This is a genomic window from Methylomonas sp. AM2-LC (genome assembly GCF_039904985.1).
In the GTDB taxonomy this organism is placed as follows: Bacteria; Pseudomonadota; Gammaproteobacteria; order Methylococcales; family Methylomonadaceae; genus Methylomonas.
Genome location: NZ_CP157005.1, coordinates 3749555 through 3980240, shown reverse-complemented (window position 1 = coordinate 3980240; position 230686 = coordinate 3749555). Strand labels below are relative to the sequence as shown.

The following is a 230686-nucleotide window of genomic DNA, read 5'->3' as shown; positions in this document are numbered from 1 at the left end:
GTTTGGCGACTAGGACGTTGCTGGAAAATAGCTTCTTCCAGTACATCAAAACGTTGTTGTAAACCTTCTACAACTGGCATGTAGCTATCGACAATAAAATCCATGATGGAATAAAGTACAAAGCTGGAGCCTTTTTGCATTTGTGCGGGTTTGGCTTCGCAACGTTTGCGTACTTTGTTTAAGCTTATGGAGGAACCATGGCGCACCGTGACAACAAAGCGGTTGCCGACAAAAATATGCGTTTCTCCAAAATTGACGCACTCTTCATCGAGTATGACAGTGTGCAGAACTAAAAACAGCGAATCACCGTATTGTTCGATTTTGGGGCGCTGATGAGCGGTGAGAGCATCTTCAACTGCCAGTTCGTGCAAACCAAATTCTTCCTGGATGTTACGCAACAACTCGCTGTCCGCCTCACGCAAACCCAACCACACAAAAGTTTCTTTATCTTTCAGCGCTTCGCTGATGTCTGCAATGGTCAGGTCTCCCAACGCCTGCCCATTTTTATAGGCCACGCATTTCATGATCATCGTGTTATCGATTGAGGGGGTATACAAATACAGTCTCCTGTTGGGTAGGTTGGTGTTAGCTGGCTGTTTCCAATGGCTGTTTGGGGATAATTAATACTTTGTCAATGCGAATACCGTCGATATCCACCACTTCAAAATACCAGTCGGTGTAGACAAAATGGTCTGCAACGCGCGGAATTTTTTCCAGTTGAAAAAGGATAAATCCGCCTACAGTGTTATAGGCATTGGTGACTTCTCCTGGGAAATAGGCATTCATGCCGATGACAGTTTTGAGACGTTTGATGGATAATCCGCCATCGACCAGCCAGGAACCATCTTCGCGCCTTACTACATCTGGGTCAAGTTCCGATTCAATACTAGGCAGATCGCCGACAATGGCAGATAGTACATCACCTAGTGTTACCAAGCCTTCTGTTTCGCCGTATTCATTGACGATCAGGGCAAAATCAGCATGGTTTTTGCGGAAAAACTCTAGAAGATAAACCAGTGTCATCGATTCCGGTACATACAATGCCGGGCGCAGATGCTCAATAATATCCAAAGCGGCACCGTTCATCACGGTTTTTAATAAATCGCTACGATCCAAAATGCCCAGTACGTTTTCCAGGCCGTTTTTGCAGATGACTGTTCTGGAATAGCTGCTTTCGGCGATTTTATGCCGCACATCTTCTGCTGTTTCAGCTAAGTCAATGCAGAAAATGTCTTTGCGCGGGGTCATAATGGCGCCTACCCGTTGTTCATCCAAGCGTAGAATATTGGCAACCAGAGTGCCTTCGCTGGCATGAAATACGCCTGTTTCGGAACCAATTTCCATCAATATTTTAATTTCTTCATTACTGACGGTGGTTTCGGGGGGGCGATTGGCGCGCATCAGTCGTAGCAGTAGATTGCTGGAACTGGATAGCCACCAGACTAATGGACTGGCAATAATGGCCAATAGATTCATGGGGCGGGCAACGATAACGGCTATGCCTTCTGGTCGCAATAATGCCAAACGTTTGGGTACCAGTTCGCCGATAACCACAGTTAAATAGGTAATCAAAATAACGGTTAATACCCTGGATAGCACATCGGCATGCGGTGCGATGATAGGTATTTTATGCAGTTGTTGATAAATTGGCCCGGTGAAAGCCTCATCACCCAATACACCATTAACAATAGCTACCAGAGTAATACCTACCTGGATTGTCGATAAAAACCGATTGGGTTCCTGATGCAGTTTAAGTGCGGATTTAGCTCCTGCCCGCCGTTCATCCACCAGCTTTTGCAAGCGAGCTTTTCCAGATGAAACTAATGCCATTTCTGACATGGCGAACAGACCGTTTATAAATATCAAAATGACAATAAGACCAATGTCCATTGCTAGTAGCCGCCTCTTACCGTTACCGGCGCGGCTTTGGTGTGGTAAAGCAATATAGTACCATTGTGTAGGGGTATTCGTTAAGCCGTCGCTATGATTTACCGCGCTTTACCCGTTAGCATCGGTTTCTGTTTGCCGGATTTGGGTTTATTTGTGGTGTATTTGGTTTTAAATGCCTGAGTTTTTAACAGCGGTTTTTGTCCTGTCGATGGGTTGTCTTTGGGTTGAAAGCTGGGTACCAAATGTTGTTTACCATTACCAATTAAATCAACTCTGCCCATTTCTTTAAGTGCCTCGCGCAACAATGGCCAGTTTTTGGGGTCGTGATAGCGTAAAAACGCTTTATGTAAACGTCTTTGTTTAATGCTTTTGGGTATGGAAATATTAGCACTTTGTCGACTCACTTTTTGCAGGGTGTCTTTGCCCGAATGATACATGGCTGTGGCTATGGACATGGGTGAGGGCAGAAACGCCTGTACCTGATCTGCCCGAAAGCCGTTACGTTTTAACCATAGTGCCAGATTAAGCATATCGGTATCTTCCGTACCCGGATGTGCGGCGATAAAATACGGTATTAGATATTGTTCCTTGCCTGCTTCTTTGGAATATTTATCAAACATTTGTTTGAATCGGTCGTAACTACCCATGCCAGGCTTCATCATTTTAGACAATGGGCCTTGTTCGGTATGTTCTGGGGCAATTTTTAAATAACCGCCAACATGGTGGGTGACCAGTTCTTTGACATATTCTGGATTTTCCACGGCAATGTCATAGCGTAAACCGGAAGCAATAAAAATTTTCTTAATGCCTGGAATGGCACGAGCACGTCGATACAGTTTAATGAGTGGCGTTTGATCGGTATTGAGATTGTGACAAATACCCGGAAACACACAGGAGGGTTTGCGGCATGATGCTTCAATCTCTGCATCTTTGCAGGCCAGACGCCACATATTGGCAGTCGGCCCACCCAAATCGGAAATATGACCAGTGAAGTTGGGCGAAGTATCTCTAATTGCTTCGATTTCGCGAATAATAGAATCTTCAGAACGGTTTTGAATAATGCGGCCTTCATGCTCGGTTATTGAGCAAAAACTACAACCACCAAAGCAGCCGCGCATAATCAACACCGAATGCTGGATCATCTCAAAGGCGGGTATATTGGCTTTGCCGTATTCGGTATGCGGCAGGCGTGAATAAGGCAGATCAAAAACGCCATCCATCTCTTCGGTAGTTAACGGGTAGGGCGGCGGATTAATCCAAACCTCGCGGTTGGCGTGGCGCTGGATTAAGGCACGGGCATTGCCAGGGTTGGTTTCGCCGTGCATTACTCTTGAGGCATGCGCATATTGTATAGGATCATCTTTTACCACTTCATAAGCAGGTAAACGAATCACGGTTTTGTTGCGTTGAGAATTGGCAATCGGCTTAAATTGCAGCACTTGTTCGTTGCTGTCGCTGGCGGGTTTTTTATCACACTCCGGCATTTCCTGATATGGATTGTGATGCGTGATGATCGCGCCGGGTTTATCAATATCCGATGAGTCTTTCTCTATCCAGCCCTGCGGTATTTGTTTTACAAAATGTACTGTGCCCCGAATACCTTTTAGATCGGCAACCGTTTCCCCTTTTGCCAGACGCTGAGCGATTTCTACAATTTGCCGTTCGGCATTGCCATACACCAATAAATCCGCTTTAGAATCCAGTAAAATAGATTTACGTACAGTGTCAGACCAGTAATCGTAATGCGCCATGCGGCGTAAACTGGCTTCTATGCCGCCAATAATGATGGGTACCTGTTTATAGGCTTCGCGGCAGCGATGCGCGTAGACGTTTACTGCTCGATCCGGGCGTTTGCCCGCTGCGCCCTGTGCCGTATATGCATCATTGGAGCGGATTTTTTTATCAGAGGTATAGCGATTTACCATGGAATCCATGTTGCCGCCGGTTACACCAAAAAACAGTTTTGGTTGCCCCAGTTTTTTAAAATCCTCGGCACTGTGCCAATCTGGTTGGGAAATAATTCCCACCCTAAAGCCTTGTGCTTCTAATACTCGGCCTATTACCGCCATGCCAAAGCTGGGGTGATCGACATAAGCATCGCCGGTGACCAGTATAATGTCACAGGCATCCCAACCTAGCTGGTGCATTTCTGTCAGGCTCATGGGAAGTTCAGAAGCGGGGCCGAAGCGATGCGCCCAGTATTTTTTGTAGCCAAAAATATTGGCTGCGTTGAAGTTCACGATTTTAGTACTCGGGTAAGGGCGTTAGGGTTGTGGCGTTTAAAGTCCTGCAAGAATAGTAAATATTCCAATTGGTAACGTTGTTCTAGCAGTTTGGCTTTTTGAATCAAGTCTTTAAAGGTGGGTTTGTGCATGTTTTCACCAAAGGCGAAGCCTATCACATTACCACGGCTGCGTACGGGTAAAAATAACATACGTTGCTGAAAAACAAGTCCCATATTCCAGCTCACTTGCTGAAACATATCTTTATCGGTGCCCCATAAATTGATGATTAGCAGACCGTCTTTTGCTAGCAAAGTTCGACAGTTATCAAAAAACACTTGACTGCTCACTTCTGGAGCCATGCCGGCGTGATCATAGGCATCTATCATGATTACATCATGCAGTTCGCTATTTTCACGGCTCGCTTGATAGACGTGCTGGGCTCCACAGCCAATTTTGATTTTTAGGCGTGGATCAAGTGGCAAGCCAAAATGGCTGCGGGCCACTTTTAAAACACTACTACGAAATTCCACTGCTTTAACGCGACATTTGCTGAATTGATGCAGTAAAAATTTAGCGATGGTGCCGCCACCTAAGCCTATCATCAATACATCTTTGGGTTGGTCGTTAAATAGCAAGCCTGCCATCATAGCCCGTGCATACAAGGAATGTAGGCGATTGGGATCGGTTAGCAGCATGCTGCTCTGGCGGGCGTGCGAGCCAAAATGCAAGGCGCGCACGCCTGCCTGATCAACAATTTCGATAACACCCTGCTCATCATGGCTTTGATGAATCAGCAGGCCTTCATATTTATACATAGTTGGGGAGCAAGTTTTTAACAGTCAATACGCCTATTTTCGCGCAAATGAAGCTAAAAGTCTTGTTAAACAATGGATTATTGTGAGTAAGGTTGTTTTTTAGGTTGAATTGACAGCGTAATTTGCAGGTTAACGCTATCCCAACTCTGCCAATAATTGCTCAATCATGCTGGTTGCTTGCCGTAAATAGCCCGAGCCAAATAAATGCAAATGGTTAAGGATGTGATAAAGGTTATAGAGGGTTTTTCGGGTTTTGTAACCAGCATCCAGAGGCAGGGTAGCATGATAAGCAGCATAAAATTCGGCACCAAAACCGCCAAACAGTTCTGTCATGGCAATATCTGTTTCGCGATCACCAAAATAACAGGCCGGATCAAATATCACCGGATTTCCGTTTGCATCTACTGCTGCATTACCACCCCATAAATCACCATGTAACAAAGAGGGATAAGGTTGGTAATCGGTAAAAAAGCTGGCTAGTTTGACCAGTAGTTTTTCACCTTGTGTTTGTAAGCTGCCGTGGTAGCCATCGGCGGCAGCAAGCTGTAATTGTTTCGCTAAGCGTTCCTGTTGCCAAAAGCTTATCCAATCAGCGTGTTGACGATTGGATTGCGGGGTAGAGCCTATGGTGTTGTCGTGTGTCCAGCCAAAATAAGCTTGGGTAGATTTGTGCAGATGTGCCAGTTGTTCGCCAAATCGGCTAAGGCTAGCGCCACGTAATGGGCTTAATTCTATATACTCTAAAACCAGATAAGCATGATTTTGTAAGCTGCCGTGAGTGATAGTTTTGGGGATGCGTAAGGTATGGCTGTCTGCTAAAGCCTGCAAGCCGCAGGCTTCAGCAACAAACATATCCAGTAAATGCGCACTATTGACTTTAATAAACCAATTATGTCCTGATGCCTGAAGTTGGTAGGCACTGTTAATATCCCCACCGCCAATACTGCTTAAACGCGCCTGTTGCAAAGTCTGTCCGGTCTCTTGTTCCAGATGCTTGAGCAGCTTTTGCAAATCCAGCATGGCGCTTTACCTTATTTAACCCAGCTATCGCGTAATGTGACGGTACGATTAAATACCGGTTTCTCAGGCGTACTATCTTCAGAATCTACACAAAAATAGCCAGTACGTTCGAATTGATAACGAGTATCAGGTGTAGCTGTGGCTAAAGAAGCTTCCAGGCGGCAATCAGACAGTATTTCCAGAGAGTTGGGATTCAATCCGTCCAGAAAGTTATCCAGTGTATCTGGATTAGGATGGCTGAATAAACGATCATATAAGCGTAATTCAGCCGTAAACGAATGCGCAGCCGATACCCAGTGAATAACACCTTTTACCTTGCGTCCTTCTGGATTTTTGCCCAGTGTAGCCGGATCGTAACTACAGTGCAGGGCAATGACATTGCCTTCTGCATCTTTAATCACTTCGTCACACTTGATCACGTAAGAGCCGCGTAAACGCACTTCGCTACCCGTGGTTAAGCGTTTAAAATCTTTGGGTGGGTTTTCCGCAAAATCATCCTGTTCTATAAAAATAGTGTTGGAGAATGTTACTTCACGGCTGCCCAGTTCCGGTTTTTGTGGGTGGTTGGCAATTTGGTAGGTTTCAGTTTTATCGGTCTCCCAATTGCTGATAACTACACGCAATGGTTTTAAAACTGCCATTGCTCTGGGGGCGTGTTCGTTAAGATTTTCGCGGATACAGTTTTCCAGTACCCCCATTTCAATCCATGAGTCTTTTTTGGTGACGCCGATGCGTTCGCAGAAATTACGAATCGCCTCTGGAGTAAAACCAGCCCGACGCAAACCTGAGATAGTTGGCATGCGGGGATCGCTCCAACCGTTGACGTGTTTTTCTGTTACCAATTGTAGTAATTTGCGTTTGCTGACTATGGTGTATTCCAGTTGCAGTCGTGCAAATTCAATTTGTTGTGGATGACAGGGGGTTTGCAATTTATCCAGTACCCAATCGTATAAAGGTCTGTGATCTTCAAATTCCAGCGTACAAATGGAATGGGTTATGCCTTCCAAGGCATCGGAAATACAATGCGTGTAATCGTACATCGGATACAGACACCAATCATTACCGGTACGTTGGTGATGAACTCGGCGGATACGATAGATAGTAGGGTCGCGCATATTGACATTGGGAGAAGTCATGTCGATTTTGGCGCGTAATACGTAAGCGCCATCCGCAAACTCACCTGCGCGCATGCGGGTAAATAAATCCAGATTTTCGGCAATTGAACGTTGCCTGTCAGGGCTTTCTTTGCCTGGTTCGGTTAAGGTGCCGCGATCTGCACGGATTTGTTCCGGGCTAGAGCTATCTACATAGGCATCGCCTTGTTTAATCAGCTGGATGGCATAATCATATAATTGTTCGAAATAATCAGAGGCATGATATTTAGCCGCCCAAGTAAAACCCAGCCATAGCACATCGCGTTCTATGGATTCCATATACTCGATGCTTTCCTTTTCTGGGTTGGTATCGTCAAAACGTAAATTACAGGTACCCTGATTTTCAATGGCTAGTGTAAAGTTAAGGCAAATTGATTTTGCGTGTCCAATATGCAGATAACCATTGGGTTCTGGCGGAAAGCGGGTGGCCACTTTGCCCTGATTTTTGTGGTTTGCCAGATCAGTAGCAATAATATGGCGAATAAAATTCGATGGTGCTGAGCTATCGGTTGCTGACATGATGATGTGAGTCGCTTTGAGTTTAGGAGATTCTATTTATTATAGAGGTCATTTTAACGACTTTAAGCCTTTTTCGTAAAGGTAGTCATCGTAGTGTCGTGTAATTCCTACTAAAAATTAATCGTCGTTAAAGTGATTACAGACTGTTAATGATAGGTTGATGATGAAAAAGGTTGTTCTTCCTAAGCTTGTTGCGGATAGACAGTCTTTTTCGCGCAAGAAATTAAGAAACGATTAATAATTTGATGTAGCACACAGTTTGCAAAAAATGAACTTTTAAAATTATTAGCACTCTTGTCAGGTGAGTGCTAAAATTCTAACAACTTAAAAATTCTTTGCTTATACGGGGTGTTTATGAATAACAATTTGGCTTTACCGATCAATTTATCGGTCGGGACTTTTGATGCTTATTTAAACCTCATTGCTCAAATACCGCAATTAACGGTAGAAAAAGAGCAAGAGCTGGCTATCCGTTATCGTGACGAAGGCGATATCAATGCCGCTCGCGAACTGGTGATGTCCAATTTGCGTTTTGTTGCACATGTTGCCAGAGGCTATGCCGGATACGGTTTACCTTTGGCTGACATTGTTCAAGAGGGCAATATTGGTTTGATGAAAGCCGTAAAACGTTTCGACCCAGATTTAGGTATTCGCTTGGTGTCTTTTGCTGTGCATTGGATTAAAGCTGAAATACACGAGTTTGTGATTAAAAACTGGCGTATTGTTAAAGTGGCTACCACTAAGGCACAACGCAAGCTGTTTTTTAATCTGCGTAAAATGAAAAAAGACTTAACTCATTTGTCTCAAGATGATGCGGAAGCCATTGCTGAAAACCTGAACGTCGATATTAAAACCGTTTACGAAATGGAAATGCGTTTGGATGGTCAAGATGTTGGCTTAGAGCCAGCTCATGATGACAATGGCGATGAGCATAGTATTGCCCCCATTGCCTATCTGGAACAGCACGGTGCCGATCCTGCTGTTTTGTTGGAAAAATCTGATTGGGAAGAGAGTAAGGAAGAAAAATTAATGCTGGCTATGGCTAATCTGGACGACAGAAGTCGCGATATTTTGGCTAGCCGCTGGTTAAATGAAGAAAAAGCCACCTTGCACGATCTGGCCGAGCGCTATAAGGTATCCGCAGAGCGTATCAGACAGCTTGAACAGAATGCCATGAAAAAACTGAAAAACGCAGTAGTGCTGGAAGCTTAAAAAAACATTTTGCATAGTTAAAAAAAAGAGTATAATGCCGTTTTTCTTTGCCGGGGTGGTGAAACTGGTAGACGCGCCGGATTCAAAATCCGGTTCCGAAAGGAGTGTCGGTTCGATTCCGACCCTCGGTACCAAAGAAAAGCTTTAAGAAGTCCAAGAACATATTAAAACCCGCAAGTCATTAGGCTTAGCGGGTTTTTTATTGCCTTTTTTCGTCCAATGATGTGTGCCAAGGTGCGTTGACATCCGCAAAAACTGGGGGTATAAAACGGGGTATATTTAAAAAACACCCCCAAAAACACCAAATATACCCCCAGGAGATACCCCCAATGGCGCTATCTGATACCACCATCAAAGCATCTAAGCCCAATCCTAATAAGGCTTTAAAGTTAGCCGATGATAAACGTTAACGATCAGGCAGTAAGTAAGGAAAATGGCGCAATGTCCTATAGAGTTGGAACCTATTCCAAAAGGTGAAAATCATGCTGAATTAGTCAAGCAATATGCAGACTTGTTTATTAGCATATTCTAATTGATAGAATTTCACTTATGAATCCGAAAAAAACACCGGCATGCGCGTCTTATTGACCATTTGAGATTGCCTGTTTGATTATTGGGGCGACTGAACCAGGGGTAATACCTCGATCTTTGCAGTATTTTGATTGCAACCATACAGAGAGCTGCTTTTGTCCCTTGCTGGCATTGCACCCGCAACAACAAAGAACAATATTTTCTCTAGTGATAATTTTTGCATCGTTAATGATGTGCTCCCAGCTAGCTGCTGACCTCCTGGATACTTTGGCAGGCGTAAAATCAAGCCCACAATAAACACAAACCTTGTCTCTTTTCCTAACTTCCGTCTCTAGCCAAACTGGAATGTTCCAAATATTCGCCATTTTCGATACTACCCATTTGCGTATAATGTTCAAATAACCGATTGACAAAGGTTGCATAGCGGACCAACAGACCTTTATGCATTTAATTTTACATATCAAACTGCAAGAACGGAAAATTAATGGAATTACCGAAGTTTAATGAAACCTTTCTACCAATTTTGGAAGTGCTTAAAGATGGTGAAATCATAAAGGGTCGTGATTTGGTTCGGCTTGTAGTGGATCGTTTTTATTCTAACTTACCACAGGAACTGCTGGAGGTGATTACCAAAAGTGGGGATCGTTTAATCGAAAATCGAATTAATTGGGGAAAGTCCTATCTGAAGAAAGGCGGGTTAGTTCACTATCCACAACGAGGCTACGTTCAGATTACCGAGAAGGGGAAATCTACCAAGTCAGAAAATGTATCTATCAATGACATTCAATCGAATGTCATTACTTTTTATGAACCAGAAAGTAAGTCTGCATCAGATCAAACAATCGTAGTAAACGCAAGTCCACAGGATTTAATTGATTCTGGGTTTGAGAAGATCGAGCGAGAAGTAAAAGATGAGCTACTTTCAAAGCTTAAAGAGGTTGATCCGTATGCGTTTGAAAAGATAATTTTGATTTTGCTTAAAAAAATGGGGTATGGCGACTTTATAGAAACAGCCAAGTCCGGTGATGGCGGGATTGATGGCATTATTAACGAAGATCAGCTTGGGCTTGACAAAATATATATTCAAGCCAAGCGGTATAGCGAAAATAAAGTCCGTGAAACTGATATACGCAATTTTATCGGAGCTATGAGTGGCGATACCCGGAAAGGTATCTTTGTGACTACTTCAACTTTTGATGAAAAGGCAAAAGCAAAAGCCAGAGATGCACATCACAAAATAATCTTAGTGGATGGTTCTAAGCTTGTTGATCTGATGCATAAGTACAATGTTGGTGTGCAGACTAAAAGCTATTACGAAGTAAAAATTATCGATAATGATTTTTTTGACCCGGAGGAAATTTAGCCTAACACTGTTCTAGACGACCTGCGCGAAAAGCGGTGCAACGTAAGCATTTACAATGCACTAAGATAGCGTTAGAGATGGCTATTAAACGAATTGGTATTGATTTAGGCTACGATTTTCAGAACAGCAGTATCACAATGCATTACTTGGGAAATAAATTGGATAACTCAAATTGTATTTTATTTGGATTTTAAACTACGTGTAGTTATGTAAGTGTGATAGCGTACAGATCTTAAGTAATAAGTCTGGTATTTTAAATACAGTTTAGTGAAAATCACTTTACTACCAAGAATGGAAATGAACGGGTAGTTTGTTAGTGTTAAATCTGTTTTTGTTTAATGATGACGATTTAATAGCGAACTAGGTAAATGTCACTTGGTTACTCCCGTGATACTTGAAAAACGTCGAACTTTAATAGGATGTTATCCATGCTTAATAATGAATAACTAATGTAAAGAAATACAGTTAACGTTTTTCAAGTAACATAGTAGTCGCTTTTAGAAGCCCTCATCATTTGCATTCCCCCTTTATCTTATCAACAATTATCTGGGGATAATTTATGAAACCAAAATATTATTTAGTGGCGTTGCTTTTATCTATTTTATCAATGGGTGCTTTTGCCGCGGGTAGCCCTTTGAACGAAAATTTTACTAATTTGATTGCGTTGTCAAATAACGCAGTTGAGGCAGGTAAGCAAGGTGATACCCAAGCATTCATCGAAAAAGCCAATTCAACTCTTGTGGCATTAAAAGTTCAAGACGAGAAAGGAAGCTCAATCCGTCTACAACGAGCTAGCAACAAAATTAAAGTGGCTTTAAAGGCAGCTAAAGCAGGTGATCTGCAAGAAGGAATAGACGAAATGCAACAAGGAATAGTGATAATGGAAATAGCAAAATAATCTTGATGTTTATCAGTAGTAGGTTATTGATACAGAAAGAATATAAGCCTATTTTTAACGTTTTTTACTTGACGCATATGGTTGCAAATATATAAATGATTGAGCAATAAGTGATAGCTGAGATATAGGCTCAACCAATTGACACAGCTGATGCTGTTGGAATCGATTACTTAGCGACTCCAGTTGAAACATTGAAAATGGCGCTTATCGAGCAATTCAAGCCCGAAGTTATGGAGGATTGTTCAAAATAGTGTTTATTCGTGGTATTAACTATGCACTTTTCCAACAGCAGCTCCATATTCATTAACTGCCAGAAGAAAATTTCTTTGGTCCTGATTAGCTCATCAAAAGGGTTTTGATTGGGATGAAATCATGCGGGATTGGTGATCGTTATAAGACGCGGTTATCTCCGCATCTGCAATAACCAACAGACTTGTTGTGTGATCAATGAGTTCTCTCTGTTCGGGCAGCGCCCGCAGATTAATAGCAGTATCCTGCATATACTATAGATATTCAAATAGAGAGCTGTCGCCAAGACAGAATGTTTTTTCAGCGAATACCTCAGCAAGATTGGGCGGCATTCCCATATAATGACCTAAAAAAGACAATAAGCTCTAAATATCACATATAGTCAGTTATAAAAATAATGCTACTCAATTTTTCTTTTAACGAAACCCTAATCGTTGCCTTAATATTTGTTTGGGCTGGCTTTGTGCGAACTGGTCTTGGCTTTGGTGGTGCAGCATTAGGTTTGCCATTGATGCTATTTATCCATAATGACCCGCGGTTATGGTTGCCTATCATCAGCACCCATTTATTGTTTTTTTCTGGTTTAACCTTGCTAACCCGTTTGAATAACGTTGATTGGCACTATTTGCGAAAATCGTCAATTTTCATATTTCCACCCGCTATTATTGGGGTGTTTGGTTTGGTTAATTTGCCTATATTTTGGTTAAATGTGTTTATCTATGCAGTTACTTTGTTTTATGGATTGGTTTGGTTGTTCAATAAAGCAATAGAAAGTCGTCAGAATTGGGTTGATAAATTGCTATTGGTTTTAGGCGGTTATGTGGCCGGAACATCGTTGACGGGGGCTCCATTGATGGTAGCCGTGTATATGCGCCATGTTAGTAAGGAGAAATTGCGCGATACATTGTTTGTCTTATGGTTTGTACTGGTCAGTATCAAAATGACAACGTTCATTGTCTTATCGGTTGATTTGCATTTTTTAGAAGCATTGATGCTGATACCGATTGCCGCTATTGGACATGTGCTGGGGTTAAAAGCACATAATAAGATTACCCAAAATGAATTGTTATTTAAACGCTGGGTGGGTGGCGGTTTGGTAATCGTTTCTAGTTTTGGCTTATGGGGAGTACTGACTTAGCATAACTCGGTACTACCAGCATAACGGTTTTTTAATGTGCTTCTCATTGTATCCAGAGGAGCAAGAATTTTTAACTTAGTTAACAAACAACGCCAATGTCTAGAAAAATTAGCGTTGTTTGCTGAGTTATGTTGATTTTTAGTGATGCAAATAGTCCGATTATTGTTTATCGACCGTAAATTTTATCAAATACACCATCATCACTGAAATGTTTGGTTTGCACCTCAGTCCAGCCGCCTAATTGGGCAATGGTGGTCAATTCTATGGCTGGAAACTGTTTAGTATATTTAGCCGCTATTTCTTTATCAATAGGACGATAAAAGTTTTTAGCAATAATTTCCTGACCTTCTTTGCTATATAAATACTTTAAATATTCGGTAGCAACTTCAGTGGTTCCATGCTTACGAGCTACATCTTCTACCACTGCTACCGGTGGCTCGGCTAGGATGCTGAAACTGGGAGTAATGACTTCATATTTGTCGGCACCAAAATCTTTAAGCACTAAATAGGCATCGTTTTCCCATGTGATTAACACATCGCCGATACCGCGTTCAGCAAATGTGGTCGTTGAGCCACGAGCCCCCGTATCCAGCACCGAAGTATTTTTAAACAGTTTGGTCAAAAATGCTTTAGCAGCATCTTCACTATTGTTGTTATTCTTCAGAGCGTAAGCCCAGGCAGCTAAATAGTTCCAACGCGCACCGCCTGATGTTTTTGGGTTAGGAGTTACTACGCCCACATCTGCCTTGATCAAGTCGCTCCAATCTTTAATGTTTTTCGGGTTGCCTTTGCGTACCAGAAACACAATGGTAGAAGTGTAAGGCGTACTGTTATTCGGTAATTGGCTTTGCCAGTTTTCTGGAATTAATTTTGCTCTACTGTAAAGCTGATCGATATCATACGCTAGAGCCAGTGTCACTACATCGGCTTCCAAACCATCTATTACCGCCCTTGCTTGCTTGCCACTGCCGCCATGGGATTGGTTGAAAGTAACAGTATCTCCTGTTTTAGTTTTCCAGTATTTGGCAAATACTTCATTATATTCTTTATATAACTCGCGGGTTGGATCGTAAGATACGTTAAGCAAATTAATATCTGCTGCTAAAGTTTGCGTCATTGCCGAAAATCCTAGCAAGGTTGCAACCAAAAGTGTGAGTATGTTTTTTTTCATGAAAATCTCTTAAGTTAAAAAAATGTTTATATTTGTTTAGTTGTGTAATTCGCGTTTCTATGGAATCTATTGTTTAACTGACAACTAAAAAGAGCGTAATCAAAAATAGATTGCATGCTTAAAATGACAATTGGAATCGAGTAGCAAATACGCGTTCTGTGGGACGATTTGCAATAGCGTATTTAGTGTTAACACCAGTGCCGCTGAGAATCGAACCAGCACCACCTAAATAATTGGTTTCTTCGTAATCAGCCCGAATTAAAGCATTTCGATTCAGGAACCAGTTAAAGCCTATTGTCCAGGATGCTGCATCTCTGGCACCTCTAGTTGGATCAATAAATTTAAAAGTGGTGGTATCCACATTCAACTCACTATAGCGTCCGGCAATTTGTAACGCACCCCAATTTCCAGCTAACGGATCGAATGGCTTAAATGGCTTAACGCTTTGAAAAGTATTGTCTTCACCTGTTAACACATAAGATGCTTGCACTTGCCAAGCCGAGTTACTTTGCGATATTTGGGTTAATTTACTGTTGTAATTACCCGTTAATTGCTGATTGGAAACAACATACTCACCTTGCAAGCCAAACGGTCCGTTATACCAATAAGCCTGAGGATAAATACGCGTGTGTATACCTTCAGCAATAGGTGCAGTTGCTCCCGCTCTATTTTGTGAATAATCAAGAAAGGTTGACTGTCCCAAAGCACTCACCAACTTATTCAGAGCCAGCTGATTAGGATGCGACCAGCTGCCTGCTACCCCTAACCCCAAACCTTCCAACCAAGCTATCCCAGCATGTTGAAACGGATGTGCCCAAATGCGGCCATCAAACTCTTTATCATCAAAGGTAGCCGGAGCATTGTAGTTTGAGCTCCCGTTATCGCCAGAACCATTGAAAACGCCTAATTGATAGCTAATAAAGTTTTTAAAGTCAACAGGGCCACCATATTCGGTTTTATAACCGGGTTTTGCAAACTCCCCATGCAGCATAATGCCAACATCACGGTTATTGGCTAAATAAGTTGGATAAGCGCGTTCTAAAAACATGGTTTCTGAGTCGCCTTGCAAACGTTCTAAACTCAGCGGGGTTTTCTGCTTACCAGCGGTAAAACTGGCAAAAGGTACGTAGGCGTAATCTAGGTAGGCATCTGGTAGTATATTGGAACTACTTGCAAAATCCGGCATGATTTTAAAATACAGGCTATTCCAAAGCTTACCCTCTAGCCAAATTCTGGCCTGTCTTAGTTGGAACGAATCGGGTATGCCGCTACCAGTTGTATAATTTACGGGTCCATTAGCGCCACCATGATCGTTTATCCAAAATCGGCCATCGGTTTGCACGGCTCCACGTATCCTGAGTTGGTGCTTACCATCCTGTGACGAAATTCTAAACCCTTCTGGACCCGCCTCAACTTTAGGTGAGTTGCTGGCGTTAGCCGTTGCTACCTCTTTTTCAACTTCTAATTTACGTTCCAGGGTGTTGACTTTAGTGTTGAGTTTTTCAACTTCAGGGTTGGGCTGGGTGGTGACCGCTTCCTTGCTGGTAGCTTTTTCGAACTTCTCCAGTCGGCTTTCAAGTTCGCGTATACGTTGCTCTAAAGCTTCATTATTGGCCGCAAAAGTTGTCGGAATGTCTATCAGAGCCAAGGCAATTGCACTAACCAAAACATGGCGTCGGAAATGTATCATTGTAATTCCTGTTAGCAAAACCTCCGGCGATCCGGTCAGCCTGTTTCAAAATTTGAGTGTTTACTCTCCGGTTGTCCGGTAGATAAATAATTAGCTTTAAGTTGTCGCTTTTTATGTGTTGGCGTTCAATGCAACTTAACGAACGGCTATATTCCTTAATTGCATAAAGAGTTTTCAGTTTAATGAACTCATGCTTGTCAATTAAGGTCGATATCAGGTTGTTTAGTAGTATAAAGAAGACAAAATTCGATTAAAAGTGATAAAAATAGAAATAAAAATCTATTTTATAGATATACTATCTGGAGGGAAGCTTGTGTAAGCTGTTGAATATTAATAAATATAATTAAGGGTGTCAGATATGAAGAAAGGTTTTTTTTGAGCCAAGCTTATAATTTGATTTTTAATCTAAAAATCAGATATAAATAAGGGGGCAGCAAAGTTGGAGCATGATAGAAGTAGGCTAAAGGTAATGCAACTTGTCTAAATTAATTTAATTTAATGCAGTCACTGTAGGTCAGTTGCGTAATACCAATTGGGCGCTTAATAAAATAAAACATTAATCCCGACTGAGACTAATACTACGACTATCATTATCAGATATTCGTGTGTTTTGAAGGGAATGTTTGCTAGTAGGCGTTGTGAGTTATTTTTATGCAGCTGATAAAGCTCTTTAAAATCTTTTAGTTGATAAAGTTCGTATTTTTCACCACGTTGAGTAACCACCATCCATTTTTCAGTTATGCCCGTAGTCGTGCTGATAGGCGAGACTCTAAACCCCATTTTTTTAAGTTCCAAAATATAAAACTCTTCCATCTCTTCTTGTTTCTTTTTGGATTTTTGAAGCTTTATTTGTTCTTCTTTTAACGATTCAACCCGCATTTTAATATAGCGAGCAGTTGATCTTTGCATATCCCCTTCAGATTCTACAAAAGCTCTGGCCATTACTCCTTTTTTGGTTTTGCCCGCGTCCAGTTCCTCCGCAACCATTTCGTAGAGTTCGGTTTCAGTCAAAATTTTTTGCTTCCTTAGATCATTTTCACGGCTATTAAAGTGAAAGTGGCTACTATCGGAATATGTTGTTTTTTGCTCGTTCTTTTTTTGGGATTGTGCTTCTATCCATTGATTATGTTGTTCACGTTTAACAGGATCTATCAAAATTTCATACGAATTTTTGATAATTTTTACGATGCGTAAAGCCTCATTAGTATGGCCATCATATTTGTCGGGGTGGTATTGTTGCATCAGGGTTTTATAAGCAGCACGGATGACTGCATCGGGTGCATTCCTGGCAACTTTCAGATTATCGTAGTGAGTACGGAACTTAACCATAAAGAAGACATTTACAACCAAAGAAATAACATGTAGGTTCAGCTTAACATTTGGTGAGTAAAATCACAAATTTTTATTGATGTTCATCACATATTTTATAATTCTTTTTTGGAACAATAAAGTTCCAATTTCTGTCATGGCTTAACTCTTTTAATGGTTTTTTCTGATTTTGTGTGGCTAGCAAGTCAGACTGGTTATTATCGTTGTTCGTCTGAAAGATAATTGATCTATACCGCATTAGCCATTTGTAGGGCTGTGATAAATACAGATGAATGGGGAGTTTTTGTTTTGATCTATGCGTACTCCCCATGCAGCTGTTAATTTTTATTGCCTATAAACACCATCGTAATCTTTACTGACCACGCCTAGTGGTCGGTTAAAGGTAAAATTGACGGGTGGCATAACCAGCGTATTGGCCACTTTATCGAATGCATCATGAGGTGGCGAGATAGCGGCGACGGCTGTCAGTGGCATCATACCGACAAACAAGGCCGAACCGGCAATGGTTGCCACAAAACCAGCAGGTCTATAGAACACAATGTCGAAGAAGTAAATGCCTGGCACTTGACTTTCCGCGCTGTGTGCAGAGGGGGTGCATGCCAGAAGCATGGCTAATATTATGATCTTTTTCAAAACACATACTCCATAAAATTCGGTGTCTTAGGGTAACGTAAAAAAACGTGTTGTCAAAATGTCAGTCTACCTACACAAACATGCTAATGGTAATTTTGCCTCGCTGTCGCCATCTTACAAATCGGCCAATATGCCTAGCGCTTCTTGAATATTGCTGACTGGGTAGATTTGCAAATTTTTTATGCTTTCCTTAGGTTTGTTACTTTTTGGGATGACTGCGCGTTTAAAACCGTGTTTGGCTGCTTCATTTAAACGTGCATGACCATTAGCAACTGGGCGGATTTCACCATTTAGTCCTAATTCGCCAAAAAATACCGTGTCGTAAGGGATAATGCGATCCCGCAAACTGGATACCACGCCAATCACAATGGCTAGATCGCTACTGGTTTCGGTAACCTTAATGCCACCCACCACATTCGTATAAATTTCGTCGGTGCCGGTAAATACACCGCCATGTCTAGATAATACTGCTAACAGCATTGCTAAACGATTTTGATCTAAACCAACGGCCAGACGACGGGGATTACCGTATTGGCTTTCGGTAACCAGGGCCTGAATTTCCACTAATAATGGCCGGGTGCCTTCCCACAGTACGGTGACCACACTGCCGGGCGAGGGTTTCTCTGCACGCGATAAAAACATGGCTGACGGGTTTTTAACTTCTTTAAGGCCACCGCTTTCCATGGCAAAAAAACCCAGTTCTCCTACACTACCAAAACGGTTTTTATCTGCACGTAGTACCCGAAATCGCGAGTCATCTGTGGCAGACAGTACAACTTGCGCATCGACAATATGGCTCAGCGTCATAGGCCCTGCCAGAGACTGGTCTTTAGTGACATGCCCCACCAGAAAAAATGATACGCCACTGCGTTTTGCAAATTGAGTTAAATAACTGGCAGTTTCTCTCACTTGCGATACCGAACCCGGTGCAGAATCGCTATCGGCCGTATACATGACCTGTATGGAGTCAATAATCACTACTTGTGGTTGCTCAGTTTCCAGAACTTGACAAATGCGCTGCACAGACGTTTCGGCCAGCATTTTAATTGCTGCTGTGTTTAATCCCAGACGATGGGCTCGTTCAGCAATTTGTTGTAAAGATTCTTCGCCAGACACATATAGTACAGCCTGCTGTATGGCCATATGCGCTATGGCCTGCAGTAAAATGGTGCTTTTACCTGCGCCGGGAGCGCCACCGATTAATACTACACTGCCTTTGGTCATGCCTCCCCCCAGTACCCGATCAAACTCGGCTAAACCTGTGGATATGCGCTCTGTTTTAGTCAGATTAACGTCAGATAATAAGTGAACTTCGCTATGCGAACCGGCATAACCACTGTTATCTCGACTATGTTTGGAAGGGTTCAGGTGGATTTCTTTAATGGTATTCCAGGCACCGCATTGATTACATTGTCCAGACCAACCTGGATAGTCTGCGCCACAATCGGTACACACAAATGCTAATTTTGATTTTTTTGCCATAGTTATACCGTAAGGCTGGGGCGTTCCAATATTTCTACGCGTTGGGTGATGCCGCATAGCAGGGTATAAGGAATGGTGTCGGCATGTCGGGCAATCTCTTCAACAGGCAGGTTTTCGCCCCATAAGGTTACCGGGTCGCCTGGCAGGGCATGTGGCTGGCTGTTTAAGTCAACGGTAATCATGTCCATGGACACTCTGCCAATTAAGGGTACGCGTTGTTGATTTACCAAAACAGGAGCGCCACTTAGGGTATGGCGATGATAGCCATCGCCATACCCTATGGAAATCACTCCTAGTCTGGTAGGTGTCTGACATTGCCAGACACCGCTATAACCAACGGTTTCACCTGCGGCAACATGTTTAACGGCGATGAGTCTCGAATGTAAGCTCATCACCGGTTTTAAACCAAAATCATGGCCGGATTTGCCCGCAAAGGGTGAACAGCCGTACAGCATCAAGCCAGGACGTACCCAATTGCTGACCATATTTGGCCAACCGATAATGCCTGCCGAATTAGCCAGACTACTTTCGCCTGGATACGCTTTGATTGCTTGTTGAAACACTTCTATTTGTTGCAGAGTTTTGTTATCTAACAAATCATCGGCATTGGCAAAGTGTGTGATTAAGTTGATCGGTTGTTTTATTTGCGTGCAGCGTAATAATTGTTGGTAGGCAGCCTGAAAATCGGAACCTTTAAAACCCAGTCGATTCATGCCCGTATCCATCTTTAACCATACGGTCATTTGTCCAGTAACGCTGGGATTGTCCAGTAAAATGCTGATTTGTTGCGGTGAATGGATAATGGTATCTAACTGATGTTGTAATAGTAGTTGTAATTCTTCCTGACAGACAAAGCCTTGTAATACAGTGATCGGTTGCAACAAACCTGCCGCTCTAAGTTTGATACCTTCATCTATGCGCGCTACGGCAAAACCATCACTGGCTGCCAGTGCTTTGGCTATGCGAATAATGCCATGCCCGTAAGCATTGGCTTTAATGACCGCCATGATTTTATGTTCAGGCGCATAGCGTTTCACTTGAGCCAAATTATGTCGGGCGGCGGCTAAATCCAGATGCACATAAGCGGCAGGGGTCATTCGTAATCCTCTGTGCTATAGGTGCCGGCAAAGTTTTCAAAACGCGTGTATTGACCCAAAAATGTCAGGCGTACTGTACCCAAAGGGCCGTTACGTTGTTTGCCGATAATGATTTCGGCAATACCTTTATCTGGGCTGTCTTCGTTATATACTTCGTCCCGATACACAAAAATGATTAAATCCGCATCCTGCTCAATGGCTCCCGATTCACGCAAATCTGACATCACCGGGCGTTTGTTAGGTCGTTGTTCCAGGTTACGGTTGAGCTGCGATAAAGCCATGACCGGTACGTTTAGCTCTTTGGCTAGAGCTTTAAGACCGCGCGAAATGTCTGATATTTGTTGTACTCGATTATCACCGCTGGAAGGCGATTGCATTAACTGTAAATAATCCAACACAATTAAACCTAATTGTCCGTGTTCGCGGGTTAAGCGGCGGGCACGTGAACGTACTTCGGTCGGTGTTAAGGCTGGAGTATCATCAATAAAAAGTTTAGTTTCAGCCAGTAAGTTAATGGCTGATGTTAGGCGCGGCCAGTCGTCGTCGTCTAATTTGCCGGTACGTACTTTGTGCTGATCAATCCGGCCTAATGAAGACATCATCCGCATAGCTAACGCTTCGCCCGGCATCTCCATACTAAATACAGCAACCGGGTTGCCGGTTTTGACGGCGACATTTTCGGCCATATTCATAGCGATAGTGGTTTTACCCATTGACGGACGACCTGCAACAATAATTAAATCGGCGGGCTGTAATCCTGAGGTTTTTTCGTCCAAATCGGTAAATCCGGTACTGGCACCCGTGATATTGCCATCCAGTTCGTATAGGGTTTCAATTTTATCCACGGCTTTTGCAAGCAGGGATTTAATCGGGATAAATCCACCTTGTCCACGCTGCCGCTGCTCAGCAATCTCGAATACGCGGCGTTCTGCGTTTTCCAGTAAGTCAGCTGTTTCTCGGCCTTCGGTATTGAATGCTGAATCGGAAATGTCGGTGCCGACATGAATCAGTTGGCGTAATACCGAGCGGTCACGCACAATATTCGCATAAGCAACAATATTGGCTGCGCTGGGTGTATCTTTAACCAGTGTGCCTAAATAGGCTAATCCACCCGCGTTTTGTAGCTCACCGACGGCTTCCAGTTTCTCTGATAAAGTAATAACATCAAAAGGTTCTTGTTTCTCAGCTAGTTGGCTAATGGTGCGAAAAATCAGTTTATGATCACGTCTGTAAAAGTCTTCTTCCACCACCTTATCGGCTACAGAGTCCCAGGTTTGGTTGTCCAGCATTAGGCCACCAAGCACAGACTGTTCAGCTTGGATGGAATTAGGGGGTACTTTTAGTGATTCAACAGCGCGGTCGGGACTAAAATAGAAATCTTCAGACATCAGATGATTTGGAACGAATAGGGTATTAAAACAAACATTATATTGATTTTTGCATAGTTATACTTCTCAATACATGCCTAATTTACGCTTTTGCAATTCAATAAACTGCATATATAGTTGAATGTTGGATTCGAAAGACGGTGATACATCTGTAAATAGACAGCCTATGCGCTGTTCTTGGGTGTTGTTATTCAATTTAATCTCAGTTATTTCTTTCACTACAAAACTAACTTTGTCTTGTTTGCCGTCGTTCAGATGTAATTGACAACCGATAAATTCTTTATCTTCCACAAATAGATTATTTAAATCGTAGGTGGCATTAATGCTGGCAAAGCCATTAATGCTGAGATCAGTCAGGCGCAAAATGATAGTGTCATCCAACGGATTTGCCAGTTGTGCGATGCTTTTACCACTACTCATTTCGCAAAAGCTTTGAGTATGGGAAAGTGGGATTTTTACCCGGTAATACTGGCGGCGTTGTAACCAAAAAACCGAATTGGGTAGCTCCATGGCAAAACTGATTCTATCGCCATGACTTATTTTTTTGATGCGCTTGCCAACAAACGAGGCTTTAACGCCATTTAATTGCGTGCGAAATATCACGTTGGCTGAATTCAACAGCTGTATATTCAAATCATCTGTGGGAGCGCCATCAATGATTAAACTGTTTTTCTTAGGTTGGTAGTCGGTAATCAAGGTAAGAAAAGAGCTATTCTCTTCGCCAAAATGCGCAGAAATAATGCATCGGTTTTTGTAAATATCTGTCAGGTGATTTACGATGACTTTTGGGTTTTTGACGAGATAATCGTTGTCCGTTTCCATACCGATGCTTAAATTTTACTAATTAAACAGGTAGCTATTGTAAAATATATGATTTTACTGTGCATAAGTATGGATATTCCCATGGGTTGGCTAATATTGTTTGCTGCAGGCTGTGCCGAAATTGTTTTCGCCGTCAGTCTTAAGTATAACGAAGGATTTACAAAATTGTGGCCTAGTGTGATAACGGGCATTACTGGGATAGCCAGTTTTTATCTGTTGATGGTGGCCATTAAAACTCTGCCATTGGGAACTGCTTATGCTGTTTGGACAGGTATAGGCGCTGTGGGCGCTGCAGTTTTGGGTATTATTCTGTTCAAAGAATCTGCTGATTGGATAAGATTAACCTCCATTTTATTTATCATTATTGGTATTGTGGGTCTGAAAATGACTCATATTGAGTAATGTTACACTTGCTTTCTTTGCCTGTAATACCACCGGAAATATTGGAACGTATCGCTCCGGGCGATGATGTGCTTTTGCAGCAGGGTTTGGTCTGGTGCGCTAGGCTGGGTCATCATGACAATAGTTGGCTTTTACAATTGTTGGATAGAAATAGCCAAGTGTATGTGTTGCGCGAAATGTTAAGCGTACAAGGTATCTGTACTAGTAATATTTTGGCTGGTGTTCAAATTATTGATTATGCAGGCTTTGTGGATTTAGCTGTTAAAAATCCGGTGATACATACATGGTGCTGACTGTTGCAGGCCTCACGCTAGAAACTACCAACGATGGGTTTTTGCGCGATGCCAGTTTATGGAATCGGCACATAGCTTTACATTTGGCTGCAATGGAAGACATCGAACTCAGTGATGCGCATTGGGAAATTCTGCTCTTTATTCGTGATTACTATCAAAAATTTAAACATTTGCCCAATGCGCGTATGTTTGTAACCGCCATACGTAAACAATTGGGCGAAGAAAAAGGTAACAGTCGTTATCTGCAAAAACTATTTCCACCAGGTCCGTTAAAATACGCCTGTAAAATTGCTGGCTTACCTAAGCCGCCCACCTGTTTGTGATTTTGTCGAGAGATATTAATGAGTAACCCCCGTGTAGGTTTTATAAGTCTAGGTTGTCCTAAAGCCCTAGTCGATAGTGAACAGATTCTGACGCGTTTACGCTCAGAAGGTTATCATATCGCCCCAAATTATCAGGATTCTGATCTGGTCATTGTAAATACCTGTGGTTTTATTGATTCCGCTGTTGAAGAATCTTTGGATAGTATTGGTGAGGCGTTGGCGGAAAATGGTCGCGTTATCGTTACTGGTTGTCTGGGGGCTCGGCAAGACGAAATTCTGGCTCGCCATCCACAAGTATTAAAGATTACTGGCGCACATGCTACTGATGAAGTACTGGCCGCTGTTCACGAACATCTGCCACCTGCGCATAATCCGTTTCTGGATATACTACCGCCACAAGGCATTAAACTGACGCCAGATCATTATGCTTATTTAAAAATCTCCGAAGGCTGTAATCATCGCTGTACGTTCTGCATTATTCCGTCCATGCGAGGGGATTTAGTTAGCCGACCAGTGGATGAGGTTTTGCTGGAAGCGGAGCGGTTAGCTGCTGCAGGTGTAAAAGAATTGCTGGTAGTCTCACAAGATACCAGTGCCTATGGGGTGGATTTGCATTATCAAACTCGGCCTTGGCAAGATCGGCATATTAAAACCCGTTTTTATGATTTAGCCGAGGCTTTGGGTGATTTGGGTATCTGGGTGCGTATGCATTATGTCTATCCCTATCCGCATGTGGATGAAGTTCTGCCTTTAATGGCTGCAGGAAAAATTCTGCCTTATCTGGATATACCTTTTCAACATGCTAGTAGTCGTATTTTAAAGCTGATGAAACGCCCTGCAGCGAGTGAGAATAACTTGGAACGTATTCGTGCTTGGCGAAGTATTTGTCCAGATCTAACTATCCGCAGTACCTTTATTGTTGGTTTTCCTGGCGAAACTGAGCAAGAATTCAACGAATTACTGGATTTTCTGAGTGAAGCGCAGATGGATAGGGTGGGGTGCTTTGCCTATTCCCCTGTTAAAGGTGCCGCTGCAAATGCTTTGGCTGATCCAGTGCCAGAAGCAGTTAAACAGGAACGTCTGGCGCGGTTTATGGAGCATCAGGCTGCTATTAGTGCGGATCGCTTACAGCGTCGGGTAGGGCGTATCGAAACTGTGTTAATTGATGAAGTAGTGGAAGAAGGCGCAGTTGCACGCAGTAAAAGCGACGCGCCAGAAATTGACGGTCAGGTATTTATTGATGGGGCCACCCATTTACAAGTGGGTCAATTTGTTGAAGTGGAAATTGAAGAAGCCGATGAATATGACTTGTGGGCGCATCTAGTGTAAATTCGTCTACGTTGCTGAATATACGTGGTTTCAAATTTAAGCAGAGGAGACTAGACTGATGAGTGATTGTTTATTTTGTAAAATGGTGTCTGGTGATATTAAAGCCGATGTAGTTTATCAGGACGATAAAGTGTTGGCTTTTCGCGATATACATCCGCAAGCACCGTGGCATGTGTTGCTTATTCCCAAGCAACACATCGCGAATCTGAACGAGCTACACAATCTTGAATTGGGTGGTTATCTATTAAGGACTGCGGCACAACTTGCTACAGAGCATGGCTTTGCTGAAAGTGGCTACCGTACCGTATTTAACTGTAATGGCGATGGTGGACAAACTGTGTTTCATTTACATATGCATCTGCTGGCAGGCAGACAAATGACTTGGCCGCCAGGCTAGGTATTTGAGTTCGCTTAATGTAACTCGCGTAGCTTGTGTTTGCTCGACAGAGCGTAACTCAATAATCGAAGCGTCATCTATTACAAAGTTGATCTGTTGGGTTATACCTAGTACTCAATGCAGGGTGCTGAATGTTTTCGCTACTCACCCAGTTTTTGCTACCCGGTGATTGATGCCGGGATTGCTGATAGAGGACGCCGTGAATATATCCATGCTGGCAATACCTCTGCCAATAATCCCGGTTCCAAAGTCCAAGATTATCAGCAGTTTAGCGGTTTTTAAAAGTTGTGTGAGTAGTTACTAGCTACTTTTTTTTAAAACGACAACCAACTGTTAAAGTACAGTGTGTTGTTATCGCTGGCATTACGACCTGAGCCATCGTAGTTTTTAACCGCGCCATCAAACAGAGTGTAAGCAATATATTGAGCTGCAAACTTAAGATTCATATACGAACTCAGTCCTGATCCTGCCGTTTTTCCGAACGGAATATAATCAACTTCGAAAGTAAAATATTCACTGTTTGGTTTCAGGGTAGGCGAAGTCGAGTAGATAACACTATCTTGATTGCCATAGATATGATTAAAACCTAACGCAGCGCTATAAGTTTGATCATAGGTATACATACCATTCAGACCTAGAAAGCCAAGTTGCTGATTAGGTTGTGCGGCACCGCCAGTAGCATTGGTGGTAACCAATTGTTGATGTTCGCGTATGTAAGAGGCTTTTACTTCATATATATGTTTTGGATTGGCCAGATATTGATAATTAAAATCTGTACCCAGATCGGTATATTTATCATAACCGGCAGCGCTAACATTGGGTTGTATGCTGGCATTAAAGCCAAAATGTCCAATACTAAAATAATGTCCCGCCCATTCTTTTTGTAACGCTATACGCCAATACGGTGCGCCACCATTTAATTTAACGGCTCCGCTATTGTTTGTTGTTGATGTGTTATCCCATTGTCCCATGCCTTTTTGTGCATACTTGGCAAAACTGGTGTACGCACCGGCTTCCAGATACAGAATATTCGCAAACATATTATATAGAGTGGCACCGCCGACCTGTCCGCCCAAACTGGCCAGTATGGGTTTGGCACCTGGATTATTGGTCACTGGCGAACTAGCATAAGGAAAACCCCAACCAGGTGTGGTGTTCCATAAGTCTTGACTGGTAGGGTTGTTATTGAATGAGATGCCATATTCAAATTCCTGTCCAAAAAACTCGTTTTCATCGGCTAGACGAATATCGGTATTATCAATATAAAATCGATTCGCAACGCCGTTATAAGAAGTTTGTACAAAAGCCCCAATTTGTCGATGATACGACCACCAAAAAATACAGAAGCCTGATCCAGTACCAAATTGTTGTTTCCTAGGCCTGGAGGTGATGGGTTGTCATCACGTTTTAGGTTGCTTATTGAGCCTTCTGCCATGCCACTGAAGCGACTTAACAAAGATTCGCCAGAGCCAGCAGTATAGCCGTGCAGTTTAAATTCACGTCCATATGGGTTAAGGTTGGGGCCAAACGCCTGTGTATGGCAGGCAGTGCAGGCTTCGCCAGTTTGTCTGGTAAAACTGGGCAATGCCTTAACGGTTTGGGATAAAGTTAACAGCATAATGATAATTATATATTTTTTCATGATTGCACTTTTTAGCATTTCCCAAGGATAAAAATGCTTAGTTGGAGGGATTTAAGAGTCAGTCTGTTGATGATTTAGATTGGGTTAGTGGACTATTTTCTTTAGACATTGAAGAAAGTAGCGTTAGCGGAAAAAACCTTTCAAACTATAGCATAATTAACCGAGCTATCCCAATCAGTGTAAATTCAGATTAGATTTTATAATTCACACTGAATCCATTGCGCTTTAATCTATACGTTGACGATTTAACCAAAAACGTCGCAGTAGTGTATAAAACAAAATTAAAGACAATGCGCTATAGGTGGTCAAATCGTCGTGGTTTATTGTGGATAAGTTTGGTATCCCATTCGCATCGCTAATAGACTTAACGAAAAATAGGCCGATGGTTGTTAAGATCAGTCCAACAATATCAACTGGAAATGTTGTTAAAGATTTTTGTCCCAAACTTTTAAATAGGTGGGTTTCCACTTCAAAAACAGGGGTGGTGTTCATTACAGATTGTTTAATAATGAAATTAGTGACGATGGCAAACAGCAAATAGATGGTTGTTGTGCCAATCAAAACAAATATTTCGGTCTCAGTTGTGGCATTATTTGCTACATTGGTCATTGAGCTTGCTAGTAAGGGTTGCATTAATTTATTTAATACATTGATTAGTTGAAGTTTTGTCGGCTCTGGAAGCATTTCAAATGCAGTCTTAAAAATACCGAACATCCCTGCGCTGCTAACCACAGAACTTAATAGCGCATAACCAAGTTTTTGAGCGGCACTTTCCTGGTAATCTTTTAATAACGAAATTCGTTCGTCAAACCATTTTGGATCGAATAATGTGTTTTCACATTGCAGAAAATGTTGAACTTTTAATTCCTGTAAGTTTAAAATCAACAAGCTAAGGTTGGCGCGAATATGATGATATATAAAAAGTCTGACTAAACTGCGCATGGTTAAAATTTTGCAGATGTTTACATTGCCGTGGTGAACAGCTATAAACGGTGCGGCCACCTTAAGACATATCCTCCAGCCCCAACGCTGCTTTAAATGCAATCCAAATAAACGGGCTGTAATGGTGCGTATCAAGTGCACTATCAATACAAAGGGAGAAAAACAAAGGCAAAGCTCCCAAAGCAGGATTTGCCAGTAAAGCGTAATTAATGGGCGTAAAGAAAAAAAGGCAATCTTTACTGTGCTATCTGCTAACTGTTGATAAGCATTAAGCAGTGCTTTTAGAGTATGGTCAAAATCCGAAAGATTATCTAAAGTGTCGGCCAAAATTGGTTTTACATTCGCAGAAGAATCCACTTTTGCACCCTCGGGGAAAATTAGGTTAAAGTTGAAAAAACTATTCGTTTTTGAGCCAATCGGACGCTTATGTTTATAATTTCTCTTCTATCATGAACTAATTAGCATCGATATTAATCGAAAGCTGAAGTAAATAGAAACTGGTTTGTTCGGGTCAGATGCAGAACATTGCGTTACTTTAAATTAGTGAAGCAACCAAATCGCAAGTCATAATAGCGACAACTTCCATTTGCCACTATTTTTGTCATAAAATAGGGTTAGAACAATTCTTGACTAAATTACTAGGTTTAGTCATAATTAATTAACGATTTATTGCAATTTAAGAGTCCTATATGTCAGAACCTATTGTATTTACTGATAATGCCGCGCAAAAAGTGTCCAGTTTAATTCAGGAAGAGGGTAACGATAACCTAAAACTACGCGTCTATATTAGCGGTGGTGGTTGCTCAGGGTTTCAATACGGGTTTACCTTTGATGAAGAAATAAACGACGACGACACGCAGATTGAAAACGGCGGGGTCACGGTATTGATTGACTCTATGAGTATTCAATATCTTAATGGCGCACAGATAGATTATAAAGAAGATGTCACCGGGGCACAGTTTGTTATTCGTAATCCCAATGCCACAACAACTTGCGGTTGCGGTTCATCCTTTTCAGCTTAATAGCACTGTTGGGTTTAGATAAGTATCTCGTTCATACCTATCTAAACTGACTTTTTAAGCTTGCGTGCTCCCAAAATAAACACCACCCATTACTACGGGTTTGTTTGCACCTGTAACAGAAGTGATATTGCCTGGCAAATGTAGCAGCGTTTGTTTGGCCAGCCAAGCAAAAGCAATGGCTTCGACATGATCTGGATCGATACCAAACTGTGCAGTTGAATAGACTGGACAAGTTAGGTTATCCGATAAATTTTGCATCAGTAATTTATTGTGTACGCCGCCGCCACAAACGAGAGTCATTGTTGTTTGTGGTGCATATTGCTTGATGGCTGTGCTGATGCTGTCAGCGCTCAGTTTGACTAGCGTAGCTTGAATATCCACTGGCTTAATGGTTGCGAAGTAACCGAGTTTTTCTTGCAACCACTCAATAGAAAAGTATTCTTTGCCGGTGCTTTTTGGGGGAGGGAGGTGAAAAAAACTGTCGTCTAATAAAACTTTTAACAAGTCAGGATGTACTTCACCCTGCTTTGCCCAGTCACCATTGTAGTCAATAGGTTGCTGGCAATGTTGTTGACACCATAAATCTAACAGTGTGTTACCGGGTCCTGTATCAAAGCCCAAGATTTGTTTATTATCCAGTACGGTGATATTGGCAATGCCGCCAATATTTACTACGGTGCGGGCATGCTGTACGTCGGCAAATACCTTTTCATGGAAAGCCGGTACCAAAGGAGCACCTTGTCCACCCGCAGCAATATCACGACGGCGAAAATCACTGACAGTTGTGATACCGGTAATTTCAGCAATGCGGTTTGGGTCGCCGATCTGTAGAGAAAAGCCAAATTTACCCTCGGGGGCGTGATAGACGGTTTGTCCATGGCTGCCGATGGCTAAGATGTTATCGGTTGGTGTGGCTGCTTTTGCAAGTAAGGCTTGTGCTGCCTCTGCGAACAGGCAGCCAAGTTGGCTATCCAAACAGCCGTAATTCTTGAGTAAAACGGCTTGATCAGCATGGCTGATGGCCATAATATTTTGGCGGATTTCAGTGGGGAAAGCCTGATAGTGAAAATCTAGCAGGCGTACTTGGCTATTACTAAGGTCAACTAGGGCTGCATCTATACCATCCAGACTGGTACCCGACATTAAGCCTATATAAAGTTCAGCCACTGGTTTAGTTTTTGGCGACTTGTGACTCGTCCTTGGCTTGTTTGAGTAGTGCGACAAGCGGTTGGGTTTGTGCTTTAAATTTAGCCAACAAGCCATTGTCCATGGGCATGGATCGCGGAAACTTGGCGGTAACAGGGTTAACGTGTTCCCCTGCTATACGGAATTCATAATGCAAGTGGGGGCCGGTTGCCAAGCCTGTTCTACCCACATAACCAATCACATCACCCTGTTTAATAGTGCTGCCTAATTTTTGACCGGATTTAAAGCCGGATAGGTGTGCGTAAAGGGTTGAATAATTTTGACCATGATTGATTTCCACTACATTACCATAGCCATTTTTTTCGCCACGAAACACTATTTTGCCATCACCAGTGGTTTTAACGGGTGTGCCAACTGGTGCTGAATAATCAACGCCCTTGTGAGCGCGGATAGTATTTAGAATCGGGTGCATGCGATGTAAGTCAAAGTTGGAGCTGATAACGGCAAAATCCATGGGTGTTTGCAGAAAAGCTTTGCGTAGCCCATTGCCATCAGGTGTGTAGTAGCTGCTTTTTCCTTGGTTGTCCTCAAAGCGAACAGCGGTATATGCTTTGCCTTGATTAACAAATTCGACCGACAGAATGTCACCGGTATCAAATTCTTTACCTTCGACCAGTAGTTTTTCATACACCACGGTAAATTGATCGCCATCTTTCAGATTTAAAGCAAAATCAATGTCCCAGGCAAAAATATCAGCCATTTTCATAATTAGTTTAACCGGGAGTCCGGCTTGTTTAGCATCTTCAAATAAAGAGGATGTTATGGTGCCTTTTGCAACTGCAGTTTGAGCCTCGACTTTCTTGCTGAGTAGTTTTACGTCAAAATCATTATCATGCCGGGTGGCAATTAAAGTTTCAAACGGGTTCTTTGTGTAGGTTAATTCCTCTAGTTCACCAGAAGCATTTACTGTGGCGACAACATCGCGACCGGGTTCCACGTCCGCAAACATTTTACCGGTGGCATTTGCATGGGTAATTTTGTGCAAGTCTTCTCTGCTTAAATCAAGTTGCGAGAAAATGCTGGATAAATTTTCGCCGGATTTAACAGTGTGTTCCAGTTCTTCGGAAATATTTTCGGTCTCTACCTTAGGTGCCGGTTCAATATAATTAGTATATTGATTAATTTTGGCTGAGATTAAGCGGTCTTGCTCAAGTCTTTTGGAGTCTTCAAAGGATTTATGTGGGATAAGGCCGTAACTTGCGCTTGCTGCGGCAACGGTGCATGCGCCAAAAAGCGCAGTTTTAAGTAGTCTGTTCTTCACAGTAATCACACTTCATCGTTTTTCGAACTGTGATTGTAGGCAATTTTTATCAATAAGGCGAATAAAATGACGTTTTTTATCCTAAATCAAGTTGGTCTTTCACTTATAATGTGACATAACCCAAAGTTTTATGGAGGCTAAATTGATAGAACAAACCTTGGCTCAATTGCGTTACGGTGCAGATGAGTTACTGCTTGAAGCGGAATTAATCAAAAAACTGGCAGAAAATCGGCCTTTAATCGTTAAAGCGGGTTTCGATCCCACTGCACCCGATTTGCACTTGGGTCACACTGTGCTTATTAATAAACTTAAGCAGTTTCAGGATGCAGGGCATCAGGTGCAGTTTTTAATTGGCGATTTTACCGCCATGATCGGAGATCCAACCGGTAAAAATGTTACGCGCAAACCCTTAAGCCGCGAAGCTGTGTTGGAAAATGCGAAGACATATCAAGCGCAGGTATTCAAGATTCTGGATCCAGAAAAAACCCTGGTTAAGTTTAACTCCACCTGGATGGGGGCGATGAGTAGTGCTGAGCTAATTCAATTGGCAGCCAAACATACCGTGGCTAGGATGTTGGAAAGAGATGATTTCCATAAGCGTTATAAAGGCGGGCAGCCTATTGCTATACATGAGTTTCTCTATCCATTAATACAGGGCTATGATTCAGTTGTCATGCAAGCGGATGTGGAATTAGGCGGAACTGATCAAAAATTTAATTTGCTGATGGGGCGTCATTTGCAGGAGATTTATGGACAAAAACCACAAGTGGTTTTAACTATGCCTATTCTGGAAGGTTTGGATGGTGTTCAGAAAATGTCCAAATCACTTAACAATTACATTGGGATTGCTGATGAGCCGGATGATATGTTTGGCAAAATAATGTCAATTTCCGATGAATTAATGTGGCGATATTATCAGTTACTGAGTTTTAAACCGCGACACGAAATCGAGGCTTGGCAGCAAGCTTGTCAAGAAGGTGCAAACCCACGCAACTATAAAGTGGCGTTGGGTCAAGAGATTGTGGCCAGATTTCATGGTGAGCAGGCTGGAAAAAAAGTATTGGAAAATTTTGAAGCACGTTTTCAGCGTGGTGCGATACCTGATGATATACAGGAGCTAGAAATAAAAGTAAGTGCTGAGGGTTTGCCGATTGCTAATATTTTAAAAGAAGCGGGGTTAGTTGCTTCAACATCCGAGGCTATGCGTCTTATTAAGCAGGGGGCAGTTAAAATATCGGGCGAAAAATTGGATGATCCAAAATTAGTTATAGCTTTGAATAATCACAGTGTTTATCAAGTAGGCAAACTTAAATTCGCTCGAATTAAATTAATTCTTGACGAATAATCCTGGGGCTGTATAATGGTCGGCTCTTCAGGGGTGATTGCAAAGCGGTAACTTCTGAAAGGTTGGTAGGTTGTAAAGTGTTTTAAGCGCTTGATTATGTTTTGTAAGTTTGTGATCGTGTTGAGTTTGGATGCGGCGCTACTGAGAAAAAATAAGTTTGACAAGAATTTAAAATGCTGTAGAATGTATCGGCTCAACAGTGACGAAAGTGACTGGCTCTTTAACAGTTTGAATCGAAATAATTTGTGTGGGTATGCGTGGCGGCAATGCTCTTGTTTAAGAGATAGTCGACACATAAACCACGTCAATTTGTAATAAAAAAGACGCTTATGTTGTCGAGCCAAGATTGGTTACTGATCTATCAGTGACAAAATGATATTAAACTGAAGAGTTTGATCATGGCTCAGATTGAACGCTGGCGGTATGCTTAACACATGCAAGTCGAACGGTAGCAGGCCTTCGGGCGCTGACGAGTGGCGGACGGGTGAGTAATGCATAGGAATCTGCCTTATAGTGGGGGATAACGTGGGGAAACTCACGCTAATACCGCATACGACCTACGGGTGAAAGGGGGGGCTCTTCGGACCTCTCGCTATAAGATGAGCCTATGTTGGATTAGCTAGTTGGTAGGGTAAAGGCCTACCAAGGCGACGATCCATAGCTGGTCTGAGAGGATGATCAGCCACACTGGGACTGAGACACGGCCCAGACTCCTACGGGAGGCAGCAGTGGGGAATATTGGACAATGGGCGAAAGCCTGATCCAGCAATACCGCGTGTGTGAAGAAGGCCTGAGGGTTGTAAAGCACTTTCAATGGGAAGGAATACCTATCGGCGAATACCCGGTAGACTGACATTACCCATACAAGAAGCACCGGCTAACTCCGTGCCAGCAGCCGCGGTAATACGGAGGGTGCAAGCGTTAATCGGAATTACTGGGCGTAAAGCGTGCGTAGGCGGTTCGTTAAGTCAGATGTGAAAGCCCTGGGCTCAACCTGGGAACTGCATTTGATACTGGCGAACTAGAGTTGAGTAGAGGAGAGTGGAATTTCAGGTGTAGCGGTGAAATGCGTAGAGATCTGAAGGAACACCAGTGGCGAAGGCGGCTCTCTGGACTCAAACTGACGCTGAGGTACGAAAGCGTGGGTAGCAAACAGGATTAGATACCCTGGTAGTCCACGCCGTAAACGATGTCAACTAACCGTTGGGTTCTTAAAGAACTTAGTGGTGGAGCTAACGTATTAAGTTGACCGCCTGGGGAGTACGGCCGCAAGGCTAAAACTCAAATGAATTGACGGGGGCCCGCACAAGCGGTGGAGCATGTGGTTTAATTCGATGCAACGCGAAGAACCTTACCTACCCTTGACATCCAGAGAATCTGTTAGAGATAGTAGAGTGCCTTCGGGAGCTCTGAGACAGGTGCTGCATGGCTGTCGTCAGCTCGTGTCGTGAGATGTTGGGTTAAGTCCCGTAACGAGCGCAACCCTTATCCTTAGTTGCCAACAGTTCGGCTGGGAACTCTAGGGAGACTGCCGGTGATAAACCGGAGGAAGGTGGGGACGACGTCAAGTCATCATGGCCCTTATGGGTAGGGCTACACACGTGCTACAATGGCCGGTACAGAGGGTTGCCAACTCGCGAGAGTGAGCTAATCCCAAAAAGCCGGTCTTAGTCCGGATTGCAGTCTGCAACTCGACTGCATGAAGTCGGAATCGCTAGTAATCGCGGATCAGAATGCCGCGGTGAATACGTTCCCGGGCCTTGTACACACCGCCCGTCACACCATGGGAGTGGGTTGCAAAAGAAGTAGGTAGTTTAACCTTCGGGAGGGCGCTTACCACTTTGTGATTCATGACTGGGGTGAAGTCGTAACAAGGTAGCCCTAGGGGAACCTGGGGCTGGATCACCTCCTTACAAAGACAGAGTAACTGTCATGCGTACTCACAACAAATTATTTCGATTGAAAGACACACCTGGGTCTGTAGCTCAGTTGGTTAGAGCGCACCCCTGATAAGGGTGAGGTCGGAGGTTCAAATCCTCCCAGACCCACCAACTAAAGACGACGACGATGAGAGGTTATGGTAGGCTGAAGGTCTAACAGAATCTAAATTGTTTAAGTCTTCAGTTAACGCTTATGCTGACATGGGGCCATAGCTCAGCTGGGAGAGCGCCTGCCTTGCACGCAGGAGGTCAGGAGTTCGATCCTCCTTGGCTCCACCATTGTCTTTCGCAAACTGAGTAGTAAAAACAAAGCAATGTAACAAATAAAGAAAGAATAAAAGCAGTAAAGGCAGTACCAAAGAAGTAAAACAAACAGTCAACAACAACTCTATACGGTTTTAACGATACCGCCGCAAGGCAGGGTATTGATAAAGACTTTATAGAATTGGTGTTAAACCAATAGCTCTTTAACAATGTGGAAATCTGTAACAACTATAGTAGTGATCAGCAATGATCAAAACTGATGTGAAGAACTGAATCGAAAGAAACGGAACAACACATCACTCTAGCAAAAATCAGCGAAAATGTCAGCTGAACAGATAACCAAAATAGATCAGGCAACGAAGAAAGCAAACGTTGGCTAAAGATGACTGAAAAGGCGTACTCAGTAACGACTGAGAAATCCAATTCACTCTTCATTAACCGCGAGTGTTTTTAAGTACGCCGTCCGCGAGGACAGATGTATTGGGGTTATATGGTCAAGTGAATAAGCGCATACGGTGGATGCCTAGGCAGTAAGAGGCGATGAAGGACGTTGTAGCATGCGAAAAGCTTTGGGGAGTTTGCAAACAAACTGTGATCCAGAGATGTCCGAATGGGGAAACCCGGCGAGGAAAACCTCGTCATCCTGCAGTGAATACATAGCTGCTGGAAGCGAACCCGGAGAACTGAAACATCTAAGTACCCGGAGGAAAAGAAATCAACCGAGATTCCCTAAGTAGTGGCGAGCGAACGGGGACTAGCCCTTAAGCTAGAATAAAGTTAGTGGAACGGTCTGGAAAGTCCGGCGATACAGGGTGATAGCCCCGTACACGAAAACTTCATTTTAGTGAAAACGAGTAGGTCGGCGCACGTGAAACGCTGATTGAACATGGGGGGACCATCCTCCAAGGCTAAATACTCCTTACTGACCGATAGTGAACTAGTACCGTGAGGGAAAGGCGAAAAGAACCCCGGAGAGGGGAGTGAAATAGAACCTGAAACCGTATGCGTACAAGCAGTGGGAGCCCCTTCGTGGGGTGACTGCGTACCTTTTGTATAATGGGTCAGCGACTTACATTTTGTGGCAAGCTTAACTGAATAAGGGAGGCGTAGCGAAAGCGAGTCTTAATAGGGCGTTCAGTCGCAAGGTGTAGACCCGAAACCGGGCGATCTATCCATGGCCAGGCTGAAGGTCAGGTAATACTGACTGGAGGGCCGAACCCACGTCTGTTGAAAAAGACGGGGATGAGCTGTGGATCGGAGTGAAAGGCTAATCAAGCTCGGAGATAGCTGGTTCTCCTCGAAAGCTATTTAGGTAGCGCCTCGTGTATCACTCTTGGGGGTAGAGCACTGTTTCGGCTAGGGGGTCATCCCGACTTACCAACCCGATGCAAACTCCGAATACCAAGAAGTGCAAGCACGGGAGACACACGGCGGGTGATAAGGTCCGTCGTGAAAAGGGAAACAGCCCAGACCGTCAGCTAAGGTCCCCAAATCTATGCTCAGTGGGAAACGATGTGGAAAGGCACAGACAGCCAGGAGGTTGGCTTAGAAGCAGCCATCCTTTAAAGAAAGCGTAATAGCTCACTGGTCGAGTCGGTCTGCGCGGAAGATTTACCGGGGCTAAGCATAGTACCGAAGCTACGGATTTACGCGTTAAGCGTGAGTGGTAGAGGAGCGTTCCGTACGCCTGCGAAGGTCAATTGAGAAGTTGGCTGGAGGTATCGGAAGTGCGAATGCTGACATAAGTAACGATAAAGAGGGTGAAAAACCCTCTCGCCGAAAACCCAAGGTTTCCTGCGCAACGTTAATCGACGCAGGGTTAGTCGGCACCTAAGGTGAGGCCGAAAGGCGTAATCGATGGAAAACAGGTTAATATTCCTGTACCAGTGGTAACTGCGATGGGGTGACGGAGAAGGCTATATCAGCTGTCGGTTGGAAGTGGCAGTTTAAGCGTGTAGGGAGTAGTCTTAGGCAAATCCGGGACTGCAATTCTGAGACGTGATGACGAGTGTTTAGCGATAAACGCGAAGTGATAAATGCCCTGCTTCCAAGAAAAACCTCTAAGCTTCAGGTTATCAGTGGCCGTACCCTAAACCGACACAGGTGGGTGGGATGAAAATTCTAAGGCGCTTGAGAGAACCCGGGTGAAGGAACTAGGCAAAATGATACCGTAACTTCGGGAGAAGGTATGCCGTTGATAAGTGAAATCCCTCGCGGATGTAGCGTAAGGCGGTTGCAAAAAATCGGTGGCTGCGACTGTTTAGCAAAAACATAGCACTCTGCAAACACGAAAGTGGACGTATAGGGTGTGACGCCTGCCCGGTGCTGGAAGGTTAATTGATGGGGTTATCTTCGGAGAAGCTCTTGATCGAAGCCCCAGTAAACGGCGGCCGTAACTATAACGGTCCTAAGGTAGCGAAATTCCTTGTCGGGTAAGTTCCGACCTGCACGAATGGCGTAACGATGGCCACACTGTCTCCACCCGGGACTCAGTGAAATTGAAATCGCTGTGAAGATGCAGTGTACCCGCGGCTAGACGGAAAGACCCCGTGCACCTTTACTATAGCTTGACACTGGACTTTGAACCTACTTGTGTAGGATAGGTGGGAGGCATTGAAGCGAGGACGCCAGTTCTCGTGGAGCCAACCTTGAAATACCACCCTGGTATGTTTGGAGTTCTAACCTAGGTCCATTATCTGGATTGGGGACAGTGTCTGGTGGGTAGTTTGACTGGGGCGGTCTCCTCCTAAAGAGTAACGGAGGAGCACGAAGGTACCCTCAGCCTGGTCGGAAATCAGGCAATGAGTGCAAAGGCATAAGGGTGCTTGACTGCGAGACGGACAAGTCGAGCAGGTACGAAAGTAGGTCTTAGTGATCCGGTGGTTCTGTATGGAAGGGCCATCGCTCAACGGATAAAAGGTACGCCGGGGATAACAGGCTGATACCGCCCAAGAGTTCATATCGACGGCGGTGTTTGGCACCTCGATGTCGGCTCATCACATCCTGGGGCTGAAGCAGGTCCCAAGGGTATGGCTGTTCGCCATTTAAAGTGGTACGCGAGCTGGGTTCAGAACGTCGTGAGACAGTTCGGTCCCTATCTGCCGTGGGCGTTTGAGATTTGAGGGAAGCTGCTCCTAGTACGAGAGGACCGGAGTGGACGAACCTCTGGTGTTCCGGTTGTCATGCCAATGGCATTGCCGGGTAGCCACGTTCGGACAGGATAACCGCTGAAAGCATCTAAGCGGGAAGCCCCTCCCAAGATGAGATCTCACTGGGACTATAAGTCCCCTAAAGGGCCGTTGAAGACTACGACGTTGATAGGTACGGTGTGGAAGCGCAGTAATGTGTGAAGCTAACGTATACTAATTGCCCGTGAGGCTTGACCATATAACACCCAATGCATTTGGGTGAGGTTGATGGGTGTTGAAAGACACCGAAGACGCTGAGACAGAGACTGACGTATTGAGAATAATATGACAGTATTGAAAAATGCGAAGAGTTTAGAGTACAGATTTCCATGCAGGTAGTGTAAAGCTACTGAATGACGACCGTAAGGTCAAACCAGTTTGCTTGGTGAACATAGCAAGCGTGAACCACCCGATCCCATCCCGAACTCGGAAGTGAAACCGCTTAGCGCCGATGATAGTGTGGCAGTTTGCCATGTGAAAGTAGGTCATCGCCAAGCTCTTAAATTAAGAGCCCTGATACCCATAAGTATCAGGGCTTTTTTTATGCCTGTCGATGGAACCTGGATGAAATGCAATGTAATCCGGGAGGTGAAGCCGAAAGGCTTTAGCCCAATCGATGATGGCTATAAGAGCGATGGGGTGAGTGTTCAATTAACAATCACCGTACAACCGCTTGCCGTTCCAAGCAGATGTAATCAATATCGCAGCCGTTACCCCCACAATACATTGCATTTCATACGGGCTACCAGATGTCATTAATATGACTATATTCAGCCACCTCCCTGATTCCTTAGCATTTTTAACGGATATCGATCGTAAGCTGTATAATCAATTTTTTCATGTTTGCATTAACTCCTTCTAACTGAAAATTACGCATATGACTCTGTTAACTTCCTTAAGCGTTCAGATAGAAGCCGCTATTCAACTGACTGAAAAGTTGATTTTAGTTTTCAAACACGAAGCTAAATTATGGTGTATACCTGAATTGAATCAGATTACCCAGTTAGAATTAGATAAAACCCAATTGATAGCAGAGCGTGATCAACTACTCAAGGTATTGAACAATTTATCTGTGAGTAGACAACCAGATGAAGCAGAGTTGCACTATTTGCATATATTGCAAAAACTGGATACCGAATTAATTTTGGCTAAATTGGAATGCTTAATAGCTAAAGACCCACAGGAAACCCAACACCGTTACCATCGTGCAGTGGTTTTGACTAACCTTGGCCGTAATGCTGAAGCTCAGGCTGAATTTATGTCGGTACTGAGTCAAGACCCCACACATTACGGTACATTGATCGATTTTGGAAATTTACTACTCAGTAATAGTTATAGAACTGCAGCTCGTTCTCTTTATCAGCAAGCAGTAAGCTTGCATAACCAGGAAACCATGGGCCATGTTAATTTAGCCAATCTACTGTTATCTGAAGCAGAGTATGAAACGGCTAAATTACATTACGAGTATGCCTTACGTATTGCTCCTCAACTTGCAGAAGCGCATCAGGGCTTATCTTATGCACTTCAGGCGCTTGGTGACAATACTCTGGCAGCTAAGCATAGAGAGCAAGGATTTCATGGGCATTCGATACAGATCTATCCTTATCGCGGTGTACAGACAGCCATACCCATTTTGATTTTCTGTTCTGCCATGGGGGGTAATATTGCATTTAAACATTTGCTGGATGAACAGCTTTTTGCAATAACTCTATTGTTTACCGAATATTTTGATACAAACATTAGCTTGCCACCTCATCGCTTGATTATAAATGCAATTGGCGATGCTGATTTGTGTCACTCAGGCCTTGATGCAGCCGAGACACTATTGCTTGACTGCCATAGTCCAATTATAAACGCGCCTGCTTGGGTTAAAAAAAGTGGTCGTTTGCAAAATGTAGTTCGTTTCTCGTCATTGCCGGATGTAGTTACCCCAAAGATGGTGCAGCTTAGCAAAGTCGAATTGCTCAGTTCTGCTATTGCAGAATTAATAGCTAATTATGGCATTACTTTTCCGTTGTTACTACGTAGTCCTGGATTCCATACTGGTCAATATTTTTTGAGTGTGGAGTGTTTCGATGTTTTTTATGCTGCAGTCAAGGCATTACCTGGTGAAGATTTATTAGTGATACAAATGCTAAACGCCAGTAACGAGCAGGGTGAATACCATAAATATCGGGTTATGATTATAGACGGGGTGTTGTATCCGCTTCATTTAGCGATATCTAGGCATTGGAAAGTGCATTACTTTAGTGCAAATATGCATGATCAATCTGTTTCCAGGCAAAAGGAAAAGAATTTTTTAGAAGATATGACATCTGTTTTGGGTGATAAGGCTATCAATGCGCTAACGTGTATAGGGCAGATGTTGGGTCTTGACTATGCCGGTATTGATTTTGCGTTAACTGCGAGTGGTGAGGTGTTATTGTTTGAAGCGAATGCGACTATGGTTGTTCCCATGCCAGAAGCGGATGATAAGTGGCAATATCGCCGCGACGCAGTCAGAAAAATTCAGAAAGCAGTTAAACAAATGTTGATCAATCGTTGTCAATGCTAAGTCTATTTAAAAGTATAAATACGTGTGGATATTTACATCATGAATGAATAGTCTATTGGTCATTAGTGCAATAGCGTATTGTATGGCAATCATATTATGCTGTTAAATATGGTTTGGGTTACTGCAGTAATATTGAAATTTGTTAATTGAATGTATAACTAAAAAGTATGTAATGTATTTTCTTATTTTTATTATGTTATTTGTTGTGTATCAAATAGTTAAATATAACTTGACATCTTTTGTACTTTTTATACTATAAGAGTTATATTGGAAATATTAACCTAAAACTTGCATATTTAAGCTGGATTTAACTGAAATACTTTGTATTAATTATGGCAAAAACTGCGTCAAATGGTCGGCACCCTAATGATCGTCGTACACAGGAGCGACGAGAGAATCCTTATGCCTTCAATTCGCCAGAATGGATAGCCGTAATGAGTGAGAATTTTATGTTATGGCCTAAACAAGATAGGCGAAAAGCAGATAAAGCTGAGCTTGATAGACGCAGATTGGATAGGCGTAAAAGATTATCAAATGCAAGAATGGCTAACTTAAAAGCCAGAGTGGATAACCCTTCCATATCAAGTGAGTTAACCGATGATGAGTTACAATATATTCTAAATATATATCAGGACAACTGAGTTTGTGATTTAAAGTTAACTGCAAAGCTATTATTTAATGGCTTTGCAGTTAACAGAATTAAAAAACACCCTGTAAGTTCGCAGGATGTTTATTGTTTTAAAGTTTTGTAACCTTCTTCACTTTCACGCATAATTTTTTGGCCTTCGTCTATCAATAACTGGCCTTCATCAATTTGTGCCTGACCTTGACGTTGTAAAGTCTGACCTTTATCCACCTTTTGTTTTCCTTCTTGCCAACGACTGCCGAGTTGGGCAATGCCTTGGCTGTCACGTAACATTTGGTCGCCGGAAAACACTTTAGGTGCTACAGGCGCTGGCGCTGGCGGTGGTTGCACTGGCTGAGAACTGCAAGCAGTGATTAGCAGGGCTGAACAAAAAGTGGGTATGCTATAAGTGAAACGGCTGGATTTCCGCATCGTTGTTATCCTCGGTTAAGGGCTCATTAAAAGGGAATATATTGCAGAATATACTGTGTCTTGCAATGATTATTAGAAAAAATCAAGCGTCACAAACTATTTTTAAAGGATAAAGTTACAATCCTACCAACAAAAAAGAGCTAGCTGTCAGTCGGTCAGAATCCACCCTTTCAATTCAGTTTGTGTTGCTGTATTTAATAATAATAGCATAACATAAACAAGCAGATTATACGTGTATGTGCCAATAATTCTAACTTGAGTGTAAGCATGCTGTACATCTATTTTACGGTAATCTACAAGGCGTTACGCTGATTTTAAGTGGCCAGTGCAGATAAAGATTGGGATATTGGTTGTTGGGATGGGTAAAAATATGTATCTACCTGTCTGACGTGTAGAATGTAACTATACATTATACAGATATTATGTTGTTTCTGTCGTTAGGGGTGTACAGATCAACATGAAATACTCGTTACCCTATCTGATATGTGACCAATTAGCGGTGATATTTCTGGTAGTCAAAGTAATAGAAATCAGCTTGGTACGGATTTTAAGCCATTACCTGTGCAACCTCAGCAATCCATAATAAAGACATCATAAAAAATTGATTAGGATAAATCATGATTATTCAATATTTTCGTTCAATAGTTGCAGTCAGTAGTCTCGTGTTTATCAGTGGCTGTGTGGGTTATGTTCCCCAGCAGGGTTACTCTCGATACTCAAATCAGCCTTATTCTCCTATTATTCCTTATGGTGGATATAGTGGATATAATAATGGTTTCAATATAAGTGGCCCGGCTCCCGCACCCAGAGTTTATGGTGGATATCGTTCAAATGAAAGAGAGTTTGGCGGTGGTGGTTTTAGGCGCGGCGAAAATGAGTGGCGCGGCCATATGCGTGGTGAACGTGGTGAACATGAGCATCAAGAACACGAAAGATAATCCGTTTCGACATAGACTTTAGCGTTTTATCTACGAATAACTCGCATAATACTTTATATGAATTTAGGCGAATTGCTGTATTGAACAATTTGTCAGTAGTTTGTCAAACAAAACGATTTTTCCATTTTTGGAGTTTAAGTAGATGCAAATCAAATGGATAAAAGTAGCATTGGTGTTTTTTTTAAGCTATTCACCTACGTTATGGGCAGAAACACTTGATGAGTTAATCCATCAAGCTGAAAAGGGTGTTTCCGCTGCTCAAACTGAGTTGGGGACCCGTTATGCAGAAGGTAATGGGGTGCCTAGAGATTTTCATATGGCTGAAAAATGGTTCAAGGCTGCGGCAGATCAAGGCAATGCTTTGGCTGAATATAATATTGGCTTAATGTATGCACACGGTGAAGGTGTGCCTATTAATTTAAAAGAAGCTGCCAAGTGGTTTTTAAAAGCAGCAGAACGTGGAGATGTACCTGCACAATTTACGTTGGGTCTAATGTATGCTGATGGTGATGGTTTACCCAGACACTATGATCAAGCTGCTAAGTGGTTTCAGTTGGCAGCCGATAAAGGCCATCCAACAGCCCAGTTAAATTTGGGCTTAATGTATATGCGAGGGGAAGGCCAGGTTGTCAATGAAGAGCAAGCTGTGCACTGGTTTACCCTTGCCGCTGAACAAGGTGATGCATTGGCGCAATATCATCTGGGCTTATGCTACTCCGAAGGCACCGGGGTTAGCAAAGATCTTCAGGAGGCTTATGTTTGGCTATCTTTAGCGGCCGCTCAACGCGTACCGAATGCACACGATTTACTGGATACCCTCGAAACTGAATTATCGGCAAAACAGATTGCCGATGCACAAAGTCGGGCGCAAGCCTGGCAACCTGTTTTACATTAACGATTTAGGAACTAGAAGAAATGCGTCAACTAATTGCAACAACCTTAAGCGTCATGGTGCTGGCTACACTTTCTGCAACCTTACATGCTGAAACACTTGGACAAATCAATATTCCAGATAAAGTAAAGGCAGATATTCTTAAAAGACATCCCAAAGCTATCGAATTACAAGCAAGTCATGAAATTCATTTCCAAAAAAAATTATTGGAAGTCAGTTTTAAGGAAGAAGGTAGTAATGATCTTATTTTAGAATTGTTCAGAGAAGACAGTCATTTGTTTGCCAATGAATTATTACTGGATGATTTAAGCGAAGCACCATCTGAAGTTAAAACGACTTTGGAAAAAGAATTTCCAGGTTATAAAGTAATAAAATCAGAAATGATTGCTAACCCTAATGGGGTGGGTGAAGAATACGAAGTGTATATACAGGTTGGTGCGGTTAATTGGAAAGTTTCGTTAACCGAAAAAGGCGTTGTGCAAGGCAAAGATCAATATTAAGCACTGCGATTCTTACTTAGTCAGTTGAAATTTTTGAGCCAGAAGGTTTAGTCTGGCTCAACGTCTGTAGTAGGTAGGGTTGAATGATAATGAAATCAAACATTAAAGCGGATAAGCTTTAAAGCACAAAGGATAGTTTGAATGTAAAGAAACTCGGTTATTTAAATGCATTTTCTGAGTTTCAGGTTGTTCAATCCAGCCTAAGGGCAAGTTATCTGGCACAATGAAACTCGCTGATTGCTTAGACTCTCGCGGCTTCGTCGAACGCTTCTGATGTCTTGAATACGGTGATTAACATAAAGAGGACATAGAATGTATTATTCCAATATGTACGAGTACGGCGTACACAACACTACGGTCGGCGTTACCGGATTTGTCACATGTATCGGTGTCGTGTTCGTAACGAACCAGCAGTTATACGCCATACACATTCCCCAAACACCCGCACGGTATGCCGATGCACAAAGGGCTTTTGGGATGTTCATTGCGCAAACTGAATCTCCAACTGTGCGGGGCGATATCCTTGTGTTCTGTAACAGTCCGCAAAGATCAGACGTTGTTAATGAGTTGCGGCCACTAATAGGTGCCCTCAATGTAAATACGAGTACACTTTACCGGCTGACTGGAGCCGGGCTGAATAACGCGGCTAACGCTGCGGCGGTACAGGTAAGTCGTCTGGTTGCGGGTGTGGGGGGCTTTGGAGTGAGTGTGAAGTACGAAGTGAATAACAACATCGCCTGGGTTGCTGGCGGTACTGGGCCGAGTGGCAGATATGCTCCTGGGATGATAGGTGGGGGTGTCGTTCCAAATGCGCCAGTTAATTGGATGAATATTACTGCGCTCAATAGCCAGATAAGCTATCCGTGGTAATTTTGCCCCCGTGTCAAATCGCATAGACAGGTGTCGACTTAACAAGACAAGCAAGCTAAGTTTCTAGTTTTTTAAAGTTTCGTGGCGGCGTTGCCGTCACTTAGTTACCCACTTACCGTTGGTTTCAAAAGTGTGACAATCAACTTTTGGCCGAAATTCGCCAGTTATCATCGGTGCTGTGCATCAAAACTATTTTTGCTCATCATTCCAACGTTTAACCCGGTTTTCCTTACGTTGTTTGTTAATGCTTTCCCACTTTGCAAATTGGTCAGCACTTAATACTTCCATAATTTCTTTATGAGACTCTTCATGGACAGCCCGAATTTCTTCGGATTGCTCATTTAAAATGCTTTCCAGTTTATATTTTTGCTCCGGTGTTAATGATAATTCGATGCTTAATCGATTTAAGCGTTGTCCTTGCCAGCCACTATAAACATTATCGCTATTATCTGCTAATACTGTAGGTAATCCCATTAATAGGCTGACGAGAAGTATATACTTGTTATGCATAGAGTTTTCTCCCAATACAGGTTAAGAGGCTTTTCAGAAATTTGTATTCATACAAATTAACTGCAAGTGGCTTAACGACTTTTACCTAACATCTATTTATATTGTGCCATTGGTTGTAGACATACCCCTTTACCCTTCGGACACATTGGGTAGTAAGCTTTAAAAAATACACATCGCATCGCCATAGCTAAAAAACCGATACTCGTTTTTGATGGCATGCTGATAGGCTTGCATAATTACCTCATAACCCGCAAATGCCGAGATCAGCATCAGTAGAGTCGATTCGGGCAAATGAAAATTCGTCAACATGGCATCAACTACTTTAAATTGATAGCCAGGAGTGATAAATAAATTAGTGTCACCGTATCCAGCCTGTAACTTGCCACTAGCTGCAGCCGATTCCAATGCACGTACCGCAGTTGTTCCAATAGCCACTACCCGACCTCCTTGTGCTTTGGTGTGAAGAATATCTGCAATAGTTTTCTCTGTAACATTGAAATATTCTTTATGCATGACATGTTGAGCTAAATCCTCCACCCGCACAGGCTGAAATGTACCGCTGCCAACGTGCAGAGTGACATAGGCTTTGGCGATGCCTCTTTTGTCCAGATACTCAAGTGCAGCTTGATCAAAATGTAATCCGGCCGTGGGAGCGGCAACCGCGCCGGCATGTTTGGCAAATAGGGTTTGATACCTATCCAGATCATCAACATCGTCAGCTCTATTGATATAAGGTGGTAAGGGTATATGACCAATGTCTGTTAATAGTTCTAGCAAGTTGCAGTCGGTACCGAAGTTTAATCGAAATAAATCCTGTTCACGCTCAATGACGCGACAAACTTTGCCATTATCCAAAATCAATTCGCCATTCGCTTTGGGGGCCTTGCTAGCTTTAATATGTGCCAACGCCTGATAAGCATTTTCTATGCGCTCAATCAATATTTCTACCTTACCACCGCTGCTTTTGTGGGCATATAAACGAGCAGGAATGACCTTGGTATCATTAAACACTACTAAATCTCGTTCCTCTAGCATATCCAGAAAGTCTGTAAAACGACTATCTGTTACGGCTCCAGAGTGTTTATCCAGTTTCAGTAAGCGACTTGCGTTGCGTTGCGGCAAGGGTTTTTGTGCTATTAAAGCATCTGGCAGGTGATAAAAAAAATCGCTTTTTTTCATAGGATGAAATGGTGGAAAGTCGGTTGGATTTACTCGCGCTAAACATAGGCAGAAATTTGTCTATGTTTGGCGCTCTGTAATAGGGACGTTGCTAGCCATTAGCTCTGCAGCCTGCAAAAATTCACTATAAAGTGATACAGCAAGATGTGGATAACTTTGTGGGTATCTTGCATAAATATCTGTTTGACGTGGTTAATTAATACACTTTTTGGGCGAAATTAATAAGCAGGTACTATATTTTTGATTTCTATATCAGTTATATAGATTATGCCTATTGATGTTTCCAGGTTACGAAAAACCTGGAAAATTATAAATTATCCCTTTTGTGCATAACTACCAGACAGTTTTTGCATGCTGGCTTAACTTAGATAATTAACGCGTTGCGCATCGGCTGCTTTTACGCCAATTTCACCTAAAGAAAAGGCCGTTTCACCCTGTTCAGCCAAAATTTGCAAGGTGGCTGCTTCATCTTCATGGTCCACACAAACTATCATGCCAATCCCACAGTTAAAAGTAACCAGCATATCCGCTAAACTGACGTTGCCCTGTTGTTGCAGCCAAGTAAAAATTGCCGGAAACTCCCAGGCTGATAGTGAGATGTTTGCACACAAACTGTCAGGTAAAACTCTGGGTAGATTTTCTGTAATGCCGCCGCCAGTGATATGAGCCATAGCGTGTACCGGTATGGTTTTTAATAAAGTCAGCAGGGTTTTGACATAAATACGCGTGGGTTCCAATAAAGTCGTGCCTAAAGGTTTGCCATGCACGGTGTCATGGAGAGACATACCACTGTGTTCAATAATTTTGCGTATCAGTGAGTAACCGTTGGAATGAGGACCAGAAGAGGCGATACCAATTAATTTGTCGCCCGCTTTAACTTTACTGCCATCAATAATCTGTTGTTTTTCAACAATACCTACGCAAAAGCCTGCCAAGTCATAATCACCATCAGCGTACATGCCCGGCATTTCTGCGGTTTCACCACCTACTAACGCAGCTCCAGCCAGTTCGCATCCAGCCCCTATGCCTTCAATTACGGCTGCTGCAGTGTCAACATCCAGCTTGCCGGTGGCAAAATAGTCCAAAAAGAATAATGGCTCTGCGCCTTGTACTATAATATCGTTTACACACATGGCAACCAAGTCGATACCGACCGTGTTATGCTGGTTAAGATCTAAAGCCAGTTTCAATTTAGTACCCACGCCGTCAGTACCCGAAACTAGTACTGGATTCTGATACCGATCTAACGGCAGTTCAAAGAGGGAGCCAAAACCACCCAATCCTGCCATTACGCCTGCATTACGGGTTTTTGCTGCAATCGGTTTGATACGCTCTACTAAAGCATTACCTGCTTCAATATCGACACCGGCGCTCTTATAATTTAGGCGATCTTGCTGTTGTTCACTCAAAGGAGGGCCTCTTGTTAAAGTTTAAAATAAAATTACCGATATTGTACTATAACTCTATAATTAAATTGGTAGGTAGGCTGTGTATAAAGGATTTTATGAATAAGAGATTTTGGCGACATACATTATTGGTTGGGATTTTATTATTTTGCAATCCACTGGCAGCACTGGAAGTTAAAGGCTTATTCGAGGTTGAGCTGGTTGCACGTAGCGAATCGACAGAAGATCGGGATCAGGCCATAAAGCAGGCTTTATATGCAGTTTTAGACCGTATTTTAATTTCTGAGGATATTTCCAAAATTCCGGTGGTTCAGGAAATGCTGCTAGCTGCCCAGCATTATGTCAAGCAATCACAATATTCTTTATTACCTGCCGATGAGTATGCGGATACCGGGGCGCGTCTATACCGGGTTCAATTTGATGAAGATCAGGTATTACAAATGTTAAGTAAAACCCAGGTAGGTATTTGGAGTGAAATAAGGCCAGAAACCTTGTTATGGCTAGTGGTTGATGCCGATGGCTCCCGGCAGTTTTATAATGCGGATGCCATGCCGGATATTGAAAGTGCTTTGACCTTTTCGGCTAAAATCAAAGGTGTGCCCATCATTTACCCGCTGTTGGATATTGAAGAACAACAGAAAATTTCTGTAAATGATGTGCTAGGTACCGATTCCAGAAATTTGTTATCTGCTTCTAGTCGTTACGAGGCACCGGCAGTAATGGCTGGCAGATTGTTAAAAAAAGCCGATTGCTGGCAGAGCGAATGGGCATTTTATTTTGACGGTAAAATCAAGCAGTGGAGTAGCAGTTGTCAAGGGCTTAAACCAACCATAGCAGCGGGTATAAAAGGGGCTTACACTGTGTTGTCTAATTACTATGGCCTAAAGCCGCAAACGCCAATTGTACCGGCAATTAAGTAGCGGATAGATTGCGTGGGGACCCCACTATAAGCTAATGCTTTGAAAACCAGATATCCCCATAATAGGCGGTTACCTGACTATGGCTGTCGTCACTGTCTGACATTACCGCAACCGCATCAATGTAGCGTATATCTTCCCCGTAAAGCTTTTTCAGATCGGCACGTACATTGCGTTTTTCGTTAAGCCAAATATTCGGTTCGGCTTCTGGGCCGCGCAAAGCCAGCATCATTAACTGTTTGCCAGAATAAGCATTTGGCCAAACTGTTTCTTTGTTCGCTGAACTCGACCAAACATAATTGATCGCTTTGGATTCCCAGAATGCCACACCACCATTGACGATAACGTACAATCTGGCAGCATAATCATCACCTTCTTTGGTTTGTTCTATCAGCCCGTTTAGACGATTAGTAATGCGCCACGACCAGTTTAGAATGGGGGTTTCATCAAGATCAACGCGTTGTTCTTTAAATAATCCCGATGCAGAGTTTTTACTATTCGCTTTAAGGACGGTGACATCACCCAGTGTATCCAATTGGTATTGCGTTTCACCCAAGGCAATTTTTCGATCCCAACCTTCCATTTGTTTGTTGCTAAATTCCCCAATGACCAGTTTAGTTTCAGTATGGGTGTCTGCCATACAAAATGGAGAGGCTAAAACGGTAAATAATAAAATACAGAGTTTTTTCATCAAGCTGTCCAACAGTGTTTGGCGTGACTCATCCTCATTGAGAGTACGAGATTAGCTGCATAGTATAACGCTGCAGCTTGGCTTGAAATATGACAGTTAATTGACAGCACGGGGTCGTTGTCATTGTCCTTAGATTGTTAAGTTGTTTGGTCTTAATTGTGTGTTTCTGTATATCTAAAGTTAGTCGCGATAGCTAGCCAATTGCGCTAGTATTTATCTGTCTCATCTTTAATGACCGTATATTCAGCTTCAAGACTATCCGCAACCTTTGTCTGCTGTGCATTTTTGAAAAGTCGCCAAGCTTTGTAACTCAAAATGCCAGCTGGAATTAACAATAAGACAAAAAAGGCTGAAAAAAATATGATGGAAACTAAACCGCCAATGATCATCGCTGGAATGGTCAGTAAATTGGAAAGACTAAAAGTACCTGTTTCTGGCGTTATGCCATGTGCATTTGCTTCCAAGCGTTTATTAGGGTCGGAGGCGTTAACAACCACTACTTTTTTATAAATTTTAAACATATTATCCTGCTAGAAATTTGGAGTCTGATGAATTTTCTACTTACTTTGATGCTGCAATCTGGTATCTTTATAAGAGGGTAAAGCCACTGTATTAGTTCATCTACGCATTTAGAGTTTTGCTTAAAACCAAGCGTTAGAGATAGACGTTATTATCCTTATTCATCAGTAAAGCTTAGCTTACTGATGTGTTGAAGCTAAGAAAATTAATAAGATTATGAGTAACAATATCCGCATTCAACGCCTGAGTGGCGAAGCGCTACGCCATTATATTCCTGAATTGGCACGGTTGCGTATCGAAGTATTTCGCGATTTTCCCTATTTATATGACGGGGATTATGAATATGAAAAAAATTATCTACAGACTTATATCAATTGTCCTGAAAGTGTCATTGTACTCGCGTTTGATGCGGATGCCATTATTGGTGCATCGACTGCGATACCGTTGAAATATGAAACAGAGGAAGTGCAAAAACCTTTTATCGATCTAGGCTATCAGCCTGAGGATATTTTTTACTGCGGAGAGTCTGTATTGAATAAAGCCTATAGGGGTTTGGGAATAGGTGTACGCTTTTTCGAACAGCGCGAAGCGCATGCTGCCGATTTGGGTGGCTTTAAACACATTACTTTCTGTTGTGTTGAACGCCCTGTCGATCATCCCCGTCGCCCAACTGACTATGTACCCTTGGATGCATTCTGGAACAAGCGTGGCTATGTAAAACATCCAGAACTGCAAACCACCTACACCTGGAAAGATTTGGATGAAACTAATGCCAGTGCAAAACCCATGACTTTTTGGTTGCGAGAAGAACATGCCTAAAATTGCCACTGCTCAATATGACATCAGTTTTTTGGAAACTTGGCCGAATTACGAAGCAAAAATTCGGCGTTGGGTGTCAGAAGCTGCTAATCAGAAAGCGGATATCCTGCTGTTTCCAGAATATGCCTGCATGGAACTGGCTTCATTGTTTCCACAAGCCGTCTATGCGTCATTAGCTGGACAGCTAACTGCTTTGCAAACCTTGTTACCGGATTATCTACACTTATTTAAAACACTGGCTACTGAATATGGTGTCTATATTCAGGCGGGTACCTTTCCGGTACAGCATGAGAATGGCGAGTTTCGTAATCATGCCTATTTTTTTACGCCCCAAGGAGAGGTAGACTTTCAGGAAAAATTAACCATGACACGTTTTGAAAACGAACAATGGCATATTTCCAGAGGTTTTGAGATTAAAGTGTTCGATACGCAATTTGGCAAAATAGCTATTAACATTTGCTACGATAGTGAGTTCCCACACTATGCCCGCCGACAGGCAGAGCACGGGGCTGTACTGATTTTAGTACCCAGTTGTACCGATGCACTAGCTGGTTATTACCGAGTGCGTATTGGTTGCCAGGCTCGAGCGCTAGAAAACCAGTGCTATGTGGTGCAGGCTTCGCTGGTCGGAAATGCCGACTGGTCAGAGGCTGTGGATGTCAATTGTGGGGCCGCTGCCATCTATACGCCAGTCGACAGAGGCTTTCCTGATACTGGCATACAGGCAATTGGAGAATTAAATCAGGTGCAATGGGTATATGCTGATCTGGATTTTGCGGCTATCACTCAGGTTAGAGACATTGGGCAGGTGTTTAATTATCAGGATTGGCCTAAGCAGTTTGATTGTCGATGATAGAGTCTGTTATTTAAAAATCGCTTTAAATCCAACAATGCCGTAAAACTCATTTCCGGAATTATGCTCAGGTACACCCACCCCTACATAGTACTGTTTCCAAAATACGTTGATATTGGCACCGGAAATATTATTATGGCCAGAAAAATAATCGGCTTGTAGTTGCCATGATTCAAGGTATTTAATTAATAATCCACCCGTATAGCCAACCGTATTGGTGGTTGTGGCTAAATCCTTATCCACAAAATAAGGCCCAGCATGCAGATTAAGTGTATCATCTGGCTGGTACACAGCCAGGGCATAATCAGCGTTGTGCCACTTCATGGGGCCACTAAATACGGTACCGTTTTGGCTACCAATAAGCGCCTGCCAGTCATCCGTAATATCAAGAGTTTGTGATAAATTGATGTAGCTATCGCACTGATAATTTTGTGCGCCACCACCCGCCACTGGACAGTTATAAGTGGCAATTTGTATATCGCTGCCATTTTCAAAGGAATAATCCAAGCTAGCATTGATGTAGTAGGTGTCCACTGGCAAGGCATTCCCTGCCGGTGATGTTTGATTGGGATTATGGTAATAGTTTTGTTCTACCTGGAATGTCCACTCCCCCTCGCCAGCGTTGGGTGTGGTATCAATTTTACGCTGACCTTTTGCATAGGCCAATACGGGTAACAGCACAAATAATAGCAGTATTATTTTCATTTATAATAAGCGGAGTGACAGCGCTGGTATTAAAGCATAGCTAAACAACTCTGCAAAATTGCCATAGTTTGCGTTGTCATGTTATCCAGTCTTTACGTCTTAAATTAGCTTGTCTATACCGCTATGCCTGCTGACATTGGTAGGCAGGTTTAGTTAAAAAAGCGTATTATTTAAGGTAGAGACTGGATATGACTCAGCTAGTCTTATCTATGCCCAGCTTCATATGCCGCCAATGATATAGCTCGAATAGCTGTTGGTTTTTTGAAATTGCATGACAGGTATTTTATCCTGCTGTTCGCTTAATACCTTGGCAGGAATCAAGCATTCACAATGTATACAGATATAATTGCCTGTTGCTGCACCATAGGCAAATTCCTGAATAAGTGATTCGTGATTACACGTTTTGTTTCTTACTAATCTATTCGTCATTTCAAATGTTTGCGTTGTCATAATATTCCCTTAAAACTGTTTTGCAGTCTGCAAACTTCCCTTAAAGCGGGTGATCGTTGCCATTACTGCGCCGATATAACCTAAAGACTCTACCTGAGGTCCTGTAGAGACGATATTACCAGTAAAAATTTCCTCTGCTGAGGAGAAAACCTAATAATACAGGTGGCATAATCACCTGCATTACAACTTAAACCATATAAAGTTTACGCAATTGATACGTCTAAAACTGAGACATAGCTTAAAAAATAAGTAATTACTGGATTTTTTATTCAATTATGTGTCAGGTTCTTTTGCGCTTAAATAAAGACTTTATACGTATTTAATTTAAAGCCAGTATCGTGCCATTAAGTATAAATTATTTTAATTCAATAGCTTGAGTATTTTTTGTGTAAGTAGTTAAATTAAATGACTCATGAGTGGTTGAAATAAACCGGCTGCGGTGTGCATTTCAACAAGTGTAGTGTGAAAATGTAAGTTGCATACTAGTGACTCTAAATCTATCCAAGTTTGAGTTTGACATCGCTGTATAGTCAGGTTTTTATATTCAGCAAAATTAACTTAGCATTTTTAAGAAAGTGGATCGTTTTTATTTGCAGGATTTTCTAGTTTTTAAAACTGCATGGATAGTATTTTACTAATACACGAAGTCAACCATAAAGAAGTGTTAATTTATGATATAGCTGGGCATACAAAGGTTGATAGCTACGCAGATAAGTCGAAAAAACTTAGGGTGCCTAGTACGATACGATCAGTATGAAGAAGTAAAATTTTTTATAAATCCACCCATCATACTGCCCGTATGAAAATCTGGAACACCCCTTAACATCAGGTATGCGGAATATATTCTCTTGCGTCGAGACCTATAATTTAAGCTTAACAAACACAAATTCGGGAATATGTTTAATGATCAGCATAATCCACAGCCAAAACCAGGGGGTATAAAAGATACCGTTTTTACCGTTGGCTGCATTGACAATATCTTTTGCCACTTTTTCCGCTGAAGCCCATAGTGGACCCTTTTTAAAATCTGCAGTCATGGGGGTATCTACAAAACCAGGCTTAATGGTCAGTACAGTGATTCCTGATTTTTGTAAACGCTGCCGTAAACCCGAGGTAAAGGCAGTCACTAAGGCCTTTGCGCTGCCATACACATAATTACTTTGCCGACCTCTATCGCCTGCTACCGAGGAGATAACAATAATGGTGCCGGATTTACGCGCTTCAAAGCGGTTGGCAATTTGTGTTAATAAAGCAACGACCGACAAAGCGTTAGTTTGTATTTCTTGTAAGGTAAGATCAACAGATTGCTGGCAGGCGGCTTGATCAGAGAGGGTGCCGTGAGCAATAAGGACTGTATCCAAGCCTTGCAGGGTTTCTTCTGCGGTATCCAACATGGCCGTGTGTGCGGCGAAGTCATTGACATCCAGACTCAATAGTCCCACTTTAGTGCTGCCTCGAACTTCCAAGTCGGCGGCGAGATTGACCAGTTTGCTGGTGCTACGTGCCACCAGAAATAATTGATCGCCGGTTTGTGCCCAGTTTCGGGCTGCGGCTTCTGCGATGGCTGACGTTGCGCCGATAATTAATATTTTTTTCATTTATCCTCCATCACCCGCCGCCAGAACGACGAGGAAAATTGTGGGTCTATATAAGTACTAAATGCTTGCCAGTTTTGATAACCGCTCCGAAACAGACTGCCGGGCATGCGCCCGTCTTTAGCCGGATACAATCGACCACCTGCTTGACTGACAATAGTGTCCAAACGCTCGAAAAGTTGATGCAGTTTTGCGCCTCGGTTTGGGAAATCCAGGGCCAGGCTGACACCGGGTAGCGGAAAAGACAACATACCGGGCGATTTGACATCACCACACAGTTTAAGCACAGCTAGAAAAGACCCCATGCCGCTGTTAGCAATAGCTGTTAATAAGTCGGTAATGGCAGCTTTGCCGGTAGCCGTAGGTATTACGCACTGGTATTGGTAAAATCCGCGAGGACCATACATGCGATTCCATTCCAGTAAGCCGTCCAGCGGATAGAAAAAGGGTTCGTAATGTTGAATCTGTCGAGATTGGCGGGGAATTTGTTTGTAGTAATAAGCCGTATTAAACGCTTTTAGTGTCAAGGCGTTAATCATGGAAATAGGCGGGACCAATGGAAAAGTTCGCGTTTTAGACTGATAATTTTTCAATTCACCCGCTGGCGCGTGGTTGCCACGCATAAATAAACCGCGTCCTAAACGTTTGCCTGTGCCAGCACAATCCACCCAGGATACAGTATATTCATAATCTTGATCAGAGGCATCACATAGTTCAAAAAAGTCATCGAGATTATCGTAGCGTATAGTTTCGGTGCTTACCCAGGGGCTACGAATGCGTTGCAGTTGTAATTGGGCATAGCTAATCACGCCCGTTAAGCCTAATCCGCCAATAGTGGCAGCAAAGTAGGCTTGATTCTGGTCTGGCGCGCAAAATAAGCGCTGGCCATCCGAACGTAATAATTCCAGTCCCAGTATATGACGGCCAAAAGTGCCGGTACGGTGATGATTTTTGCCGTGTACATCATTGGCAATGGCTCCACCCACAGTCACAAAGCGTGTACCCGGTGTGACGGGTAAAAACCAGCCTTGTGGCACTACTAAGGTTAAAATTTCGGCTAGTAATACACCTGCTTCGCAGCTTAATACACCGTTAACTGTATCGAAATTAATGAAACGGTTCAGGCTGCGGCAAAGTAAAGCCGCTCCACCGGAGTTTAGACAGCTGTCACCATAACTGCGCCCGTTGCCGTAAGGTAAAAAGTTTTCAGCCATTTCAGGCAAATTCGGCAGATTGTTAGAACGGTCAGTCAGGCTGATAAGGGACTGTTCACTTGTTAGTACACGTCCCCAGGAACTAAGCGCTTGCTGAGTCATGTTTTTATACCGCCAATGTGACCGCAATCGCTGCCAGAGCGCCCACAGCCAGACTGATGCGGTCTTTCATGGCAAACACTACAGGATCGTCATGCATTTTGCCGCGGTGGGCTTTCAGCCAGACGCGACTTATCCAGTACAACAGTAATACGCATAACATCCAGATGGCCTGGGGGTGATGATAGAGAGATTGTACTTCTGGAGAGTTAATATACAGTGCCAATACCAGTACACATAAATTACCGGACGCTGTCCCCAAACTATGTAGAATAGGTAAGTCCTCAATATGATAACCGCGTCCTGCCGCTTTTAGTTTACCTTGGCGTTGCATGGCATCCAGTTCGGCATAACGTTTAACTAATGCCAGGCTAAAGAATAAAAATACCGAAAACAGTAATAGCCAAAACGATAGAGGAACTGCAATAGCCGTAGCACCAGCGATGATGCGGGCGGTATATAAGCCAGCCAGCGTGATAGTGTCGATCAGTACAATACGTTTCAAGCCGAAAGAGTAAGCCAGTGTCAGTGTGTAATAAGCTCCCAGTACTTCGCAAAAGCGCACAGGTAATTGGCTGGCGATCAACAAAGCTGCAATCAATAGCAGGGGTACCAGAAAAAATCCAGCTATCAACGATAAATTACCCGAGGCGAATGGACGTTTACATTTTCTGGGGTGTTGACGGTCAACTTCCAGATCAAGCATGTCATTTAGCAGGTAGACGGAAGATGCACATAGCCCAAAAGCTAAAAATGCCAGTAAAGCTTGTTCAATAGCGCCATTATTGGTTAATTTATGTGCGGCAGCCAGTGGGATAAAAATTAGCACATTTTTTGCCCACTGATGAGGGCGTAAAGCTTTGATTGCAGGTTTAAAGAAACCGTTTGTTTTCGGAAAAACTGCTCGGAGTTCGGTAAGTTTGCCCGCTTCTTGACTGAGGGATTCTTTACAATTAACGGCGATTGCCGCTTGGCTGTGTTGCCAAACTTTCAAGTCGATATGCGCATTGCCACAGTAATCAAAACCTTTTTCACCAAACTTTTCCACCAGTTGAGCTGCTTTACGTTGTCCTGACAGGTTTAATTCATCACTGCTGGCCAACACCCCGGTAAAAATTGGAATATGGGTGGCGACTAAATCGGCTAGCCGATGGTTTGATGCTGTACATAACCATAATTCTCGACCTGATTGATGTTCAGTTTCTAACCAAGCCAAAAAAGCTTGGTTGTAAGGTAGAGCGGCAGCATTCAAGACAACGCGCTGAGCTATTTGCGCTTTTAATGCGGCTTTACCTTTACTAAGCCACAATGGCAGCAAAAAAACATAGAGTGGATTGCGTTTAAGTAATAGCAATAAACTTTCCAGTAATAAATCACTATGTATAAGTGTGCCATCCAGATCGACACATAGGGGTGTTTGCGCGGTTGTCTGAGTCATTGAAAAATAAATCTCACGGTTAGGTTTGGGACGTAGAGCAAAAACAGCCAGCCAGCCAATTGCAACGGCTAGCCATAAGGTTAACAAGCGACAAATCAGTGTCAATAATAACGCATCGGGTAGTGGATAGCCGTGGGCAGTGAGCAGAGCAATCATTACCGCTTCTGTCCCGCCTAAGCCGCCCGGTAAAAAAGACAATGCTCCAACAATCACCGCGATGGAATAGATACCAATGGCGGTGGGCATATCCATACTCACCGCTGGTGTAATATGACCAATGACCATTAGCCCTAAACCTTCACAACCCCAAGCGAGTAAACCAATAGCAAAACCAAAACTCAATATGCCTGGTTGCAGCAGTTGTTTGGCTGATAATAGAGTGCGTACCACCGTTTGCAAAACTTTTTGTATAGGTGCGGGAATTCGGTGCAGGGTATTGGTGTACAGGGCAATGCGTTGCCACGGAGCTAGCGTCAACATCAGCATGATGACAACGATAACAGTCACGGCACCCCAAATTAAACCTTGATAAGTTGATGAGGCGGCTGCAAGCGAGGCCAATGCAATCATGGCCAGTAAATCCATTAAACGCTCAACAAAAAATGCCGCTGCCGTGTTGGACATGGAAACACCGGAATTTTGCAGATACCGACCTCGGACCATTTCACCGACTTTACCGGGCGATAAGGTAAAAGCAAAACCGGCAATGTAAGTTAAGGCTGAGTAGTTGAATTTAAGTGTATGTCCCAAGCGAGATAAATACACCGTCCAGCGTATGATACGCAACAAGTAATTTAATAACGACAGTACTGCAGCTAGCAGGACTGCATCCCAGGCAGCATAAATCGGTGCAATTTTGATTTGTGCTATATCATTCCTAAAAACTACCACACACCAAGCGAAAAAGCCAAAAGCGACGGTAAAATACAACACTTCTTTCAGTTTCATGAAGAAGTGAACTCCCTTTAATGTTATAAAAGTTTATTGTCGCATGACATGGCGAGTGAGCCAAATATTACAGTTTTATTTAAGGTTTTTGATTGTTAAACATTTATTAATGATTGTTAAATTGACATAGATAAGAAAAATGACACATATTTGTTACAATAATTAAGTAAAATGGCCTGATAAAATACGCGTAATGTTTAGTTTAAAGATAGACGACTAGTAATCTTATAACTTTAAAATCGATCTGCTTTTTTATGTCAATCAGCCCAAAATGACAAAGTGTCATGGATTATTTTTAGAGAAAAGACAATTTTATGCAAAAAACTGATGATATACCTATGTGGGTGTTTCTAGCCCTTTCCAGTATAGAAACACGTAAAGGGGCAATGCTATTAATTTTTAGTAATGTGTTGTTTAGTGCTTATTGTGTACCTTGGGTGGCTTTATATCCGAGTGTTGAATGGGTGACTCAGCTATTTTTGATCGAAGATTGGGAATGGTTTTTGATGTCAGCACCGATGAATATTTGGTATTGGTTTAGCGTCAAATGGGTAGATAAAAACCGAGGGTGGCAAACTAAAGCGGTCAAAGCAACATAAGCAAAAAATTATGGGCTTTATGCACAAACACTGCCAAAACTAGAAATACGGCGTGTCGGTAAGTTCGATAGATACCCAAGGCTTAAACAATCACACATCGCTGTATGTATAAGCCGTAGACTTGGGTTTATCTTGTCACAATAAGGGTTTATTGTGAGTGATTAAAGTCGTTTAAAGCGATTAGCTCTCGATCCAAAATCTCACTATTACCTAAATTCAGTTCCACTAGTCTTCGTAAATTGGTAATGCTGTCAATATCAATATGTTGGCAAATAAAACCTATATGATTACCCGTTTCATGTACAGCACTGATATCCATAATAATACTTTCATCATCGCTTAGGGTGATGTTTAAGGTATTAAGCATACCCTTTTGTATATTCAAAGGTTCAGCAAACGCCAACAAACAACCTTTTAGGGAAATGTCAATTATTTTGCAGGGTATGGAAATATTGGTACTGATTAGAACGGCTTCTGCGTTATACAAGGCGCGATGAAAACGGCGTTTTTCTTCGGTTTTTTCAATAGTCATAACTAATCCAGAAAGAATTGCAGGGGGGTATTATCAACCAAAAGCACATCATTATTATGCAGTTTTATAATTCTGTCGCCTAAGGGATGGTCGTTTACAGCAATATCGGGGTGTTCTTCCAGTGCGGAAATATAATAACCTAATTTTCGGCGGGCAATAATCACCACACCTTCATCTTGATGCCCTAAACTGGTTAAAGCATTTTTTAGGGGCAAAATTCGACCAATGTATTCGCCGTCTAAATATTGCAGATGAGCGTCCGGCAAGCGGTCGCTGTCTATCATTTCCTCTGCAAAGCCTTGAAAACTTCGGTTTTTGGAAACATTGTTAGCTGTGGTCAGGAAATAGGGTTTGGTGTAGACGATATTATGTTTGCCAATATTGATAACATCTTCATTATCCAGGCAACATTCTTTCATGGGCATGTGATTAATCAACAGAGGATATTTTTCATTCATCTGTTTTAAAATGCATATACCGTCTTTAATAACGGCAACAGCATGGGCTGGAGCCACTGCTAAACTGTCGATCACTAAATCATTACTCTCATCTCGACCAATATGAATAATACCTGATGAGAAAACACTGGCTTGTATAAGTTTGTCTTTGTAATAAACGCTAAATTTTGCCATCTTTAATTTATAATTAGCCCTAACGTTGTTGATATCGTTCAGATGCTGAGGTTACTTTCCAGTCTACCCAGATTTAAATTTTTTGCATTAATACTATAGCAAATACCAGCCAGAAAGTGCAGTTTGTGAGGTGGCAAAAAAAACCTCCCTTGACACGCCGTTTCTAAAGTAGAATCTTGTTTTTTGCGTCTGCAACTATGATAAACAAACACTCGGGTTTGATAAGCTGTATTTCTCAAAACATCTATATTAGTGGTGCAGATGAGTGTAGTGGTAGTACTGCAATTATACTTGCTATGATGGAAATGTTGTCAGGTTATGCTGGCAATACTTGCATATTTAGGCCCATCATACACAGCAGTGCTGAACAAGATCAATTAATTCAGTTAATTCGTGATCGTTATTCATTAACACAGCCTTATACAGCTCTTTACGGTTGCAGTAGCGAACAAGCCAGTAAATTGTTGGCAGATGAACAATACGATGAATTATTAAAAATAATTTTGGCGAAATACATGGCGCTTAAAGTTCAATGTGAGCAGGTGCTGTGTGTGGGGGCAGAGTATAGCCACGGCGATTTTGTTTCCGAATTCGACTTTAACGCTGACGTAGCCAATAATTTGGGTTGCGTTTTAATGCCATTGTTACAAGCAGCCGAAAAAAGTAACGAAGAAATTTTAGATCAATTAGCCAGCTTAAAACATGCGTTGCACGAACATAGTAGCGGTTTTCTTGCTGCAGTGGTTAATAGTGTTGCCATAGAGCAGGTTGAAAGCTTGCGTAAAAGTATTAGTGCTATCCCAGATTTTCTAAGTTATGTGATTCCTTGCGAACCGTCTTTAGAAAAGCCAACGGTTGGTAACATAGCGGATGCGTTAGGGGCAAAGGTGTTTTCTGGAAATAGTGATGCCCTGAGTCGTGAAGTTCAGCACTACAAAGTCGCGGCTATGCTGGTGCCAGATTTTTTGGAGTATGTGGAAGATGGCGATTTAATTATTACACCCGGTGATCGGTCAGACATTATTCTCGCCAGTCTTCTGACTTACTACTCAAAAAACTATCCGCAAATTGCGGGCATATTGCTTACCGGGCATCAGGAACCGCCTCGCCAAGTTAAAGACTTGTTGGCTAATAGTCAGGGCGATATTCCGTTTGCCATGCTCAGTGTCGAATATGATACGTTTAATGCGGCTATAAAAGTCAGTCAAGTACGTGAGCGGTTAAACTCGAAAAATCAACGTAAAATTGCTAAAGCCTTGGGGTTTGTAGAGAGCAATATCAATATGATAGAGCTCACAAAGTGCTTATGCGCGCAAACTACTACAAAAATGACACCGCTAATGTTCGAGTACAATCTAGTGCAACGAGCTAAGGCCAAGAAGCAACATATCGTTTTGCCCGAAGGTACAGAAGAGCGTATTTTAAGAGCGGCGGAAATATTGTTGTTACGTGATGTAGTTAAAATTACCCTGTTGGGTGACAAGGACACTATCCACAAAAAAATTCAGGCGTTGGCATTAAAATTATCAGATGTTGAAATCATAGATCCACTGGACTCACCCTTGCGCGCATTATTTGCTGAAACATATTATCAAGCCCGCAAGCATAAAAATGTCGTTTATGATACAGCGTATGACTTGATGGCGGATGTGAGTTATTTCGGCACATTAATGATACATCTTGGCTATGCCGACGGTATGGTTTCAGGCGCTGTTCACTCCACTCAGCATACGATACGTCCAGCCTTTGAGATTATTAAAACCAAACCAGGGGCGACTATTGTTTCTAGCGTATTTTTCATGTGCCTGGAAGATAGAGTATTAGTTTACGGCGACTGTGCAATCAATCCAAATCCAAACGCACATGAATTAGCGGATATTGCTGTGAGTGCTGCCGATACTGCACTCAATTTCAATATTATTCCCAAAGTGGCCATGCTCTCTTATTCAACTGGTGATTCGGGTAAAGGCGAAGCTGTTGATAAAGTGCGTGAGGCGGTTAAAATTGCTAAACAGCTCCGTCCGGATTTAAAGCTGGAAGGGCCAATGCAGTATGATGCGGCTGTTGATGCAGAAGTGGCTAAAACAAAATTGCCGGGTAGTGAAGTTGCTGGTCAGGCTAATGTATTTATTTTTCCCGATCTGAATACGGGAAATAACACCTACAAAGCGGTGCAGCGCTCTTCCGGTGCCATTGCCATTGGTCCTATTTTGCAGGGATTGAACAAGCCAGTAAACGATTTAAGTCGCGGTTGCACAATTACCGATATTGTTAATACTGTCATCATTACCGCTATTCAGGCACAGGAATGTAAATAATATGCGCCTCTTGGTTTTTTTATTGTTTAGTTTGCACAGTTTAAATGTGTCTGCAATGCCCCGTATCGCTATTCTGGATTTTGAATTAAAAGATATGACCTTAGCCCCCGGAATTTCCGCAGAAAGAGAACGTACGGCCAGCGTAAAGCCTTTGTTGGAGAACGCGTTAAAGTCAGCGGGTTACCAGCTGATTAGCATCCCCCTTGCTGCACAACAAGCCGCTAATAGTGGTGTTGGTTATCTGTTTGATCATGCGGATAGTGCGGCAAAATTAGGTAAAGAGTATGGCGCTGATTATTTATTGGTAGGTCGTTTGCATAAGCCCAGTTTTTTATTCGTGTATTTAATGGGAAACTTGGTGAATACCCATACAGGTGTTTGGTTGGGTAATTTCATTACTGAATCCAAAGGGGGTGACATTAAGTTAACCCAAAAAGCCGTAGAAAGTTTGGCTGTTAAAATGGATAAAGTACTTGAGCAGCGTTATACGCCGCCCGCACCTAATCGCTTAACTTCCATGCAGGCGGTAACTATAAAATGAAAATTTTGGTGTTAAATGCGGGAAGTTCCTCGGTAAAATACAGTTTATTTGCCATGCACAATCACAGTGTTTTGGTCGCTGGTCTCATTGAGCGTATAGGTGAAAAACAAGCCGTGCATCGGTTTAACGCCGCCGGGGCAGCTCAACAAATGCTGGAAATGGAAATTGCCAATCATCAGGCGGCGTTGCAAGAGCTGTTCAGAATCCTTTCTGCATCTGGGTTATTGGCTGATAGTCGTGATTTGGCTTGTATTGGTCATCGGGTGGTGCATGGTGGCGAACACTTTTGGCAACCCGCCTTAATTACCCCGCAAGTGTTGGCACAAATTACGGCCACTATTCCCTTGGCACCCTTGCATAATCCTGCCAATTTACTCGGTATTCAAGAAGCAATTAAGCAAATGCCAATAGTGCCGCAAGTGGCAGTATTTGATACGGCTTTTCATCATACGATGCCTGATTACGCTTATCGCTATGCGTTGCCTGCCGAGTTTTATCGCGAACAGCGTGTACGCCGTTACGGATTTCATGGTACTTCGCATGGTTATGTCGCCAAGCTGGCTGCCCAGTTTTTGGGCAAACCACTGGCGGAAACCAATTTGATTACACTACATTTGGGGAATGGCGCCAGTGTAACTGCTATTGAGAACGGTAAAAGTGTGGATACCTCCATGGGTTTGACCCCTCTGGAAGGTGTCATGATGGGTACTCGTTGTGGTGACATCGATCCGGCTATTATTTTTTATTTGGGTCGCACCTTGAATATTTCCAACGATGCTATTGAAACGCTGCTGAATAAAAACAGTGGCTGTAAAGGCGTGTGCGGCGAGAACGATATGCGTAGCATACACAAATTGGCGGAGTCGGATAATCTGGAGGCAAAACTGGCATTAGCTATGTATGCCTATCGCTTAAAAAAATATATCGGCGCTTATTTCGCCGTGCTTAACCGGGTGGATGCGCTGGTTTTTACGGGCGGTATAGGCGAAAACGATGCCTGGCTGCGGGAAACGTGCTGCGCGAATCTCTCTGCGCTGGGTATTGATATTGACCACGAAAAGAACCAAACGCCGTTACGGCCTTGTGCCGATATTAGTGCTAGTCGGGTGGCTGTGCTGGTAATAAAAACGGATGAAGAATTGGAAATTGCTATACAGGCTAAGCAGTGTTTGGAAGCCGTGGTGTAAGTTTTCTTGATTACCTATAAGCTCTAGATCGTTAAAACCTATGAGTGGTCAACCATTCAGATTTTGCTGCGTGGCTTTCCAGCAAAGGACGCCGTGAATACATCCGTGTAGGCTCTGGCATGGCGTCCATGCCATGCAAGCCTTTGCCGGAAAGCCACGCAGCAAAATCCAGGTTGGTCATCACTTCAAGTTGATTAGCTAATTCTTTAATTACATGAGAACAGGTAATTTAGAGTTGTGTGGCTAATCTTTTATGTAAACAGGTAAGTTTCTAATGTTCAATTCGCATATTTTCGGCTTTATTGCTTTATTCGGAGGTCTTTATATTATTCCGGTCACCTTATCTATTTGTGGAGCAATGTTTATCTTACGAAATTCTGCTGCGAAAATAAAAGGCTTTGAATGGAATGTCCTGTATGCACCTTTGCTAATTTGGTTTCTGCTTACAATGTTTGCACCGCACTGGAGTGGAAAGTCCTTATCTAATTTCATTGAGATGTTGTATATAGGTTTGCTGGTTACAGCTATTACCGTAGTTCGAAGTATATTTGGGTTTTGGTATCCAGAAAAATATCATGTAAAGTGGTATTTGAGGGCTGTTTTTCTTACCCCGTTTTTTGTTTGGTTTGCTGTTCCTGGTCTTGCTGAATGAATACTAAACTCAGTCACCAATATTTATATATTCGCTTTAGACTCAATAATCCCACCACCCAAACACACTTCTCCTGTGTAAAATACCACCGATTGCCCCGGTGTAATGGCGCGTTGTGGTTCGGCAAAGCGTACTTTAATTCGACCCTCTGGTAAAGGTTCAACCCGGCAGGTTTGATCCGGCTGTCGATAGCGGGTTTTGGCGGCGCAATCTATAGCGTCAGTTAACGGCTCACCGCTACACCAGTCCAGTTGACCAGCTTCCAGGCTATTATGTAACAGTAGTGGATGTTCATGGCCTTGTCCGACTAATAAAATATTATTGTCCAAGTCCTTATCCAATACAAACCAGGGCTCATCTGGTGCGTTTTTAACACCGCCGATGCCTAGTCCCTGGCGTTGTCCCAAGGTGTAATACATTAAACCGTGGTGTTTGCCAATGTACTGGCCTTCAGGGGTGCGGATCTCACCCGGTTGACTGGGCAGATAGCGTTGTAAAAATTCCTTGAATTTGCGCTCACCTATAAAACAGATACCTGTACTATCTTTTTTGCGGCTATTAGCAAAGCCAGCTTTATCAGCCATGGCCCGGATTTGTGGTTTATGTAAATGACCGATGGGAAACAAGGTTTGCGACAGGGCTTCCTGTCCCATGGCATACAGAAAATAGCTTTGCTCTTTATTCGGGTCTAAACCTTTTAATAGCTGCGCTTTGCCAGTGTTTTCCACGCGGGCGTAATGGCCAGTGGCGATGTATTCAGCGCCCAAATCTTCTATGGCATAATGCAAAAAAGCTTTAAATTTAACATGCTTATTGCAAAGTATGTCAGGGTTTGGGGTGCGTCCAGCTTTAAATTCGGCTAAAAACACCTCAAACACTTCATCCCAATATTCGGCAGCAAAATTTACGGTTTTTAATTCAATGCCCAGTGTATCGCAAACCTGTTGAGCGTCGGCCAGATCCTGCATGGCAGTACAATACTCTGTGCCATCGTCTTCTTCCCAGTTTTTCATAAACAGACCGGTTACCTTATGGCCTTCCTGCAGCAGGCTTAAAGCCGTTACAGAAGAATCTACGCCGCCGGACATACCAACAATAATGTGTTTACTCATACACAATCCAGAAAAGAATGTAATATAGACAAAGGATAACGCTGACCTTGTAAAAATTGGTCTATACTTTCAAGAACCAATGGGCTTCTTAATTGTCTACTACGTGCGATAATATCAGCGTGGCTTAGCCAGTGGGTTTGTATAATGCCGTCGTCCAGTTTTTGTTGTGGATGGTGGGAATGTACTTCTCCACAGAAACAAAAGCGCAGAAAGCTGGGGAAGTCGGGGGTTTTTCGCCATAATTGTATGGCGACGAGTGCCTGTGGTTCAAATAGCCAGGCAGTTTCCTCAAAGACTTCTCGTTTTACAGCGTCGAGCAGATTTTCACCCGCTTCCAAATGGCCAGCGGGTTGATTGAAAGCCAGACCCTGTGATGTGGTTTCTTCAACCAATAAAAAACGTTTATTTTTTTCGATGACAGCGGCGACAGTAACGTGAGGTTTCCAGGTCATGACTTTTAGGGCGTAATGAAAAGGTGCGCATTTTACTTGAAATGATTATTATCTGTGTAAAGATTGAAATTTACTGATTTAATCACTATGTTAATTACCTGATAAACTCAAAAACATGAAATATGCCTGATTTCGATCCTTTTAAAGACTCTGATGGTAATACTGCGGTTCAGGAAGCCAAACCGCAGTTAAAAAAACCACCTTTGTATAAAGTTATTCTTTTGAATGACGACTTTACACCTATGGATTTTGTTGTAGAAGTGCTTACGGATTTTTTTAACATGAGTCAGGAGCGTGCAACGCAAGTGATGTTACAGGTACATACACAAGGTGTGGGGGTTTGCGGAACATACTCAAAAGATGTCGCAGAAACCAAAGTACATATCGTCAATAATTATTCCCGTGAGCACCATCATCCTTTGATGTGTGCCATGGAAGAGGCGTAAGAGGTAAACTATGCTAAGTAAAGAACTTGAAGTGACACTGAATGCTGCATTTACTGTAGCTCATGCTAAACGCCATGAGTTTATAACCGTGGAGCATTTGTTACTGGCTTTATTGGAAAACATTACCACCATACCCATATTAATTGCGTGTGGCTGTAATGTCAGTTCCCTGCGAGCAGAGTTAACGCATTTTATTGATGACACTATTTCGTTGATTCCGGAAGGAACACATCGAGAAACACAGCCTACGCTGGGTTTTCAACGCGTGTTGCAACGGGCGGTGTTTCATGCCCAGGCCTCCGATAAAAAAGAAGTAACGGGTGCCAATCTGTTTGTTGCTTTATTTAGTGAGCAGGAGTCTCATGCTGTCTATTTACTGAATAAACAAGATATTAGTCGTTTAGATGTGGTGAATTATCTGGCGCATGGTGTCTCAAAAATTGAAAAACAAGAGCGTAAGGAATCCGTCGATGAGGTGGATACTGATCGTGCTGGCAATGATGCCTTGTCGAGCCCGCTGGAAAAATTTGCCACCAATCTTAACGAAGAAGCGCTTAAAGGTAATATCGATCCGTTAATTGGTCGGGAAATGGAAGTTGAGCGGACTATCCAGATTTTATGTAGACGTCGAAAAAACAATCCATTATTGGTTGGCGAAGCCGGCGTTGGCAAAACCGCCATTGTTGAAGGTTTGGCCAAACGTATTGTTGAAGAACAGGTACCCGATGTTTTGTTGAATAATGTTATTTATTCGCTGGATATGGGGGCTTTGGTGGCTGGTACTAAGTATCGGGGTGATTTTGAAAAACGCTTGAAAGCCTTAATCAGTCAATTAAAACGCCAGCCCAATAGTATTTTATTTATTGATGAAATCCATACCATTATTGGTGCGGGTTCTGCGTCCGGCGGTGTGATGGATGCTTCCAATCTAATCAAGCCGGTACTGGCTTCTGGAGAATTGCGCTGTATAGGTTCCACTACCTATCAGGAATTTCGCGGCATTTTCGAAAAAGATCATGCATTAGCGCGGCGCTTCCAGAAAATTGATGTTGTAGAACCCACTATCGAAGATACGGTAAAAATTCTTAAAGGGCTTAAAACCCGATTTGAAGAGCATCACGGTCTTAAATATACGCACGAAGCCTTGCAGCTGGCGGTTGAATTATCGGTACGCTATATTACTGATCGTCATTTGCCTGATAAAGCGATAGATGTGATTGATGAAGCGGGTGCTAGGCAGCGCTTGTTTACGGATCCAGATCGCAAATACACTATTGATACTGCCGAAATAGAAGAAATTGTCTCCAAAATTGCCAGAGTACCTGCGCAATCAGTGTCTGCTAACGATAAAGACAAACTGTCAAATCTGGAGAAAAACCTGAAAATGCTGGTGTTTGGGCAGGATGAGGCCATTGGTGAATTGGCTTCGGCGATTAAATTAACTCGAGCGGGTTTACGTGATACCACCAAAACCATTGGTTCGTTTTTATTTTCCGGACCAACCGGGGTAGGTAAAACCGAGGTATCTCGTCAATTAGCAAAAGTATTGGGTATAGAATTAATACGCTTTGACATGTCAGAATATATGGAGCGTCACACGGTTTCGCGTTTGATTGGCGCACCCCCTGGTTACGTCGGTTACGATAAGGGCGGTTTGTTGACTGAGGCGGTTACCAAGCATCCGCATGCAGTATTATTATTGGATGAATTAGAAAAAGCGCATCCAGATGTATTTAATCTGTTATTGCAGGTAATGGATCACGGTACACTGACAGATAATAATGGTCGACAAGCTGATTTTCATAATATTATTCTAATTATGACAACCAATGCAGGGGCAGAAGAGGGTAGTAGAGCCTCAATAGGTTTTACTCATCAAGATCACGCTTCGGATAGTATGAAAGCGGTGGAGCGTGCATTATCGCCCGAATTTAGAAATCGTTTGGATGCCATAGTACAGTTTAAACCACTGGATATGAGTGTGGTTACCAGTGTGGTCGATAAGTTTATCTTTGAACTGGAAGCTATTCTTGTAGATAAAAATGTTACCTTGACTCTGGAAGTGACTGCACGTAATTGGCTGGCGGAGCATGGCTACGATGTAAAAATGGGGGCCAGACCAATGGCGCGCCTGATACAGGAAAAAATTAAAAAGCCCTTGGCAGAAGATTTGCTTTTTGGCCGTTTAGCCAATGGTGGTCATGTGCGCATTTATGTCGAGAATGGTGAGCTGGCTTTCGGTATTGAAAGTAATCAGTTTGCCGATTCGGAATTAAATCAATTGGTCTAGAGGAGCAGTTATCTAATCCCGTGTAATAACGGGATTAGCGATTGCGGAAAGTGATGCGGCCTTTGGTTAGATCGTAAGGCGTCATTTCAACTCTGACTTTGTCGCCAGTGAGGATGCGGATGTAATGCTTACGCATTTTTCCGGAGATATGTGCTGTGACAACGTGCCCATTTTCCAGTTCGACTCGAAACATGGTGTTAGGCAGGGTGTCGATTACCTTACCATCCATTTCAATCTGATCTTCTTTTGCCATAATTTAAGTCCTATATTTAAAACGTACTATTCTACCATGAATATAGCGGATATTTATAACATTCTCGGCAATCACTAAGCATATTGATTGCAATTACTGATGACAAAGTGCATTGCATAAGTGTAACGAGTTTCGCCAAGGGGTTTTTAAGTAATCAATGTCAGCTAAAATCTACAGAGGTTACGATGAATGAGAATAATTTTTCTTAGTTGGGTTTACCCCAACCTGAGGGTTTCAATAAATTAACTGTATATGTCTAGAGAGTAAGTATATGATGCCAATTTTTGATACTCTGCAACCTTTATTCGAAGTATGAATTCTAAACAAGCAAATACTGAAGTCTTGTCACCAAAAACCAAGCTTACTTTCCGATTAATGCATCACGGTGAAATTGCCATGGGGCCGGGTAAAGCTGAGTTATTATTGGCAATTTTGCAGACAGGCTCTATTTCCGCTGCTGGAAAATCCATGCAAATGAGTTATCGACGCGCCTGGATGCTGGTGGATGTGATGAACCGTTGTTTTAAAGAGCCCTTGGTACTGACTGCGAAGGGTGGAAAAGATGGTGGTGGAGCCACGCTTACTCCGCTGGGTTTGCAAGTGCTAGAGAGTTACCAAGCGGTAGTTCAGGCGATTAACCATACTGTACAAGCCTACACACCCCTTTTTTCAGGATTAATGGCAGATCTTCCTCCTGAAGAAAATCATTACCAGGACTCGCTAGACCCTATTGCTACCAATGCAGTGCTATGTCGTGATGAAAAAGAACAGCAGCAGTCGTTGAATCAAGAGTAACGGGTTAATTCAGTTTCGTCGGCGTGCTTAGATTTTTGGAATTAATCGGTTAAACCTTCTAAGTTAGAGTTGATGGCAAGAATTTCATTAATATTGGCTTCAATCACATCAGCACCCAAGCCAATTTTCTCAGTCACTGCGAAGGGGAAATCACTCAGAATATTTGCGGCGGACTGATCGCTTGCCAGAGATTGGGAAATATAATTGCCTAAAAAGACAGCACAAGCTAATTGATTCGGTGTCGCTACAGATAAAGGCTCTGCTGATTGTTCAATGGCCGTAATTAATTCATCACCCAGTTTCCAGCGACGTAATAATTCGGCACAAACAGCTTGATTAGTAAAACCTAGCCGTTTTTTTTCAACGTCAGGACGAAAACTGCCCGCTTTGGCACGCTGATCAATTTCGTTAGCTTCTTTAGAGGCGCCTAAATGTAGAAGAATGTTACCTAATCCGCTAAGCAGGCCAGCTGTATAAGCCACTTCTGCCTGTAGTTGCGCTTTATCTGCAAACCATTTTGCATATGAGGCACTTAAAAATGTAGTGTTCCAGAATTGCTTAACATCGAAATTAGGGATACTTGGAACGCTGTGCACTAGGCTGGAAGCAATCACCAGTGTTTTCAACTGCGATATACCAATTATTAATGTCGCTTCTTCTATTGAATTCACTTTTCGAGTCAATCCAAAATGCGCAGAATTTACCAAGCGCAGTACTTTTAAAGCAATCATTTGTTCTTTTTCGACATTCTTGGCAATATCAAGAATGTCCGAATTAGGATTGCCAAGTTGATTGATAATACTATTAACTATTTCTGGAATTTGCGGAAGGTTATGAATTTGGTTTAACAATTGGTTGATATCGGTACTCATCGTCCTATCCCTATGTCGTTATGTCGTTTGTAACCGAGCCGGAAGCCTTTAGGCTTCCGGTTATTAGTGTTATACCTTTGCTAGTCGGCCAGCAGAGGTTTATATTTTAAAACTGCCTATAGTGGCACGCAATTGATTTGCCAGCTCCAAAAGTTCTTTACAGGCTTCCGCTGTTTTTTTAGCGCCAGTAGAGGTCTCCTCCGAAACGTGGCTAATATTGCTGATATTTCGATTGATTTCTTCAGCTACAGCGGTTTGTTCTTCAGCAGCACTCGCGATCTGATTATTCATGTCATTGATCATATCTATTCTTTGGCTGATAGAGGTAATAGATCCACCTGCTGATGCAGCTTGATCAACACTGGATGATGCACGTTTTCGACCATTTTCCATCACGGAAACAGCTTGTTTGGCGCGTCCCTGCAAACGTTCGATGGTTTGTTGAATTTCCAGTGTTGAATTTTGCGTGCGGCTGGCCAGGGTTCTCACTTCATCGGCAACCACCGCAAAGCCTCGACCTTGCTCTCCAGCTCTGGCGGCTTCGATAGCAGCATTTAATGCCAATAAATTAGTTTGTTCTGCAATACCTTGAATAACCCCTAATACTTCGCCAATACTATTGCTATCGTTTTCAAGTTCATGAATAACGTTTGCAGCATTTTCTACTTCCGTGGCCAAACTGTTGATACCTTTTACCGCTTCATTAACAATATTTTTACCGGCAGTGGCTTCTCTGTCAGCTGTTTCAGCCGCTTCAGATGCTTTAACCGCATTACGCGCCACTTCCTGTACAGTGCTTGTCATTTGTTTCATGGCATTGGCAACCATGGTGGTTTCTTGCAATTGACGATCCACGCCAGATTGAGTGGATTGGGTAATCGTAGCTAATTTATTGGAAGCCGTGGCCAGTTGTTCACTGGTATGGTTGATAGACTCAATGGTTCGACTGATTTTTTTCACAAAAGAATTAAAGCTTGAGGCTACCCAGGCAAGCTCAGATTTTCCAGATGCATCCAGGCGTGCACGTAAATCGCCATCACCACTGCCGATGGCTTGTAAGTTAAGAGCCAGTTTGGTTAAGGGGCTAATGATGATGCTGTTCATCACAAAATAGCCAGTGATACCAACAATGAGTAAGCCCAGCAATAAAGCGATGATTGCATACACTATAGTGAGTTTATATTGGCTGTAATCTGAACTATAGGGTGAAATGATTTCAAAAGCGCCATGTAAGTCACCGGCGTGGTGATTTTCCATGGGGTATCCCAGTAAATCCTGACCCTTATCATTTCCCCATAAAGCCAGAGAAGTGCTTGGATCACCATGGCAGTTTTCGCAGGATTTAACCAGTTTTACAGGTCTAAAATAGCGAATTTCCAGTTTTTCTTCGTCAATATAACTATATTCTTTCAGGGTGTTATCTGCTTTAAACTTATCAAGTACCTGACGCTCTAAGTCGTCGGGTTGATTTCTGGATACATCGCGAGGATTTAATGCGGGTGCCTTAAAGCGAAATCCACCCTCTTTAGCTTTAGATTCAATTACATTCCAGGCATTTGCAGTCGGAACCGTTGCCATTATTAGTTCGCGTTTATTGGGTTTTTCCGCAACAAATTGTATTAACTGTTCTGGAGAAAATAAACCATTTTCCCATTTTGCCACGGTTTGATCACGGATAGATTCGGAAATGAGTAGTAATTGCCGTGAGCTTTCTATTTTTCGATCAATAAGTTTATTTTTTTCTACAACTGAGAATAAGATTAGTAAACCAATCCCCAAAATACATAACGCTACCATGGTAATAGCGACAACTTTTACACCCACTGAATGTAAATTCATCAGTCTCATACAAATCTCCTGAGTTTTTTTATAAATTTAAGTACTCTTTGCGAGCTTTGCCCTTTTACGTTCAGGTTTTAGTAATCTAGGATTTATTTTAGATAACGATGTTAAAGAGGTGCTGCATTTGCATTAAGATCCCCCCTTGCCAGGCCCGTATCTAATCCCGATTTAAAGCACTTAAAGACAGTGTCCAAAGTATAGCTTACAATTCTTGGACTTCTATTAAAAAAACTCTAAGTTATGCACAAAATAAAGATATTATTTGTTTGTATGGGCAATATTTGTCGTTCCCCAACGGCAGAAGGTGTTTTTGCCGATTTGGTAGTAAAAAATAATCTAACTGAGCGCTTTCACATTGATTCGGCAGGTACCCATGCTTATCATGTTGGAGATGCTCCCGATTTGCGCGCACAAAAAGCAGCGCGTGATCGTGGAATTGAGTTGCAAACCATTCGAGCCAGAAAAATTAATCATAATGATTTTGTGCTGTTCGATCATATTCTGGTGATGGATGACGAAAACTTTGCCAGTGTCGAACAAAGTTGTCCAGTAGAGTACAAGCATAAAGTTGCATATTTTTTGGATTTTGCTCCTGAATTAAAGGTGCGCGAAGTACCTGATCCATACTATGGAGGAGCGTATGGGTTTGAAAGAGTGCTGGATATGGCTGAAGCGGCATCGGCAGGTATTTTAGTGGCTTTAAAAGAATCCGGAGCATTAACATGACTATTATCAGTAATTCAGTTGCCTATTTGCATGATGAAGTAGTGTTGGAAGGTTTTTTTGCATACGACGATAGTTTTTCCGGACAGCGTCCAGTCGTGCTGATTCATCATGCTTGGTGTGGGCGTGACGAGTTTGTTGCAGACAAGGCAAAAAAACTGGCCGAATTGGGCTATTTGGCATTTGCAACCGATATGTATGGGAAAGGTATTTTAGGCTCTACGCCAGAGGAATGTACCAGGCTGATGCAGCCTTTTATGCAAAATCGCACATTATTACAAAAACGTCTGCTCGCCAGCTTGGCAGCTGTTAAATTATTGCCATGGGCGGATAATCGGCGCATTGCAGCCATCGGTTTTTGTTTTGGTGGTTTGTGTGCGTTGGATTTAGCGCGTACTGGAGTTGAGTTAAGTGGAGTGGTATCGTTTCATGGTTTATTGTCACCACCTGAAAACATTCCTAATCCCATTATCAAGGCCAAAGTGCTGGTGTTACATGGTTATGATGATCCCATGGCGCCACCCGCTCAAGTGTCTGACTTACAGAGAGAACTGAGTGACGCAAATGCCGATTGGCAAGTGCATAGTTATGGTCAAACCCTGCATGCCTTTACTAATCCAGTAGCCAATAACCCTGATTTTGGCACGGTCTATAATATCAAAGCGGATCAGCGCTCCTGGCTAGCGATGCAGAATTTCTTGCACGAAATTTTCGCTTAATAGTAAGGTTTGGAAATAATAGTCGGTTTCAAAGGCTGTTGATGAGGGCGGCTTTAACTTTAGCTTTGGCCAATTTTCAGCTAGAGAGTGCGTCATTCTGGTTTTTTGCAGAACTTTCCCTCTAAAGATATCGTCAATGTGATTTTGTGGATTTTTTTTGGTATTCTTTGTTAATGGATTTTTTGGAATAAAAATATTAAGTTTTTGAAAAATATTGTTTTTATTTTATAGTCTTTTGTTTTTTAGGTATTTTTCCAGGTTTTTATTTAGCTAAATGAAGGTGCTATTCAAAAATTATTGACAATTTTTGTTAAATAGATAACATGACCAAGCGCACAGTTTTTTTTGTTTAATCATGATAAGGATAAGTTTCTGTTTTGAAAGTTGTGTCTATCGGCATCAAAGCATAATATTTACTTTATCTGTTACACCGATGTGAAATTCTAATAGAGATTACAGTTTTTTCAAGTGAGTAACGGTGGTTATAAAACCATCATCAAATTTTTTAAAATACCGGTATATCCGCTGCAAGGTAAATTATGTTAATACGTCGCTTTTATTTATTGAGTTTATTTTTGGGGTTGGTTAACACGGCCAATGCGACTACCGATACGTTTAGTGGTTATCTAAATGATGCAGGTAATTCGGCATTAGTTGCCAGTGATCTCACTACAGCATTATTTGACACGCCTGCTGACATGGTCAACAACGTAGCTATATACGATTTTACAGTGTTGACTGCTGGAACAGTGACTTTTGAAAGTCAAGGCTTTGCGTTGGGTGGTATCGATCCTTATTTCACCTTGTTTGAAGGTACTGGCAACTCTGCTGTGTTCAATAATCAATCCAACTATACTCAGGCTTTTAGTACCGGAGGTGATTTTTCACTGTCTTATTCATTGGCAGCAGGGCATTATGAGCTTGCTTTAAGTTCTTTTGCCAATATGTCGTTTGCAGAAAATAATCCTACTACGGGTACGCTGCAAGATGGATTTACCGGTCTTGGTAGCGATTCAGGAACGACTAATCCTTATTATTATCAACTGGCTGTCACTGGCGATGTTTTTACCGTGCCAGAACCAAGCAGTCTGCTGCTATTTGGCTTCGGTTTGTTGGGTATAGCAACTAGAAAACTTCGTAGTTAATTGTCCACATAAATAAAAAAATGGCTTTTCGTTGGCCACTATAAATCTTAATAAAAATAAACAGGAGCGTTAAATGTTAAAAATGTCAGCCAAACAATTAAAAACCACTGTCTTATTTACAGTAATGGCTATAGGTTTAGGTTTCAATGTAAGTAATGCTTTAGCAGCGAGCGGCGTTAAAGCGGCTTATGTAGAAACGGTATCGCCTTCAAAACCATTCTCGGGTACAGTACAGGTTTTGAATTCAGCAGCTGCAGTGGGTCCTGGAACGGGGATACTGGGTGTAACCAGTATTACTCTGACTAATTTCGATTCATCTGCGCAGCAAGTATTTGTTTTTGCACCTGTTTTTTCTAATAGTACAACGTGTTCTGGATCCATTATTGGTGGTGGTACTCCGCAAATGACTGTGTATGTGCAACCCTTTTCCACTTTGCATTTAACTTATCCTAGCCCACTGGTTTTCAGCTCAGCAACGGGTACAGCCTGTGTGGCTGTTGAAGTAACAACCACTCTGCATGGCGGTGGGGTTGAAATGATTGTGAATGGTTTTATTAATTGAGTTAATGCCATTTGGTTTGGTAAAACGCTAGCCTAATGATCAGTGTTGCGCTACCTTAATGTAGCGTAACACTGTAAGGATCATTCTAATTGACTTAATTCCAAACGACGTAATTTCGGTGCCAGTTTTGCCGTTGCACCCACCACCAACAAAGTCATAACCCCGCCAAACAGGACTGAAGGTACCAAGCCTAACAGGCTTGCCGCCAGTCCCGACTCAAAAGCGCCCAATTCATTAGATGAACCTATAAAAATACCATTAATAGCGGCCACTCGACCGCGCAGATTATCTGGGGTTATTAATTGCATGATGGTGGTACGCATCACCACCGAGACGCCATCACAGCTGCCCGAGATCATTAAAAATAAGGCGGCAAGCCAAAAATTGCTGGACAAGGCAAAGCCGATAATACACAAACCGAAGCCTGCGACTGCAGCTAGCAACCAACGCCCCGCATGTAAATTAAGCGGATGGCGCGCCAGCATAAGGCCGGTCAGCACCGCTCCCACCGCCGGTGCTGCGCGAAGTATACCCAGACCCTCAGGCCCATAATGAAAAATATCATGTATGAAAGCCGGCAGCATGGCAACGGCACCACCAAATAACACAGCAAACATATCCAGACACTGAGCCCCCAAAATGATTTGCTGACTAAATACAAAACGCAAACCTTCACCAATGCTGGTAAACAAGGAGCTTCGTTCTGCAGAGGGTGGTTGTGGGATGCGTAATGCTAACAAGGCAACGGTAGCCGCTAAACACAACACGGCAGCAATGCTATAGGCACCGGATTTTCCACACCAGGCCACCAGAAACCCACCTAAGGCTGGGCCAGTGACCAGTCCGAGTTGAAAAACCGAACTGCCCATGCCCGCGGCTTTGCTGTATAAATCTCGTGGTAATACCAGCGCAAACAGGGCGCTGTATGACGGACCGAAAAAAGCTCTTGCCATTCCGGTAAAGGCAATGAGTGTATAAATCCAGACGCTGGGATCGCCACTAATAGTATTATTGGCAATCGATTGTAAACACAAGGCAATAATGCTCATTAATAAACAAGCAAAAATACCAAACCAACGCCGTGAATAATGATCAACTAAATAGCCCGCAAATAAGGCACAGCTAAAGTAAGGAATTACTTCCGCCAGTCCAATTAAGCCCAATGCCAGTGGGTCGTGAGTCAGTTCATAGATGTGCCAACCGACTACGATAGCAATAATCTGATACGCAAGCACAATTAAAACTCTAAAACATAACAATTTTATAAAAGCCGAGTTCAATATGCTAGATGGTTGCATGGTGACCTAAGGGTAAAAAAGAAAAGCTAGGGTAGGGGTATTAAAACTGTACGGCGAAGAAATCAATGATCGCTATAGATGGTTTTACAGGTTTTAAATTCATCACAACTGACTGTTTTCTTCATAGTATGATTTTTTTTAAGCTGCTTTTCAGATAGCAAGTTGTCAATGGTGGTGTTATTAGTATCAAGGATCGATATTTGAGTAGAATTAATATTGGTCTGCGTGTTGGCTGACAATGTTAAGGTATCGCCAGTTTGCGTTAGGTTAAATAATTTAAGCGTATTCATGCCGATTAAAACTTCATTTAAATGTTGATTAATAATGGCATCCAGATTTTTAATTTCAGCATTACCCATTTTTAAGCTTTTTATTTTTGTCAGATGATCGGTCACTCTTCCGCCCGCAGTAATCGTGTCAATAGCTTGTCCCAAAGTTAAACCTGCAGAAACTGCCAAATCATAAGGTATAGATGTTTTGGTCGCACCTGTGTCGATAAGATATGGCATGGGTATATTGTTAATTAATGCTCTGCCACGAAAGTGACCTTGTTTATCTGCTTTTAAAACAAGTAATCCTGCATTTAATAATGGCAGTTCTTTTACACTGGTTTCAGGTTGGTTTGCCGAGAGTTCAGGTAAAGCAGCAAAAGCAAATTCGCCAGCCAATGGTTTGTGGGAAAATAAATTGGGCCCCCACCACAATAACATAAAGCCAATGAGTGGATAACAAACAGAGAATGTGCGCAGCAAAATCCGCATGGATACCCTGCATAAATAGGGTTGCAACAGAGAAGTAAAACCGGAGGCACAACGGCCTACGCTACACTTAGAGCAGGTTGCTTTAACGCGTTGCCAATAATAATTACGGTTTTGCAATCCGCTCATGGTTGTTGAGTAGTGATGATATTTTTTAGCATTATAACAACGACTCTTATCGTCTAACAATGAAGATAGTCGCTAATTCATTACACAGCTTGTCATCTGTCAATGCTGGGTTTCGGCTATTGGCTTTACCCAGCACGCTACTCTATTCAAATGGATTAAAGAATTGCTTTTCTGGCGTATGTGGTTGTCATAATAGTATCCAAGAGTACCCGTTAAGCGGGTTTATTTTTGTTTCGAAACCATAAAAAACCAACAGTAACAAAGCTAACTACAGCCAGTAGCCCCATCATGAAGCGCGGTTCTAATAAATGTATGGCCCCATTGTTATCCAGGTATTTAAATTTACTGATGACCCCGAGTTCTGGATCAGTCACATCAATACTAATAGATTTGCCTTCCAAGTTTAAAAATTGTACTTCGCTGTCATCAAAAGGTTTGATATTGCGAGTGTCCGAGCTGGGTAATACTGGAAATAGTGGTGTTTTGCTTAAATGAGCAGAACCAAGGTGTTCAGCAATTTCTGCTTCCAGTGCCGCAGTCGTTTTGCCGTCAGTTTTGATATGAATAGGATTTTCATTCTCAATTTTGATAATGATTTCACCGGTTGAAGCCGTTTGAGCGGTTCGGGTTGAAAAGTCGTCTATGTATTCTACGTTAGCGGTGTAAACCAGATCAAAAGCCACTTGTACTCCGGCTTCTGTAAATGACTTATCTACCAAATCAAAACTCAGAGCCTGGTCGCTGTAATCGCGGATAGTAATATTGGTTAAAGAGTAACCCGCTTTGTTGACAATAGTAAATGCCGGTCTGTCAGGTGTTTGTTCCACTGTAATACCGCGCCAGTTTGGGTCAAGCTGGATCAAACCATCTTTCATCGCGGTTACCAATTTTTTGGCAACCATTACGCCAGAGCCATCTCCTTCCTGTTTTTTGCCATTCAGAAAGCTCAGCGCGTAAGAGCGAAATAATTCGGCGTTATCAATTCGCCATTCGACAGTATAAGAAAATAAAGAATCCTTGTTTCTTTTCGGTGTGCTGGTATGAATGCGCAATTTATCCTGACCCATAGGCGTGGTAGACGCGCTAACGGGTTGGAATAAACCTGTCGAAAAACAGGCAATAGTTAGGGCAAGACAGAAGGGACTAAATGGCTTCATAGCAATTCCTAGCGAAAAAAACGCCCACGTTAGCACAATGCTGGCCCAGAAGGAAGTTAGCAAATGGGACGAAAAGCTCTCCCTCTATGCTACGGACAATAATCATTTACTATGCTAAAAGTACATAAAATTTGCTAAAAAGTATGAAATTTGCGGAAATAAGCGGTTTTTATACGTGTATACATCAAAAACCCTGATTTTTGCCGATTAGAATTGCATGTTTTTCGACAGGATTTGGGTGAACGGGTACACTATTTTTACAGACACCATTGCAATACTGCACTCACGTACGTGTAGTTTTTTGCATTCCACTATCGCTTACACAGATTGACCATGAATAATTCAAATTTACAACAGTTGCCGCGCCAAACTATGCCGCGTTTCCCCGGTTGGTTGGCGGCACTTGGCCCCGGCGTTGTCTGGATGGCTCTTGCTCAGGGAAGTGGCGAATTAATCTGGTGGCCCTATATGGTCGCTAAATATGGTTTAACTTTTTTGTGGTTGTTAATCCCTGCCTGTTTATTACAATATCCACTGAATTTGGAAATAGGACGCTACACACTGCTAACAGGGGAAAGTATTTTTCATGGCTTTATCCGTCTGCATCGCGGTTTCGGTATTTTTCTGTGGTTGTTAATGACGGTGTCTTTTTTATGGTTTGGTGCTTTTGCTTCTGCTGGCGGCACCGCATTGGCTGAGCTGACACATTGGCCGCAAGGCTGGAGCCAACGCGGGCAAAGTCTGTTTTGGGGTTATGCCTCAATAGCCGTATTTATTAGCGCTATTTTAGCCAGTGGTGTGGTATATACCTTAATTGAACGCTTTATGAAACTGGTTGCCGTTGTCACTGTCGTTGGCTTGCTGTGTGCCTGTCTGCAAACTGAAGTCCAGGCTGCTATTCCCAGTTTTATGCAAGGCTTATTAGGTCCAGTAGGACCTATGCCACAACCCTGGGATAGTCAAGATGCCAGTAAGTTACTCACAGCCATTACTTTTGCTGGTTTAGGTGGCTTCTGGATTTTATTTTATTCCTACTGGTTGCGCGACAAAGGTGCAGGGATGGCTGGTCTAGTGGGGCGCATAACGGGACTAGGCGGTGCTGAAGAAGCCGTGCTTTGTGAGGGGTTTTTACCGACAGATGAAAGTAAGAGCGCTGTTCGCTGGCAAATTTGGCGACGTTTTTTAAAGGTGGATATTCTGGTTGGTATTTTGGGAAACCTGTTTACCACCTTAATGACCTGTCTGTTAGCCTATGCATTGTTATTACCCAAAGGGCTATTGCCACAAGAATACGAACTGGCGGTGGTACAGAGCCAGTTTTTTGCGGTAACCTGGGGCGAAATAGGTCGGCTATTATTTTTAGTCGTTGCCGCGGCGTTTTTAACCGATACCTGGTTGGCTACGGCTGATGCCGTTAGCCGTATCCAGGCAGATATTGTGTTAACTCTGTTTCCTAAATCCCGGCAGTGGTCTGCGCGGCGCTGGTATTATATTTTTCTGGCACTATTGACGGTTATTACGTCATTCACCATGCAATTAGATGCGCCTGGTCCTTTGATATTGATCAGTGCTTTAATCGGTTTTATTGGTACCATCCTGTTTCCCGTAGCCCTTTATCTGATGAATTATCATATGTTACCCCCTCACTTGCCAGCTTGGGCCAGGCCGAAAGGGCAACCCTGGTTGTTGGGGCTGAGTTTTATTGCCTATCTGATTTTGGCGGCTTTGTATTTAAAAGCCCGTTTTATGCTTTGATTGTTTAAAGATTACCATGCTATTACAAAACGAATTCGTTAATTGGTTCCGGGCGTCATCGCCCTATATACATGCGCATCGCAACAGTACTTTTGTCATTTTTTTTAGTGGGCAGGCTGTCACCGAAGCAAATTTTGATAATCTAATCCACGATTTTGCCCTGTTAAAAAGTCTGGGGGTGCGATTGGTACTGGTGCATGGTATTCGTCAGCAAATTGATGCGCAATTACCACTGGGCGATACTGCACAATTTCATCACCACTTGCGCATTACTAATGCTAGTACACTGCAGTATGTAAAACAGGCGACAGGTTTAGTCAGGGTAGAAATCGAAGCACTATTATCCATGGGGATTTCTGGCTCACCCATGGCGGGTGCCAAAATTAGGGTGGCTTCAGGTAATTATGTCACCGCCAGGCCATTGGGTGTCCTGGATGGCATAGATTATGGATATACGGGTACAGTAAGGCGTATAGATAGCCAAGCTATTCATCAGCAATTGGACAATCAAAATGTGGTGCTCATTTCGCCAATAGGCTATTCCCCCAGTGGCGAAGTGTTTAATCTGTCAGCGGAAGAAGTGGCCACCGAAGTGGCTATTGCCTTGCAAGCAGATAAGCTGATACTACTGACCGAGCAAAACTGTGTAGTACCCGAGGATGAAACCCCCATTCAGCAACTGACTATCCATCAGGCTGAAGTGTTACTGCAACAAAAACCTGGTTTGCCAGCCGAACTGGCGCGATCATTACAAGCTGCTATGCAAAGTTGTTTACAGGGTGTACAGCGTGCACATTTAATCAATCGTCAGCTTGATGGTAGTCTGTTGCTGGAATTGTTTACACGTGACGGCATTGGTACTCTGGTGAGTGCCAATGCCTTTGAATCAATCCGTCAAGCTGGATTAGAAGACATTGGCGGTATCATGGATTTGATCAAGCCATTAGAACAACAAGGTATTTTGGTTAAACGTTCACGCGAAAAATTGGAAATGGAAATTAGTGATTACGTTGTCATTGAGCGCGATGGGCTGATACTGGGTTGTACCGCTTTTCATGTTATTAATGGCGATAATAGTGCCGAAATAGCCTGTCTAGCGGTGCATCCAGACTATCAAAAAGGTGAGCGTGGCAATACCTTGCTGGATTATTTAACCGAAAAAGCGGCCAGACAAGGCATTAGTCGCTTGTATGTGCGTACCACACAAACCATACACTGGTTTATTGAACGTGGTTTTATACCGTGTAGTATTGCCGATTTACCAGAAATACTGCAAAGTAACTACAACTATCAACGCAATGCTAAATTATTGTACAAAATCGTAAAGCACTAAGCACTACTTACCCTTTCAAACTAAGCTCAAATTGTATTTTGTGAGTCTTCTTGCACTTGGTCAAAAAAAGAGTGCAGAAGCCACGATGCGCTAGCAATTCTCAACCTTCTTTGTTGACTGCAATCGTGATTCTTGCCATTTTAGCTACTTTGCTTGTCTACTCACTTCAGTATTGATAATTATTGTTATTCATATTTACAAACTCTGCATTGATATATTTGTAAGATCAACTAAGGTTATCATGATAGGTCTAACTTATCCTTTTTACATAAAGGAACGGTAACCATTAAACGTTGCAGGCAAGATCAGTCTTTTGCGTTCACTTGCTAGGGTCAGTTTAATTGCAATACGGTTTAAACATGATAGGCAATATATTCAGTAATAAGTACTATTGCGCTTGGTCAAATAAATGCTAAACAGCAGAATAACAATTTACAGAGAATTAACCATTACTACCATTTTTAAAAATTGCATAGGTATAACAAAAATCAGTTTTTTTAGGCACAACAGCTGTTTATTAGCAGTGATGCTGTTAAGTTTTAAGCTAAATGCTTTTGCTGATGAACGCGCACCCCAGAAAGAAGAGTTTCCAATTGATGATGTACCCGGTTTTTCCTTTATGCGTACACTCGCCGAAAATGGCTTGCACGATTTACAAAACGAACGCTGGAATTTATACGGGCAGGGGACTTTTATATCGCAATGGCACCCGGCATTTCCAGCCGCCTATACCAATGTTAATGGTTCACGCAATTCTTTGTTGCCGCAAGCACAAAATGCTTTTACCGGTACTGTCACCTTATACGGTGGCTTAAAACTTTGGGAAGGCACCGAGCTGTATGGCGCTCCAGAAATGATCTCTGAAGATCCTTTTTCTAATTTAAAAGGCTTGGGTGGCTCCATACAGGATTTTGAATTCCAAAAATCGGGAACGGTACAACCTACTTGGTATCGCTCACGTGCTTATGTAAAACAAACTTTTAATTTGGGTGGGCAAAGCACTCATCTTGATTCAGGGCCACTACAATTGGCACAAGATGTTGATAATCATCGCGTGGTGGTCTCGTTTGGTGATATGAGTGTACTGGATATATTTGATAAAAACACCTTTTCTGGTGATTTACGCCAGCAATTCTTCAACATGTCCTTTATGACCTATGGTGCTTACGACTTTGCCGCAGACTCGCGCGGATATACTGTTGGATTGGCTGCCGAACTGTACTACGATAACTGGACCTACCGTATTGGTCGCTTTCTGCCTCCTAAAAACCCGAATGACCTGTCCATCGATTTTAGAGCCTTTAAATATTATGGCGACCAAATTGAAGTGGAACATAAACACACTGTTTTTGGTCAAGAGGGGGCTGTCAGAATTCTGGGGTTTCATAATCATGAAGATACGGGTAGCTTTGCCGGCGCTATTTCCGCTTATCAAGCTGATTCGGGCAAAAATGCGGCTAACTGCCTTGGTTGGAATTATGGCTCAAATAACACTAGTGCACCGGATGTCTGCTGGGCGCGTCGTACCGATGACAAATACGGTATCGGTATCAATCTGGAACAACATATTAGCGAAGACATTGGCTTTTTCTTTCGCGGCATGTACAACGATGGCAGAACCGAAGTTTACAACTACACCTCTACTGATCGCTCTATCTCTCTAGGTACGGTGTTTCATGGCAAATTATGGGGCAGGCACAAAGATGCGCTTGGTGTAGGGCTTGCACAAAACATGTTATCTGCGGTGCATGTAAAATATTTGCAAATGGGCGGTATTGATCAATTCATTGGTGATGGTTATCTTACTTACCGTCCCGAGCAAGTTCTGGATGTGTATTATAAATATAATTTAATCAGTTCCGCCTTCGCTACCGCCGATTATCAGTTTATCAATCATCCCGGTTATAACGCCGACCGTGGTCCTATGAGTGTGCTGGGTTTACGTTTTCACGTGGATTTTTAGAGTATTATTCCAATAAACTGGTTGTAGCTTACAGAGCTTCTAATTCACTTATTTTCAGTAGAGGGAACTTCGAAAAATCATCCTTCGACAAGGCTTTCCTGAGCATAGTCGAAGGGCTCAGGGCAAGCGGTTGTTTTATATATCAATGGCTTATTGTTTGTGCTTAGCCTGTCGAAGCACAAAAGCCAGGTTTTTCGAAATTCCCTAGAGTGTCAACGATAACGATTTGCTACTCACTGTGGCAATATTTCCCATTTATAAACAATTAATATCATGGTATTGATAGGGCTTGTCGAGCACCTCTTTTACTTGTTCAAAGCGAATATATTCTTCATCACTATTAAGGATATGTTTGGCTAATGCGGAAATAGTCTGCCAATTTTCAAAGTGATCAACAAAAGTGAATGCTTCAACAAATAACGCGTTAAGTGTTGTTATACGCTTCTCTGGAAAGGGTATAAAAAACTCCAAATAAAATTTAACTTCTTGTAAGTCTGCCCTGCCACCGTAGTTAATTAGAGCATCAGGTTTAAGTAAATTAATGTTGAAGATTTCGTTATCGCGTAGGGCAACATATTTTGCTTCTGCAAGCGATCCTGCAAGGAAATTGACTATATCGGCCTCGTAGGCCGTTTGATAGGTATATTCCTCTTTTTGCTCTGCGTCATAATGTAATAAAAATAAATCATCTATCTGTCTTCCACCGCATATTTGCGTAGAGAAAGTCGAAGATAATCGGGTTTGCTTTTGAATATGTATCTGAAAATAAAGTGAGGGCAAATTTTTGCGATTGTTTTCCAGATAAATGGCCGCAGCATGTCCTGCTTCATGAAAAGCAGCGCGTTGTGCTATTTCTGTTTCAATGGAGGTATGTAAGGTATTAGGCTGACTAGATCGTTTCATAATTATCCTGCCCTTTAAAGCGTTCTGAAACTATTGCTTTCTCACCATCATATTATTGTTATAACAGTAATAATAGATGAAAAGATAACTAATGATGAAACCCGCACAGCCCTTTAACAGTTAAGTCCATATATTCCCATTTATTCAGATTATTTTTTAAGTAATAGGGACGTAGACTTATATTTATAAATGATTATCTGTTCAAAAGCTGCTTATGAATTTAGAGGTGTTAAAAGTATCAATAAGATAAATCGAAAAGCATAATGCTTGCAGATAGTTGAGTGATAATCAAAAAACTAGCCGTTTGCATTGTGCTTTTCGATAGATGATTTTCAAAGTTCCCTTTAGCTCAATTGCCGCCTTTAAACATAATTTGCAACGCATGAAGTGAGTTTTCGCAATTAGGTGTCGATTGTAAGCTGGGATTATCGTGACATTGTTGATTTTGCATTTTCGCTGCTTTGACGTTGGCAACATACCAAGCAACTGATTTAGTATCATCATTCGATTCGCCAGCGATAGTCGCATTAAAAGCAGTCAGTGCTAAAACTAAAGTAACTGAGATGGCGATAGTAGCATATTTATTCATAAGTAATTCCTTACGTCCGTTTACAAGATTAAATGTTATATCTTATATCTCATGTCTAATAAGGATGAGATGGAGCATAATCTAACAAAATAATCGAATAATGAAAATGTGGTTAATTGTCGCGCGACAAATTGTCACAAAGAAAATTAATGAGGTAAGTAACTAATCAGCTTGAGTTTTAATGACGATGATTAAAGTAAGTTAATCACCTAGGTAAAATTGCGGCATATGACCTATAAATTATAAAAAAATAGGTTAAATAACATAGTTTAATTAATAAATGAAGAATGCTGATGTTTCTTTCAACTTAATATTATTAAATATAAGCAGTAAACTAATAATAACTAAGTGAGATTACTTGGTGTATGCAAATCCTAAGTGGGAGAATTTAGTCTGTACATGGTTCTACTGATTCAACGGCGCTGAGCATAATGACTGCTTACTTATTCTTCCAATTTTATGGGATTACCAAACCAGGGTGCGATGGATTCCAGATCAAGATCGGCAAAAGAACCTGCGTTGAGACGCAAGCGGATCAAATTGCGGATAAACTCATAGCGTGCTTTAAAATAATCGGTTCTGGCTTTCAATAAACGCTTTTGTGCATCCAGCACATCAATAATGGTGCTTACACCCAGCTGATAACTGCGTTCTTTGCCGATTTTGGCCTGTTCTCGAAAAACCGCTTCTTTTTTACTGGAGGCAATGCGGGTATGTCCGGAAACCACGTTTAGCCACGCTGTTCTAGTGTCTTCCTCTATACTGCGACGAGTTTCTTCAATCTTTTCTCGCGACATCTGGAATTTGCTGGCCGCTTCACGTTCACCGGCTTCAATGCCGCCGCCCGCATAAATAGGGATATTTAAATTCAGGTACAAAGAGCCTACATTGTAAGTGGAAGAACTTTGTAAATTGTTATAGCTGGTATTGGCATAAATTTCATTGGCACTAATTGAAGCCGTAGGCAAATGCCCGGCAAGAGCACTGCCTCGCATTGATTGCGCAGATTCAGTGGCATATTGCAGCGCTAATAATTGCGGATTGGCGCTTAACGCTTCCTGAACCCATTCATCTACACTGCGTTTAACTTCTGGAAACTCGTTTTGCGTCAGCGGGTCGGCTGTTTGCATTACCGTGCCGGTTAATTTGCGGATTTTTTCGGTTGCTATGGCTTTTTGATGCTGAGCTTCCAACTGGGTACTATTTAAGGATTCGGCATAGGCTTCGATTTCGTACAAATCAGTACTACTTGCCAGTTCATGTTCGCGCATCATGCGCATACTTTTTAGCTGTGCCTGGGTAGCGGCTAGTTCTGCCTCTAATTGTAAGAGCGAGTCGTTCGCTTCCAAAACAGTTAAATATTGATCAACTAAATTGTAAGCTAGCTGCATACGTTGAGCGAGTGCCTGTTGTTCGCTTTGTTTGGACTGGCTTTTGGCGCTTTCCAAGCGTAGATAAGATGGCAAATCAAAGATGGGCTGGCTAATCTGTAATATGCCTCGATAACCCGTATAATCGACCGTTTTACCTCCACCAAACGGTTGAAAACCTGTTGCCATAGCATTTGGATTGTAATTATTGAAAGAATAATAACTATTGATACTAACGTTGGGCAGCAATTTGGCTAAGGCCTGATCCTGTTGGGCGCGTGCCTCTTCAACCGCATATTCTGAGCCTTTTAGGGTTGGATTATTTTCGACCACTTGTGCCCATAACTGTAACAGGCTTTCTGCATTAGCTGATGTCAATGTTAGCAGGAAGAGTACAAAACATATGAGTAATTGGTAGGGGCTCATTACTACTCTTCTATCATGGCGCGAGAAAACGAATCGCTCAAAGGATCTGACAAATATTGTAAAAGTGAACGGGTGCCAGTGTGGATTAATACTTCGGTCGGCATGCCCGGTACTAACTCCAGATTTAACTTATGGAAAATGGCTAAACCTTCGGGATTAAGCTCAACACGAGTTAGATAGTAGGGCATATGTTGGGCATCATCTGTGGTCAGGCTATCGGCAGATAGAGCAATGACCTTACCTTCAATTCGAGGCAGTTCTTTGCTTTTAAAGGCGCTGAAGCGAATTTCGGCACTCTGACCAATTTTGACATTATCAATATCCAACGGTGACACTTTGGCTTCTATTAGCAATTTCTCGTTTTGCGGTACGATTTCCAAAATAGGCGAACCCGGAGCAATAACACCACCTTGAGTATGCACGGCTAAACCCAGCACTTTGCCTGCATTAGGGGCTTTGATTATGCCTCTTTCTACGGTTTGTTCCAGCGCGTGAATTTTCTGGCGCAGATCAAACAGGGTGGATTGCACGTCGGCCAATTCTTTTATTACTTCGCTCTGTAACTCTTTTTCTAGCTGTAAGACCTTAAGTTCCGTTTCGCTGATTTGTAAACCAGCAGATGCTATATTTGATTGCAGTTCAGCACTTTGTGCCTGGCTATCAGTTAATTTGCGATCCAATTCGTTAACAATTTTGTTGTCGCTATAACCTTCTTTTAATAACAGCTGGTACACTTTCAATTCACTGGCATAGGAGCGCGTGGATTTGTCTTTGCTGCTCAACTGTGCTGTTAGTCCTTGTTCTTTGGCATGCAATTGTGCAATTTGCTTTTGATATAAATGTTTTTCATTTTCCTGCGAAAGTCTCCGCGCCCGAAAGGTTTGGCTTTGCACCTGCATGGCCTCATCAGCGCGTGCATCGCCTTTGGCTGCTAATAATTCCTGAGGATAAACGATTTGTGGTTTATTGTCACGTAAAGCACTCAACCGAGCTTCACGGGCTAATGCGATGAAATATTGACCACGAAAAACCTCCAGTTGCGAACGGGATTGAGTATCATCCAAACTAACCAATATTTGGCCTTTTTCGACCCAATCACCATCGTGCACGCGAATAGACTCTATAATGCCTCCCTCCAGATGTTGTATGGTTTTTCGATAGTTTTCCACAGTAATTTGACCTGGAGCATGGGCGGCACTGCTCAGTGGTGCCAATGCAGCCCAAACGCCAAAGCCGCCAAATAAAAAGATAACCAGAAATAGACCAAGAAGGCGTGTGGAGCTATCGTCAGTGGGTGGAATTTCCTCATCGGTATTATCGTTTATAAAGGCCTTACTCATTTACCCACCGGAACAGTTGTTGCGTTATTGACAGAGCCAGTTGCAGCACTGGCGCGCTGTAAAGCAATTAGAACTTCATCGCGGGGGCCATAAGCCGCCACTTGCCCTTCACGCATAATAATAATACTATCCACTTGCCCAAGTATATTGGGTCGATGAGTGACTACCACCACCGTGCAACTCTGCTCACGTAACTTGTTAAGAGCTGTCGCCAACGCAGTTTCGCCATCCAGATCCAGATTAGAGTTAGGTTCATCCAGAATTATCAGCCGCGGAGAAGCGTATAAGGCTCGTGCTAAACCAATCCGTTGCCGTTGTCCTGCAGATAAAACGTTGCTTTGTCCCTGAATTATCGTATCGTAACCTTCTGGTAAGCTTAATATCATGTCGTGTATACCCGCCATTCGTGCAGCTTCAATCACCTGTTCCGCATCAATTACACCAAAGCGTGCAATATTCTCACTAATACTGCCATCCAATAACTCCACATCCTGCGGCAGATAACCAATAAAGTTTCCCAATATTTCGCGATTCCATTGCTTAATGTCGGCACCATCCAATCGTACTTGACCTGTAGCGGGTTTGTACAATCCCAGCATGGCTCTAACCAAAGTCGATTTACCTGCAGCGCTGGCACCAATGATAGCGACTTGTTGTCCCGCCTCAATGATTAAATTAATGCCGACAAGCACCGGTTTCTGACAGCCGGGTGGTTGGATGGCAACGTTTTCCATGCGAATTTGACCTAACGGGGTAGGCAAAGGCATGGGGGTTTCCCGCAACGGCACACTGTTTAGCAGTTTGTCCAGGCGAGCATACGCATCACGCGTACCGATAAAACCTTTCCAGCTGCCAATTAATATATCCAATGGAGCTAGCGCACGCCCCAATAGCATAGAACCTGCGATCATTGCCCCTGGTGAGATCTGTTTTTCTATGGCCAGATAAGCGCCCAACGCCAGAATCAAGGATTGAATCATAGTGCGGAAAAGCTTGGAAATAGCTGCTATTAGGCCCGCCTTTCCACTCGCCTTACTTTGTTTAACCAACATGGTATTTTGTTTACGTAACCAGCGCATACGCAAACGCGGTAACATGCCCATGGCGTCAATGACTTCAATATTTCGCAGGTTGCGTTGCGTATATTGGGTTGCTTCCAATGCTTCGTCGTTAGCCTTTTTAAGTAAATCACGCGTGGCAAATTCATTCCAGACATTAAGACTCATCAATATCAATGCCGAGCATAGGGCAACCACACCATAGCTCCAATGAAACCACCACATCACCAAAATGTTAACCGGAAGCCAAGGTGCATCAAAAAAAGCAAATAAGCCCGAGCCAGTTAGAAACTGGCGGATTTGTAATAAGTCGTTTAAGGGTTGGACTGTGGCATTGCGCCCTGCATTGTTGGAGGCATGGATAAATAACGCATCAAAAACCCGGATATTCAGTAATTGATCGAGACGGTTACTAGTTAATACCAAAATCCGGCTGCGCACCCATTCCAGTCCGCCCATTAAGGCTAATAAAAACATTAACAGGATAGTCAGCATACCCAAAGTGGAAATACTACTACTCACCATGACGCGATCATAGATTTGCATCATGTAAATCATAGGGGCTAATATCAGAATGTTAATAAAAAAACTGAGAACGCCAGCAACCATAAATGATTGTTTAGATTGTTGCAAAGCGTCCCGTAGATTAGCGACTTGTGCAGTTTGTTTCATACCATTGTTGATTTGATAAGTGGTTCCAGCATATTAATCACTTGTTGAGTAGTGATCAAACGTGTACGTTCAAATTGGAGTAGGGTATCTTTATGATCGAAGCGACTCCATCCATTGTTCCAGTAACTATTGCAGGTATGATAATCAATAACTCGCTAAAGGGTATCGAATTCAGTGTTGAGATGGCTAAAAAAATCAATTAACGTCGAGGATGCACGTATATCTCATGCCAGCCAGGATAAGTTGGTTCTGAAGTGGATAAACATATCGGCCCGTTTCAAGCAACGAGTCGATCTGTTCAAAGGTATTGTTTATAGTGGGGGCATAAGTTAATTCTATGCTTAGCTAGTATGACGGAATGGTAGTTGAATAATGTTGTTTTTTTTTAATGTTGCTGAAAAGTTTTTACCTGCGCACCCAATTTACGACTCGGTTTAAAACGCAACACATTTCGATCTGGAACTCGGATTTTTTCCCCGGTTTTAGGGTTGCGCTTATCTTGAGCGGATCGGATTTTTATGGAAAAACTGCCAAAGTTTCTAATTTCTATGCGTTTACCGCTGCATACCGTTTTATATAGAAGCGTAATAATATTTTTGACAGCCAAGTTCACGTCACGTTTTGATAATTCCGGTTTTTGGGCAGCTAAAGCGGTAATCAATTCATTTTTCGTCATTTGTTATAGAAATCCCGTTACGATTTAATGGGCTGCACAAAATGTGATTAACTCTGTGGTTTAGATACATGAATCAATAAATCCGATAATTGTTTTTGCAGGTTTTCCATTATGCGTTTATTCTCATTTAGCTCTTCATGTAAAATGTCAAAATAAAGCTGAAAATATCGTGCTGACGGATAGCTAGCAACATTAGCTGACCTATCAAATTTTTTTTTATTATCTTTATTTTCCATGATTTTCCCTTAATAGCATGCTTAATTGAGTAGATATAGGGGTTAATTAATCGGTTCGGCCAGTAATTGCTCAACTTTACTTCTAAATTCGTTTGCCTCGCCCGGTCTAAAGCCGTAATGGATTTCTCTAATCATACCTTTACGGTCTACCAAAAAAGTAGAGGGCATAGCCTTAACGCCAAACTCTTTTGCACAGGTACCGTTAGTATCGGTGGCAACTAAAAATTGCGGTGGAGTATGGCTAACAAAATTTTTGGCATCTTCAGCGTTTTCATCTAGATTAACGCCTAACACCTGTAAACCCTGTTCTTTTAAGTCGCGATTCAGAGTGTTCATGTACGGAAAAGACTGTACACAGGGTCCGCACCATGAAGCCCAAAAATCTACATACACCACCTGGCCTTTAAAACGTTGTAGATCATATTTATCGCTAACTTCCAGATTGCTTAAGGTGCAATTCGGAGCTGGTCGATTAACATTTTCAGTGGCAACTGCTTCAAGACTAACCAGTGTTATTAGGAATAAACTAAATAAATTTAAGAATTTATGTGACATAGTGGTTATAGGTAAAGATAAAAATCCCGGTATGAGTATTCATACCGGGAGGTAATATTTACTAGAAAGGTAGGGGGGAATAACAACCCAGTAAATACAGCCAAACTTTAAAAAGCATTATTTGTGCCATTAATTTTAGGTGTTAGGTTCTAATCAATAAAATTAACAGGTACTTAAAGCTAAAAAGCGTGGTGTGTATGGCGTGAGCTTAAAAATGATAAAGAAAAAACACATGATGATTTATAGCAAAAATGCTTTATTATTCTCGTTATGCCTAGTTGATGCTTAATTAAACTATGTTATTTAACGTAAAATGGAAATAAATTATAAGTGATATCACACACTTTATATTAGTAATTAATGTAAGAGTAATGAAAGTTGCGCAGTATGCGCAGCAGATAGTCACTGTATGGTATTGTCACAAATCCCCTCCTTGTCTGCCATTAACATCCATCCATAAATGCGGTAATCCCAGCTCAACCAGCCAGGAGGGGCCTTGTTCCTCCTTCAGCATGGCAATGGCGCTGCCGCTGCCGCCTATTACGCAGAACTCACTCATTACACTAACTGAAGCCAGATGGCGTACTGGCCAGCCTGTTTTTGGATTTAAAATATGAGCATAGCGGACACCGTCTATCACGATACAGCGTTCATAGTCACCGCTGGAAGCCAAGGTGCCTTTAGTTACTGATAAATTTAACAATAGTGTAACCGGCTTATGTGGATGGCTAATACCGACAATCCAGGGATCACCATTGCCGCGCGGCCCCACCAAGCGTATGTCGCACCCAAATTGATCAATGCATGGGTGATTTCTGCTTCGCGGCACAGGGTTGCTGCCCGGTCAACCGCATATTCTTTAACTATACCGCCAAAATCCAGTTCCATGCCGGGTTGAGTGTACTCTAAAGACGGTTTATGCCAGTTTAATTTGTGCCAGCCTACTTTTTCCAGTAAAGGATCAATTTCGTCCTGACTTGGCAGCGTGTTCGTATGGAAGCGCCATGTGTAACGTAAAACGCCAGAGGTAATATGAAATAAACCATCGCTTTGCTGATAGCAGGTGTCTGCATAATTCAGCAGATAACCCGTTTCATCATCCACGCTAATACTACCCCCTTGCTTGGCAACCCAATTAATTTGCTGAGTAGGCTATCTTCGCGATATCGGGAATATTTGGCTTCTAGTCTTAGTACATCAGCTATTATGCGTTTACCTAGTCGATTAGCTCTACCAGGGTGTTCACTAAACAGTTGCAATTCACACAGTGTGCCCATCGCCTTAAAGCTAAAATTAAAAAGTTTAAGTTTTTTTCTTTTGTGACGGTTATCAGATTAGCAAATTCTTTAGGCAAAATTAGCGTTTGGTGTGGGTAAAGCGCTAAGCAATAAATGTTGATTACACGAATGCTGACAGCTGTCTGCAAAGTTTATACTTTGAATCGAGTCATACCAAGTTGTTATAGGTGTAATCTTCAAAATTGAGTTGAAGCAATAGGAAAACAACCTTTGTAATGCAATTTTGACTGTATAGAGTAATAAAATTGAACAGGATTATAGTAAAAGAAATGGCGGGTAGCTATGCGACAATTGGTCACATTTAAAGCCTCAGCAAATCTTGATACTCTAACCCTCGACACTTGTATGCATAGTGCCGATGTTAACCTGGAATCCGGCCAATCTCCCCCGTTTGCGCCGGATTTTTTTTTAAAGTCTATGTCAAAAAAGCGGAGAGTTTTTTGTTGTTAGTCAGAGTAATAAATAAAACACTGTACGTATATGCAGTGCGTATTATTATTTTTTAGTATTTAACCCCTTCGGGTAGATCTCTAATCCCCACTGATCCTAAATGCTCTCATTCAACATTAAACATCTATAAGGCTTTAATTGTTGCAAGTTGAATTAAGCTAGAGCGACTAATCTCTTTATAATGAATTTTGACCGAGCAAGATATTGATAGGTAAGCCCTGCAACTGGTCAATTAGCCTAAAAGATTCGGGCATAAAAAAACCGCTATGGTAAGCGGTTGTTTTTAACGTGCTTTAAATGGAGGCTGCGATCGGAATCGAACCGATGTATACGGCTTTGCAGGCCGCTGCATAACCATTTTGCTACGCAGCCAACAGGCTTAAATAAAAAAGCCGCGAATTTGCGCGGCTTTTTTAAATTTTGGAGCGGGAAACGAGGCTCGAACTCGCGACCCCAACCTTGGCAAGGTTGTGCTCTACCACTGAGCTATTCCCGCGTTGCAATTTATTCTGACTATTATACAGTCAGAATTTAAACTGTCAACATTTTTATTGCAAGTTAACTGCCAGCGCCCAGCCTTTTTTACCTTCGCATTCGCCGTTTAACATTTCAACTTCAACAAATACATCTTTTTTACCATACGCATCTTGAGATTGCGTTACTTTAACGGGTGTACCTTCTTTAATATGTTTACAGCCACCATCGCGGTCGGCTTCTTCGGTATCATCATAAGCAGCCATAGAGCCAGGAACAGCAACCAAACGAATAGTTGCTTGTGGATCATAAGCATTGGCACCTTTAAGTACATAGCTTTGCCCAATAACCACAGGTTTGCTTTGGTGAACTGGTAGTTTTGGCTCAGAGCCACCACTGACCACTAACAATATCACTAGGGCTAAGGCACCGCCAATAGCACCAAAAAATACTTTTGGATTCGATTCTTTAAGAGCCAGAAAATTTCCTAGCAAATTACCAGCGGCTTCTTTAGCAGCATCAGCATTGATATTGCTGGTTGATTGCTTGGGTGCTGCGGCTGGCTCAACGTTTTCATCGATGTTTGTATCGTTGTCATTAGAGTTTTCAATACTCATTTGATGTTTCCTCTTAAAAATTAATTATTATTATGTATAAAGATAAAGGGTAAAGTTACCATGCTGTACAAACATTTCAAGCTTTCATTTAAAATTTTTACCCCCGACCAGCAAAATTGTCCTACAGTATAGAAATTTCAGCAAAAATACTTTAGTGTGGTAAAGCATAACCTAGAATATTAGACCAGCCTACATTACTTTTTGGCAAGAATCCTTTTTACAGAATCAGGCGCAAATGATTGAACAAACAAACTTTTTAAATCGTCTTAAATGGATAGTGTCGGCACTGGCTATTGGTGGCTTGTTGGTGTTGGTTTTATGGGTTACAGGGGCTTTTAAAGCCCATAATGCTGAATCAGAGAACGAAGAGAGTAGTGGGCAAGCAATACCCGAAAATGCCCACACGCTTAAAGTCAGTACCCAGGCAATTAGTAATACTCTTAAATGGGAAGGGGAAGTGCGTTCCAAATTAGCGGTAGATATTAATCCTAAAATTAATGCACGTATCGTTGAAATTAGGGTACAGCCTGGCGATAAACTAAAAAAAGGTGCGATTATTGCCCGCTTGGATGACAGAGAGTTGCAAGCTAGCCTAAACGCAGCACTGACAGCGCAAAATATTGCTCAGGCGGAAGCTGCCAAAGCTAGGGCCGACGAAGAGCGCGTCATTGATGCTTACCACAAGCAAACAGCAAGCAAGGAAAGTTATGATGCCGCACTGGCTCAGGCGCAAACTGCACAGGCTTTGGTGCAAAAGGCTGCTAGTGATGCTCTGCAAGCCAGATCAATTCAGGGTGAAAATGTTTTGTATGCACCTTTTGACGGTGTTGTCAGTCAACGATTGCAAAATGTGGGTGATTTAGCCTCCCCAACGCAAGCCATTGTTACGTTTCATAATCCTGAACAATTACGCTTGGAAGTTGCAATCGCCGATCATTGTGTGGCATTGGTTAGTAAAGGTATGCAAGTGCCTGTCAGGATAGAATCAATATTGCAAACCCTCACGGGAACGGTAGACGAGATCTCTACAGAAGTTAATCCGGAAACACATACCCAGCCCATTAAAATCAGTTTACCTATAACCTCTGGATTGCAACAAGGGCAAATAGGTTCTTTAGAATTGAGTTGTCAGGCCACTCAGCAAGCTTTATTGATCCCTATTTCTGCGTTGCTGGAATTTGGTCAATTGCAAGCGGTCAAAATAGTCGATGGCGATCAAACGCATATTCATCATATTCGCATCGGTAAACGTTACGGCGATCAATTGGAAGTGCTATCCGGTTTGCATGAGGGTGATGAAATTATGGTGGATGTTGTTCCTTGAGAGCTTTTTTGCGTAACTTTTATCCAAAAAAGGATGAATGTTTCATTTTGAATTTTGTAATCAGGAACTAATCAAAAATGTTTTCAGCAATATTCGAAAATGCTGTCATGTAGTGAGTTTGTGGAATCATACTAACTCTAACGTATTTTCTGGATACTGAAAGTTACTAGGTTTAAGCACTATCCAAGCTTGTTGCCGTAATAGGCCGGTTTTTTAGCTAGGTGAATGTTAAAAAAACTTTGATTGGACCATTATAGTGGTGTAACTTTAACTGCTTGTAGACCTCTAGTGCCACTAGTCACTTCCATAGTTACACGTTGGCCATCTTTTAAAGATTTACGACCATCACTAATTATGGAGCTAAAATGTACAAATACATCTGTTCCACCCTCTTGTTGAATGAAACCGAAGCCTTTGTCATTGTTGAACCATTTAACTTTGCCTTCTACTAACATAATTTTTCTCTTTCGTTAAAGCCATAACGGCGGGATTGTCATAGAAATAACTTATTTTTTCGGAAAACCAAAAGGATCTCGAAAAGTCATTCTCCGCAACACAGCACTGTCCGTTCAAACTGAGATTGAAGTAATCATGAATGGACTGAGCGATTAAACATCTGATTTATCTACTGACCTATTGCTAAGTACTAAACACTAATTTAATAAGCCGTAGCTACATATTTTAAGAACTGAATCTTTGTATAATAATTCCTGATTATCCTTAAGCCCCAGCACCAGTAAACATAGGGGTGGTCAGCCAAGTTTGACATCACTTAAAGTTTATCAGCTACTTCTATCTGATGACCGGGGGGCGGTGTTGCCGAAGCTTGTAGGTAATCAGGTAATACTTTGTTACAAATCAAGTCGAGTTAATGCGAGCATTAATACTAAATGCCCGTTTTTTGTTTATCAGATTAATTGAAAGACGACAGAAACAACCCTGTAATACAGAGGATTACTTACCCGCGGCATGTTCTTCGTGTGTTTTAGCTGTGGCAGTATGTTCTTTAGCCAGTGCGGTATGGTATTTAGCCAGTTTTGCATGATGCTTGCTTAATTTATGATGACCTTGTTTTTTATGTTCGCTTGCCATTGAATGGTGATGCTCAGCCATACCTTTATGATATTCAGCCGTTTTTTTATGATGTTCTGCTGCTGCGGCATGATCTTCAGGCGTGTTTGCAACGATAGTATGTTGAGCAGGTTGTTCGGGTGCAGGTACTACATTCGCCAAAACTATTTGAGAACTTAGTCCTAAGATTAGAACCAAAGGCAGCAAAAGGGCAATACGGTTTAGTGCGTGGTTATTCATAATGAAATACTCCTAAATGTTAAATTAAATTTTTACTTTAATACCTAGAGTTATGAGAGAACTATTGATAATTAAAACCAGAGTTTCATTAGAAATGATCAGTTTTATTTATGTATTAAATGTTAGCTGATATTATTCTTTGCTATGACTTTCATGCCAATTCGTAAAAACACCTATACACTACATAAGTATTCGTTATGCCCATAGGTTTTGATCGAAAATTCTAAATTGGGTATTCTTAAGCATTTTGTAGGATAAGAAATTTTTCTATTTATCAAACTAAACTAAACCACCTTAAATTGCACAATTAACTCACGTAAATTGCCACTGATACCTGCTAAGCCAGAAGCATTTATTTTATTGTTTTGCGCTTCTCTGCTGGTTTCTCTGGCCAAATCTGCGTTTTGATTAAAATTTGCTGTTATCAATTCGGTACTCTCTGCTTGTTGAACGGCGGCGCTGGCTATCAGTATGGTTTTGTCGTTGATATTGCTAATGGCGTTTTGAATGCTGCTAAAAGCTTGATTCACCTGTTGCATGGCGATTTTGGTTTGCTTTATTGCTGTCTGCTGGTTATTCATTAGGCTAACTGTGGTTTGGGTTGCTTGATTAAGCCTTTCTATCATGCTATGGATTTGCCGAGCGGAAGTTGCTGTATTGGTAGCTAGTTTGCGCACTTCATCCGCAACTACTGCAAATCCACGTCCATGCTCACCTGCTCGGGCAGCTTCAATCGCCGCATTCAAAGCCAGTAAATTGGTTTGCTCGGTAAACCCTTGAATAACACCAAGTACTCCTTCAATTGCTTTTGCGTCATTTTGCAGGGATTGTAAGGCGCTTGCGCTATGGTCAATAATTTGTTCTAAACTCTCAAATCTCTGCGAGGTTTGATCAATTTCGTGCATACCCTCCTTGACAATGTGTTGCGCTGAGGAAGTTACTGTTTGCGATTCGGCGGCGTTGCTTGCTACTGCTTTAAATGACGAACTTAGTTGGCGCATTTGATGCGCAGCCAGTTCCGTGGCTTGTTGTTGGTCTGCGATAATAATTTCCAGATTTTGGGCTACATGCAGAATGTTGTCACCATAACTACTGAGGGTGTTAGACTCCTGATTGATGCGACTAATCAACGTATTAAAATAGTTTTGTAAGGTATCTAATGACACTTTTAAATGCTTGATTTCGGTAACGGTACTGTGGGTTAAAAAGGATAGACGTAAATCGCCTTTTGCCAGAGAATCAATATAGGTACTGATTTGGCTGATTATGGTGGACAAATGCCGTTGCAGAAAGATCATTAAAATACTGACAATCAGCATTAATAAGGTAAACAGCGTAATAATCAAATAACATAGCCGCTCAAAATATTGATACTCCTGAGTAGTTTCTGTTTGCAAATCTAGTAACTGTTGTTCAAGATTCATGATTTGCTGATTTATTTTCTGTTTGCTATCGATTTTATTTTTAGTCAGCTGTAGTGCGTTATCAAGCTCTTTCCCATAACGCTGCAATAAAGACGTTAGTTCATGTCGTGGTGTTTCAGCCATATCCTCGGTTACTTCGACTTTAGGGCTATCACCCAGGCTAAACTCATTGTCATTACGGGTGGTTGCTTTCATCACACCGAGTAAGGGTAAGTCTTGCAAAGCTGATATAGTCGCGTTTATTTCTTGTAAATAGCGATTTATTTGTTCTAGCGATTGGGCGTTGCTAGAACTAAAAAAACTTTTCCGGCTTTTTGCCAAGTTGTTAAGCGCAAATTGGGTTTTAGTAATGAGTTGCAAAAAATGTAGTCTTTCAGTTTGAGAGGCAGCTTGCGCCTTGTCCACATACTCAGCTAAGGTTTGCAAATGTCTTAATTGCTGTTGTTCACTAGCATACAACAGCGTTTGAGGGTCAGGCAGTTTACCCACAGAGATAAGCTCTTGCGCGGTAGACTGTTCGAATTCGGTGAGAAGAGCAATAAATTTAGGTTGTAAATTTAATGAAATACCTGAATGATCACTCACCTCAGTTTTAATTTCTTTGAGATTTTTTTGAATGTCTGCAACGATAGTTAGATCGCCACTGGCTAAATAATTAAAAATGGGTTGACTGATATGAGTAAAAATCCGGTCTTTTTGTTGTCCGTAAAATTCAACTGAGGCAAAGGCTCGATTCAAATGTTGTAATGCCCATATGACAGTTGATCCAAAACTCATAATCGTAATCACCAGAATTATGCTGGCCAGCTTCGTTATATTTTTGATTTTCATGCGCTAATTAAAGTTGAGTGGCGATGGATAAAACAACTTGATTGGAAGTTGTTAACGGCTGGAAATGCAGAAATATACTGTTACTTGCTTAGCAGCCCAGATTAGTAGCCAAATATCTATTCTCTTCAGTATGTATTCTCTAAATGGGATGATTATCACTGTAAATCTAGAATGTGACAGTTAGATGACGGTAGGTGTGATGCAGTGCAAAGAATTGGAAATAGTTTGCCGAAACTAGGCTTAATTGTGAGTTTTTAAACATAATAGTTATAAAACTTAGATTGTGTCGTTGTGCTAATCTTCAATAAGCATCTGCATTGCCAGCAATTCATGCCACAAACCTTGCTAAATGTTTTATCATTGCTATAGATACGCTAGCAATAAATATAATAATGAATAGTCAGCCGCAAACCTCTCAGTCTCCAGCCTTTTCTCCGGTATTATTGTTTGCCGGAACTTTATTTATCAGCGCGACTTTAATGTTTGTGTTGCAGCCCATGTTTGGCAAAATTCTGTTGCCGCTATTGGGGGGAACTCCCGCTGTATGGAACACATGTATGGTGTTTTATCAGACCTTGTTGTTTTTGGGGTATCTGTATGCGCACTGGCTGACTGGTAAACATACCAGTCAGCGCCAAATCCAGATACATACAGCAGTGTTGATTATCAGCATGATTGCTTTGCCCGTAGCCCTGCCTGCAGAGGTTACTCCGCCAACGGATAGTAATCCTACGTTTTGGTTGATCTGGACCCTGTTATTGGCAATTGGTTTGCCGTTTTTTGTGGTGTCAACCACCGCGCCGCTGCTGCAAAAATGGTTTTCGCAATGCGGACATCGTAATAGTCATGATCCCTATTTTTTGTATGCAGCCAGTAATGCCGGTAGTTTGCTGGCTTTGCTCAGTTATCCGTTTTTCATCGAACCGCATATTGGTCTGGCTCAGCAACGCGTGATATGGAGTGTGGGCTTTGGTTTATTAGAGGTATTGATTATTTTATGTGCGCTGAGGTTGTGGCGCACCGTGGGTCAAATTGAAGAATCAGCCATCGATGTATCCGAAGCAGCCACAGATGTTCAACTACCCGTTCAGCGGCAATTACACTGGCTGGTTTTAGCTTTTGTTCCCTCCAGTTTGTTGCTGGGTTTTACCCAATTCATCAGTACCGATATTGCATCAGTGCCTTTATTGTGGATAGTGCCGCTCACGTTATATTTACTCAGTTTTATATTGGTGTTTTGCAAATGGGCAAAAATTATCCATAACTTGATGTTAATTGCGCAGCCAGCAGTGCTGGTGGTATTCATTACCTATTCGTTCATCGATCCAGCCTTGTTACCCTATTGGTTGGATTTAATCCTACATGCGCTGGCGTTTTTTCTGGCAGTGATGGTCTGTCATGGTGAGTTGGCAAAACATCGTCCAAATACTCGGTATTTAACCCGTTTTTATTTAGTGATGTCGTTCGGCGGTATGCTGGGTGGCCTATTCAATACCTTTGTAGCGCCGTTTATTTTCAATGCAGTGTATGAATACCCGCTGATGATTGTCAGTGCACTGTTTTTACGGCCTGGTTTTTTTACTGGAAAATGGTATTTCAAAAGTATTTTTCCATTACTGGTTTTTGGGCTTGGATTGATCATTTATTACAGTGTTGATCAATTATTCGATTATCTGGATGTGATAGGTGGAGTTTTAATTTTACTGGCAGGCTTGAGTTATTCATTGCGACAATCACCGTTGGCTTTGGGTTTATTGACCGCTGTAATTCTTATATTTGCAATGGGCTTGCATGGTCTGGCATCGAATACCCTGTTTCAACAACGCAGTTTTTTCGGGGTACTATCAGTGCGGGAAACGGTCATAGCCGATGAAAATCAGCATCCTGAAAAAGTGCGTGAACTCTATCATGGTACCACTAAACATGGAGCAGAGCGTCTAACTGCTGCCAATATTACCACGCCATTAACCTACTATAGTCGACCGGGTCCCATTGGCCAGTTATTCAATGAATACAGTGGCGAGAATGAAAATTGGACTATTGGTGCGGTCGGTTTGGGAGCTGGGGCGCTGGCTTGTTATAGCAAAGAGCATCAGCACTGGCGGTTTTATGAAATTGATCCGATGGTGGTGGAAGTTGCCAAAAATCCAAAATGGTTTAACTATCTGAATCGTTGTAATAATCAGGCAGACATGATTGTAGGTGATGCCAGACTGTCCTTACAAAAGGAACCAGATCATAGTTTTGATTTACTGATTATGGATGCATTCAGTTCTGATGCAGTACCCATGCATTTATTGACGCGCGAAGCCTTTCAACTATATTTTAGCAAGCTAAAAGACGATGGTTTGTTAGCATTTCACATTACCAATCGGCATTTAGCCTTAAAAAAAGTACTGGCAGATCATGTTGAACAATTACATTTAGCAGCATTATTACAGGAATTTAAACCGGAGGTTGATGTCCCATTGGTGGTCGCTACCGATTGGGTGGTGATCAGTAAACATCAGGAACGTTTGCAGCTCTTGCAGCAAAGCCGATTAGGACATTGGCAAAAACTGCCACTGTCGTTTGGTCTGGAACCTTGGACAGACGACTTTACTCACATTATTGGTATTTGGAAATAGGAAAAAGTATGCTCATTACGGAACTTGCTCAACACTGTAATGCTATCCCTAAAGGCGGGGATGCTACACAGGCTATCAATGCCGCGGCAGATATTATGTCCGCCCAAGCTCTGCAAGTGACAGTGTTAAGCGATAGTAAATACAAAAAATATTTAAAAGACTCTAAGGCGACTGCCTGTTTTATCCATGAGTCACAGGCAGATGACGAAATTCCTGAGGGTTTGGTGCTCTTAGTTTGTAGTGATCCAGAAATTAGCTTTTTAAATGCGGTTAAATTATTACATCCAGAGCCTGCTTTTAAGCGTAGTGTTTCGGAACATGCAGTATTGGCAGATACTACAACCTTGGCCTACGATGTGCATGTTGGTCCTTTTGTGAGTATTGGTCAATATAGTAGCGTAGGCGATAGCTCTACCATAGAAGCCGGTGTGCGGATTGGTAATCATGTGACCATTGGTAAAAACTGCCGAATTCACCCCAATGTAGTCATTTATGATCATTCCGTCATTGGTAATAACGTCATTATTCACGCTGGTGCAATTATTGGTGCAGATGGTTTTGGCTACAAGTTTCGTGATAATCAGCATATTAAGGTCCCGCATGTGGGTCATGTTGAAATTGCCGATCATGTGGAAATTGGTGCAAATACCTGTATTGATCGCGGGGCGCTAGGGGCTACGCGTATTGGTATGGGCAGCAAAATTGATAACTTGGTACAGCTTGGACATAACAATGTGGTGGGGCGTAACGTTATTATTTGCGGTCAATCGGGTATTTCCGGTTCCTGTACTATCGGTGATGGCGCAATATTAGCGGGTAGTGCCGGTGTGGCAGATCATGTCAATATTGGCTCAAGAGCAGTCGTTATGGCACGTAGCGGCATCTCTGCGGACGTAGAGCCGGGCGCTCAGGTGTTTGGTAGTCCAGCTAAGGATCGCAAGGTGGCTTGGCGGGAGTTGGCCGCGCTTAGTAAGTTACCGGAACTGTTGCAAAAATTTAAAAGCCTGGAAAGCAGGGTTAAGCATTTGGAAGAATAAAGCTTAACTTCAATAACATTATTGGAATCTCCATAAAAACTGAGTATTATAGTCAGGTATTTTCAGTGCAAATGTGTCGTTATTGATTTATACAGTCCACCATTAGCACTGAGCAGATGTAATTCCGGTTTTTATAGGTTGTTTTATATCCTATGTATATGGGGGTTCTAATATGAATGATAAGCAATTAGTAGCCGAGTATGCTGCTGGGCAGATACAAGATGGTATGGTGGTGGGTCTGGGAACTGGATCGACTGCCAACTTCTTTATAGCAGCACTCGCGCAGCGACAAGTCAGCGAAGGCTTGCAGGTGCAAGTGGTTGCCAGTTCGGTCGTCAGTGCTATTAAAGCTCAAAGTTTGGGTTTGTCCCTGCTTGCATTGGAAAATATCAATCAATTAGACGTATATGTCGATGGTGCCGACGAAGTTAGTCCGGACTTATCTTTGTTAAAAGGGCGTGGTGCTGATCTGGTCAGAGAAAAGTTGCTGGCTAAGGCTAGTCTGGCCTTTTGGGTATTAATCGATCCCAGCAAGCGCGTAACCCGTATTGGACAAAATTACCCTATTCCGCTGGAAGTGATGCCTTTTGCCTGGCAACTGGTACAGAAAAACATCACAAAACTGGGTGGCACTGCACAACTTAGAGCCACAGCCAGTGGTGACGGTTTGGCGGTTACTTCTTATGGCAGTCTGGTTCTGGACGCAACATTTCCTGCTGATGTAGACACTCAAAAACTTAATACACAGTTAAATGCCATACCCGGTATTGCTGAGCACGGCATCTTTACTGGTTTAACAAGCGCTGTCTTTTGCGCTGTAAATGGACTGGTGCAAGAGCAATGGGCCGAAAATAGTCAAAATCTATAATTTTTCACAGGAGAGTAACATGTCTACGCTTTTAGAAAACAACCAACCCGCACCTAGTTTCAGTACCCTGAATGAGAACGATCAATTGATATCACTTGCCGATTACCATGGCAAAAACTATGTTGTACTTTATTTTTATCCTAAGGATGACACCCCAGGCTGCACTATAGAGGCTAACGATTTTACCGCCTTGGCAGCCGATTTTTCTGCCTTACAAACTGTCATTATCGGTGTCAGTAAAGACGATTGTGCCAGTCACCGTGCTTTTATCGAAAAATATGGTTTAACCGTGCAACTACTTGCCGATACCAGTGGTGAACTCTGCGACAGTTATGGTGTGTGGCAGGAAGTTGAAAAAGACGGCGTTAAAAAATGGAAAATTGTACGCTCAACTTTTATTATCAATCCACAAGGTCAGTTGGTAGATGTTGAATATGGTGTAAATCATGCGGGTCATGCTCAGGCCGTATTGGAAAAAATTAAAGCATTAAGCTAAGTTTCTGGTTGGTAAATGCAATATATGGGGTTAGTGTGCAAGGTTCTTCATGCTTTAGGTTGAATTTCCGCTTACCCCATAAATGCATCCCAAATTCGCTCGACTTCTAGGCGTAGATCCGCAAAAGTATCCATTTCTGCAGTTGCATCTTCGCCTTTTAGAACCTGATGATGACCATATCCCCGGAAACAACAATAGGCCTGTTTAAGTAGATCTCCATCTTCATGAGTAATAAAACCATACTTTTCAAGCAGGCCAAGTGAACGTATAGAGCCAGTAAAAGTGGTGAGTGCCGGGTAGCTAGCTGCTTCAGCTAAAATCCCAAATTGCACCAGAAATTCAATATCGGCTATACCTCCTTTGCTTTGTTTTAAGTCAAAAAGACGGGTGCCTTTTTTCATAAATTGTAAACGCATTTTTTCGCGCATTTCCCGAACTTCAGATTTTAACTGACTATAATCTCTGGGTAGAGATAAGATTCGGTGGCGAATATCTTGGTAGCGGCTTTGTATGTCTGCATCGCCCGTGATAAAGCGTGCGCGTACTAATGCCTGATGTTCCCATGTCCAGGCCTGGTTTTTAAGGTAATCCTCAAAACGATCAATATAGCTGAATACCAATCCAGAATCGCCATTAGGCCGCAGGCGTAAATCTACTTCATACACTATGCCGGACAGCATTTTAGTATTCAGAATCTGACAGATAGTACGAGCCAAACGCAAATAAAATAGATCGCAGCTAATCGGCTTGCTACCCGTGGTGTTTGCAGTTGCGTCAGGATAACTGCATAAGAACACCAGATCCAGATCGGAGGCGTAACCCATTTCTACTCCGCCCAATTTGCCGTAGCCGATGATGGCGAAATACTGTGGTGTTTCCTGGCAATTAGGTGGATAACCATGTTTATTTCCTAGTATTTGCCAGGCCTTGATTAATGTTTGCTCCAGAATTATCTCTGCTATCCATGTTAGATAATCGCTCACTGTCATTAATGGAATGTTTCCTGCAATATCGGCTGCCGCCACTCGTAGTACGTTTAAATTTTTAAATTGACGTAAGGCGATCATTAGTTGTTCTGTATCAATTAAATCGCGTTTATTGAGTTCGTACTGTAATTCTTTACGCAAGGCTGATTGTTGTAAGGGTTCGTATAATGAGCGCACATACATTAACTCATCAAACAAAATGGGATATTGGGCCAAATGTTCACAAATCCATAAACTGGCTGAACTCAGCGTTATTAGTTGTGTGAGTGATTGCGGGTTTTCAGCTAATAGTGATAGATAGACATTGCGACCCGCTACTTCTGCAAATAAGTCCAGAATACGCTTTAAGGTGACAGTTTGATTATCTGTGATTTTTACCAGCTCAGAAAGTAAAGTTGGCAGTAAGCGTTGGATAACCAGCAAGCCTTTGGTGGATAATCGTTTTAAGGCATAAGAATCTTTAAACTCAATGATAATGTTCAATATTTTATCAGGCTCAGTGCAACCCATCTCAGCCAGTGCTTCTAATGCTTGCTCGTCTTCTGTGTTGCTGGCCCAAATCAGTTGCGAGTTTTGACGTGGGTTATCCTGTTCGTTTAAGGAGAACACCTCTTCGAACAGGGTATGAACCTGGGCTCTGATTAGATCGAGTTCCTGTTTAAAGCTTGCCCAATTCATAAAATCCATAGAATAAGCCAGAATGTCTTGCACTGTGGTATCAATAGGTAGATCGTGAGTTTGTTTATCCTGATATTGTTGAATATGATTTTCGACTCTGCGTAAAAATCGATAAGCAAATTTTAGTGAAGCAGAGTCTTCTAGTGTCATTAATTCCAGCTCAACCAATACATCCAACACCACTTGAATTTCACGCTGTTGTAATGCTGCATCTTTACCGCCGCGAATTAATTGAAACGCCTGACCAATAAATTCGATTTCACGAATGCCGCCCGGACCCAATTTGATGTTATCAAGGCGGTCTTTACGCTTTAACTCTTGTGTAATTTGCGCTTTAACATCCCGCAGCGCATCAAACGCGCCGTAATCCAAATAGTGGCGATATACAAACGGTTTAATCATCGTAGCCAGCTGTTTGCCGGTAGCAAAATCACCCGCCACCTGACGGGCCTTAATCATGGCATAGCGTTCCCATTCACGAGCTTGGGTCAGATAATAGTTTTCCATGCCGTCAAAAGTCATCAGCAATGGGCCGCTGTCGCCAAAAGGGCGGAGACGAATATCGGTTCGGAACACAAAGCCATCAGCCGTGATTACGTCCAATGCTTTAACCAGTGCTTGACAAATACGGGTAAAGAATTCACCGTAACTGATTTCTTTTTTTTCGTTAAGGATACCTTCTTCTGCAAAGGCGAATATCAAATCAATATCTGATGAAAAATTCAACTCCCAAGCACCCAGCTTGCCCATACCTAACACTACCAGATTAAAGGGAGTGCCGTCTGCCAGACGTGGTGTTCCCCAACGTTGGCAAGCTTGCAGATAAAGAAAGTTCAGAGCTGTTTCAATACAGGTTTCTGCCAGCCGGGTTAAATCGCCGAGAGTTTCATCCAGATTCGACCAGCCAGCCAGATCACGCCAGGCAATACGCAGCATTTCACGGCGCCGAAATTGGCGTAGATGACTGGACAGACTGGCCTCAGAGTCGATCATAAAGTTTTGCAAAGTGGTGGCATAATGATCTCGCCGCGTGTTAGAAAACAGATCTCCAGAATTGATAAGATCGGTTAATAACTCTGGTTTACGCAACCAGTTTTCACGAATAAAATTACTGCAAACACATGCTTTTATTATCGAGTTAACGAAAGCAGTATTTTCAAAACTGGGCAACTGATCCGGGCGTGTGTTGTCAGTTAATTGAGTGCAGAAATTGATAGCAATTACTTGCAAGTTTTTCGGTAGTTGCTGTATTTGATCAGACAGTAAAGGCAGTAGCGGCATGAGCAATTTCCGGTATTTGCAGGTAAACTAGCATAATACCTAAAATACAGATATTGTTCGAACCTTCTGTTGTTTATGCCAAAATCCTTAGCAGGAGTGAGTTGTAAATTTAAAATCCCACGCAAATTTTGACGATGTTGGCAGCAATGTGTATATTCACAGCGTAAGTTAGCCAAGCGGCTTTTATGGCTGAATAATTAAAATAATTATAATTAACTAGGATTCTTAGTATGCAAGCGCAAGACACACTTTCTTTTTTAAAAGACCTGTTTTTTACTTATTACCAGTTTACGCTTGATAACCCGGTATATGCTATTTGTCTGGCGTTAGTAGTCTGGCTATTCACCTGCATACTATACAGCTTAAGTATTTATGCGCTGAACAGAAAAATTCGAATTCATCTCAAAACCATCGAAGAGACGCAAAACAGTCTGAATGCTGCTCAAGAGCAAATTAAATTGTTGCAGCAAGATGTCATTGACATTGAAATGCAGGTTGAACATGAAAAGCAACAGGCTGAAGCTTTACGCAGCCAACTGCATGAACTTGGTTCGCAGATTACAGAAAATATTGTGGCTTTAGCTGCCGATTCCAGTTTGGGTCAGCAAGGCTTGACTGTCAGAGAGGGGCTGTCACCAGAACAATTATGGCAACGCTATAACGGCGCTGTAAATCAAATCTGTGAACGTCTGCAAACGCAAGTTGACACAATTAGTCACTTAGAACAGGATAATCAGGTCGGTACTGAAAAAATTGCCGAAATGGAGCAACAACTACAATCTGCGCTACTGAGTTCTGACAGTTTAAAACAGCAGGTAGTGAAACTGGAACTGGCTTTGCAGGAACAAACGCGTTTAGTTGAAGAGCAGCAGCAAAGTGCTGAACAACGCATATTGGAATCAGAAGCTAAATATCAGGCGGATATTAACAGACTGACTAACGTTGAAAAGCAATTTGCAGATTTGCAGATAAAATTTCAGAATCAAGCCGTCAAGGCGCAACCTGTAGAGTCGATTAAACCGATTGAAATTAAAGCGGCGCTAGAAACTACCTCCATTCCTTCAAACGTTAAGGTAGAGCCTCGTCAGACCGTTCAGCAAAAAGAACCGCAAATTGCCTTGGAAAGCCAGCCTATCTTAGAACTTAAAGGTACAGAAAACGTTGCTGAACATACAGAAAATCAAGGTTTTGGCAGCCGATTTAAATCTTTGTTAGGCAATGCCAAACATAAAATTGATAAACTCGATGAAAAACTTGGACAACGTACGCCGTTACCGCAAGATATAGATGACGCTGAATTAGGGCTAGATAAGCCAGAGGAAACACTAACGGAACAACCCGAAACTGTTTCTTTGGTAGACCCCCTGGTGGTTGTAGAAAAAAATACCAGCGGTGGCCTAGGCGGTAAATTCAAAAACATGTTTGGTTCTTCTAAATCTAAAAATGTGCAGCTTGAGTCTTCTGTTGAAGAGCAAGCTACAGAGTTGCCAGTTGATCAAGCTGTTACCTCGGCTAAACCAGAATCATCTGGATTGGGTGGAAAATTTAAAGGCTTATTGGGTGGAGGAAAATCTAAAACTATTCCTGAAACGATAAGTGTCGAGGCCTCTCAACCCGAACCAGAACCAGTGGTTGCAGAAGTTGCCGCGCCAGCAGAAAACGCCGGGCAAATTAAAAGCCTGTTCGGACGTTTTAAGCGTAAATGATGATTAGCCAGAATAAACCAAGTAAGTGCTTATCTGGTATTTGCTCAGTTAGAGGCCTAAGAATGAAAAGAGATAAGCACTTATTGATGGCATTTATTATTTCGATAACTAGCAGCGGCTGTTCCACAGCTAGTTTTCAGCAATTAGGTTATTTTGCTGTGCAGAATTTTGGTGCCTATCAATGTCAAAAAAACATGGTCTCCGAGTGCAATGCCAGACCAAATTATGATGAGTATCAACGTCAGCGTGGAGAAATACAAAAGCAATAGGGGTTATCGTAAACGCCATTGTAAAGAAGCTCTTACGCAACGTAATACTTCGTAACTGTATTCGCCCGCAAAGTGTTCGTAAACAGGTTTAAGCGCATTTTTCTGTTGATCAGGCAGATGCAGGAATTGATCTTCAATAGCGGTAATGTCAGCATTGGAAAGATTGACAACTTCATGTAGATCTATCAGTCCGGTTTCCAGGTTTTTTGAAAGGTGATTGTAAACTGTGTCGGTTTTTAGATTGCGTTTAGCTGCAATTTGTTCGACGTTTAATCCCAGTCTGAATAGGTCCAAAGTCTCGTTAGCAGTGTCACTACTGATGGCTTTGATTTCAAGCGAGCTAAACTGGGCTAATACTGCTAGAAATTCATCGCCATATAAAGCCAATTTACGCTCCCCCACGCCACTAATTAAAGCCATTTGCTGTTTGTTGCTTGGTCGATTTTCCAGCATGGCCATTAGTGTGGCATCGTGAAAAATCACATAAGGGGGGACATCTTGCAAATCAGCCAGTTCGCGGCGTTTGGCACGTAAAGCATTCCACAAAGCGCTATCGGGCTGTGGTTTGTCGGATTTATCCCTTCTCAGTTTTTCAATGGCTACATCCTGTCGTAACATCAATGTCTGCTCGCCACGCAAGATTGGGCGACAGGCATCGGTCAGTTTCAGGCTGCCATGACCTTCAAGGTCAACTTCCACCAGCGCTCTGGCTACCAGTTGCCGAAACACTGAGCGCCATTGGTTTTCATCGAGTGCTTTACCAATGCCGAAGGTGGACTGATGAGCGTGTCCAAATTGCTGGATGCGGGCGTCTTCTTTGCCGCGTAGTACATCGATCAGATAGGTGACTCCAAAACGTTGTCCGGTACGGTAAATAGCAGATAAAGCCTGTTGAGCGGGTAGGGTACCATCCCAGGTCTTTACTGGTTCCAGGCAGGTATCGCAATTGCCACAGTTGTGATCCAGAATATCACCAAAATAAGAAAGTAAAATCTGACGACGACAGCTAACAGATTCGCACAACGCTAGCATGGCATCCAGTTTATGGTATTCGATACGTTTATGCGTTTCATCTGCGGTAGACGAGGCTAGCATTTGTCTCAAGGTAATTACATCCTGTAAACCATAGGCCATCCAGGCATTTGCAGCATTACCATCACGACCAGCACGCCCGGTTTCCTGGTAATAGGCTTCAATACTTTTGGGTAAATCCAAGTGTGCCACAAAGCGCACATTAGGCTTGTCTATACCCATGCCAAAAGCGATAGTGGCAACGATAATCAAGCCATCCTCCATCAAAAACTGATGTTGGTTTTTTTGTCGAATATCGGCTGGCATACCCGCATGATAGGGGAGGGCTCGTAAGCCTTTTTGATTGAGCCATTCCGCAGTATCTTCAACTTTTTTTCGGGATAGGCAATAGACAATGCCAGTGTCACCATTATGTTCAGCGTTAATGAAGTTAAGCAATTGCTGACGCGCATTTTGTTTCTGGATAATACGGTAACGAATATTAGGACGGTCAAAACCGCTAATGAATACCTCAGATTGTTCCAATGCCAGACGCTGGATAATTTCTTCGCGGGTACGTTCGTCTGCAGTAGCCGTGAGAGCTATGCGTGGGACGCTTGGGAATAGTTGGTGTAAAACCGAGAGCTGTAAATAATCAGAGCGAAAGTCATGCCCCCATTGTGAGACGCAATGCGCTTCATCAATGGCAAACAAAGCGATTTTGCAGCGTTTTAGTAAGGATTGTGTGCGGGTATTACTAAGCCGTTCCGGAGCTATATAAAGCAAATCCAACTGATTGCTGATGAGTTGCTGTTCAATATGACGGACTTCATCTAATGACAAGGTTGAATTAAGAAACGCAGCTTTAACTCCTAATAAATGTAAGGCGGTCACTTGGTCCTGCATTAACGCAATTAGCGGTGATATGACAATACCAACGCCATCCATAATAATGGACGGAATTTGATAACACAGAGATTTGCCGCCACCTGTAGGCATCAATACCAGTACATCACGTCCACTGCACAATTGACCAATAATGTCTTGTTGTTGCCCACGAAAGCTGTTGTAGCCAAATACTGAGCGTAGGGTTTGCAATGCGGGGTTAGTGGTCATGAGCATGGAGTGTTATACACGTTTCAGAGATATCTGATCTGAATTTGCTAAAGCTGAAAGAATCTACTATTGTAAATCTATCCATTTGTATGTTGTTTTTTAGCGGATGTGCTTGATAGCTAAGCATTATGCCATAAAACAAATATCCATTTAGCGATTGCAGTAATCACATAAAACCTGAAATTAGGCTTAGCGGGATATAGCTAATTATTACCATAATTTTTGGGGATTAAAATAGTGTTTTGTGGAGCCTTACTGTTATCAGTATGTGGATAATCCTGGGTAAAATGTAAGCCTCGACTTTCTTTACGCATTTGAGCGCAGCGGATGATTAATTCTGCAACAATCACCAGATTGCGTAATTCTAACAAATCACTGCTGATGCGAAATTGACCATAGTATTCCGAAATTTCCTCTTGCAGTAAAATGACGCGATTCATAGCACGTTCCAAACGTTTATTGGTCCGAACAATTCCAACATAATCCCACATAGAGCGGCGCAGTTCATCCCAATTATGACTAATCAAGACTTCTTCATCTGAGTCAGATACTTTTGATTCGTCCCAATTTGGCAAAATCCCCGGTTTAGGAATATTAACTATATGATGACGAATATCGAGATTGGCTTGTTCGGCAAATACCAGACATTCCAGTAATGAATTGCTGGCCATGCGATTTGCACCGTGTAAACCAGTACAAGCGACCTCGCCAATAGCATATAAACCTGGTATATCGGTTCTGGCATGACTGTCGGTTAATATGCCCCCACAGGTGTAATGTGCAGCAGGCACCACTGGAATGGGTTGTTGACAGATATCAATATCCAGTTCCAGACATTGCATATAAATGGTCGGGAAATGCTTTTGAATAAAATCGCGTGATTGATGGCTGATATCCAGATAAACGCAGTCTATGCCATGTTTTTTTATTTCGCTGTCTATAGCGCGCGCCACAATGTCGCGTGGAGCCAGTTCCATTCGGCTGTCATACTGTTGCATAAAGCGTTTGCCGTTGGGTAGCAGTAAATGCCCGCCTTCACCACGCACTGCTTCGCTAATCAAAAACGAATGTGCGCTGGGATGATATAGACAGGTAGGATGAAATTGCATAAATTCCATATTGCTAATACGGCAACCTGCTCGCCATGCCAATGCAATTCCATCCCCGGAAGAGGTGTGCGGATTAGTCGAATATAAATAAACTTTATTGGCACCACCAGTAGCTAATACCAAAATTTTGCAAGCAATACTGGTAATTTTGCCCGTTAAGCTATTTAGAACATATGCACCACGAATACCCTGCGTTTTTTCACCCAGATTTTTGGCGGTGATTAGTTCCACTACATTGTGATATTCCAGCAGGGTAATATTGGCGTGTGCACGCGCTCTTTCAATCAAAGACAAAGACACCGCTTTGCCGGTTGCATCGTCAGTATGCACAATACGACGGTGGGAATGTCCGCCCTCGCGGTTAAGATGTAAGCGTAATTTGCCGCTGGAACTATGTTCTTGAGTAAAATTTACCCCTTGTTCGCGTAACCATTCAATGCTTTTACGACCCTGGCCGACAGTTAGGCGCACAATTTCTGGATCACATAAACCAGAGCCAGCAATTAAGGTATCTTCAATATGTGATTCGATAGAATCATGTTTTTCGTCGTAAACCGCAGAAATTCCGCCTTGAGCATAATAAGTACTGCATTCTGTCAGGGCAAATTTGGCTAGTACGGCTATTTTGAAAGAGTCAGCCAGATGCAGAGCCAAACTAAGCCCTGCGCCACCACTACCGGCAATAACTATGTCATAGTAATCTTGTGTTGATGAGGAGTAACTGTTATTCAAAGTTGAGTATTAATTCAAAAAAGATAAAAAAAATTTTAAAGATGATAACGTATTTGTAACAATTTTATAGTGTATTCTTTATGTATAGCGTGTTCAGTATGATTAAACTGTGACTCCTTGGAAAATTCAATAGAGCAGATTTGCAATTTAGTTTTTTGCTCAGGTAGGATAGGCATTTTACGACCCATCATACAAGGCAAGCATTGGGTGTTTTTTCTTGTAGAATGGCTAAGCAACTTTATTTAAATCGCCTAGAAAAGGTTTAGTGAAATAACAGTTTTGCTCCCTAAACACAATTTTTTTTGTATTAGCAGAACTAATGCGGTTTAATTCTGTCTTGTTAATTATAGATAAACGATGAAGTGAACGAACAGACTAACCATAGTGAAGATTTAGATCAGGATTTGGTGCGCCGTGTACAACAGGGTGATAAATCTGCTTTTGATCTTTTGGTGATTAAATATCAGCATAGAATTGTGCATCTGGTAAATCGGTATGTGAAAGATCCGCATGAGGCTCAGGATGTTGCACAGGATACGTTTATTAAAGCTTATCGTGCATTAGCCGACTTCAGAGGCGAAAGTGCTTTCTATACCTGGTTATATCGTATTGCCATTAATACGGCAAAAAATTATTTATTGTCGCGTACCCGCCGCCATTCTGAATTTGAATTGGAAATGCAGGATGCTGAACAAGTAGAGAATGCACTTCAGTTAAAAGATATGCACACACCTGAAGATCAGTTGATGAATGAACAAATCGTTGAAGTGATCAAATTGGCGATAGAAAACCTACCTGAGGAAATGCGTATAGCCATTACATTAAGAGAATTTGAAGGCATGAGTTATGAGGAAATTGCCGAGGCTATGGATTGCCCCATTGGCACAGTGCGATCTAGAATTTTTCGCGCTCGAGAAGCTATTGATGAAAAATTGCAGCCATTGCTGAATTAACAGAACATAAGGTGTTTTGATGCAAGAACAAGTAAACGAAAAAATTTCATTACTCATCGATGATGAGCTACAGAGTGATAAGGCTTTATCGCTATTGCGAACTTTGGGGCAGGATGATGCTTTAAAGCAGCGATTGCAACGCTATCAGTTGATTAGTCAAGTTTTAAAAAACGACAGCTGTTATGTGCTTGATAAGCATTTTGCAGACAAAATTCATCAACAGATCAGTTACGAGCCCACTTTTATGCTGCCACGCAAAAAATCGAGCCTTATCAGCTTCAATTGGCAGAAAGCTGGATTAGCACTGGCCGCTTCCATTACTTTGGCTGTGGTGTGGGTGGCGTATAAAGTCGATACTCAAAAAAATCCTTATACTTTACAGCCTGCAATGGCCATCAATATGCAGCAGCCCAATACACTGGTGCCACTTAATCCGCATTTTAACGATTATCTGCAAGCTCATGACAATGCCGTATACAGTAGCGATGTTTACCGCACCCAACCTTATGCCCGAGTGGTGGGTTATCAAGAGCAATGAGTGAGTTAATCTGCAGTTCAACTGGTTTACAAGTAATCATGTGCGCACAGACTTCCTATCCTTTTGGAACAAGTTTGCAACGCAGACTAAATTATCAAGTATCTGATTTGGCATCCAAAATGTACAAAGTTTCTCAGGCTATCAGATATGTTTTTGTATTTTTGATCACTGCAATTTTGTTTGTTTCAGTTGCTCATGCCGAGGATAAATTGCTAAGTGCTCCTCAGTTATTTGAGAATATGAAACATGCGCTTAAATCATTAAATTATCAGGGTACTGTGGTACTGATGAAAAATGGACAACTCGATACCATGCGATATAAACACAGTGTGGTGGAAGGTGTTGAGCAGGAACGCTTATCTTCATTGAATTCACCGTTGCGGGAAGTTACACGTAAAGCCAGCGAAGTCAGTTGTCTTTTTAAGGAAACCAGTCAAAAAGTCATCAATCATCATCCAGTAGATAGCTCTTTCATTATCAATTTGCCAGAAGACAGTAGCCAAATTGATGCACTTTACAGTTTGGCAAAACAAGGAAAGGAATCAATTGCCATGCTACCTGCCGAAATTATTACCATTCAACCCAAAGACCAATTGCGTTATAGCCGCAAAGTTTGGATAGAAAGCCAGTATTTTTTGCCCTTGAAAGTCGAAGTTTACGATCTTAACGGTATGATACTTGAGCAGCTAGTGTTTACCGATCTAAAAGTGGAAGGTATTAATGACCCCAATCCTGTTGTTGAAACTAACGAAACGACACTACAGGTTAAGCATTTACATGCCAGTCAGGCAGAGCCTTATGAAAATGCGCCGTTTGTATTAAAAAATTGGCCTGCGGGTTTTAAAACCTTATTTTTCATTCGTAATTCAATGCAGCAAGCTCAAAAAGCGGTTGAACATTTACTCATTAGCGATGGCTTTTCTTCGGTATCTATCTATATGGAGCCTAAAGAAGCGCAGGGTGTAGAGGGACTACACAGTTTGGGTTCCGTCAATTCCTATAGCAAAGTATTAGATACCTACCAAATCACCGTTTTAGGTGAAGTACCTGCCCAGACGGTTGAATTTATCGCAACTGGCATTACATTACGTTAATAGATAGTCAATTTTAAATATTATCAAATTTTGAGAGAGGATTTCATGCTTAAAAAGCTGTTTTACGGAGCTTGCGTATATTTGTTGTTAAGCAACCTGAGTTATGCGCAATTGCCGGACTTTACCGAAATGGTAAAAAATAATGGTAATGCAGTGGTTAATATTAGCACTATACAAAAAAATACTGAGACTCAAGCTGCCGATTCTGGCGATCAGCAGCAGTTACCTCAAGATATTCCACCAGAAATGGAAGAGTTTTTCCGGCATTATTTTCAAGGTCCGGGTCGGGGTATGGCTCCTAAAGAAACTAATTCTTTGGGCTCTGGTTTCATTATTTCCAAAGACGGTTATGTGTTGACCAATAATCATGTGGTGAATAATGCCAGTGAAATTGTTGTTAAGCTCAAAGACAGACGTGAGCTAATAGCAAAATTGATTGGTTCTGACGAGAGTTCTGATGTTGCCCTACTAAAAGTGGAAGCTAAAGATTTACCCGTAGTGGAAATAGGTTCTCCAGACCAGTTGCAAGTGGGCGAATGGGTATTGGCAATTGGTACACCTTTTGGCTTCGATCAGTCAGTTACGGCGGGTATAGTCAGCGCCAAAGGTCGTAGTTTACCCGATGGTAATTACGTTCCTTTTATTCAAACTGATGTAGCGATAAATCCTGGAAATTCCGGGGGGCCTTTATTCAATATGCAAGGTAAAGTTGTTGGTATAAACTCGCAAATTTATAGCCGTTCTGGAGGCTATATGGGCTTATCCTTTGCTATACCCATTGATTTAGCAATGAATGTGGTAGATCAGCTTAAAAGCAAAGGCAAAGTTTCACGCGGTTGGTTAGGTGTGCAGATTCAGGATGTTACCCGTCAATTAGCAGAATCGTTTGGCATGGATCGTCCGCATGGTGCGTTGGTGGCCAAAATTGTTCCAGGTGGACCAGCTGAAAAAGCGGGTTTGCAAATTGGCGATATTATTGTCGAATTTAATGGTCAAATCGTAGAAACATCAGGTGAACTGCCGCCACGTGTAGGGGTAACACCGATTGATGAGCCTGCCAAGTTGAAAATTATTCGCCAAGGTGAAAAACAGGAACTTTCAGTCAAAATAGGTTTGTTGCCTTCTCAGCAAGTTGCACAAAAAAGTGATCCAAACGCAGAAGAAATTCATGCAAATCGTCTGGGTCTAGTGGTTACCGATTTAAATGCTGAGCAACGTCAAGAGCTACAAATTGAAAAAAATGGCGTATTTGTGCAAAGAGTCGGAAAAGGTATTGCTCAGGATATTGGTATACAACCTGGCGATATTATTTTAAGAATTCAAAATAATGTGATTCGTGATAGTAACGAATTCAATAAAATTCTTACTAAGCTGCCTACTGGTAAATCCATAGCAGTATTGGTGCAACGTAACGGTAATCCTATATTTTTGGCATTTAAGTTAGATAAATAAACTGGGAGTAGTGATGGCTAGTGCAAGTTTCATTACACAATTAATTGGAAATACACCATTAGTTAAACTCCAGCGTATTTTGCCCGAAAACGCCGCTACGGTTCTGGTAAAACTCGAATCCAGAAATCCGGGCGGCTCTGGCAAGGATCGAATTGCCTTAGCCATGATCCAGTCAGCAGAGAAAGCCGGTTTATTAAAAGCGGGGGGTACTATTGTCGAACCTACTGCCGGAAATGCCGGTGTTGCTTTGGCAATGGTCGCTTCTGCTCGAGGTTATCAATGTATTTTGACCATGCCAGAAAACACCACAGTCTATTGGCAGCAATTACTGAAACGCTATGGTGCAGAAGTAGTGCTGACACCCGAAATTGATGGACAGCAAGGCGCAATAGACAAAGCCAGAGCTATTGTCTGTGAAATTTCCGGTGCCTTGATGCTGCAACAATTTGAAAATCCGGCTAATCCTGAAATCCATCGGCAAACTACTGCACAGGAAATATGGTCGGCAACCAATGGTAATGTAGATGCTTTTGTCTGCGGTGTGGCTACCGGGGGTACTCTGACGGGTGTTGCAGATGTTATGAAAAATCGTAACCCGAACTTTAAAGTATTCGCAGTTGAACCTGTTGAATCTCCTGTGCTTTCGGGTGGATCACATACCCCGCACAGTATTTATGGTATAGGCTTGGGATTTATTCCCAAAAATCTGGATATTGATTTACTAGACGGCGTAGAGCAGGTCAGTAGTGAGGAAGCTGCTGGTATGCGTGAACGTCTGATTCGTGAGGAAGGTATCATTGCTGGTATGTCATCTGCTGCAAATGTGTGTGCAGCACTTCAGGTTGCCAGTCAGCTGGGTAAAGGAAAAACTTTGGTTACCCTAATAGACGATAACGGTGAAAGAGATAGGTAAGCAGGGTTAGTTTGCTTCCATTTTAAAAGTTTCTACCCTATTTCTGCCATTTTGTTTGGCAAGATACAAACATTGATCTGCTTGTTGTAACAAGTCTTCGTAAGACATCTTTTCGTTAGGTATGACCGTGGCAGTGCCAAGACTAATGGATACGAATGCGGACACCTTAGAGCCTGGATGCGGTAGTTGCAAACTTTCTACAGCAATGCGTAGCGTTTCTGCTAATAGTTTGGCCTGATCGGCATCACAAGCTGCTACCACACAAAATTCTTCTCCACCATAACGAGCAATCAAATCCCCAGCACGTCTAAAATAGTGGCGCAATGTTTTAGCAACCTCTTGTAAACAATGATCGCCTTGAATATGACCAAAGTGGTCATTGTAATTCTTAAAATAATCAATATCGACCATGATCAAGGACAACGGATAACTTTGGCGCACGGCACGCTTCCATTCGCGCTTAACAAAATAATCATAATAACGGCGATTAGGAAGTTGGGTTAAGACATCCATATACGCTAACTTTAAATGTTGTTTGGCTTTAACCAGACGACGATTTAATTTTTGATGGTTTAGCAAAGATATTAATATAACCACTAAACCAAAAACAGTAATGATAAAGTAGAACAATTGCTGTTTTTTTAAGTGTGTGGCAATAGATGCGTCTAAATCGGAACTAGGCATGGACATGCTGAGCGCAATTATAGGCGTTTTATCGTTTAGGTTTTGTTGGGTGTGGCATTTTATGCAACTGACATCGACGGGTAAAGCCAACATGTAGCGGAAATAAGAGGTACCTTCTTTGTTTGAAATAGTTTTTTTATTGGTTTCGCCCTTTTCAAAATCAAGCAGAGTGGCGGATTCCCAGTCATCGGGCTTTTGGTTACTATCTAATGGGTTAAGGCTAACCAAATGATATTGTATGTGAGAGGTTTCTGCGTTAACACTGCTAAGTTTATGGCTGAGACAAACGGGTACTACCCTAGTTAGAATCTGTCCGTTGGTGGTTTGCAAATCACTTTCAGGAATTGGCATTAAGGCATTAGGTTGTCCCTGTTCATTAACCAGCGCGTACAGCATCCCATACTGGTCAACCTCTTGCTGAAGTTTGATAAGATGATTGACCAGCATATCGGTTTGTTTGGCTATTAAATCTTGCGACGAACTTTTTATTTCCAGTGTTTGTTGGTAATAAATCGTCGAGATTATTGCTAACCAAAACACAGCATATATCAGAAATGTATGCCTATTCATTAGTCCCACCCATAAAATTTGCAGCACTTACGGCTTTTGCTACATTACAACCTTAAACCCATATCGGCAGTTGATCACTTCGTCAGCGAACTAAAGCCTTTTGAATCAATTAACTAACGGGCTAACACTTGTCACCTACAGGTTTAGGCGCCTACATACTTGAGGGTATGGATAGCAGCCAATTCTAGGTTAAAGCATTGCATACATGATTCAATAGTTGGAGGCACTAAATTTAAACTACAATGTATCATTTTTTGTGATCAGATGAGTGGAAAATGCTGTAAGGTTTGTAAAAATAATGCACGCTGGTTACTTTTTCTTTTTAACAAAGAGTTAACTTGGATGCGAAAAAAGTGAAATTAACTTTATAAATGTTGATATGTATCAATATTAAATTGCTGGAGCATTCTAGAATAAACACCATGTCATTGCATTCCTACCATTGACATAATCCTCTTGAAAGATATTTGCTTGGCGGGACAGTTGTACTCTCCCGCCTTTTTTTTGATTTTGGCTGGCGTGCCATTATAATCAACTGTTATCAGCAAATTGTCTAATCATGCTTACAGCCAGTCAGCACCAACTCATTCAGCAAGCGAATCTAACTTTTGATCAGCTTAGTACTGAGCGTTTTTATTCACTTATCGATAGTCAACAGCTGTTGAGTGCTTATTCCGATGCAGAATTAGTGAAGTTTTTACAGATAGTCAATGCCTTGTATCGGGGTGGTGAGCCTATTATTAGCGATGCTGATTATGATGGCGTGTATTTGGCAGAATTAAAACGACGTAATCCCGAACATGAATATTTATTTTCTGTGGAGCCTGAGCCACTGATTGCCGGAAAAACGGTTGATTTGCCGCAAAGGATGTTATCCACAGAAAAAGCGTATAGTCGTGATGAGGTAGAACGCTGGATAGAGCGTATTGAAAAAGCAGCAATTGAGCTAAATAAATCAGCAGATGAGATAAGGTATAGGATTACGCCTAAGCTTGATGGCTTTGCTGCCTATGATGATACGCAGAGATTCTATACTCGGGGTGATGGTCGTAAGGGTACTGATATCAGTAGAGTCTTTGCGCGTGGATTGCAGTTGGCTAATCAACAGCAACGTATTGCAGGCCCAGGTGAAATTGTAGTCAAACGCAGCTATTTCAATCAACATTTGGCAGACAGTTTTGATAATCCGCGTAATTTTGTAGCCAGTGTTATCAAGGAAAAAGATCTGGATACACATGCACAATTAGCGATTACAGAACAGGCCGCCATTTTTTATCCTTTTGCCTCCTTACCCAGCTGGGAGGGCGATAAACAGACATTGTTGCAGGTGTATGAAAGTATAGATATTAACGATTGGGCGGATTTTGATTACGATATTGATGGCGTGGTGCTGGAAATTGTCGATGCAGAAATTAAAGCCTATATGGGCGCTACCCGTCATCATCATCGCTGGCAATTGGCGTACAAGAAAAATCTGGATACCGCTGAAGTAGTCGTCTTTGCTATTACCCCGCAAACTTCACGCTCGGGCCGTATTACGCCAGTTGCAGAGCTTGAACCTGTCAGACTAAGCGGTGCATTGTTATCCAGAGCTACGGCTCATCATTACCGAATGGTATTGGATAAGGGGATAGGACCTGGCGCACTTATTCGTTTAGCCCGTTCCGGCGAAGTGATTCCAAAAATTGAAGCAGTACTTCGTCCGGCAGAACCGCAAATACCCAATCATTGCCCAAGTTGTGCGCACGAATTAGTCTGGGATAGTGATTATCTGTTATGTCCTAATACCCTGAGTTGTCCGGCACAAATCAGCAATACTATGGAACACTTTTTTCGAATTTTGAAAAACAACGATGGTTTTGGTGCAGCAACCATAAAAAAGCTTTACGAATACGGTATTCGTCGTGTTGATGAGATTTATCAACTTACCGCCGAACAGTTTGAAAGCATGGGTTTTGGGCCCAAGCAATCGTCCAATCTTGTCGAGCAATTAGTGCGTAGTCGTAGTGAGTCCGTTGAAGACTGGCGCTTTCTGGCTGCATTTGGCGTGTTCCGTATGGGGCTGGGGAATTGTGAAAAACTGCTGAGTCATTATGCTTTAACTGATATTTTTAGTCTGAACGAAGCGGATATTATTCGTCTGGAAGGCTTTGCGGAAAAAACGGCCGCTGTCATAACTGAAGGTTTTGCCGCTATTAAACCGTTATTTGATAGCTTAATGGCTTTAGGTTTTACTCTGCAAAGTACGCAAAACCTGCGCATAGAAAACGCGCATGTATTAGCGGGTAAAACTCTGGTGTTTACCGGTACCCTGCAATCGGGTACACGCGATGAGTTGACCAAGCAGGCTAAAGCATGTGGTGCCAAAGTGGGGAGCTCGGTGTCAGCCAAAACAGATTATCTGGTAATCGGGGAAAATGTCGGTGCAAACAAATTGCAAGCGGCTACTGAAAAAGGCGTACAGATAATTTCTGAACAAGATTTTTTGCAACTTCTGTCAAGTGAGATTAGCCATTGAACAAACAACAGCGTGCCAATGTATTGTGTTTTTCCGGACACGACCCCAGTGGGGGGGCCGGTATACAAGCTGACATTGAGACCATTATTAGTTTGCAAGGACATTGCTGTAGCGTGATTACAGCCTTAACCGAACAAGATAGTCGTAATGTTAAACGCATCATCCCTCAACGGCCGGATGATATTCGTCAGCAGGTACAGACCCTGTTAGCCGATTTACCTATTGCAGCTATTAAAATTGGTTTAATCGGACATGTTGAAACTGCTTATGTGATTCACGAAGTATTACAGGCCTATCCACAGATACCTGTCATTCTTGATCCTATATTGGCAGCCGGGGGCGGGACTCCATTGGCAAGCCAAGACTTGCAAACAGCAATGATCGATTTATTATTGCCTTATACACAGGTGCTAACGCCTAATAGCCTGGAAGCCAGACAACTGGCTCAACTGGATGAGCTGGCTGCGTGTGGGCTTAGATTACAAGAGCTGGGCGCTACATATGTGTTAATTACCGGTACGCACGAAACTTCTGACATTGTACATAACCAGTTGACTATGCCTGAGGGTCTGTCACAGATTTTTAACTGGGAACGCTTACCCCACAGTTATCACGGTTCAGGTTGTACGCTGGCTAGTGCCATTGCCGCCATAATGGCACAAGGTTTGGATGCCTTTACCGCCATTCATGAAGCTCAGGATTACACTTGGCAATCTTTGCAAAATGCCTATCGACCCGGTCAGGGGCAATATAATCCACAACGCTTGTTTTGGGTGGATGCATGAAGTTTCCACAACAAGGTTTATATGCCATTACCCAAACCGCCGATAAATCTATTCAGCAGATTTTGTTAGAAGTAGAAGCGGTTTTAAAGGGTGGGGCAGTGGTTTTACAATACAGGGATAAAGAGTCAACGAATAAAAATACACTAGCCAGTTTATTGCTCAAGCTTTGTCATGCCTATCAAGTGCCTTTGTTAATTAACGACGATATCGAGCTGGCGCTGCAGGTGGGTGCAGATGGCGTGCATCTGGGTAGAGACGATGGCGACATAGCCATTGCCCGCACCAAGCTGGGACCCAATGCCATTATTGGTATTTCTTGTTATAACGATGTCGAGCGCGCCTTGTCTATGCAAGCCCTGGGTGCTGATTACGTGGCCTTTGGTCGCTTTTTCCCTTCCAATTCCAAACCTTTGGCAGCTCCGGCGCAAATTGAAACACTGCAAAAGGCAAAACAAACCCTATACATTCCCATTGTCGCCATTGGCGGTATCCTGCCAGAAAATGCAGGGGGTTTGCTGGCAGCAGGTGCCGATTTACTGGCGGTGATTGGTGGTGTGTTTGATAAGCAAGATCCGGAAATCGCAGCGAAAGAGTTTCAACAGATGTTTGCAACATAATTGGCATGATGAGTGATCATTAATGCTTTTTGATGTGATATAACGTCAAGCCAATATTCACCTGTCTGGCAAAATGTTTAGCTGTCGTAAAATCGCTTTGGGTGAGAGGAGCTTTGTTAATGGAACGATCACAGTAAATTAGCCCAATTGCTTTGTGATCGATATGAACCGGAAATATAAAGCTATCGTTTTTACCAAAAATATTGATAATTTGCTTGGTATACAAATGCTGGTAATGGTTGTGTTCAATCCACAGCCCCTCTTGCTGGTGAAGTGCGTAGAAAAACAAATTGCCTTCAGTTTCCTGATTCTGAATCAGAATTTTTTCTGACCTATTTTGTTTTATCCAACCCAGAGCCAATTTTTCATTCAGTGTTTGTTTGTCTGGGCTAAGTAAGACAAACAAGGTTCTGTCCATTTCTATGCCACGGTGTATGCCTTCTAAAACCATTTCGAACAGCTGGTTAAGATTGATTTGTCCACTGATATGGTTACTAATATCCTGTAATACTTGAAACTGAATTTGTTTTTTATCAAATTCATGCGTATCTATTTCATCTTCTGCTAGCTCTAAAACTTCGCTGGAGATAAATTTTGAAGCATCCTCTGCACCAAATTGCTTCGCAACTTTTATGGCCGACTGCGTATTGTTTTTGATTTTAACAATAATAGCCTCTGGTGTGTCGCCGGTTAATTTTTCAAGTTTGTGCAGGCAATTTTGCATTGCGGTGGATTCCCAGCCTAATTTAAGGGCAGCGCTAATCTCGCTACCCATCAGTACCAGTTTAATACGAGGATGTGTTGATTCAGGTCTACAGATGCTTTCTTCAATCAAACCGCCTAGATGCCAGGATTTACAAAGTTTTTTGCTCAACTCACGCAGGCTAAAACCCAGTATTTGTTTTTCAGCATCCTGTACTGAAATTTTTCGGGTTTCTAGCAGATAATTAATTTGCTCGGTTTGTGGGTGGTTAGAGCACCAGAAAGCAATGTGCGCAATATTATGCAGTAGGGCGGCAACAAAAACTTCTTCGGGTAGTTCGTCATGCATGGCTATAGCAAATTCTCTGGCTTGTACAGCTGCATGTATAGCTTGGGCAATTTCTTGATTCGCGCGTAACTTATTGCTTGAATTAAGTATCGACTCAATAAACGAACAGGCGATAGTTAATTCGCGTATACACTCGGCTCCCAACAGTATGATGGCGCGAGTGACTGTGCTCATTTTCTGCCTGGACGGGTTGTAGTAGCTACTATTGCCAATTTTTAGCAATTTAGCTGTCAAATTAGGGTCTTGCATGATGATGGCAGCAAGGTCTAACGCGCCTTTTTTAGTATCGTTAAGCGATCTATAAATCTTTTGTGCGGTGTTAGAGAAAATGGGTAACTCCTGGGCGAGAAGTGTTTCCGTCCATTCTTCAATAGATTTTGGCTGTTTAGTTAAATCAGTAGAAATCATTGTTTGGAAATTGGGTTACCAGCATTTAAACTTGTATTGTAGTAGTAAATTAGAAATTGCTTGGTTTAATAGTGAGTTTTTTTTCAGGGGTTTTAAAGTTTTTTGCATAAGCTGATTAAAAAAAAGTCATTATGTGCCGCCTCGCTTAATCCGTTCGGGGAGAACGGATCGATCTGACTATTGGGCTGCACTGGCTTAGTGCTAAAAGCTATGCACAGAAATGTATTGCAGAATGACTCATAGGTGTAAACATTTAGCAAAGCATTTGAACTTGATCAGCCAATGGCACACAGGGTTAGATGTCCGTTTTTTTAATCGCAGCTTCCCCTATTTCAAATCCATTGGTATTGGAAAATACTGATATAACATGGAGAAAATTTTTGAAACAATCTTTTTATGACTTAAATTATTCTGATTTAGAAGCGGTTTTAAATCAGAATAATTTAAACCATTCAGCTGCGGCAATTCTATTTAATTGGCATTATAAGAAAAAAGAAATTGCTCAATGTGTTGAAAATATTGCTAAATGTGCGTTGGCCTTTTTTCAAAATAATTTCGACTTTTCTCTGCCCGAAATCGATACAGTTTATGAGTCAAAAAAAGATCGAACAGTTAAGTTTCTTTTTAAACTTAATGACAGTCATAAAGTAGAAACCGTTCTTATTCCGTTTAATAATAAATATTCAATTTGCCTTTCATCGCAGGTTGGCTGTGCCATGAATTGCTCTTTTTGTTTTACCGGAAAACAAGGGCTTAAAAGAAATTTGACCACAAGTGAAATAGTGGGCCAATTTCTACAAGCGTGGCGTTGGTTGGCAACCAATAGGCCGGGGGAAGAGAGGATTTTAAATATTGTTTTTATGGGACAAGGCGAACCTTTACATAATTTTGATGCCGTTAAAAAAGCATGCGAAATATTTTTATCAAAACACGGTACTTCTATTGGTGTTCAAAAAATAACTATTTCTACGGCTGGGTATATTCCAGGACTGAAAAGATGGAGCTTGGAAACGCCTAGCGTAAACCTTGCGTTATCTCTTCATTCTCCTTTTGAAGAGAAGAGAAATGAACTTATTCCCATTAATAAAAAATACCCGCTAGATGAAGTGTTGGCATATATTGACAAGATACCTTTAAATAAAAAACAATTTATTACGTATGAATATATTCTGATAAAAGATTTTAATGATACAGCAGAAGATGCTGAAAAATTGGGCACGATATTGGCTGGTAAAAGTGCTTATATCAACTTAATACCTTTTAACGCATTCCCAGGATCACATTACAACAGTCCAGATTGGGATAAAATTGAAAAGTTTAAAGAAATTTTAGATACTTTTAAAATCCCGACTTTAATAAGAGGTACTAAAGGCGATGATGTATTGGCTGCATGCGGACAACTCAATTCAAAAAATTAAATAGCAAGTCATCTGTTTGTTTTCTGCGCAAAATATAATGCACTAATCCCTACGCTGCGATGAAAAAATTGTTGTTTTCAATCGGCTAGGGGAGGTTTCCGTCAATTTGCGCCGATTGCTTTCAGATCGTCGCTTTACTATTTTGGGCGGATGGTCCCGAGCTGGAACTGCAAATTTTGTAAGAACCAAATTGACTGTTAAAGTGATACATAAGGGTGTTTTTTTAGTTTTGAGCGGATTGTTTTTACACCTTTAACTATTTGGCATTACTTTCCTTAGCGTCAGTAATTTTTTTTGCATTCATAAGAGTTAAGGCATGGATATTAGCTTACAGCTAAATCTTAACCAGTTGTCTACCGGCTTGACTGCGGCCAGCAATTCCCTTGGATTGCAAGTTAATCAAGTCTTTAATGCGCAAGTGGTGGAAACTCAGCTAGCACTGAATAGTTTTAGTTTAAGTGTTGCAGGTAATACTTTGCAAGTGCAGTCGCAACAAGCCGTTAACCTGCAAGTCGGTCAGTCGTTACAATTACAAGTGGTCAAATTGTCACCTCTTCCAGAATTTACTATTTTGGCTAGTGGCTCTGGCTCCGCTTCTCAACTATCGCTCTCTCAAACAGATGCAGTTACGTTAACCCTTACCAATGTGATTCCGCCGTCAGTACAAAGTCTGTCTGAAAGTTTGCTTACCACTAGTCAAGGTACACAAGCTCTTAATCAATCGGGATTGCAGCTTAATCAGATCATAGATGCCACCGTCCTCAATACTTCGGGGTCAGGTACTATGGCAACCTTGAACTTGAATGGCGGAAAAGGCATACAGGTGCAACTTCCGCCTAATTTAACGATGCAACCTGGGCAAACTTTACAGTTGCAGGTGGTTAAATTGCAGCCGCAGCCAGAGTTTAATTTGCTTACTCCGGTGGGTAATACTTCTACAGCACAACAATCTAATACCCAGCCCGTTAAATTATTAGAAGTTCCTGTTAGTCTTCAGGGCATGAATGGCTTGGTTGCTGATCAAAAATTATCTGCCATGGTCGTGACTCGGGCGGGTAACCAGATTACCTTGCAAATTAATGGACAACAGACGGTGGACGGATTGGCTAAACCCACAGATCTACGCGTAACGCTTGATAGTCGGCAATTGAAATTAATCGGGGATGGTGTTACTCATGCAAATAATACCTTAGCTAATCTGCTCAAACCCGGAACTCAAATTGATTTGCAACTGTTATCAGCCGGAAAATTGCCGGTATTTGCCATTTCTTTGCCAGAAAACCAGGAAGGACTTAGCCCAGAAAAAGTTAACACACTCTTAAAAAATTTATTGCCTATCCAAAATTCTCCAACAGAATTGTTAACTTTTTTAGGACAAACACTCGCTATCCTAAAACTTAACCCCAGTGTTGCGGAAGCTTTAACACAATTGGCTGAGCAAATATTGGCACATATTCCTGAGCAATCTCAACTGCAACAGCCCGAAAAACTGCATGACAGTATCAGGCAGTCTGGGTTGTTTCTGGAAAGTAAACTCGCGAATTTATTGGCTTCTAGTAATAATAGCAACTTAACGGCGGATCTTAAGGCTAATCTGCTTAAATTTTCACAAGCACTCAACCTTCAGCTTTCGGTTGATACTCTCACGCTGGATACGCATAATTTACTCAACGAGTTATTACAAAAAACCAATGCCGGTCTGGCAAAAATTACTCTGGATCAGTTTAATGCTATAAACGTTGTCGAGGATAGTCCCAAACAAGCTTGGTCACTGGAATTGCCTTATTTTTATCAACATACAGCTCATAGTTTACACATCGAAATCCAACAGGATAAACAGCGGAGTAATAACGGTGATGAGCCAGCTAAACAAAAAAATTGGGCAGTCAGCATTACCATAACTCCGCCTGAACTTGGTACAATATATTGCAACATTTCCTGTTACGATGGCGTCATCAATACCCGTTTTTGGAGTCATGCTCCAGAGATTGTGGAAAAGATCAATTCCCACCTCAACTATTTGCAACAACAATTAGAGCAGAAAGGATTAAAAACCGGTTTTATGGAAGCACATCAAGGAAAACCTGCTAAACAAGATGTATCAATTAAATCACTCGCTAATCTGTTAAACGAAAAAGTCTGAATGCATTATCAAAAGCTATTCTCACGGAGAAATATCGCATGTCTGAGCAAGTAACCCTTACCCAGTTTATTATTGAACAACAACGTGGTCTGCCAGATGCTTCAGGTACTTTTACCCTGTTGCTCAATAATCTGGTTACCGCTTGTAAACAAATATCGCATCGGGTAAACCGTGGTGCATTAATCGGTGTATTAGGTAGTGCTGAAACTGAAAATGTTCAGGGCGAAGTGCAAAAAAAACTGGACATTATTACCCACGAAATTATGGTTAAAGCCCTGGATTGGAGTGGGCATGTCGGTGGCATGGCATCTGAAGAAATTGATGACCCTATTCAAATTCCGAAACAATACCCAAAAGGCAAATATCTGGTTTTGTTTGATCCGTTGGATGGCTCTTCAAATATTGATATTAATCTGACTGTTGGAACCATCTTTTCCATTTTGCGTGGCAGGGAAGGGGTTGCTCCAGAAACAGAGGATTTTTTACGTAAAGGTAACGAGCAGGTTTGCGCGGGCTTTGTTCTGTATGGCCCATCTACCATGCTGGTGTTAACCACGGGTAATGGAGTCAACGGTTTTACTTTGGATCAGGATATAGGTGAGTTTATCCTGACGCATTGCAATATGAAAATTCCTGAAGACAATACTGAATTTGCTATCAATATGTCCAATCAACGTTTTTGGGAAGCACCTGTAAAACAATATATTGATGAATGTGTGGCCGGTGAGGATGGGCCACGCGGTAAAAATTTCAATATGCGTTGGGTTGCCTCATTAGTTGCTGATGTTTATCGTATTCTAAATCGGGGTGGTGTTTTTCTTTATCCTTACGATTTACGCGATCCTTCCAGGCCAGGCAAATTAAGGCTAATGTATGAAGCAAATCCAATGGCTTTTATTATAGAGCAGGCGGGAGGTGTCTGTACCACCGGCCGCGAATCGATACTGGATATTAAACCTAAAAATATTCATCAACGAGTGCCTTTTATCTTTGGATCTAAAAATGAAGTGGAACGCGTAATTAGTTATCATCGTCAGCACGATTCAGCTGGAAATTGATATGTTGCGCAACCCTGCTTCCGTTTATCTTATAAAACAGCCAGTAAAAAATAATCAGGTAAATTGTAATAATTGTAGTTTGGATAATATTTGTTTGCCTAGGGGATTGTCTCAGACTGAAATCAATGATATCAGTGAAGTGATCAAGGCTCGGAAAGTATTACAACGAGGTGAGTTTATCTATCACGAAGGGGATAATTTCAAAGGTTTGCTGGCTATTAAATCCGGTAGTGCCAAATTAGTTGCCAACGATCAGCATGGTAATGAACATATCCTGAATATTTTATTACCTGGTGAACTATTAGGTTTTGATGGTTTGGCCGAGGAAAAGCACTCCTGTGCCGCTATAGCACTGGAAACCACCAGTTTTTGTGTATTACCGGCTGAAAGTATGAATGAACTATTTCAGAATGTACCCAGTCTAACTCGTGAAATTTTTCGACATACTGGCGAAAAAATGACCGAAGATAAAAATCAGTTGATACTGAGCAAAAGACCCGCTGAAGAACGTCTGGCCTACTTTTTAATTAGTTTGTCAGAGCGTTTGAAACGACGTGGTTTTTCTGCTTCTGAGTTCAAGTTATCCTTAACCCGGCAGGAAATTGGTAATCATTTGGGGTTGGCTTTGGAAACGGTAAGCCGCTTGCTGAAAAAATTTCAGGATGAGCAATTAATTTTGGTACAAAACCGCTTTATTACCATTACTGATCAATCTGCGTTGAAGAAACTGTTACAGGTAGAGGAATAGTATTCGAATAAAGTTTTAATAAAAAGGCTAATACACATTAAAGACAGCACCGCTTAAGATTAAGCGGTGCTTGGTGAATCAGGAATAAACCGTTCGTGGTGTGTGCCTTTAGTGCCATGCGCAGTTTAGATGTTTCCCAACAAAGTTTTTCTGAGTTTGATTGAATGGCTCAGAATCAATGGTTGAGCTTCTGTCTTAAGTGGTAGCCATAAAAAAGGAAGGTTTGCGATGTCTATCTTCGGCTTTTTACGTTTACGTGTTTATTTAATCGGTATGCTTGGCTTTTTTAGCCATTGCTATGCCGCAACGATTCCTAATGCGAGTCTTCCCGAAAGTCAAATGCAAGTGGCGCAAATTTTGGTGCCTGAGGCGGTTTATGCCGTCCAACTTCTTGATGCTTTGCACCTAGGCACTACACAGGACGATGTTCAGGCTGAAGCAACTCTTAGTCAATTGGGCATTCAACCTAAAAGCGGCTGGATTTCTGAATACCCGGTTACACCCATGGTGTTGGGTGAGTTGGATAGTGATATTGAGCTGGCAATTCAGCAAGGGAAAATAGCTCTTAGTAAAGAACAAGCAGTCAAACAGGTTAATGAGCTGAAAGCTACATTGGGCCTTAATATTAAAGAAAGTACAAAGCCTGTTCCTACCGTTAATCAGAATTCAGAACCGATTACACATAGCATTTATGCCTATACTGATAGTAACGGCAGTAAATTTTATACTGATGATTTTAATACCATTCCTTCACAGTATCAGAGTCAAGCGACGATAGTCAGTCAGTACACCGCTAACCCTAATTCTGTACCTGTTAATGCACCTCAATCACCGTATAGTCAACCCGCTATCGATCCAAATGTTTTAAATAACTATTATCAGGATCAGGGGCCACCTATATTGACCTATTATGCGCCGCCAGCAGAATATTATTATCTTTATTCCTGGGTAGCTTATCCATTTTGGATTGGGGGAAGTTATTTTTCTGGGTATTTCATGCTAAATAATTTTTATCAGCAAGTGAATTATGGCCGACACTCTTATGTCGTTAGTCGCCATGCCGGGCCTGCTCATCATTTCTCTAGTCTACAGGGAGCTAATGGCAATTGGTATCCTGCGGGTAATGCTGTGTTGGGGGCAAGAGCCATCATGTCTAATCAGCTAGGCCGGCCTATGGCGCCGCCTGTATTCCAAGGTCATAGGCCATTTCAGCCATCGGTTAATGCGAATATTTTTACAAATAACCGTGCGGTACGAAATACTCTAGAGAACGCTCCGTATAATCAGCCGGGTTATGTCGCACAGGTGCCTGTGCATCAGGGACATTTCGTACAACAAGTGCCGCATTACGAAATGCCTGCCCCAGTTTTTCAACAACATGAATTTATTAACCATCAGGATTTCGGTGGGGGATTTCATCACGGCTTTAATGGCGGTGGCGGATTTGCTGGTGGTGGAGGTTTCGCCGCTGGTGCTGGGCATATGGGGGGCGGTAGAGGTGGTCATCACTAGATCGGTATACTTACAAAAGCAAATGTTCATGGCATCTAGCGTTGAACATACGCTTTAAGTAGGCTGAGAAACGACCATATGCGTGGGTATTTTTAATTTAGTCTAAAACGATTTACTGTATTCTAGTAGCAAAGTCAGAATTTCTGACCGCCCTTATTTTTTTATGGGTAATCAGGTAGCAGTATAGAGTTTTAAAGTTTTTTAATGCTGTTATTCTTAGGAAAACTGAGTAATGCCTATTTCTTATCTTAGCTATTTTTCACGTGTTATTGCTGTTGGGTGCTGTTTTACAGGCAATGTGATGGCACAAACTTCGGTAAATGCACCCCAAAATTTACCGGCACCAGCACTAAAATCGGCACCCGTTGCCCAAGCTTTGGTACCTGAGGGGGTGTACGCTATACAATTACTGCCGGTTTTACAGCAAAATGCCACCACTAATGATGCACAGGCTGAAGCGATTTTGATTAAACTCGGCATTGCACCCAAAAACGGCTGGATTTCAGATTATCCGATTACCCCTGCGGTTTTGGGTGAGTTGGACACGACTATTGGCATAGCGGCTGAGCAAGGCAAAATTCCCTTAGCTAAGAGTCAGGCGCTAAAACAGGTGGGTGAGCTTAAAGTAAAGTTAGGCTTAGATATTGGTATCAGCCCCAGCCCGCAAACTGTTACAGCGTCTCCACAAATCCATACCATCTATACCTACATTGATAGTAAGGGCAGTAAAATGTTTACGGATGACTATAACTCTATTCCGCCGACTTTAAGAGCGCAAGCTAAAATTATAAGTCAGTCTTCTGTGACGCCCAGCATAGCTCCAGTTATACCGACCAGTACTCCCGTATTGCCACCGCCAACAACATCTCTGCCCCAGGCAAAACCTACAGTAGATCCTGAGACTTTGGCAGGGTACTATCAAAATCAAGGGCCACCAGTAATTACCTATTATCAGCCACCTGATCAATATAATAACTATTATTCTTGGGTTCCCTATCCATTTTGGTCGGGTGGTTATTCTTATCCAGGATTTTATGTATTAAACAATTTTCAGCAACAAGTATATTACAATCAAAAACAATATATTGTTGCGGGTCATAGAGGGGGAGCTATTAGAAATAATGCTGATCCTGATAGGGATGAAAGAAACGAAAGAATGCCACCCGCTGGTTATTTACCTAATGCAGAGCAATCTGAACATAATGAAAGACAGGAACGCTGGTATAGACAGGAACAAGAACATGAACATTCTTTAGAGGCTAAGCAATTTCCAGCTAATCAACACCCAGTTGAATCGCATGATCAGCAATTACAATCGCCAGCTAGTTCGGAGGTGTTTCGACGTATTCAGGAGCAGGAAAAATTGCAAATGCAGGCCACTCAACACCATGAGCATTCTATACAGCCTCAACAACATGCGTTTCCGCAAGCGAATGTAGAACAGCAGGAGTCGCGTGTTCCATCCACTGTTAGTCCTGAAGTTTTAAATCATCATCAGCATGAATCGATGCAAATGCAGGGTAACCAAAGCTCGGAACCAGTCATTCAGCCACAACCTTTTCCGCATAATTCGCGTAATTTTGAACATCAGGAGCAACACATGCAATTACCGGTTAATCCTGGTAAATAAGACTGTAGCTTAGTTGAATCGGTGACCGAAATAAATTGTGCTGATAACGCTAATACCAAAAATCAATTGAGTAGAGGTACAACGGGAAACTAAATTCGGTGGACGCATTAGGTTACCATCTAATGCGTCACAAACGCTTGCTAAAGCTTATTGAACCAAACTCCATTGACCGGTTTGTGGATTTTGGCAGGCCAAACGGCTTTCGGTGAGTGATTGACCATTAGGCATAGTTACTACTTCTTGCAAATTTTGGCACACTTGCCGAGTTTGTGGGTTCATCGAAGTTTGGCCGACAGGGTTAATTGCCATAGCACTGCCCGTTTGTGGGTTAACCCATTGTTGCGACTGGGAAATATTGCCAGATTGAATCAGGCTACCCAATTGCTGAACGCGAAAGTTTTGATCAGCTGATGTCACTTGCGAGCCAATTTGACCATTAAGAACGCTACTCGCCAGATTTTGTGTCAATGAATTGGCCAGATTGTTTTCCATCGCGGTAAGAGGGTTGCCGCCTAGAACGCTTTGCGCGGCGACTCCTGCCATATTATTATTCGCATAACCGCCGCCGGCTGCGCAACCAGTCAGTATAGAAACTGTAGCTACACAAGTTAACGTTATGATTTTATTTATTTTAATTTTCATAAGACAAGTTTATTTTATTGATTAGAACAAATTGTGTGGTTTTCGATACTAAGGTGCATAGGATCAAAAATAACGTCACCTAAATTGACGCAGCGATCGAATGGTTATTATAAGATAAATAGTCAATAAATACTTGGAGTGATTTCTGTTGTATTAATTTATCGCTAATTAGCAGCAAGCAAGTATGGCTGATAAGTTTTCCAGATAATTTTAAAAGTCAGTGTTAATGTCGTATCATCGGCCATTACCCGGTTATTTATTTCTGTTAATGGCAACCAAGTTCCTTCATCAATTTCATCGGCCGCCAGATTAAACGGGCCATTATGTTGGCACTGATATACCTGAATAAACTCCATACCTAGATCAACACTAGCTTCAAGCTTAAATAATGGTTTAAGAGCTGCTTTAATGCCTAATTCTTCGTATAATTCACGCTGGGCACTAGCATCGTAGCTTTCGTTATTATCAACATGGCCTGCGGCAGAGCTATCCCATAATCCTTTATTTAAGTCCTTTAGCATGGAACGCTTTTGTAAAAACAAATGTCCTTGCTGATTAAAGACTAAAATATGCACAGCTCTGTGTAATAGACCTAAGGTATGTATTTCGTGGCGTGGGCGCAGCCCTATAACCTGATCATTTAGGTCAACAACAACGAGATATTCATTATGCATACTATTTACGTTCCACTTGAAAAAAACAGGTATGGTAGCTTTTTTACAACGCTAAGAGGGAAATATGGCCAGAAGAGGTGATCATAGTTTAGAGCAGATTCAGGAAATGATACTCGATACTGCTAGGAACATTGTTAATGAGCAGGGCATTCATGCCTTAACTGTACGAAAAATTGCCCTGGATGTGGGTTATACAGTGGGAAGTGTTTATATGGTTTTTGCGAATATGCAAGAGTTAGTCATGCATATCAAAGCTAGTACCTTAGAAGAAATAACTGCTCAATTACACAATGTCTCTGCTGAATTGAGCATGGAACAGAAAATTTTAGTGATGGCCGAAAATTACCATCAATTTGCTACCGAAAACTTTAATCGTTGGAGCATCATTTTTAATACCGATTCACCTGTTAAGGACGAAATCCCAAGCTGGTATCGAGAAAAAGTTGAGTCTCTGTTTGTACCTGTAGAAGCGGTATTTAAGCAATTAAACCCGAATAGCAGTTTTGAGCAGCAAGCTCAGGCGGCTAGAACTCTGTTGTGTGGTGTGCATGGGGTTTGCTTATTGGCGTTAAATGGCAATTTAGGTCAGGCAGGTATTGCAAGTAGCGCCATAGCTGTTCGTCTGTTAGTTGAATCTTTTGTGCAGGGTTGGAAACAGCAGTTGGCTAAACTACCAAACACTTGAACGTTGAGTTTGTTAGGTAATAAGTCAACGTCTACTGTGGAATCAATAATCGATTGCAATCAATTCTATTTTTGTTGAATGACCGGTGTTAGGTTTTTCCGAGATGCTCTAAGAATTGGGTTTACTAGCATTAGACTTGCCCGATTGAGTTTGGCTATAATGCAAGTAAGGTCAACTCATTGCAGTGGTTAACAAAAGAAAATCATGAATAAACTTTACCTCTTTGTCATCGTTATCGTGCTAGGTAGTTACATTTATCTTGATCTGACTCAACAGATTAAACCCATAGTCTACGGCGAATCACGTTTTACTTTTCAAGTTCCTGGACGCGAAATTCAGCTAGTGACTATTGGGCAACGCATTGGGATGGAAGACTGTCTGGAAATGCGTGATTTAGTATACAGACAGATTGATGCAGTGTGTAGTAATGAGAAAATCTGTTATGAAAATAATAAGTATGAATGCAAAACAAATGTCGATGATAAGTATCAAGACATGTTGGATCAACAACCATCGCGTACCCATTACCTACATATTAAGCAGCCTGGCGAAAATTTAAACGGCATTATATTGTATTGGGGGATGACCGAAAACGAGTCGTGGGTGGTATGTAATATGATGATAGAAAAAATGAATAAATACAAAAACGTAGAGTCAAATTCCCAATGCATCTAAACAGTGATGTGCGTGCAGAGCTTACAGTTACTGCATCGTTACTTGTTGCTTAGATCAGAGTCTGTTAGAGTCTAAAGATACAAATTCCTATGCAAAGAGGTCAGCATGTCAGGCAGAATCGATTTTTCAATGGATTTCAATTCCCAGCGTACCGGTAAAAAATCCGTTAGTACAAATGGCTATAGCATTTACCTGTTGGGAAATTTTTCTGGTAATACAGATACTGCTTGGCAGCAACGGCAGATTACTCGTATCAATGTTGATAACTTTGAGCAAATACTGGCTAAAATCAAACCCAGTGTGCAAATCAAAAACGGCGTAAGCTTATTTTTCGAATCGTTGGACGATTTTCATCCTGATCACTGGTTGACAAAACTGCCGGTATTGGCCGACCTACAAAGCTTAAAGAAACAATTGCTTAATCCCAATACAGTTGCTGAAGCTGCGGCAAAAATTCAAGCCCTCAGTCTGGGCGAATTAAATCCCCAGCCTATTACAACTCCAATACAACAGGAAACCGAAAGTCAGGACGACATGTTAGAGCGTCTATTAGGAAAAGCCCCCGAAAAAACGGTTACACCTACCAGTACAGTTGATCAGTTACTCAAACAGATAGTTGCTCCGCATGTGCAACCACTGGCAAATCCAAATCAGGCGGTTTTGGTGGCTGGTGTAGACGGGTTATGCAGCGAATTTATACGCAGCATTTTGCATGACAGTAACTTCCAGAAGCTGGAAGCACTCTGGCTGGCCAGTTGTGCGCTGATCAATGAAGAAAACAGTGATGAGCAAAATTTCTTCCTGGTCGATATTAGTCAGGCTGAATTAAGTGAAGAACTTGCTCAGGGAGGACATGCATTTACGCAAAAATTGTTTGAGCATATGCAATCGGGTGATACAGAACAAGATGTTTTATTGATCAGCGATTATTATTTTTCGGTACAAACTGAAGATCTGGGCTTATTAAAGTTTTTAAGTGGTCTTGCAGCCAGTTGTCAGGCTACTTTTATTGCCGCAGCTGCAAGTGCCTTATTTACCTCCGAAAGTCAGCAAGTCTGGCCTAAATTGCTACAAGAAATAGACGCAGAACAGGTGGTATTAGCTTATCCACGCTATTTAATTCGTATGCCCTATGGCGCAAAGCGTGAGCCTGTTGAATCTTTTGTACTGGAGGAAGCCGGAGTGGTTCCAAATACTCAAGAGCTACTCTGGGCAAATCCGGCTTTTTTATGCGCGCGTCTGCTGGTTCGAACCAGTGGTGGTCAGGCAAATAATGATGCGGCATATTTTCAGGATATCCCTGCTTTTAGCTATCCACAAGATGGCGAACAGCGCTTGCAAGCCGGAACAGAAACAGTGTTAACCGAAATGCAGGCAAATGCATTGCTGGCAAATGGCTTTACTCCGGTAATTGGTTTTACGCAGCGCAAAGGCGTGCGTTTAATGCCGGTTACGTATTTAGTTTAGTAGTGTCTTAGAGTATCAATAAAGAGTGTACTTGATCATTTCATAATTTTTAGGATTAACTAGAAGATGTGTCGCATATTCAATCTACAAATTGCTTACAATATAGGCGTTTTTCGATGTTCGTTATCGGCCAGATTATAGAAGACCCACAAGATATTCGATAAACTTTCCACCAGAATTACGCCAAATCTGCTCTGAATTCATTTTTTTGCTATTGACTAATAATCAGATTTCGTACCATGCAGTGAACGCCATCCCTTACTTTATTCGTAGGTATTTGGGAGGGCGAAGCAACACAGCGATCCACTCAAGGTATTGTTAGCAACTTCTCAGAATTTAAAGGGAGTTTAAAAGAGTATTGACAACCCTGTAGCTGAATTAAACTCCCTAGCCAGCCCTAACTCTTTGCACCCTCAGTAGCGTAGTAAACAGCAATAATCCCAATAGTATTTCCTGCCAAACAGCCAATGCAGGTACGCTTTGCGCTTTAGCCGCCAATACAGTTTCACTAACAGCAATCGATGTATTGCCGGTATTTAAGCTATCACCGGAATAGGTGGCGGTAATATTATCCAATCCAGTTGTGGTGAGTGCATTTGTGGTGAGTACCGCAACGCCATTGACTAAGCTAACTGGCGACCCCAGTTTTACAGCATTGCTATAAAACTGTACAGTACCTGTGGGCGTATCTCCAGTCACTGTTGCTGTTAGCGTGATATTTTGCCCTGCTGTTATGGTAGGAGCGGAAACCGTCACAGTGATGGTGGCAATTGCCATGACCGTTTCGTTTAGTGCTGCTGAAGAGCTGGATAAGTTATTTCCATCCCCAGAATAGACTGCCGTAATCGGGGTAAGTCCCGGTGTGGTTAAGGCGCTGGTAGTTAGGCTGGCTACATTGTTATTTATAGTGATAGGGGTGCCCAGTGCCACACCGTTATTCTTAAATTGTACGCTACCTGTTGGGTAAGCACCGCTAACTGTTGCGGTGACTGTGATCGGATTACCGCTGACAAAATTAGACGCAGAACTAGTCAAAGCAACACTGGAACTGACAGGATTGACATTGTGCCATTGTTTAACCAGCACATTAGCATCAACCGAGCCTAAGCCGGTTGCCAAATTATAACCCGCTCCCGTTGCGGAAAAGCCAGCTTGACCTGGCACAGAGTTGTTACCTGATAGGGTTGGGTGGAAATATTTATTTCCACTCTTGGCCTGTAGTTGGTAAAGTCCATACAGGTTTGCATTGATATTACCTTGCCGTCCGCCATTATATTGTTCCAATAAAGCGAGTATGCCTGCAAATGAAGGCGTAGCCGCTGAGGTGCCACCGACAGACCACTGATTGCCATTCAAGTTAATGATATAACCGTCATGCTTGGCAGCCGCCAGGGAAATATCAGGTACATCACGCTGGCCATCTGCGGGAACGCCCGGTGACACTTGCCAGGCGGGTTTTGAGAAGTAGATACTTTTACCACCACCGGAAGCATATAAGCCACTACCACCTGATACCGAAGCACTTTCATTCCACACCGATTCAGGAATATAACTTAAGGCATTTGCGGTGCTACCACTACGGTTACTTGTCAGCCAATAGCTGGAGGGGTTACTGGTATCTTTAAATTCTGTACCGCCCACGCAGGTGCTGAATTGCGAACTGCACAGCCCGTTAACGCCTGTGCTACTGACAGCAGTGCTGCTATTGGATGCATCGCAACCTGCAGCGCCACTGTCTCCAGAAGACACCAGCACTGTTTGTCCCTGACTTTGTGCCTGTTGCCATAGATTACTCCAAGCATTGGTTTCGGCTTGCGCCATGTATTGTTCGCAAGCACCGTAGCTTAAGCTGATAATATCTCCCACGTTAGAATTAACCGCATAACTGGCAGAGTAGGCAATACCGTCACCTATTACGGTAGAGGACGAGGTGATGAATATCACCGTAGCGCCTGGTGCAATACCTCCCGCCCATTCTACATCCAGAGTGGATTCGGTTTGGTCGCCACTGACTATACCTGGATCGGTATTAGTGATGATGGTTTGTGGCGGATTGGCCGTTAAGCCGCTAAAGCTTTGAAAACTGGTAATATCACTGTTTAAAATATTGCTGCGGCCCAAAACCGCAATTTTAACGCCGCTGCCATTTATCGCCGAGGTATATAGTGGGTTAACATCATAAATCACGCCATAATCTGCCGGAGTCAGGTAATTAGTGGTGCCAATTACTATTTCTGAAACGGGTAAAATTTCAGATTGCTGGGTTTGGTTTGCTGATATTGGTTTAGCCAGAGGTGTTGCTGCATTAGTTTGAGCCTGTTGCTTGCGTGCATGGCTACGGAAATCGTGCAGATTAACCAAGCCGTCAACCACATTCGCCAAGGCAGCAGGGATTTGTGGGTTACTCGCGTTGGCAATATGTTGTTCTCCTTGCCAAATATATTGATGCATTTCGGTGTGGAAAGCATTTCGGACTTGCGCACTGGTCCCGCTGAACTGGATGCTACGCCCACCGGCGGCCACTTCGTCTATTTGGAAACCCCTGCTGGTCAGGAAATTTTTAATAGCGCTGATATCTTGCTCTGCAACACCAAAATGGCTGGCAAATTCTGCTGGCGTTAGCCAATGATGGTAGTCAGGTGAGCCGGGGGTTTGCTGGGCCTGGGTAAATGCATCCAATGCTGCCTGTTGTGCTGGAGAGGATTTTAAATTAAGTATCATCCGGTTCAGACGCAGATTATCGTCTATCCGCCCGGTATCAACACTATTGTCCAGTTGCGAAACACGGTTTCCCTTTAGTGTGATACGGTCCGTTTCATCAATGTGTTTAACTATGCGCGTATGCGGTTGTATTTTGTCAAGAGCGTCGCTGTCTTGCGCGAAAATAGAGCCAGTCTGCAAGGTCAGCACGACTAATACGACGTAACGGAGTAATGCGGTATTGTTGCTTAAATATTTAATTGAGTTCATCGTGTTCTCATAAATAAACTATGGAAAGTCCGTTCAATACATATAGGTGGAATTACATTGATAATTTTTTCTGTTCTGTATGTAGATAATATACACTAATTATTTCCGTTAGATGAAAGCGGAGAATAACCCTACAAATTCTAACTATCTACTTGAGTAAGCTGGGCTGTAGGAAGGGCTAAACGAAGTGAAGTGCATTTGTCGAGATTGGTGCACCTTTTTATGTAGGCTCATACGATTAACACTTGGCTTTACGTTGAGTGGACTGATAATCAACCTCAATCAGAATCGCGCCAAACAAAAAAGTTTCTTGGAAGCTTACTTTATAACAGTTCTTCGGCTAAACGTATGATTTCAGTTTCAGCAATTTCAGCTATCGAAAAATCGTTTTTATCCAGTTTATAGGGATTAACTACCGAGGGTGATTTCAATACTTTATTAATGTCTGTCTGATAAACCCGGCTAATAGGTGTGGGGCCAAACAGGGTGATGGATGGGCGATTAAGACCCCAAGCCATATGTGTTGGGCCGGTATCATTGCCAATAATCAGATCAGCGCTGGCAATCTGTGCTTTTAGATCATTAAGAGTCATACGTGGCAGCACTTTTGCGTTACTGCGCTCTGCAATCCATTTTGCGGACTCATGCTCCTGGCTATTTCCCCAAAGTAATAGACAGTTAGCATTTAAGCCTTGCACCACTTTAAGATAATTTTCTTTGGGGTAGTTGCGACTTGGCCAAGTAGAGCCCGTTACCAGTAAGACGCTAGGTAAGCCGGTTTGTCCATAACCTGGCAAATTCAGTTGCGATGGCTGAAAATACAAAAATGTTCGTTTTTCTAAAATTTGAGCGCTACTGATGTTCAGACCCAACGGACGGGTTAGCACGGCCACATTGCGGTCTATGGTATTGGCATCATAGGCACAGGCTACTGTGTCTTTGTAAAATCTGGCAGCCAGACTTTCACGGATAGAGTGTTTATCAAAGCCTACGCATTGTTTAGATAATAAACGTGCCACCAGCGCCGATTTAATTAAACCTTGTGCATCAATTACCCAATCATAATGCTGTGCGGAATACGCTTGAATGTTGGCTATCTCAGATAAAAGTCTGCGTTTATTTGTTTTAACGGCTTTTAAATTGACTGTCAAAATTTGGTTAATGTCAGGATTATCAGCCAATACCCCGGCAAACCCCTGTTCAACTACCCAGTCAATTTGTGCGTCAGGGTAAGCCGCTTTAATAAATTGTAAAGCGACCATGGCATGTACAATATCGCCCAAAGCCGAGAGTTTGACGATGGCAATTTTCATGGGTTTTGTTTAGGCTTCGATTGCCGCGAGTACAGTTGCGGGGCTCAGTTCTGTTAAACAATGCGTATGCTGCAAAGGACACACACGTTTAAAACAGGGCGAGCAGGGCAAATGCAGTTGCAAAATAGTGGCTTTGCTATGTAGCGGTGGTGTAAAGCCAGGGTCGGAAGAGCCATAAATGGCAATTAGTTTTGTGTCCACAGCTGCTGCAATATGCATTAAACCGGAATCATTACTCACCACTACCGTAGCTATTGACAATAAATCCAAGGCTTCATGCAACTGGGTTTTACCCGCAAAATTGTGACAACTATCGCCACTCAAAGAGTTAATTTCTGTGCAAACAGCACGATCTTTTTCGGAGCCAAATAAACCTATTTGCCAACCTTCACTTTGTTTTTGCCGAGCCACTTCCGCGAAGTGTGCCACCGGCCAGCGTTTGGCAGGGCCGTATTCTGCACCGGGGCAGAGTGCGAGTAATGGTTTGTCAGCTAAACCAAACTTAGCAGAGACTAAAGTTTGTAATTCCAGACTTGTAGTTAGTTGCGGATAAGGGTAGGTGGGTGCCGATAGTGCAGATTTTGCAAAAGCCAAGGCTACAAAGCGCTGTACCGTCATAGTTAGACGTGTTTTCTCCAAACTATGCAAATCATTTAACAGACCCCTGCGCAATTCTCCCAGATAACCCGTGCGGCGTGGAATTCCAGCAAAAAAGGGAATCAGGGCCGATTTCCATGAATTGGGTAATACAATGGCCTGATCATAACCGTGGTGTTTTAATTTTCGACCGATTTTAAAGCGCGTCAATAAACCAAATTGACCATGACCCAGCGGCAAACCTAAGGCTTGATGTACTTCTGGCATGCGTTGCAATAGCGGCAATGACCAGGGCGGAGCTAATACGTCGATCTGGCTATGTGGGTGTTGCTGCTTCAGTACGATAAACAGGCTTTGCGCCATCACCATATCACCGACCCATGATGGGCCGATGATCAGGATTTTTAACGGTTCATCTTTCACTTTAACGAACGAGACTTAACCATTCCCGATGATCGTCACGACGTCCGTTTACATAGTCAAAGTATAAGGCTTGTAGTTTTTCGGTAATAGGGCCACGGCTGCCGCTACCAATTGCACGACCATCGTATTCACGGATAGGTGTGACCTCAGCGGCTGAACCCGTAAAGAAGGCTTCATCAGCAATATAAACTTCGTCGCGGGTAATGCGTTTTTCAATCACTTCATAGCCTTGTTCACGAGCAATGGTGATCAAGGTTTCACGCGTAATACCTTCCAACGCAGAAGTAGTTTCTGGGGTGTAAAGTTTGCCATTCCGCACAATAAACAGATTTTCACCACTGCCTTCTGCGGCATATCCCTCGTGATCCAACAATAAGGCTTCATCGTAACCCGTTGCCAGTGCTTCTTGTAAAGCCAGAATAGAGTTGATGTAGTTACCATTGGCTTTGGCTTTGCACATGGTACTGTTAACATGGTTACGCGTATAAGACGAGGTGCGGATACGAATACCTTTTTCCATATTCTCTGCACCCAGATAGGCACCCCAAGTCCAGGCGGCTATCATGATATGCACTTTTAGATTATCGGCACGCAAACCCATACCTTCAGAGCCGAAGAAGCACATGCTGCGAATATAGGCACTATCCAGATTGTTTTTAGCCACCGCGTCACGGTGAGCCTGATTAATTTCTGCTTTGCTATAAGGCATTTTCATATTCATGATATGCGCAGAACGGAACAAGCGATCAGTATGCTCCTGCAATTTAAAAATGGCGGTACCTTGTGTACCTTGATAGGCGCGTAATCCTTCAAATACACCTGCGCCGTAATGTAAAGTATGTGTTAAAACATGGACTTTTGCTTCTCGCCATTCAACCCATTTTCCATCCAGCCATATCCAACCATCTCTGTCATCCATTGTTTTCATCATATGAACCTGTCTGTTTATCTTTGATATTTGTCGTTGGGCTAGTGGTTTCCAGCCGCCATGCTTAAAATTGTACTATAAACCAGCGCTTGCATTAAACGCAGTGTTGAATAAATGTTGTAAATACTTAGAGAATGTTAAGTTTGAACTGTGTTTTGCAGTATTGGATAGTGTTTTCAATGATTTTTCGTCATGTCATTGCTGCCGTTGGCTGGTTTAGATTTTCTAGTCAGCCAACGGGTCAAGCTTATTCAATGTCAGCAATGAGGCGCAAAAAACACGACAAATGCGCCTCACTTTGTTCAGCACATCCGACAGCCCATTGGTATAAACTAAAAAAGTGATGCTGAATTGCAGTTATCGTTTTTTTGTCAATACAGAAAATTCTGCCAAAATTTTAAGCGGTAACGTGTTTTTTCAATTCTTTAGGGATAGAAAACACCACTTTTTCTTCAATACCGGTGTTTTCGGTAATGGTGGTGTTAGAGCCGCCCCATTCTTTCAGTTGGTTGATGACTTCCTGAACCAGAATTTCCGGTGCAGAAGCCCCAGCACTGACTCCCACCACGCCAACACCTTCTATCCATTGTCTATCCAGATCTTTAAAGGTATCAATCAAATAAGCAGGTTTACCCAATTGTTCGGCAATTTCGCGTAAACGATTTGAATTTGAGCTATTGGGTGAGCCAACCACCAGAATGAGATCGGCAATGCCTGCCAAATCGTGTACCGCATCCTGACGGTTTTGCGTGGCGTAGCAAATGTCGTCTTTCTTTTGTTCTTTGATGGATGGAAACTGGGCGCGCAAGGCATCTACCATGATTTTGGTATCAGTCATAGATAAGGTGGTTTGCGTAACATAGGCCAGATTGTCGGGGTTATTGACTATCAGGTTTTTAACATCTTCCGGGGTTTCAACCAGATAAATGTTGCCATTTTGCGTGCATTTATCATACTGCCCCATGGTGCCTTCAACTTCTGGGTGACCGGCGTGACCGATTAGTATGACTTCTCTATCCTGTTTGGCATGTTTGGCAACCTGCATGTGTACTTTAGTTACCAAAGGGCAGGTGGCATCGAAAACCGTCAGTTTACGTTGTTCGGCTTCTTTTTGTACCTGTTTAGAGACGCCGTGCGCACTAAAAATCAGATAAGAACCAATGGGTACATCGGTTAGGTCTTCAATAAAAATAGCACCTTTATCTTTTAAGCCATCGACCACTGTGCGATTGTGTACAACTTCATGTCGTACATAAATCGGTGCGCCGAAAGTATCCAGTGCTTGATCAACAATTTCAATGGCCCGGTCTACACCGGCACAGAATCCACGGGGGTTGGCGAGTACTATATGCATAATCTTGACTGTTTTACTTGGTTATGATGTGAGCATTTTAATCTAATTTTGCTTCGGCGACGATAATTCCGTCACTATCAGCGTATAAATAATGATCTTTTTTAAAATTAACCCCGGCAAAGGTTACCACAACGTCCGTATTTCCTTGCCCATGTTTGCGGCTGGGCATGGGGTGAGTGTTTAAAGCCATAATGCCGATAGGTAGTTCTGCAAGCAGCTCGGCGTCACGAATACACCCGTAAATGACTATGCCCTCCCAGGCATTTGCCAGTGCCAAACTGGCAAGTTTTTCGCCAAGTAAGGCGCAACGCCGCGAACCCCCACCATCAATAACCAGTACTCGGTCTTTGCCATCTTGTGACAGCGTGGTTTTTACCAAGCTATTATCTTCAAACACTTTTAGTGTTGAAATTTTGCCACAAAAACGCCGATTTTTGCCAAATAAAGTGAATATTGATTCGGCAATTTGGAAATTGGCCTGCGTAGCAAACTGATTACACAGATTGGCGGTGGTAAATGACATGCCTGTCTCCTGATAAGTTTTGAAACCTCAAAAAATCGTGTTTTGTCCTGCTTACAACGGCAGTGGCTTCTATGGCTCTGTAGTTTAACTGTTCATGGTTGGCTTGTCGAAAATAGCATCATCTGATAATTGACAGCTTCGCCAATATTTTCTGTCATTATTCTTGGCTTTAATATTATGGGGCTTCCTGTCGTAAGCCCCTTTTGCGTACTGTTTTAAGTGACTAAGATTTAAAAGTATCGCGCTAATAAACCGTATTTACAGTCAGTGGTAGGCAATGGCACGCGTACTTCATAGCCGCCCCCTGGCGCTTCCTGCATGGCATTGCCCCATTTATCCTGCATTTGTTCTACCACAATGTCCTGATTGCCGCTGGGTAAAATTAATTCCAGTTTATCACCCACTGCAAATTTGTTTTTAACGCTAATTTCAGCCAATCCAGTGTCAGTATCTATGTGAGTAATTTCACCACAAAATTGTTGTTGGTGGCTTTTAGAGTAACCGGTAAGATAATTTTGATGTTCCTGGGTGTGATGGCGCTGATAAAAACCATCGGTATAACCGCGATTTGCCAGATTATCTAAAATGCCCAGTAGCTCTGGTTGAAAAGGCCGACCTGCTAAAGCATCATCAATGGCCTGTCGATAAGATTGCGCAGTGCGTGCCACATAAAAATGGGATTTGGTACGACCTTCTATTTTTAAACTGTCCACACCAATTTCCACCAGGCGCTGGATATGCTCAATAGCGCGCAAATCCTTGGAGTTCATAATATAGGTGCCGTTTTCGTCTTCCATAATGGGCAACAATTCGCCTTTCCGGCCTTCTTCTTCCAAAAAGTAAATGTTATCCGCTAAGGGGTGACGTTCAGCGCCACCGCAACTGGCGGTGTTAGCCACTTCATTAATGTCGTTCATGGATAGCACCGACTGCTGAGCCGGTACATAATCACCCTCTGCATTGACCTCAGCAGGAACGGTATCGTATTTCCAACGACAGGAATTGGTACAGGTTCCCTGATTAGGATCGCGATGATTAAAATATCCCGACAACAGGCAGCGCCCTGAATAAGCAATACATAAAGCGCCATGCACAAAAACTTCCAGCTCCATGTCTGGACATTGCTGACGAATTTCCGCTATTTCATCCAGAGATAATTCTCGGGATAAAATAATGCGTTCTACCCCCATTTTTTGCCAGAATTTAACGCTGGCATAATTGACGGTATTTGCTTGCACAGACAAATGAATGGGCATGTCAGGCCACTGCTCACGAGTAAGCATAATCAGGCCAGGATCAGCCATAATCAGTGCATCCGGCCCCATGGCGATAATAGGGGTTAAATCCTTGATAAAAGTTTTGATTTTGGCATTGTGGGGTATAACGTTGGCAGCCAGAAAAAACTTTTTACCCAGTTGGTGGGCTTCGGCAATGCCTTTCGCCAAATTATCGGCTAAAAAATCATTGTTACGCACACGTAAACTGTAACGTGGCTGTCCTGCGTACACCGCATCCGCACCAAAAGCAAACGCATAACGCATATTACGTAGGGTACCAGCAGGCGAAAGAAGTTCGACTTTTTTCATGTCAATTTAGTAAGTATCTGCAATAAGCGATATTTTAACACTAAAGATATATAGCCATTTTGTTGATTAAATCAAAGTTTTTTATATTGATAAGTATTATTGTATTCACTTATTCAATTTATCTAGTCAATTAGATTAGAGTTTATCCGTTGCTGGTTAATTTACACCAATCACAGGCAACGAGTGATCAAGCCAAGCAAGATTGGCAGAATACCAACAACATAACAGTCTTTTGTATTAGAGCTAAGCTTGAAAGCAATCTTGTTACTGAAAAGATCAACTGAGAGTAACCAATATGACAGAAATATTGCGCATCCAAGAAATTTATCAAAGTGTTGAAATCCCAGTTTCTGGTATATCAGAACTGAGCAATGCTCTTAGTGCTTGGTATGCTGCTTATCCCAAACAAAATTACCTGCATCCTTGTGTAATTGAAGGTCGGGCTGCACTGGTTTGTCAACAAAATTTAAGTGTCATTGCGCCGCACGCCTATGCAGAGCTACATGCAATTGCTGCACAATATCAGATATATCTCAAGGAAAGTCGACGTAGTCAACAGATAGATCATGGTGGCTATGACAGACGGAACAAAAAGCTCATCGTACTGACTTTTTGCATGAATCTGTTGGCGACTTCCAGACTGGTGACTGCTGATGAATTGGTTACGCACACCATGGTTGCTGCTTATTCAAGTAGTACTAATTCATCCATGCAATTAGTTAATGCGATAGGTAGTGATGGTAAAGCCGTAATTAGTTTACGGCATGCTGCATTACCCACCGCACAACAGGTGCTGGAAGTTTATGAAAAAGACAAAATGACCATGCAATCTGATCCACAGGCCGAGCGCGTAATCAAAAACTTTCTCATAGGCAGTTATCAAGCAGAAGCCAATGATCCCACCTATATTGACCAAGATTTAACAGAAATTGCTCATTACTATGCTGAATACCCGGCAGTGATTCAATTGCTGGAGCAGTTTCAAGAAAAAAAAGTAATACTTAAATTCAAGGCGAACAACTGGCAGACGCAAGCCTGGGGTACAGAAAATCAGGTAAACAGCGTTACTGTGTATTTCGATACCCGTATAGGTGCAGAAAGGCTGCTAAATGATGCTAACTGCAATGCTAACCCGGCTTGCTCCATTGCGCCTGCCGATGCCTTGTTACACGAGTTATTGCATGCCAAATTAATGCTGTTGGAAAGTCAGCACTTTATCGAGGGTGGTGGGATGTTGCAAACCTTATATCCTTTTGAGCATGAACGGGAAGTGATTGATCGGGAAAACCAGCTTTATACAGAGATGAATCATGAAGACGGTATGTACCGTCCCATCCGCCATCAGCATATTGGTGATCTGGTACATGTAGGCTGTGCAGTGTGTTTACCGACTGAACTAGTTGCAAAAAGTGAATGAGCCAAGTACAGAACTCAATTGAGTTGTTTGCCAATCGGGTAAATAAAGTTACTTAAATTTTGTAATTAAATTACCGTCAATGCAGGTGGTGATGTCAAATTTGGAGAAAGTAATGAGATTGGATGATTTCAAAGTAGGTGTAAGGCTGGGTGGGGGATTTGGTATTTCGGTGCTGTTTCTGATTTTTGTCAGTTTTATGGGTTATTACGGCCTAACCACTATTTCTAAAGCAGCTGAGTCTATTATTTTAGAAGATGAAGGCATTATGGAGCTAGCTTATCAAGCCGAAATCAACTTTTTACAATTACGCCGCTTCGAAAAAGATATGTTTATCAATATTGATGATTCTGCGGAACAAACAAGCTACCTTACAAAATGGCGTAACGCTCAACAACAAGCCAAGTCAAGACTCGAAGAGTTGAGTAAACGGGTTAAAACGCCTGAACAAGAATACTTGACCAATGAAATTAGCCAGAATCTACAAAATTATTTTATTGGTGTTGAATCTGTTGTGAGTGAGATACAGTCTGGAACTTTAACGACCACTCAACAAGCAAACAAGGCATTAATACCCTTTAAAAAAGCCATACATACTGCGGATGAATCGACTAATAAACTGGTGGAAAATGTTAAAGAGTTGATGATAGACAATAAAAGCCACATTCAATCGGTTCGTAAGCAAACTCAATCGCTTATCGTATGGTTTTCAGTAATTGTCATTGGGTTAATCTCATTGATGACAATTTGGTTTACACATAGCATAACTGCTCCAGTTGGCAAAATTATTGATGCTATTAAAATCATAGCGAACGGCGATTTGACGCATCGTATTCAGCATGCCAGCCAGGATGAATTAGGAGAAATCTGCCTACACTTTAATGATTTTACTCAAAAATTTCATGATATTATTATTGTGACGGTAAGAAATGCGCAAAGAGTTGCTGTCTCAGCGGAGGAAATGTTGCAAACGTCATTACAGTTAGCGGAAGGAGCAAAGGCAGTAGCAGATCAAACGAATGCCGTTGCCAGTGCAGACGAAGAAATGGCTGCCACCTCTAACGAAATTGCCAAAAACTGTGCTTATGCTGCAATCAGTGCTCAAAAAGCCAGTCAGTCTGTCGATGAGGGTTCTACTGTGGTGCAGGATGCAATAGCATCTATGCAGTCGATTGCAACGCATGTGACTACAGCTGCAAATACCGTGCGTGAACTGGGTGTGCGTTCCAATCAAATAGGTCAAATAGTGGGGACGATAGAAAATATTGCCAGTCAAACCAACTTATTGGCACTTAATGCAGCTATTGAAGCAGCCCGTGCCGGAGAGCAAGGTAGAGGTTTTGCTGTGGTAGCTGATGAGGTGCGAGCTTTGGCTGGGCGCACGAGTATAGCTACACAGGAAATTAGTCATATGATCACCGCGATTCAAGCTGAAACAAATATGGCTGTCAAAGTGATGGAGGAGGGCAGTCGTGAGGTTGAGCGAAGTTCAAATGAGGCGGCGAGGTCTGATCAAGCTCTTAAAGCCATCGTAGAACAAATTGATATATTGAACTCTCAAACTCACCAGATTGCCACAGCTGCAGAACAACAAACCGCAACCACTCAAGAAATCAGTAACAGCATGAGTAAAATATCCTCTGTGGTACATTCTGATTCCATTAATGCTCACAATACCAGTTTGGCGGCAAAAGTATTAGTTGAGCTGGCGAGTGACCTGAAACAAGTAGTGAGTAAATTTAAAGTAGCATTATAGTTTTATCGTTGTTTTTTCACTAGATTTGTTAAATAAGGCATAAATGATCGGGCGCAAGACGATAACGTATGCACCCGATGAAGATAAACTGCTAAGTTAGAACAGTTAATGCGCTCAAATCTATCAACAGTGAAACTCGATAGTTTATGCGCGTGATTGCAAAACCGCCACAGCCGGTAATTCTTTTCCTTCAAGAAACTCAAGAAATGCACCGCCACCCGTAGAGGTGTAAGATACTTTATCGGAAATATTATATTTATCGATAGCAGCTAGTGTGTCGCCACCGCCAGCAATTGAAAATGCTGGACTGTTGGCAATTGCCAGAGAGATTGCTTTAGTACCTTCACCAAACTGGTCGATTTCAAACACGCCAACTGGGCCATTCCAGACAATAGTACCGGCTGTTGCCAGAATGTCGGCGTAGATTTTAGAGGTTTGTGGACCAATATCCAGTATCAAATCATCGTCAGACACATCGGCAACATTTTTGATGGTTGCTACAGCGGATTCTGAAAATTCTTTTGCACAGACCACATCCACTGGAATGGGAATGTCGGCACCACGTTGTTTGGCGGCTGCAATCAGACGCTTGGCTTCAGGCAATAAATCAGCTTCATACAGCGATTTACCCACCGGATAACCCGCAGCAGCAATAAAGGTATTGGCAATGCCGCCACCGACTATCAATTGATCAACTTTGCTGGACAATGACTCTAATACAGTCAGTTTGGTAGACACTTTAGAACCACCCACCACTGCAACCAGTGGGTGTTGTGGATGTTCCAACGCTTTGCCTAACGCATCCAGTTCAGCAGCAAGTAATGGGCCGGCACAGGCAATAGCAGCATGCTCAGCAACGCTGTGCGTAGATGCTTCAGCCCGGTGTGCAGTACCAAAGGCATCCATGACGAAAATATCACATAAAGCAGCCATTTTTTTGCCTAATTCGGGGCTGTTTTTCTTCTCACCTTTATTGAATCGCACGTTTTCGCATAATACGACTTCGCCGCGTTTTACATCAACGCCATCCAGCCAGTCTTTTACCAAGCGCACAGGTTGACCCAGTAATTGGGTATACCGTTCAGCAACGGGTTGCAAACTGGAATCGGCATCGTACTCACCTTCGGTAGGGCGACCTAAATGTGACATTAAAATCACAGCAGCGCCACCGGCTAAAGCCGCTTCTACAGTGGGTACACTGGCCTGAATGCGTAAATCGCTGGTCACTTTGCCATCTTTAACCGGAACGTTTAAATCTTGACGAATTAATACGCGTTTGCCCGCTAAATCCAGATCGACCATTCTTTTAATAGACATAAATTCTCCTGTGATTGAAAAGTGCGCTCATTATAAGGGGTATTTTCCTTGCTGAGTTGATTAGTATGCTTTGAAAATTAGTCAGCAATCTCTCTGTATTTTAAAGGCGCTAAATTGCTGGCAATTTTGACTTTTAAAGCTGAGTAGCTTACCCATAGGATGAGTCATTATCAAATTGTTCTTGCATTTATTAAACTGCGTGGTACAGTAATTTAAATATTGAACCAGACGGTATAGTATATGAGTGTAAAAGACCTTGTTCCCGAAAAAGCCCGTTCTAGATCCGGTCGGCCTAAAAGTAATGAAAAACGAGAGCAGATATTAGTGGCGGCGGCAATACATTTTGTAGAAAAAGGTTATGAGCTAACCAGTATGGCCGCGGTTGCAAAATCGGCAGATGTCTCGAAATTGACCATCTATAGTCACTTTGCCAATAAAGCTGATTTATTTAAAGAAAGTATTCAGCAACGTTGTGATCGTCAATTGGCACCCGCAACTTTTAATCAATACGCGAAACTGCCAGTTGCAGAGGGCTTGTTACAGTTAGGGAATATGTTGGTCACTTTGGTGTTCGATTCTGACTCTATTCGTTTGCTACGTATTTTGCATGCTGAAGCCACGCATCATCCCGACATAGTTAAAATATTTTATGAAGCAGCCCCTCAGCGCGTTAAAGCCGCGTTTGGTGAGCTATTAAAGGATTGGGCGCATCAGGGCCAGCTGCAAGTGGCAGATATTCCATTGGCGACTGAGCAATTTTTTAGCCTGCTGAAGGGTGAGCTACATGTTAAAACCATGTTGTCCCTGACAGAAAAACTGACTACTCAAGAACTGGATACGCATGTACAGGCCTGTGTAAGGCTGTTTTTGGCGGGTTATCAAACAAAGAATGTAGCAGGTTTAGTATGAAAACAAATGCGTCTAAACTGGTATTGATCAGTGTACTGATTATTTTAGGAATAGCGGGTGGGGTTTATGAATACTTGCATCGCGCAGAACAATCTACCGATGATGCTACTATTGGCGGACGTACCGTCACACTGAGTCCTAAAGTTTCCGGTTATGTTAAAGCCTTGTATGTTAATGATAACCAGTTAGTCAAAGCGGGTGATGTGTTGCTGGAAATAGACGACACTGATTATATTATCCGCCGAGATAAGGCCAGAGCGACTTTTGAAGCTGCGCGGGCAGCCGCATTGGCTTCACAAAATAATATGGAATCCACTAATATTTCCGCGCCTTCCAATCGTGATGCTGCACAAGCACAAGTTGATTCTACTAAAGCGTTATGGGACAAAGCTGTAAAAGATCTTAACCGTATGCAGCAATTAAGTAACGAAGCACGAAGCCAAGGGCAGCTGGATCAGGCTATTGCCGCCGAGACTTCTGCAAAATCAGCCTATTATGAGGCGCAGGCTAAACTGCGTAGCGCAGATATTGCACCAAAAACCATGGCTGCAGCCAAAGCCACAAGTAATCAATTAAATGCACAATATAAACAAGCACAAGCCGATTTAGCCCAGGCCGAAAACGATTTAAGCAATACCCGGCTCACTGCACCTATGGATGGCCGAATCACCAATCGTGGCGTAGAACGCGGAAATTACGTACAGCCTGGCCAGCAGTTAAGCAACTTGGTTAGCACAGAACTTTGGGTTATTGCCAACTTCAAAGAAACACAGTTAGAGCATATGCATGCGGGGCAATCTGTGGAAATTAAGGTGGACGCCTATCCAAATAATCATTTTCAGGGCAGGGTTGATAGCATTCAGGCCGGTAGCGGAGCCTTTTTTTCGGCTTTTCCACCACAGAATGCAACGGGCAATTTTGTGAAAATAGTTCAGCGTGTGCCCGTAAAAATTGTGTTTGATGACTTGCCTGATGCTGAGTTGGCCTTGGGGCCAGGCATGTCAGTTGAACCTACAGTCGATACCAGCACTCACTAGAATTTATGACACTGCCTACTAATAAGCCTGTTCCCAATCCTTACCTGATTGCCGTGGTGGTGAGTCTTGCCGCTTTTATGGAAGTACTCGATACTACTATCGTCAATGTGGCTTTATCACATATAGGTGGTTCGTTCGCAGCCAGTCAGGATGAAAGTACTTGGGTATTGACCTCTTATCTGGTCGCAAATGGCATAGTACTACCTTTGTCAGGCTGGCTGGCGGGTGTTTTAGGCCGTAAGAATTATTTTATGCTGAGCATTGTTGGTTTTACCCTCACCTCTTTTGCATGCGGTGTATCCACTTCGATGGGTATGATCATCGTGTTTCGATTATTACAAGGTCTGGCGGGTGGTGGCTTGCAACCGATACAAATGTCCATTGTTATGGATGCGTTTCCGCCCGAAAAACGCGGTACAGCGTTTGGTATTACGGGTTTAACCATGATCGTTGCGCCGATATTGGGGCCCACCTTAGGTGGGTTTATTACGGATAGTTTTAATTGGCGCTGGATTTTTTTTATGAATGTTCCGGTCGGTATTCTGGCTTTTATACTAGTTAAACGTTTGGTGCAAGACCCACCACATGCCAAAGCCACTGGACTTATTTCAATTGATTACATTGGGCTTAGTCTGGTGGTACTTGGCTTGGGTGCCTTACAGATAGTTATGGATAAAGGTCAGGAAGAAGATTGGTTCGACAGTCATTTTATCCAGGCCTTTACCGCAATCAGCATTATTTCGCTGTCTGCTGCAGTTGCCTGGTTGTTACGGCAAAAGGATCCGATAATTGATATTCGATTGCTGGCCAATCGCAGTTTCGGTATGGCTAGTTTAATGGTGTTTTTTATCGGCTTTACTCTGTATGGCTCAAGTGCTTTATTACCACTCATGGTGCAATCCCAATATGGTTACGATGCAACACTGGCCGGGCTGGTTTTGTCACCGGGTGGTTTGGTATTGGTGTTTTTGATGCCGTTAGTGGGTAAATTGGTGAATAAGTTTCAGGCCCGCTATTTGATTGCTTTTGGTATGCTGGCGGTGAGCATAGGCATGTGGTTAACCAGTTTTGTTACCCCACAGAGCGATTATAACCACTTTGTGCTGATGCGCGTTGTGCAAGTGATTGGCTTGCCATTTTTGTTCATTCCCAGTAGCACCATGGCATTTTCTGATATTTCCCCCGAAAAAGGCAATAAAGCCTCGGCTCTGTATGCTTTACTGCGTAATTTGGGTGGCAGTGTGGGTATCTCAATTTTGTCCAGTTATGTGTCCAGACATGAACAAATTCATCAAAATATCCTGACTGAACATTTCATACCTACGCAACCCGCCTATCAAACTCTGCTGGCACACTACACGGCGAATATTATGGCTATGGGTAGTAGTCGCTTACAGGCCGGTTTATCAGCTATGAACAAATTATATCAAGAGTTATTAAGCCAATCAGCCATACTGGCGTATAGCGATGCTTTCCGTTTGCTGTCTACAATTACACTGATTTTGGCCTTACTGGCCTTTCTAATGCCCAGGCAACGTTCTGGCAAGCCCTTATCTCAAGACAGTACACCTGCACATTAGGAGAGAGTGATGACTAACAATGCTAATAACTTGTCTGGAGTTCGACTCCCGTTACTAATTCTACTGGTGCTAATGCTGGATGGATGTATGGTTGGGCCAGATTATCAACCGCCCAAAGCCAATGTACCTGAACAATGGCTATCAGCAGACAACCCACAAGCGACAAAGGCCAATTTAGAAGTAAACTGGTGGCACAGTTTTAATGATGCCCTGTTGGACCAGCTAATAGAAAAAGCCCTGCACAGTAATCCAGATCTTAAAATAGCCGAAACACGCATTAGCGAAGAGCGTGCCGCCCGTGCTTCTGCTTTTGCTGCGCTACTACCCACGGGTGACTTAATGGGCAGCGCTAATCGTCAGGCAAATCAATTGGGTTTCCCCAGTGGTGGTGGCGGACCTACGGCTATATCTACACTGGTAAAACAGCCGTTCAATATTTTTAAAACCGGTTTTGATGCCAGTTGGGAGCTGGATTTATTTGGTGGGCATCGTCGCCAGTTAGAGTCTGCGCAAGCAGAGTTGGAAGCCTCTGCCATTTCGCATGAAGATATTTTAATTAGCACACTGGCTGAGGTGGCGCGTAACTATATTGATATCCGTCTATATCAAGCACAATTAGACATTGCCCAATCTACTTACGCGGCCGATCAGAAAACTACTGCGCTGATGCAAGAACGTGTAAAAATAGGGGAGGCACCAGGCATTGACACCACACGCGCAGAAAGTCAGCAGGAACATGATCGCGCACAAATTGCTTATTTCAGTAATTTGCTGGCGCAAACAAATTATGGCATGGATGTGTTGTTGGGAGAAAAACCAGGGGCGACCCAAGCCTTGCTGAATAGTACGGCTACACCAATAGCGGTGCCGATGAGCGATAAGCAGCTAATACTGGAGGCACCCGCAAAAGTTATCGCCAAGCGTCCGGATATACGCATTGCCGAACGCAAGCTGGCATCTGCCACTGCGCAACAAGGTGTTGCGGTAGCCAAATTTTTCCCCGATGTGTCTCTATCCGGTTTTATTGGCTTATTTAATACCAATGCCGGTAATTTACTGAATGTTAGTAGCAAGTCGTGGGGAATGGGGGCGAGTGTGTTATGGCCTATTTTAAGTTATGGCGTTTTGGCAGCCAATCTGGATGCCGCAGACGCCAAACAACAAGAAGTGTTGGCAAACTATCAGAAAAGTATACTCAGTGCGCTTGCCGATGTAGAGCGCAGTTACACAGCCTATACTGAACAGGAGAAATATTTTCAGGCTCAGGACAAAGCCGTTGCGGCAGACCAGCATGTCTTTACTATTGCCGATGAACGTTACCAACAAGGACTAACCTCCTATCTGGATGTGCTGGATGCAGAGCGAACCTACAACGCTAGTCGCAATCAGCTAATGGTTGCCAAAGCACAAACTGCTTTAAATTTGATAGCGGTATATAAAAGTTTGGGGGGGAGTTGGCAGTTGCCGACAGTAGCGGTAGGGGATGCGGGGCGGTTGCGTTAAATTAACGTAATAGTTAGCTACCGGGCTTTTCTTGCAGGGGTTGTGGCTGAAGACTCCGAGAATACGTTCGTGAAGATTTGATGTCGGCAATACTTGCGCCTATTATTTGCCGTAATGGCGGCAATAAAATCTTTACGTACTTGCGAAGCTTAGCTTTTCAGGTTGGCTTTGTTCATAGAGGGTAATCCTTTAGGTGTAAAATCCGGCCCTGTGCTACTGGGTAAATATTGTTGACAATGCTGTGAAGGGAATGCAATTGGCAATGTAGCTCAAAAAAAGCCGCTCTGGCTAGAAATTGCGAAGAAAATCGCAAGGACCAACGCACAAATCGCCTAGTTTTTGCATGGCATCTTTTACCACAGCTCCGGAAAGCGTATCCAGATTACAATATTTGTCCCAACTGGATGCAACGAAAGCGCCCGAATCTAGATCTTTGCCTTCGACTTTGAGCTGAAGATAGTCGATATGGGCGGTATGATTATTCTCCACTGGTAAACACATTGGTAACTGTTTGGCAACCACAGCTCTGAATGCTTCAGTTGGAGATAAAGCGTTAGTATAGACGCTTGCAATATTTTGAATACGAGAAGCGAGAATCGCATGCTCATCTTTGACGATAGTTATATTATTATCATTATCGATATAATATAACGTTCCCAGTCCCAAGGAATCATAAGCATCATCCTTAACGCCAGAAAAGACGTTGGCTAAAATGGGTGGGATTTTATTTTCTTTGCTTTTCAACCAAGCTCCGGGTGGCACCAAGGGAACAATATCGTTTTTGTACTCTATACGATATAACTTTGAAAGTTTCCCTACATAAGGTTTTGCGCCTTTTGCCGTAAGAGGTCGTGCGCCCTCGAAGGAATAAACTCCATCAGGTTCCCGCATGGTCCATCCTTGACTTTTGGACATCTTAATCGCTGCAATGATTGCCAAAGCTCCAGCCTTACTATGTCCGGTCACCATGAATTTTTTATTGGTGTTTTCCTTAAAAGCATTCTCCAAAAACGATTTGGCCTTTTCTTGTTCTAAATTCGTCTTGATGTGATTCCAAGACTGGATGAATCCGCGATGGAAACCATCATTATCCGGCAAGGCAGAAAAGTCGTTTAGCCAATCCTTGATGGTTATGAAATCCGCTCCATCATGGGGTATCGGCGGTAAGGTGCCGCGCATGGCAAGTATGACTTCGTTTTGAGTGCTGACAAGGATGTAACCGTCCTTATCCTCAGTCCAGCTATAAATATCCTTGTCGGTTACTCTTGAAAGTTCTTGCGAATTTGTAGCATTTTGAAGACACTTGATGACACTCATCTCTGTTTTCAAAAATCCTTCAGTGTAATAACTACACTTCGCAGCTTCGGCCATCCGGTAAGCTGTTGATACTTCTAATTTGTCATCCGCGTTCGCAACAGATGCAAATAAACCTAACAACAGTGTAATGAGTAAAGGTAAAAATCGATATTTCATTTCGGTTCCTCGTTATGATCAAGTAATACCGGACACTTTCATAAGCAACGTATCGTAGCAGCCAGCAATTTGATATAAGATTGCCTTGAAATAGCCGTAGATGGCGAACAGAAAATATGTAGTCCATCAATGATACATAGCCGGCAACAAACCCGTTTTGAGATACACAACTATTTTGATTGGGATAATTAACCCAGTTATCAGGAGCCCAGATATTTTTCTTTCGGTCTCTAACGACACTGATAAGCTTTTTTTCTGTTTCACCTGATTCTATCATCAAAAATGTTTCATTTGAATCCGTAAATAGAATTAATGTTGTGCATTAGGCATTCCTTTGGCTCTATACCGGTATTAATTCAACACGACTCTTTTTTCTATTGAACGATAAAAACCAATGCTCATTAATCTCTACGCGCATTTAATGCGCCCTAAGCCCTCTGTAACTCTCTCAAAAACAAGTGATTAATAACACAGTTTGATCGTTGGATAGTTAACGGTATTCGATTTGTTATTAATTTATATTAATTATGCGTTAAAAATTAACAGACCTTATAACTTTTTCAAGGCTGTTCCATTTTTTTCGCCACGCTTTATCAATCAGTATGGAAGTGATTGTTACGTCTCTCAATTAAATATGTCGAAGAATATTTAATAGCTACGTAACTATCAAACCACCTATAAACAATAATGACAAATTTGTTCACTTTTTGGAGATATATAATGAACTTAAATAATCAAATTAAAAAAGGCTTTCTGACTATGGCAGTTTTGGTTCCGCTGTTATGGAGTATGGAGTCCATGGCGGGTTCAACTACTCTAGTACTCAAAAGAAATACGCTACAAAATGTGAATGATGCGGCTGGCTTATGGCAATATGATGCTGGACAAGTATTTCAAGGTACAACGCAAGTTGGTTATTATCAAGCCACTAATAGAGTAACTACTAAAGGTGGCGCGGTGCTTAACGCGGCTGCCGAAACCATTACTGTGTTTTTGGATGATGCTCAACTGAAAGGCTCGGCACCAAGAAATATTACCCTGGAAGGCGCGCATGATTATTCCAGTGGTAATTTTCAAGGTAGCGTTTCTGCGGCATCCAGCCAATACAGCTGGATAAAAGGTGCAAATGCAAGCGGTAATTATGTGAGTACTGGCATTTTAGACCTGACCATAAACTGGTTAGAATCCGATACGCTGACATTGCCATAAACCTTAGTCATTTAGCAAGTATCGACCTGCTATTGTATTGAGCATCCGATACGGCGTTCTCAATAGCAGGGTGTTCAGTGATGCACTAAATTATTGCAAACGCTAGGGGTAATGATTGCAGTAAATTTTTAGTAATCTCTTCCAGCATAATACAGACTCATCAGACATAGCGTTTTTTCAGAAATACTTAACAGCAATTTAGCCAAAATTCGATTTATTTCATTGGTGTATAATAGGATTTGAACATTCGGTTTGATTGCATAATCAAACGCTTTCGATCACATTCTATATAAGGTTAATCTATGATTATTAAGCCAAAAGTTCGCGGCTTTATTTGCACAAATGCCCATCCTGTTGGTTGCAAAGCCAATGTAAACGAGCAAATCGCTTATATTAAAGCAACGTTAAAACAGGAAGAAGCTGCCAATAATACTCTGCCTAAAAACGTATTGGTAATAGGTTGTTCCACAGGATACGGCTTGGCATCCAGAATAAGCGCGGCATTTGGCTATGGTTCCAAAACCTTGGGTGTTTGCTTTGAACAGCCACCTTCAGAAAAAACCGCCTCAGCTGGTTATTACAATACCGTTGCTTTTCATGAAGCAGCTGCGCAAGCAGAATTATATGCACATACCCTGAATGGTGATGCATTTTCCACTGACATAAAAAATCAGGTGATTGAAAAAATTAAAGCTGATCTGGGTAAAATCGATTTGATAGTCTACAGTTTGGCTTCGCCTCGCCGTACCGATCCTATGACGGGTAAAGTCTATTCTTCGGTGCTTAAACCCATTGGTGAGGCATATACCTCAAAAAATCTAAATACCGATAAACTGAAGTTGAATGAAATTACCTTATTGCCTGCCACTGAGGAAGAAATTGCCGATACAGTCAAGGTTATGGGGGGTGAAGACTGGGAGTTGTGGATAGACGCTTTAAAAGCCTCCGATGTATTAGCTGACGGTGTAAAAACAGTCGCCTATACCTATTTAGGCGACAAATTAACCTGGCCTATCTATGGTCAGGCAACTATTGGTAAAGCCAAAGAAGATTTGGATCGCGCGGCCAGAGTTATTGCCAGCAAATTACAAAATTTAAAAGGTCAAGCCAATGTTGCTGTATTAAAAGCCTTGGTGACACAGGCCAGTTCAGCCATTCCTTTAATGCCCTTATATCTGTCAATTCTGATTAAAATCATGAAAGAAGATGGCACAAATGAGCATTGCATTGAGCAGATTCAACGTCTGTATAGCGAGTGCTTGTATAGCAATACGCCGCGGATTGACAGTGCCAATCGTTATCGGGTTGATGAAAAAGAACTCGACACTAAAGTTCAGGCACGCGTAGAAGCTATTTGGACGCAGGTAACCGAAGAAACGCTGTTAGAGTTAACGGATTTCAATGCCTACAACGCTGATTTCTTAAAATTATTTGGCTTTGGTGTCGAAGGTATTGATTATGATGAAGATATCAGTCCCAGTGTAACAATATCATTCTAAAACTTAATTTACACCCTGCCAACTCACTTGAGTTGGCAGGGTGTGTAGTGCGGGTATTTTAACTACTCAGTTTAACTCTTAGCTTTTATGGGGTGTGCCATTGTCGTGAGTTCTCTCAATCGCGATACTTCTTTGGCATATCCTAAATAATACCCTTCTTGTTAGCACTGTGTGTGCTGTTCGGCTACAGCTAATTTTTTTCCTGAGGGCCGTCCATTACGGTAACCGCTTTGTAACCTTTAAGCCGTATATGTTATCTATTTATCAGATATAAAATTCTAAACATATCGTTTTATTTATTGCTTTAATGACATTAATATGACATCCAACAACCAACCCCCCGGTTGTTAGTTGGTGAATTTTGGAAATTGCTAAAGCTCCTCCTTGCTGACATGGACGTATTTGTGGCGGGATCAATCCCGCCCTTTTTTTAATTCACTGCTTTAAAGTTTTTGTTTCGATCAGCAGTCACTGAGGTCGAAATTTATCTTACACGGAAAAGTCTTATGCCTTTGCAACAATTAGTCGAATATTTTAATGACCGTCTTGAGCAGGAACATCATGCCCAGTTTCGCCCTTTTATTCTGGAGAATAATAGTGTTTATGGTTTGTTTGGTCCGGTAAAAATTGGAAGTGTGCTTTCGCCAATACGAAAAACCTTAAGTACCTCACATATTATCGGACATGCTGCGCAGTTGTCGGTATCGGCCAATCAAATACCTTGCGGTCAATATGCCCTGCAGGAAGAGTTATCAGTTATTGTGCCAGATCAAATCAGTCATACCGAATCTATTGTGAATTTTGATCGTTTATCTCGTGCTGTACATATGCTTAACTATTTACCACAATCCCATTTAGATGAAATGTTAGTGTTGGATGTTGATCCCCGGCATATCTTGGGTGTAAAGGAAGATCATGGTGCTTACTTTGAGGAGGTGATCATAAAATGTGGTTTGCAAACCGAGAATGTGGCTATCGCGCTGACAGTCAATAATGCCTATGCCAGAGTTTACCAAACGCTATTGAAAGGTTTAAGTAATTACCAGCGACGTGGTTACCGTTTGATGTTGAAATTTGACTATCAAGGCTTAGAAAAATCATCAATGGAACTCATTTATAGAGCTGCGCCAGACTTTGTAGGATTATCGGCGCAAAATCTGGATCGAATTCGCGATAGCCATTTACTGGAAAAGTTACAACAACTCAGTACTTTGGTAGATTCCATCACGGCACAAAGTATTTTGTTCAATGTCGAAGATAAAAAGACGGCAGGTTTGGGCAGAATAGCCAATTTTGCGCTGGTACAGGGTGCTTATTTTGAACAAACATTGCCGCCTAACTCTAAACCGTCTGTGGACTCCGGCTATGAAGCAGTTAGGACAGTGGCTTAGAATAGCCTATTTGTCTGTAAAGACATTTAGTGGGTAGATAAACCGTGCTTTTGAATACGGTAGAGCAGGGCGTCTCTGGATATGCCCAGCAAACGTGCAGATTTGCTTCGGTTACCTTGTGTTCTGGCTAAGGCTTGATAGATTAAATCAGCTTCCAGATTATCCAGTTGTACACCATCCTTGGGTAGAACAATGGAATTATCTGTTGTTGGTGTTTCAATATTCCTTACAAATTCTCGCGGCAGGTTTTCGGGTTCTATGATTTTTCCAGCCAATAAAATGCTTAAGCGTTCGCAAAGATTACGTAATTCCCGAATGTTTCCAGGCCAGCTATAATCGCGTAAAACTTTAATGGATTGCCGACTAAAAACGCAACTAGGCAGTTGATGGGTATCTGCGTAATTTTTAAAGAAATGTTTGCATAAGGCTTCAATATCTTCGCTACGTTGTTCCAATGAAGGTAATTCCAGAGGAATCACGTTTAATCGAAAATATAAGTCCTGTCGAAAATTACCATTCAGAATTTCTATGCTTAAATCGGCGTTGGTTGCTGCGATGATACGCACATCAACATGTTCTGGTTTTGTTTCACCAACAGCCAGACACTCACCAGATTCCATAAAACGTAATAACTTGCCTTGTACTGCTAAGGGTAAAGAGTTTATTTCATCCAGAAACAGGGTGCCACCATTTGCAGATTGGAATAATCCTTCTTTATTACTTACGGCTCCAGTAAAAGCACCTTTACGGTGACCAAATAATTCAGATTCAACCAAACCTTCGGGTAACGCCGCACAGTTTAGGGTAATGAAAGGTTTATTCGCTCTAGGGCTTGATTTCTGAATGGCAGTAGCCAGCACTTCTTTTCCGGTACCGGTTTCTCCACGGATTAAAATTGTCACATCGGTTGCCGCAACCATACGCGCACTACGTATTAATGATTCCAAAGCTGGCGATTGACCGATGATTAAATCGAAATAATCCATTAATAGGCCTCGTATAGGTCTTGAGAAAAACAAATATGGATTGAGTAGCTATTTTTCAACCCGGTAACGCGCTGCACAATAGTTACTACTTATAAGCTTTATGGTCAAATAACTATTGATGAGCAATCAAAAAATCGAGCGCATTCTAAACGATCTGACCTAAAATTAGCTACTAAGTTACTATCAGGTATAGCAGAGCTTATATTATAGCTATTCTTGTTAAGACACGTGAAATATTTTGTATAGACTTATGCTGAGTATTGTTTCGCCAACAAGAGCGCCTAGTTGTTCAATAACATCATTTTAGCGTAGGTGTTTGCAGGTATTTTCCTTAAACACACGTGTCATTATTTAGCTTCGATTTTAGCAGTGCTGAGCAATAAAAATCCTTAAGGCTGCTGGAGGGGGCGTAAGATTGTATTAAAATGTCAATTGCACTAGAATGGGGTGATTGTTTAAAGGCTAGAAGTTAAAAAAGTTTATGCAGCGCAAGTTCAACTGTTCTGTTTTTTACGCGATTCCGGCCTTGATTTTTTAAATTATTTGGGTATATAACGTTATGAATTCTTCAGTATCAGCTCTGCCTGATTTGGATTGGAGCCAAGTCAGAGAAACAATAAAGTTGCTGGCTGTGTCTGTTGTTCAGATGGAAAACACTATGAAGTTGAGCGATGAGTCTGTCAATGTTTTAACAGATTCCTTTGCCTGCATGGTAGCAGACATGAATGCCATTCATAAAATTCTGTTAGAAGATGCTCCGTCAGAAGTGCGAAGTAGCGCTTTGGCTTATTGTGAATCCACACAACAAAAAATCAATTCATCTCTAGTGGCTTTTCAGTTCTATGATCGCTTACAGCAATGTCTCAGTCATGTGTCTACAGGTTTACAAGGTTTATCGGGTATCATAGATAACCCTCAACGTCTCTACAATCCGCAAGAATGGCATAATTTTCAAACAGAAATTCGTAGCCATTACACAATGGAATCAGAAAAAATAATGTTTGATGCCATTTTACAGGGTAAAAGCATGCAAGAAGCATTGGCTTTGGCTGAAGCCGAGACCAAAGCTGTTGTCGAAAAAAATGATGATATTGAATTTTTTTAGAGTGTTGTAAATGAATGTTAAAACCATAATGGCTTTTTTGGCTGTGTCCTTAATGGTTGGTTGTACCACCTATCCCGATGGGGTAGTACCGCCGACAGCCAAGCCTCAGCCGCAAATAAAAAAGAAATCTCCGGCGCAACAACCTTTGCAACCACAGGTTAAAAAAATTCCTCAGGGGCCGCAAACTTTCCCTATAGATAATGGATTAGGTAATTTTAAAGTAGAGCCAACTGCACCCGCGATACGTGCAGAGCCTTTGCTAAACGCGCCTGTTGATGTTCCCGTACCCACAGTTCCACAGGTGCCTGCTGTACCCTCAATACCTCAGATTGTTCCTCCAGTTCAACCGTCTGGAAGCAGTGCTCCAGAATTAGTGGTACCACCCGTTATTAATCCGCAATTAAACGCTTTACCCAATTTGGTAACGCCACCCACATCTTCTCCCACGCCCGTTGTTTTGGAAGATGCCAGTATGCCTGCAGGCAGCTCTCCAGCTATTGTGGCATTGGTAACCGATGCAGATCGAATTCGAAATTCGGGTGATCTTGATGGTGCGGTAGTCGGAATGGAGCGGGCATTACGCATAGATCCACGTAACCCGACACTGACTTATAAACTAGCGCAACTCAGGCTTAAGCAATCGAAACCTCAACTTGCCGAAGAGTTAGCGGGTAAAGCAGCTTTGCTGTCGGGTAGCAATCTTGATCTCAAACGAAAAAGTTGGTTATTAATTGCCGATGCACGTCAAAGGCAACATCATTATGAAGCAGCCAAAGAAGCATTAGCCAAAGCAGAAAGCTTTTTTGGACACTGATGCTTTTAGGTTTTTTTCTGTTTATCTGTAAGCAATGCAGTGAGTAATTTAGCTGAGTTTTTTGGCTGCGATGGCTCTCTAGCCGAAATTGTAAATGGCTATATCCCTCGTGCCGCTCAAATTGAAATGGCAGAAAAAATTGCTTTTGCTATTGATAGTCAACAAAATCTAATCGCAGAAGCGGGTACAGGTACGGGTAAAACTTTTGCCTATCTTGTTCCAGCTATTTTGTCGCGTAAAAAAGTTATTGTCTCAACCGGCACTAAAAATTTGCAGGATCAATTATTCAACAAAGATCTGCCGTTAATTCGTAAAGCCTTGAGTAAAACACCTTTTAAAGCCAGTTTATTAAAAGGTCGGGCAAATTATCTTTGTACTTACCGTTTAGACCAAGCCATGCATGCTGCATTTGGTTACAGTCAGGCTGATGCTGCTGCACTTGCGCAAATCAAAACTTGGTCACAACGCACTAAAGCCGGTGATGTTTCTGAGGTTGCGGATGTGAACGATGGTGATCCCATCTGGTTTCATGCAACGTCTACTGCCGATAACTGTCTGGGGCAAAATTGTCCAGATTATGCCGACTGTTTTTTAACTAAAGCGCGCAAACAGGCTCAAGAAGCCGACATTGTGGTGGTTAATCATCACTTACTCTGCGCAGACTGGTCGATTCGTGAAACTGGCTTTGGTGAGTTATTGCCGGATGCTGAGGTGGTAATCATTGATGAAGCGCATCAGTTGGCAGATATTGCCTCTAATTTTTTAGGTGTAACGCTGAGTGGTAAACAATTGGTTGAGTTAGCTGATGACTCTTTGGCTGAATATTTTACCGATGCCAAAGATATGCCAGACTTGCGTTCTGCTTGCGAAGACTTGCAGCTGGAAGTAAAAGATTTACGTCTGGCGTTTGGTTTGGAGTTAAGGCGCGGCGAATGGCAAGACATCGAAACCAATCCCAAGATTTCTGGTGCGTTGGAGTCTCTGCAAAAACAATTGGCGCGTCTTAACGAGCAACTGGAGCGAGCTTCCATTCGCAGTAAAGGCTTGGAATCCTGTTTTAATCGTTGCGAAGCGTTGGATGCGCAGTTGGAAACTCTAATCAAAGATCAGGATGGACAATGGATTAAATGGTACGAAACCTATAGTAAGTCTTTTACCTTAAGTCGTACACCATTAGATATTGCCAAAGAGTTTCGTGGCTTTATGCAGCGCCACAAAGCTACCTGGATTTTTACCTCTGCGACCCTCAGTGTGGCAAATAGTTTTAGCCATTTTTCCAAAAATTTGGGTTTAAGTGGCGCACTCAGTCAAAGCTGGGATAGTCCTTTTAATTATCAACAGCAGTCGTTGTTTTATCACCCCAAAGGTTTGCCTCAACCCAGCGATCCAGAGTTTACCGATAAAATAATGGATTTTGTCATACCGGTACTAGAAGCCAGCCAGGGTCGTGCGTTTTTTCTGTTTACTAGTCACAAAGCCTTACAACGTGCTGCACAATTACTGGAAGGTAAGATCAAATATCCGTTGCTGGTACAGGGTACTCGTTCCAAGGGCGTATTACTGGAACAATTTAAGGAACTAGGACATGCCGTACTGCTAGCGACTGCCAGTTTTTGGGAGGGAGTGGATGTTAGGGGTGATACCTTGTCTTGTGTGATTATTGATAAATTACCGTTCGCTTCTCCAGGCGATCCGGTATTGAAAGCACGCTTAAGTGCCATGGAAAAACAAGGTCGCAACCCTTTTTTCGAGCATCAACTACCCACCGCTATTATTATGTTAAGGCAGGGGGTCGGTAGATTAATTCGCGATGTCAATGATAGAGGAGTTTTGATGGTGTGTGATCCGCGCTTGCTAAAACGTACCTATGGACAGCTGTTTTTGGATAGTGTACCGGCCATGCAACGCAGTCGCTTAATAGAAGACGTACAGCAGTTTTTTACCGAAGAGGAAGGTACTTGAAAATTCTAGCCTTGGAAACCTCCACTGATGCTTGTTCAGCAGCTTTATTTATCGATGGCGACATACAAGAAAAATTTGCGCTTACCCCCAAAGCACATACACGCCTGATATTACCTATGGTTGACGAATTGCTGGCGGATGCGCAATTAAAGCCTCAGCAATTACAGGCTATTGCCTTGAGTCGTGGCCCTGGCTCATTTACTGGTGTACGCATAGCAACGGGTGTGGCACAGGGTATCGCCTTGGGTGCCGATTTGCCTATAGTACCTGTTTCCACTCTGGCGGCAATTGCACAATATTTCTTTAATCAACAACCTAAAATCGAATTGGCTTTTACAGCCATGGATGCACGGATGGGCGAAATTTTTTGGGGTGTTTTTCAAAGAAATGCACTGGGTTTAGCCGAGTTAACTGGTGAAGAAGCGGTCACTCTGGCTACAGATATTATTTTTCCAGATCGTTCTGGTTTTGGCGTCGGGTCGGGTTGGGGTGTCTATGCGGATATACTGCAACAAAATATTGGCGAGCGCTTGTTAGGTATCGATGCACTAGTCCATCCACATGCTGCTGCAGTAGCGCAATTGGGCGCCTATGGCTTTGCTAATGGCCAGGCTGTCGATGTAGAACAGGCATTGCCGGTTTATTTACGCGATAAGGTGGCTAAAACCCAAGCTGAAAGGTCGGCTATTTAAACTGTATAGTTGTGCAATACCTTGCTGATCGCTTATTTTGAGCTTCTACGATAAGGAAATAATAGCCATGATATTGACTGATAACGATTTGGAGGCCATTTGGCTGACTATCCAGTTGGCAAGTTTAGTTACGCTGATTTTGCTTGTTATTGGCACACCTATCGCTTGGTGGTTATCCCGTACCCAAACAGGATGGAAAGGTCCGATTGGCGCATTGGTATCTTTACCGTTAGTGTTGCCTCCTTCCGTATTGGGTTTTTATCTGTTGTTGGCAATGGGTCCCAATGGCCCTATTGGGTATCTCACCAAAACTTTTGGAATGACTATGTTACCTTTCAGTTTTGGCGGGTTGGTTATTGCATCAGTGGTTTATTCTTTGCCGTTCATGGTGCAACCTTTGCAGAATGCCTTCGAGTCTATTGGTAACAGGCCTTTAGAAGTTGCCGCCACATTACGCGCTTCACCACTAGATGCCTTTTTTAGCGTTGTAGTACCCTTAACGCTACCGGGTTTCTTTACTGCAGGTGTGTTAACTTTTGCTCACACCGTTGGCGAATTCGGTGTGGTGCTGATGTTGGGGGGTAATATTCCAGGGGTTACTCGTGTTGCATCCATACAAATCTATAATCATGTTGAGGCTTTGGAATATACGCAAGCACACCAATTGTCTGCCGTGTTGTTAATTTTTTCTTTCCTGATGTTATGGGTACTTCAGATATGGCGCTCGAAGCAGAAAGTGGACTAAACAGTCATGATATCAAAGCCCGCTTTCAACTAAATTGGACTGGCTTCAATCTAGATATTGATATTTCAATTCCCGGTCATGGCATCACTGCCTTGTTTGGTAGTTCCGGTTCAGGAAAAACCAGCTTGCTACGTTGTATTGCTGGGTTGGAACAGGCTACGCAAGGTTTTTTGTCGATCAATGGGGAAGTTTGGCAGGATGAGGATATTTGGATACCGACCCATAAACGTCAGTTGGGCTATGTCTTTCAAGAAGCCAGTCTGTTTCAGCACCTGACCGTACTGGGAAACTTGCGCTATGGCATAAAACGCATTACTGGGCAGCATCAGGTCGGATTGGAGCAAGCTGTCGAGCTGTTGGGTATTGGTCATTTGCTGGATCGTAAGCCGGATCGGCTTTCCGGCGGTGAGCGGCAACGCGTGGGAATTGCACGTGCATTGGCTGTCAATCCACGTATTTTATTGATGGATGAACCTTTGGCGTCTTTGGATATTAAGCGAAAGCAGGAAGTTTTGCCTTATCTGGAGCAATTACATAATGAACTGCATATTCCTATATTGTATGTTAGTCATTCGCCGGATGAAGTGGCTCGTCTAGCGGATCATCTGCTGGTTCTGGAGGCGGGTAGAATATTAGCAAGCGGTCCTTTGCTGGAAACATTGGCGCGGCTGGATTTACCCTTGCGTTTGGGTGAAGATGTTGGGGCTATTCTGGCGGCTCGAATTGCCATGATCGACACACAATGGTGTTTGGCTAAAATTGATTTTCCCGGTGGCAGTTTATGGATAAGAGATCATGGACTAGCCATCGGCAGCAAAGTTCGAGTGCGAGTGTTGGCAAGAGATGTTAGCTTGGCGCAAGAGCATCCTGGACCAAGCAGTATTCAGAATATTTTGCGAGGACGCATAGAATCCATGGCAAATGATGAACATCCTGGTTTGGCATTGCTGCGTATTCAGATAGGTGATAGCATTTTGATCTCCCGACTAACTAAGCGTGCCGCAGCTGATTTACAGGTTGTTGTTGGGAAAGAGTTTTGGGTGCAGGTGAAATCGGTTGCGCTCATAGAGTAAGGTATTTATATTCAAATCATTGCTTTCTTTTGCCAGATGACTCGGTATCAAATGCTCAACTGTCAGCTATTTAGCATTTTTTAAAATTGAGTGGAATCTGTTAAAAATTTCTCCTGAAAAACGCTGTGTAATGAAATCTTCATATAATGTGATTATAATCACAACCAAGATACGCAATGTTTGATGCGCGTCATAAACAGAAAAATACATTCTGGTTGCCAATTGTGCGTTGACTTTTATAGTCGATATGTTTTAATAATCATAACGAATTAATGTATGGCAGGGTAAAGATTGTTGCTCAGGTAATTTAATAACCTAAATGTAACAGTATCTAAACATGCAATGATGTTGATAACTATATAAAAATAAGGGGGGGTAAGTGAGAAAAAATACATATTTTTACAAAGACTTAAAGTTTTTATTATTGTTCTCCTCTCTTTTTTTTCTAATACCAGGTTATGCGGACATCCGTCATGTCATAAACTTGGGCTTGTCTGTAGATCAGTCCACACGGCAACAGGGTAGTTATTATTTCGAAACATCTGTGGGTTTGGTTAATGTAAAGTCTGTAGAAAGCGGTGCTGAACTATTGTTTAGTTCTTATACAATAAATAATCAGAATACAAATTTTTCTGCCAAACCTTGTGTAGCCGATGCACTCAACGTATCTAATGTTGCCTGTGAAGATTTTATCTATTCGGTCAATGCGCAATCATTTAGCCAGATTGCTGCAAATAACACTACAAGTGCTTCTGCTTTAGACATTACACCTGTGCCTTTGCCTTCACCGATATTTCTATTCAGTGCTGCATTAACGGGTATGTTACTGATTGCTCGTTTGACACAAAGATCAATTTGGATACAACCTGGTTCATCTACCAATGTTCTGGGTATAAAGTTTTCTAATCTGAATTATGATCAAGCACTTAATCTATTTCAGCAGTGGATTATTTCAAAAGTTTCACATCAGGTTTGTTTTGCTAATGTGCATACGGTGGTCAGCACTCTGGAAGATAAAGAATTACTGAATATTAACCATAAATCTTTCAATGCTATGGATGGTTTACCGTTAGTTTGGTACGCCAAACTAGTACAGGGTGATTCTACTGCAAGCCGTTTGTGTGGGCCGGATTTGATGTTGAAATGTCTGGACGAAGGACGCAACAAAAATTGGACACATTTTTTTCTGGGTGGTACTGGGCCTATATTGAACGATTTAGTGGACGCAATGCAACAACGTTATCCGGGTGTTGCAATAGTAGGTTGGCATTCGCCGCCGTTCAGAGCCTTAACCGAAGAAGAAGATCAACAACTAGTTGATATAATCAATGCCGCTAATCCCGATTTTTTATGGGTTGGGTTAGGTGCGCCAAAACAAGAAAAATGGATAGCGACCCATTTGCATCGTATAAATGTACCTGTGCAACTGGGTGTTGGAGCCGCATTTAACTTTCATTCTGGACACCTTAAACGTGCTCCACGCTGGATGCAGAGTTATGGTCTTGAATGGGCTTACCGCTTGATGAACGAAACCCGTTTAGTTAGGCGATATTTAGCAACAAATCCTGTTTTCTTATTGCTGTTTTTAAGAGATTTGCTTTTAATTAGATTTTTTAGACTCAAAACTTGTTAAAAATGCTTTTGGGTATAAATCTTAAGTTTTTCACAGTCAAACAACTTTTATTCAGTGTTGCCTAGAGCCTGATAAATACACTCTCTCAAGTTGCGAGGCTATTGATTACTATCCATGCATACCGTTTAGCGACCATCATCTTTAACTGCAAGTATTACATCACAACTTTTAAATAAAGCGCGAATTGATATGCCGGGTTTAAGCTTCAAGTTTTCCACGCTATCTGCCGTTACTATGGTACGCAGGGTATCGCCGCCAATCACACGCAATACTACTTCATAAGCTCCTGCCAGTAGTTTCAGGCCAACTATAGAACTATGCAGAGAATTACGTGTTGAAAACTGACTCGTGTCAAACGCATTTGCGATATCAATATCTTCGTTGCCAATCAATAGTAAAACTGTTTTGCCAATACTTAAGTTTAAGGGTTCAAATTCGTCCAAGCTCAAAGAAGCAACAACTCGTTCGCCCCCGTATAATTGCACAATAATGTCCGTATCTTCTAGGTTAGGTTGTAAGTGAATCACTTTAGCAAATAGTTTATTATAACTTCTGGTGTTGATGTTCAACGGTTCTAACAGAGATTGTGCAAAAGCATCACCATTTAAACATTGATTAACTCGTTGTAAATATAAGCTATGTTGTTCTTCCAGTCGGCTAAACAAGGCTAACAGCGCCTTTCCAGAACTGGTTAGGCAAGCGCCGCCACCGTTTTTTCCACCTTTAGAACAATTAATCAGCTGTTGTGACGAAAAAGTATTGGCTTTTTCGACCAATAGCCAAGCACATCTATAGCTAAGTTCTATCTGTTTTGCTGCTTGACTAATTGAGCCACTGTGATTGATTGCTCTGAGTAGTGAAATCATTCGATGGTCGAAAGTCTCAGCTAAGGTAATTTCGGCCTTTATCCAGTCTGGATTTTTATAGACATTTACTTTATTTAACATGTCGTTAGTTTAAAAGCTTTTGTAAGCTCAAAAAATCTCCCCTCTATGTGCCTCTATTAAAATAGCTCAAGTTTATTGCGTAGTATTCTATTGTATATATCGAAGTTTGCGTTATAATAACAAAAAATTAAACAGCATAAAAAATGTTTTGGAATCGGTTTGGCGAATCCATGCGACCCAACACATTTTTGACTTGATGTCACCGTAACTCGCTGTTAGGTGTAACTTTCTGTGATCTAGGTGTTGGGGGTAAAATGTTGTTGGAAATGAATGTCAAACTACGTCGCGGACATTTTGATTTGACTACGCAAATTTCACTAAACGATACCAGTGTTGGTTTATACGGAAAATCGGGAGCAGGTAAAAGTACCATTCTAAATTTAATTGCAGGGACGATACAGCCACAGAGTGGTCATATCATTTTGGATGGTAAAATTTTATTCGATAGTGGTAAAGGCATTGTTATGCCGCGTGAGCAAAGGCCAATTGGAGCAGTTTTGCAAATCGACTCTGCTTATTTAGCTGAAACCGTTCGTGAGAATCTCAGTTATGTTTACAAGCGCACATTTAAGCAACGCCGATTGTTTAAATTAGACTATTTGATTGGATTGTTGGAATTGGGTTCGATTCTGGATTACACCATCAATATGCTGTCAGCTGGCGAACGTCAGCGCGTCGCACTGGCCAGATCGCTACTTAAATCACCAAAATTGTTGTTGTTAGACGATACTTTTGCTGCAATTGGAAATGGCTATCGTGCACAATTACTGCCGATACTGAAACGCTTACAGGAAGAATTTGGTTTGCCTGTGTTATATGCCAGTCAGTCACTCAGTGAGATTCTGGAGTTAACTGATCGGTTAATTGTGTTGGAGCAAGGGCAAATACTACAAACAGGTAGCCTAAGGGATGTTGCCAAACAACCCGGTATTTTGCGCTATCTTGGTATTCGCCAGATTGATAATATCTTAACAGTCACAATACGTCAGCATTCTCAATCAGCTGGATACAGCATTGCCGATAGTTTTGGCTTGCCATTAACGATGCCTTTACGTCCACATCTGGCTATTGGTAGTCAAACCCAAGTCTCAATCCGTGCTAACGACATTGCATTATCACGCAGTTATATCAATGGTATTTCCATACAAAACCAGGTAAAGGGCCGTATTTGCACTCTCATTCCCTGTGGTGAAAGTATAATCGCACAAATTGATTGCGGTGGTACATTGTTGGCTGAAATTACACCGGGTGCCTGTCAAGAAATGGCTCTACTAGAGGGTGATGATATCTATTGCCTGATAAAAACACATGCCATAGTTTATATCAATGAGCTTGATGCTTTGCCATTTCAAAGAGTAGTCAATCATGGCGACGGTTACTATTATTTGGGAAATAACGATACAATTGCGGAAAGACTGATGGTTAATTGATAACCCTATCCGCCTAAAACATCGCATATCTAATTTTGCCAAGGTTGTGTTCTGAGATGGCTATTCGTGCTGGTCTATAGTCAATACTGGCGACTCTTCTGTCCAAACGCTCCACTGCCTGGTTTTCAAACTGTATGTACATTCGTCAAATACATTATCTATTGGCACTGGCAAAAACTGAACATTTCGGTCGAGCAGCTGAAATAAGTCATGTTTCTCAACCCGCACTATCAACAGCTATTCAACATTTTGAAGAAGAGCTGGGCATAACTCTTATTAAACGAGGGCAACGCTTTCAGGGCTTTACCGAAGAAGGTGAGAGGGTTTTACAATGGGCACGTATTTTGGCGCAAAACTGGGAAGGGATGCGCCAGGCCGCAGTGCAATATAGTCAGCAACTGACGGGTGTGTTACGTATAGGGGCCATACCCACCACTCTGCCTGTGACTCCACTATTAACGGCACCCTGTCAGACGCAATATCCAGGTATAGCCATCAAATTGGTTTCCCTATCTGCCGAAGAAATAATGCGTCAGCTTGATAGTTTTGAGTTGGATTTGGGCTTAACTTATCTGGATGATCCCAGGTTAAAAGGTTTCAATGTTTTACCCTTATACCGGGAGCGATACGTGCTTCTGGCCAGTAATCCAGCTCTGAAAGTGGTTAAAAATCATTTAAGCTGGGGCGATGTTGCCGACTTTCCTTTGTGTTTGTTGACCCAAAATATGCAAAACCGTCGGCTGATTGACGCCGCATTTCGCGAGGCTAACGCTACGCCTAAAGTTATGCTGGAGACAGACTCATTGTTTGCTTTATACGCCCATGTGCGTAGTGCTGGGCTCTACAGTGTGGTACCACATAGTATGCTGTGTCAGTTTGGGTTAAATCAAGAAGTAACTGTTCTACCCTTAATACCTGAGTTATCAAGAGAAGTAGGTTTGATTGTACGTCGTCAGGATTTGCTGTCACCGATACAGGATGCCGCTTGGAATATTGCGCAAAATCTGGATTTACAACATAGATTTGATTCATTAATAACTGGGAGTTATTAAGCTATATTTAGAAACGATTAGACGCAAATAAGCTTTAAAGCAACAATGCTATTACCCGGCCGGGAGCAATCAGACATGGTGTATTTGAGACTGTGTCCAGTTATCCAATCAACAACGAGGTAAAAGTAAAATGGCTAAAATTGTTTGTGTACTTTATGACGATCCTATTGATGGCTATCCAACGTCTTATGCACGTGATGATCTACCGCAACCTGCATGCTATCCTGACGGTCAAACATTGCCTACTCCGAAAGCAATCGATTTTAAACCGGGTGCATTGCTGGGTAGTGTTTCGGGCGAACTAGGTTTGCGTAAATATCTGGAGGCAAACGGTCATGAACTGGTTGTGACTTCCAGTAAAGACGGTGATGATAGCGTTCTGGACCGTGAACTGCATGATGCTGAAATCGTCATTTCGCAGCCATTTTGGCCCGCTTACATGACGGCCGAACGTATTGCTAAAGCCAAAAATCTGAAAATGATTGTTACTGCAGGGATTGGTTCCGACCATACCGATTTACAGGCTGCCATTGATCGTGGTATTACTGTTGCAGAAGTGACCTACTGCAACAGTAATAGCGTTGCCGAACATGTGGTTATGATGACTTTGGCTTTGGTACGCAATTACATCCCCTCTTACAACTGGGTGATCAAAGGTGGCTGGAATATTGCCGATTGCGTGGCCAGGTCATACGATCTGGAGGCGATGAATGTGGGGACTGTAGCTGCCGGTCGTATTGGCTTGCGAGTACTGCGCCTGCTTAAACCGTTTGATGTGAAATTACACTATTTGGATCGCCATCGTTTGCCAGAAGCTGTAGAACAAGAACTAAATCTTACCTATCACTCCAGTCTGGAAAGTTTAACTAAAGTGTGTGATGTGGTGACCTTGAACTGTCCATTGCATCCAGAAACTGAGCACATGATTAACGAACAATCGTTGCAGAACTTCAAACGTGGTGCCTATCTGATTAATACTGCGCGTGGCAAACTGTGTGACCGCGATGCGATTGTTAATGCTTTGGAAAGTGGGCAATTGGCAGGTTATGCCGGTGATGTGTGGTTCCCGCAACCTGCACCCAATGACCATCCTTGGCGTACTATGCCAAATCATGGTATGACACCGCATATTTCCGGTACCAGTTTGTCCGCGCAAACACGTTATGCAGCAGGTACTCGCGAAATTCTGGAATGCTATTTTGAAGGACGTCCTATTCGTGATGAATACCTGGTTGTGCAAGGTGGCCAGTTAGCAGGTGTGGGTGCACATTCCTATAGCAAAGGCAACGCAACTGGCGGCTCTGAAGAAGCGGCCAAATTTAAAAAAGATTGATAGCAGGCGTTTGATAAATTGGGTTGCCAGTGTTAACACCGGTATCCTTTGAATGGACTTGGATGGAAGGACAGTATTTATGACGCTTAGAAATAAAACCAAAAATAGCGTAACAGCCCAACCACCAAGACCTTCAATTACCAAAATTATCAGCGTTTGGTTAGCTTCGTGTTTAGCAATAAGTGCAATTGCCATATTAAGTGAAATTTCGGGCCACCCCTGGATATTAGGCTCTTTTGGTGCATCTTGCGTATTATTATTTGGTTTTCCAGAGGCCGCCTTTTCTCAACCCCGCAACTTATTTGTTGGACACTTATTGTGTTCTACCATAGGTTTACTGTTTCTTAACTTTGTTGGTCCTCATTGGTGGTGCATGGCGCTTGCTGTGAGTACGGCTTTGGTTATGATGCTGATCACTCGAAGCGTTCATCCACCAGCAGGTTCAAATGCGGTGATTATTTTTTTAACACATCCAGACTGGCAATTTATAGTGTTTCCAACCTTCGCTGGAGCTATTGTTTTATGGTTTTTGGGGTATTTATATCAAAAAATAATGGTTAAAATTCAGTAAACTCATGCGTGTTCACGTTCTTCAACCTGTTCATTTCGAGGTTTTAGGTAGTATTGAAAGCATGAGTTTTAGTAGTTTAGTTGTCAAATATCGACTATCGATATTTTCCTGTCCTATATCAGTGTACAATGCGCACTATTTAAGCAGTACTTTTCACGATGGCCGTTTTTTCAGAAATTCATCCTAAAAATCCACAGCCGCGCTTAATCCAGCAAGCGGTGGATATTATTCGGCGTGGTGGTGTCATTGCCTATCCTACAGATGCTTCCTATGCTTTGGGCGCACAAGTGGGTGATAAACAGGCCATGGACATTATTCGGCGTATCCGTCGTCTGGAAGACGATCATAATTTTACCCTGTTGTGTACCGATTTATCTCAGGTTTCGACGTTTACCAAAATGGGTAATGATGCCCATCGACTGATTAAAAAATTGACTCCAGGGCCCTTTACTTTTTTATTGGATGCCACCCGAGAAGTGCCTCGGCGTTTGCAGCATCCGAAAAAGAAAACCATCGGGGTACGCATACCGGATCACCGCATTGCACAAGCATTGGTGGAAGAATTAGGCGAACCCATGCTGAGTTCCACTCTAATTTTACCCGGCGAAGAAGAAGCAATGATGGATCCTTATGACATCCGCGAAAAACTGGAACACGAGCTGGATTTAATAATCGATGGTGGTATTGTCGAATACCAACCCACTACTGTTATTGCGTGTACCAATAATATTTTTGAAATTGTCAGACAAGGCATCGGTATTGCACCGATGTTGGAGTAAGCGGATGGAAGATTTATCGTTGGTGCAGCGTATTGTGGTCTGGTTGTTGCCAGTGGTGTTTGCGATTACAGTTCATGAAGTGGCTCACGGTTGGGTTGCCAAACAATTTGGCGATAAAACCGCTTTTTTACAAGGTCGCTTAACACTGAATCCGTTCAAACATGTCGATATATTTGGTACCATCATACTACCTGGTTTAATGCTCATAACTTTTACGGGTTTCATATTCGGTTGGGCAAAACCCGTGCCGGTTGATGCGCGTAACTTTAAAGATCCTCGCAAAGCTATGATGGTGGTGGCACTGGCGGGACCTCTATCCAATCTGCTAATGGCGGTATTTTGGGCTTTGTTGGCCAGAATAGGAATGATGTATCATGAATACGAATTTGTTTCCATGCCGTTAATCTATATGGGCTCGGCGGGTATCCACATTAATTTAATTTTGGCGCTGCTGAATTTATTGCCCATACCACCGCTTGATGGTAGTCGAATCTTATCGGGTTTATTACCTCATTATTGGGCTTGGCAATTCAATCGGCTGGAAAAGTATGGTTTTATAATTTTACTGGTATTGTTGGCTACCAATGTCTTGAATAGCATTTTGGCCTATCCGTTGTTTAATTTGTCGCAACTGTTTTTTAGTTTAGCTGGAATGTAATTTGTCTGCTGAGAGCGTTGATGAACCCGTCGTATCGTTGGCACGCGTATTAGGTCAACCTTACCCAACCTTGCCTGATGACTTATACATTCCACCCGATGCACTGGAAGTTTTTCTGGATGCGTTTGAAGGACCGCTGGATTTATTATTATATTTGATTCGTAAGCAGAATCTGGATATTCTGAATATCCCTATTGCACAAATTACTCACCAGTACTTGGGATATATAGAAATAATGGGGCAGTTGCGTCTGGAACTGGCTGCCGAATATCTGGTGATGGCAGCCTTGCTGGCGGAGATAAAATCCCGTATGTTATTACCCAGGCCACCGGAGAGCGAAGAAGAAGAGGACGATCCCAGAGCGTTTTTAATTCGTAAACTGCAAGAATATGAAGCGATTAAGAAAGTCGCTGAAGAATTGGATTTATTACCCCGAAACGAACGCGACACCTTTGAGGTCTCAGTAGATGTGTCTAGCGTAACAGGCAAGCCTGTCTTAGCTGATGTGCATCTAAAGGAAATTTTGCTGGCGTTTCAGGATGTACTAAAACGTGTCGAGCAACTTAGCCACCATCAAATAACTAAAGAACCCTTATCAGTCCGTGAACGAATGGCAACCATTTTGGAAAAACTTAACAGGTCAGATTACCTCTCTTTCGCAGCGCTATTTACCGGAAGCGAAGGAAAAAACGGCGTGGTTGTCGCGTTTCTTGCCATCCTTGAGCTCAGCAAAGAAGGAATTATCGACATCTTCCAGTCCGCACCCTACGCAGAAATCAGCGTTAGAACCCGTAGCGCCAACTGAAAGCAGTGTTGCAAATAGAGATTTACAAACGGCGCTAAGCGATGAAATTGTTGATGCTAAACCAGCAAAGTCAAAACCCAGACGTAGTAAGCCAAAACCGGTGGCTCCACTACTTAAACCACGCCGACCCGCTATTAAATTGCCGGCAGTTCTACGTGTGGCGCAAGCTTGGCAACCTATTACGCTGCATAGTCAGGTACAGCACAGTCGTATTGGCAGCCGTAAAGTGGTGGTGTTACCCGCGCAATTGCGTCAGGCGCGTTACTGGAACCCGTACTGGTCAGTGGATAGTCCTCAATTGCCTGTATACAAACGTCATGCAATGGCAAAATTGCCGGGCGGTTTGCGTGGCAAAACGCACTGGCAGCCGCAGCTCAGAATTCACATTTCACAAATCGGTGAATTATCCCTACAAAAGGCTGGAGGAGGCGTGAATACTAAGCGCATCGTAGAAGCTATTTTGTTTGCGGCTAATCGCCCTATGACAGTCAAACAGATTCAGCAAGTGTTTCCAGAACTTGAACAGCCGCCTATGCAGGAAATTCAAGAAGCACTGGTATCGATTAGTGAAGATTACCTCCCTCGACCAATTGGCTTAAAGCAACTGGCCAGCGGTTATCGTTTTCAGGTAAAAGAAGGCTTGGCACATTGGGTAAGCCGAATTTTTGAAGAAAAACCTGCGCGTTATTCGCGGGCGGCACTGGAAACTTTAGCCATTATCGCTTATCGTCAACCCGTAACACGCGGTGAAATTGAAGAAATTCGAGGGGTCAGTGTCAGTTCCGGTATTATTCAAAGCTTACTGGAACGGGAATGGATACGGGTGATTGCTCATAAAGAAGTGCCCGGACGTCCCGCTTTATTTGGCACCACCAAACAATTTTTAGATTACTTTAATTTAAGCTCAGTCACCGAATTGCCAACTATGGAAGAACTGGTTACTATCGATTTTAACTTGGCACCCACACAGCAACTACAGCAGGACAACAGTGAAAGACCGCAAAATGACGCCTCCGCAGAGCAAGAATTCTAAGACGCAGGACGCCAAGCCCGGCAAGTTTAGCCCTAAGCAAAGAGGCTCATCTGCCGGGTCTGGCTCCGAGAATGCTAAGCCAGCGGCTAGAGCTAGGCCGGCGGCTAGGTACAAGTCAGCCACGAGTTATACCGCCACGGGTACGAGTGGCGATGGCGAACGCATACAAAAGCTGTTGGCTAGAGCTGGATTAGGCTCACGACGTGAAATTGAACGTTGGATTACAGAGGGACGCTTAACAGTTAATGGTCAAGCCATCACCTTGGGTTACCATTTAAAACCGGGGGATCATTTACTCATCAATGGCCGCGTGGTGAAATGGGATAAATATGCGGAACAACCTACCCGAGTATTGGTTTACCATAAGCCCGTCGGCGAAGTAGTTACCCGTCGGGACCCTGAAGGTCGTCCGGTAATCTTTACCCAATTACCGCGTATTCCGGTAGGACGCTGGATAGCGGTGGGTAGGCTGGACATCAATACCTCTGGACTCATACTAGTTACCAATAATGGTGAACTGGCCAATCGTTTAATGCATCCATCGCGAGAGGTAGAGCGTGAATACGCAGTGCGTATTTTAGGCGATGTGGATGAGTCCATACTGCAGCGCTTACGCACTGGCGTAGAGCTGGAAGATGGCCCAGCACACTTTGACGAACTACGTTTTTACGCAGGTGAGGGCGCTAACAAATGGTTTTACGTAACTGTAAAACAAGGGCGTAATCGTTTGGTCAGACGTTTGTGGGAATCGCAAGGGGTAAAGGTCAGCCGTTTGATGCGGGTAAGATACGGTGAGGTGGTATTGCCAGAACGCGTCCGCGCCCATTCTTTCTACGAACTGGATGCTAAAGAGCTGCAGGACTTGATGGCGTATGTGGATTTATAGGCTGCAGCTAAGCCTAATAATTTTTTGGCCTATTTTCTTCAGTATACTTGAACGCTTTAGTCCAAATAGCGGGTTGCTATGGTTTTACTTACAACAACTTTATTACTAGCCACTTGGTTCTTGCTTAAATGAACCATTTTTCCAGCCTGATAGTGAGGTTGGCTTTTTAGTAAAACCCTTGGGGCGAGTTACCACAACAGTTTTCTATCTCTTGATACTGTTTTGGGCAAGGGAGCTAAGAATGGCAAGGGGACGCAAATAATTTCACTTAAGTTATTGCATCTGGTCAGCTATTCAGTTTTTAGTGCTGGAGTTCCTTGCAGAAGACGCCGTAAATACATCCATGTAGCTTTAGCCCGGCATCCATGCCGAGCAAACGTTGTAAGTTAGCTAAAAATGTATCCCAGTAATTTTGCTAAACAAACCCGGCGCTCTAGCTTTAGCAACATCATCGGGTAGATTCTCAAATACGGCAACTGAATGGCTGTCTACCTGATAAAACGGTTTGCTTAACGGTTTTTGATCATCCGGCGGTACTATATCGCGGGGTGATTTTAATGAGGTATCCACCGCTAGACACCAAGTTTTTCCAGGTATACTGGGTAACTGCATAGGAAACTTTAGGTCTGACATATTCATAATGACATGTAAGTCCGGCTCATCATCCCTTATTGCGCCTAAGGTAAACGCTAAAGTGCGTGTTTCCGGGTCATGCCATTGCGGCTGTTGGTCAACCGTTAAACCGTGCCAGACAATATCCGGTATTTCCCGGCCAGCGATAGGTTTTCCTGTTAGAAAATTGCGGCGCATTAACGAGGCGTGGCGTTTACGTAGCTGTATCATTTGTTGCAAAAAACGTATGGTGTCGGCATTTTCTTCTGCTTGTTCCCAATTTAACCAGCTTAATTCATTATCCTGACAATAGCAGTTGTTGTTACCTTGTTGACTATGTAGAAATTCATTACCGGCAAGCAACATAGGTACGCCGTGACTGAGCAGTAAAATAGCATGGGCATTTTTAATCTGTTTACGTCGTAAGGACAGCAGGCTGGGATCGCTAGTTGGACCTTCAACACCGAAGTTATAACTTAAACTGTTATTGCAACCATCCTGGTTATTTTCGCCATTGGCAGTATTATGTTTATGATTGTAACTAAACAGATCATAAAGCGTAAATCCATCATGACAGGTGATAAAATTAATACCACTGATAGGCAAACGATTTTGATATTGATAAAGATCACTACTGCCGCAGATGCGTGTGGCAACGGCGTTTATAATACCTTTATCGCCACGCAAAAAACGGCGGATAGTATCGCGATACATACCATTCCATTCTCCCCAGCGATAACCGGGAAAATTGCCCACCTGATACAGTCCAGATGCATCCCAAGCCTCTGCAATCAGTTTAGTACGGGCCAGTTGTTCCGATAATTCAATACCCCATACCAAGGGTGGGTCAGTTAACACACTGCCATCTTCGCCGCGAGCCAATGCACTGGCCAGATCAAAGCGAAATCCATCCACATGCATCTCTCTAACCCAATATTCCAGACAGCTGATGATGAAGTTGGTGACTAACGGATGGTTAGCATTGACGGTATTACCACAACCTGTGTAATCCAAGAACATGCGCTTGTCATGTTTATCGGTAATGTAAAAACTGTTGCCAGTGATTCCTTTAAAATTGATAACTGGCCCATCAATACCGGCTTCAGAGGTATGATTAAACACCACATCCATGATGATACCGATACCTGCTTTATGCAAGGCTTTCACTAGGTCTCTAAATTCATTGATATGCGTTCCCTGTTCCGGGGTGACGCAATAACCGGGGTGCGGACTGAAAAAACTGTGTGTGCTATAGCCCCAGTAGTTTTTTAAACCCAGATCCGCCGAGTGTGGCGGAATATCCTGCTCGTCAAACGCCATAACGGGTAGTAATTCCACATGGCTAATACCCAGTTTTTGCAGGTAGGGGATTTTTTCTATTAATCCCACAAAAGTACCTGGATGTTTTACTTTAGATGAAGGATGGCGGGTAAAGCCACCCACATGCAATTCATAAATGATGGATTTTTCACTGCGGATTGCTAGCGGCGTGTCACCTTCCCAATCATATCGGTCATCAACCACCACTGCCCGCATGGCGTGCTGGCTATTATCACCCGGTACGCAGGCGGCAGCTCGTTTCCATAACTTGTCGCTAACGGCTCGCGCCCACGGGTCGAGCAATAATTTTTCGCGGTCAAAGCGTAAACCAGATTCACGCGTATGGGAAGGACCATCAATGCGCCATGCATACCAAGTTCCGGCGGGTAATTCCTGCACAAACACATGCCATGAAAAAAACGTATGATTGCGTTCTTTTTCCAGAGGGATAACCTGAAAAGGTTCCAGGCACTCTGAGGTTAAAAACAGCAATAATTCCACCTCAGTGGCATGGCGACTGGAAATGGAAAAATTAACCCCAGTTTCAACCGCTTTGGCACCATGCGGATAGGGACTTCCAGATCTTAAATTATATTTTTTGGGCATGATAAGAGTAAGAAGTAGCAATTTTATAGAGTAATTCTACTGCAAAGCGGGGAAAATAAGCATGTAACTTGCACAAATAATCGACAAAGGTTAGAGTCCTATTAAAATCTGCCTGATTTGGTGGAAATAATGCCTGCAACACAGTGCAGGAATTGTGACAACCCAGAGACACTACGTTATCCCTGATAATGGTATTTTTACAGACACCACATCCTCAACGAATAAAACTGTCTGAGCAGGAAATGCAGGACATTAGCGAAGCTATTAGTCGAGAGTTTTCTCCTTATATTAGTAGCCGCAACGCTTATAAAATACCATCGGCCGCTTTTTCCGTGCAAGAACTATTAGCCATTAGTCAGGAAATCAGTAAAGAATATGCACCGCGTGCGCTGCCACAGCCTGCCAGCTTGGTATTATTGCCTGTTGATCCGCAACGCTTACATGTGTATTGGCGCTTTGGACGCAATCAGGTATTGCCGAATATTAAATCAGAACCTCCAGCACCGTTAACTTTACGGATTTTTAAGCAGAATGATGTTGAACCATCCTCCACCCAGAATAGCCAAACGGGTTGTGAGCGCCCTGAAAGTTTTGATGTATTGCTAGACGCTGGCAAAACCCATCAGGAAATCAGATTGCCTGCTTCTTTGTCTTTTCCTGCACGTTTAAATGCAGAATTAGGTAAAAGTGATGCTGAACAAGCGTTTACAGTGCTGTTAAAATCCAATATTACCGAAGTACCCAAAAATCAGCCAGATACTGCTAATTATGTGCTGCCAGCGGCTATCGCTCAGTTTATAATACCTAGTATGCTGACTTCATCCGCTACCAGCAAAATTGGCACTACTCAAGAATCTACACAACCTAGATGAACAAAGGTTACCTTAGCATCGTTTTACATGCGCATTTGCCCTATGTACATCACCCCGAATACGAACACTTTTTTGAAGAAAACTGGCTATTCGAGGCGATGACAGACTGCTATTTGCCATTAGCAGCCCTGTTTGATCGCTTGCAGCTTGATGCTGTTGACTATAGGATAACCTTATCATTGTCACCCACCTTGTTAACCATGTGGCGTGATCCGCTGTTGCAGACTCGTTATTTAAGACATTTGCAAATGCAGTTGGAACTAGCAGAGCAGGAAGTGGCCAGAACTTTACTTCAGCCCGACTTTCATGCCTTGGCACTGATGTATCAGCAATTGTTTCGTACTACACTGAATAATTTTCGAGATCATTATCAGTGCGACATTCTGGCAGCCTTCATCAAGCATCAGCAAAGCGGTAAACTAGAGTTAATTACCACGGCTGCCACGCATGGTTTTTTGCCACTGCTTAATATCAGCGAAAGCGCTGTGCGCAGGCAAATTAAAATCGGTATAGATACCTTTAAAGCCTTTACCGGCATTCAACCACGTGGTTTTTGGTTACCAGAATGCGCTTATTATCCCGGTGTGGAAAAACATTTACAGGCAGAAGGTATCGAATATTTTTATGTTGATACTCATGGCATTTTGGATGCAAAAACCACAGACCAACCCCCTGGCGTATACGCACCGCTAATTTGTGAAAATGGTGTGGCTGCATTTGGCCGCGATCCCGCATCATCGCGACAAGTTTGGAGTGCGGAGCAAGGTTATCCTGGCGATGCAGATTATCGCGAATATTATCGCGATATTGGCTTCGATCTTGATCTGGATTATCTAGCACCGTATCTACAGGATGAAGATACGCGCGTTAATACCGGTATCAAATATTATCGTGTGACGGGTAGCGATTTAGCCAAGCAAACCTACAATCCGCAGCAGGCACGCTACAAAGCGCAGCAACATGCAGTCGATTTTGTCAGGCAGCGACAGGCACAGATAGACATACTCAGTCAGGAACTGGCGACTACTCCGATTATCGTAGCACCCTATGACGCAGAATTATTTGGACATTGGTGGTTTGAAGGTCCGCTCTGGCTAGAAGCCGTATTACGCTTGCTGAATGACAGCAGTGAGGGATTAAAGACCCGTACCTGTAGTGATTATCTGGATTTGCACTTAGGTGCTCAATCCGGAACACCCGCAGCCTCAAGCTGGGGGGAGAACGGTTATTCTTCGTACTGGTTAAACGAAAGCAACGATTGGATATATCCGCTGATCCATAAAGCCAACGATGAACTGGAAAAACTCTTGGCAGATTTGCAGGGCAGGGTAGTTAATGCTTTGCAACAAAGAGCAATCAATCAGGCCTTGCGTTCTTTATTGCTGGCACAAGCGTCTGATTGGCCATTTATTCTTAAATCAGGTACCACGGTAGACTATGCTAAAAAACGCATAACCGATCATTTGGCCCGGTTTAATTACCTGCATGATGCTATTCGCAAAAATCGGATCAACGAGCGTTATTTAAGTGCATTAGAAGTCATGGACGATATTTTTCCAGATCTGGATTTCAAAACATAAAATCAACCTATGCATTTCGGTTGCTGGGTATGCGCGGATTAAACCTTTTTCAAACTCTGCGCGCATTCGCCATGCAACGGGCAAAATCTGCTATGCTTAAATTCGTTAACTAAAAGTTAATGGAGAACATCGAAAGCCTGACTTTGGCACATTGCTAAGTTCAGTAACCCTGTATAAATAATTACTCTGAGTGAGTCTAAGTGCGGCGCAGTCGTTTTTATTGGCTATATGTCCAGCTCTGCTAGTGTTTTTTCCTTGGTCACAGCCTATCTCTATAAGCACTGCTAAAATGCGAATTATTTTATTTTTAAGCCTACTATTTTTTAAATTGGGTTCGGTACAGGCGCAAAATTCACCGCATTTACGTTTTGGTGTTTTGTCTTTCCGACCACTGGACATCACGCGAAGCGAATGGCAGCCGCTTACGCAGTTACTGGAAACAGCTTTACAAGGACAGCAAATTGACTTGTTGCCCATGCATCTGGATGAACTGGAAGCGGCGGTCAAAATGGATACACTGGATTTTATGTTGATAAATCCTGAATGTTTTGTGCTATACAGAAATAACGAGGGTGCTTCGGCAATTGCTACGTTAATTCCATTCTATGCTGGGCGTCCTGCCGCCGAATATGCGGGTGTTGTTTTTACCCGTGCGGATCGAAGTGATATCGATACTATTTATGATATAACAGGAAAAACTGTTGCAGCCGTAGGGGAGAAGTCTCTGGGCGGGTTTATGATGCAACGATGGGAGTTTGCAAAGGTTGGATTACAAAACATCCATTATCAATACACCGGTATGCCTCAGGATAGGGTGGTAGAGCAAGTACTTGCCGGTCAGGCCGATGTGGGTTTAGTACGCTCAGGTATATTGGAAACTTTGAAGTCCGAAGGACACTTATCATTAAACGCTCTCAAAATTATTAATCAACATCCAGCTGATAATTTAACTTTTTTACATTCCACAGAACACTATCCCGAATGGCCATTTGTTATCAGTCACCATGTTTCTGCGGAAACGGCCCGGAAAGTGGCTATTGCATTATTATCTATTAAGCATACCGATCCGGCAGCCATGGCTGCAAAAATTGCTGGATTCAAAACGCCTTCAGATTACACGCCCGTCGAAACATTGATGTTGCGCTTAAAGTATCATTCCAGCGAACTTAAACAGTTTGAACTGTCTGATGTATTAGCGCGTTATAGAGTTCCTTTAGTCATTAGCTTTATTGCCGTATTTACCCTGTTTGCGTTGGGTGGATCGTTACTGAGAGCCAACCGGCGCTTACGTGATTCTTCTGCGAATAATTACCGCTTACTCGAAAATCTAAATGCCAGCAAAAAAGTCTATCAGGGATTGTTTGAACATATGAGTAGCGGCGTTGCCGTTTTAGAAGCGATTGAAAAAGGAAAAGATTTTATTGTTCGGGATTTTAATCGGGCTGCAGAACTACTGGAGAACGTTGGCCGCGAAAAAGTATTGGGTAGACGCTTGAGCATTGTTTTTCCAACCGCTAAAACCTATGGGTTATTTGACATCATCAAACGTGTCTGGTTAACGGGTGATTCTGAAAATGCGGTTATCTGCTATACATCGGAACAGGAAGTGTGGCGAAGTAATTATGTTTATCGTCTGTTAACCGGCGAACTGGTGGTGATTTATGATGATATTAGCCAATTCAAACGAACTGAAAGTGCCTTGATAGATTCACATGACAATTTACAGCGTTTACTGGATTCCATGGCTGAGGGTGCTTATGGTATTGATACTGAAGGTAAATGTACTTTTGTTAATAAATCGGCGCTCAGGTTGTTAGGGTATAGCAAAGCAGAAGAATTATTGGGTAAAAATATTGAACAACTTTTTCATCACCTCTCTACCGATAGTCAGCAGCAACCGGGCGCTGAAAGCAAATTAAGGCAAGCTTGGTTAAATAATCAATATATCAATATGTCGGATGAAGTGGTTTTACGAAAGGATGGGAGTCTATTACCAGTCGAATACTGGTCTTACCCTATTGAAAAAGCGGGTCGGGTCATTGGTGCTATTGCTACCTTTATTGATATTACTGATCGCAAACTGGCGGAAGAAAAAATTCTTAATCTGGCCTATTATGATCCGCTGACCAAACTGCCGAATAGGCGCATGTTGTTGGAACGTTTTCAAACTGCCTTGTCAGTCTCAGAGCGGAGCAGACAATATGGAGCGGTATTGTTCCTGGATATGGATAAATTCAAGCTGCTCAATGATACCCATGGACATAATTACGGCGATTTAATGCTGATTGAAGTGGCGCAACGCATTAAATATTGTGTCAGAGAGGTAGATACCGTTGCCAGAATTGGTGGTGATGAATTTGTAGTGTTGTTAGAAAATATGGGCGAAACTGTAGAGGAGGCATCGCCTAAAGCTTCTTTGATTGCCGAGAAAATTCGTACGGCACTGCTAACACCCTACACACTTAACAATCATGTGCATCATAGCTCTCCCAGTATTGGTGTGTGCTTTTACTTTGGTAACAGTATTGCCGTTGACGAATTAATCAAATTTGCTGATATTGCCATGTATCAGGCCAAAAATTCTGGACGTAATACAGTTCGCTTTTATGATCCTGATTTGCAATTGGCAGTAGAGGCAAGAGCTCGATTGGAATCAGGATTAAGACAAGCCTTACATAACGATGAATTACAATTGCATTATCAAATTCAGTTTGATGGTCAGCAATTACCCATTGGGGCTGAGGCCTTATTGCGTTGGATACATCCGTTACGTGGTGTTGTTTCGCCAGCCGAATTTATTCCAATTGCTGAAGAAAGCATGCTGATAATCGATATTGGTAACTGGGTTTTACACAATGCCTGTTTGCAATTAGCGAATTGGACCAAACATCCACAGTATTGTCATCTTACCTTAGCGATTAACGTCAGCGCCCATCAATTTCGTATGCCAGAATTTGTGGAGTTGGTTGAGGCAGCCATGCATCAGTATGAAATTGATCCTGCTCTGTTGAAATTGGAGCTGACGGAAAGCGTTATATTAAATGATATTGCCGATGTGGTGGCAAAAATGAACGCTCTGAAAGCGCTAGGAGTCAGTCTTTCTCTGGATGATTTTGGTACAGGGTACTCTTCCTTATCCTATTTGAAACAACTTCCTATTGATCAGATTAAAATTGATCAAAGTTTTGTGCGCGATATCGCTACAGATGCTAATGATGCCATTATGGTAAAAGCCATTATTGATATGGCCAAAAATTTTAATTTGAATGTCATTGCAGAAGGTGTGGAAACAGAAACCCAACTTGAATTTTTAATACAAAATGGTTGCATGGCCTATCAGGGGTATCTGTTTGCCAAACCCATGCCAATACATCTGATGGAAAGCCACCTGCAAACTTTTGTAAATCAAAGGTCTAAACCTGCGCATTTAATGACAAATGCAAAATAGGTAAATAAATACTGTCTAAGCAATGTTATCCGTAGTTTTTCAGTGATATAAAAAACTTTGCTACTGATACATTTTCAACATAGGTTGAAATTGCTCTATGGATACCGGAGTAACCGAGCTGACTTTAAAAAGCTCTAACATTTGCTTACCACGCGCAGTCACTTGATCTTCAATAATAGCTTGCGAAAATTGTGTGCGAATTTCAGGGGGTGTGATTGCAAACACCACTAGCACCGCAGGAATAAACATAGGGCCAGAGCTATGTATAATTTTTAAATCTTGCACAATGGCTGGATTCATCGCCGAATTTAGATTATAAATATGTTTGGCAACCAAACAGGCATCAGTGCTGCCAAAAAACACATCCAGTATCGACTGCGATGGCGTTGGGCTTTTATGTAGGGTTTTCAGAAATTGTTTGACATTTTTACCACTGGTCTGCTTGATAATATATTTTAAATATTCATCGTAAAGAATGTGGTCAGTGGATAAAGCTAAGCGTTTTAGGTTTAAATCGTTTAATGAATCAATGTCACTGGATTTTTTGACCAGTATTACGTACTCCTCATATAACTCATCAGTGCGTTTAATCGCATACGTGTCTGTTGCCAGATAGGGTTTGAGTTTTTTGTAATGATTAAGATAATCACCCACATTTAATAACGCAAAATTAATTTCATTACGCTCAATACTGCTTATAAAATCATCAAAAGAGTTGATGCCTTCTATGCGTGTTTCTTTATGCGTATGGCGGCTAAGTTCTTCGCCTAGGATTTGTAAGCCTACTAATTTATTTGAGGCATTTAATTCTGATAAACCAGACTTTAAATAAAAGAAATTTAATTTTTCTTCGGCTTGCAGATGGCTAGAGGCGAATAATAGCCCAAGAAAAATTGGCCAGAATTTAAAATATGGTTTCATACGGAAAATTATACAGGATTGCTCATTTGAGCCGCTATTTCCGTATTTTGTGGTAAATTGATAGTAAAACAAGCGCCAGTATCTGTATTTTTACAGCTTAGTTTTCCATGCATATTTGTCTCAATAATGATTTTCGACATATAAAGACCAATACCCGTGCCCTTGCCCTCTGCTTTAGTAGTAAAGTACGGATCATAGATATGATCGGAGATACTGGCATCTACACCGCCACCGTTATCGACGACATCAATCAATATACTTTGGTTGACAATAGAAACGCTAACAAGAATTTTAGGTTTTTTGATATTGCGCTCCACTAATACGTCTTTGGCATTATTGATCAAATTTAGCAGAACTTGCGACAATTCACTTTTATAACCCACTGTTTTAAGATTAGAATCACAATCTATAACCAGATTAATGTTGTTATGTTTTAAGCTGGCATCTAGCAAGTCTACAACAGTTTGCAGGCTTTCCAATAGATTAAACTGCTCAGCTATTTTATTGGGTTTGAAAAAATTACGAAAATCATCAATGGTTGCAGACATATTGTTAATCAGTCGATCCGACTTTTCCAGACTGCGATCCATAAAATCATTGTCCAGCTTGTCCTGCTTATACATATAGTGAATATTTTGCAATACCAGCCCCAGTGCATTCAAAGGTTGTCGCCATTGATGAGCAATAGCGCCTATCATTTCCCCCATGGCAGCCAGACGCGATTGATGAATCAATAATTGCTCTTGTTGGCGACGCACAATCACTTCATTTTTTACACGTTGATCGAGGCTTTGATTAAGTTCGTCCAGTGCCTTGGTCCGTTCGGCAACATCGTCTTCCAGTTGTTGGTTATAGTTCTGTAATTGTTGTTTCGATTCTTGTAGAGCCACCACCATGGCATTAAAACTTTCAGATAGCTGACCAATTTCATCGTTACGCGAAATATGCGCTTGTACCTGTAAATTGCCTTCCGCCACTTTTAAAGCCAAGGCACTGATGGCTGATATCGGTTGCGTGATCCAACGGGCAAAAATAAAACCAGCGCTTAAAATAACCAGCAAGGAAATAGCGGAAATAATACCCACCTGACTGTACATTTCTGCCGTATTGCGCCGGTAATCTTCGGTAGAGAAACCCACATGCAGCCAGCCCCATTGTATATTTGAAAACAATATTGGATAAACAAAGTGGTAAATTTCGTTATTTTGATCATCCATCAATAGATTAAAGCTTTCCCGATCACCCACAAAATGGCTAAATTGCTCAGGCAGTTTTTCAAGAAGTTGCCAGCCTTGTTGATTGATATCTATGATATGACCGCGTTTCTGTTGCACTAAAACATAGCGAATACCTGGATTATTACGAATCACCTCTACATTGTGTTCCACAATAAAGCTCATATCTTCTGATAGCATGGCATCGGCACTGGTTTGAATGATAGAACGAGAAACCGTCACGGCCTGGGTGTACATGATTTTTTGTAAGGCCTGCTTTTGTAAAGGCATAATCATCCAGGTTAGCCACAGGGTGTTTAAAGCCAATAAACTGCCAAAAATAACAAAAACGCGGAGTAGAATTTTGTTTTTTACAATCAATTTTGGACGATGATTGCTCATATTTTCCTTAAAATTCGACTCGATATCGCATGTTTTCAGAAATGTACCTTGTACAATAAACCTGATTGAATATCGAAATAAGGCTATAAAAAAGGCATGAATTCATATGCAGAGTGTTTATTTGTGTTTACCCTTACTTGATGTGTATTTTAAATATTCATCGTAAAGTGTTTTAAAAGGGGCTAATTCTTCAATACGAGCCACTCGTAATGCATCAGTCTTATACATTATCAACAGTTGCTGCAGTCTTGGGTCTTCCTGGAAATGATCAAAATTCTGTTGTAAAAAGGTAGTGAGGGTTAAGGTATTGTCTAGCATAAAATCCCGATGAAAAAAACCATAGGATTTGGTTTTGAATGGATAGCTAAGTAGAATTTTAGTTCGGGATTTGATTTGTGGATTTAACTCTACCATCACATCATAAGTGGTTGAGTAGACTAAAGCGGCCTCGGCTTTATCAAAAAACAAATCCAGTATCATTTGCGAGTTTTTTTTATGGAATATAATGCTACTAAAAAACTGGGTATAGCTTTGATTAAATTGTTTACGCGTTTGTGTATCAATAAAAATGTCACTTAATTCGTCATCTCTTTCTATTAACAGACGTTTGCCGCGTAAACTTTCCAGATTGGTAATGTCTGGATGGTTTTTTACCAGTAGAACCAGAGAATTCTCATGTTCGTTAGTATGGATAACGCCAGCAAAACCATCCGATAGGTCCTTCATATTGAAGTGCTTGATAATGGTCATGGGCGGAGCGCTAATCATATCTAATTGCTTGTTGTTAAAGCTACGTACCATTTCGTTAATGTCGACAAAAAATTCGGTATGGTTGGAGTCTACCGACCAATCTTTACTCAGTATTTGTAACCAGTAATCCATAGCTGCGCGGATATCAGAAACATTCACTTCATCATTCAGTCCGGGCAGATAAACCCCCAAGATTAATCTGTGTAAATGTGGTGGCTGTTCATCATTATCAGCAGCAATACACGGAGAAAGCCAAAGTATAGCCAATAGTATTATTGCTTTCATGCTGACATTTTCATAGGTTTTACCCTGTTTTCATTGGCTGAGTGACTTTAAATGTATGGCTTGGTTTAACTTGAGTGGGTGGCGTTAACGGAAAAAGGTATCAATAGGCAGTTTGTTATCGTTTATTTTTTGCTTACCTATAAGCTTTAGCAAATTTAATGGTTAGGGATCTTCGAAAAACCTGGCGTTTGTGCTTCGATACAACTCAGGAGAGCCTTGTCGAAGGGTAGTTTTTCGAGGTTCCGCTATAAATTAAGCTGAAAAGAGCTGATTATTTCAGCTCCGGAATGTTGCTACCTACCAGATATTCCAGCCCAGAAATAGCCAAATTCAGTTCATAGCGCGAACGATACACTGCACTTTGTGCAAAAGTTTCTACAATTTGCGATTCAATCACATCTTTGGTTTCTACCAGTTCTTCCTGATAAGCATGGGTATTCAGTATCCGATTCTCGGTTGCAAAGCCAGTGGCTTCTTCATTGGATTTAATTTGCTGATCGGCGCTGTTTAAGCGTAAAAATTGTTGTTTAATCTGTAATGCCATGCCTTGATCCAGCAAAATTTGCTGATTAAGCAGCTGTTTTTTCATGGCATTGGCATACGACACTTTGTTAGTGGTTTCAAAGCCGTCAAACAAATTCCATTGTAAGCCAATGCCCACTGTCCAGCCATCCCGATTATTGGCATTGGTTAAACCGGATTGATAACTATTTTGTACCGTGTAGGCAGAGCCTTGAAAACCAATGGCCGGGTAGTATCCGCTATACGCTTCTGTAATTTTACTTTCCGAGGCTTCGATAGCGAATTTCAATTGTTGCAGATCAGGATTGAATTGCTGGGCAGTCTCTACCAGTCGAGCAAGTTCGGTTGGCAGATAATGCGCTTGATTTTCAGGGTTAATGCTCAAGCTATTATCCCAATTTAATCCCATGGCGTTAGACAATGCCTGTAAAGCCAAATCTCTGGCATATTGAGCTTCCAGTAAAATTGAGCGCGTTAAAGAAGTGGTTACTTTGGTGCGTAAATAATCGGTTTTTTTTACTTTCATGGAACCGGATTTAAACAAACGCTCGGTTAATTCCTCCAGTAGCTTAAAGCGTTCCAGTGTGTCATTCGCCAGTTGTTCCATTTGCTGGGCAAACACCACGCCATAATAATATTTTTTTACATCCCTAATCACTTCCAGTTCTGTTTTGCGGCGGTTTTCCTGTGCCACACTTTTGCCTTTTTCTGCCTGGTTTTTTAAGGCGGTAATTTTGCCGCCCGTAAAAATAGGGTAGGTGAGGTTGACCGAGCTCATTAACAAATCGCGATCAAATAATTTCACGTTCATATTAATTGGAATGGGTTGAGCAAGGGCTTTGCCCAATGCAATGCCGGTTTGGCCTAGTTGAGATAATTGTGCATTTAGGGCATTAGAAGTGGGTAATTGAGTAGTACCCTGCATGGTAAAATTAACGTCATGATTAAGATGTTGCGCTTGCGAGTTAGCCGTAACATGCGGCCAATAGGCCGACATGGCTTGCTGATACTGAGCTTCTGCCATTTCCACCATGGCATCAGAAACAGCCAATGAGGCATGATTTTTGAGTGCCAACTCGATACAGGCAGCCAGATTTAAATTGTGCAAGGGTGCCAAACCCTCCGCAGCTAAAGCGGGGAATGTCAGTAAAGCAGAGAATAATAGGCTATAAAACCGAACTGACAACATTAAATTATCTCGTAGCAGCGGGGCGTTTTCGTCATGTAGTAAGCCTGTGTGTATTTTTAAAGGAATTATAGACATCAGTCCTATCAAACATCATGGCAATAAACTCTGAGTCACTGATGTCTGTGTCAGTTGTATTAATAGCAATCATGGTCAGGTCAACCACATAAAAGTCACCACATTGATGCCTTTTTTTTACTAAACCTTCCCATTTACCTTGTGTAGTAATCAGGTTAAATAGAGTCTCAGGCTGAATCTCAGTATTCAGTATTTCAGTGTCAAGTAAAAACTCTTGTCCCAAAAGTTCCTGTTCAGCATAACCTGATAGCTGACAAAATTTGTTATTAACATAGTCGATTAATCCATTACTTGAAATTTTAGCCACGATAGCTTTTTCATCAATAAGGCGTTTATAGTGTTCCAACAGTTTATGCTGGCGATCAAATTCCGATTTTAAGGATAGTTGATTAACAATTTTTACAAGTTTATCCAGTAAATGCGCAACGCTTATGGGCTTGGTAATATAATCTTGCAGACCAATTTGCAACGCACGAAATAAGTATTCGGTATCGTTGTAGGCGCTTAAAATCACAATTGCCTGATCAGGATTGATGGCTTTAATATCTGCTGCCATAGACAGCCCATTCATGACCGGCATTTGAATATCCGTAATCACGATGTCCGGTTTGTACTGTTTGTAAAGTGCTAACCCTTCTTTGCCATTACTGGCAACATAAAGATTTTGAATTTTCGTGCGCAGCATCATTTCCAATTCTTCGCGCGTTTCAATATCGTCTTCAACATATAAGACCCGATATTTGTGTAAGCAGTCTAAATTAACCATCTTATGCTAGGTATTTTGAATAAATTTGTTAAGACATGAAGTTTAGCTGGTTTATGAAGCTAATGTATTTGATTGTTAATAAATGTATCTAAGTCAGGATACAACGCCGTGGTGGCCTTGTATAGATTGATAGGCGTATTTAAGGTAATTTGTGACCCAGTTCAATACATTTGATATCAAATTCTAACTTAACCGCTTAAGGTTTAGAATTGTACTTTGGTCGGATTTATTAAACTGTCGGATACTGTCACAATAAAATTAAAGTTGATTAAAAGTTGGATGCATTGAGAGTCTAAGTGGGTAACGACAAATCGATTGTCAATTTCTTCACTAAAGTAACCTAGAACATTGCTGATAGCTTAATAATCACTCATAAAAATCTGGGGATTTGGGATCATATGCGGTTTTATCTATTAAGTTCTGCACACATTAAAAATTTTTATTGAATGATGCTGCATATTTATCTCTATTTACTTATCTTAATTTGCCTTAGTTGGGTTAACTTGGCCTTTGCCACGGAAACCCCTTCAGGCGATAGTGTCGATATCCAGCTGCGCTGGCATCACCAGTTTCAGTTTGCGGGTTATTATGCTGCTCTGGAGAAAGGTTTCTATCAGGACGAAGGCTTTACGGTTAATCTGCATGCCGGAGATCCAGAGCATCAACCTGTAACCGAAGTATTATCCGGACACGCTCTCTACGCAGAAGGCAATAGTGAAGTACTTTATCAGCGCTTATTGGGTAAACCTTTAGTGGCACTGGCTGTTATTTTTCAGCATTCGCCTTCAATTTTGTTAGTACGTAAGGAATCCGGTATTACCGGTGCAGATGGCTTGCGCAATAAAAAAATCATGTTGATGAATGTCACGGAAGATGCTGATTTTCTGACCGTTTTTTTACGTGAAGGTATACCTCTTAATCAACTGAATATTGTTCCCAGTAGTTATAATATTAATGATTTAATCACCGGTAAGGTTGATGCATTTAACTCCTATATCACCAATGAGCCTTATCTGCTGAAGCAACAAAATATTGCTTATAATATTATCGATCCAAGTCAGTACGGTGTTGATTTTTATAGTGATATTCTGTTTACAACGGAAAAAGAGTTACATGACCACCCGCAACGGGTTGCAGCCATTAAACGAGCCACTTTAAAAGGTTGGCGATATGCGATGGATCATCCGCAAGAAATCATCGAACTGCTGAAAAGTAAATACGCTGTATCGAAAAGCATTGAGCATCTTAACTATGAAGCAACGACCATGCGTGCGCTTATTTATCCGGATTTAATTGAAATTGGGCATATGAATACAGATCGTTGGCAGCGCATGGCTGACACTTTTGTACGTGCTGGTTTGGTCAGTAATACCAATACCCTGCAAGGGTTTATTTATGCACCGCATGCAGAGGAAAAGTGGCCGCGCTGGTTATTACCCATGCTACTCGTAGGCGTGGTGTTATTAGTATTTGCAGTGATTGTAGGTTTTTATTTTTTTCGTATGCATCGAGATATGCTGGATGCCCAGACAAAATTATTGGAAGTTAATAATCAATTGACCAATGAAATTATTGAACGCAAAGCCGTAGAGGATTCGTTACGTAAAAGCGAATCGCAATATCAACGTTTGGCGCATATTGATTATCTAACCGGCTTAAGTAATCGCCGTTACTTTATGGAACAGGCTGAAGCAGAGTTTACCCGCATTATCCGCTATGGCGGGGAATTATCCTTATTGATGCTTGATCTGGATAATTTTAAGCTGATTAATGATCGTTATGGTCATCAATCGGGTGATTTGGTTTTGCAAATGTTTGGTAGTCTTGCCCGTGCTACAGTGCGCGATATCGATGTGATTGGTCGCCTGGGTGGTGAAGAGTTTGCCATCATATTGCCAGAAACCTCCGAAAATAAAGCTATCGAAGTAGCGGAGCGGTTCAGAGATCTGGTTTCGCAAGCGGTGGTGACGGTAGAAGAAGGTATTGATATCCAATTTACCGTTTCCATAGGCGTTGCTACGCTGAATCAGTCATGTGTAAGTTTATCTAAATTATTCGTTGAAGCGGATCAAGCACTTTATAAAGCCAAATCCGAGGGGCGCAACCGGGTTTGTCCTGAACCACAAGTTTATTCCAATTGACGCGTCTAGTCTTAATCAGAGCTGAGTAGTCTTGACGACATTCAGCATTACTGGCTAACTGTCATTGATGTTACGCTTTACGCTAAGGTAAATCCAAGTCGTTTTTTAATTCCATTAGTTCGTTCTGATTTAAATCAGAAACTAGCCAATAGTTCATGTCGTGAGCCTTAAAAGCAATAATATTGAAGCCATTCAGTTCTTTATTGTATTGATTTTTATGCTGGCTTATGGAGTCTGGCCAGATAAAAACATTAATGATATGTTGTCTGCGTTTGTATACCAATGCAGTGACTGGACGTGAATCCAAAAAATCTAAACGTCCGCCTAGCAACTGAAAATCTTGTGCAACAAAATCTTTTACCTGTGGAGAATAATCCAGTTTGCCGTTAAACCAGGGTTTAACAGTATGTTGATCAGACGATGCAACATCGGTTAAATGATTAACCATCAACGAGCGAATGTGTCCTGAAACCACTTCGTCAGCCAGAAGCTCGTCGTGCGACATATTACGGCTCTGAAAACCAATACTGATAGCTAACAGTAAGATTGCAAAGCTGGCTAATGGTTTAATGAGATTTAGCGGCCAGTTAAATCTAAACAAAGCAGAGCGTTGTTTATCAGGCTCTTTCCCGATTTTTTGCAGAGCTAGGCGTAAATTGTCAGGTGTTCTTTGGTAATGCATGCCAGCCTGAACTTGATTTCGCAAACTGTTTAGTTGTGAGAGTAGCGTTCGGCAATGCTCACATTCGTGCAGATGAGCTTCTATGTCTAGAGCCACTGGCAAATCCAATTGGTTATCATGGTAAGCGTGTATTAAATTTGCCATATTTTCGCAGTTCATTGCCCAAAATCCTCCGTGAAATGCGGTATAAGTAATTGACGCAACATAACACGGGCACGAGCCAATCTAGACATGACAGTACCCAGAGGTACTCCAGTTATGCATGCAATCTCCAAATAAGAAAAACTTTCCTGCTCTCTTAACACCAAAACTTCTCTAAATTGAATAGGCAGTTGCTGAATAGCCTGGTTGATCAAATCACTATCCAGATTTTTCAGCACAATGTGTTCTGGATTGTTAGCTGTAAAAGCGTCAGAAAAAGAGGGGGGTGATCCACTATAATGGCTTTCATCATCAAACACATCCATCGGTATCTGATGCTTAGATTTTAACCAGGTGTAACAAGTATTTCTGACTATCGCCAATAACCACGACCGACCATCTTCGCCTCTAAAGTTATCCAAATGGCGAAAAGCTTTCATAAAACTTTCCTGTAATACATCTTCTGCATCCTGTGGATTTCGAGTAAGCCATTTAGCCAAATTGTAGGCTGCATCCATATGCTGCAGTGCAACTTGGTTAAATCGTTCTGTCTTGTTTTGCTTGGTCAATTAGCCGCCTGTTTTTGCTGCATACCTAAAGAATTTTGTAGCTATTTAGCGTGGTTTTTTACAAAGTTTTAGACACGCTTCGAGCATTTTAAATCGGGTTAACTCGCTAATGGTCAATATGTTAAAGCAACACTGTCAGATTTATTCAAAATTCTGCCGATAATGACACTCTTAACGGTATTTTTATTCCAGATAAAAAATAATTTTCTGATGCCGGGAATAAATGATGCGTTTTATCAGTAAAGGCTGTTGAGTACTTTTAACTTAACAATCAACTGGAGATTATTGTATGCAAGGCAAAATGGATAGAAGATCATTTATTAAGTTTACGGGAATAGGCGGGGTGGTTTTTGCTTCTGGGTTGGGATTTGAGGTAATGGCAGCTGAAAAAAGTAGAAAATCGCATCCCATCTATAAGGATTTTTTCTTCGCGCAACTTTCAGATACGCATTGGGGCTTTAATGGGCCTCTGATAAATCCCCATGCAGATCAGACACTCGCTAAGGCAATAGACAGTATCAATAATCTAAAGCCGCAGCCTGATTTCATTGTTTTTACAGGAGATTTGACACACACGACTGATGACCCTCAAGAAAGAAGACGTCGAATGCAAGAGTTTAAAGAGCTGGTAAACCAGTTACGGGTAAAAAATATAAAATTTTTACCCGGAGAGCACGATGCATCGTTGGATAAGGGGCAAGCGTATCAGGAGTTTTTTGGCGATTTGCATTATAGTTTCGATCACAAGGGTATACATTTCATTGCGCTTGATAACGTCTCAGACCCAGCCGCAATGATAGGCGTAGCACAATTGGATTGGCTGAAAGCCGATCTTGAACAGTTGCATCCCGATGCGCCTATTGTGGTATTGACGCATCGACCGCTGTTTGACTTATATCCACAGTGGGATTGGAGTACCCGAGATGGTCAGGCAGTCATTAATTTATTGTTACCCTTTAGCAATGTTGCTGTGTTTTATGGACATATCCATCAAGAACATCTGTATGCCACAGAACATATCATCCATTATGCAGCGAAGTCGTTGATATTTCCTTTGCCAGCACCTGGGTTAGCGCCAAAACGAGCGCCGATACCCTGGAATGTGAATAAACCTTATGCAGGTTTAGGTTATAGAAGCATCGAATCCTATCCGCAAAAGAAAACCTATTCTATCGACGAGAAATCAATTGCTCCAGGAGAGTTGATATGAAGATTAAATATTTAATAGCCACGTTGTTTATATTGACAGCAATCGCCTCAAACACCTATGCAGCAACTGCTGCGAATGAAGCAGACATGCCTGTATTACACATTCAAGCCAGTCGGTTTGTATTTACGCCAAGTCAAATTTCAGTAAAAACGGGGCAGACGGTGTTATTGGAAATTGAAGCCCTTGATCGTCAGCATGGTTTTTCTATTCCAGAGCTCGGGGTACGTGTCGATGTAATACCCGGACAGAAGGTGGTTTTAAAAATAACGCCAACCAAAAGTGGTCGATTAGTTTTCTATTGCGACATTTTTTGTGGTTCGGGTCATGAACAGATGGCAGGTGAAATCGTAGTGGAGAGTTAGCTAATCGTGCGTCAGTTGAGCTTTACTACTTCAGTAGTGTTACTAAGCACAATCTTTAATTTGGGTTATAGGCTAATTGTTTCTTAATTCGAAACAAATTATGTTGTTTAACGGTTATTGTAAAATTAAATAAAAGGTATATAGTGGAACCATAGCAAAGTGTGGTGGATACAAGTTCTAAATCTGTACAGTCTGTTTTAACGACAGTCTGGGTATTAAGGTTAGATGATAAATTAGACTTTAGTATGGATAGTATTTAGTCATTGTCCGCTATTTTGCTCATCAGTAAGCCGTACAGTTTATTTAGGGCTTAGTTGATGTAGTTTTATTGTGTTATCTCCTGGTTGTTAAGGCAGTAATGTATGCACTGCTTTATTTTTAAGCCTTCATCTTGTAATGGGATGAAGGCTTTTTTTTGTGCTTATAACAGTCTCTACGCCGCTGCTTTTAAATTATAAAGAATACGCGGAATAGCTAGCCATTGTTTAATATTCGGCGTCATGAAAAACGTTCTGCACATCGTCCAGATCGTTAAGCATGTCTAAAAACTTTTCGAACATCACAACATCATCACCACTTATCGGCGTTACGCTACGCGGTACAAACTGAATTTCATCCATTTCGAAATCAAGTTCGCCCAGCGTATCAAGCAGCGCTTGTCTGGCTTTAAAGTAATCGGCCTGGGGAGTAAATACAGTTAATTTACCCTCGTCGTTTTCGATGTCACTAACATCAACGTCAGCAGTTAACAGGGCTTCAAGAACTTTGTCCTCATCATCGTATTTAAAGGCTAAAATGGCTGCATGATCGAACATGTGGCTCACTGCGCCCTGAGTACCAATTTTTGCTTTGGTTTTGGTAAAGCACAAACGCACATCCCCAAAAGTACGATTAGGGTTGTCCGTTAGGCAATCGACAATCACCATGCAGCCACCGGGTCCAAAACCTTCATAACGTGCAGGGGAAAAATCTTCACCACCGCCACCTTTGGCTTTTTCGATTGCTTTTTCAATGACATGAGTAGGCACCTGGGATTTCTTGGCTCTCTCAATCAAACCACGCAGTGCTAAGTTTCCATCGGGGTCTATACCGCCAGCTTTAGCGCATACATATAATTCGCGTCCATATTTACTGTACACCTTAGCCTTAGCATCGGATGTTTTAGCCATAGAAACTTTACGATTTTGATAGGCTCTACCCATTGGGCTATTGCTCCATTAACAGACTTAAAATAGGGCAATTTTACAGAATAAATTTTGGTGAGGGGGATTTTTTGTGTTTTTCAACAGTAGGAACGAAAAATTGTCTTGTTCTAGGCGATTGCCCTAAATGATTATTTTCCGCTATTGATTCTGCGACTGGCTTCAGAACTAACGGCGGAAAATGCTAAGCATGACTTTTTACGTACTCTAAATAATAGGGAGCCAGTACACGACTCACATATTGGCGTTATTTGCTATATCGTTCAATGTGACCGGAAATCGCTTGCAAGGGTACTTCCTGTTGCACGGCACCTAACTTGACAGCCTCTTTTGGCATGCCATAAACCACACAACTTTTTTCATCCTGACCCAGTGTTTGTGCGCCTTCATTTAACATTTCTTTAAGACCGCGAGCTCCGTCATCACCCATACCCGTCATTATGATACCCAGTGCATTTTTTCCTGCCCATTTCGCAACGGAGCGAAACAGTACATCCACCGAGGGCTTATGACGATTGACTAGGGGACCATCTTGCACCTCGACATGATATTGAGCGCCACTGCGTTTGATTGACATATGCTTACCGCCTGGGGCTATCAGCGCACGACCGGGAATAACGCGGTCACCCGATTCAGCTTCTTTCACTTCAATTTCACAAAGGGTGTTCAAGCGCGCGGCAAACGCGGCAGTAAATCTTTCAGGCATGTGTTGAACAATCACAATACCCGCACAAATTCTGGATAACTTGGTTAACACCAACTCTAAGGCCTGAGTTCCACCCGTGGAGGTACCAATGGCAATCAATCTGTCTGTTGTCGAGCTCATCGCCAGACTACTGGTGTGTTGCTGATCTCTCGGTTGCAGCGTTGACTTGAGAGCAGTATTTGCCGGTGTAGCATGTCCGGCTGTCGAAAGCGACATTGTCATGGCTTTCATACGGCGCATATCTGTCTGCGCTGCGGCTTTAATAGCATGAGTAATATCGGCAGAATCGTCTTCTAAAAAGCTTTTCAACCCGGCTTTCGGTTTGGTAACAATGCCAACCGCGCCAGCAGAGAGTGCCTGTAAAGTGGTTTCAGCACCTTTTTCAGTTAAGGTAGAACAAATCACTACCGGTGTGGGGCGCACCGACATTATTTTTTTTAAAAAAGTAATGCCATCCATACGCGGCATTTCCACATCCAGTACGATAACATCCGGCCAATCCTGATTCATTCTCGCCATTGCAAAAATTGGGTCAGAAACTGAACCGATGACTTCAATGGCGTCACTTTTACTCAATAACTGTGTTAACACCTGACGCACCACGGCAGAATCGTCAACGATAAGTACTCTGATTTTTTTTTCTGGCATCTATGAATGCTCCCGTTATTTTTTTATATGTTGCACTGATACTTGTCCACTCCAGACATCGAAAACTATATTGCGGTGGCCAGTACCACCCACGTGTTGAGTTTTTAATTTAAAGCCGTGCTGGTTTAATAAAGCGTATCCAACTCTGATATTGTTGTCGGGGATATTATTGAGCCCGTTTTTAACCTGATTGGGAAACTGATTACCACCACCAAACATTTTGACTTCGTAATCTGCAGGCCAAGTACCTGTATTATGCATTTCTTGTAAAAACATTTTTATGGCATCATCCGCATAACGGCCATCAAGAGCCTTTTGCTTATTATTGTGTTTCATTGGCAGTAGGTAATGACACATACCACCAATCAGTAAACGTGGATGCCAAAGCGTGATGGTTACGCAAGATCCCAACAATGTCCGGATACGTGTTTCTTTATCGCCAAAATAAAACTCACCTGGATGTAAGAATATATCAATACAAAAATCCGGTGTTTGTGGTAAACCATTACTCATCACCCATTTTCCGATAAATGGAGGGTAAAACCATTTTCAAACCATTCTCAAATCCATTCAGAGATTCGGAATGACTGATGATAAAATAACCACCAGGACGCAAAAAGGGTTCAATACGCTTTAACAGTTTTTGTTTGGTTTCTATATCGAAGTAAATCATCACGTTACGAAGAAATATCACATCAAAACTACCTAATTCAGGCAGTTTTTCGATCAAATTAGCATGTAAAAATTTTACCTTGCTGCGTAAATTGTTGTTAATCAAGAAAAAGTCTTCGTATTCGTCATTGCCTTTTAAGCAGTACTTTTTCAAAAATGGTTGTGGAATTTTTTCAGTGGCACTCATTGGATATAAAGCTCGTCGGGCTTTTTCAAGTATACGGGTGGAAATATCGGTGCCTATGATTTCCCATTGGCTGGTTTTGGAATATTCCGCTGCCAGCATGGCTAATGTATACGCTTCTTCGCCACTTGAGCTGGCGGCACTCCAGATTCTTAGGGGACGGCCACTGTTTTGTGAGGGGAAAAACTGTGTTTTGAGGAAATCAAAATGCTTGGGCTCTCTAAAAAAATAGGTTTCGTTGGTGGTCAGCAAATCGATTGCCATCAAGGTTTCCTGTTCGAATCCCGGTTTTCCAAATAACCGAAAATATTCTGTATAACTGGAAAAACCGAGATGCCGTAACCGTTTGTCTAAGCGGCCAGAGACCATAGCTTGTTTGTTGTCGTTTAAGACAATACCCGCGTGTTTATAAAGATAGTCCTTTATCCATATAAACTCATGATTTTGTAATACGGGAGATGTATTTGCAAGCGTTTGCCATTCTGGCTTAACGGTGTCTTTACTCTTGAACATGCTCTACTACTTGACTTAAGGTCGCCATTTCATCTATTGATAGTACCCGGTTGACATCCAGCAAAATAATAAATCGATCATTTTGTTTGGCCATGCCACTGATAAACTCGGGACGAATGCCGACACCAAAACTGGGTGGTGGTTCAATATCTTGATGACTGATGTCTACCACTTCGTTTACGGCATCGACAATAATTCCCAAGTCTTGCGGTGTGTCATCTTCGCTGTCGCTGGAGGTCTCGACAATCACAATGCCTGTGCGTTTGTGAATTTGCGTACTGCCTTTGCTAAAACGCGCAGATAGATCAATAACCGGTACCACACTGCCGCGAAGATTGATGACACCACGTACAAAGCTGGGCATCATCGGTACTTCGGTTAAGTGTCCATAATCGATAATTTCTTTAATATTTAAAATTCCCAACGCATATACCTCACCTCCTAATACGAAAGTGAGGTATTGACCTGTTGTTGCGGTTTCTTGGCCTGCGGGTAATTGTTTAACTGAATTATTACTAATTGCTGCCATGATGTTTTGCTCCCTAAAACTGTTCGAATTTGCTTAAATCAAACTCACCCGCGCCATTACTGCGGTTGACGGGTGAATTTGTTTTTGTTCTTTCGATTTTTTTGGAGCGATTGATAGAAGCAGGTGCAAATGATATAGCTTTACCACCCGTAATTTTAAAGAAGCTCATCAAGTTTTGCAGTTGTTCGGTCTGACTGGTCATTTCTTCAGCAGTAGCGGCCAATTCTTCACTAGCGGAAGCATTTTGCTGGGTAATTTGACTCATTTGATTCATGGCCGTGTTAATTTGGCTAACACCCGATGATTGCTCATGCGAGGCTGCAGCAATTTCCTGTACCAAGTCGGACGTTTTGGCGATGCTAGGCACGATTTCATCCAGTAACCTGCCAGCACTTTCTGCTGTTTTGACGCTGGTTTCGGCTAGCTTACCGATTTCTGCCGCTGCAACCTGGCTGCGTTCTGCCAATTTGCGTACTTCCGCTGCCACTACCGCAAAACCTTTTCCATGATCGCCCGCCCGAGCAGCCTCTATGGCGGCATTTAAGGCCAACATATTGGTTTGATAGGCGATGTCGTCAATAATGCCGATTTTATTGGCAATCTCTTTCATGGCGTCTACGGTTTGTTTTACTGCAACCCCTCCATCGGTGGCTTCGTTCGAAGCTTTGCTGGCCATGCCGTCCGTTACTTTAGCATTTTCAGCATTTTGGTTAATACTGGCAGCCATTTCTTCGATACTGGCCGAGGTTTGTTCAACGCTGGCCGCTTGTTCGCTAGAGGCTTGCGATAAAGATTGTGAGGTGGCGCTGATCTGTTCAGAAGCATTGCCTAATTGATCCGCGGAGCTGATGACTTCTGATATAGTTTGCGATAGTTTGGCGATGGTATTGTTGACCGTGTCTTTAAAATCGCCCAGTTGACCTTTGTAATCGCCGCTGACAGCACAGGTTAAATCGCCTTGTTCAACCAGGGTTAACACTTCAACCGCTTCATTGACGGGCAGAATAACGCCGTCGAGCGTTTGATTAACGCCGGTTACCAATTGGTTCCAGCCGCCTACAAACAGTGATGCATCAGCACGCGTATCGAGTTGTCCTTCGGCAGCAGCCTTGATGATAATATCGGTTTGTGCCAACAAATCGTTCATCATTTTCACGGCTGCATTCAGGTTGCCTTTGATAATGTTGTATTGACCTTTGTATTCGGTCGTGATGGTTGGAGGTACGATACCTTTAGCAATTTGATCGACATAGTCACCGGTAACATTCAGCGGGTTGACGATATTGGTAATAGTGTCGTTCACGCCGGATACCAATTGGTTCCAGCCGCCTACAAACAGCGAGGCGTCTGCACGTTTATCCAGTTCGCCCTCGGCTGCCGCTTTGATGATGATATCGGTTTGTGCCAGTAAATCGTTCATCATTTTTACAGCGGCATTCAAGTTGCCTTTAATAATATTGTACTGACCTTTGTATTCGGTTGTGATGGTCGGAGGTACGATACCTTTGGAAATTTGATCGACATAGTCAGCGGTAACATTCAGCGGATTGACAATATTGGTAATGGTGTCGTTAACACCGGATACCAATTGGTTCCAGCCACCCACAAACAGCGAGGCGTCAGCGCGTTTATCCAGTTCGCCGTCGGCTGCTGCTTTAATAATGATGTCAGTTTGCGCCAGTAAATCGTTCATCATTTTTACGGCGGCATTCAGGTTGCCTTTGATAATGTTGTACTGACCTTTGTATTCTGTCGTAATTGTCGGTGGCACAATGCCTTTGGCAATTTGATCGACATAGTCAGCGGTAACATTTAGCGGATTGACGATATTGGTAATAGTGTCGTTCACGCCGGATACTAGTTTGTTCCAACCGCCCACAAACAGAGTGGCATCGGCACGTTTATCCAGTTCTCCATCGGCAGCTGCTTTGATGATGATGTCGGTTTGTGCTAGCAAATCGTTCATCATTTTTACGGCGGCATTCAGATTGCCTTTGATAATGTTGTACTGGCCTTTGTATTCGGTCGTGATAGTGGGAGGTACGATGCCTTTGGCAATTTGATCGACATAGTCAGCGGTAACATTCAGTGGATTGACAATATTGGTAATAGTGTCGTTAACGCCGGAGACCAATTGGTTCCAGCCGCCCACAAACAGCGAGGCGTCTGCGCGTTTATCCAGTTCGCCATCGGCTGCTGCTTTAATAATGATGTCAGTTTGCGCCAGTAAATCGTTCATCATTTTTACGGCGGCATTTAGGTTGCCTTTGATAATGTTGTACTGACCTTTGTATTCGGTCGTAATTGTTGGTGGCACAATGCCTTTAGCAATTTGATCAACATAGTCAGCGGTAACATTAAGCGGATTGACAATATTGGTAATGGTGTCGTTAACGCCGGATACCAGCTTGTTCCAGCCACCCATAAACAACGTAGCGTCGGCGCGTTTATCTAGATCTCCATCTGCAGCGGCCTTGATGATGATGTCGGTTTGCGCAAGCAGGTCGTTCATCATTTTTACTACATTGTTAAGATTATTTTTGATAATATCAAAATCGCCATTATAGTTATCTGTAATGGTAGGCGGAATGACGCCTTTGGCAATATTATCGACATAATCGGCAGCCACATTGAGCGGGCCAATTACGGCATCCAGGGTATTATTGACGCCTTGTACAATTTTACGGTAATCGCCTTGATACTGGCTGACATCGGCACGGGTGGACAGGCGTCCTTCAATGGCAGCTTTTTCCAGATTGGTTGCTTCGGTAACCATATTGCTGATAGCATCAATACAATTGTTCAGATTATTTTTGATGGTATTGAAATCGCCGTTGTAAGTGTCGGTAATTTTGGCTGGAATTAAACCTTTAGAGATATTATCCACATAATCAGCTGTCACATTCAGAGGCTCGATCACCGCATCCAGCATTTTGTTAATGTCTTGGGTTAATTTGAGAAAATTACCGCTAAATTGAGCGGTGTCCATGCGCTCGTTTAATTTTCCTTCTATGATGTTTTGCGCGATTCTGTCTATTTGTGCAATGGTTTTGTTTTCATTAGTCACATCTAACCATTCAATAGCATAGCCAGTGATTTTTTCTTTAGCATCTTTCAATGGAAACAGCGTTAGTTCGAAAAAGAGTTCAAGTACTTGTATGCGCGCTTTATGGGGCATAACGGTACTTGTATCTGTAAAAAGGCGTTTTTGCATTTCAGGGTTTTTATGGAACTCGTCAATATTTCTGCCAACCAATTTTTCAGCATCGAAATCAGGAAATAGTTGTTTTAATTCCTTGGTGTAGCCCTTTAATAACGCTAATGCTGCGGGATTAACCGAGGTGATGAATCGATTTACATCACAAGTCAAGATTGGTAAAGTAGTCGTTTGTACGATGGTAGCTGATCGAGAGGATTCGATTTCCATTTTTTGATAGTCGGTCGCCCACCAGAACTCTAGCATTGCCCCGCTAAGGCCTTTGTTGTCATCGACAAACGGTGTTAATGTAAAGTGAACCTGTTCAGCCTCCATTTTCAACATTCGCGCCCAGCTTTTTTTTCGGGGTAGGTCGTCAATGGCCTGCTGTGGAATTAAATTAAAGGCACTGAGATTAACGCCAGCAATATTGGCTATATTAAATGCCGGTGCTGTGGCTTGGAAAGTTTGTTTATGCTCGGTGTAGAGCTTAATAGCGGTTTTGCTGGCATGACTGGCATTCAGATGCTCATCGAAAAAGATAATACCGTTGCTGGAGTTATCCAGAAATGATTGAAATTTGTTTGCTGCAGAAGCCGCATCTTTAATGTTAAATAAGTTAAGTAGACTCATAGGATAATGCTCCAGAGATAAAGTTTGAATTGTTAGGTAGTTTTGGATTTACATTTTTCAGTAAAGCCTGATTTTGTCGGGTGGCTAATTCTATTAATGTAGTCACATCGAGTATCAATGCGACTTTGCCCGTACCGAGTATGGTTGAACCTGCTACCCCTTTAATATGGATAAACAGTTTACTTAAGGGTTTAATGACGGTCTGAAATTCGCCTAATAACTCATCAACAATAAATCCGGTTTTATTGCCAGCGTATTCAACCACTACCACGTTTTCACGGCTAGGAGTTTCGCCACTAATTTCGAATAATGAGCGTAAGCGTATCAGAGGTAATACTTCGCCACGTAAATCAATGTAATCGTGGTTATTGGTATCGCTGGGTAAGGCCAGACATTCTGAAATTCTGTCTAATGGAATGACAAAGGTGGATTGACCCACACCAATCATAAAGCCGTCAATAATGGCTAATGTTAAAGGTAAATATATGCGCATGGTAGCGCCGACACCCAACTGGCTATCCACTTCAATACTGCCGCGTAAAGCAGTTACATTGCGCTTGACCACATCCATGCCAACACCGCGTCCAGATATATTGGAAAGTTGTTGCGCGGTGGAGAAGCCGGGTTCGAAAATCAGTGCATAAATATCTGGATCACTTAATTGAGCATTGGCATCGATCAGACCTCGTTCGATAGCCTTTTCCAAAATCCGTTGCCGATTAAGACCGCCGCCATCATCACTCACTTCAATAACGATGCTGCCCGAGGCATGATAAGCATTTAGCCGTAAAACACCTCGTGCCGGTTTGCCACGTTCAATACGCACTCCAGCGGCTTCGATGCCATGATCCATTGAGTTGCGCACTAAATGCATGAGCGGATCGCTGATTTTTTCGACAATTGATTTGTCAACTTCGGTGTCGCCACCACTGATAACCAGTTCTATCTCTTTGCCCAGTTCTTTACTGACATCACGCACTACACGTTGAAAACGACTGAAAGTAGTACCTATGGGTACCATGCGTAATTGCAGGGCGCTATCACGTACTTCTTCAATCAGCCGCATTAAATCGCTGGTTTGTTCTTTAAGGGTATCGTCGCTGGAGATTAATGAGCGTAAATTGACACCGGCTCCAGAAATAACCAGCTCTCCTACCAAATCGATAAGTTTATCGAGACGCTCTGCATCTACGCGGATACTTTGGTTTTCCGAGTTTTTCTTGTCCTTGTTTTGTTTTTGCTTTTCTAATGCAGCATTGACGATGGGCTGCTGTACGGCCTGTTGATCAACCAGAATTTCACCGATACGCGGAGTAATCTGGTGTTCACTAGCATCGTTGCTTTGTTGTTCGGATTTTTGGCGAGTTAAGGCTTCTTCCAGTTCATGTCGGGTTACCGCACCACTGTTTACCAGTAATTCACCTAAATAGCGATCATCTTCTGGAAGATCTCTAATCAGGGCGATGAAATCATCAATGCCGCTTTCCATGGGTAGAATGCGAATAGTGCTGCTGTCCCTGACAAATTCGAATACGTTTTCAATATCAGCCTTAACCGCTCCACTTTTTAACTCGATTTCAAAGCCGAGATAACAGGTTTCAGGATCCATGTGTTCTTCAGCGGGAATGCCATTGCAAACAGTGGTGAGATGAACAATATCGCCTAAGGTGCTGAGATAGCGAATAAATGACAGGGGATCCATGCCTTCTCGTAAGGTATCAGGACCAAAACGTAAGGATAGATGCCAGTTGCCACTGTCAACTGCGCCACCACCACCCATGGCTTCCACTTTTTCTTGACGGTCGTTGCTTGTAACAACAGAATGATGTTGTTCGCCGCTAAGAAAAGGTTGTAATTCGTCCAGCAACAATTGTCCCGCCGCTGTATTGGCGGGATCTTCAGCCACTTGGCCATCAACAACGCCACCAATGAGCAAGGCGATATGATCACAACAAGGCAGCAGGGCAGCAATGAGTTCGGATGAGATAGCGATTTTACCATCGCGTAATAAATCGAGAACACTTTCCACCACATGCGTAAAGGCAACAATGTGATTAAGTCCAAACAACCCCGAAGAGCCTTTAATCGTGTGTGCGGCTCGAAAGATAGCATTGATTTGTTCAGAAGGATCTTCATCTGCTTCAACATTCAGCAAACCTTCTTCCATATTTTGTAACAACTCCATGCTTTCAATCGTGAAAGTCACAAGTGCTTCGCGCATTTCCTCATCAAAACTCATATCGGCAACTCCTAGTCATTGGCAAGTACTACCTGATCACCAAATGAAGTGGTGAGGTTGGCCAGTTCAAATATTTCAAGTACTGCTTTGCTGTGCATTACAAAACTTATTTTTTTACTGGCCAGTGCAGCTTCGCGCTTTAGTAGAATCAATAGTTGTAAGCCAGCAGTGTCAATTTCTGACACATTGGCAAGGTTTACCTCAAGCTCATCGTCTGTTTGTAAAAAAGCCAGTAAATGTTTTTTTTGCTCGGTAGCCGTGAATATGGTTAATTCATCATTGATGGCAAGGCTTTGCATGGGGGGACTCCTGGTGAACAAAAAACGTTCAGTTTTAGCAATAGTTACGGCAGAATAAGCTTGGACACAGCTGCCAGCATTTGCGCGGGCTGAAAGGGTTTAACAACCCAGGCTTTAGCGCCAGCCGCTTGGCCTTCCTGTTTTTTGCCTTCTTGCGATTCGGTCGTTAACATAATAATGGGCGTAAATTTGTAGGCGGCCAATTGTTTGACCTCTTTTACAAAAGTAATACCGTCCATGTTGGGCATATTGACGTCAGAAATAATCAGATGAACTTTTTGTCCAGTCAGTTTACTCAGTGCATCTTTACCATCGACGCCTTCAATGACATCGTAACCTGCACCCGTCAGAGCAATTTTGACTACCTGCCTTACAGAGGCCGAATCGTCTACAATTAATATAGTTTTTGCCATGGTTTTTCCTAAAAAAATGTAATTTCAGTCGGTGTTTGTTGAGATGGAATGGATTCGTTCGTCTGATGCTCTTCTACCATAGTGTAAGAACCTTTAAGCGAAGCTAATAATTCATTGGTGCCGATGGGTTTCAGAGAGGTAACACCGTTAGCATGACTCAGAGTCATGTACTCTGGAACCTTATTGATGCTGTCTTTTACATGTATCAGAATTTGTCCAATACGATCCTGAAATTGAAAATGCACCAGTGATTGATCGATATCACCTTTGATATTATGTGTGACTTCGCTTAGTTTTTGCGACGAGGTTTTCATGTTATCAAACACAGTATGTAAATCATTTAACACCGCTTCTATGTCTGAATTGGCGTTGGTAATAATGTCAGATTGAGTCTGAGCCGTTTTTTCAGCGACTTGTAAGGTATGGTTGATAGCGCTACTCACCAGCTCTACTTTTTCGCCAATTAATTTACCTGTAGTTCCTGACAGGGTGGAAAGTTTTCTGACTTCATCGGCAACCACTGCAAAACCACGTCCAGCCTCGCCAGCACGCGCTGCTTCAATGGCGGCATTAAGGGCAATCAGATTGGTTTGAGCCGCCGTGTTCGCGACTTCTTTTGCCATTTCTTTCAGTTCTCGTACAAAGCCGGCAAGTGATCTAATTTGTTCCAGCATGGTCATGTTTTCGTTAAATGCAACATCCAGGCTAGACACGATTTTACCTAAGCGCTTATTACTGGTATCAAAAATACCATGATCACCCTGAAGTAAGTCGGCACGAGAGTTATCCAGTGCGGAATTCAAGTTTTGCGTAATGCTGGCAAATTCTGCAGACAGCTCGCTGATAGATTGCTCCATCTGTAGTCTGGATAATTCAATATGATTAGCCCAAATAGGCAGTAGCTTATGGCAAAGATTGTCTATATCAGCAATATAGTCCTCTATGTCATTAATCGATATTGTTGGCGTTTTAATCGCTTGTTGTGCAGCCAGTTTTGCCAGTAAAGGTTTTTTGCCTATCCAGGCACCTACAAACCCAGCAGCCAACATACCGAACAGTATTGCTATATATTCAAAAATGTCCATTTGCGCTTATTAATTTTAGTTAACAAAAATGTGTACCTGAAAGCTGTCTTAACTTGTTTTAAACGTAGTGATCAGGTTGGTGACCATTGCCACAGCAAAACAAATTGGATCAGAATTTCATTCCACTTAATGTTGATTAAAGATAGCAGTTTTTTAACAAAAACCACTGATTAATTGCGTTATTTACGATAGCTATCACAAAAATAGGTATTTGTGCGTTTGTTCTTTGAATGCGATCACAATCGCAATTAAAAAAACTATTGGTGAGTATTGGTATTAATTTAAATATGCTTAAGCTCCCATAGATTTCAGCGAATTTAAATAGCGATGTTAATCTTGCTACAGGGCTTTCCGGCAAAGGACGTCGAGAATACGTCTGTGTAGGTTCTGCCATGGTATTAGTCACACATATGTGCTTTATGTAGAGAATGCAGAAGCAATTCTCCGTCCATGCCAGCCTTCGCTGGAAAGTCCCGAAACAAAATCCAAGTTGGTCATCACTTCAAGTTTATCTGTTACTGCTGTCTGTTAACAGTGGAATGGTGTTTCTGAAGCTTTTCGGTAATAAGGTATTGTTTGTAAATAATTCTTATCTTAAATAAGTGCTATTCATTGGTCTCCTTTTTAAAATTTTTGGAATTTGCTTAAGTCAAATTCAAACTCGTCATCGCTTCGTTCCTGATTGTGTTGCAGGGTGGGTCTGACTTTTACCGTTTTTGTAGAAGAGCTATCGAGTTTGTCACTCACTATTACATTGCTGCCAGTAATTTTAAAGAAGCTCATCAGACTTTGCAGTTGTTCGGTCTGACTGGTCATCTCTTCGGCGGTAGCGGCCAATTGTTCACTGGCGGAAGCATTTTGCTGGGTAATTTGACTCATTTGATTCATGGCCGTGTTAATTTGGCTAACGCCTGATGATTGCTCATGCGAGGCTGCTGCAATTTCCTGTACCAAGTCTGATGTTTTGGCTATGCTAGGTACGATTTCGTCCAGTAATCTGCCCGCACTTTCTGCCGTTTTGACGCTGGTTTCTGCCAATGTACCGATTTCTGCCGCCGCTACTTGACTGCGTTCTGCCAGTTTACGTACTTCTGAAGCCACTACCGCAAAACCTTTGCCGTGATCGCCAGCCCGAGCAGCCTCTATGGCGGCATTTAAGGCCAGCATATTGGTTTGATAAGCGATATCGTCAATAATGCCAATTTTATTGGCAATTTCTTTCATGGCATCTACGGTTTGTTTTACGGCAACCCCTCCCTCGGTGGCTTCGTGTGATGCTTTGCTGGCCATGCCATCGGTTACCTTGGCATTTTCAGCATTTTGGTTAATACTGGCAGCCATTTCTTCGATACTGGCCGAGGTTTGTTCAACGCTAGCCGCTTGTTCGCTAGAGGCTTGCGATAAAGATTGTGAGGTGGCACTGATCTGTTCAGAAGCATTGCCTAATTGATCAGCGGAACTGATGACTTCTGAAATAGTTTGCGACAATTTGGCGATGGTATTGTTAACAGTGTCTTTAAAGTCGCCCAGTTGCCCCTTGTAATTTCCACGTATTATGCGTGTTAGATCGCCTTGTTCAACCAGCGTTAACACTTCAACGGCTTCGTTAACTGGTAAAATAACACCGTCCAACGTATCATTAAAACCTTGCACAATTTTTCGAAAATCACCTTGGTGTTGGCTGGCATCAGCACGTGTTTGCAGCTGGCCTTCGACAGCGGCGATTGATAGCATATTGGCATCAGCCACCAAGTTATTGATAGCGCCTATACAAGTATTGAGATTGTTTTTGATGGTATTGAAATCTCCGTTGTAAGTGTCGATAATTTGGGCTGGTATTGATCCTTTGGAAATATTGTCCACATAATCAGCCGCGACATTCAATGGCCTAATCACGGCATCCAGTGTGTTGTTCACACCTTGAACAATCTTGCGATAGTCGCCCTGGTGTTGAGTGTCATCAGCACGGGTAGATAGTTTGCCTTCTACCGCTGCCTGTGACAGCATCACCGTATCGGCAACCAGTGCATTTACCGCATCAATACAGGTATTGAGATTGGTTTTAATGACGTTGAAATCGCCGTTGTAAGAGTCAGTGATCTTGGTCGGAATGGCCCCTTTTGCAATATTATCGACATAATTGGCAGCCACATTGAGAGGGCCAATTACGGCATCCAGGGTATTATTGACACCTTGTACAATTTTACGGTAATCGCCTTGATACTGGCTGGCATCGGCACGGGTGGCCAAATGGCCTTCAACAGCGGCTTTTTCCAGGCTGGCTGCTTCGGTGACCATATTGCTGATAGCATCAATACAATTGTTCAAGTTGTTTTTGATGGTATTGAAGTCGCCGTTGTAAGTGTCGGTAATTTTGGCTGGAATAGATCCTTTGGAAATATTGTCTACATAATCAGCCGCGACATTCAATGGCCCAATCACAGCATCCAGTGTACTGTTTACACCTTGCACAATCTTGCGATAGTCACCCTGGTGTTGAGTGTCATCGGCACGGGTAGACAGTTTGCCTTCCACCGCTGCCTGCGACAGCATTACCGCATCGGCAATCAGTGCATTTACCGCATCAATACAGGTATTGAGATTGGTTTTAATGACGTTGAAATCGCCATTGTAATTATCGGTAATTTTAGCTGGAATAGCGCCTTTGGCGATATTATCGACATATTCGGCAGCCACATTGAGCGGACCAATCACAGCATCTAGCGTATTGTTTACACCCTGTACAATTTTACGGTAATCGCCTTGATACTGGCTGGCATCGGCACGGGTGGCCAAATGGCCTTCAATAGCGGCTTTTTCCAGGTTGGCTGCTTCGGTGACCATATTACTGATAGCATCAATACAATTGTTCAAATTGTTTTTGATGGTATTGAAATCGCCGTTGTAAGTGTCGGTAATTATGGCTGGAATCAAACCTTTAGAGATATTATCCACATAATCAGCCGCCACGTTCAATGGCCCAATCACCGCATCCAGCGTGTTGTTCACACCTTGTACGATCTTGCGATAGTCGCCCTGGTGTTTAGTATCGTTAGCACGGGTAGACAGCTTGCCTTCCACAGCGGCTTGCGAGAGCATTACCGCATCCGCAACCAGTGCATTTACCGCATCAATACAGGTATTGAGATTGGTTTTAATGACGTTGAAATCACCATTGTAGTTATCGGTGATTTTAGCTGGAATAGCCCCTTTGGCAATATTATCGACATAATCGGCAGCGACATTGAGCGGACCAATCACGGCATCCAGGGTGTTATTGACACCTTGTACAATTTTACGGTAATCGCCTTGATACTGGCTGGCATCGGCACGGGTGGCCAAATGGCCTTCAATAGCGGCTTTTTCCAGGTTGGCTGCTTCGGTGACCATATTATTGATAGCATCAATACAATTGTTCAGATTGTTTTTGATGGTATTGAAATCGCCGTTGTAAGTGTCGGTAATTTTGGTTGGAATAGATCCTTTGGAAATATTGTCCACATAATCAGCTGCGACATTCAATGGCCCAATCACAGCATCCAGTGTGTTGTTTACACCTTGTACGATCTTGCGATAGTCGCCCTGGTGTTTAGTATCGTCAGCACGGGTAGACAGTTTGCCTTCCACAGCGGCTTGCGAGAGCATCACCGCATCTGCAACCAGCGCGTTCACTGCATCAATACAGGTATTGATATTGGTTTTAATAACGTTGAAATCGCCATTGTAATTATCGGTAATTTTAGCTGGAATAGCGCCTTTGGAAATATTTTCTACATAAGTTGCTGCGACATTGAGCGGACCAATTACTGCATCAAGGGTATTATTGATACCTTGTACAATTTTACGGTAATCGCCTTGATGTTTGTCAGCATCCGCCCTAGAAGACAGTTTACCGTTAGTTGCATCCAGCACTAACATTCGGGTATCAGAAATCAAAGAGCGGACACTGGATATTGCCAAATTCAGGCCTTCTTTAAGTTGATTCATTTCCTGGCCGTAATCTTGTCCATCGTTGCTTGGCATTTCACCACGACCCAGTTTATTAAGCGCTTCGCTCATTGCCGTTACGGGTCGTAAAATTCCACGTATTATCCAACTGGTTAACAGTAAATTAACTGCCAATAAGCTAAGTATTCCGAGTAGGTTGATTAATCTGGAGTTTTGGGTATTAGCAATCCGGCTATTAACTAAGTCATTTACTAAATCGTTAATATCTGCCGATACTTTGTAAATATAGTCTGTTTTATCGAGTGTGGTTTCTACAAAATCATGCCCGGAGAATTCCAGTTTGGCTGGTTTTATGATTTGATCTGTGGTTAATTGGCTGATTGAAGCAATATCCTGGCTAATTTTCTGTACTTCATTACGAAGGGAATCGGATACCTGTACTTTACGGATATTTTCTTCCAACAGGGCTTGTGCCCCCGGTAAATCGCCCAGTATTTTTTGTAAATCCTGTATATCTTGGGGTGACACGGTTTTTTGTTCCAAAGCGCGTCCGCCAATGCTGGCTAACAAACTTAGTCGTTCTGCAATATCACTCAGTTGATAATTTGCGATGATAATCAAGTAATAGCTATCCAGTACTGGATCGAGTGCTAAATTTGAAACATCGCCAATAGTCCGATTGAAAGCGAAAATTTTATCCGTCAAGGCGGCATGTTTGACCAAATTGTTGGTTGCTGATTGGTTTTCTAATGAGGTGGTAATATTTTCCCAGTCACTGCGAATAGGTTTTAGGGCGTTAGTCATACCCATTTCTGGCATATTGCTGTCTATTGTGTCCAGCGCTTTGAGTTGTAAATTAACTTCAGTCTGTTTGGCTTCGAGATTGATGGCACTTTTGCTGTCGCCGGCTAAAACTAAAACTGCAAGGTTACGATGTTGTTGAACCAGTTGCAGTAGCTTGATAGTTTCGCGGATATAAGTAATACCTTGAGTTTCTTTGGCAGAGAAATCCAGTTCATCATTAATACGTTTTGTTAATATACAGGTAGGTATTGCACACATCATGACTGCCAGCACTACCAAAATCATAAACTTTTGTCGTAGCTTTAATTGGCTAATGAACAGAGCAAATTTTCCAGGTATAAATGGATTTTTAATCCGTTTTGCATTGATGTCGTTGTAGAGTTTATTTGCTTCATCTACCTGAGCCCGACTTGGTTTTACCCGTAATGATCTATATCCGATAATCTGATTGTTTTCGAAAAGGGGTAATACGGTTGCGTCCACCCAATAAAAGTCGCCGTTTTTTGCCCGGTTTTTAACCCGTGCATTCCAGGTCTTTCCCGTTTTTACCGTGCGCCATAACCATTCGAAAGCTTCCGGTGGCATATCAGGATGACGCACCATATTGTGATTTTGACCGAGCATTTCTGCTTCAGTATAACCACTAATTTGGCAGAAAGCAGGGCTGACACTGGTTATAACACCCTGAGTGTCGGTGATTGAGACGATAATATCATCTGCGGAAAAATGTACTTCGTTTTGAGTTATTGGCTGGTTGTTTTTCATGAATTGCAGGCGCTCTAAAAAATATTAAATTACTGTCTGGAAGCAATAAATAAACTGTACCAGGCTGTACATCAGTGCTTCGGACAACGAAAACTATTAATGGGTAGGGTCGTAAATTTTTAGTTAATTCGCATTAAATTAGATGCGGTGTTTATCGCTTTTGATAGTAGCGACACATCTGAAATTAAGGCTATTTTGCTGAGTGCTAATTACCATATATTAAGTAATGTTATTATGGCGTAAACTAATCACTTAATTTCCCTCTTTTGTAAGAAAGAGAGAAATCGTTGTAAGAAATATAGCAGTTATTTTTAGAAAAAAAGCACTCGTTTTATTATTTATGAGGGGTATCACAAAACTATTATAGAAAACTTATGATCAGTTGGGTATTTGTTGACAAATCAGCCTGTTTTCAGTTACGGAGGTAGCAAATTTGCCAAATCCGCTTGCCCCAGTTTGGATATTGCTAAACAGGCATTATCACGAATGCGTTGGCGCGAGGCAGTGGGAATTTTTGCTTGTTGTAAAATGCTTAGGCAACAGTCAAAGCACTCTTGAAAATTACCAACCCAATACGCAACAATAGAAAGTTCATCAAGTAGTCCGTAATCAAAAATCCAGTTTTCCAAAAATAAACCGTCCTTAGGCGCGGATTGAGTGATAGCCTGTTTTGCCAATATATAGGCCTGTTGGTATTTTTCGTGTAGCCGACAATAGCGAATAGCACCATGCAATGCTTCTAAGCGTGCGGGTAATAGTTCGTGTGCCGCAAGATAGGATTGAATGACTTCCTGACTGGCATAGTCAAGTACTTCTTTTAGACGTGCTGCACTTAGCAGGCTGAAGTAGACTTCTTCAATCCAGCCGCCCAGTTCTGCTCGGCGCAAATAGGCATCCATCGCTTGCTGATGAGCGCCACAATCACGATAACTTTGTGCTAAGTAAAAAGTATAACGGCTGATCATGAAAGCATCTTTTTCTTCGCGTAATACTTGTTCTAATAACGCAGCGTCATCTGCAAATTTATTAGGATTGTGATTGCGGGTACTGTCTTGAATAGGGTGGTTGAAAAAGCCTTGTGCAGTTCCGCGAGTAGGGATTTTGCGGATGTCAAGAAATTCATGCAACACACCTTTGTAACTCAACGCTAAGCGATTACTGAACAGTTGCGGGCGCAGATAGGCTATATTTCCATAGCGGGTTTGCACATCGTACAGATCCAATTGCAGTTGTTGTTTGAATTGTTCAGCATTGAAATCAGCTTCGAAAACCAGCACTTCGTCGGCATCTATCATGAGACCATAGTCAATCTCTGGATGTTCTCTGAGTTTTTGCAGCGCAAAATTTCGATTATAAGCAAAATTCTGCCAAGGCTCTTCTATTACGCAGCCGGGCAGTTGTTGAGTATGCAGAAAGTCACGAATAATTTGCGGGGTAGCGTCACTCGAACCCGTATCAACAATTAATACATAATCCAGTAGGGGCATGGCGCTTTGCAGGCAGCGGCAGATAATGCTTGCCTCGTTTTTCACTATCATACATAAACCAATGCTTGCCATATGCTTAACTCGTTGCTAGTGGGTTTGGCGATTGTCGGTCGCTGCTAAAAAACATACGCATTTCAGTAATGATTACTGCGCAGATATACGTATAGCATTATAAGCAAATGCTAAGTGTTTTGTGAGAAGTAGGGTGAATTGAGTTTAAAAATTAGTTGGTTGTGTGGGGTAGCCATTGCATGAGCAGATAGATACCTTTATCCTCAATCATCGAAAAGCCAAGTCGTAGATATAAGCTTTTTGCACGATTATGGTTTTCTACATGTAATCTGACAGGCTTGTGCTGTTGCGTACCTTTAACCAATAAGGTATTCAGTAAATAGCTGCCAATACCTTGATTACAATAGTCGGGTAATAGGGAAATATCCAATAGCAGCAGGTGGTCTGTGTTACTGTGTAGATACCAGCGTCCAATTGGTTTATCCTCATTCAAAATCAGCATAAATTCTGTTTCTGGATAGTGTTGCCGATAGTGGTCGCGCTGTAAATCAAATTGTTGATTAAGAAACGCCTCTTTTAGCGCTTCACTCCAGGGAGTTAATACCATTTCCTTGCTGCGAGTGGAAGCATACAACTGACGCAGAAAGTATTCGTCAGTTGTAGATTCTACACGCAGTGATATAGGGTTCACCAATTAGTGGAGTTTAAAATTTTGTCGGTGGAATATAGTTTTCAGTAACCCATTTTTGGTCATTATCAGATTGTATCCAGATGGAATGCGCACCTTTTCGCAGATGTACTTTAACCAAGCCATTGAGTTCGGCTGTAATATTTTCGACGCTACAATCATCGCCAAAGTTGGCTATTTCAGTCCAAGTTTTACCTTGGTCGGTGGACAACAAAAGTTTGCCGTTATCTGTCCCCCGATACTCTTTAACCCCTACTTTCAAACTTGAATAGCTGTGATCAAAAGCCAAGGCCAACGGCGATATCGCAAATGAAGCAACTGCCGTAAGCCCAGAAACTTTAAGAAAATGCCGCCTGTTAACCGGGCGAGGGTATCGTAATGTGGACATCTCTAAAACCTTTTCATGCAAACGCTTAAAGCGCTATGACCAGTTATGCCTGTCAGACAGAGCTTTTCAAGCATAACTGAGTATTTTGATCTTGTTAAGCACGTGAAGGAAAAATACCGGTATACGCAATAATGAAAGTAATTCCTAGATGAGGGTTGCGAATAGGTATCGGTGTATTACCTCCAGCGTTGGTAATAGTTGTGGGTGCCAGAGTTTCGTTAGGTGCGCTGCCTGTTGCATAAATGGAAGATCCTGAACCATTTGCCAGAATGGCATTGAGGGGATTATCCGTGGTGCCAGCACTACTGCTAGCTGTTAATTGATGGTTATGGCTAGGCATTTGGTTAGCAAGCAATGTTACCGATTCCTGACCGCTCGATTCTCCCCATATGACAGGTGAGAGACCGGGGCCAGATCCTTGTCCAATTGGAAAGCGTCCGCGTAAATCCGGTAAGGCAAAGTTACTTACTCCGTTACCGCCGTATGTTGTGCCAATAATAGCAAACAAAGCGGTGTATTGGGAGATGGGCAAAATTGTACCATCGCACAGGAACCATCCAACGGGGGCAAAGTTACCCGAAAAGATTCTGATTTCGCCTAGAAATGGGTCTGCCATGATGAATACCTCTATCGTAATATTAGTTTATGTTGCCTGTTTTAAGTGCTTTGAGGTGCCAATCTAAGGTGCTTGGTGCTTCCATTAGACTGATACTTCTATTGGATTGCTATTGTTTTATTAATTTCCTATGCAAATAAAATTAACCGCAGCGTTATCTACCAGACTTAATTCTATGGTCAACTGAGTATTGCTAACACTATTAATATCAGCTGTTAAGTGTCCAGGAAAAACAGGTGTAACTGTGCAAACGGGAGTAACACCTGGACTAAATCTATGTGAAAAGGTTACTGTCTGTACGTTGGTACCTACGAAGTTAACCGTGTCAGCAACGATGAATGTAGTAGCGGGTTGTAGTGCACCAGCTACATTAAAAACGGCGGGTGCACCAGCCGGACCAGTAACGCCTGGAGCGCCGTTGCTGCCATTAGTACCATTAGTTCCATTTGTGCCGGCAGGGCCAGTGGGACCAGTGGGACCAGTGGGTCCGGTAGGGCCAGTTGCTCCGGTCGGCCCTGTTGGACCTACTCCTCCCGTTGCACCTTTTGCACCCGTAGGGCCATTGCCTATCAAGCTGATGTCAATAAAGGCAGGGTGACTGGTAAGAGAGTTTTCCTTGCTGTCGATCAAGATGGAGGTGCTAGGTGCAGTTGGGTCTGGTTGTACTTGTAAACCAAAATTGCTGGCTGGATTGGTAAGCCAAGCTTTTAGTTGTGCAGTAACGTCTACCAGAATATAGTTTGCAGTTTGGGTAACAGGCACCGCATTCGCCAAAGGTGCGCCTACTGAAGGCGGTGAATTAAAAGTAACGGTTTGTTCAGTCCAGGCACTGGTCACTGGACTTATTTCCAAAGCGCCCGGTGTGGTGACCGTGTTTACCCACACATATAAAGTTGCTTTGCTGATGTTAGTTGCGGTGGTACCGGTAGGTATGCCTGTCAAATCGAATTGCAAAAGTCCATCTGCGCTGGAATTAACTTTAAGGTTAACAGAGTTTCCGTAGTTACTGGTTGGAAAGCCAGAAGCAATATAGGTATCTGCAGTTAGTAACGCATCCACAGCCTGGGCTGCAAGGGGTGTAAATCCGACCAGAAAAATGGCCGCACTCAGTGGCTTAAGTTTTACGATCATAGTGGCTCCTAAAACTAACAGGGTTTAAAAGAAAAAAGGCGTAAAATTTTTGCCCTGACCCGTTAAGGCTTAGGTGCCACCAGCGTTACGCGACACTGGAAAACAAAACAGTCGATTTATTACCGATTTTTTCTACGCGTAAAGATACCTACTAAGCCGATACCAGTCATTAGCAGATATAATGTCTCGGGTTCGGGGACACTGCCTGTTGTTATAACAGGATTAGGGCTGCTGATATCCACTGCCCAGACACTAGTGCGTTGCGAACCATCCGGCGCAATGAATGCCCCAGGGATACCCGGTGTATTACTAAACTGTGGAACTGTGAAATTGCCCTGTCCAGACTCTGTAAACTGTGTAGGGTCTAAAGCACCATTGGGTAAATCGCCCAACGCCTGATTATTGTATTCGGTTAATGCCAGAATATAGGAACCGGCTACCGTTAAATCTTGAGTGAAACTAATGTCACCATTTGTGGAATAACTCGCTACATTTATTCCAGCCGCATCCCATAAGGTTAATATAGGTAGAAATCCGCCCGCAGCAATGGTGGTTCCGGCTGCGTTAACACCACCCGCATAAGAGAGGGTATTGAAAGTAACATCGGTAGGTGCTGAGATAGAAAAAGTAAAAAACTGCACATTGTCGTCCTGTGCAAAGTTTCCTGTAAAACTGGTGCTGTTCGCTAATGCAGCTTGAGTGGAAAATAGTAATAAACTAACGAGTCCAGCTAGATAACGGGTTTTCATGAATAGTTCCCCAAGAGGCATTTTTTTGAATACTATCACAAAAATTGTGTTTAGGATAATTATTTTTTATTACAGTTTAAATATTGTATATCAATAACTTAATTAGTATTTTCTAATATTTATACAATTTTTAACGAGTAATAATGACAACACGACATTGGACGATTTTTTTGCAAAGCATGCTCTATAGCTAGATGGTTAAGTGTGTACTCAAGGCTCTCAAAAACTAACTTAATAGCTATGCTGATAAAGCCAGCTTGACTGAGATATAAGGTGAGAAGCTTCTTTAAATACAGCGAAATTTATGCGGAATATAAAGTGTTTTTAGGATTTTTATCTGAAACGTAACGGTCATGCAGAAAAAATCAGGAAAAATTCCTAAACAAAAATACATAGAATGACATGAGCGTAATTTTAAATAATTTAGGTCCTTCTTATGTCTCTTCCTCCTTACCGTAAACGGCTGTTGTTGGCAGTTTTACCTTTTTCTCTAATCGCAGTGCCAGGCTATGCAGAAACGGATGCCAAAGTATCTACCTCTAAACGGCTCTCAATTTTTGATGGTTTTTTTTCTGCTTCTGATCAAGCAGAGACAACACCGACAGCAGAATCCAGCAAGCTAAATACCGACAATACACCTACTCAGGTACATACGCAGCCTATCGATGCCTTTGAGCTACCCGAAGTTGAAGTGGTTAGCACAACCCCATTGGGAGCTACAGGTCTGGGTTTGAAGAAAATTTCCGGTAATGTGCAATCTGCTGAGGATGAGGAAATCAATCGGCACGAAGCCATTGCAATATCAGACTTTATGAATCGTCGTTTGGCAAGTGTCAATATTAACGATACTCAAAACAACCCTTATCAGCCAGATGTTACCTACAGGGGGTTTACAGCATCGCCTTTGCTTGGCACACCAATAGGACTTTCAGTATACCAAGATGGCGTGCGGGTAAATGAAGCCTTTGGAGATACCGTTAATTGGGATTTAATTCCTCAAGTGGCAATAGCCAATATGGAAGTTATCCCCGGATCCAATCCCTTATTTGGTTTGAACACCTTGGGTGGAGCATTATCATTAAAAACAAAAAGTGGTTTCAGTCATCCCGGTTTTAAAGCGCAAGCCAATGGCGGTGCCTATGGTCGACAAGCTTATCAGGCAGAAATAGGCGGTTTTCACGATAAATTCGATTGGTATTTTGCCGGTAATATTTTTGAAGATGCTGGTTGGCGTCCATTTTCACCCACCAGTGTTAACCAAGGATTTGGTAAAGTGGGTTGGGAAGACGATAAAACCGACCTGGATTTATCTTTTACCTATGCGGGTAATAATATGCAAGGTGTTGGCCCTACACCAGTGGAAATGTTGCAGCAGAATTGGTCATCAATTTACACAGCGCCAGATGTTACTAAAAATACGATGTATTTTGTTAATCTGAAAGGCAATCATCGCTTTACGGATGCATTGCAATTGAGTGGCAATGTCTACAATCGCAATAATGACAGTTACAGCTTGAACAGTAATACCAATGATAGTTGTGATAATTGGAATACATTGACTTCTTGTCCAAACTCAAACGATGCCACTCAGTCCAATCCCACAGTTCCAGGCTCTTTTGTTGCCACTCGTACCAGGCAGAATGGAACCGGCATTAACTTACAATTGACCTCAGATTATAAAGTTGGGCAGCACGAAAATCAGTTTGTTGTTGGGGGAGGGTACAACTATGGTAGGACAAAATTCTATGAAGCGAGTCAGCTTGCAGTATTTACACCGTCATTGTATGAGTTAGGTGTTACGCCTTTTTCACCTCAAGCGATGTTGATAGGAGAAAACGCTTATTCAAATGTGTTTGCAACGAATACGTTTTCGGTTTACGACTGGTTACATGTTAATGCGGCTTTGAACTGGATCCAGGCGCAAATTAAAAATACCGATCAACTTAATCAACCCAGTGATCAAGCCTATCTGGGCAGTAATTCACACTATCAGCGCATCAATCCTTCTGCGGGTGTTACTTTTAATCCTTTTGACGCGTTATCATTGGATAATCCAATGAAAGAATTTACAACGTATTTCAATTATAACGAAGGTTTTCGTGCCCCTACTGCCATTGAAATGGGCTGTTCAAATCCAAATGTTGCCTGCAATCTACCCAACAGCATGGCTTCTGATCCGCCTACGCTAAAGGCGGTGGTTTCACATACCCTGGAAGCTGGTATGCGTGGGAAATTTAGTGCAGCATTGAAATGGAATTTTGCCATTTATCAGACTATCAATACCAATGATATTTTGTTCCAGAGTGTTTCAAATAGTGGACAGGGTTATTTTGCCAATGTGGATAAAACTAGACGGCAAGGTTTAGAACTTGGTTTGAGCGGATTGCTGCTTGACAGTTTAAATTGGTATGTCAGCTATGGTTTTGTGGATGCCACTTATCAATCAGCCACGTTATTAAATAATGCATATTCTCAGAGCAATGGTGCAGAAACCGTTGTTGCGGGTAATAAAATTCCTGGCATTCCTCAGAATACCCTAAAATTTGGTGCGGAATATGAGTTTTTCAAAAACTTTTTCCTGGGTAGCGATATGCAATATACATCCAGCCAATACGCCCGCGGGGATGATATGAATATTTACCCGCAAATACCAGACTATACTGTGCTTAACTTGAATAGCCGTTATGTACTGACCAAAAATATTGAATTGTTTGCAATGGGTCGAAACGTGCTTGATAATCACTACGCTTCTTTTGGGCAAATGGGAAGTAATGTCTATCTGGGGCAGCCAACACAGTTTCAGGGGCCAGGGTCGGTTGCCACCGGTTATGCAGGGGTGCGTATCCAATGGAACTAATTCATCGCGCCTGCATTTCTTAAAAATAATAGCTTAGCGTTTAGTCTTTTAGATAGTCGTTCCAGGCAGCTATAGGTGAAAAGGAAATTTTCCTATAGCTGAGGTGGCGCTTGAGCGTTGATAATAGTCTTTTTTGTGTGCAATTGTCATGAGCCTTCGACATCAGATTATCTACCGCATTCTAATTTCTTCGCTGTGCATGGTGGTGTTGGGCGGAGCTATAGCTATTTGGCAGGCTAGGCAGTCGGTCGATAAAGAAGTCGAAGCTTCGATTCATTTAGCGCTACAGTTGATTACCTTAGGTATTGCTGATGCACCTGTTTTTCAGCAAGTGGATGATTTATCGCATCTTCGCGTTTTACAAGAAACCCGTCATCTCAGTATACAACTGCAAAAGCCAGATGGGCAGCTTATTCAATTTACCGGCGACCATCAGCCCAGTAATCCAGAAGAAATGCCTCCCGCCTGGTATATTCGTTTGGTGCAAGAGAATTACCCTAAGGTAGAACATCAGCTTAAAACCAAGGATGGTAAAGTACTTAATTTAATAATCCAAGCTCAGCCACTGGATGAAATAACGGAAGTCTGGCAGGAAAGTGTGGAGTTTTTTGCTTCGATTTTGCTGTTAACCCTGCTGACTTTTGCAGCGGTTAATCTGGTCTTTAATAAATCGTTAAAATCCATCGCCGTTATTGTTGATGCCTTGCGCGGTATTGAATCCGGTCAATATCAGCATAAGCTACCCACCTTTGCTGTTGAGGAATTCGATAATATCGCTAAAGCCGTTAATCACATGATGGTGGAGCTGGAGAAAACCCGTCAAGAAAATCGAGCCTTGACTCAGCATTCCTTGGCCATACAGGAAGATGAGCGGCAACGGCTCTCTCAAGAACTACATGATGAGTTCGGTCAATCGTTAACCGCCATCAAAGTGATGGCGGTTACGGCCGCGCATCAAAAAGCCGATACCCGCAAAATCTCTATTTCTATCACGGAAGTCTGCGATCATCTGATGACTGTTGTACGTTCTATGATGCAGCAACTGCATCCTTTGGTATTGACCGAGTTGGGCTTGAAAGCGACGCTAGAAGACTTGGTCAACCATTGGGCAGAACGCAATCCGGAGCTTGAACTGACCATAAATTGTGGTGATGAGGTTGACTACATTGATAAATCTATCACTATTCATGTATTTAGAGTAATACAGGAATGTTTAACCAATGTCATTCGACATTCACAAGCACAGCATGTCAATATCGATTTGGAGCTGTTGGATAGTCCACATGCGCAGCTGCAACTCAGAATTCAGGACGACGGGAAGGGCTGCGACTTTAGCAAAATAAATCGTGGTTTTGGTTTGTTGGGAATGAAGGAACGTATCAAATCACTGAATGGTGAAATCCTTTGCCGCTCACAACCCGGTGAAGGTATGTCGATATCCGCCTGGGTGCCAGTGGTATGAACCATAAAATTAAAAATCAACCTGATGTTGATGGTATTGAACGCGAATTTGCCGCCCGTTGGTTAGCACAGCTTTGTACCTATTTTAGTCCAGTGAGAATACTCGCAATCAATCTAAACATTTTAAATAATAACAATAGTGTAATTAACCTATGTATTTACAGGATATTTTCCCAATACACCCGCGCTGGCAGGGTCGATAATATGCGTTTTTTTAAGGTATCCATATGCGTTATATCACACTGTTTTTTGGACTATTATTGGTTTCTTTACCGGGTTTTGCCCATGGCCCCACACCGCAAAAGGCTATAGAATCAATTACCATTCATGCCCCTGTTGCAAAAGTCTGGCAAGTTTTGAAGCAGTTTGATGCGATTGTAAATTGGCATCCCGATCTTAAAAATAGTGTAGGGGATGGCAAGAACGAGTCTGGTGGAAAACGCACTCTAACGTTCCAAAATAACGAATCACTGGTTGAAGAATTGGATTATTACAGTGAACAGGAACACGAATATAGTTTTCGGTTAAAAACTGAAAACACTAAAGCTTTTCCGACCAGTTCCTATTCAGTTCAGTTAAAGGTGGTGCATGGTGATACACCGGAAAGCAGTCTGGTGACTTTAAAAAGTCGATTCTACCGTGGCGATACCGGAAATACACCGCCGGATAACTTGAATGATGAATCTGCGGTTAAGGCGGTGACGCAATATTTTAAAAATGGTTTGAACGGTCTGAAAACTAAACTTGAGTAGTTTTATATAGGAAAGAGCTGTTCGAACAGGTTGGGAAACCAACCTGTTCAACCGCGAACAAAGTATCCGCACTCCTTTCCATAAGTTTTAGATTAACCCCCTCGAGACATCTGTTAGATGGAAATGATACCTTGACGGCTGGCCAAAAGTGTCAATTCAGACATGGTTTTAATGTCCAGTTTTTCCTTAATGGATGTGCTGTGATTACTGACAGTTTTATAGCTTAAGCACAGTTTTTCAGCAGCTTCTTTACTGGATAAGCCGTTTGCCAGTAAACAGAAAATATCAAACTCGCGTGGAGAAAGAGACTTAATTTTAGCCGCTTCATCCTGATCGCTTGCCATATTCACAGCCAGTTTTTGAGCAATTTCCGGTTCGATATAGGTGCCGCCTTCGGCAATGGTACATACCGCCGATACCAGCGTTTCCGGCGCATTGTTTTTAGTAATGTAGCCTTTGGCACCCGCTTTTATTGCGCGTGACACATAGACGAGTTCGTAATGGATGCTAAACACTAGAATTTTACATTTACTGTACTGATTAATTAGTCTGCGGATGCTTTCAAATCCGCCCAATCCAGGCATTGATAAATCCATGACCACAATATCTGGCAAAAACTTAGAATAAATTTGGCAGGCAATTTCGCCGCGGTCGGCTTCAAAAATTTCACCAATTCGGTCCGAAAGGGAAAGATAGGTTTTATATCCAGTCCGAACCACGGCGTGGTCGTCAACTAATAAAACGCTGATTTTATTTGACACAAAAACTCCTCATCTACTGGTGATGTCATTTTTTATATCCAAGCCAAATGCTTAGATTGTACTTTTTTATGATCCTTCTATTTCAACACGTAATGCGTAGGATTATTTCCTGATTTATAGCGGGCCTCTCAAGCCTATGCGGGTAATTTTCCCGGCTATTTTTGCCTATTTTCCCGTGATTTTCGTGGCTTATTCCGTAACGTTCGATGTGGCTGTTTCTTTAAAATGCCCGGCAGTGCGTAGCGTTGCAGACTGGTAATTGTTGATGCTGTTTGATCAAGAATGCTGGATTAACAAAGAAATTTTCGGTCTGTAGCGTTGCGCCAATTAATAAAGCAAAAAAACTGGAGGAAACATGCAACAACAAAATTTGCGCGGGACATGGAGGACTGCGGTATTGGTAGCGGGCGGTATTTTGGCTGTGTCGCAAACGGCGCATGCAAACAAGGAGCTGGAGCAGCTATCCAAACAAAATACAAACTGGGTTATGCAGACTAAAGATTATGGTTCGACTCATTACAGCGAAATGATCGATATCAACGCCAATAACGTTAAAAATCTAAAACCAGTCTGGTCATTTTCAACGGGTGTTTTAAATGGTCACGAAGGTGGGCCGCTAGTCGTTGACGGCATTATGTATGTCCATACGCCATATCCGAATAATGTATTTGCCTTGGATTTAAATCAGCCGGATAAAATTCTTTGGCAATTCAAGCCTAAACAAAACCCCGCAGCACGAGCCGTGGCCTGTTGTGATGTGGTTAATCGTGGTTTGGCTTATGCACCAGCAGGTAAGAATTATCCTGCGACTATTTTTTTAAATCAGTTGGATGGACATGTTGTGGCGCTTAATGCCAAAACCGGTGAGCTGTTATGGAAAATGGAAAACTC

The 230686-nt window shown here is 42.3% G+C and carries 193 protein-coding genes, 5 tRNA genes, 3 rRNA genes and 1 pseudogene (2 of these 202 cut by a window edge); 101 read left to right on the top strand and 101 right to left on the bottom strand.

Annotated elements, in window-relative coordinates:
- From corA to ABH008_RS17655, 6 genes are all read right to left on the bottom strand, one after another.
- Nucleotides 1-530, bottom strand: the 5' portion of a protein-coding gene (gene corA, locus ABH008_RS17680) for a magnesium/cobalt transporter CorA (RefSeq protein ID WP_347989991.1). 436 nt of this gene lie to the left of the window's left edge; the window shows 530 of its 966 coding nt (coding positions 1-530); it begins with the start codon at nucleotides 528-530; its stop codon lies off the left edge, out of view.
- Between the two features lie 55 nt (nucleotides 531-585).
- The gene (locus ABH008_RS17675) at nucleotides 586-1890 is read right to left on the bottom strand and encodes a hemolysin family protein (RefSeq protein ID WP_347986928.1); all 1305 of its coding nucleotides are present in this window, start codon (nucleotides 1888-1890) and stop codon (nucleotides 586-588) included.
- 98 nt (nucleotides 1891-1988) lie between these two features.
- Nucleotides 1989-4130, bottom strand: coding sequence for a YgiQ family radical SAM protein (locus tag ABH008_RS17670; RefSeq protein ID WP_347986927.1), 2142 nt, complete (start codon nucleotides 4128-4130; stop codon nucleotides 1989-1991).
- A complete protein-coding gene (locus ABH008_RS17665) occupies nucleotides 4127-4930 on the bottom strand; it encodes a spermine synthase (RefSeq protein WP_347986926.1) in 804 nt (267 codons plus the stop codon). Before ABH008_RS17665 ends, ABH008_RS17670 begins: the two co-directional genes overlap by 4 nt.
- A gap of 135 nt (nucleotides 4931-5065) precedes the next feature.
- Nucleotides 5066-5950: a fructosamine kinase family protein gene (locus tag ABH008_RS17660; protein ID WP_347986925.1), complete on the bottom strand. Its 885-nt coding sequence runs from the start codon at nucleotides 5948-5950 to the stop codon at nucleotides 5066-5068.
- A gap of 11 nt (nucleotides 5951-5961) precedes the next feature.
- Nucleotides 5962-7623, bottom strand: a complete 1662-nt coding sequence (locus tag ABH008_RS17655) for a glutamine--tRNA ligase/YqeY domain fusion protein (RefSeq protein WP_347986924.1) — start codon at nucleotides 7621-7623, stop codon at nucleotides 5962-5964.
- 354 nt (nucleotides 7624-7977) lie between these two features.
- Between ABH008_RS17655 and rpoH the strand changes: the two genes are divergently transcribed.
- Together rpoH and ABH008_RS17645 are read left to right on the top strand one after the other, a co-directional pair.
- Nucleotides 7978-8835 (top strand): RNA polymerase sigma factor RpoH, encoded by an 858-nt coding sequence (rpoH, locus tag ABH008_RS17650; RefSeq protein WP_347986923.1) that lies wholly within the window; start codon nucleotides 7978-7980, stop codon nucleotides 8833-8835.
- A gap of 49 nt (nucleotides 8836-8884) precedes the next feature.
- Nucleotides 8885-8969, top strand: a tRNA-Leu gene (locus ABH008_RS17645).
- A 715-nt stretch (nucleotides 8970-9684) separates the two neighbouring features.
- On the opposite strand, the gene ABH008_RS17640 is transcribed toward ABH008_RS17645, so the two are convergent.
- The gene (locus ABH008_RS17640; RefSeq protein WP_347986922.1) at nucleotides 9685-9813 is read right to left on the bottom strand and encodes a hypothetical protein; all 129 of its coding nucleotides are present in this window, start codon (nucleotides 9811-9813) and stop codon (nucleotides 9685-9687) included.
- A 37-nt stretch (nucleotides 9814-9850) separates the two neighbouring features.
- Here ABH008_RS17640 and ABH008_RS17635 point away from each other — a divergent pair, with 37 nt between their 5' ends.
- The 3 genes from ABH008_RS17635 (at nucleotide 9851) to ABH008_RS17625 (ending at nucleotide 13014) form a co-directional block, all read left to right on the top strand.
- A complete protein-coding gene (locus ABH008_RS17635; RefSeq protein WP_347986921.1) occupies nucleotides 9851-10729 on the top strand; it encodes a restriction endonuclease in 879 nt (292 codons plus the stop codon).
- 559 nt (nucleotides 10730-11288) lie between these two features.
- Nucleotides 11289-11627, top strand: coding sequence for a hypothetical protein (locus ABH008_RS17630; RefSeq protein WP_347986920.1), 339 nt, complete (start codon nucleotides 11289-11291; stop codon nucleotides 11625-11627).
- Nucleotides 11628-12273: 646 nt separating this feature from the next.
- A complete protein-coding gene (locus ABH008_RS17625) occupies nucleotides 12274-13014 on the top strand; it encodes a TSUP family transporter (protein ID WP_347986919.1) in 741 nt (246 codons plus the stop codon).
- Nucleotides 13015-13180: 166 nt separating this feature from the next.
- Here the strand turns inward: ABH008_RS17625 and ABH008_RS17620 are convergent, their stop codons facing one another.
- From ABH008_RS17620 to ABH008_RS17585, 8 genes are all read right to left on the bottom strand, one after another.
- Nucleotides 13181-14185, bottom strand: a complete 1005-nt coding sequence (locus ABH008_RS17620) for a sulfate ABC transporter substrate-binding protein (protein WP_347986918.1) — start codon at nucleotides 14183-14185, stop codon at nucleotides 13181-13183.
- Nucleotides 14186-14303: 118 nt separating this feature from the next.
- Nucleotides 14304-15875, bottom strand: coding sequence for a porin (locus ABH008_RS17615; protein ID WP_347986917.1), 1572 nt, complete (start codon nucleotides 15873-15875; stop codon nucleotides 14304-14306).
- 540 nt (nucleotides 15876-16415) lie between these two features.
- A complete protein-coding gene (locus ABH008_RS17610) occupies nucleotides 16416-17225 on the bottom strand; it encodes a J domain-containing protein (protein WP_347986916.1) in 810 nt (269 codons plus the stop codon).
- Nucleotides 17226-17528: 303 nt separating this feature from the next.
- Nucleotides 17529-17837, bottom strand: a complete 309-nt coding sequence (locus ABH008_RS17605) for a hypothetical protein (RefSeq protein ID WP_347986915.1) — start codon at nucleotides 17835-17837, stop codon at nucleotides 17529-17531.
- Between the two features lie 114 nt (nucleotides 17838-17951).
- Nucleotides 17952-19319: a DNA repair protein RadA gene (radA, locus tag ABH008_RS17600; protein ID WP_347986914.1), complete on the bottom strand. Its 1368-nt coding sequence runs from the start codon at nucleotides 19317-19319 to the stop codon at nucleotides 17952-17954.
- Between the two features lie 2 nt (nucleotides 19320-19321).
- The gene (alr, locus tag ABH008_RS17595; RefSeq protein ID WP_347986913.1) at nucleotides 19322-20416 is read right to left on the bottom strand and encodes an alanine racemase; all 1095 of its coding nucleotides are present in this window, start codon (nucleotides 20414-20416) and stop codon (nucleotides 19322-19324) included.
- Nucleotides 20413-21804 (bottom strand): replicative DNA helicase, encoded by a 1392-nt coding sequence (gene dnaB, locus ABH008_RS17590; RefSeq protein ID WP_347986912.1) that lies wholly within the window; start codon nucleotides 21802-21804, stop codon nucleotides 20413-20415. Before dnaB ends, alr begins: the two co-directional genes overlap by 4 nt.
- Nucleotides 21805-21870: 66 nt before the next feature.
- Complete coding sequence (locus ABH008_RS17585) at nucleotides 21871-22626, bottom strand: flagellar brake protein (protein WP_347986911.1); 756 nt, start codon at nucleotides 22624-22626, stop codon at nucleotides 21871-21873.
- A gap of 81 nt (nucleotides 22627-22707) precedes the next feature.
- On the opposite strand from ABH008_RS17585, the gene ABH008_RS17580 reads away from it, so the two are divergent.
- The 6 genes from ABH008_RS17580 (at nucleotide 22708) to ABH008_RS17555 (ending at nucleotide 25652) form a co-directional block, all read left to right on the top strand.
- Nucleotides 22708-23028 (top strand): multidrug efflux SMR transporter, encoded by a 321-nt coding sequence (locus ABH008_RS17580; protein WP_347986910.1) that lies wholly within the window; start codon nucleotides 22708-22710, stop codon nucleotides 23026-23028.
- Nucleotides 23028-23321: a DsrH/TusB family sulfur metabolism protein gene (locus ABH008_RS17575; RefSeq protein ID WP_347986909.1), complete on the top strand. Its 294-nt coding sequence runs from the start codon at nucleotides 23028-23030 to the stop codon at nucleotides 23319-23321. Before ABH008_RS17580 ends, ABH008_RS17575 begins: the two co-directional genes overlap by 1 nt.
- The gene (locus ABH008_RS17570) at nucleotides 23312-23644 is read left to right on the top strand and encodes a TusE/DsrC/DsvC family sulfur relay protein (protein WP_347986908.1); all 333 of its coding nucleotides are present in this window, start codon (nucleotides 23312-23314) and stop codon (nucleotides 23642-23644) included. The genes ABH008_RS17575 and ABH008_RS17570 overlap by 10 nt, the downstream gene beginning before the upstream one ends.
- Nucleotides 23645-23662: 18 nt before the next feature.
- A complete protein-coding gene (gene rimO / locus ABH008_RS17565; RefSeq protein ID WP_347986907.1) occupies nucleotides 23663-24973 on the top strand; it encodes a 30S ribosomal protein S12 methylthiotransferase RimO in 1311 nt (436 codons plus the stop codon).
- A gap of 58 nt (nucleotides 24974-25031) precedes the next feature.
- Nucleotides 25032-25370: a histidine triad nucleotide-binding protein gene (locus tag ABH008_RS17560; RefSeq protein ID WP_347986906.1), complete on the top strand. Its 339-nt coding sequence runs from the start codon at nucleotides 25032-25034 to the stop codon at nucleotides 25368-25370.
- Between the two features lie 117 nt (nucleotides 25371-25487).
- The gene (locus tag ABH008_RS17555; protein WP_347986905.1) at nucleotides 25488-25652 is read left to right on the top strand and encodes a hypothetical protein; all 165 of its coding nucleotides are present in this window, start codon (nucleotides 25488-25490) and stop codon (nucleotides 25650-25652) included.
- A 32-nt stretch (nucleotides 25653-25684) separates the two neighbouring features.
- On the opposite strand, the gene ABH008_RS17550 is transcribed toward ABH008_RS17555, so the two are convergent.
- The 3 genes from ABH008_RS17550 to ABH008_RS17540 all read right to left on the bottom strand — a co-directional run bounded on the left by ABH008_RS17550 (nucleotide 25685) and on the right by ABH008_RS17540 (nucleotide 28311).
- Nucleotides 25685-26485, bottom strand: a complete 801-nt coding sequence (locus ABH008_RS17550) for a hypothetical protein (RefSeq protein ID WP_347986904.1) — start codon at nucleotides 26483-26485, stop codon at nucleotides 25685-25687.
- A gap of 122 nt (nucleotides 26486-26607) precedes the next feature.
- On the bottom strand, nucleotides 26608-27012 hold the full coding sequence (locus ABH008_RS17545) for a hypothetical protein (protein WP_347986903.1): 405 nt from the start codon (nucleotides 27010-27012) through the stop codon (nucleotides 26608-26610).
- A 225-nt stretch (nucleotides 27013-27237) separates the two neighbouring features.
- Complete coding sequence (locus tag ABH008_RS17540; protein WP_347986902.1) at nucleotides 27238-28311, bottom strand: hypothetical protein; 1074 nt, start codon at nucleotides 28309-28311, stop codon at nucleotides 27238-27240.
- Nucleotides 28312-28643: 332 nt separating this feature from the next.
- Between ABH008_RS17540 and erpA the strand changes: the two genes are divergently transcribed.
- Nucleotides 28644-28976 (top strand): iron-sulfur cluster insertion protein ErpA, encoded by a 333-nt coding sequence (erpA, locus tag ABH008_RS17535; RefSeq protein ID WP_347986901.1) that lies wholly within the window; start codon nucleotides 28644-28646, stop codon nucleotides 28974-28976.
- A 54-nt stretch (nucleotides 28977-29030) separates the two neighbouring features.
- On the opposite strand, the gene ABH008_RS17530 is transcribed toward erpA, so the two are convergent.
- Together ABH008_RS17530 and ABH008_RS17525 are read right to left on the bottom strand one after the other, a co-directional pair.
- The gene (locus ABH008_RS17530) at nucleotides 29031-30143 is read right to left on the bottom strand and encodes an anhydro-N-acetylmuramic acid kinase (protein ID WP_347986900.1); all 1113 of its coding nucleotides are present in this window, start codon (nucleotides 30141-30143) and stop codon (nucleotides 29031-29033) included.
- Between the two features lie 4 nt (nucleotides 30144-30147).
- Nucleotides 30148-31443: a peptidoglycan DD-metalloendopeptidase family protein gene (locus ABH008_RS17525; RefSeq protein WP_347986899.1), complete on the bottom strand. Its 1296-nt coding sequence runs from the start codon at nucleotides 31441-31443 to the stop codon at nucleotides 30148-30150.
- Nucleotides 31444-31573: 130 nt separating this feature from the next.
- On the opposite strand from ABH008_RS17525, the gene tyrS reads away from it, so the two are divergent.
- The 8 genes from tyrS to ABH008_RS17485 all read left to right on the top strand — a co-directional run bounded on the left by tyrS (nucleotide 31574) and on the right by ABH008_RS17485 (nucleotide 41375).
- A complete protein-coding gene (gene tyrS, locus ABH008_RS17520) occupies nucleotides 31574-32788 on the top strand; it encodes a tyrosine--tRNA ligase (RefSeq protein WP_347986898.1) in 1215 nt (404 codons plus the stop codon).
- A gap of 380 nt (nucleotides 32789-33168) precedes the next feature.
- Nucleotides 33169-34701 (top strand): 16S ribosomal RNA (locus ABH008_RS17515).
- Between the two features lie 61 nt (nucleotides 34702-34762).
- Nucleotides 34763-34839 (top strand) — tRNA-Ile (locus tag ABH008_RS17510).
- 92 nt (nucleotides 34840-34931) lie between these two features.
- Nucleotides 34932-35007 (top strand) — tRNA-Ala (locus tag ABH008_RS17505).
- 477 nt (nucleotides 35008-35484) lie between these two features.
- Nucleotides 35485-38379: ribosomal RNA gene (locus ABH008_RS17500) — 23S ribosomal RNA — on the top strand.
- Nucleotides 38380-38561: 182 nt separating this feature from the next.
- Nucleotides 38562-38677 (top strand): 5S ribosomal RNA (rrf, locus tag ABH008_RS17495).
- The 16S, 23S and 5S rRNA genes sit together here with 2 tRNA genes alongside, the layout of an rRNA operon.
- A 380-nt stretch (nucleotides 38678-39057) precedes the next feature.
- The gene (locus tag ABH008_RS17490) at nucleotides 39058-40734 is read left to right on the top strand and encodes a hypothetical protein (protein WP_347986897.1); all 1677 of its coding nucleotides are present in this window, start codon (nucleotides 39058-39060) and stop codon (nucleotides 40732-40734) included.
- Between the two features lie 332 nt (nucleotides 40735-41066).
- Nucleotides 41067-41375: a hypothetical protein gene (locus ABH008_RS17485; protein WP_347986896.1), complete on the top strand. Its 309-nt coding sequence runs from the start codon at nucleotides 41067-41069 to the stop codon at nucleotides 41373-41375.
- 89 nt (nucleotides 41376-41464) lie between these two features.
- On the opposite strand, the gene ABH008_RS17480 is transcribed toward ABH008_RS17485, so the two are convergent.
- Entirely contained in the window at nucleotides 41465-41791 is a 327-nt protein-coding gene (locus ABH008_RS17480) for a hypothetical protein (protein ID WP_347986895.1), read from the bottom strand.
- Nucleotides 41792-42408: 617 nt separating this feature from the next.
- Here ABH008_RS17480 and ABH008_RS17475 point away from each other — a divergent pair.
- The 4 genes from ABH008_RS17475 to ABH008_RS17460 all read left to right on the top strand — a co-directional run bounded on the left by ABH008_RS17475 (nucleotide 42409) and on the right by ABH008_RS17460 (nucleotide 44991).
- Nucleotides 42409-42729, top strand: a complete 321-nt coding sequence (locus ABH008_RS17475) for a hypothetical protein (protein ID WP_347986894.1) — start codon at nucleotides 42409-42411, stop codon at nucleotides 42727-42729.
- A 142-nt stretch (nucleotides 42730-42871) separates the two neighbouring features.
- Nucleotides 42872-43624: a tetratricopeptide repeat protein gene (locus ABH008_RS17470; RefSeq protein ID WP_347986893.1), complete on the top strand. Its 753-nt coding sequence runs from the start codon at nucleotides 42872-42874 to the stop codon at nucleotides 43622-43624.
- Between the two features lie 20 nt (nucleotides 43625-43644).
- Nucleotides 43645-44121 carry a hypothetical protein gene (locus tag ABH008_RS17465; protein WP_347986892.1) on the top strand — a complete coding sequence of 159 codons (477 nt, stop codon included), beginning with the start codon at nucleotides 43645-43647 and terminating at the stop codon, nucleotides 44119-44121.
- A 327-nt stretch (nucleotides 44122-44448) separates the two neighbouring features.
- Nucleotides 44449-44991: a hypothetical protein gene (locus ABH008_RS17460; protein WP_347986891.1), complete on the top strand. Its 543-nt coding sequence runs from the start codon at nucleotides 44449-44451 to the stop codon at nucleotides 44989-44991.
- Nucleotides 44992-45180: 189 nt separating this feature from the next.
- Here ABH008_RS17460 and ABH008_RS17455 read toward each other — a convergent pair whose 3' ends face one another.
- The 3 genes from ABH008_RS17455 to purM all read right to left on the bottom strand — a co-directional run bounded on the left by ABH008_RS17455 (nucleotide 45181) and on the right by purM (nucleotide 48089).
- Nucleotides 45181-45501, bottom strand: coding sequence for a hypothetical protein (locus tag ABH008_RS17455; protein ID WP_347986890.1), 321 nt, complete (start codon nucleotides 45499-45501; stop codon nucleotides 45181-45183).
- Nucleotides 45502-45660: 159 nt separating this feature from the next.
- Complete coding sequence (queA, locus tag ABH008_RS17450; protein WP_347986889.1) at nucleotides 45661-46680, bottom strand: tRNA preQ1(34) S-adenosylmethionine ribosyltransferase-isomerase QueA; 1020 nt, start codon at nucleotides 46678-46680, stop codon at nucleotides 45661-45663.
- A 359-nt stretch (nucleotides 46681-47039) separates the two neighbouring features.
- Nucleotides 47040-48089 carry a phosphoribosylformylglycinamidine cyclo-ligase gene (gene purM / locus ABH008_RS17445; protein WP_347986888.1) on the bottom strand — a complete coding sequence of 350 codons (1050 nt, stop codon included), beginning with the start codon at nucleotides 48087-48089 and terminating at the stop codon, nucleotides 47040-47042.
- Nucleotides 48090-48184: 95 nt separating this feature from the next.
- On the opposite strand from purM, the gene ABH008_RS17440 reads away from it, so the two are divergent.
- On the top strand, nucleotides 48185-49006 hold the full coding sequence (locus tag ABH008_RS17440) for a DUF2066 domain-containing protein (protein WP_347986887.1): 822 nt from the start codon (nucleotides 48185-48187) through the stop codon (nucleotides 49004-49006).
- A gap of 31 nt (nucleotides 49007-49037) precedes the next feature.
- Here the strand turns inward: ABH008_RS17440 and ABH008_RS17435 are convergent, their stop codons facing one another.
- Both ABH008_RS17435 and ABH008_RS17430 read right to left on the bottom strand, forming a co-directional pair.
- Nucleotides 49038-49694 (bottom strand): DUF3047 domain-containing protein, encoded by a 657-nt coding sequence (locus tag ABH008_RS17435; RefSeq protein ID WP_347986886.1) that lies wholly within the window; start codon nucleotides 49692-49694, stop codon nucleotides 49038-49040.
- Between the two features lie 206 nt (nucleotides 49695-49900).
- Nucleotides 49901-50215 carry a hypothetical protein gene (locus ABH008_RS17430; protein WP_347986885.1) on the bottom strand — a complete coding sequence of 105 codons (315 nt, stop codon included), beginning with the start codon at nucleotides 50213-50215 and terminating at the stop codon, nucleotides 49901-49903.
- A gap of 214 nt (nucleotides 50216-50429) precedes the next feature.
- Between ABH008_RS17430 and ABH008_RS17425 the strand changes: the two genes are divergently transcribed.
- Together ABH008_RS17425 and ABH008_RS17420 are read left to right on the top strand one after the other, a co-directional pair.
- Nucleotides 50430-51032 carry a GNAT family N-acetyltransferase gene (locus ABH008_RS17425; protein ID WP_347986884.1) on the top strand — a complete coding sequence of 201 codons (603 nt, stop codon included), beginning with the start codon at nucleotides 50430-50432 and terminating at the stop codon, nucleotides 51030-51032.
- Nucleotides 51025-51885, top strand: coding sequence for a carbon-nitrogen hydrolase family protein (locus ABH008_RS17420; RefSeq protein WP_347986883.1), 861 nt, complete (start codon nucleotides 51025-51027; stop codon nucleotides 51883-51885). Before ABH008_RS17425 ends, ABH008_RS17420 begins: the two co-directional genes overlap by 8 nt.
- Before the next feature lie 9 nt (nucleotides 51886-51894).
- On the opposite strand, the gene ABH008_RS17415 is transcribed toward ABH008_RS17420, so the two are convergent.
- From ABH008_RS17415 to ABH008_RS17395, 5 genes are all read right to left on the bottom strand, one after another.
- The gene (locus tag ABH008_RS17415) at nucleotides 51895-52590 is read right to left on the bottom strand and encodes a hypothetical protein (RefSeq protein WP_347986882.1); all 696 of its coding nucleotides are present in this window, start codon (nucleotides 52588-52590) and stop codon (nucleotides 51895-51897) included.
- A gap of 219 nt (nucleotides 52591-52809) precedes the next feature.
- Nucleotides 52810-53040: a hypothetical protein gene (locus ABH008_RS17410; protein WP_347986881.1), complete on the bottom strand. Its 231-nt coding sequence runs from the start codon at nucleotides 53038-53040 to the stop codon at nucleotides 52810-52812.
- Nucleotides 53041-53900: 860 nt separating this feature from the next.
- On the bottom strand, nucleotides 53901-54638 hold the full coding sequence (locus ABH008_RS17405) for an SDR family oxidoreductase (protein ID WP_347986880.1): 738 nt from the start codon (nucleotides 54636-54638) through the stop codon (nucleotides 53901-53903).
- Nucleotides 54635-55951 (bottom strand): FAD-binding oxidoreductase, encoded by a 1317-nt coding sequence (locus ABH008_RS17400; protein WP_347986879.1) that lies wholly within the window; start codon nucleotides 55949-55951, stop codon nucleotides 54635-54637. The genes ABH008_RS17405 and ABH008_RS17400 overlap by 4 nt, the downstream gene beginning before the upstream one ends.
- A 4-nt stretch (nucleotides 55952-55955) precedes the next feature.
- The gene (locus ABH008_RS17395; RefSeq protein ID WP_347986878.1) at nucleotides 55956-58334 is read right to left on the bottom strand and encodes a UbiA family prenyltransferase; all 2379 of its coding nucleotides are present in this window, start codon (nucleotides 58332-58334) and stop codon (nucleotides 55956-55958) included.
- Nucleotides 58335-58648: 314 nt separating this feature from the next.
- Between ABH008_RS17395 and ABH008_RS17390 the strand changes: the two genes are divergently transcribed.
- Nucleotides 58649-58933: a hypothetical protein gene (locus tag ABH008_RS17390; protein WP_347986877.1), complete on the top strand. Its 285-nt coding sequence runs from the start codon at nucleotides 58649-58651 to the stop codon at nucleotides 58931-58933.
- A 148-nt stretch (nucleotides 58934-59081) separates the two neighbouring features.
- Here ABH008_RS17390 and ABH008_RS17385 read toward each other — a convergent pair whose 3' ends face one another.
- Nucleotides 59082-59465, bottom strand: a complete 384-nt coding sequence (locus ABH008_RS17385; protein WP_347986876.1) for a PilZ domain-containing protein — start codon at nucleotides 59463-59465, stop codon at nucleotides 59082-59084.
- Nucleotides 59466-59467: 2 nt separating this feature from the next.
- Nucleotides 59468-60097, bottom strand: a complete 630-nt coding sequence (locus tag ABH008_RS17380; RefSeq protein ID WP_347986875.1) for an FHA domain-containing protein — start codon at nucleotides 60095-60097, stop codon at nucleotides 59468-59470.
- A gap of 197 nt (nucleotides 60098-60294) precedes the next feature.
- Here ABH008_RS17380 and pta point away from each other — a divergent pair, with 197 nt between their 5' ends.
- From pta to ABH008_RS17365, 3 genes are read left to right on the top strand one after another with little or no spacing between them, the layout of a single operon-like run.
- Nucleotides 60295-62415 (top strand): phosphate acetyltransferase, encoded by a 2121-nt coding sequence (gene pta, locus ABH008_RS17375; protein WP_347986874.1) that lies wholly within the window; start codon nucleotides 60295-60297, stop codon nucleotides 62413-62415.
- A 1-nt stretch (nucleotide 62416) separates the two neighbouring features.
- Nucleotides 62417-62956 carry a DUF2380 domain-containing protein gene (locus ABH008_RS17370; protein WP_347986873.1) on the top strand — a complete coding sequence of 180 codons (540 nt, stop codon included), beginning with the start codon at nucleotides 62417-62419 and terminating at the stop codon, nucleotides 62954-62956.
- The gene (locus tag ABH008_RS17365) at nucleotides 62953-64143 is read left to right on the top strand and encodes an acetate kinase (RefSeq protein ID WP_347986872.1); all 1191 of its coding nucleotides are present in this window, start codon (nucleotides 62953-62955) and stop codon (nucleotides 64141-64143) included. The genes ABH008_RS17370 and ABH008_RS17365 overlap by 4 nt, the downstream gene beginning before the upstream one ends.
- Before the next feature lie 31 nt (nucleotides 64144-64174).
- On the opposite strand, the gene ABH008_RS17360 is transcribed toward ABH008_RS17365, so the two are convergent.
- Nucleotides 64175-64324, bottom strand: coding sequence for a hypothetical protein (locus ABH008_RS17360; protein WP_347986871.1), 150 nt, complete (start codon nucleotides 64322-64324; stop codon nucleotides 64175-64177).
- A 93-nt stretch (nucleotides 64325-64417) separates the two neighbouring features.
- Between ABH008_RS17360 and ABH008_RS17355 the strand changes: the two genes are divergently transcribed.
- Nucleotides 64418-64795, top strand: a complete 378-nt coding sequence (locus tag ABH008_RS17355; RefSeq protein ID WP_347986870.1) for a hypothetical protein — start codon at nucleotides 64418-64420, stop codon at nucleotides 64793-64795.
- Nucleotides 64796-64818: 23 nt separating this feature from the next.
- On the opposite strand, the gene mnmA is transcribed toward ABH008_RS17355, so the two are convergent.
- Both mnmA and ABH008_RS17345 read right to left on the bottom strand, forming a co-directional pair.
- Complete coding sequence (mnmA, locus tag ABH008_RS17350; RefSeq protein ID WP_347986869.1) at nucleotides 64819-65907, bottom strand: tRNA 2-thiouridine(34) synthase MnmA; 1089 nt, start codon at nucleotides 65905-65907, stop codon at nucleotides 64819-64821.
- A complete protein-coding gene (locus tag ABH008_RS17345) occupies nucleotides 65904-66359 on the bottom strand; it encodes an NUDIX hydrolase (RefSeq protein ID WP_347986868.1) in 456 nt (151 codons plus the stop codon). The genes mnmA and ABH008_RS17345 overlap by 4 nt, the downstream gene beginning before the upstream one ends.
- A 122-nt stretch (nucleotides 66360-66481) precedes the next feature.
- Here ABH008_RS17345 and clpS point away from each other — a divergent pair, with 122 nt between their 5' ends.
- The gene (gene clpS / locus ABH008_RS17340) at nucleotides 66482-66805 is read left to right on the top strand and encodes an ATP-dependent Clp protease adapter ClpS (RefSeq protein WP_347986867.1); all 324 of its coding nucleotides are present in this window, start codon (nucleotides 66482-66484) and stop codon (nucleotides 66803-66805) included.
- Nucleotides 66806-66815: 10 nt separating this feature from the next.
- Nucleotides 66816-69095, top strand: coding sequence for an ATP-dependent Clp protease ATP-binding subunit ClpA (gene clpA, locus ABH008_RS17335; RefSeq protein WP_347986866.1), 2280 nt, complete (start codon nucleotides 66816-66818; stop codon nucleotides 69093-69095).
- A gap of 34 nt (nucleotides 69096-69129) precedes the next feature.
- Here the strand turns inward: clpA and infA are convergent, their stop codons facing one another.
- Nucleotides 69130-69348: a translation initiation factor IF-1 gene (gene infA, locus ABH008_RS17330; RefSeq protein ID WP_347986865.1), complete on the bottom strand. Its 219-nt coding sequence runs from the start codon at nucleotides 69346-69348 to the stop codon at nucleotides 69130-69132.
- Between the two features lie 312 nt (nucleotides 69349-69660).
- Here infA and ABH008_RS17325 point away from each other — a divergent pair, with 312 nt between their 5' ends.
- Complete coding sequence (locus ABH008_RS17325; RefSeq protein ID WP_347986864.1) at nucleotides 69661-70143, top strand: molybdenum transport protein; 483 nt, start codon at nucleotides 69661-69663, stop codon at nucleotides 70141-70143.
- Between the two features lie 41 nt (nucleotides 70144-70184).
- Here ABH008_RS17325 and ABH008_RS17320 read toward each other — a convergent pair whose 3' ends face one another.
- Together ABH008_RS17320 and ABH008_RS17315 are read right to left on the bottom strand one after the other, a co-directional pair.
- Nucleotides 70185-71015, bottom strand: coding sequence for an HDOD domain-containing protein (locus ABH008_RS17320; protein WP_347986863.1), 831 nt, complete (start codon nucleotides 71013-71015; stop codon nucleotides 70185-70187).
- 99 nt (nucleotides 71016-71114) lie between these two features.
- On the bottom strand, nucleotides 71115-72863 hold the full coding sequence (locus ABH008_RS17315; protein ID WP_347986862.1) for a methyl-accepting chemotaxis protein: 1749 nt from the start codon (nucleotides 72861-72863) through the stop codon (nucleotides 71115-71117).
- A 234-nt stretch (nucleotides 72864-73097) separates the two neighbouring features.
- Here ABH008_RS17315 and ABH008_RS17310 point away from each other — a divergent pair, with 234 nt between their 5' ends.
- The 4 genes from ABH008_RS17310 to ABH008_RS17295 all read left to right on the top strand — a co-directional run bounded on the left by ABH008_RS17310 (nucleotide 73098) and on the right by ABH008_RS17295 (nucleotide 76006).
- A complete protein-coding gene (locus tag ABH008_RS17310; protein ID WP_347986861.1) occupies nucleotides 73098-73583 on the top strand; it encodes a low molecular weight protein-tyrosine-phosphatase in 486 nt (161 codons plus the stop codon).
- Nucleotides 73580-74299, top strand: coding sequence for a dienelactone hydrolase family protein (locus ABH008_RS17305; protein ID WP_347986860.1), 720 nt, complete (start codon nucleotides 73580-73582; stop codon nucleotides 74297-74299). The genes ABH008_RS17310 and ABH008_RS17305 overlap by 4 nt, the downstream gene beginning before the upstream one ends.
- A gap of 539 nt (nucleotides 74300-74838) precedes the next feature.
- Nucleotides 74839-75444: a DVUA0089 family protein gene (locus tag ABH008_RS17300; protein WP_347986859.1), complete on the top strand. Its 606-nt coding sequence runs from the start codon at nucleotides 74839-74841 to the stop codon at nucleotides 75442-75444.
- Nucleotides 75445-75517: 73 nt separating this feature from the next.
- A complete protein-coding gene (locus ABH008_RS17295; RefSeq protein ID WP_347986858.1) occupies nucleotides 75518-76006 on the top strand; it encodes a hypothetical protein in 489 nt (162 codons plus the stop codon).
- A gap of 80 nt (nucleotides 76007-76086) precedes the next feature.
- On the opposite strand, the gene ABH008_RS17290 is transcribed toward ABH008_RS17295, so the two are convergent.
- From ABH008_RS17290 to ABH008_RS17280, 3 genes are all read right to left on the bottom strand, one after another.
- The gene (locus ABH008_RS17290; RefSeq protein ID WP_347986857.1) at nucleotides 76087-77304 is read right to left on the bottom strand and encodes an MFS transporter; all 1218 of its coding nucleotides are present in this window, start codon (nucleotides 77302-77304) and stop codon (nucleotides 76087-76089) included.
- A gap of 62 nt (nucleotides 77305-77366) precedes the next feature.
- Nucleotides 77367-78191 (bottom strand): retropepsin-like aspartic protease, encoded by an 825-nt coding sequence (locus ABH008_RS17285; RefSeq protein WP_347986856.1) that lies wholly within the window; start codon nucleotides 78189-78191, stop codon nucleotides 77367-77369.
- A 212-nt stretch (nucleotides 78192-78403) separates the two neighbouring features.
- Nucleotides 78404-79348 carry a hypothetical protein gene (locus tag ABH008_RS17280; RefSeq protein WP_347986855.1) on the bottom strand — a complete coding sequence of 315 codons (945 nt, stop codon included), beginning with the start codon at nucleotides 79346-79348 and terminating at the stop codon, nucleotides 78404-78406.
- Between the two features lie 333 nt (nucleotides 79349-79681).
- On the opposite strand from ABH008_RS17280, the gene ABH008_RS17275 reads away from it, so the two are divergent.
- The 3 genes from ABH008_RS17275 to ABH008_RS17265 all read left to right on the top strand — a co-directional run bounded on the left by ABH008_RS17275 (nucleotide 79682) and on the right by ABH008_RS17265 (nucleotide 84399).
- On the top strand, nucleotides 79682-81103 hold the full coding sequence (locus ABH008_RS17275; RefSeq protein ID WP_347986854.1) for an Nramp family divalent metal transporter: 1422 nt from the start codon (nucleotides 79682-79684) through the stop codon (nucleotides 81101-81103).
- Nucleotides 81104-81119: 16 nt separating this feature from the next.
- The gene (gene argA, locus ABH008_RS17270) at nucleotides 81120-82436 is read left to right on the top strand and encodes an amino-acid N-acetyltransferase (protein ID WP_347986853.1); all 1317 of its coding nucleotides are present in this window, start codon (nucleotides 81120-81122) and stop codon (nucleotides 82434-82436) included.
- A gap of 526 nt (nucleotides 82437-82962) precedes the next feature.
- Nucleotides 82963-84399 (top strand): carbohydrate porin, encoded by a 1437-nt coding sequence (locus ABH008_RS17265; protein ID WP_347986852.1) that lies wholly within the window; start codon nucleotides 82963-82965, stop codon nucleotides 84397-84399.
- Nucleotides 84400-84654: 255 nt separating this feature from the next.
- Here the strand turns inward: ABH008_RS17265 and ABH008_RS17260 are convergent, their stop codons facing one another.
- The 12 genes and pseudogenes from ABH008_RS17260 to ABH008_RS17205 form a co-directional block, all read right to left on the bottom strand.
- The gene (locus ABH008_RS17260) at nucleotides 84655-85302 is read right to left on the bottom strand and encodes a hypothetical protein (RefSeq protein WP_347986851.1); all 648 of its coding nucleotides are present in this window, start codon (nucleotides 85300-85302) and stop codon (nucleotides 84655-84657) included.
- Nucleotides 85303-85651: 349 nt separating this feature from the next.
- Nucleotides 85652-85891, bottom strand: coding sequence for an EexN family lipoprotein (locus ABH008_RS17255; protein WP_347986850.1), 240 nt, complete (start codon nucleotides 85889-85891; stop codon nucleotides 85652-85654).
- A gap of 443 nt (nucleotides 85892-86334) precedes the next feature.
- Nucleotides 86335-87687 (bottom strand): TolC family outer membrane protein, encoded by a 1353-nt coding sequence (locus tag ABH008_RS17250; protein ID WP_347986849.1) that lies wholly within the window; start codon nucleotides 87685-87687, stop codon nucleotides 86335-86337.
- A gap of 2 nt (nucleotides 87688-87689) precedes the next feature.
- Nucleotides 87690-89027, bottom strand: a complete 1338-nt coding sequence (locus ABH008_RS17245) for an HlyD family type I secretion periplasmic adaptor subunit (protein WP_347986848.1) — start codon at nucleotides 89025-89027, stop codon at nucleotides 87690-87692.
- The gene (locus tag ABH008_RS17240; RefSeq protein ID WP_347986847.1) at nucleotides 89024-90757 is read right to left on the bottom strand and encodes a type I secretion system permease/ATPase; all 1734 of its coding nucleotides are present in this window, start codon (nucleotides 90755-90757) and stop codon (nucleotides 89024-89026) included. Before ABH008_RS17240 ends, ABH008_RS17245 begins: the two co-directional genes overlap by 4 nt.
- Nucleotides 90758-91142: 385 nt before the next feature.
- Nucleotides 91143-91433, bottom strand: coding sequence for an HU family DNA-binding protein (locus ABH008_RS17235; RefSeq protein WP_347986846.1), 291 nt, complete (start codon nucleotides 91431-91433; stop codon nucleotides 91143-91145).
- Between the two features lie 47 nt (nucleotides 91434-91480).
- Nucleotides 91481-91669 carry a hypothetical protein gene (locus ABH008_RS17230; protein ID WP_347986845.1) on the bottom strand — a complete coding sequence of 63 codons (189 nt, stop codon included), beginning with the start codon at nucleotides 91667-91669 and terminating at the stop codon, nucleotides 91481-91483.
- A 42-nt stretch (nucleotides 91670-91711) separates the two neighbouring features.
- Nucleotides 91712-92224 carry a TlpA disulfide reductase family protein gene (locus ABH008_RS17225; RefSeq protein ID WP_347986844.1) on the bottom strand — a complete coding sequence of 171 codons (513 nt, stop codon included), beginning with the start codon at nucleotides 92222-92224 and terminating at the stop codon, nucleotides 91712-91714.
- Between the two features lie 418 nt (nucleotides 92225-92642).
- Nucleotides 92643-93328 (bottom strand): annotated as a pseudogene (locus ABH008_RS17220) (FAD:protein FMN transferase).
- Nucleotides 93329-94270: 942 nt separating this feature from the next.
- Nucleotides 94271-94344, bottom strand: a tRNA-Cys gene (locus ABH008_RS17215).
- Between the two features lie 49 nt (nucleotides 94345-94393).
- Nucleotides 94394-94468: transfer RNA gene (locus tag ABH008_RS17210), tRNA-Gly, on the bottom strand.
- A gap of 52 nt (nucleotides 94469-94520) precedes the next feature.
- Nucleotides 94521-95063 carry a hypothetical protein gene (locus tag ABH008_RS17205; protein ID WP_347986843.1) on the bottom strand — a complete coding sequence of 181 codons (543 nt, stop codon included), beginning with the start codon at nucleotides 95061-95063 and terminating at the stop codon, nucleotides 94521-94523.
- Between the two features lie 235 nt (nucleotides 95064-95298).
- On the opposite strand from ABH008_RS17205, the gene ABH008_RS17200 reads away from it, so the two are divergent.
- Nucleotides 95299-96387, top strand: coding sequence for an efflux RND transporter periplasmic adaptor subunit (locus ABH008_RS17200; protein ID WP_347986842.1), 1089 nt, complete (start codon nucleotides 95299-95301; stop codon nucleotides 96385-96387).
- Between the two features lie 251 nt (nucleotides 96388-96638).
- Here ABH008_RS17200 and ABH008_RS17195 read toward each other — a convergent pair whose 3' ends face one another.
- From ABH008_RS17195 to ABH008_RS17185, 3 genes are all read right to left on the bottom strand, one after another.
- On the bottom strand, nucleotides 96639-96842 hold the full coding sequence (locus tag ABH008_RS17195; RefSeq protein WP_347986841.1) for a cold shock domain-containing protein: 204 nt from the start codon (nucleotides 96840-96842) through the stop codon (nucleotides 96639-96641).
- Nucleotides 96843-97341: 499 nt separating this feature from the next.
- Nucleotides 97342-97698 carry an acid-shock protein gene (locus tag ABH008_RS17190; protein ID WP_347986840.1) on the bottom strand — a complete coding sequence of 119 codons (357 nt, stop codon included), beginning with the start codon at nucleotides 97696-97698 and terminating at the stop codon, nucleotides 97342-97344.
- Nucleotides 97699-97982: 284 nt separating this feature from the next.
- Nucleotides 97983-99899, bottom strand: coding sequence for a methyl-accepting chemotaxis protein (locus ABH008_RS17185; protein ID WP_347986839.1), 1917 nt, complete (start codon nucleotides 99897-99899; stop codon nucleotides 97983-97985).
- 446 nt (nucleotides 99900-100345) lie between these two features.
- Here ABH008_RS17185 and ABH008_RS17180 point away from each other — a divergent pair, with 446 nt between their 5' ends.
- The 4 genes from ABH008_RS17180 to ABH008_RS17165 all read left to right on the top strand — a co-directional run bounded on the left by ABH008_RS17180 (nucleotide 100346) and on the right by ABH008_RS17165 (nucleotide 104981).
- Entirely contained in the window at nucleotides 100346-102580 is a 2235-nt protein-coding gene (locus tag ABH008_RS17180; RefSeq protein WP_347986838.1) for a fused MFS/spermidine synthase, read from the top strand.
- Between the two features lie 8 nt (nucleotides 102581-102588).
- On the top strand, nucleotides 102589-103617 hold the full coding sequence (lpxD, locus tag ABH008_RS17175; protein WP_347986837.1) for a UDP-3-O-(3-hydroxymyristoyl)glucosamine N-acyltransferase: 1029 nt from the start codon (nucleotides 102589-102591) through the stop codon (nucleotides 103615-103617).
- A 172-nt stretch (nucleotides 103618-103789) separates the two neighbouring features.
- Nucleotides 103790-104485 carry a ribose-5-phosphate isomerase RpiA gene (gene rpiA / locus ABH008_RS17170; protein ID WP_347986836.1) on the top strand — a complete coding sequence of 232 codons (696 nt, stop codon included), beginning with the start codon at nucleotides 103790-103792 and terminating at the stop codon, nucleotides 104483-104485.
- Nucleotides 104486-104504: 19 nt separating this feature from the next.
- Nucleotides 104505-104981: a peroxiredoxin gene (locus ABH008_RS17165; protein WP_347986835.1), complete on the top strand. Its 477-nt coding sequence runs from the start codon at nucleotides 104505-104507 to the stop codon at nucleotides 104979-104981.
- Nucleotides 104982-105052: 71 nt separating this feature from the next.
- On the opposite strand, the gene glnE is transcribed toward ABH008_RS17165, so the two are convergent.
- Entirely contained in the window at nucleotides 105053-107926 is a 2874-nt protein-coding gene (gene glnE, locus ABH008_RS17160) for a bifunctional [glutamate--ammonia ligase]-adenylyl-L-tyrosine phosphorylase/[glutamate--ammonia-ligase] adenylyltransferase (RefSeq protein ID WP_347986834.1), read from the bottom strand.
- 230 nt (nucleotides 107927-108156) lie between these two features.
- Here glnE and ABH008_RS17155 point away from each other — a divergent pair, with 230 nt between their 5' ends.
- Nucleotides 108157-109632 (top strand): hypothetical protein, encoded by a 1476-nt coding sequence (locus ABH008_RS17155; RefSeq protein WP_347986833.1) that lies wholly within the window; start codon nucleotides 108157-108159, stop codon nucleotides 109630-109632.
- A gap of 62 nt (nucleotides 109633-109694) precedes the next feature.
- Complete coding sequence (locus ABH008_RS17150) at nucleotides 109695-109901, top strand: hypothetical protein (protein ID WP_347986832.1); 207 nt, start codon at nucleotides 109695-109697, stop codon at nucleotides 109899-109901.
- A gap of 3 nt (nucleotides 109902-109904) precedes the next feature.
- Here the strand turns inward: ABH008_RS17150 and recQ are convergent, their stop codons facing one another.
- Together recQ and nadB are read right to left on the bottom strand one after the other, a co-directional pair.
- Nucleotides 109905-112028 carry a DNA helicase RecQ gene (gene recQ, locus ABH008_RS17145; protein ID WP_347989990.1) on the bottom strand — a complete coding sequence of 708 codons (2124 nt, stop codon included), beginning with the start codon at nucleotides 112026-112028 and terminating at the stop codon, nucleotides 109905-109907.
- Between the two features lie 203 nt (nucleotides 112029-112231).
- On the bottom strand, nucleotides 112232-113869 hold the full coding sequence (nadB, locus tag ABH008_RS17140; RefSeq protein ID WP_347986831.1) for an L-aspartate oxidase: 1638 nt from the start codon (nucleotides 113867-113869) through the stop codon (nucleotides 112232-112234).
- Between the two features lie 362 nt (nucleotides 113870-114231).
- Here nadB and rpoE point away from each other — a divergent pair, with 362 nt between their 5' ends.
- Genes rpoE through cysK form a run of 5 tightly spaced genes read left to right on the top strand, consistent with a single transcriptional unit; the run spans nucleotide 114232 to nucleotide 118819 of the window.
- On the top strand, nucleotides 114232-114822 hold the full coding sequence (gene rpoE / locus ABH008_RS17135) for an RNA polymerase sigma factor RpoE (protein WP_347986830.1): 591 nt from the start codon (nucleotides 114232-114234) through the stop codon (nucleotides 114820-114822).
- Between the two features lie 19 nt (nucleotides 114823-114841).
- Nucleotides 114842-115360 carry a sigma-E factor negative regulatory protein gene (locus ABH008_RS17130; RefSeq protein ID WP_347986829.1) on the top strand — a complete coding sequence of 173 codons (519 nt, stop codon included), beginning with the start codon at nucleotides 114842-114844 and terminating at the stop codon, nucleotides 115358-115360.
- The gene (locus ABH008_RS17125; protein WP_347986828.1) at nucleotides 115357-116454 is read left to right on the top strand and encodes a MucB/RseB C-terminal domain-containing protein; all 1098 of its coding nucleotides are present in this window, start codon (nucleotides 115357-115359) and stop codon (nucleotides 116452-116454) included. The genes ABH008_RS17130 and ABH008_RS17125 overlap by 4 nt, the downstream gene beginning before the upstream one ends.
- A gap of 45 nt (nucleotides 116455-116499) precedes the next feature.
- Nucleotides 116500-117906, top strand: coding sequence for a DegQ family serine endoprotease (locus tag ABH008_RS17120; RefSeq protein WP_347986827.1), 1407 nt, complete (start codon nucleotides 116500-116502; stop codon nucleotides 117904-117906).
- Nucleotides 117907-117919: 13 nt separating this feature from the next.
- Nucleotides 117920-118819, top strand: coding sequence for a cysteine synthase A (cysK, locus tag ABH008_RS17115; protein ID WP_347986826.1), 900 nt, complete (start codon nucleotides 117920-117922; stop codon nucleotides 118817-118819).
- A 6-nt stretch (nucleotides 118820-118825) separates the two neighbouring features.
- On the opposite strand, the gene ABH008_RS17110 is transcribed toward cysK, so the two are convergent.
- The gene (locus tag ABH008_RS17110; protein ID WP_347986825.1) at nucleotides 118826-120073 is read right to left on the bottom strand and encodes a diguanylate cyclase; all 1248 of its coding nucleotides are present in this window, start codon (nucleotides 120071-120073) and stop codon (nucleotides 118826-118828) included.
- Between the two features lie 559 nt (nucleotides 120074-120632).
- Here ABH008_RS17110 and ABH008_RS17105 point away from each other — a divergent pair.
- From ABH008_RS17105 to thiE, 3 genes are read left to right on the top strand one after another with little or no spacing between them, the layout of a single operon-like run.
- The gene (locus ABH008_RS17105) at nucleotides 120633-122591 is read left to right on the top strand and encodes a BRCT domain-containing protein (RefSeq protein ID WP_347986824.1); all 1959 of its coding nucleotides are present in this window, start codon (nucleotides 120633-120635) and stop codon (nucleotides 122589-122591) included.
- Nucleotides 122588-123376 carry a hydroxymethylpyrimidine/phosphomethylpyrimidine kinase gene (locus tag ABH008_RS17100; RefSeq protein WP_347986823.1) on the top strand — a complete coding sequence of 263 codons (789 nt, stop codon included), beginning with the start codon at nucleotides 122588-122590 and terminating at the stop codon, nucleotides 123374-123376. The genes ABH008_RS17105 and ABH008_RS17100 overlap by 4 nt, the downstream gene beginning before the upstream one ends.
- Nucleotides 123373-123993 carry a thiamine phosphate synthase gene (gene thiE / locus ABH008_RS17095; protein WP_347986822.1) on the top strand — a complete coding sequence of 207 codons (621 nt, stop codon included), beginning with the start codon at nucleotides 123373-123375 and terminating at the stop codon, nucleotides 123991-123993. Before ABH008_RS17100 ends, thiE begins: the two co-directional genes overlap by 4 nt.
- 19 nt (nucleotides 123994-124012) lie before the next feature.
- Here thiE and ABH008_RS17090 read toward each other — a convergent pair whose 3' ends face one another.
- Complete coding sequence (locus tag ABH008_RS17090; protein WP_347986821.1) at nucleotides 124013-125452, bottom strand: HDOD domain-containing protein; 1440 nt, start codon at nucleotides 125450-125452, stop codon at nucleotides 124013-124015.
- Nucleotides 125453-125832: 380 nt separating this feature from the next.
- On the opposite strand from ABH008_RS17090, the gene rlmN reads away from it, so the two are divergent.
- The 6 genes from rlmN to ABH008_RS17060 all read left to right on the top strand — a co-directional run bounded on the left by rlmN (nucleotide 125833) and on the right by ABH008_RS17060 (nucleotide 133961).
- On the top strand, nucleotides 125833-126870 hold the full coding sequence (gene rlmN, locus ABH008_RS17085; protein WP_347986820.1) for a 23S rRNA (adenine(2503)-C(2))-methyltransferase RlmN: 1038 nt from the start codon (nucleotides 125833-125835) through the stop codon (nucleotides 126868-126870).
- Nucleotides 126871-127186: 316 nt separating this feature from the next.
- Nucleotides 127187-129013, top strand: coding sequence for a flagellar hook-length control protein FliK (locus ABH008_RS17080; RefSeq protein ID WP_347986819.1), 1827 nt, complete (start codon nucleotides 127187-127189; stop codon nucleotides 129011-129013).
- Between the two features lie 38 nt (nucleotides 129014-129051).
- Entirely contained in the window at nucleotides 129052-130071 is a 1020-nt protein-coding gene (locus tag ABH008_RS17075) for a class 1 fructose-bisphosphatase (protein ID WP_347986818.1), read from the top strand.
- 1 nt (nucleotide 130072) lies between these two features.
- On the top strand, nucleotides 130073-130819 hold the full coding sequence (locus tag ABH008_RS17070) for a helix-turn-helix domain-containing protein (protein WP_347986817.1): 747 nt from the start codon (nucleotides 130073-130075) through the stop codon (nucleotides 130817-130819).
- A 228-nt stretch (nucleotides 130820-131047) separates the two neighbouring features.
- On the top strand, nucleotides 131048-132331 hold the full coding sequence (locus ABH008_RS17065; protein WP_347986816.1) for a hypothetical protein: 1284 nt from the start codon (nucleotides 131048-131050) through the stop codon (nucleotides 132329-132331).
- Nucleotides 132332-132563: 232 nt separating this feature from the next.
- A complete protein-coding gene (locus ABH008_RS17060; protein ID WP_347986815.1) occupies nucleotides 132564-133961 on the top strand; it encodes a hypothetical protein in 1398 nt (465 codons plus the stop codon).
- 147 nt (nucleotides 133962-134108) lie between these two features.
- Here the strand turns inward: ABH008_RS17060 and ABH008_RS17055 are convergent, their stop codons facing one another.
- Entirely contained in the window at nucleotides 134109-134603 is a 495-nt protein-coding gene (locus ABH008_RS17055) for a hypothetical protein (RefSeq protein ID WP_347986814.1), read from the bottom strand.
- A gap of 164 nt (nucleotides 134604-134767) precedes the next feature.
- The gene (locus ABH008_RS17050; protein WP_347986813.1) at nucleotides 134768-135277 is read right to left on the bottom strand and encodes an NUDIX domain-containing protein; all 510 of its coding nucleotides are present in this window, start codon (nucleotides 135275-135277) and stop codon (nucleotides 134768-134770) included.
- Between the two features lie 64 nt (nucleotides 135278-135341).
- Between ABH008_RS17050 and ABH008_RS17045 the strand changes: the two genes are divergently transcribed.
- From ABH008_RS17045 to ABH008_RS17035, 3 genes are all read left to right on the top strand, one after another.
- Nucleotides 135342-135962: a TetR/AcrR family transcriptional regulator gene (locus ABH008_RS17045; protein WP_347986812.1), complete on the top strand. Its 621-nt coding sequence runs from the start codon at nucleotides 135342-135344 to the stop codon at nucleotides 135960-135962.
- Nucleotides 135963-136166: 204 nt separating this feature from the next.
- Entirely contained in the window at nucleotides 136167-136637 is a 471-nt protein-coding gene (locus tag ABH008_RS17040) for a hypothetical protein (RefSeq protein WP_347986811.1), read from the top strand.
- A gap of 105 nt (nucleotides 136638-136742) precedes the next feature.
- Nucleotides 136743-138104 (top strand): type VI secretion system contractile sheath large subunit, encoded by a 1362-nt coding sequence (locus tag ABH008_RS17035; protein WP_347986810.1) that lies wholly within the window; start codon nucleotides 136743-136745, stop codon nucleotides 138102-138104.
- Between the two features lie 387 nt (nucleotides 138105-138491).
- Here ABH008_RS17035 and ABH008_RS17030 read toward each other — a convergent pair whose 3' ends face one another.
- The 7 genes from ABH008_RS17030 to yegQ all read right to left on the bottom strand — a co-directional run bounded on the left by ABH008_RS17030 (nucleotide 138492) and on the right by yegQ (nucleotide 147798).
- Nucleotides 138492-141074 (bottom strand): Ig-like domain repeat protein, encoded by a 2583-nt coding sequence (locus ABH008_RS17030; RefSeq protein ID WP_347986809.1) that lies wholly within the window; start codon nucleotides 141072-141074, stop codon nucleotides 138492-138494.
- Between the two features lie 323 nt (nucleotides 141075-141397).
- Complete coding sequence (gene waaC / locus ABH008_RS17025; RefSeq protein ID WP_347986808.1) at nucleotides 141398-142387, bottom strand: lipopolysaccharide heptosyltransferase I; 990 nt, start codon at nucleotides 142385-142387, stop codon at nucleotides 141398-141400.
- 9 nt (nucleotides 142388-142396) lie between these two features.
- Nucleotides 142397-143407, bottom strand: coding sequence for a lipopolysaccharide heptosyltransferase II (gene waaF / locus ABH008_RS17020; RefSeq protein ID WP_347986807.1), 1011 nt, complete (start codon nucleotides 143405-143407; stop codon nucleotides 142397-142399).
- 1 nt (nucleotide 143408) lies between these two features.
- Nucleotides 143409-144335 carry a branched-chain amino acid transaminase gene (locus tag ABH008_RS17015; RefSeq protein WP_347989989.1) on the bottom strand — a complete coding sequence of 309 codons (927 nt, stop codon included), beginning with the start codon at nucleotides 144333-144335 and terminating at the stop codon, nucleotides 143409-143411.
- Nucleotides 144336-144732: 397 nt separating this feature from the next.
- A complete protein-coding gene (ispH, locus tag ABH008_RS17010; RefSeq protein ID WP_347986806.1) occupies nucleotides 144733-145689 on the bottom strand; it encodes a 4-hydroxy-3-methylbut-2-enyl diphosphate reductase in 957 nt (318 codons plus the stop codon).
- Between the two features lie 37 nt (nucleotides 145690-145726).
- A complete protein-coding gene (gene rraA / locus ABH008_RS17005) occupies nucleotides 145727-146212 on the bottom strand; it encodes a ribonuclease E activity regulator RraA (RefSeq protein ID WP_347986805.1) in 486 nt (161 codons plus the stop codon).
- Between the two features lie 230 nt (nucleotides 146213-146442).
- Complete coding sequence (yegQ, locus tag ABH008_RS17000; protein WP_347986804.1) at nucleotides 146443-147798, bottom strand: tRNA 5-hydroxyuridine modification protein YegQ; 1356 nt, start codon at nucleotides 147796-147798, stop codon at nucleotides 146443-146445.
- Nucleotides 147799-148093: 295 nt separating this feature from the next.
- On the opposite strand from yegQ, the gene ABH008_RS16995 reads away from it, so the two are divergent.
- Both ABH008_RS16995 and ABH008_RS16990 read left to right on the top strand, forming a co-directional pair.
- Nucleotides 148094-149215: a hypothetical protein gene (locus ABH008_RS16995; protein WP_347986803.1), complete on the top strand. Its 1122-nt coding sequence runs from the start codon at nucleotides 148094-148096 to the stop codon at nucleotides 149213-149215.
- A 112-nt stretch (nucleotides 149216-149327) separates the two neighbouring features.
- Nucleotides 149328-150968, top strand: coding sequence for a methyl-accepting chemotaxis protein (locus ABH008_RS16990; RefSeq protein WP_347986802.1), 1641 nt, complete (start codon nucleotides 149328-149330; stop codon nucleotides 150966-150968).
- 144 nt (nucleotides 150969-151112) lie between these two features.
- On the opposite strand, the gene ABH008_RS16985 is transcribed toward ABH008_RS16990, so the two are convergent.
- Complete coding sequence (locus tag ABH008_RS16985) at nucleotides 151113-152285, bottom strand: phosphoglycerate kinase (protein WP_347986801.1); 1173 nt, start codon at nucleotides 152283-152285, stop codon at nucleotides 151113-151115.
- 240 nt (nucleotides 152286-152525) lie between these two features.
- Here ABH008_RS16985 and ABH008_RS16980 point away from each other — a divergent pair, with 240 nt between their 5' ends.
- The 4 genes from ABH008_RS16980 to ABH008_RS16965 are packed head-to-tail and all read left to right on the top strand — an operon-like array spanning nucleotide 152526 to nucleotide 157314.
- Nucleotides 152526-153194: a TetR/AcrR family transcriptional regulator gene (locus tag ABH008_RS16980; protein WP_347986800.1), complete on the top strand. Its 669-nt coding sequence runs from the start codon at nucleotides 152526-152528 to the stop codon at nucleotides 153192-153194.
- Nucleotides 153191-154231 (top strand): HlyD family secretion protein, encoded by a 1041-nt coding sequence (locus ABH008_RS16975; RefSeq protein WP_347986799.1) that lies wholly within the window; start codon nucleotides 153191-153193, stop codon nucleotides 154229-154231. Before ABH008_RS16980 ends, ABH008_RS16975 begins: the two co-directional genes overlap by 4 nt.
- Before the next feature lie 5 nt (nucleotides 154232-154236).
- Entirely contained in the window at nucleotides 154237-155811 is a 1575-nt protein-coding gene (locus tag ABH008_RS16970) for a DHA2 family efflux MFS transporter permease subunit (protein ID WP_347986798.1), read from the top strand.
- Nucleotides 155812-155820: 9 nt separating this feature from the next.
- The gene (locus ABH008_RS16965; RefSeq protein WP_347986797.1) at nucleotides 155821-157314 is read left to right on the top strand and encodes an efflux transporter outer membrane subunit; all 1494 of its coding nucleotides are present in this window, start codon (nucleotides 155821-155823) and stop codon (nucleotides 157312-157314) included.
- A 288-nt stretch (nucleotides 157315-157602) separates the two neighbouring features.
- On the opposite strand, the gene ABH008_RS16960 is transcribed toward ABH008_RS16965, so the two are convergent.
- The gene (locus ABH008_RS16960; protein WP_347986796.1) at nucleotides 157603-158787 is read right to left on the bottom strand and encodes an Mbeg1-like protein; all 1185 of its coding nucleotides are present in this window, start codon (nucleotides 158785-158787) and stop codon (nucleotides 157603-157605) included.
- A 720-nt stretch (nucleotides 158788-159507) separates the two neighbouring features.
- Between ABH008_RS16960 and ABH008_RS16955 the strand changes: the two genes are divergently transcribed.
- The 3 genes from ABH008_RS16955 (at nucleotide 159508) to ABH008_RS16945 (ending at nucleotide 162886) form a co-directional block, all read left to right on the top strand.
- Nucleotides 159508-159996, top strand: a complete 489-nt coding sequence (locus tag ABH008_RS16955; RefSeq protein ID WP_347986795.1) for a hypothetical protein — start codon at nucleotides 159508-159510, stop codon at nucleotides 159994-159996.
- Nucleotides 159997-160298: 302 nt separating this feature from the next.
- Nucleotides 160299-161495 (top strand): enoyl-ACP reductase FabV, encoded by a 1197-nt coding sequence (fabV, locus tag ABH008_RS16950; RefSeq protein ID WP_347986794.1) that lies wholly within the window; start codon nucleotides 160299-160301, stop codon nucleotides 161493-161495.
- A 506-nt stretch (nucleotides 161496-162001) separates the two neighbouring features.
- Entirely contained in the window at nucleotides 162002-162886 is an 885-nt protein-coding gene (locus ABH008_RS16945; protein WP_347986793.1) for a hypothetical protein, read from the top strand.
- 26 nt (nucleotides 162887-162912) lie between these two features.
- On the opposite strand, the gene ABH008_RS16940 is transcribed toward ABH008_RS16945, so the two are convergent.
- Nucleotides 162913-163872 carry a sigma-54 dependent transcriptional regulator gene (locus tag ABH008_RS16940; RefSeq protein ID WP_347986792.1) on the bottom strand — a complete coding sequence of 320 codons (960 nt, stop codon included), beginning with the start codon at nucleotides 163870-163872 and terminating at the stop codon, nucleotides 162913-162915.
- Nucleotides 163873-164431: 559 nt separating this feature from the next.
- Between ABH008_RS16940 and ABH008_RS16935 the strand changes: the two genes are divergently transcribed.
- The 7 genes from ABH008_RS16935 to ABH008_RS16905 all read left to right on the top strand — a co-directional run bounded on the left by ABH008_RS16935 (nucleotide 164432) and on the right by ABH008_RS16905 (nucleotide 171896).
- Nucleotides 164432-164977 (top strand): hypothetical protein, encoded by a 546-nt coding sequence (locus ABH008_RS16935; protein WP_347986791.1) that lies wholly within the window; start codon nucleotides 164432-164434, stop codon nucleotides 164975-164977.
- Nucleotides 164978-164987: 10 nt separating this feature from the next.
- Entirely contained in the window at nucleotides 164988-165791 is an 804-nt protein-coding gene (locus ABH008_RS16930) for a tetratricopeptide repeat protein (protein WP_347986790.1), read from the top strand.
- Nucleotides 165792-165830: 39 nt separating this feature from the next.
- Nucleotides 165831-167753 (top strand): ATP-dependent DNA helicase, encoded by a 1923-nt coding sequence (locus ABH008_RS16925; RefSeq protein WP_347986789.1) that lies wholly within the window; start codon nucleotides 165831-165833, stop codon nucleotides 167751-167753.
- Nucleotides 167750-168445, top strand: a complete 696-nt coding sequence (gene tsaB, locus ABH008_RS16920; RefSeq protein WP_347986788.1) for a tRNA (adenosine(37)-N6)-threonylcarbamoyltransferase complex dimerization subunit type 1 TsaB — start codon at nucleotides 167750-167752, stop codon at nucleotides 168443-168445. Before ABH008_RS16925 ends, tsaB begins: the two co-directional genes overlap by 4 nt.
- A 67-nt stretch (nucleotides 168446-168512) precedes the next feature.
- Nucleotides 168513-169190 carry a molybdate ABC transporter permease subunit gene (gene modB, locus ABH008_RS16915; RefSeq protein ID WP_347986787.1) on the top strand — a complete coding sequence of 226 codons (678 nt, stop codon included), beginning with the start codon at nucleotides 168513-168515 and terminating at the stop codon, nucleotides 169188-169190.
- Nucleotides 169163-170263, top strand: coding sequence for a molybdenum ABC transporter ATP-binding protein (modC, locus tag ABH008_RS16910; protein ID WP_347986786.1), 1101 nt, complete (start codon nucleotides 169163-169165; stop codon nucleotides 170261-170263). The genes modB and modC overlap by 28 nt, the downstream gene beginning before the upstream one ends.
- A 379-nt stretch (nucleotides 170264-170642) precedes the next feature.
- A complete protein-coding gene (locus ABH008_RS16905; RefSeq protein WP_347986785.1) occupies nucleotides 170643-171896 on the top strand; it encodes a WecB/TagA/CpsF family glycosyltransferase in 1254 nt (417 codons plus the stop codon).
- Nucleotides 171897-172021: 125 nt separating this feature from the next.
- Here ABH008_RS16905 and ABH008_RS16900 read toward each other — a convergent pair whose 3' ends face one another.
- Nucleotides 172022-172843, bottom strand: a complete 822-nt coding sequence (locus ABH008_RS16900; protein WP_347986784.1) for a TOBE domain-containing protein — start codon at nucleotides 172841-172843, stop codon at nucleotides 172022-172024.
- A 266-nt stretch (nucleotides 172844-173109) separates the two neighbouring features.
- Here ABH008_RS16900 and ABH008_RS16895 point away from each other — a divergent pair, with 266 nt between their 5' ends.
- The 9 genes from ABH008_RS16895 to rluB all read left to right on the top strand — a co-directional run bounded on the left by ABH008_RS16895 (nucleotide 173110) and on the right by rluB (nucleotide 181390).
- On the top strand, nucleotides 173110-174273 hold the full coding sequence (locus ABH008_RS16895; RefSeq protein ID WP_347986783.1) for an ATP-binding cassette domain-containing protein: 1164 nt from the start codon (nucleotides 173110-173112) through the stop codon (nucleotides 174271-174273).
- Between the two features lie 134 nt (nucleotides 174274-174407).
- The gene (locus tag ABH008_RS16890; protein ID WP_347986782.1) at nucleotides 174408-175325 is read left to right on the top strand and encodes a LysR family transcriptional regulator; all 918 of its coding nucleotides are present in this window, start codon (nucleotides 174408-174410) and stop codon (nucleotides 175323-175325) included.
- Nucleotides 175326-175455: 130 nt separating this feature from the next.
- A complete protein-coding gene (locus tag ABH008_RS16885) occupies nucleotides 175456-176658 on the top strand; it encodes an NAD-dependent formate dehydrogenase (RefSeq protein ID WP_347986781.1) in 1203 nt (400 codons plus the stop codon).
- 79 nt (nucleotides 176659-176737) lie between these two features.
- Nucleotides 176738-177229: an HPP family protein gene (locus ABH008_RS16880; RefSeq protein ID WP_347986780.1), complete on the top strand. Its 492-nt coding sequence runs from the start codon at nucleotides 176738-176740 to the stop codon at nucleotides 177227-177229.
- Nucleotides 177230-177387: 158 nt separating this feature from the next.
- On the top strand, nucleotides 177388-178008 hold the full coding sequence (locus tag ABH008_RS16875; RefSeq protein WP_347986779.1) for an L-threonylcarbamoyladenylate synthase: 621 nt from the start codon (nucleotides 177388-177390) through the stop codon (nucleotides 178006-178008).
- A 4-nt stretch (nucleotides 178009-178012) separates the two neighbouring features.
- Nucleotides 178013-178666 (top strand): site-2 protease family protein, encoded by a 654-nt coding sequence (locus ABH008_RS16870; protein ID WP_347986778.1) that lies wholly within the window; start codon nucleotides 178013-178015, stop codon nucleotides 178664-178666.
- A 1-nt stretch (nucleotide 178667) separates the two neighbouring features.
- Nucleotides 178668-179471 (top strand): ScpA family protein, encoded by an 804-nt coding sequence (locus ABH008_RS16865; protein WP_347986777.1) that lies wholly within the window; start codon nucleotides 178668-178670, stop codon nucleotides 179469-179471.
- Nucleotides 179386-180504 (top strand): SMC-Scp complex subunit ScpB, encoded by a 1119-nt coding sequence (gene scpB / locus ABH008_RS16860; RefSeq protein ID WP_347986776.1) that lies wholly within the window; start codon nucleotides 179386-179388, stop codon nucleotides 180502-180504. The genes ABH008_RS16865 and scpB overlap by 86 nt, the downstream gene beginning before the upstream one ends.
- Nucleotides 180461-181390 carry a 23S rRNA pseudouridine(2605) synthase RluB gene (rluB, locus tag ABH008_RS16855; protein ID WP_347986775.1) on the top strand — a complete coding sequence of 310 codons (930 nt, stop codon included), beginning with the start codon at nucleotides 180461-180463 and terminating at the stop codon, nucleotides 181388-181390. The genes scpB and rluB overlap by 44 nt, the downstream gene beginning before the upstream one ends.
- A gap of 390 nt (nucleotides 181391-181780) precedes the next feature.
- Here rluB and glgX read toward each other — a convergent pair whose 3' ends face one another.
- Entirely contained in the window at nucleotides 181781-183928 is a 2148-nt protein-coding gene (glgX, locus tag ABH008_RS16850) for a glycogen debranching protein GlgX (RefSeq protein WP_347986774.1), read from the bottom strand.
- 242 nt (nucleotides 183929-184170) lie between these two features.
- Here glgX and ABH008_RS16845 point away from each other — a divergent pair, with 242 nt between their 5' ends.
- The 3 genes from ABH008_RS16845 (at nucleotide 184171) to ABH008_RS16835 (ending at nucleotide 189828) form a co-directional block, all read left to right on the top strand.
- The gene (locus ABH008_RS16845) at nucleotides 184171-184800 is read left to right on the top strand and encodes a DUF4912 domain-containing protein (RefSeq protein WP_347986773.1); all 630 of its coding nucleotides are present in this window, start codon (nucleotides 184171-184173) and stop codon (nucleotides 184798-184800) included.
- Nucleotides 184797-186380: a 1,4-alpha-glucan branching protein domain-containing protein gene (locus tag ABH008_RS16840; RefSeq protein WP_347986772.1), complete on the top strand. Its 1584-nt coding sequence runs from the start codon at nucleotides 184797-184799 to the stop codon at nucleotides 186378-186380. The genes ABH008_RS16845 and ABH008_RS16840 overlap by 4 nt, the downstream gene beginning before the upstream one ends.
- Before the next feature lie 289 nt (nucleotides 186381-186669).
- Entirely contained in the window at nucleotides 186670-189828 is a 3159-nt protein-coding gene (locus ABH008_RS16835) for an EAL domain-containing protein (RefSeq protein WP_347986771.1), read from the top strand.
- Nucleotides 189829-189888: 60 nt separating this feature from the next.
- Here the strand turns inward: ABH008_RS16835 and ABH008_RS16830 are convergent, their stop codons facing one another.
- The 5 genes from ABH008_RS16830 to ABH008_RS16810 form a co-directional block, all read right to left on the bottom strand.
- Nucleotides 189889-190749, bottom strand: coding sequence for a PhnD/SsuA/transferrin family substrate-binding protein (locus tag ABH008_RS16830; protein WP_347986770.1), 861 nt, complete (start codon nucleotides 190747-190749; stop codon nucleotides 189889-189891).
- Between the two features lie 8 nt (nucleotides 190750-190757).
- The gene (locus ABH008_RS16825; RefSeq protein WP_347986769.1) at nucleotides 190758-192365 is read right to left on the bottom strand and encodes a HAMP domain-containing sensor histidine kinase; all 1608 of its coding nucleotides are present in this window, start codon (nucleotides 192363-192365) and stop codon (nucleotides 190758-190760) included.
- 117 nt (nucleotides 192366-192482) lie between these two features.
- A complete protein-coding gene (locus ABH008_RS16820) occupies nucleotides 192483-193400 on the bottom strand; it encodes a PhnD/SsuA/transferrin family substrate-binding protein (RefSeq protein WP_347986768.1) in 918 nt (305 codons plus the stop codon).
- Between the two features lie 271 nt (nucleotides 193401-193671).
- Nucleotides 193672-195186: a TolC family protein gene (locus ABH008_RS16815; RefSeq protein WP_347986767.1), complete on the bottom strand. Its 1515-nt coding sequence runs from the start codon at nucleotides 195184-195186 to the stop codon at nucleotides 193672-193674.
- Nucleotides 195143-195952 carry a response regulator gene (locus ABH008_RS16810; RefSeq protein ID WP_347986766.1) on the bottom strand — a complete coding sequence of 270 codons (810 nt, stop codon included), beginning with the start codon at nucleotides 195950-195952 and terminating at the stop codon, nucleotides 195143-195145. Before ABH008_RS16810 ends, ABH008_RS16815 begins: the two co-directional genes overlap by 44 nt.
- Nucleotides 195953-196455: 503 nt before the next feature.
- Between ABH008_RS16810 and ABH008_RS16805 the strand changes: the two genes are divergently transcribed.
- The gene (locus ABH008_RS16805) at nucleotides 196456-198093 is read left to right on the top strand and encodes a diguanylate cyclase (protein ID WP_347986765.1); all 1638 of its coding nucleotides are present in this window, start codon (nucleotides 196456-196458) and stop codon (nucleotides 198091-198093) included.
- Nucleotides 198094-198175: 82 nt separating this feature from the next.
- On the opposite strand, the gene ABH008_RS16800 is transcribed toward ABH008_RS16805, so the two are convergent.
- A complete protein-coding gene (locus ABH008_RS16800) occupies nucleotides 198176-198934 on the bottom strand; it encodes a zf-HC2 domain-containing protein (protein ID WP_347986764.1) in 759 nt (252 codons plus the stop codon).
- Entirely contained in the window at nucleotides 198931-199485 is a 555-nt protein-coding gene (locus ABH008_RS16795; protein ID WP_347986763.1) for a sigma-70 family RNA polymerase sigma factor, read from the bottom strand. The genes ABH008_RS16800 and ABH008_RS16795 overlap by 4 nt, the downstream gene beginning before the upstream one ends.
- 289 nt (nucleotides 199486-199774) lie before the next feature.
- Here ABH008_RS16795 and ABH008_RS16790 point away from each other — a divergent pair, with 289 nt between their 5' ends.
- Both ABH008_RS16790 and ABH008_RS16785 read left to right on the top strand, forming a co-directional pair.
- Nucleotides 199775-200695 carry a metallophosphoesterase gene (locus tag ABH008_RS16790; RefSeq protein ID WP_347986762.1) on the top strand — a complete coding sequence of 307 codons (921 nt, stop codon included), beginning with the start codon at nucleotides 199775-199777 and terminating at the stop codon, nucleotides 200693-200695.
- Entirely contained in the window at nucleotides 200692-201057 is a 366-nt protein-coding gene (locus tag ABH008_RS16785) for a cupredoxin domain-containing protein (RefSeq protein ID WP_347986761.1), read from the top strand. Before ABH008_RS16790 ends, ABH008_RS16785 begins: the two co-directional genes overlap by 4 nt.
- 485 nt (nucleotides 201058-201542) lie before the next feature.
- Here the strand turns inward: ABH008_RS16785 and ABH008_RS16780 are convergent, their stop codons facing one another.
- From ABH008_RS16780 to ABH008_RS16700, 17 genes are all read right to left on the bottom strand, one after another.
- The gene (locus ABH008_RS16780; RefSeq protein ID WP_347986760.1) at nucleotides 201543-202259 is read right to left on the bottom strand and encodes a YebC/PmpR family DNA-binding transcriptional regulator; all 717 of its coding nucleotides are present in this window, start codon (nucleotides 202257-202259) and stop codon (nucleotides 201543-201545) included.
- A gap of 247 nt (nucleotides 202260-202506) precedes the next feature.
- The gene (locus ABH008_RS16775; RefSeq protein WP_347986759.1) at nucleotides 202507-203613 is read right to left on the bottom strand and encodes a chemotaxis response regulator protein-glutamate methylesterase; all 1107 of its coding nucleotides are present in this window, start codon (nucleotides 203611-203613) and stop codon (nucleotides 202507-202509) included.
- A 15-nt stretch (nucleotides 203614-203628) separates the two neighbouring features.
- Nucleotides 203629-204126 carry a chemotaxis protein CheD gene (locus ABH008_RS16770; protein WP_347986758.1) on the bottom strand — a complete coding sequence of 166 codons (498 nt, stop codon included), beginning with the start codon at nucleotides 204124-204126 and terminating at the stop codon, nucleotides 203629-203631.
- Nucleotides 204119-204982 (bottom strand): CheR family methyltransferase, encoded by an 864-nt coding sequence (locus tag ABH008_RS16765; RefSeq protein ID WP_347986757.1) that lies wholly within the window; start codon nucleotides 204980-204982, stop codon nucleotides 204119-204121. Before ABH008_RS16765 ends, ABH008_RS16770 begins: the two co-directional genes overlap by 8 nt.
- Entirely contained in the window at nucleotides 204969-205511 is a 543-nt protein-coding gene (locus ABH008_RS16760; protein ID WP_347986756.1) for a chemotaxis protein CheW, read from the bottom strand. The genes ABH008_RS16765 and ABH008_RS16760 overlap by 14 nt, the downstream gene beginning before the upstream one ends.
- A gap of 13 nt (nucleotides 205512-205524) precedes the next feature.
- Complete coding sequence (locus tag ABH008_RS16755) at nucleotides 205525-209340, bottom strand: methyl-accepting chemotaxis protein (protein WP_347986755.1); 3816 nt, start codon at nucleotides 209338-209340, stop codon at nucleotides 205525-205527.
- Nucleotides 209327-211579 (bottom strand): chemotaxis protein CheA, encoded by a 2253-nt coding sequence (locus ABH008_RS16750; RefSeq protein WP_347986754.1) that lies wholly within the window; start codon nucleotides 211577-211579, stop codon nucleotides 209327-209329. The genes ABH008_RS16755 and ABH008_RS16750 overlap by 14 nt, the downstream gene beginning before the upstream one ends.
- Before the next feature lie 11 nt (nucleotides 211580-211590).
- Complete coding sequence (locus tag ABH008_RS16745; RefSeq protein ID WP_347986753.1) at nucleotides 211591-211878, bottom strand: STAS domain-containing protein; 288 nt, start codon at nucleotides 211876-211878, stop codon at nucleotides 211591-211593.
- Between the two features lie 44 nt (nucleotides 211879-211922).
- On the bottom strand, nucleotides 211923-212291 hold the full coding sequence (locus ABH008_RS16740; protein ID WP_347986752.1) for a response regulator: 369 nt from the start codon (nucleotides 212289-212291) through the stop codon (nucleotides 211923-211925).
- Between the two features lie 8 nt (nucleotides 212292-212299).
- A complete protein-coding gene (locus tag ABH008_RS16735; protein ID WP_347986751.1) occupies nucleotides 212300-213376 on the bottom strand; it encodes a methyl-accepting chemotaxis protein in 1077 nt (358 codons plus the stop codon).
- A gap of 624 nt (nucleotides 213377-214000) precedes the next feature.
- Nucleotides 214001-218893 (bottom strand): methyl-accepting chemotaxis protein, encoded by a 4893-nt coding sequence (locus ABH008_RS16730; protein ID WP_347986750.1) that lies wholly within the window; start codon nucleotides 218891-218893, stop codon nucleotides 214001-214003.
- Between the two features lie 416 nt (nucleotides 218894-219309).
- A complete protein-coding gene (locus ABH008_RS16725; RefSeq protein ID WP_347986749.1) occupies nucleotides 219310-220431 on the bottom strand; it encodes a glycosyltransferase in 1122 nt (373 codons plus the stop codon).
- A 172-nt stretch (nucleotides 220432-220603) separates the two neighbouring features.
- Complete coding sequence (locus ABH008_RS16720; protein WP_347986748.1) at nucleotides 220604-221083, bottom strand: GNAT family N-acetyltransferase; 480 nt, start codon at nucleotides 221081-221083, stop codon at nucleotides 220604-220606.
- A gap of 13 nt (nucleotides 221084-221096) precedes the next feature.
- Nucleotides 221097-221468 carry a hypothetical protein gene (locus tag ABH008_RS16715; protein WP_347986747.1) on the bottom strand — a complete coding sequence of 124 codons (372 nt, stop codon included), beginning with the start codon at nucleotides 221466-221468 and terminating at the stop codon, nucleotides 221097-221099.
- Between the two features lie 94 nt (nucleotides 221469-221562).
- A complete protein-coding gene (locus tag ABH008_RS16710; protein WP_347986746.1) occupies nucleotides 221563-222084 on the bottom strand; it encodes a tail fiber protein in 522 nt (173 codons plus the stop codon).
- A gap of 120 nt (nucleotides 222085-222204) precedes the next feature.
- Nucleotides 222205-223215 (bottom strand): DNRLRE domain-containing protein, encoded by a 1011-nt coding sequence (locus tag ABH008_RS16705; protein WP_347986745.1) that lies wholly within the window; start codon nucleotides 223213-223215, stop codon nucleotides 222205-222207.
- Nucleotides 223216-223334: 119 nt separating this feature from the next.
- Nucleotides 223335-223964: a DVUA0089 family protein gene (locus tag ABH008_RS16700; RefSeq protein WP_347986744.1), complete on the bottom strand. Its 630-nt coding sequence runs from the start codon at nucleotides 223962-223964 to the stop codon at nucleotides 223335-223337.
- Nucleotides 223965-224400: 436 nt separating this feature from the next.
- On the opposite strand from ABH008_RS16700, the gene ABH008_RS16695 reads away from it, so the two are divergent.
- From ABH008_RS16695 to ABH008_RS16685, 3 genes are all read left to right on the top strand, one after another.
- Nucleotides 224401-226821, top strand: coding sequence for a TonB-dependent receptor (locus ABH008_RS16695; RefSeq protein ID WP_347986743.1), 2421 nt, complete (start codon nucleotides 224401-224403; stop codon nucleotides 226819-226821).
- A gap of 148 nt (nucleotides 226822-226969) precedes the next feature.
- Entirely contained in the window at nucleotides 226970-228283 is a 1314-nt protein-coding gene (locus tag ABH008_RS16690) for an ATP-binding protein (protein WP_347986742.1), read from the top strand.
- A gap of 226 nt (nucleotides 228284-228509) precedes the next feature.
- Entirely contained in the window at nucleotides 228510-229034 is a 525-nt protein-coding gene (locus ABH008_RS16685) for an SRPBCC family protein (RefSeq protein WP_347986741.1), read from the top strand.
- A 113-nt stretch (nucleotides 229035-229147) separates the two neighbouring features.
- Here ABH008_RS16685 and ABH008_RS16680 read toward each other — a convergent pair whose 3' ends face one another.
- Nucleotides 229148-229795, bottom strand: coding sequence for a response regulator transcription factor (locus tag ABH008_RS16680; RefSeq protein ID WP_347986740.1), 648 nt, complete (start codon nucleotides 229793-229795; stop codon nucleotides 229148-229150).
- Nucleotides 229796-230150: 355 nt separating this feature from the next.
- On the opposite strand from ABH008_RS16680, the gene ABH008_RS16675 reads away from it, so the two are divergent.
- Nucleotides 230151-230686, top strand: the beginning of a protein-coding gene (locus ABH008_RS16675; protein ID WP_347986739.1) for a methanol/ethanol family PQQ-dependent dehydrogenase. Its footprint extends 1273 nt past the window's final position; 536 of the gene's 1809 nt are visible here — the first part of the coding sequence; its start codon is at nucleotides 230151-230153; its stop codon lies off the right edge, out of view.

What these genes read in the sequence shown, in the direction of transcription:
- ABH008_RS16890 (WP_347986782.1), top strand. Translation starts at nt 174,408, where the DNA reads ATGTACATTCGTCAAATACATTATCTATTGGCACTGGCAAAAACTGAA.
- radA (WP_347986914.1), bottom strand. Translation starts at nt 19,319, where the DNA reads ATGGCAAAAAAATCAAAATTAGCATTTGTGTGTACCGATTGTGGCGCA.
- rpoH (WP_347986923.1), top strand. Translation starts at nt 7,978, where the DNA reads ATGAATAACAATTTGGCTTTACCGATCAATTTATCGGTCGGGACTTTT.
- ABH008_RS17240 (WP_347986847.1), bottom strand. Translation starts at nt 90,757, where the DNA reads ATGAAACAAACTGCACAAGTCGCTAATCTACGGGACGCTTTGCAACAA.
- ABH008_RS16975 (WP_347986799.1), top strand. Translation starts at nt 153,191, where the DNA reads ATGAAAACAAATGCGTCTAAACTGGTATTGATCAGTGTACTGATTATT.
- ABH008_RS17300 (WP_347986859.1), top strand. Translation starts at nt 74,839, where the DNA reads ATGTTAATACGTCGCTTTTATTTATTGAGTTTATTTTTGGGGTTGGTT.
- ABH008_RS16725 (WP_347986749.1), bottom strand. Translation starts at nt 220,431, where the DNA reads ATGATAGTGAAAAACGAGGCAAGCATTATCTGCCGCTGCCTGCAAAGC.
- ABH008_RS17055 (WP_347986814.1), bottom strand. Translation starts at nt 134,603, where the DNA reads ATGAAAATTAAAATAAATAAAATCATAACGTTAACTTGTGTAGCTACA.
- ABH008_RS17630 (WP_347986920.1), top strand. Translation starts at nt 11,289, where the DNA reads ATGAAACCAAAATATTATTTAGTGGCGTTGCTTTTATCTATTTTATCA.
- ABH008_RS17150 (WP_347986832.1), top strand. Translation starts at nt 109,695, where the DNA reads ATGAAAAGAGATAAGCACTTATTGATGGCATTTATTATTTCGATAACT.
- ABH008_RS17110 (WP_347986825.1), bottom strand. Translation starts at nt 120,073, where the DNA reads ATGAATAGGCATACATTTCTGATATATGCTGTGTTTTGGTTAGCAATA.
- ABH008_RS16835 (WP_347986771.1), top strand. Translation starts at nt 186,670, where the DNA reads ATGCGAATTATTTTATTTTTAAGCCTACTATTTTTTAAATTGGGTTCG.
- ABH008_RS17185 (WP_347986839.1), bottom strand. Translation starts at nt 99,899, where the DNA reads ATGAGTTTTGGATCAACTGTCATATGGGCATTACAACATTTGAATCGA.
- ABH008_RS17035 (WP_347986810.1), top strand. Translation starts at nt 136,743, where the DNA reads ATGTCAGGCAGAATCGATTTTTCAATGGATTTCAATTCCCAGCGTACC.
- ABH008_RS16745 (WP_347986753.1), bottom strand. Translation starts at nt 211,878, where the DNA reads ATGCAAAGCCTTGCCATCAATGATGAATTAACCATATTCACGGCTACC.
- ABH008_RS17290 (WP_347986857.1), bottom strand. Translation starts at nt 77,304, where the DNA reads ATGCAACCATCTAGCATATTGAACTCGGCTTTTATAAAATTGTTATGT.
- waaC (WP_347986808.1), bottom strand. Translation starts at nt 142,387, where the DNA reads ATGAAAATTGCCATCGTCAAACTCTCGGCTTTGGGCGATATTGTACAT.
- mnmA (WP_347986869.1), bottom strand. Translation starts at nt 65,907, where the DNA reads ATGAGTAAACACATTATTGTTGGTATGTCCGGCGGCGTAGATTCTTCT.
- tyrS (WP_347986898.1), top strand. Translation starts at nt 31,574, where the DNA reads ATGGAGGCTAAATTGATAGAACAAACCTTGGCTCAATTGCGTTACGGT.
- ABH008_RS16880 (WP_347986780.1), top strand. Translation starts at nt 176,738, where the DNA reads ATGACGCTTAGAAATAAAACCAAAAATAGCGTAACAGCCCAACCACCA.
- ABH008_RS17320 (WP_347986863.1), bottom strand. Translation starts at nt 71,015, where the DNA reads ATGAGTACCGATATCAACCAATTGTTAAACCAAATTCATAACCTTCCG.
- ABH008_RS16705 (WP_347986745.1), bottom strand. Translation starts at nt 223,215, where the DNA reads ATGATCGTAAAACTTAAGCCACTGAGTGCGGCCATTTTTCTGGTCGGA.
- ABH008_RS16785 (WP_347986761.1), top strand. Translation starts at nt 200,692, where the DNA reads ATGAAGATTAAATATTTAATAGCCACGTTGTTTATATTGACAGCAATC.
- modC (WP_347986786.1), top strand. Translation starts at nt 169,163, where the DNA reads ATGGCGCTCGAAGCAGAAAGTGGACTAAACAGTCATGATATCAAAGCC.
- ABH008_RS17580 (WP_347986910.1), top strand. Translation starts at nt 22,708, where the DNA reads ATGGGTTGGCTAATATTGTTTGCTGCAGGCTGTGCCGAAATTGTTTTC.
- ABH008_RS17080 (WP_347986819.1), top strand. Translation starts at nt 127,187, where the DNA reads ATGGATATTAGCTTACAGCTAAATCTTAACCAGTTGTCTACCGGCTTG.
- rimO (WP_347986907.1), top strand. Translation starts at nt 23,663, where the DNA reads ATGAGTAACCCCCGTGTAGGTTTTATAAGTCTAGGTTGTCCTAAAGCC.
- ABH008_RS17120 (WP_347986827.1), top strand. Translation starts at nt 116,500, where the DNA reads ATGCTTAAAAAGCTGTTTTACGGAGCTTGCGTATATTTGTTGTTAAGC.
- ABH008_RS17555 (WP_347986905.1), top strand. Translation starts at nt 25,488, where the DNA reads ATGCAGGGTGCTGAATGTTTTCGCTACTCACCCAGTTTTTGCTACCCG.
- ABH008_RS17070 (WP_347986817.1), top strand. Translation starts at nt 130,073, where the DNA reads ATGTTGCGCAACCCTGCTTCCGTTTATCTTATAAAACAGCCAGTAAAA.
- alr (WP_347986913.1), bottom strand. Translation starts at nt 20,416, where the DNA reads ATGACCCCTGCCGCTTATGTGCATCTGGATTTAGCCGCCGCCCGACAT.
- ABH008_RS17125 (WP_347986828.1), top strand. Translation starts at nt 115,357, where the DNA reads ATGAGTGAGTTAATCTGCAGTTCAACTGGTTTACAAGTAATCATGTGC.
- ABH008_RS17325 (WP_347986864.1), top strand. Translation starts at nt 69,661, where the DNA reads ATGAATTCTAAACAAGCAAATACTGAAGTCTTGTCACCAAAAACCAAG.
- ABH008_RS16900 (WP_347986784.1), bottom strand. Translation starts at nt 172,843, where the DNA reads ATGTTAAATAAAGTAAATGTCTATAAAAATCCAGACTGGATAAAGGCC.
- ABH008_RS16730 (WP_347986750.1), bottom strand. Translation starts at nt 218,893, where the DNA reads ATGAAAAACAACCAGCCAATAACTCAAAACGAAGTACATTTTTCCGCA.
- ABH008_RS17390 (WP_347986877.1), top strand. Translation starts at nt 58,649, where the DNA reads ATGCAAAAAACTGATGATATACCTATGTGGGTGTTTCTAGCCCTTTCC.
- ABH008_RS16715 (WP_347986747.1), bottom strand. Translation starts at nt 221,468, where the DNA reads ATGTCCACATTACGATACCCTCGCCCGGTTAACAGGCGGCATTTTCTT.
- ABH008_RS17205 (WP_347986843.1), bottom strand. Translation starts at nt 95,063, where the DNA reads ATGAGTATTGAAAACTCTAATGACAACGATACAAACATCGATGAAAAC.
- ABH008_RS17585 (WP_347986911.1), bottom strand. Translation starts at nt 22,626, where the DNA reads ATGGAAACGGACAACGATTATCTCGTCAAAAACCCAAAAGTCATCGTA.
- ABH008_RS16935 (WP_347986791.1), top strand. Translation starts at nt 164,432, where the DNA reads ATGAATTCTTCAGTATCAGCTCTGCCTGATTTGGATTGGAGCCAAGTC.
- ABH008_RS16695 (WP_347986743.1), top strand. Translation starts at nt 224,401, where the DNA reads ATGTCTCTTCCTCCTTACCGTAAACGGCTGTTGTTGGCAGTTTTACCT.
- ABH008_RS17190 (WP_347986840.1), bottom strand. Translation starts at nt 97,698, where the DNA reads ATGAATAACCACGCACTAAACCGTATTGCCCTTTTGCTGCCTTTGGTT.
- ABH008_RS17030 (WP_347986809.1), bottom strand. Translation starts at nt 141,074, where the DNA reads ATGAACTCAATTAAATATTTAAGCAACAATACCGCATTACTCCGTTAC.
- ABH008_RS17440 (WP_347986887.1), top strand. Translation starts at nt 48,185, where the DNA reads ATGAATAAGAGATTTTGGCGACATACATTATTGGTTGGGATTTTATTA.
- recQ (WP_347989990.1), bottom strand. Translation starts at nt 112,028, where the DNA reads ATGACCACTAACCCCGCATTGCAAACCCTACGCTCAGTATTTGGCTAC.
- ABH008_RS16820 (WP_347986768.1), bottom strand. Translation starts at nt 193,400, where the DNA reads ATGAAAGCAATAATACTATTGGCTATACTTTGGCTTTCTCCGTGTATT.
- ABH008_RS16685 (WP_347986741.1), top strand. Translation starts at nt 228,510, where the DNA reads ATGCGTTATATCACACTGTTTTTTGGACTATTATTGGTTTCTTTACCG.
- ispH (WP_347986806.1), bottom strand. Translation starts at nt 145,689, where the DNA reads ATGCATATAGTACTCGCCAACCCCCGTGGATTCTGTGCCGGTGTAGAC.
- ABH008_RS16830 (WP_347986770.1), bottom strand. Translation starts at nt 190,749, where the DNA reads ATGAAACCATATTTTAAATTCTGGCCAATTTTTCTTGGGCTATTATTC.
- ABH008_RS17315 (WP_347986862.1), bottom strand. Translation starts at nt 72,863, where the DNA reads ATGAGACTGATGAATTTACATTCAGTGGGTGTAAAAGTTGTCGCTATT.
- yegQ (WP_347986804.1), bottom strand. Translation starts at nt 147,798, where the DNA reads ATGAAAAAAGTCGAACTTCTTTCGCCTGCTGGTACCCTACGTAATATG.
- ABH008_RS17305 (WP_347986860.1), top strand. Translation starts at nt 73,580, where the DNA reads ATGACTATTATCAGTAATTCAGTTGCCTATTTGCATGATGAAGTAGTG.
- cysK (WP_347986826.1), top strand. Translation starts at nt 117,920, where the DNA reads ATGGCTAGTGCAAGTTTCATTACACAATTAATTGGAAATACACCATTA.
- infA (WP_347986865.1), bottom strand. Translation starts at nt 69,348, where the DNA reads ATGGCAAAAGAAGATCAGATTGAAATGGATGGTAAGGTAATCGACACC.
- queA (WP_347986889.1), bottom strand. Translation starts at nt 46,680, where the DNA reads ATGAAAAAAAGCGATTTTTTTTATCACCTGCCAGATGCTTTAATAGCA.
- ABH008_RS17200 (WP_347986842.1), top strand. Translation starts at nt 95,299, where the DNA reads ATGATTGAACAAACAAACTTTTTAAATCGTCTTAAATGGATAGTGTCG.
- ABH008_RS16800 (WP_347986764.1), bottom strand. Translation starts at nt 198,934, where the DNA reads ATGAACTGCGAAAATATGGCAAATTTAATACACGCTTACCATGATAAC.
- ABH008_RS16740 (WP_347986752.1), bottom strand. Translation starts at nt 212,291, where the DNA reads ATGGCAAAAACTATATTAATTGTAGACGATTCGGCCTCTGTAAGGCAG.
- ABH008_RS17405 (WP_347986880.1), bottom strand. Translation starts at nt 54,638, where the DNA reads ATGAAAAAAATATTAATTATCGGCGCAACGTCAGCCATCGCAGAAGCC.
- ABH008_RS17310 (WP_347986861.1), top strand. Translation starts at nt 73,098, where the DNA reads ATGCACAAAATAAAGATATTATTTGTTTGTATGGGCAATATTTGTCGT.
- ABH008_RS17545 (WP_347986903.1), bottom strand. Translation starts at nt 27,012, where the DNA reads ATGAAAAAATATATAATTATCATTATGCTGTTAACTTTATCCCAAACC.
- ABH008_RS17575 (WP_347986909.1), top strand. Translation starts at nt 23,028, where the DNA reads ATGTTACACTTGCTTTCTTTGCCTGTAATACCACCGGAAATATTGGAA.
- ABH008_RS17355 (WP_347986870.1), top strand. Translation starts at nt 64,418, where the DNA reads ATGTTCAATTCGCATATTTTCGGCTTTATTGCTTTATTCGGAGGTCTT.
- ABH008_RS16700 (WP_347986744.1), bottom strand. Translation starts at nt 223,964, where the DNA reads ATGAAAACCCGTTATCTAGCTGGACTCGTTAGTTTATTACTATTTTCC.
- ABH008_RS17295 (WP_347986858.1), top strand. Translation starts at nt 75,518, where the DNA reads ATGTTAAAAATGTCAGCCAAACAATTAAAAACCACTGTCTTATTTACA.
- ABH008_RS17285 (WP_347986856.1), bottom strand. Translation starts at nt 78,191, where the DNA reads ATGAGCGGATTGCAAAACCGTAATTATTATTGGCAACGCGTTAAAGCA.
- ABH008_RS16870 (WP_347986778.1), top strand. Translation starts at nt 178,013, where the DNA reads ATGGAAGATTTATCGTTGGTGCAGCGTATTGTGGTCTGGTTGTTGCCA.
- ABH008_RS16760 (WP_347986756.1), bottom strand. Translation starts at nt 205,511, where the DNA reads ATGGCAGCAATTAGTAATAATTCAGTTAAACAATTACCCGCAGGCCAA.
- ABH008_RS17560 (WP_347986906.1), top strand. Translation starts at nt 25,032, where the DNA reads ATGAGTGATTGTTTATTTTGTAAAATGGTGTCTGGTGATATTAAAGCC.
- ABH008_RS17225 (WP_347986844.1), bottom strand. Translation starts at nt 92,224, where the DNA reads ATGTCACATAAATTCTTAAATTTATTTAGTTTATTCCTAATAACACTG.
- ABH008_RS16770 (WP_347986758.1), bottom strand. Translation starts at nt 204,126, where the DNA reads ATGAGTAATGGTTTACCACAAACACCGGATTTTTGTATTGATATATTC.
- ABH008_RS17065 (WP_347986816.1), top strand. Translation starts at nt 131,048, where the DNA reads ATGTCTATCTTCGGCTTTTTACGTTTACGTGTTTATTTAATCGGTATG.
- rraA (WP_347986805.1), bottom strand. Translation starts at nt 146,212, where the DNA reads ATGTCATTTACCACCGCCAATCTGTGTAATCAGTTTGCTACGCAGGCC.
- ABH008_RS16945 (WP_347986793.1), top strand. Translation starts at nt 162,002, where the DNA reads ATGCCTTTGCAACAATTAGTCGAATATTTTAATGACCGTCTTGAGCAG.
- ABH008_RS17470 (WP_347986893.1), top strand. Translation starts at nt 42,872, where the DNA reads ATGCAAATCAAATGGATAAAAGTAGCATTGGTGTTTTTTTTAAGCTAT.
- ABH008_RS17195 (WP_347986841.1), bottom strand. Translation starts at nt 96,842, where the DNA reads ATGTTAGTAGAAGGCAAAGTTAAATGGTTCAACAATGACAAAGGCTTC.
- ABH008_RS17040 (WP_347986811.1), top strand. Translation starts at nt 136,167, where the DNA reads ATGAATAAACTTTACCTCTTTGTCATCGTTATCGTGCTAGGTAGTTAC.
- ABH008_RS16955 (WP_347986795.1), top strand. Translation starts at nt 159,508, where the DNA reads ATGAACTTAAATAATCAAATTAAAAAAGGCTTTCTGACTATGGCAGTT.
- ABH008_RS17015 (WP_347989989.1), bottom strand. Translation starts at nt 144,335, where the DNA reads ATGAAAACAATGGATGACAGAGATGGTTGGATATGGCTGGATGGAAAA.
- ABH008_RS17260 (WP_347986851.1), bottom strand. Translation starts at nt 85,302, where the DNA reads ATGAAACGATCTAGTCAGCCTAATACCTTACATACCTCCATTGAAACA.
- ABH008_RS16940 (WP_347986792.1), bottom strand. Translation starts at nt 163,872, where the DNA reads ATGGATTATTTCGATTTAATCATCGGTCAATCGCCAGCTTTGGAATCA.
- modB (WP_347986787.1), top strand. Translation starts at nt 168,513, where the DNA reads ATGATATTGACTGATAACGATTTGGAGGCCATTTGGCTGACTATCCAG.
- ABH008_RS17625 (WP_347986919.1), top strand. Translation starts at nt 12,274, where the DNA reads ATGCTACTCAATTTTTCTTTTAACGAAACCCTAATCGTTGCCTTAATA.
- ABH008_RS17245 (WP_347986848.1), bottom strand. Translation starts at nt 89,027, where the DNA reads ATGAGTAAGGCCTTTATAAACGATAATACCGATGAGGAAATTCCACCC.
- ABH008_RS16710 (WP_347986746.1), bottom strand. Translation starts at nt 222,084, where the DNA reads ATGGCAGACCCATTTCTAGGCGAAATCAGAATCTTTTCGGGTAACTTT.
- ABH008_RS17250 (WP_347986849.1), bottom strand. Translation starts at nt 87,687, where the DNA reads ATGAGCCCCTACCAATTACTCATATGTTTTGTACTCTTCCTGCTAACA.
- fabV (WP_347986794.1), top strand. Translation starts at nt 160,299, where the DNA reads ATGATTATTAAGCCAAAAGTTCGCGGCTTTATTTGCACAAATGCCCAT.
- ABH008_RS17425 (WP_347986884.1), top strand. Translation starts at nt 50,430, where the DNA reads ATGAGTAACAATATCCGCATTCAACGCCTGAGTGGCGAAGCGCTACGC.
- ABH008_RS16965 (WP_347986797.1), top strand. Translation starts at nt 155,821, where the DNA reads ATGACTAACAATGCTAATAACTTGTCTGGAGTTCGACTCCCGTTACTA.
- rpiA (WP_347986836.1), top strand. Translation starts at nt 103,790, where the DNA reads ATGAATGATAAGCAATTAGTAGCCGAGTATGCTGCTGGGCAGATACAA.
- ABH008_RS17485 (WP_347986896.1), top strand. Translation starts at nt 41,067, where the DNA reads ATGGCAAAAACTGCGTCAAATGGTCGGCACCCTAATGATCGTCGTACA.
- ABH008_RS16825 (WP_347986769.1), bottom strand. Translation starts at nt 192,365, where the DNA reads ATGAGCAATCATCGTCCAAAATTGATTGTAAAAAACAAAATTCTACTC.
- ABH008_RS17480 (WP_347986895.1), bottom strand. Translation starts at nt 41,791, where the DNA reads ATGCGGAAATCCAGCCGTTTCACTTATAGCATACCCACTTTTTGTTCA.
- ABH008_RS16980 (WP_347986800.1), top strand. Translation starts at nt 152,526, where the DNA reads ATGAGTGTAAAAGACCTTGTTCCCGAAAAAGCCCGTTCTAGATCCGGT.
- ABH008_RS17130 (WP_347986829.1), top strand. Translation starts at nt 114,842, where the DNA reads ATGCAAGAACAAGTAAACGAAAAAATTTCATTACTCATCGATGATGAG.
- ABH008_RS17665 (WP_347986926.1), bottom strand. Translation starts at nt 4,930, where the DNA reads ATGTATAAATATGAAGGCCTGCTGATTCATCAAAGCCATGATGAGCAG.
- ABH008_RS16690 (WP_347986742.1), top strand. Translation starts at nt 226,970, where the DNA reads ATGAGCCTTCGACATCAGATTATCTACCGCATTCTAATTTCTTCGCTG.
- ABH008_RS17060 (WP_347986815.1), top strand. Translation starts at nt 132,564, where the DNA reads ATGCCTATTTCTTATCTTAGCTATTTTTCACGTGTTATTGCTGTTGGG.
- ABH008_RS16790 (WP_347986762.1), top strand. Translation starts at nt 199,775, where the DNA reads ATGCAAGGCAAAATGGATAGAAGATCATTTATTAAGTTTACGGGAATA.
- ABH008_RS16885 (WP_347986781.1), top strand. Translation starts at nt 175,456, where the DNA reads ATGGCTAAAATTGTTTGTGTACTTTATGACGATCCTATTGATGGCTAT.
- ABH008_RS17620 (WP_347986918.1), bottom strand. Translation starts at nt 14,185, where the DNA reads ATGAAAAAAAACATACTCACACTTTTGGTTGCAACCTTGCTAGGATTT.
- ABH008_RS16845 (WP_347986773.1), top strand. Translation starts at nt 184,171, where the DNA reads ATGCAGGACATTAGCGAAGCTATTAGTCGAGAGTTTTCTCCTTATATT.
- ABH008_RS17385 (WP_347986876.1), bottom strand. Translation starts at nt 59,465, where the DNA reads ATGACTATTGAAAAAACCGAAGAAAAACGCCGTTTTCATCGCGCCTTG.
- ABH008_RS17455 (WP_347986890.1), bottom strand. Translation starts at nt 45,501, where the DNA reads ATGCATAACAAGTATATACTTCTCGTCAGCCTATTAATGGGATTACCT.
- ABH008_RS16840 (WP_347986772.1), top strand. Translation starts at nt 184,797, where the DNA reads ATGAACAAAGGTTACCTTAGCATCGTTTTACATGCGCATTTGCCCTAT.
- ABH008_RS17090 (WP_347986821.1), bottom strand. Translation starts at nt 125,452, where the DNA reads ATGATTTCTACTGATTTAACTAAACAGCCAAAATCTATTGAAGAATGG.
- ABH008_RS17180 (WP_347986838.1), top strand. Translation starts at nt 100,346, where the DNA reads ATGAATAGTCAGCCGCAAACCTCTCAGTCTCCAGCCTTTTCTCCGGTA.
- ABH008_RS17465 (WP_347986892.1), top strand. Translation starts at nt 43,645, where the DNA reads ATGCGTCAACTAATTGCAACAACCTTAAGCGTCATGGTGCTGGCTACA.
- ABH008_RS17370 (WP_347986873.1), top strand. Translation starts at nt 62,417, where the DNA reads ATGCGCCTCTTGGTTTTTTTATTGTTTAGTTTGCACAGTTTAAATGTG.
- ABH008_RS17675 (WP_347986928.1), bottom strand. Translation starts at nt 1,890, where the DNA reads ATGGACATTGGTCTTATTGTCATTTTGATATTTATAAACGGTCTGTTC.
- ABH008_RS17640 (WP_347986922.1), bottom strand. Translation starts at nt 9,813, where the DNA reads ATGCATAAAGGTCTGTTGGTCCGCTATGCAACCTTTGTCAATCGGTTA.
- ABH008_RS16755 (WP_347986755.1), bottom strand. Translation starts at nt 209,340, where the DNA reads ATGAGTCTACTTAACTTATTTAACATTAAAGATGCGGCTTCTGCAGCA.
- ABH008_RS16930 (WP_347986790.1), top strand. Translation starts at nt 164,988, where the DNA reads ATGAATGTTAAAACCATAATGGCTTTTTTGGCTGTGTCCTTAATGGTT.
- ABH008_RS16985 (WP_347986801.1), bottom strand. Translation starts at nt 152,285, where the DNA reads ATGTCTATTAAAAGAATGGTCGATCTGGATTTAGCGGGCAAACGCGTA.
- glgX (WP_347986774.1), bottom strand. Translation starts at nt 183,928, where the DNA reads ATGCCCAAAAAATATAATTTAAGATCTGGAAGTCCCTATCCGCATGGT.
- ABH008_RS17230 (WP_347986845.1), bottom strand. Translation starts at nt 91,669, where the DNA reads ATGGAAAATAAAGATAATAAAAAAAAATTTGATAGGTCAGCTAATGTT.
- ABH008_RS17275 (WP_347986854.1), top strand. Translation starts at nt 79,682, where the DNA reads ATGAATAATTCAAATTTACAACAGTTGCCGCGCCAAACTATGCCGCGT.
- glnE (WP_347986834.1), bottom strand. Translation starts at nt 107,926, where the DNA reads ATGCCGCTACTGCCTTTACTGTCTGATCAAATACAGCAACTACCGAAA.
- ABH008_RS17280 (WP_347986855.1), bottom strand. Translation starts at nt 79,348, where the DNA reads ATGAAGCCATTTAGTCCCTTCTGTCTTGCCCTAACTATTGCCTGTTTT.
- ABH008_RS17430 (WP_347986885.1), bottom strand. Translation starts at nt 50,215, where the DNA reads ATGTTTAAAATTTATAAAAAAGTAGTGGTTGTTAACGCCTCCGACCCT.
- ABH008_RS17265 (WP_347986852.1), top strand. Translation starts at nt 82,963, where the DNA reads ATGCTGTTAAGTTTTAAGCTAAATGCTTTTGCTGATGAACGCGCACCC.
- argA (WP_347986853.1), top strand. Translation starts at nt 81,120, where the DNA reads ATGCTATTACAAAACGAATTCGTTAATTGGTTCCGGGCGTCATCGCCC.
- ABH008_RS16735 (WP_347986751.1), bottom strand. Translation starts at nt 213,376, where the DNA reads ATGGACATTTTTGAATATATAGCAATACTGTTCGGTATGTTGGCTGCT.
- pta (WP_347986874.1), top strand. Translation starts at nt 60,295, where the DNA reads ATGATAAACAAACACTCGGGTTTGATAAGCTGTATTTCTCAAAACATC.
- ABH008_RS17360 (WP_347986871.1), bottom strand. Translation starts at nt 64,324, where the DNA reads ATGACCAACCTGGATTTTGCTGCGTGGCTTTCCGGCAAAGGCTTGCAT.
- ABH008_RS16995 (WP_347986803.1), top strand. Translation starts at nt 148,094, where the DNA reads ATGACAGAAATATTGCGCATCCAAGAAATTTATCAAAGTGTTGAAATC.
- erpA (WP_347986901.1), top strand. Translation starts at nt 28,644, where the DNA reads ATGTCAGAACCTATTGTATTTACTGATAATGCCGCGCAAAAAGTGTCC.
- ABH008_RS16765 (WP_347986757.1), bottom strand. Translation starts at nt 204,982, where the DNA reads ATGTTCAAGAGTAAAGACACCGTTAAGCCAGAATGGCAAACGCTTGCA.
- ABH008_RS16970 (WP_347986798.1), top strand. Translation starts at nt 154,237, where the DNA reads ATGACACTGCCTACTAATAAGCCTGTTCCCAATCCTTACCTGATTGCC.
- ABH008_RS16990 (WP_347986802.1), top strand. Translation starts at nt 149,328, where the DNA reads ATGAGATTGGATGATTTCAAAGTAGGTGTAAGGCTGGGTGGGGGATTT.
- ABH008_RS17400 (WP_347986879.1), bottom strand. Translation starts at nt 55,951, where the DNA reads ATGACTCAGCAAGCGCTTAGTTCCTGGGGACGTGTACTAACAAGTGAA.
- ABH008_RS17045 (WP_347986812.1), top strand. Translation starts at nt 135,342, where the DNA reads ATGGCCAGAAGAGGTGATCATAGTTTAGAGCAGATTCAGGAAATGATA.
- ABH008_RS17410 (WP_347986881.1), bottom strand. Translation starts at nt 53,040, where the DNA reads ATGACAACGCAAACATTTGAAATGACGAATAGATTAGTAAGAAACAAA.
- ABH008_RS17395 (WP_347986878.1), bottom strand. Translation starts at nt 58,334, where the DNA reads ATGAAACTGAAAGAAGTGTTGTATTTTACCGTCGCTTTTGGCTTTTTC.
- ABH008_RS17490 (WP_347986897.1), top strand. Translation starts at nt 39,058, where the DNA reads ATGACTCTGTTAACTTCCTTAAGCGTTCAGATAGAAGCCGCTATTCAA.
- ABH008_RS17345 (WP_347986868.1), bottom strand. Translation starts at nt 66,359, where the DNA reads ATGACCTGGAAACCTCACGTTACTGTCGCCGCTGTCATCGAAAAAAAT.
- ABH008_RS17570 (WP_347986908.1), top strand. Translation starts at nt 23,312, where the DNA reads ATGGTGCTGACTGTTGCAGGCCTCACGCTAGAAACTACCAACGATGGG.
- ABH008_RS17475 (WP_347986894.1), top strand. Translation starts at nt 42,409, where the DNA reads ATGATTATTCAATATTTTCGTTCAATAGTTGCAGTCAGTAGTCTCGTG.
- dnaB (WP_347986912.1), bottom strand. Translation starts at nt 21,804, where the DNA reads ATGTCTGAAGATTTCTATTTTAGTCCCGACCGCGCTGTTGAATCACTA.
- clpS (WP_347986867.1), top strand. Translation starts at nt 66,482, where the DNA reads ATGCCTGATTTCGATCCTTTTAAAGACTCTGATGGTAATACTGCGGTT.
- ABH008_RS17365 (WP_347986872.1), top strand. Translation starts at nt 62,953, where the DNA reads ATGAAAATTTTGGTGTTAAATGCGGGAAGTTCCTCGGTAAAATACAGT.
- ABH008_RS17050 (WP_347986813.1), bottom strand. Translation starts at nt 135,277, where the DNA reads ATGCATAATGAATATCTCGTTGTTGTTGACCTAAATGATCAGGTTATA.
- ABH008_RS16815 (WP_347986767.1), bottom strand. Translation starts at nt 195,186, where the DNA reads ATGTCTATAATTCCTTTAAAAATACACACAGGCTTACTACATGACGAA.
- ABH008_RS17075 (WP_347986818.1), top strand. Translation starts at nt 129,052, where the DNA reads ATGTCTGAGCAAGTAACCCTTACCCAGTTTATTATTGAACAACAACGT.
- ABH008_RS16775 (WP_347986759.1), bottom strand. Translation starts at nt 203,613, where the DNA reads ATGCCAGAAAAAAAAATCAGAGTACTTATCGTTGACGATTCTGCCGTG.
- ABH008_RS17255 (WP_347986850.1), bottom strand. Translation starts at nt 85,891, where the DNA reads ATGAATAAATATGCTACTATCGCCATCTCAGTTACTTTAGTTTTAGCA.
- clpA (WP_347986866.1), top strand. Translation starts at nt 66,816, where the DNA reads ATGCTAAGTAAAGAACTTGAAGTGACACTGAATGCTGCATTTACTGTA.
- ABH008_RS16810 (WP_347986766.1), bottom strand. Translation starts at nt 195,952, where the DNA reads ATGGTTAATTTAGACTGCTTACACAAATATCGGGTCTTATATGTTGAA.
- ABH008_RS16960 (WP_347986796.1), bottom strand. Translation starts at nt 158,787, where the DNA reads ATGAAATATCGATTTTTACCTTTACTCATTACACTGTTGTTAGGTTTA.
- ABH008_RS17380 (WP_347986875.1), bottom strand. Translation starts at nt 60,097, where the DNA reads ATGGCAAAATTTAGCGTTTATTACAAAGACAAACTTATACAAGCCAGT.
- ABH008_RS16750 (WP_347986754.1), bottom strand. Translation starts at nt 211,579, where the DNA reads ATGAGTTTTGATGAGGAAATGCGCGAAGCACTTGTGACTTTCACGATT.
- ABH008_RS16780 (WP_347986760.1), bottom strand. Translation starts at nt 202,259, where the DNA reads ATGGGTAGAGCCTATCAAAATCGTAAAGTTTCTATGGCTAAAACATCC.
- ABH008_RS17235 (WP_347986846.1), bottom strand. Translation starts at nt 91,433, where the DNA reads ATGACGAAAAATGAATTGATTACCGCTTTAGCTGCCCAAAAACCGGAA.
- ABH008_RS17105 (WP_347986824.1), top strand. Translation starts at nt 120,633, where the DNA reads ATGCTTACAGCCAGTCAGCACCAACTCATTCAGCAAGCGAATCTAACT.
- thiE (WP_347986822.1), top strand. Translation starts at nt 123,373, where the DNA reads ATGAAGTTTCCACAACAAGGTTTATATGCCATTACCCAAACCGCCGAT.
- ABH008_RS17435 (WP_347986886.1), bottom strand. Translation starts at nt 49,694, where the DNA reads ATGAAAAAACTCTGTATTTTATTATTTACCGTTTTAGCCTCTCCATTT.
- ABH008_RS17155 (WP_347986833.1), top strand. Translation starts at nt 108,157, where the DNA reads ATGCAAGCGCAAGACACACTTTCTTTTTTAAAAGACCTGTTTTTTACT.
- ABH008_RS17615 (WP_347986917.1), bottom strand. Translation starts at nt 15,875, where the DNA reads ATGATACATTTCCGACGCCATGTTTTGGTTAGTGCAATTGCCTTGGCT.
- ABH008_RS17660 (WP_347986925.1), bottom strand. Translation starts at nt 5,950, where the DNA reads ATGCTGGATTTGCAAAAGCTGCTCAAGCATCTGGAACAAGAGACCGGA.
- ABH008_RS16895 (WP_347986783.1), top strand. Translation starts at nt 173,110, where the DNA reads ATGAATGTCAAACTACGTCGCGGACATTTTGATTTGACTACGCAAATT.
- ABH008_RS17460 (WP_347986891.1), top strand. Translation starts at nt 44,449, where the DNA reads ATGTACGAGTACGGCGTACACAACACTACGGTCGGCGTTACCGGATTT.
- lpxD (WP_347986837.1), top strand. Translation starts at nt 102,589, where the DNA reads ATGCTCATTACGGAACTTGCTCAACACTGTAATGCTATCCCTAAAGGC.
- ABH008_RS17635 (WP_347986921.1), top strand. Translation starts at nt 9,851, where the DNA reads ATGGAATTACCGAAGTTTAATGAAACCTTTCTACCAATTTTGGAAGTG.
- ABH008_RS17655 (WP_347986924.1), bottom strand. Translation starts at nt 7,623, where the DNA reads ATGTCAGCAACCGATAGCTCAGCACCATCGAATTTTATTCGCCATATT.
- ABH008_RS16875 (WP_347986779.1), top strand. Translation starts at nt 177,388, where the DNA reads ATGGCCGTTTTTTCAGAAATTCATCCTAAAAATCCACAGCCGCGCTTA.
- ABH008_RS17420 (WP_347986883.1), top strand. Translation starts at nt 51,025, where the DNA reads ATGCCTAAAATTGCCACTGCTCAATATGACATCAGTTTTTTGGAAACT.
- ABH008_RS17165 (WP_347986835.1), top strand. Translation starts at nt 104,505, where the DNA reads ATGTCTACGCTTTTAGAAAACAACCAACCCGCACCTAGTTTCAGTACC.
- ABH008_RS17415 (WP_347986882.1), bottom strand. Translation starts at nt 52,590, where the DNA reads ATGAAAATAATACTGCTATTATTTGTGCTGTTACCCGTATTGGCCTAT.